Origin of the sequence: Flexivirga oryzae, assembly GCF_014190805.1 — a bacterium.
Classification (GTDB): Bacteria; Actinomycetota; Actinomycetes; order Actinomycetales; family Dermatophilaceae; genus Flexivirga; species Flexivirga oryzae.
This window is the reverse complement of record NZ_JACHVQ010000001.1, coordinates 1543398-1771239: the sequence shown is the minus strand read 5'-3', so window position 1 is coordinate 1771239 and position 227842 is coordinate 1543398. Positions and strand designations below refer to the sequence as shown.

216 protein-coding genes, 1 tRNA gene and 2 pseudogenes (2 of these 219 only partly in view) are annotated in these 227842 nt (G+C 68.8%); 96 read left to right on the top strand and 123 right to left on the bottom strand.

Features of this window, described 5'->3' with window-relative positions; all coding sequences use genetic code 11:
* A protein-coding gene (locus FHU39_RS08170) for a DNA glycosylase AlkZ-like family protein (protein WP_183319888.1) crosses the window boundary here: on the bottom strand, positions 1-920 show its 5' portion. The gene continues 190 nt to the left of window position 1, outside the view; the window shows 920 of its 1110 coding nt (coding positions 1-920); it begins with the start codon at positions 918-920; the stop codon falls past the left edge of the window.
* Positions 921-986: 66 nt separating this feature from the next.
* Between FHU39_RS08170 and FHU39_RS08165 the strand changes: the two genes are divergently transcribed.
* The 4 genes from FHU39_RS08165 (at position 987) to FHU39_RS08150 (ending at position 5400) form a co-directional block, all read left to right on the top strand.
* Positions 987-1703, top strand: a complete 717-nt coding sequence (locus FHU39_RS08165; protein WP_183319887.1) for a DsbA family oxidoreductase — start codon at positions 987-989, stop codon at positions 1701-1703.
* A 45-nt stretch (positions 1704-1748) separates the two neighbouring features.
* Positions 1749-3308 (top strand): FAD-dependent oxidoreductase, encoded by a 1560-nt coding sequence (locus FHU39_RS08160; RefSeq protein WP_183319886.1) that lies wholly within the window; start codon positions 1749-1751, stop codon positions 3306-3308.
* Positions 3309-3371: 63 nt separating this feature from the next.
* Complete coding sequence (locus FHU39_RS08155) at positions 3372-4748, top strand: MFS transporter (protein WP_343065784.1); 1377 nt, start codon at positions 3372-3374, stop codon at positions 4746-4748.
* A gap of 292 nt (positions 4749-5040) precedes the next feature.
* Positions 5041-5400, top strand: coding sequence for an RNA polymerase-binding protein RbpA (locus FHU39_RS08150; RefSeq protein ID WP_183319885.1), 360 nt, complete (start codon positions 5041-5043; stop codon positions 5398-5400).
* Between the two features lie 66 nt (positions 5401-5466).
* On the opposite strand, the gene FHU39_RS08145 is transcribed toward FHU39_RS08150, so the two are convergent.
* From FHU39_RS08145 to lnt, 3 genes are read right to left on the bottom strand one after another with little or no spacing between them, the layout of a single operon-like run.
* Positions 5467-5967, bottom strand: a complete 501-nt coding sequence (locus FHU39_RS08145; protein WP_183319884.1) for an FxsA family protein — start codon at positions 5965-5967, stop codon at positions 5467-5469.
* Positions 5964-6758, bottom strand: coding sequence for a polyprenol monophosphomannose synthase (locus tag FHU39_RS08140; RefSeq protein ID WP_221185177.1), 795 nt, complete (start codon positions 6756-6758; stop codon positions 5964-5966). Before FHU39_RS08140 ends, FHU39_RS08145 begins: the two co-directional genes overlap by 4 nt.
* The gene (gene lnt, locus FHU39_RS08135) at positions 6751-8346 is read right to left on the bottom strand and encodes an apolipoprotein N-acyltransferase (RefSeq protein ID WP_183319883.1); all 1596 of its coding nucleotides are present in this window, start codon (positions 8344-8346) and stop codon (positions 6751-6753) included. Before lnt ends, FHU39_RS08140 begins: the two co-directional genes overlap by 8 nt.
* A 341-nt stretch (positions 8347-8687) precedes the next feature.
* On the opposite strand from lnt, the gene ybaK reads away from it, so the two are divergent.
* A complete protein-coding gene (ybaK, locus tag FHU39_RS08130) occupies positions 8688-9200 on the top strand; it encodes a Cys-tRNA(Pro) deacylase (RefSeq protein ID WP_343065783.1) in 513 nt (170 codons plus the stop codon).
* A 12-nt stretch (positions 9201-9212) separates the two neighbouring features.
* On the opposite strand, the gene FHU39_RS08125 is transcribed toward ybaK, so the two are convergent.
* Entirely contained in the window at positions 9213-10112 is a 900-nt protein-coding gene (locus tag FHU39_RS08125; protein WP_183319881.1) for a LysR family transcriptional regulator, read from the bottom strand.
* 72 nt (positions 10113-10184) lie between these two features.
* A complete protein-coding gene (locus FHU39_RS08120; protein ID WP_183319880.1) occupies positions 10185-10628 on the bottom strand; it encodes an Lrp/AsnC family transcriptional regulator in 444 nt (147 codons plus the stop codon).
* Between the two features lie 86 nt (positions 10629-10714).
* Here FHU39_RS08120 and FHU39_RS08115 point away from each other — a divergent pair, with 86 nt between their 5' ends.
* Positions 10715-11644, top strand: a complete 930-nt coding sequence (locus tag FHU39_RS08115; RefSeq protein ID WP_246336184.1) for a 5'-3' exonuclease — start codon at positions 10715-10717, stop codon at positions 11642-11644.
* A gap of 563 nt (positions 11645-12207) precedes the next feature.
* On the opposite strand, the gene FHU39_RS08110 is transcribed toward FHU39_RS08115, so the two are convergent.
* The 12 genes from FHU39_RS08110 to FHU39_RS08055 all read right to left on the bottom strand — a co-directional run bounded on the left by FHU39_RS08110 (position 12208) and on the right by FHU39_RS08055 (position 23999).
* The gene (locus FHU39_RS08110) at positions 12208-12756 is read right to left on the bottom strand and encodes a PH domain-containing protein (protein WP_183319879.1); all 549 of its coding nucleotides are present in this window, start codon (positions 12754-12756) and stop codon (positions 12208-12210) included.
* Between the two features lie 57 nt (positions 12757-12813).
* On the bottom strand, positions 12814-15612 hold the full coding sequence (locus FHU39_RS08105) for a DEAD/DEAH box helicase (RefSeq protein ID WP_183319878.1): 2799 nt from the start codon (positions 15610-15612) through the stop codon (positions 12814-12816).
* 4 nt (positions 15613-15616) lie between these two features.
* On the bottom strand, positions 15617-16465 hold the full coding sequence (gene tatC / locus FHU39_RS08100) for a twin-arginine translocase subunit TatC (protein ID WP_246336183.1): 849 nt from the start codon (positions 16463-16465) through the stop codon (positions 15617-15619).
* Between the two features lie 45 nt (positions 16466-16510).
* Positions 16511-16927, bottom strand: coding sequence for a Sec-independent protein translocase subunit TatA (gene tatA / locus FHU39_RS08095; protein ID WP_183319877.1), 417 nt, complete (start codon positions 16925-16927; stop codon positions 16511-16513).
* 47 nt (positions 16928-16974) lie between these two features.
* Entirely contained in the window at positions 16975-17298 is a 324-nt protein-coding gene (locus FHU39_RS08090) for a hypothetical protein (protein ID WP_183319876.1), read from the bottom strand.
* Between the two features lie 4 nt (positions 17299-17302).
* On the bottom strand, positions 17303-18271 hold the full coding sequence (locus tag FHU39_RS08085) for a helix-turn-helix transcriptional regulator (RefSeq protein WP_183319875.1): 969 nt from the start codon (positions 18269-18271) through the stop codon (positions 17303-17305).
* The gene (locus FHU39_RS08080) at positions 18271-19242 is read right to left on the bottom strand and encodes a helix-turn-helix transcriptional regulator (protein WP_183319874.1); all 972 of its coding nucleotides are present in this window, start codon (positions 19240-19242) and stop codon (positions 18271-18273) included. The genes FHU39_RS08085 and FHU39_RS08080 overlap by 1 nt, the downstream gene beginning before the upstream one ends.
* Before the next feature lie 56 nt (positions 19243-19298).
* Positions 19299-20303, bottom strand: a complete 1005-nt coding sequence (locus tag FHU39_RS08075) for a cation diffusion facilitator family transporter (RefSeq protein ID WP_183319873.1) — start codon at positions 20301-20303, stop codon at positions 19299-19301.
* A gap of 18 nt (positions 20304-20321) precedes the next feature.
* Positions 20322-20741, bottom strand: coding sequence for an FKBP-type peptidyl-prolyl cis-trans isomerase (locus FHU39_RS08070; RefSeq protein ID WP_183319872.1), 420 nt, complete (start codon positions 20739-20741; stop codon positions 20322-20324).
* 38 nt (positions 20742-20779) lie between these two features.
* Positions 20780-21832, bottom strand: coding sequence for an FKBP-type peptidyl-prolyl cis-trans isomerase (locus FHU39_RS08065; RefSeq protein ID WP_183319871.1), 1053 nt, complete (start codon positions 21830-21832; stop codon positions 20780-20782).
* Between the two features lie 89 nt (positions 21833-21921).
* Entirely contained in the window at positions 21922-23283 is a 1362-nt protein-coding gene (pafA, locus tag FHU39_RS08060) for a Pup--protein ligase (RefSeq protein ID WP_183319870.1), read from the bottom strand.
* A gap of 95 nt (positions 23284-23378) precedes the next feature.
* On the bottom strand, positions 23379-23999 hold the full coding sequence (locus FHU39_RS08055) for an IMPACT family protein (RefSeq protein WP_183319869.1): 621 nt from the start codon (positions 23997-23999) through the stop codon (positions 23379-23381).
* A gap of 286 nt (positions 24000-24285) precedes the next feature.
* Here FHU39_RS08055 and FHU39_RS08050 point away from each other — a divergent pair, with 286 nt between their 5' ends.
* Positions 24286-25296 (top strand): NAD-dependent epimerase/dehydratase family protein, encoded by a 1011-nt coding sequence (locus FHU39_RS08050; RefSeq protein ID WP_183319868.1) that lies wholly within the window; start codon positions 24286-24288, stop codon positions 25294-25296.
* Positions 25297-25395: 99 nt separating this feature from the next.
* Here FHU39_RS08050 and FHU39_RS08045 read toward each other — a convergent pair whose 3' ends face one another.
* The 7 genes from FHU39_RS08045 to FHU39_RS08015 all read right to left on the bottom strand — a co-directional run bounded on the left by FHU39_RS08045 (position 25396) and on the right by FHU39_RS08015 (position 33125).
* Positions 25396-27192: an ABC transporter ATP-binding protein gene (locus FHU39_RS08045; protein WP_221185421.1), complete on the bottom strand. Its 1797-nt coding sequence runs from the start codon at positions 27190-27192 to the stop codon at positions 25396-25398.
* A 74-nt stretch (positions 27193-27266) separates the two neighbouring features.
* Entirely contained in the window at positions 27267-29180 is a 1914-nt protein-coding gene (locus FHU39_RS08040; protein WP_246336182.1) for an ABC transporter ATP-binding protein, read from the bottom strand.
* Between the two features lie 364 nt (positions 29181-29544).
* Positions 29545-30315, bottom strand: coding sequence for a proteasome subunit alpha (gene prcA, locus FHU39_RS08035; protein WP_183319865.1), 771 nt, complete (start codon positions 30313-30315; stop codon positions 29545-29547).
* A complete protein-coding gene (gene prcB / locus FHU39_RS08030) occupies positions 30316-31128 on the bottom strand; it encodes a proteasome subunit beta (RefSeq protein ID WP_183319864.1) in 813 nt (270 codons plus the stop codon). It lies immediately after the preceding gene.
* Positions 31125-31325, bottom strand: coding sequence for a ubiquitin-like protein Pup (locus tag FHU39_RS08025; protein ID WP_183319863.1), 201 nt, complete (start codon positions 31323-31325; stop codon positions 31125-31127). Before FHU39_RS08025 ends, prcB begins: the two co-directional genes overlap by 4 nt.
* 81 nt (positions 31326-31406) lie before the next feature.
* Positions 31407-32936 carry a depupylase/deamidase Dop gene (dop, locus tag FHU39_RS08020; RefSeq protein WP_183319862.1) on the bottom strand — a complete coding sequence of 510 codons (1530 nt, stop codon included), beginning with the start codon at positions 32934-32936 and terminating at the stop codon, positions 31407-31409.
* Positions 32937-32978: 42 nt separating this feature from the next.
* The gene (locus FHU39_RS08015; protein WP_183319861.1) at positions 32979-33125 is read right to left on the bottom strand and encodes a hypothetical protein; all 147 of its coding nucleotides are present in this window, start codon (positions 33123-33125) and stop codon (positions 32979-32981) included.
* Positions 33126-33179: 54 nt separating this feature from the next.
* Here FHU39_RS08015 and FHU39_RS08010 point away from each other — a divergent pair, with 54 nt between their 5' ends.
* Genes FHU39_RS08010 through FHU39_RS08000 form a run of 3 tightly spaced genes read left to right on the top strand, consistent with a single transcriptional unit; the run spans position 33180 to position 36039 of the window.
* Entirely contained in the window at positions 33180-33701 is a 522-nt protein-coding gene (locus FHU39_RS08010) for an alpha/beta hydrolase (protein ID WP_183319860.1), read from the top strand.
* Complete coding sequence (locus tag FHU39_RS08005) at positions 33689-34738, top strand: Gfo/Idh/MocA family protein (RefSeq protein WP_183319859.1); 1050 nt, start codon at positions 33689-33691, stop codon at positions 34736-34738. The genes FHU39_RS08010 and FHU39_RS08005 overlap by 13 nt, the downstream gene beginning before the upstream one ends.
* A 50-nt stretch (positions 34739-34788) precedes the next feature.
* The gene (locus FHU39_RS08000) at positions 34789-36039 is read left to right on the top strand and encodes an FAD-binding protein (protein ID WP_183319858.1); all 1251 of its coding nucleotides are present in this window, start codon (positions 34789-34791) and stop codon (positions 36037-36039) included.
* A 27-nt stretch (positions 36040-36066) separates the two neighbouring features.
* Here FHU39_RS08000 and FHU39_RS07995 read toward each other — a convergent pair whose 3' ends face one another.
* The 8 genes from FHU39_RS07995 to FHU39_RS07960 form a co-directional block, all read right to left on the bottom strand.
* Entirely contained in the window at positions 36067-36570 is a 504-nt protein-coding gene (locus tag FHU39_RS07995) for an FBP domain-containing protein (protein WP_183319857.1), read from the bottom strand.
* Positions 36571-36636: 66 nt separating this feature from the next.
* Complete coding sequence (locus FHU39_RS07990) at positions 36637-37881, bottom strand: MFS transporter (protein ID WP_183319856.1); 1245 nt, start codon at positions 37879-37881, stop codon at positions 36637-36639.
* The gene (locus FHU39_RS07985; RefSeq protein ID WP_183319855.1) at positions 37878-38963 is read right to left on the bottom strand and encodes a DNA polymerase III subunit beta family protein; all 1086 of its coding nucleotides are present in this window, start codon (positions 38961-38963) and stop codon (positions 37878-37880) included. Before FHU39_RS07985 ends, FHU39_RS07990 begins: the two co-directional genes overlap by 4 nt.
* A 121-nt stretch (positions 38964-39084) precedes the next feature.
* Positions 39085-40317 carry a DUF6596 domain-containing protein gene (locus FHU39_RS07980; RefSeq protein WP_183319854.1) on the bottom strand — a complete coding sequence of 411 codons (1233 nt, stop codon included), beginning with the start codon at positions 40315-40317 and terminating at the stop codon, positions 39085-39087.
* A complete protein-coding gene (locus FHU39_RS07975) occupies positions 40314-40700 on the bottom strand; it encodes a YciI family protein (protein ID WP_183319853.1) in 387 nt (128 codons plus the stop codon). Before FHU39_RS07975 ends, FHU39_RS07980 begins: the two co-directional genes overlap by 4 nt.
* Positions 40701-41003: 303 nt before the next feature.
* A complete protein-coding gene (arc, locus tag FHU39_RS07970) occupies positions 41004-42620 on the bottom strand; it encodes a proteasome ATPase (protein ID WP_246336442.1) in 1617 nt (538 codons plus the stop codon).
* Between the two features lie 196 nt (positions 42621-42816).
* The gene (locus tag FHU39_RS07965) at positions 42817-43842 is read right to left on the bottom strand and encodes a tRNA (adenine-N1)-methyltransferase (protein WP_343065782.1); all 1026 of its coding nucleotides are present in this window, start codon (positions 43840-43842) and stop codon (positions 42817-42819) included.
* Positions 43843-43885: 43 nt separating this feature from the next.
* Positions 43886-45028, bottom strand: a complete 1143-nt coding sequence (locus tag FHU39_RS07960) for a site-2 protease family protein (RefSeq protein ID WP_183319850.1) — start codon at positions 45026-45028, stop codon at positions 43886-43888.
* A gap of 130 nt (positions 45029-45158) precedes the next feature.
* Between FHU39_RS07960 and FHU39_RS07955 the strand changes: the two genes are divergently transcribed.
* On the top strand, positions 45159-46001 hold the full coding sequence (locus FHU39_RS07955) for a RecB family exonuclease (protein WP_183320952.1): 843 nt from the start codon (positions 45159-45161) through the stop codon (positions 45999-46001).
* Positions 46002-46015: 14 nt separating this feature from the next.
* Here the strand turns inward: FHU39_RS07955 and FHU39_RS23780 are convergent, their stop codons facing one another.
* Positions 46016-46222 (bottom strand): hypothetical protein, encoded by a 207-nt coding sequence (locus tag FHU39_RS23780; protein WP_221185176.1) that lies wholly within the window; start codon positions 46220-46222, stop codon positions 46016-46018.
* A complete protein-coding gene (locus tag FHU39_RS07950; protein WP_343065781.1) occupies positions 46203-46655 on the bottom strand; it encodes a class I SAM-dependent methyltransferase in 453 nt (150 codons plus the stop codon). The genes FHU39_RS23780 and FHU39_RS07950 overlap by 20 nt, the downstream gene beginning before the upstream one ends.
* A gap of 116 nt (positions 46656-46771) precedes the next feature.
* Between FHU39_RS07950 and FHU39_RS07945 the strand changes: the two genes are divergently transcribed.
* Entirely contained in the window at positions 46772-47509 is a 738-nt protein-coding gene (locus tag FHU39_RS07945) for a potassium channel family protein (RefSeq protein ID WP_183319849.1), read from the top strand.
* Between the two features lie 59 nt (positions 47510-47568).
* Here FHU39_RS07945 and FHU39_RS07940 read toward each other — a convergent pair whose 3' ends face one another.
* On the bottom strand, positions 47569-47973 hold the full coding sequence (locus tag FHU39_RS07940) for a PIN domain-containing protein (protein ID WP_183319848.1): 405 nt from the start codon (positions 47971-47973) through the stop codon (positions 47569-47571).
* Entirely contained in the window at positions 47958-48209 is a 252-nt protein-coding gene (locus FHU39_RS07935) for a type II toxin-antitoxin system Phd/YefM family antitoxin (protein ID WP_183319847.1), read from the bottom strand. Before FHU39_RS07935 ends, FHU39_RS07940 begins: the two co-directional genes overlap by 16 nt.
* Positions 48210-48287: 78 nt before the next feature.
* Between FHU39_RS07935 and FHU39_RS07930 the strand changes: the two genes are divergently transcribed.
* Positions 48288-48740, top strand: coding sequence for a hypothetical protein (locus FHU39_RS07930; RefSeq protein ID WP_183319846.1), 453 nt, complete (start codon positions 48288-48290; stop codon positions 48738-48740).
* An 82-nt stretch (positions 48741-48822) separates the two neighbouring features.
* Entirely contained in the window at positions 48823-49257 is a 435-nt protein-coding gene (locus FHU39_RS07925) for a GNAT family N-acetyltransferase (RefSeq protein ID WP_221185175.1), read from the top strand.
* A gap of 186 nt (positions 49258-49443) precedes the next feature.
* Here the strand turns inward: FHU39_RS07925 and FHU39_RS07920 are convergent, their stop codons facing one another.
* From FHU39_RS07920 to metH, 3 genes are all read right to left on the bottom strand, one after another.
* A complete protein-coding gene (locus FHU39_RS07920) occupies positions 49444-50022 on the bottom strand; it encodes a DinB family protein (protein WP_183319845.1) in 579 nt (192 codons plus the stop codon).
* Positions 50023-50536: 514 nt separating this feature from the next.
* Positions 50537-51172 carry an HAD family hydrolase gene (locus FHU39_RS07915; protein ID WP_281379685.1) on the bottom strand — a complete coding sequence of 212 codons (636 nt, stop codon included), beginning with the start codon at positions 51170-51172 and terminating at the stop codon, positions 50537-50539.
* A gap of 98 nt (positions 51173-51270) precedes the next feature.
* Entirely contained in the window at positions 51271-54996 is a 3726-nt protein-coding gene (gene metH, locus FHU39_RS07910) for a methionine synthase (protein ID WP_183320950.1), read from the bottom strand.
* A 267-nt stretch (positions 54997-55263) separates the two neighbouring features.
* On the opposite strand from metH, the gene FHU39_RS07905 reads away from it, so the two are divergent.
* Positions 55264-56109 carry a PAC2 family protein gene (locus FHU39_RS07905; protein ID WP_183319843.1) on the top strand — a complete coding sequence of 282 codons (846 nt, stop codon included), beginning with the start codon at positions 55264-55266 and terminating at the stop codon, positions 56107-56109.
* Positions 56110-56436: 327 nt separating this feature from the next.
* On the opposite strand, the gene mshC is transcribed toward FHU39_RS07905, so the two are convergent.
* From mshC to FHU39_RS07880, 5 genes are read right to left on the bottom strand one after another with little or no spacing between them, the layout of a single operon-like run.
* A complete protein-coding gene (mshC, locus tag FHU39_RS07900) occupies positions 56437-57678 on the bottom strand; it encodes a cysteine--1-D-myo-inosityl 2-amino-2-deoxy-alpha-D-glucopyranoside ligase (protein ID WP_183320949.1) in 1242 nt (413 codons plus the stop codon).
* Between the two features lie 56 nt (positions 57679-57734).
* On the bottom strand, positions 57735-58544 hold the full coding sequence (locus tag FHU39_RS07895; RefSeq protein WP_221185174.1) for an SCO1664 family protein: 810 nt from the start codon (positions 58542-58544) through the stop codon (positions 57735-57737).
* On the bottom strand, positions 58522-59061 hold the full coding sequence (locus tag FHU39_RS07890) for a DUF3090 domain-containing protein (RefSeq protein WP_183319841.1): 540 nt from the start codon (positions 59059-59061) through the stop codon (positions 58522-58524). Before FHU39_RS07890 ends, FHU39_RS07895 begins: the two co-directional genes overlap by 23 nt.
* A 10-nt stretch (positions 59062-59071) precedes the next feature.
* Complete coding sequence (locus FHU39_RS07885) at positions 59072-59782, bottom strand: MSMEG_4193 family putative phosphomutase (protein ID WP_183319840.1); 711 nt, start codon at positions 59780-59782, stop codon at positions 59072-59074.
* Between the two features lie 4 nt (positions 59783-59786).
* On the bottom strand, positions 59787-60851 hold the full coding sequence (locus tag FHU39_RS07880) for an LLM class F420-dependent oxidoreductase (protein ID WP_183319839.1): 1065 nt from the start codon (positions 60849-60851) through the stop codon (positions 59787-59789).
* 168 nt (positions 60852-61019) lie between these two features.
* On the opposite strand from FHU39_RS07880, the gene FHU39_RS07875 reads away from it, so the two are divergent.
* A complete protein-coding gene (locus FHU39_RS07875; RefSeq protein ID WP_183319838.1) occupies positions 61020-61964 on the top strand; it encodes an aldo/keto reductase in 945 nt (314 codons plus the stop codon).
* Between the two features lie 3 nt (positions 61965-61967).
* Here FHU39_RS07875 and FHU39_RS07870 read toward each other — a convergent pair whose 3' ends face one another.
* A complete protein-coding gene (locus FHU39_RS07870; protein ID WP_183319837.1) occupies positions 61968-62342 on the bottom strand; it encodes a hypothetical protein in 375 nt (124 codons plus the stop codon).
* Between the two features lie 94 nt (positions 62343-62436).
* On the opposite strand from FHU39_RS07870, the gene FHU39_RS07865 reads away from it, so the two are divergent.
* On the top strand, positions 62437-62622 hold the full coding sequence (locus FHU39_RS07865) for a DUF5703 family protein (RefSeq protein WP_183319836.1): 186 nt from the start codon (positions 62437-62439) through the stop codon (positions 62620-62622).
* A 204-nt stretch (positions 62623-62826) separates the two neighbouring features.
* Here FHU39_RS07865 and FHU39_RS07860 read toward each other — a convergent pair whose 3' ends face one another.
* Both FHU39_RS07860 and FHU39_RS07855 read right to left on the bottom strand, forming a co-directional pair.
* Positions 62827-64161 (bottom strand): M20/M25/M40 family metallo-hydrolase, encoded by a 1335-nt coding sequence (locus tag FHU39_RS07860; RefSeq protein WP_183319835.1) that lies wholly within the window; start codon positions 64159-64161, stop codon positions 62827-62829.
* 31 nt (positions 64162-64192) lie between these two features.
* Complete coding sequence (locus FHU39_RS07855) at positions 64193-65716, bottom strand: ATP-dependent DNA ligase (RefSeq protein WP_183319834.1); 1524 nt, start codon at positions 65714-65716, stop codon at positions 64193-64195.
* A gap of 115 nt (positions 65717-65831) precedes the next feature.
* Between FHU39_RS07855 and FHU39_RS07850 the strand changes: the two genes are divergently transcribed.
* Positions 65832-66416 carry a TerD family protein gene (locus FHU39_RS07850; RefSeq protein ID WP_183319833.1) on the top strand — a complete coding sequence of 195 codons (585 nt, stop codon included), beginning with the start codon at positions 65832-65834 and terminating at the stop codon, positions 66414-66416.
* Positions 66417-66566: 150 nt separating this feature from the next.
* A tRNA-Leu gene (locus FHU39_RS07845) sits at positions 66567-66649 on the top strand.
* Between the two features lie 102 nt (positions 66650-66751).
* Here the strand turns inward: FHU39_RS07845 and FHU39_RS07840 are convergent.
* The 3 genes from FHU39_RS07840 to FHU39_RS07830 all read right to left on the bottom strand — a co-directional run bounded on the left by FHU39_RS07840 (position 66752) and on the right by FHU39_RS07830 (position 69128).
* Positions 66752-67477, bottom strand: a complete 726-nt coding sequence (locus tag FHU39_RS07840; protein WP_183319832.1) for a class F sortase — start codon at positions 67475-67477, stop codon at positions 66752-66754.
* 11 nt (positions 67478-67488) lie between these two features.
* Complete coding sequence (locus tag FHU39_RS07835; RefSeq protein ID WP_183319831.1) at positions 67489-68346, bottom strand: hypothetical protein; 858 nt, start codon at positions 68344-68346, stop codon at positions 67489-67491.
* Positions 68347-68522: 176 nt separating this feature from the next.
* Entirely contained in the window at positions 68523-69128 is a 606-nt protein-coding gene (locus FHU39_RS07830) for a hypothetical protein (protein WP_183319830.1), read from the bottom strand.
* 144 nt (positions 69129-69272) lie between these two features.
* Between FHU39_RS07830 and FHU39_RS07825 the strand changes: the two genes are divergently transcribed.
* Entirely contained in the window at positions 69273-69692 is a 420-nt protein-coding gene (locus tag FHU39_RS07825; RefSeq protein WP_183319829.1) for a hypothetical protein, read from the top strand.
* A gap of 14 nt (positions 69693-69706) precedes the next feature.
* Here FHU39_RS07825 and FHU39_RS07820 read toward each other — a convergent pair whose 3' ends face one another.
* Positions 69707-70360, bottom strand: a complete 654-nt coding sequence (locus FHU39_RS07820) for a response regulator transcription factor (protein ID WP_183319828.1) — start codon at positions 70358-70360, stop codon at positions 69707-69709.
* A 171-nt stretch (positions 70361-70531) separates the two neighbouring features.
* Here FHU39_RS07820 and FHU39_RS07815 point away from each other — a divergent pair, with 171 nt between their 5' ends.
* The 10 genes from FHU39_RS07815 (at position 70532) to FHU39_RS07770 (ending at position 79236) form a co-directional block, all read left to right on the top strand.
* Positions 70532-70699: a hypothetical protein gene (locus FHU39_RS07815; protein WP_183319827.1), complete on the top strand. Its 168-nt coding sequence runs from the start codon at positions 70532-70534 to the stop codon at positions 70697-70699.
* A gap of 43 nt (positions 70700-70742) precedes the next feature.
* Positions 70743-70913 (top strand): CsbD family protein, encoded by a 171-nt coding sequence (locus FHU39_RS07810; protein ID WP_183319826.1) that lies wholly within the window; start codon positions 70743-70745, stop codon positions 70911-70913.
* A 153-nt stretch (positions 70914-71066) separates the two neighbouring features.
* Positions 71067-72323 carry an NAD(P)/FAD-dependent oxidoreductase gene (locus tag FHU39_RS07805; RefSeq protein WP_183319825.1) on the top strand — a complete coding sequence of 419 codons (1257 nt, stop codon included), beginning with the start codon at positions 71067-71069 and terminating at the stop codon, positions 72321-72323.
* On the top strand, positions 72314-73048 hold the full coding sequence (locus FHU39_RS07800) for a DUF1365 domain-containing protein (RefSeq protein ID WP_183319824.1): 735 nt from the start codon (positions 72314-72316) through the stop codon (positions 73046-73048). The genes FHU39_RS07805 and FHU39_RS07800 overlap by 10 nt, the downstream gene beginning before the upstream one ends.
* Positions 73045-74304 (top strand): SAM-dependent methyltransferase, encoded by a 1260-nt coding sequence (locus FHU39_RS07795; RefSeq protein WP_183319823.1) that lies wholly within the window; start codon positions 73045-73047, stop codon positions 74302-74304. Before FHU39_RS07800 ends, FHU39_RS07795 begins: the two co-directional genes overlap by 4 nt.
* 11 nt (positions 74305-74315) lie before the next feature.
* Positions 74316-75557, top strand: coding sequence for a class I SAM-dependent methyltransferase (locus FHU39_RS07790; protein WP_343065779.1), 1242 nt, complete (start codon positions 74316-74318; stop codon positions 75555-75557).
* Complete coding sequence (locus FHU39_RS07785; protein ID WP_183319821.1) at positions 75557-76378, top strand: DUF1295 domain-containing protein; 822 nt, start codon at positions 75557-75559, stop codon at positions 76376-76378. The genes FHU39_RS07790 and FHU39_RS07785 overlap by 1 nt, the downstream gene beginning before the upstream one ends.
* A 6-nt stretch (positions 76379-76384) precedes the next feature.
* On the top strand, positions 76385-77788 hold the full coding sequence (locus FHU39_RS07780; protein ID WP_183319820.1) for a cryptochrome/photolyase family protein: 1404 nt from the start codon (positions 76385-76387) through the stop codon (positions 77786-77788).
* A gap of 87 nt (positions 77789-77875) precedes the next feature.
* Positions 77876-78466, top strand: a complete 591-nt coding sequence (gene sigK / locus FHU39_RS07775; protein WP_183319819.1) for an ECF RNA polymerase sigma factor SigK — start codon at positions 77876-77878, stop codon at positions 78464-78466.
* On the top strand, positions 78463-79236 hold the full coding sequence (locus tag FHU39_RS07770; protein ID WP_183319818.1) for an anti-sigma factor: 774 nt from the start codon (positions 78463-78465) through the stop codon (positions 79234-79236). The genes sigK and FHU39_RS07770 overlap by 4 nt, the downstream gene beginning before the upstream one ends.
* 41 nt (positions 79237-79277) lie before the next feature.
* On the opposite strand, the gene FHU39_RS07765 is transcribed toward FHU39_RS07770, so the two are convergent.
* Positions 79278-80297 (bottom strand): GNAT family N-acetyltransferase, encoded by a 1020-nt coding sequence (locus tag FHU39_RS07765; protein WP_183319817.1) that lies wholly within the window; start codon positions 80295-80297, stop codon positions 79278-79280.
* 99 nt (positions 80298-80396) lie between these two features.
* Positions 80397-83462 carry a BTAD domain-containing putative transcriptional regulator gene (locus tag FHU39_RS07760; RefSeq protein ID WP_183319816.1) on the bottom strand — a complete coding sequence of 1022 codons (3066 nt, stop codon included), beginning with the start codon at positions 83460-83462 and terminating at the stop codon, positions 80397-80399.
* Positions 83463-83581: 119 nt separating this feature from the next.
* Here FHU39_RS07760 and FHU39_RS07755 point away from each other — a divergent pair, with 119 nt between their 5' ends.
* On the top strand, positions 83582-84991 hold the full coding sequence (locus tag FHU39_RS07755; RefSeq protein ID WP_183319815.1) for an RICIN domain-containing protein: 1410 nt from the start codon (positions 83582-83584) through the stop codon (positions 84989-84991).
* 74 nt (positions 84992-85065) lie between these two features.
* On the opposite strand, the gene FHU39_RS07750 is transcribed toward FHU39_RS07755, so the two are convergent.
* Positions 85066-85830 carry an IclR family transcriptional regulator gene (locus FHU39_RS07750; RefSeq protein WP_425484783.1) on the bottom strand — a complete coding sequence of 255 codons (765 nt, stop codon included), beginning with the start codon at positions 85828-85830 and terminating at the stop codon, positions 85066-85068.
* A gap of 127 nt (positions 85831-85957) precedes the next feature.
* Between FHU39_RS07750 and FHU39_RS07745 the strand changes: the two genes are divergently transcribed.
* The gene (locus FHU39_RS07745) at positions 85958-86731 is read left to right on the top strand and encodes a CoA transferase subunit A (RefSeq protein WP_183319814.1); all 774 of its coding nucleotides are present in this window, start codon (positions 85958-85960) and stop codon (positions 86729-86731) included.
* On the top strand, positions 86731-87357 hold the full coding sequence (locus FHU39_RS07740; RefSeq protein WP_183319813.1) for a CoA transferase subunit B: 627 nt from the start codon (positions 86731-86733) through the stop codon (positions 87355-87357). Before FHU39_RS07745 ends, FHU39_RS07740 begins: the two co-directional genes overlap by 1 nt.
* A gap of 95 nt (positions 87358-87452) precedes the next feature.
* Here FHU39_RS07740 and FHU39_RS07735 read toward each other — a convergent pair.
* Positions 87453-87731 (bottom strand): annotated as a pseudogene (locus FHU39_RS07735) (ABC transporter permease subunit); the annotation flags it as partial.
* Positions 87732-87880: 149 nt separating this feature from the next.
* A pseudogene (locus FHU39_RS07730) lies at positions 87881-88814 on the bottom strand (IS3 family transposase).
* Between FHU39_RS07730 and FHU39_RS07725 the strand changes: the two are divergent.
* Positions 88755-90038 (top strand): alpha-L-fucosidase, encoded by a 1284-nt coding sequence (locus FHU39_RS07725; protein WP_221185172.1) that lies wholly within the window; start codon positions 88755-88757, stop codon positions 90036-90038. The pseudogene FHU39_RS07730 and the gene FHU39_RS07725 sit on opposite strands and share 60 nt — an antisense overlap.
* 84 nt (positions 90039-90122) lie before the next feature.
* Positions 90123-90938: a hypothetical protein gene (locus FHU39_RS07720; RefSeq protein WP_183319811.1), complete on the top strand. Its 816-nt coding sequence runs from the start codon at positions 90123-90125 to the stop codon at positions 90936-90938.
* 65 nt (positions 90939-91003) lie between these two features.
* On the opposite strand, the gene FHU39_RS07715 is transcribed toward FHU39_RS07720, so the two are convergent.
* Genes FHU39_RS07715 through FHU39_RS07705 form a run of 3 tightly spaced genes read right to left on the bottom strand, consistent with a single transcriptional unit; the run spans position 91004 to position 94467 of the window.
* The gene (locus FHU39_RS07715) at positions 91004-91726 is read right to left on the bottom strand and encodes a TetR/AcrR family transcriptional regulator (protein WP_183319810.1); all 723 of its coding nucleotides are present in this window, start codon (positions 91724-91726) and stop codon (positions 91004-91006) included.
* 30 nt (positions 91727-91756) lie between these two features.
* Positions 91757-92647, bottom strand: a complete 891-nt coding sequence (locus FHU39_RS07710) for a universal stress protein (RefSeq protein WP_183319809.1) — start codon at positions 92645-92647, stop codon at positions 91757-91759.
* 2 nt (positions 92648-92649) lie between these two features.
* The gene (locus FHU39_RS07705) at positions 92650-94467 is read right to left on the bottom strand and encodes an amino acid permease (RefSeq protein WP_183319808.1); all 1818 of its coding nucleotides are present in this window, start codon (positions 94465-94467) and stop codon (positions 92650-92652) included.
* 233 nt (positions 94468-94700) lie between these two features.
* Between FHU39_RS07705 and FHU39_RS07700 the strand changes: the two genes are divergently transcribed.
* A complete protein-coding gene (locus FHU39_RS07700) occupies positions 94701-96008 on the top strand; it encodes a serine hydrolase domain-containing protein (protein ID WP_183319807.1) in 1308 nt (435 codons plus the stop codon).
* A 62-nt stretch (positions 96009-96070) separates the two neighbouring features.
* Positions 96071-97516 carry a biotin carboxylase gene (locus FHU39_RS07695; protein ID WP_183319806.1) on the top strand — a complete coding sequence of 482 codons (1446 nt, stop codon included), beginning with the start codon at positions 96071-96073 and terminating at the stop codon, positions 97514-97516.
* Positions 97517-97538: 22 nt separating this feature from the next.
* Here FHU39_RS07695 and FHU39_RS07690 read toward each other — a convergent pair whose 3' ends face one another.
* Both FHU39_RS07690 and FHU39_RS07685 read right to left on the bottom strand, forming a co-directional pair.
* Positions 97539-98738 (bottom strand): serine hydrolase domain-containing protein, encoded by a 1200-nt coding sequence (locus tag FHU39_RS07690; RefSeq protein ID WP_183319805.1) that lies wholly within the window; start codon positions 98736-98738, stop codon positions 97539-97541.
* 84 nt (positions 98739-98822) lie between these two features.
* Positions 98823-99533 (bottom strand): FadR/GntR family transcriptional regulator, encoded by a 711-nt coding sequence (locus tag FHU39_RS07685; protein ID WP_183319804.1) that lies wholly within the window; start codon positions 99531-99533, stop codon positions 98823-98825.
* 123 nt (positions 99534-99656) lie between these two features.
* On the opposite strand from FHU39_RS07685, the gene FHU39_RS07680 reads away from it, so the two are divergent.
* From FHU39_RS07680 to FHU39_RS07670, 3 genes are read left to right on the top strand one after another with little or no spacing between them, the layout of a single operon-like run.
* Positions 99657-101003 (top strand): MFS transporter, encoded by a 1347-nt coding sequence (locus FHU39_RS07680; protein WP_183319803.1) that lies wholly within the window; start codon positions 99657-99659, stop codon positions 101001-101003.
* On the top strand, positions 101000-102223 hold the full coding sequence (locus tag FHU39_RS07675; RefSeq protein ID WP_183319802.1) for a CaiB/BaiF CoA transferase family protein: 1224 nt from the start codon (positions 101000-101002) through the stop codon (positions 102221-102223). Before FHU39_RS07680 ends, FHU39_RS07675 begins: the two co-directional genes overlap by 4 nt.
* The gene (locus FHU39_RS07670; RefSeq protein ID WP_183319801.1) at positions 102220-102969 is read left to right on the top strand and encodes an enoyl-CoA hydratase/isomerase family protein; all 750 of its coding nucleotides are present in this window, start codon (positions 102220-102222) and stop codon (positions 102967-102969) included. Before FHU39_RS07675 ends, FHU39_RS07670 begins: the two co-directional genes overlap by 4 nt.
* A 24-nt stretch (positions 102970-102993) precedes the next feature.
* Here the strand turns inward: FHU39_RS07670 and ptsP are convergent, their stop codons facing one another.
* The 3 genes from ptsP to dhaK form a co-directional block, all read right to left on the bottom strand.
* Positions 102994-105462, bottom strand: coding sequence for a phosphoenolpyruvate--protein phosphotransferase (ptsP, locus tag FHU39_RS07665; protein ID WP_221185171.1), 2469 nt, complete (start codon positions 105460-105462; stop codon positions 102994-102996).
* Positions 105459-105884, bottom strand: a complete 426-nt coding sequence (gene dhaL / locus FHU39_RS07660; RefSeq protein ID WP_343065778.1) for a dihydroxyacetone kinase subunit DhaL — start codon at positions 105882-105884, stop codon at positions 105459-105461. The genes ptsP and dhaL overlap by 4 nt, the downstream gene beginning before the upstream one ends.
* Positions 105885-106094: 210 nt before the next feature.
* Positions 106095-107096 (bottom strand): dihydroxyacetone kinase subunit DhaK, encoded by a 1002-nt coding sequence (gene dhaK / locus FHU39_RS07655; protein WP_183319800.1) that lies wholly within the window; start codon positions 107094-107096, stop codon positions 106095-106097.
* A gap of 169 nt (positions 107097-107265) precedes the next feature.
* Between dhaK and FHU39_RS24955 the strand changes: the two genes are divergently transcribed.
* Entirely contained in the window at positions 107266-108021 is a 756-nt protein-coding gene (locus FHU39_RS24955) for an IclR family transcriptional regulator domain-containing protein (RefSeq protein ID WP_183319799.1), read from the top strand.
* Positions 108022-108025: 4 nt separating this feature from the next.
* On the opposite strand, the gene FHU39_RS07645 is transcribed toward FHU39_RS24955, so the two are convergent.
* From FHU39_RS07645 to mftA, 7 genes are all read right to left on the bottom strand, one after another.
* Positions 108026-108991, bottom strand: coding sequence for an aldo/keto reductase (locus FHU39_RS07645; RefSeq protein WP_183319798.1), 966 nt, complete (start codon positions 108989-108991; stop codon positions 108026-108028).
* A gap of 154 nt (positions 108992-109145) precedes the next feature.
* Positions 109146-110570, bottom strand: coding sequence for a mycofactocin biosynthesis glycosyltransferase MftF (mftF, locus tag FHU39_RS07640; RefSeq protein ID WP_183319797.1), 1425 nt, complete (start codon positions 110568-110570; stop codon positions 109146-109148).
* Positions 110563-111336 carry a mycofactocin-coupled SDR family oxidoreductase gene (locus FHU39_RS07635; RefSeq protein ID WP_183319796.1) on the bottom strand — a complete coding sequence of 258 codons (774 nt, stop codon included), beginning with the start codon at positions 111334-111336 and terminating at the stop codon, positions 110563-110565. Before FHU39_RS07635 ends, mftF begins: the two co-directional genes overlap by 8 nt.
* Entirely contained in the window at positions 111333-112106 is a 774-nt protein-coding gene (gene mftE, locus FHU39_RS07630; protein WP_183319795.1) for a mycofactocin biosynthesis peptidyl-dipeptidase MftE, read from the bottom strand. The genes FHU39_RS07635 and mftE overlap by 4 nt, the downstream gene beginning before the upstream one ends.
* A 6-nt stretch (positions 112107-112112) precedes the next feature.
* Positions 112113-113336: a mycofactocin radical SAM maturase gene (mftC, locus tag FHU39_RS07625; RefSeq protein ID WP_183319794.1), complete on the bottom strand. Its 1224-nt coding sequence runs from the start codon at positions 113334-113336 to the stop codon at positions 112113-112115.
* Positions 113333-113599 carry a mycofactocin biosynthesis chaperone MftB gene (mftB, locus tag FHU39_RS07620; RefSeq protein ID WP_183319793.1) on the bottom strand — a complete coding sequence of 89 codons (267 nt, stop codon included), beginning with the start codon at positions 113597-113599 and terminating at the stop codon, positions 113333-113335. The genes mftC and mftB overlap by 4 nt, the downstream gene beginning before the upstream one ends.
* Positions 113599-113718 (bottom strand): mycofactocin precursor MftA, encoded by a 120-nt coding sequence (gene mftA / locus FHU39_RS24950; protein ID WP_343065777.1) that lies wholly within the window; start codon positions 113716-113718, stop codon positions 113599-113601. The genes mftB and mftA overlap by 1 nt, the downstream gene beginning before the upstream one ends.
* Before the next feature lie 302 nt (positions 113719-114020).
* Here mftA and mdo point away from each other — a divergent pair, with 302 nt between their 5' ends.
* From mdo to mftM, 4 genes are all read left to right on the top strand, one after another.
* Entirely contained in the window at positions 114021-115313 is a 1293-nt protein-coding gene (gene mdo, locus FHU39_RS07610; protein ID WP_183319792.1) for an NDMA-dependent methanol dehydrogenase, read from the top strand.
* A 128-nt stretch (positions 115314-115441) separates the two neighbouring features.
* On the top strand, positions 115442-116650 hold the full coding sequence (locus FHU39_RS07605; protein WP_183319791.1) for an AAA family ATPase: 1209 nt from the start codon (positions 115442-115444) through the stop codon (positions 116648-116650).
* A gap of 9 nt (positions 116651-116659) precedes the next feature.
* Positions 116660-118186 carry a VWA domain-containing protein gene (locus tag FHU39_RS24945; RefSeq protein WP_183319790.1) on the top strand — a complete coding sequence of 509 codons (1527 nt, stop codon included), beginning with the start codon at positions 116660-116662 and terminating at the stop codon, positions 118184-118186.
* Complete coding sequence (gene mftM / locus FHU39_RS07595) at positions 118183-119085, top strand: mycofactocin oligosaccharide methyltransferase MftM (protein WP_183319789.1); 903 nt, start codon at positions 118183-118185, stop codon at positions 119083-119085. The genes FHU39_RS24945 and mftM overlap by 4 nt, the downstream gene beginning before the upstream one ends.
* A gap of 726 nt (positions 119086-119811) precedes the next feature.
* Here the strand turns inward: mftM and FHU39_RS07590 are convergent.
* From FHU39_RS07590 to mftD, 4 genes are all read right to left on the bottom strand, one after another.
* Positions 119812-120465, bottom strand: coding sequence for a MadR family response regulator transcription factor (locus tag FHU39_RS07590; protein ID WP_183319788.1), 654 nt, complete (start codon positions 120463-120465; stop codon positions 119812-119814).
* On the bottom strand, positions 120462-121823 hold the full coding sequence (locus FHU39_RS07585; protein WP_343065776.1) for a MadS family sensor histidine kinase: 1362 nt from the start codon (positions 121821-121823) through the stop codon (positions 120462-120464). The genes FHU39_RS07590 and FHU39_RS07585 overlap by 4 nt, the downstream gene beginning before the upstream one ends.
* A 19-nt stretch (positions 121824-121842) precedes the next feature.
* On the bottom strand, positions 121843-123036 hold the full coding sequence (locus FHU39_RS07580) for an iron-containing alcohol dehydrogenase (protein ID WP_183319787.1): 1194 nt from the start codon (positions 123034-123036) through the stop codon (positions 121843-121845).
* Positions 123037-123147: 111 nt separating this feature from the next.
* Complete coding sequence (gene mftD, locus FHU39_RS07575; RefSeq protein WP_183319786.1) at positions 123148-124368, bottom strand: pre-mycofactocin synthase MftD; 1221 nt, start codon at positions 124366-124368, stop codon at positions 123148-123150.
* 108 nt (positions 124369-124476) lie between these two features.
* On the opposite strand from mftD, the gene mftR reads away from it, so the two are divergent.
* Positions 124477-125076 carry a mycofactocin system transcriptional regulator gene (gene mftR, locus FHU39_RS07570; RefSeq protein WP_183319785.1) on the top strand — a complete coding sequence of 200 codons (600 nt, stop codon included), beginning with the start codon at positions 124477-124479 and terminating at the stop codon, positions 125074-125076.
* 96 nt (positions 125077-125172) lie between these two features.
* On the top strand, positions 125173-126408 hold the full coding sequence (locus FHU39_RS07565) for a GAF domain-containing protein (protein WP_183319784.1): 1236 nt from the start codon (positions 125173-125175) through the stop codon (positions 126406-126408).
* Between the two features lie 19 nt (positions 126409-126427).
* On the opposite strand, the gene FHU39_RS07560 is transcribed toward FHU39_RS07565, so the two are convergent.
* A complete protein-coding gene (locus FHU39_RS07560; protein ID WP_183319783.1) occupies positions 126428-127069 on the bottom strand; it encodes a GPR1/FUN34/YaaH family transporter in 642 nt (213 codons plus the stop codon).
* Positions 127070-127358: 289 nt separating this feature from the next.
* Between FHU39_RS07560 and acs the strand changes: the two genes are divergently transcribed.
* The gene (acs, locus tag FHU39_RS07555; protein WP_183319782.1) at positions 127359-129314 is read left to right on the top strand and encodes an acetate--CoA ligase; all 1956 of its coding nucleotides are present in this window, start codon (positions 127359-127361) and stop codon (positions 129312-129314) included.
* A gap of 35 nt (positions 129315-129349) precedes the next feature.
* Positions 129350-130414 (top strand): alpha/beta fold hydrolase, encoded by a 1065-nt coding sequence (locus tag FHU39_RS07550; protein ID WP_183319781.1) that lies wholly within the window; start codon positions 129350-129352, stop codon positions 130412-130414.
* Between the two features lie 47 nt (positions 130415-130461).
* Here the strand turns inward: FHU39_RS07550 and FHU39_RS07545 are convergent, their stop codons facing one another.
* The 8 genes from FHU39_RS07545 to FHU39_RS07510 all read right to left on the bottom strand — a co-directional run bounded on the left by FHU39_RS07545 (position 130462) and on the right by FHU39_RS07510 (position 139080).
* On the bottom strand, positions 130462-130848 hold the full coding sequence (locus FHU39_RS07545) for a DUF779 domain-containing protein (RefSeq protein WP_183319780.1): 387 nt from the start codon (positions 130846-130848) through the stop codon (positions 130462-130464).
* Between the two features lie 20 nt (positions 130849-130868).
* Positions 130869-132392: an aldehyde dehydrogenase gene (gene adh, locus FHU39_RS07540; protein ID WP_183319779.1), complete on the bottom strand. Its 1524-nt coding sequence runs from the start codon at positions 132390-132392 to the stop codon at positions 130869-130871.
* A 93-nt stretch (positions 132393-132485) separates the two neighbouring features.
* Positions 132486-133742, bottom strand: a complete 1257-nt coding sequence (locus tag FHU39_RS07535) for a sigma-54-dependent transcriptional regulator family protein (protein ID WP_183319778.1) — start codon at positions 133740-133742, stop codon at positions 132486-132488.
* 91 nt (positions 133743-133833) lie between these two features.
* Complete coding sequence (locus FHU39_RS07530) at positions 133834-135108, bottom strand: GAF domain-containing protein (protein WP_221185169.1); 1275 nt, start codon at positions 135106-135108, stop codon at positions 133834-133836.
* A gap of 21 nt (positions 135109-135129) precedes the next feature.
* Positions 135130-136296: a hypothetical protein gene (locus FHU39_RS07525; RefSeq protein WP_183319777.1), complete on the bottom strand. Its 1167-nt coding sequence runs from the start codon at positions 136294-136296 to the stop codon at positions 135130-135132.
* A 19-nt stretch (positions 136297-136315) separates the two neighbouring features.
* The gene (locus FHU39_RS07520) at positions 136316-137080 is read right to left on the bottom strand and encodes an acetoin reductase (protein ID WP_183319776.1); all 765 of its coding nucleotides are present in this window, start codon (positions 137078-137080) and stop codon (positions 136316-136318) included.
* Between the two features lie 20 nt (positions 137081-137100).
* Positions 137101-138156, bottom strand: coding sequence for a 2,3-butanediol dehydrogenase (locus FHU39_RS07515; protein WP_183319775.1), 1056 nt, complete (start codon positions 138154-138156; stop codon positions 137101-137103).
* Positions 138157-138279: 123 nt separating this feature from the next.
* Positions 138280-139080 (bottom strand): siderophore-interacting protein, encoded by an 801-nt coding sequence (locus FHU39_RS07510; RefSeq protein ID WP_183319774.1) that lies wholly within the window; start codon positions 139078-139080, stop codon positions 138280-138282.
* A 121-nt stretch (positions 139081-139201) separates the two neighbouring features.
* Between FHU39_RS07510 and FHU39_RS07505 the strand changes: the two genes are divergently transcribed.
* Together FHU39_RS07505 and FHU39_RS07500 are read left to right on the top strand one after the other, a co-directional pair.
* On the top strand, positions 139202-140665 hold the full coding sequence (locus FHU39_RS07505) for a catalase (protein ID WP_183319773.1): 1464 nt from the start codon (positions 139202-139204) through the stop codon (positions 140663-140665).
* Positions 140666-140776: 111 nt separating this feature from the next.
* Complete coding sequence (locus tag FHU39_RS07500) at positions 140777-141499, top strand: GAF and ANTAR domain-containing protein (RefSeq protein ID WP_183319772.1); 723 nt, start codon at positions 140777-140779, stop codon at positions 141497-141499.
* Between the two features lie 36 nt (positions 141500-141535).
* Here FHU39_RS07500 and FHU39_RS07495 read toward each other — a convergent pair whose 3' ends face one another.
* On the bottom strand, positions 141536-142339 hold the full coding sequence (locus tag FHU39_RS07495) for a sigma-70 family RNA polymerase sigma factor (protein ID WP_183319771.1): 804 nt from the start codon (positions 142337-142339) through the stop codon (positions 141536-141538).
* Between the two features lie 251 nt (positions 142340-142590).
* Between FHU39_RS07495 and FHU39_RS07490 the strand changes: the two genes are divergently transcribed.
* The gene (locus FHU39_RS07490) at positions 142591-142860 is read left to right on the top strand and encodes a DUF7218 family protein (RefSeq protein WP_183319770.1); all 270 of its coding nucleotides are present in this window, start codon (positions 142591-142593) and stop codon (positions 142858-142860) included.
* A gap of 64 nt (positions 142861-142924) precedes the next feature.
* Here FHU39_RS07490 and FHU39_RS07485 read toward each other — a convergent pair whose 3' ends face one another.
* Positions 142925-144094, bottom strand: a complete 1170-nt coding sequence (locus FHU39_RS07485) for an enolase C-terminal domain-like protein (protein WP_183319769.1) — start codon at positions 144092-144094, stop codon at positions 142925-142927.
* 116 nt (positions 144095-144210) lie between these two features.
* Here FHU39_RS07485 and FHU39_RS07480 point away from each other — a divergent pair, with 116 nt between their 5' ends.
* Positions 144211-146082, top strand: a complete 1872-nt coding sequence (locus tag FHU39_RS07480) for a transketolase (RefSeq protein WP_183319768.1) — start codon at positions 144211-144213, stop codon at positions 146080-146082.
* Between the two features lie 24 nt (positions 146083-146106).
* Here FHU39_RS07480 and FHU39_RS07475 read toward each other — a convergent pair whose 3' ends face one another.
* Positions 146107-146664 carry a type 1 glutamine amidotransferase domain-containing protein gene (locus tag FHU39_RS07475; protein WP_183319767.1) on the bottom strand — a complete coding sequence of 186 codons (558 nt, stop codon included), beginning with the start codon at positions 146662-146664 and terminating at the stop codon, positions 146107-146109.
* 110 nt (positions 146665-146774) lie between these two features.
* On the opposite strand from FHU39_RS07475, the gene FHU39_RS07470 reads away from it, so the two are divergent.
* On the top strand, positions 146775-147143 hold the full coding sequence (locus FHU39_RS07470; RefSeq protein WP_183319766.1) for a hypothetical protein: 369 nt from the start codon (positions 146775-146777) through the stop codon (positions 147141-147143).
* Positions 147144-147148: 5 nt separating this feature from the next.
* Here FHU39_RS07470 and FHU39_RS07465 read toward each other — a convergent pair whose 3' ends face one another.
* From FHU39_RS07465 to FHU39_RS07455, 3 genes are read right to left on the bottom strand one after another with little or no spacing between them, the layout of a single operon-like run.
* Positions 147149-150124 carry an FAD-binding and (Fe-S)-binding domain-containing protein gene (locus FHU39_RS07465; RefSeq protein ID WP_183319765.1) on the bottom strand — a complete coding sequence of 992 codons (2976 nt, stop codon included), beginning with the start codon at positions 150122-150124 and terminating at the stop codon, positions 147149-147151.
* Positions 150121-151560 (bottom strand): MFS transporter, encoded by a 1440-nt coding sequence (locus tag FHU39_RS07460; protein ID WP_183319764.1) that lies wholly within the window; start codon positions 151558-151560, stop codon positions 150121-150123. The genes FHU39_RS07465 and FHU39_RS07460 overlap by 4 nt, the downstream gene beginning before the upstream one ends.
* A 49-nt stretch (positions 151561-151609) precedes the next feature.
* Positions 151610-153388: a thiamine pyrophosphate-requiring protein gene (locus tag FHU39_RS07455; protein WP_183319763.1), complete on the bottom strand. Its 1779-nt coding sequence runs from the start codon at positions 153386-153388 to the stop codon at positions 151610-151612.
* Positions 153389-153542: 154 nt separating this feature from the next.
* Here FHU39_RS07455 and FHU39_RS07450 point away from each other — a divergent pair, with 154 nt between their 5' ends.
* From FHU39_RS07450 to FHU39_RS07415, 8 genes are all read left to right on the top strand, one after another.
* Complete coding sequence (locus FHU39_RS07450; protein WP_246336430.1) at positions 153543-154058, top strand: Na+/H+ antiporter subunit E; 516 nt, start codon at positions 153543-153545, stop codon at positions 154056-154058.
* A complete protein-coding gene (locus FHU39_RS07445) occupies positions 154058-154318 on the top strand; it encodes an MrpF/PhaF family protein (RefSeq protein ID WP_183319761.1) in 261 nt (86 codons plus the stop codon). The genes FHU39_RS07450 and FHU39_RS07445 overlap by 1 nt, the downstream gene beginning before the upstream one ends.
* Positions 154315-154656, top strand: a complete 342-nt coding sequence (locus FHU39_RS07440; RefSeq protein WP_183319760.1) for a monovalent cation/H(+) antiporter subunit G — start codon at positions 154315-154317, stop codon at positions 154654-154656. Before FHU39_RS07445 ends, FHU39_RS07440 begins: the two co-directional genes overlap by 4 nt.
* A 3-nt stretch (positions 154657-154659) precedes the next feature.
* On the top strand, positions 154660-154935 hold the full coding sequence (locus tag FHU39_RS07435; RefSeq protein ID WP_183319759.1) for a hydrogenase subunit MbhD domain-containing protein: 276 nt from the start codon (positions 154660-154662) through the stop codon (positions 154933-154935).
* Positions 154932-155864, top strand: coding sequence for an MnhB domain-containing protein (locus tag FHU39_RS24940; protein ID WP_183319758.1), 933 nt, complete (start codon positions 154932-154934; stop codon positions 155862-155864). The genes FHU39_RS07435 and FHU39_RS24940 overlap by 4 nt, the downstream gene beginning before the upstream one ends.
* Complete coding sequence (locus FHU39_RS07425; protein ID WP_183319757.1) at positions 155861-156229, top strand: sodium:proton antiporter; 369 nt, start codon at positions 155861-155863, stop codon at positions 156227-156229. Before FHU39_RS24940 ends, FHU39_RS07425 begins: the two co-directional genes overlap by 4 nt.
* Positions 156226-157962: a proton-conducting transporter transmembrane domain-containing protein gene (locus tag FHU39_RS07420; protein WP_183319756.1), complete on the top strand. Its 1737-nt coding sequence runs from the start codon at positions 156226-156228 to the stop codon at positions 157960-157962. Before FHU39_RS07425 ends, FHU39_RS07420 begins: the two co-directional genes overlap by 4 nt.
* Positions 157963-158064: 102 nt before the next feature.
* The gene (locus FHU39_RS07415) at positions 158065-158877 is read left to right on the top strand and encodes a trimeric intracellular cation channel family protein (protein ID WP_183319755.1); all 813 of its coding nucleotides are present in this window, start codon (positions 158065-158067) and stop codon (positions 158875-158877) included.
* Here the strand turns inward: FHU39_RS07415 and ilvD are convergent.
* Together ilvD and FHU39_RS07405 are read right to left on the bottom strand one after the other, a co-directional pair.
* Positions 158854-160542: a dihydroxy-acid dehydratase gene (ilvD, locus tag FHU39_RS07410; protein WP_183319754.1), complete on the bottom strand. Its 1689-nt coding sequence runs from the start codon at positions 160540-160542 to the stop codon at positions 158854-158856. The two genes, FHU39_RS07415 and ilvD, sit on opposite strands and share 24 nt — an antisense overlap.
* A gap of 25 nt (positions 160543-160567) precedes the next feature.
* Complete coding sequence (locus tag FHU39_RS07405) at positions 160568-162391, bottom strand: glycoside hydrolase family 15 protein (protein ID WP_183319753.1); 1824 nt, start codon at positions 162389-162391, stop codon at positions 160568-160570.
* An 89-nt stretch (positions 162392-162480) separates the two neighbouring features.
* Here FHU39_RS07405 and FHU39_RS07400 point away from each other — a divergent pair, with 89 nt between their 5' ends.
* On the top strand, positions 162481-163362 hold the full coding sequence (locus FHU39_RS07400; RefSeq protein ID WP_183319752.1) for a crotonase/enoyl-CoA hydratase family protein: 882 nt from the start codon (positions 162481-162483) through the stop codon (positions 163360-163362).
* Between the two features lie 31 nt (positions 163363-163393).
* Positions 163394-163993 (top strand): peroxidase-related enzyme, encoded by a 600-nt coding sequence (locus FHU39_RS07395; RefSeq protein ID WP_246336178.1) that lies wholly within the window; start codon positions 163394-163396, stop codon positions 163991-163993.
* Between the two features lie 219 nt (positions 163994-164212).
* On the opposite strand, the gene FHU39_RS07385 is transcribed toward FHU39_RS07395, so the two are convergent.
* Entirely contained in the window at positions 164213-165343 is a 1131-nt protein-coding gene (locus FHU39_RS07385) for a pyridoxal-phosphate-dependent aminotransferase family protein (protein WP_183319751.1), read from the bottom strand.
* A gap of 124 nt (positions 165344-165467) precedes the next feature.
* Between FHU39_RS07385 and FHU39_RS07380 the strand changes: the two genes are divergently transcribed.
* Entirely contained in the window at positions 165468-166193 is a 726-nt protein-coding gene (locus FHU39_RS07380; protein ID WP_183319750.1) for a VOC family protein, read from the top strand.
* Positions 166194-166206: 13 nt separating this feature from the next.
* Here the strand turns inward: FHU39_RS07380 and FHU39_RS07375 are convergent, their stop codons facing one another.
* Positions 166207-167055: a uracil-DNA glycosylase gene (locus FHU39_RS07375; protein WP_183319749.1), complete on the bottom strand. Its 849-nt coding sequence runs from the start codon at positions 167053-167055 to the stop codon at positions 166207-166209.
* A 46-nt stretch (positions 167056-167101) separates the two neighbouring features.
* Here FHU39_RS07375 and FHU39_RS24935 point away from each other — a divergent pair, with 46 nt between their 5' ends.
* Positions 167102-168361 carry a PIG-L family deacetylase gene (locus FHU39_RS24935; RefSeq protein ID WP_183319748.1) on the top strand — a complete coding sequence of 420 codons (1260 nt, stop codon included), beginning with the start codon at positions 167102-167104 and terminating at the stop codon, positions 168359-168361.
* Between the two features lie 40 nt (positions 168362-168401).
* Here the strand turns inward: FHU39_RS24935 and FHU39_RS07365 are convergent, their stop codons facing one another.
* The 4 genes from FHU39_RS07365 to FHU39_RS07350 are packed head-to-tail and all read right to left on the bottom strand — an operon-like array spanning position 168402 to position 173775.
* Positions 168402-169769 (bottom strand): DNA polymerase IV, encoded by a 1368-nt coding sequence (locus FHU39_RS07365; protein WP_183319747.1) that lies wholly within the window; start codon positions 169767-169769, stop codon positions 168402-168404.
* Between the two features lie 42 nt (positions 169770-169811).
* Entirely contained in the window at positions 169812-170861 is a 1050-nt protein-coding gene (locus FHU39_RS07360) for a glucose 1-dehydrogenase (protein WP_183319746.1), read from the bottom strand.
* A gap of 58 nt (positions 170862-170919) precedes the next feature.
* Complete coding sequence (locus FHU39_RS07355; RefSeq protein ID WP_183319745.1) at positions 170920-173007, bottom strand: RecQ family ATP-dependent DNA helicase; 2088 nt, start codon at positions 173005-173007, stop codon at positions 170920-170922.
* A 39-nt stretch (positions 173008-173046) separates the two neighbouring features.
* A complete protein-coding gene (locus FHU39_RS07350; RefSeq protein WP_183319744.1) occupies positions 173047-173775 on the bottom strand; it encodes a lysophospholipid acyltransferase family protein in 729 nt (242 codons plus the stop codon).
* Between the two features lie 77 nt (positions 173776-173852).
* Here FHU39_RS07350 and FHU39_RS07345 point away from each other — a divergent pair, with 77 nt between their 5' ends.
* Both FHU39_RS07345 and FHU39_RS07340 read left to right on the top strand, forming a co-directional pair.
* Positions 173853-174878, top strand: coding sequence for an MsnO8 family LLM class oxidoreductase (locus FHU39_RS07345; protein WP_221185167.1), 1026 nt, complete (start codon positions 173853-173855; stop codon positions 174876-174878).
* Between the two features lie 17 nt (positions 174879-174895).
* Complete coding sequence (locus FHU39_RS07340) at positions 174896-175435, top strand: YbhB/YbcL family Raf kinase inhibitor-like protein (RefSeq protein ID WP_183319742.1); 540 nt, start codon at positions 174896-174898, stop codon at positions 175433-175435.
* Between the two features lie 18 nt (positions 175436-175453).
* Here FHU39_RS07340 and FHU39_RS07335 read toward each other — a convergent pair whose 3' ends face one another.
* Positions 175454-175999 carry a hypothetical protein gene (locus tag FHU39_RS07335; RefSeq protein WP_183319741.1) on the bottom strand — a complete coding sequence of 182 codons (546 nt, stop codon included), beginning with the start codon at positions 175997-175999 and terminating at the stop codon, positions 175454-175456.
* Positions 176000-176481: 482 nt separating this feature from the next.
* Between FHU39_RS07335 and FHU39_RS07330 the strand changes: the two genes are divergently transcribed.
* Positions 176482-177660: a DUF222 domain-containing protein gene (locus FHU39_RS07330; protein WP_183319740.1), complete on the top strand. Its 1179-nt coding sequence runs from the start codon at positions 176482-176484 to the stop codon at positions 177658-177660.
* On the top strand, positions 177654-178319 hold the full coding sequence (locus FHU39_RS07325) for an HNH endonuclease signature motif containing protein (protein ID WP_183319739.1): 666 nt from the start codon (positions 177654-177656) through the stop codon (positions 178317-178319). Before FHU39_RS07330 ends, FHU39_RS07325 begins: the two co-directional genes overlap by 7 nt.
* Before the next feature lie 173 nt (positions 178320-178492).
* On the opposite strand, the gene FHU39_RS07320 is transcribed toward FHU39_RS07325, so the two are convergent.
* Positions 178493-178978, bottom strand: coding sequence for a GNAT family N-acetyltransferase (locus tag FHU39_RS07320; RefSeq protein WP_183319738.1), 486 nt, complete (start codon positions 178976-178978; stop codon positions 178493-178495).
* A gap of 58 nt (positions 178979-179036) precedes the next feature.
* Positions 179037-179849 (bottom strand): TrmH family RNA methyltransferase, encoded by an 813-nt coding sequence (locus FHU39_RS07315; RefSeq protein ID WP_343065775.1) that lies wholly within the window; start codon positions 179847-179849, stop codon positions 179037-179039.
* Between the two features lie 69 nt (positions 179850-179918).
* Here FHU39_RS07315 and FHU39_RS07310 point away from each other — a divergent pair, with 69 nt between their 5' ends.
* Positions 179919-180932, top strand: a complete 1014-nt coding sequence (locus FHU39_RS07310) for a hypothetical protein (protein WP_183321053.1) — start codon at positions 179919-179921, stop codon at positions 180930-180932.
* Between the two features lie 11 nt (positions 180933-180943).
* Here the strand turns inward: FHU39_RS07310 and FHU39_RS07305 are convergent, their stop codons facing one another.
* Together FHU39_RS07305 and FHU39_RS07300 are read right to left on the bottom strand one after the other, a co-directional pair.
* On the bottom strand, positions 180944-181711 hold the full coding sequence (locus tag FHU39_RS07305) for a sulfite exporter TauE/SafE family protein (RefSeq protein WP_183319736.1): 768 nt from the start codon (positions 181709-181711) through the stop codon (positions 180944-180946).
* A gap of 12 nt (positions 181712-181723) precedes the next feature.
* A complete protein-coding gene (locus tag FHU39_RS07300) occupies positions 181724-182536 on the bottom strand; it encodes an ABC transporter ATP-binding protein (protein ID WP_183319735.1) in 813 nt (270 codons plus the stop codon).
* Positions 182537-182620: 84 nt separating this feature from the next.
* Here FHU39_RS07300 and FHU39_RS07295 point away from each other — a divergent pair, with 84 nt between their 5' ends.
* A complete protein-coding gene (locus FHU39_RS07295; RefSeq protein WP_183319734.1) occupies positions 182621-183373 on the top strand; it encodes a hypothetical protein in 753 nt (250 codons plus the stop codon).
* Between the two features lie 72 nt (positions 183374-183445).
* On the opposite strand, the gene glgA is transcribed toward FHU39_RS07295, so the two are convergent.
* Positions 183446-184642, bottom strand: coding sequence for a glycogen synthase (glgA, locus tag FHU39_RS07290; protein ID WP_183319733.1), 1197 nt, complete (start codon positions 184640-184642; stop codon positions 183446-183448).
* A gap of 43 nt (positions 184643-184685) precedes the next feature.
* Here glgA and glgC point away from each other — a divergent pair, with 43 nt between their 5' ends.
* The 5 genes from glgC to FHU39_RS07265 are packed head-to-tail and all read left to right on the top strand — an operon-like array spanning position 184686 to position 191641.
* Entirely contained in the window at positions 184686-185936 is a 1251-nt protein-coding gene (gene glgC, locus FHU39_RS07285; RefSeq protein WP_183319732.1) for a glucose-1-phosphate adenylyltransferase, read from the top strand.
* Entirely contained in the window at positions 185933-187195 is a 1263-nt protein-coding gene (gene serB, locus FHU39_RS07280; RefSeq protein WP_183319731.1) for a phosphoserine phosphatase SerB, read from the top strand. The genes glgC and serB overlap by 4 nt, the downstream gene beginning before the upstream one ends.
* Positions 187188-188072, top strand: a complete 885-nt coding sequence (locus FHU39_RS07275) for a cyanophycinase (RefSeq protein WP_183319730.1) — start codon at positions 187188-187190, stop codon at positions 188070-188072. Before serB ends, FHU39_RS07275 begins: the two co-directional genes overlap by 8 nt.
* A 46-nt stretch (positions 188073-188118) precedes the next feature.
* The gene (gene cphA / locus FHU39_RS07270) at positions 188119-190947 is read left to right on the top strand and encodes a cyanophycin synthetase (protein ID WP_183319729.1); all 2829 of its coding nucleotides are present in this window, start codon (positions 188119-188121) and stop codon (positions 190945-190947) included.
* Between the two features lie 43 nt (positions 190948-190990).
* On the top strand, positions 190991-191641 hold the full coding sequence (locus FHU39_RS07265) for a nucleotidyltransferase domain-containing protein (protein WP_183319728.1): 651 nt from the start codon (positions 190991-190993) through the stop codon (positions 191639-191641).
* 179 nt (positions 191642-191820) lie between these two features.
* Here FHU39_RS07265 and FHU39_RS07260 read toward each other — a convergent pair whose 3' ends face one another.
* The 3 genes from FHU39_RS07260 to fabG are packed head-to-tail and all read right to left on the bottom strand — an operon-like array spanning position 191821 to position 195583.
* The gene (locus FHU39_RS07260) at positions 191821-194013 is read right to left on the bottom strand and encodes a tetratricopeptide repeat protein (RefSeq protein ID WP_183319727.1); all 2193 of its coding nucleotides are present in this window, start codon (positions 194011-194013) and stop codon (positions 191821-191823) included.
* Positions 194014-194052: 39 nt separating this feature from the next.
* Positions 194053-194820, bottom strand: a complete 768-nt coding sequence (gene fabI / locus FHU39_RS07255) for an enoyl-ACP reductase FabI (protein ID WP_425484766.1) — start codon at positions 194818-194820, stop codon at positions 194053-194055.
* Positions 194821-194872: 52 nt separating this feature from the next.
* Positions 194873-195583 (bottom strand): 3-oxoacyl-ACP reductase FabG, encoded by a 711-nt coding sequence (gene fabG, locus FHU39_RS07250; protein WP_183319726.1) that lies wholly within the window; start codon positions 195581-195583, stop codon positions 194873-194875.
* Positions 195584-195701: 118 nt separating this feature from the next.
* Here fabG and FHU39_RS07245 point away from each other — a divergent pair, with 118 nt between their 5' ends.
* Positions 195702-196001, top strand: coding sequence for a DUF3099 domain-containing protein (locus FHU39_RS07245; RefSeq protein WP_343065774.1), 300 nt, complete (start codon positions 195702-195704; stop codon positions 195999-196001).
* Between the two features lie 8 nt (positions 196002-196009).
* Complete coding sequence (locus FHU39_RS07240; RefSeq protein WP_183319725.1) at positions 196010-196246, top strand: hypothetical protein; 237 nt, start codon at positions 196010-196012, stop codon at positions 196244-196246.
* A gap of 11 nt (positions 196247-196257) precedes the next feature.
* Here FHU39_RS07240 and moaA read toward each other — a convergent pair whose 3' ends face one another.
* On the bottom strand, positions 196258-197274 hold the full coding sequence (gene moaA, locus FHU39_RS07235) for a GTP 3',8-cyclase MoaA (RefSeq protein WP_183319724.1): 1017 nt from the start codon (positions 197272-197274) through the stop codon (positions 196258-196260).
* A 33-nt stretch (positions 197275-197307) separates the two neighbouring features.
* On the opposite strand from moaA, the gene FHU39_RS07230 reads away from it, so the two are divergent.
* Positions 197308-198105 carry an SURF1 family cytochrome oxidase biogenesis protein gene (locus FHU39_RS07230; protein WP_183319723.1) on the top strand — a complete coding sequence of 266 codons (798 nt, stop codon included), beginning with the start codon at positions 197308-197310 and terminating at the stop codon, positions 198103-198105.
* A 21-nt stretch (positions 198106-198126) separates the two neighbouring features.
* Here FHU39_RS07230 and FHU39_RS07225 read toward each other — a convergent pair whose 3' ends face one another.
* Positions 198127-200004 (bottom strand): ABC transporter ATP-binding protein, encoded by a 1878-nt coding sequence (locus tag FHU39_RS07225; protein ID WP_183319722.1) that lies wholly within the window; start codon positions 200002-200004, stop codon positions 198127-198129.
* Positions 200005-200042: 38 nt separating this feature from the next.
* Entirely contained in the window at positions 200043-201263 is a 1221-nt protein-coding gene (locus tag FHU39_RS07220) for an MFS transporter (protein ID WP_183319721.1), read from the bottom strand.
* Positions 201264-201299: 36 nt separating this feature from the next.
* On the opposite strand from FHU39_RS07220, the gene FHU39_RS07215 reads away from it, so the two are divergent.
* On the top strand, positions 201300-201866 hold the full coding sequence (locus FHU39_RS07215; protein ID WP_343065773.1) for a CGNR zinc finger domain-containing protein: 567 nt from the start codon (positions 201300-201302) through the stop codon (positions 201864-201866).
* A gap of 1 nt (position 201867) precedes the next feature.
* Here the strand turns inward: FHU39_RS07215 and FHU39_RS07210 are convergent, their stop codons facing one another.
* Positions 201868-203466: an ATP-binding cassette domain-containing protein gene (locus FHU39_RS07210; protein ID WP_183319719.1), complete on the bottom strand. Its 1599-nt coding sequence runs from the start codon at positions 203464-203466 to the stop codon at positions 201868-201870.
* A 162-nt stretch (positions 203467-203628) separates the two neighbouring features.
* On the opposite strand from FHU39_RS07210, the gene ypfJ reads away from it, so the two are divergent.
* Both ypfJ and FHU39_RS07200 read left to right on the top strand, forming a co-directional pair.
* On the top strand, positions 203629-204588 hold the full coding sequence (ypfJ, locus tag FHU39_RS07205) for a KPN_02809 family neutral zinc metallopeptidase (protein ID WP_183319718.1): 960 nt from the start codon (positions 203629-203631) through the stop codon (positions 204586-204588).
* 156 nt (positions 204589-204744) lie between these two features.
* Positions 204745-205293 carry an AMIN-like domain-containing (lipo)protein gene (locus FHU39_RS07200; protein ID WP_183320941.1) on the top strand — a complete coding sequence of 183 codons (549 nt, stop codon included), beginning with the start codon at positions 204745-204747 and terminating at the stop codon, positions 205291-205293.
* Between the two features lie 120 nt (positions 205294-205413).
* On the opposite strand, the gene FHU39_RS07195 is transcribed toward FHU39_RS07200, so the two are convergent.
* From FHU39_RS07195 to FHU39_RS07160, 8 genes are all read right to left on the bottom strand, one after another.
* Entirely contained in the window at positions 205414-205740 is a 327-nt protein-coding gene (locus FHU39_RS07195; RefSeq protein WP_183319717.1) for a metal-sulfur cluster assembly factor, read from the bottom strand.
* Positions 205741-205742: 2 nt separating this feature from the next.
* Positions 205743-206201, bottom strand: coding sequence for a Fe-S cluster assembly sulfur transfer protein SufU (gene sufU / locus FHU39_RS07190; protein WP_183319716.1), 459 nt, complete (start codon positions 206199-206201; stop codon positions 205743-205745).
* On the bottom strand, positions 206201-207496 hold the full coding sequence (locus FHU39_RS07185) for an aminotransferase class V-fold PLP-dependent enzyme (RefSeq protein ID WP_183319715.1): 1296 nt from the start codon (positions 207494-207496) through the stop codon (positions 206201-206203). Before FHU39_RS07185 ends, sufU begins: the two co-directional genes overlap by 1 nt.
* A gap of 52 nt (positions 207497-207548) precedes the next feature.
* Entirely contained in the window at positions 207549-208310 is a 762-nt protein-coding gene (gene sufC, locus FHU39_RS07180; RefSeq protein WP_183319714.1) for a Fe-S cluster assembly ATPase SufC, read from the bottom strand.
* Positions 208311-208329: 19 nt separating this feature from the next.
* Complete coding sequence (locus tag FHU39_RS07175) at positions 208330-208671, bottom strand: non-heme iron oxygenase ferredoxin subunit (RefSeq protein ID WP_183319713.1); 342 nt, start codon at positions 208669-208671, stop codon at positions 208330-208332.
* Positions 208668-209843: a Fe-S cluster assembly protein SufD gene (gene sufD, locus FHU39_RS07170; RefSeq protein WP_183319712.1), complete on the bottom strand. Its 1176-nt coding sequence runs from the start codon at positions 209841-209843 to the stop codon at positions 208668-208670. Before sufD ends, FHU39_RS07175 begins: the two co-directional genes overlap by 4 nt.
* Before the next feature lie 64 nt (positions 209844-209907).
* Positions 209908-211326 (bottom strand): Fe-S cluster assembly protein SufB, encoded by a 1419-nt coding sequence (gene sufB / locus FHU39_RS07165; RefSeq protein ID WP_183319711.1) that lies wholly within the window; start codon positions 211324-211326, stop codon positions 209908-209910.
* The gene (locus tag FHU39_RS07160) at positions 211326-212018 is read right to left on the bottom strand and encodes a helix-turn-helix transcriptional regulator (protein ID WP_343065772.1); all 693 of its coding nucleotides are present in this window, start codon (positions 212016-212018) and stop codon (positions 211326-211328) included. The genes sufB and FHU39_RS07160 overlap by 1 nt, the downstream gene beginning before the upstream one ends.
* 185 nt (positions 212019-212203) lie before the next feature.
* Here FHU39_RS07160 and FHU39_RS07155 point away from each other — a divergent pair, with 185 nt between their 5' ends.
* From FHU39_RS07155 to FHU39_RS07145, 3 genes are read left to right on the top strand one after another with little or no spacing between them, the layout of a single operon-like run.
* Positions 212204-212941, top strand: coding sequence for an ABC transporter ATP-binding protein (locus tag FHU39_RS07155; protein WP_425484765.1), 738 nt, complete (start codon positions 212204-212206; stop codon positions 212939-212941).
* On the top strand, positions 212938-213681 hold the full coding sequence (locus FHU39_RS07150) for an ABC transporter permease (protein WP_183319710.1): 744 nt from the start codon (positions 212938-212940) through the stop codon (positions 213679-213681). Before FHU39_RS07155 ends, FHU39_RS07150 begins: the two co-directional genes overlap by 4 nt.
* Positions 213678-214649, top strand: a complete 972-nt coding sequence (locus FHU39_RS07145) for a COX15/CtaA family protein (protein ID WP_183319709.1) — start codon at positions 213678-213680, stop codon at positions 214647-214649. The genes FHU39_RS07150 and FHU39_RS07145 overlap by 4 nt, the downstream gene beginning before the upstream one ends.
* A 148-nt stretch (positions 214650-214797) precedes the next feature.
* Here FHU39_RS07145 and FHU39_RS07140 read toward each other — a convergent pair whose 3' ends face one another.
* Positions 214798-215769, bottom strand: coding sequence for a heme o synthase (locus tag FHU39_RS07140; RefSeq protein WP_343065771.1), 972 nt, complete (start codon positions 215767-215769; stop codon positions 214798-214800).
* Between the two features lie 167 nt (positions 215770-215936).
* On the opposite strand from FHU39_RS07140, the gene tkt reads away from it, so the two are divergent.
* From tkt to FHU39_RS07105, 7 genes are all read left to right on the top strand, one after another.
* A complete protein-coding gene (gene tkt / locus FHU39_RS07135; RefSeq protein ID WP_183319707.1) occupies positions 215937-218099 on the top strand; it encodes a transketolase in 2163 nt (720 codons plus the stop codon).
* A gap of 1 nt (position 218100) precedes the next feature.
* Positions 218101-219219: a transaldolase gene (gene tal / locus FHU39_RS07130; RefSeq protein ID WP_183319706.1), complete on the top strand. Its 1119-nt coding sequence runs from the start codon at positions 218101-218103 to the stop codon at positions 219217-219219.
* Positions 219216-220907 (top strand): glucose-6-phosphate isomerase, encoded by a 1692-nt coding sequence (locus tag FHU39_RS07125; RefSeq protein WP_183319705.1) that lies wholly within the window; start codon positions 219216-219218, stop codon positions 220905-220907. Before tal ends, FHU39_RS07125 begins: the two co-directional genes overlap by 4 nt.
* A 90-nt stretch (positions 220908-220997) precedes the next feature.
* Positions 220998-222542 carry a glucose-6-phosphate dehydrogenase gene (gene zwf / locus FHU39_RS07120; RefSeq protein WP_183319704.1) on the top strand — a complete coding sequence of 515 codons (1545 nt, stop codon included), beginning with the start codon at positions 220998-221000 and terminating at the stop codon, positions 222540-222542.
* Positions 222539-223465, top strand: a complete 927-nt coding sequence (locus FHU39_RS07115; protein WP_183319703.1) for a glucose-6-phosphate dehydrogenase assembly protein OpcA — start codon at positions 222539-222541, stop codon at positions 223463-223465. Before zwf ends, FHU39_RS07115 begins: the two co-directional genes overlap by 4 nt.
* A gap of 2 nt (positions 223466-223467) precedes the next feature.
* A complete protein-coding gene (gene pgl, locus FHU39_RS07110; RefSeq protein WP_183319702.1) occupies positions 223468-224190 on the top strand; it encodes a 6-phosphogluconolactonase in 723 nt (240 codons plus the stop codon).
* Positions 224191-224256: 66 nt separating this feature from the next.
* Positions 224257-224502 carry a DUF2630 family protein gene (locus tag FHU39_RS07105; protein WP_183319701.1) on the top strand — a complete coding sequence of 82 codons (246 nt, stop codon included), beginning with the start codon at positions 224257-224259 and terminating at the stop codon, positions 224500-224502.
* Between the two features lie 7 nt (positions 224503-224509).
* On the opposite strand, the gene FHU39_RS07100 is transcribed toward FHU39_RS07105, so the two are convergent.
* Both FHU39_RS07100 and srmL read right to left on the bottom strand, forming a co-directional pair.
* On the bottom strand, positions 224510-225244 hold the full coding sequence (locus FHU39_RS07100) for an RDD family protein (RefSeq protein ID WP_183319700.1): 735 nt from the start codon (positions 225242-225244) through the stop codon (positions 224510-224512).
* Between the two features lie 77 nt (positions 225245-225321).
* Positions 225322-226440: a PheS-related mystery ligase SrmL gene (gene srmL / locus FHU39_RS07095; protein ID WP_183319699.1), complete on the bottom strand. Its 1119-nt coding sequence runs from the start codon at positions 226438-226440 to the stop codon at positions 225322-225324.
* A 265-nt stretch (positions 226441-226705) separates the two neighbouring features.
* Between srmL and FHU39_RS07090 the strand changes: the two genes are divergently transcribed.
* The 3 genes in view from FHU39_RS07090 to FHU39_RS07080 are tightly spaced (each overlapping or abutting the next) and all read left to right on the top strand, a layout consistent with a single transcriptional unit that may run on beyond the window.
* The gene (locus FHU39_RS07090; protein ID WP_221185163.1) at positions 226706-227059 is read left to right on the top strand and encodes an ArsR/SmtB family transcription factor; all 354 of its coding nucleotides are present in this window, start codon (positions 226706-226708) and stop codon (positions 227057-227059) included.
* Complete coding sequence (locus FHU39_RS07085) at positions 227056-227544, top strand: SRPBCC family protein (protein WP_183319697.1); 489 nt, start codon at positions 227056-227058, stop codon at positions 227542-227544. Before FHU39_RS07090 ends, FHU39_RS07085 begins: the two co-directional genes overlap by 4 nt.
* On the top strand, positions 227544-227842 hold the 5' portion of the coding sequence (locus FHU39_RS07080) for a VOC family protein (RefSeq protein WP_221185162.1). 184 nt of this gene lie beyond the right edge of the window; the window shows 299 of its 483 coding nt (coding positions 1-299); it begins with the start codon at positions 227544-227546; the stop codon falls past the right edge of the window. Before FHU39_RS07085 ends, FHU39_RS07080 begins: the two co-directional genes overlap by 1 nt.

The following is a 227842-nucleotide window of genomic DNA, read 5'->3' as shown; positions in this document are numbered from 1 at the left end:
TAATAGCCCCAGCGACGCTTCGCCTTCGGTTTGTACATCTCGAGCTGGTAATCGAATTCGAAGATCTCGGCCATCCGTTTCCGGTCGAAGATCAGCCGGTCCAGCGGCGACAACAGCGTCGTGCGTCCACGGAACGACCGATCCAGCTGGTCGGGGTCGACGCACCACTTCCCGCGGACCCCTTCGATCACCGCGGGCTCTCCGGGCGGCTCGATGTCCTTGCGGACGATGCCGGCCAGGTCGTGGACCTTCGGCCGCATCAGGCCTATCGCGTGCAAGGAACGCCGTGCGCGCTCGCGCAGCGCGTCCTCGATCGGCACCGTGTCGGTCTCGGGGTAGACGCGCTCGGCCAGGTCCCACACCCGTTCTCCGCGCTCACCTCGAGCGGCGACCGCCACCTCTCCCCGGCTCTCCATGAAGTCGATCAGCCGCACGACGTTCTGGTTGTTGGTCCAGCCGGTCGAGCGCCACGGCACTTCACAGGTGTCGTCGAAGGCGGCCGCGGGCAGCGGGGCCTCCTCCGTGAGACGGTCCAGGATGTCGCGGCGGCACAGGTCGTTGGCCTCCACCCACTCGGCGACCGACTCCTGCCACTCCAGGCGGGGATGCTCGCCCCAGTCGTCGAGTTCGGCACGGTAGAGCCGGATGTCGTCGGCCGCCATCACCTGGCCGCGCAGCTCGATCACCTCACGCGACTCGAAGAGATCGTCCAGCCCGCCGAGCCGGTATGCCGACCCGAGCCTGCTCCAGCACACCAGTTCCGGGCTGGGAGCGACGGCGGCGGTCAGATCCACCTGGATCGAGCCGAGGTCCCGCACGACGTCCAGCAGGTCGGTCGGCCGCGGAGCGGCCAGCAGCTGCGCCCGCACCGCGATGCGGCGCGCCTGCTCCCGGGTCAGCCGATGCGGTCGTTCGCTCACTCCCGGCACGCTAGTGCACGCCACCGACCGCGGAATGCCGCCGCCAGGAACATCGTTGCGTCATACATGAAGGTTGACATCTGGTCCGACGTCGCATGCCCCTGGTGCTTCATCGGCAAGCGCCGTTTCGAAGCCGGGCTGCGCGACTTCGCGCACGCCGACGAGGTCGAAATCACCTGGCACAGTTATCAGCTGGATCCGTCACTGCCCGAGCACTACGACGGCTCCGAGGTCGACTACCTGGCCGAGCGCAAGGGTATGCCGCGCGACCAGGTCCGTCAGATGTTCGGCCACGTCACGACCCAGGCCGCCGGCGAGGGACTGCACTACGACTTCGACAAGCTGGTGGTCGCCAACAGTCTGCGCGCGCACCACCTGTTGCACCTGGCCGCGCAGCGCGGCGTCGCGGATGCGGTCAAGGAAGACCTGCTGAGTGAGCACTTCGAGAAGGGCGCCGACATCGGCGACCCGGACGTGCTCGTCGCGATCGGGCAGCGGCACGGTTTGCAGTCGGCGGACGTCGTCACCGCGCTCGACGATCCGCAGGTCCGCGCCGAGGTCGAGCAGGACTTCGCCCAAGCGCGCGCCTACGGCATACAGGGCGTGCCGTTCTTCGTCCTGGACGGGAAGTACGGCGTCTCCGGTGCCCAGCCGGCCGCGACGTTCACCGCCGCGCTGGACCAGGCCTGGAGCGAGTCGCACCCGCTGGTGATGCAGGGTGCCGAGGGCGCCGTGTGCGGACCGGACGGGTGTGCGGTGCCGGCGCCGGACACCACCGAGTGATCCGAGCAGGGCAACGGGAAACGGTGCTGCGGCGTCCTATCGGACATGACGGCAATCACTCGACGTAGCGCACTGACCCTGACCGGCAGCGGCTTGGTGGTCGCCCTCGCGGGCTGCAACAGCTCCCAGCCCCCGGTCACCTCGACATCGGCGGGAACGTCCACGTCGGGCTCCGGCGGCGCCGGGACTCCGACCGCACGGTCCAGCAGCAGCGTCGCCACACCGAGCGCCTCCGCCAGCAGCCCGACGACCCATGCGGCGGTGCACAAACCGACCACGCAGGAGTGGGTCGACTTCGCACACACCGTGCAGGGTCCGGTCGACCTGCCCGGCAGCGGACCCTACAACCGCACCAAACTCGTCTTCGACACCCGCTACGACAGCAACAGGCCGGCGGCCGTCATGGTCGTCGAACGCACCGCGGACGTCGCCCGCGCGATGCACTTCGCGGCGCAGCACGGCCTGCAGATCGCACCACGCGGCGGCGGCCACTCCTACGTCGGCGCGTCCGCGGCGAACGGCACCCTGGTGCTCGACATGCGGCCGATGGACGGAATCAGCTACCGGGCGTCGGACCGGACGGTCGCGGTCGGCACCGGTGCCACGTTGTATGCCGTGAAGAAGTACCTCGCAGCCCGCGGCCGCGCCATACCGACCGGCACCTGCCCCACGGTGGGCGTCGCCGGACTGACCCTCGGCGGCGGCCTGGGCGTGGAGTCGCGCGCACACGGCCTGACCGCGGACCGGCTGACCGCAGCCCAGCTCGTCCTCCCGGACGGTCGCACCGTGACCGCGGACCGCACCCATCACGCCGACATCTTCTGGGCGCTGCGCGGCGGAGGCGGCGGCAACCTCGGCCTGGTCACCAGCATGCGGTTCGCCACCCATGCGGCCGGCGGCCAGGGCATCTTTACCCTCACCTTCCCCGGCAGCTCCGCGGTGCGGGTGATGACCGGCTGGGCCCAGTGGATCCGCACCGCCGCCCGGTCCCGGTGGGCCGGAGTACACGTCGACGCGATCGGCGGCGGGAACCTGCACGTCAGCATCCTCGGCGTCACCAACAGCGGGGACGAACGCGCCGCCGCCGCGTCCCTGCTCGCGGCGGTCGGGGTCACCCCGACCGCCACCAAGTACCAGCAGTTCAGCTACCTGGACGCGGCCCTCTACCTCGGCGGCGGCTCGACCTCGCAGCGGCAGGGCTTCACCGCCGGCAGCGACGTGCTCGCCTCCGTCAGCACCGCGGCGGCCACGGCGATCGAGGCCGCCGTCATCGCCCGGTCGCACACCGGCCGCCCCGGCAGCGCCCTGCTCGACCCGCTCACCGGCGCCGTCTCCGACCCCGGCGGCGCAGCGACCGCGTTCCCGTGGCGCAACCATCTCGCGTCCGTGCAGTGGTATGCCGGTGGCACCGGTTACGCCGCGGCGCAGAGCTGGATCGCCGACGCCCACCGCCGGTTGGGCGCCCACTCGGTCGGTGGCTACGTCAACTACCTGGAGACCGGACAGCCCGCTAAGCGCTACTACGCGGGAAACCTGGCCAAGCTGGCGCGGCTGCGGCACCGGTACGACCCGGCGCGGCGACTGCACAGCGGCCTCGTCGTGTAACGGACCGGCGCGCCGCAGGTGATTCGCACCCGCCTGTCGCATTGATGTGCCACAGTGTCGCGCGTGAGCCTGCTGCGAACGCGTGTGGAGCAAGTCTCCGGTCCCGACCAGCAGCGTCTGCAGCGCAGCTGGTACTGGTACGACTGGGCGGCCGCCTCCTACGTGACGGTCACCGCGGCGGTCCTCTTCTCGCCATACCTGACCTCGATCGCCAACAAGGTGGCGTGCCCCGACCAGGCCAGCGACGTCGCGTGCAACAACAACCTGCACGTCCTGGGGATCGGTGTCGCCCCCGGATCGCTGGTCCCCTACATCCTCACCGTGTCCACGATCATCTCCGCGGTCGTGCTGATCTTCGTCGGCGCCGTGGTCGACAGGTCGACGCACCCGCTGCGCTACCTCGCCGGGTTCACGTATGTCGGGGCCGGTGCCGCGGCCGCCATGGTCGCGATCGGCAGCACCGACTGGCAGCTCGGGGTCATCCTCGCGATCATCGCCAACCTCTGCCTGGGCGCAGCACTGATCGTCTACTCGGCGATCATGATCCGGATCACCCCGCCCGACGACCGCGACTACGTGTCCGCGCGCGGCTGGGCCTACGGCTACCTCGGCGGCGGCAGCCTCCTCGCCGCCACCCTGGTGCTGCTGGTCGTGCACGGCGCGCTCGGGCTCGACAAGGCCGGCGCGGTGCGGGTCGCCTTCCTCGCCGCGGGCATCTGGTGGGGACTGTTCGCGATCATCCCGCTGCGCGGACTGCGCAGCCTGTCCGGCAGCCGCCCGGAGCAACCGCAGGACCGCATCGGCGGCCTGAAACAGCTCCGCAAGACTTTCGTATCCCTGCAGCACTACCCGCAGACCAAACGGTTCCTGCTCGCCTACCTGTTCTACAACGACGGCATGCAGACCGTCATCGCCTCGGCCAGCCTCTACGGCAGCAAACAGCTGAAGTTCAGTGACAGTGAGCTGGTGGTCACGATCCTGCTGGTCCAGATCGTCGCGTTCTTCGGTGCCATGGCGTTCGCCCGGCTCGCCGCACGGCACGGCGCGCACCGGATGATCTACTCCAGCCTGTTCCTGTGGACCCTCGTGGTCTGCCTGGCCTGCCTGGTGCCCGAGCGTCAGCTGGCGCTGTGGCTGATCCTGGCCAGCGGCATCGGGCTGGTGATGGGCGGCAGCCAGTCGCTGTCCCGCTCCCTCTACAGCGGCCTCGTCCCGGCCGGCCGGGAGTCGGAATTCTTCAGCCTCTACCAGGCGATGGAGCGTGGCACCAGTTGGCTGGGCACGCTCGTCTTCGGCCTGGTCTTCCAGTGGTTCCGGGACTACCGCTACTCGATCGTGGCGTTGATCATCTTCTTCGGCGTCGGTGCCGTGTTGCTGCGCGGGGTGAAGGTCCGCGACGGCATCATCGAGGCCGGCAACACCCCGCCGCAGGTGGTATGACGCCGCGGCGTCATACCTCAGAAGTGATCTTGGTCACGTCGTGCCGGAATTCGATGTGACAATTCTGCGGGTTTCCGGCATGGTGTGAGCGCGCAAGACGTATCATTCGCAACCTTTGCCGGTCGTGCGGCGTCTTGAAGATGACGGTAGTCGACCGAGCGTGCGGCCCCGAGCAGTGATTGCTCGGGAACACCAGGCCCCGACCGACCGTTGCACGACATAGATCGCCGAGACGGATCGACCCGAGGGGGGACGGTCTCGGACGGCCCGATACGAGAGAGAAGTGATGGTCATGGCAGAGCGTTCCCTGCGAGGCACCAACCTCAGCACCTTGTCGCTGGAGACCGAGGACGGCATCGCCTTCAGCGAGCGGCAGATCGTGCGCTACGTGTGCCCGCAGGGGCACGTGAGCGAGCTGCCGTTCTCGGTCGAGGCCGATGTTCCCGGCCTGTGGGAGTGCCGTTGCGGTGCCGAGGCCAAGTTGCAGGACGGCCCGGAGCCGGAGCGCAAGCCGGTGAAGCCGCAGCGCACCCACTGGGACATGCTGCTGGAGCGCCGCTCCATCCCCGAGCTCGAGGAGCTGCTGCAGGAGCGGCTGACGCTGCTGCGCGCCTCCCGCGGCGAGAAGCCGCGCCGCAAGCGCTCCGCCTGAGTTCGGCATACCACCAAGTAAGGGAGCCGACCGGATGCCCGGTCGGCTCCCTTACTGTGTCCGCGGTCAGTGCCCCTTGGGGTCCTCGTCGATGACCTCGGCCTCGATCACCTCGGGGTCGCCCTGGCGGAAGTCGGCGCGGGTGGCGGTGTAGTCGACGACGCGCACCGCTCCCCCGCCCAGCCGGCGGCCGACCACCACCTGCACGATGCGCCGGGAGACCGAACGCATCCCCGGCAGGATGAGGATCAGCCCCAGCAGCGAGGTCACGAAACCGGGGATCAGCAGCAGGATGCCGCCGACCAGCGCCTGCGGGGCGTCCGCGACCTCCTTCGCCGGCGGGCGGCGTTCGGCCATCGCGGCACGCAGCTCCCGGGTGGCACCCACCGAGGCGCGTTTGATGACCACCAGGCCGACACAGAAGCAGGCGGCCAGGGCGAGCAGCGTCCACCAGCCGATCACGTGCCAGACCAGGACGATCACGACGACTTCGATGATCGGCAGGCACAGCGCGATCGCGAAGAGCAGCCGGGCCCAGAACGGTGCGCGGCGCGGGACGGTCGTCATGGTCTTTCCTTCGATCGGTGCACGAGGTGTTCACCTATGGAACGAATCTGACCGCGCCGGTACTCCCAACCCCACCGGCTGATGTTCAGCAGCGACTCCCGGGCGATGTCCGGGTTCATCTTGGACTGCCCGATCTCGCGCTCCACGAAGGTGATCGGCACCTCCACCACCCGCAGGCCGGCGCGGATGGCGCGCCAGGTCAGGTCGGCCTGGAAGCAGTAGCCGTAGGAGTCGACGCCGTCCAGGCCGATCGTCCGCAGCGCGTCGGACCGGTAGACGCGGAAACCCGCCGTGGCGTCGTTGACCGGCATACCGAGCAGGGTCTTGACGTAGATGTTGCCGCCGACGCTGAGCGCCTTGCGGTGCAGCGGCCAGTTGACGACCTTCCCGCCGCGGATCCAGCGTGAGCCGATGACCACGTCGGCCTCGGCCGCCGCGGCAAGCAGTGCGGGCAGCCGCTCGGGCGGGTGCGATCCGTCGGCGTCGATCTCGATCAGCGCGTCGTAACCACGCTCCAGCCCCCAGGCGAAGCCGGCGAGATAGGCCTTCCCGAGGCCCTCCTTGCCGGCCCGGTGCATCACCTCGACCCGCTCGTCCGCCGCGGCCAGCTCGTCGGCGACCTCACCGGTGCCGTCCGGTGAGTTGTCCTCCAGCACCAGCACGTCCGCGTCCGGGACGCTGTCGCGGATGCGGCGCACGATGAGCGGAAGGTTCTCCCGCTCGTTGTAGGTGGGGACGAGGATCAGGATCTTCGTGAGGGCAGGGCGGTCGTGGGTTGCGGGCTCAGACAAGCTCTCGGACTTCCTCGGGACTGACAGAACGGCGGCGGGACGAGCGGTTGCCCCCGACCGCCGCGGCACACAGCAGCAACGCGGCCGCGCAGCCGAGCCATTCGGGCACCGGGCCGACCCGTACCGCGAGCGTCTCGCCCGTGCGCAGCGGCAGCGCCGCGGACAGCGCGGCAGGGGTGAACAGGCTGGTCTTGTCGTGCACCACCCCGTCGGGGGTGATCAGCCCGCTCACCCCGACCGTCGAGATGTGCACGATCGACCGGCCGAGTTCGATCGCCCGCACCCGCGAGATGGCCAGCTGCTGCTCGGATTCGGCGGTGTAGCCGAACGTGGCGTTGTTGGTCTGCACCGCCAGCAGTTGCGCCCCGTCCTTGACCGGGTTGCGGGTCAGCGAGTCGTAGGCGACCTCGAAGCAGATGATTGGCGCGACCTGCACGACACCGTCGCTCTTCGTCGGGATCCGGAACAGGCCGGTCTTGTGCCCGGCGGCGAAGTTGCCCGCCAGGTCGACGGTCTTGGTGAAGTGCCGGAAGAACGAGCGGTAGGGCATGTACTCCGCGAACGGCACCGGGTGTTGCTTGACGTAGCGGGCGACGATGCCCTTGTCCGGAAGGTAGAGCAACGAGGTGTTGCTGGTCTGCGGTGCGGGTTCCTGCAGCACGGCACCGACGATGAGCGGGACGCCGATCCGGTCGACCGTCCGGACGATCTCGGTGCCGGCGTCGGCGTTGCGGGTGGGGTCGATGTCGGAGGAGTTCTCCGGCCAGATCACCAGGGCCGGCTCGGGCATCGTGCCCGCCTTGATCGCCGCGGCCGCCTTGTCGGTCTCCTTGACGTGGTGGTCCAGGACCGCGCGGCGCTGTGCGTTGAAGTCCAGCCCGGCCGTCGGCACGTTGCCCTGTATGGCGAGCACCTGCAGCTTCTTGCCGCTGGTCGGTGTCGGGTAGGCGGCGGCGATACCGAGCACGGCCAGCCCGGCCACCACCGGCCACAGCCGCGGGAGTATGGCGCGCGCCGGCGGCATACCCCGGCGGACCCGGTCGATCGCCAACGCCAGCCAGCCGCCGAGCAGTGCCACGACGAAGGTCAACCCGGGGGCGCCGAAGATCGACGCCAGGTGCGCCAGCGGCGATCCCGCGGTCGTCCAGGCGAGCCGCGCCCAGGGGAAGCCGCCGAACGGCATCGAGTCCCGGACCGCCTCCTGGAGCACCCACAGCAGGGCGACCGCGAGCGGCCGCACGTGCGGGCCGTCCGCGGGCGACAGCCACTGCGGCAGGCGTTCCCATCGGCGGGCCGACTGCACCAGTGAGCAGGCTGCGGCCATCAGCGCGATGTAGACCGACTCGGTGATCGCCAGCGCGAGCCACGGCACGGCGCCGACGTAGGTGCCGGCCCAGTGCAGCGTCGGCCCGAAGCAGGCGAACCCGCCGACCAGGCCGAGCAGGAAACCGGCGCGCGCCCGAACCCCCTTGGTCGCCAACGCCAGGAGGGCCACGCCGAGGATGGCGGCCGGCCAGATGGCGGGGCCGGGGAACGACAGCCACAGACAGAGTCCACCCGCGACGGCGAGGGTGAGGCGGACGATCACGCGACAACCCTATATGGGCCGGATGTGGCGACGGTCAACGATCGCGCCCGTGGGAAGGCGTCGTAGATGGGCCCTCTCGTCGTTGGGACCAATACACGCGGGCGATGCCAGCACGTGCACGTTTTCTACTAGACGAGGGGCCCATCTACGCACCGTCAGTTCGTGGTCCCGCGGCGGGCGAGCCCGAACGATGCAACAGGAATTTACCCGTCGTTCAGGCTGTGTCAACAGTCCCCTGACCTGCGCAAATGCGCGTTTGCGCAGGTCAGCGCGGGTGCCCGTACTCAGAACTTTTTCAGGCTGACCCGGCGTGTCGTGCGAAACACGCCGCGCGCGATGATGTGGGCGTGACGTCACGCCGTGCCAGGGCCTCCTCCGGGACCCCCGCTCTCGACCTGCTGACCGGGTCGGGTGCGTCGTTCCGCGTCCACGAGTTCGAGCACGACCGGGGTGCCGCGTCGTTTGGCATGGAGGCCGCAGAGGTGTTGGGCGTTGCCCCGGAGCGGGTGTTCAAGACGCTGGTCGCGCAGACCGACCGGGCGGCCGACAAGGGTCTGGTCGTCGCTGCGGTCCCGGTCGACAAGCAGTTGGACCTGAAGGCGCTCGCTCGCGAACTGGGTTGCAAGCGTGCTGCGTTGGCCGATCCCGCGGTCGCCGAGCGGACGACCGGTTATCTGGTCGGCGGCATCAGCCCCCTCGGTCAGAAGCGGGCGCTGCGCACCGTCGTGGACGAGTCGGCGCTGTCCTGCGAGACGGTCCTGGTGAGCGGCGGACGACGGGGGCTGGACGTCGAACTGGCTCCGGCCGACCTGTTGCGGCTGACCGACGCGAGCGCTGCGTCCATCGCGCGGTGACGCACCCGGGCGTCAGCGCAGCCAGTCGTTGTCGGCGGCGTGCGTGCGGGCGACCTGGACGAACCTGTCGACGACCGGGGCGTGCGGACCGGCGGGCAGGACGAGCGCGACGGCGACATACTCCTCGTCGGTCAGCGGGATCCAGGTGAGGCTGCGCGGCAGTCCCTCCGCCGAGGACCGGCCGACCAGTTCGCTGCCGCCGCAGGTGAGGAAACCATGGCTGAGGTCGAACGCGATGTCACGTTCGAGCAGGTCCGGCTGCAACCCGCGAGTGGTGAACAGGCCGACGATGAAGTCGTAATGGGACGGGTTCGCGCTGCGCGGGTGCAGCACGACCGGGAAGCCGGCCACCGCCGCCAGGTCGACCACGTCCCGGCGGGTCAGCGGGTGGGAGTCGGGCACGATCACGCCGAGCGGGTCGCGCCGCAGGGGGTCCAGCCGGATGCCGTCCCCGGGTTCCGGCGCGCGAGCGATGCCGGCGTCCGCCCTGCCGCTGCCGACGGCCTGCACCACCTGCGGGCTGGGCAGCACCTCGGTCGTCACGGTGATGCTCGGGTAGGAGTCGTGCAGGGCTTCGACGAGGCGTGGTGCGGTGTCGTGGCCGGCGCTCAACGGGTAGGCCAGGCGGAGTGTGCCGGTCTCCCCGCGACCGGCATACCGGGCGGCCTCCCAGGCCTGCTGCAGACCGGACAGGGCTGCCGGACCCCGGTCGGCAAGGGCTTGTCCCGCCTCGGTGAGCGACACCGCGCGGGTGCTGCGCCGCAGCAGTTGCACCCCGAGCTGTGACTCCAGCGCGCGGATCTGGGCGCTGAGGGAAGGCTGCGCGATGTGCAACCGGGCGGCGGCCCGGGTGAAGTTCAACTCGTCGGCCACCGCCAGGAAGTAGTGGAGCAACCGGCTCTCTGGCTCCATCCTTCCGACCGTACCCCACGCATTGATAGCCACCGGCTCTCAAAGCTCCCGGTGCTCGCCCGCCGACGCGGGTCACTCGGACAGCGGGGTGCGGTCCTCCCACGGCGTGCTGAGCACCACCGTGGTGCGGGTGGTGACCGAGGCGGCCGCACGGATCTCGCCCAGCAACACCTCCAACTCCCCCGGTCCGCCGATGCGGACCTTGAGCACGTAGTTCTCGTCACCGGCGACCGAGAAGCACGACTCGATGGCGGTCAGATGGCGCAGCCGGTCGGGTATGTCGTCGGGCGCTGACGGGTCGAACGGCGTCACCGAGATGAGCGCCGTCATCGGCATACCGGCAGCTTCGTGGTCGATCACGGCCCGGTAGCCGCGGATCACCCCGCGTTCCTCCAGGCGTCGGACCCGCTGGTGCACGGCAGAGGTCGACAGCCCGGTGGCCTTACCCAGGTCGGTGTAGCTGAGCCGCCCGTCCTGGGCGAGCAGGGACGCGATCCGCCTGTCGAGTTCCTCCATGTCCGCACTGTAGAGCAGGTGCCTGCCGGGGTCCGGCAAGGTGGGCTCGGGCCCGGCCGGTGCCGCGCTCGTGCCAGCATGTGTTCATGCAGCGACGTCTCATGCTTCTGGACTCGGCGAGTCTGTACTTCCGTGCGTTCTACGGTGTGCCGGATCGTCGCGCGACCCCGGATGCGTTGCCGAACAACGCGATTCGCGGTTTCCTCGACATGATCGCCACGTTGGTCACGGACCATGCGCCGACCGAGCTGGTCGCGTGCTGGGACAACGACTGGCGTCCCGCGTTCCGGGTCGAGGCGATCCCGTCATACAAGACGCACCGCATGGTGGAGGGCACCGACGGCGTCGAGGAGTCGCCGGAGAACCTCACCCCGCAGGTGCCGGTCATCGTCGACGTGCTGGCCGCGATCGGGCTGACCCGCCTGGGGATCGATGGCTATGAGGCCGATGACGTGATCGGCACCCTCACGGTCGGCGCGCACGGCCGGGCGCAGGTCGACGTCGTGACCGGAGACCGGGACCTGTTCCAGTTGGTCGACGACCAGCAGAGCGTGCGGGTGCTCTACACCGCCAAGGGCGGCGTCCGGGCGCCGGATGTCGTCGACGAGGCCTACCTGGAACGCAAGTACGCGGTGGGTTCGGGGGCCGCGTATGCCGACATGGCCGTGCTGCGCGGTGACAGCAGCGACGGGCTGCCTGGCGTCGCGGGGATCGGCGAGAAGACCGCCGCGACCCTGATCGGCCGGTATGGCTACCTGGCGGCGCTACGCGCTGCCATCGACTCCGGCGACCCGGCACTGAAGGGTGCCCAACGGACGCGGCTGGAGGCGGCCGGCGACTACCTCGACGCCGCGCCGCGCGTGGTCGAGGTCGTCAAGGACATCCCGCTGCCCGCCGACTTCAGCGCTGCCCTGCCGACGGAGATCGCGGATCCCGGTGTGCTGCAACGGCTTACCGAGGAGCATGACCTGACCACGCCCGTCGCCCGGGTGCTCAAGGCGCTGCAGTTGGACTAGCCGGCCCGGTGGTCGCGGTCGGGTGCGCGCGGACGGCGCTCACGGGTCGCCCCTGGGGGGACCTATGCACGCGAAACCGGCCCCGCGCCGCGCGCGGGTCGCCCCTGGGGGGACCTGTGCACGCGACACCGGGTCCGCACCGTTCACGGGCCGCCCCTGGGGGGACCTATGCACGCGAAACCGGGCCCGCGCCGCTCACGGGCCGCCCCTGGGGGGACCTATGCACGCGGCACCGGGCCCGCGCCGCTCACGGGCCGCCCCCGGGGAGACCTACGCACGCGACACCGGGCTCGCGCCGCGCGCGGGTCGCCCCCGGGGAGACCTACGCACGCGACACCGGGTCCGCACCGTTCACGCCTCGCCCCTGGGGGGACCTATGCACGCGAAACCGGGCTCGCACCGCTCACGGGCCGCCCCTGGGGGGACCTATGCACGCGAAACCGGCACCGCACCGCTCACGCCTCGCCCCTGGGGGGACCTGTGCACGCGAAACCCGGTCCGCACCGCTCACGGGCCGCCCCTGGGGGGGACCTGTGCACGCGAAACCGGCCCGCACTCCCCCCTCAGCGGCCGCGCTGCGACCTCGGGTCGTTCGGGGGGAACGTGCCGTCGTCGTCGCCGCCGTCGTCCTGGTGGTAGAGCAGTTCGTTCAGGCGCACCTGCACGTCCTCGACGTGCGGCACGTCGTGCAGCCGGACCCCCGCTTGTTCGCTGGCGTCACTGATGACGAGCGTGCCGCACCCGAAGATCCGGTCGAGCAACGACTTCTCGTAGGACACGTCGTTGATCCGGTAGAGCGGTATGTCGCGGCCCGACTTGTTGACGATGCCGCGGCGGGTGATCAGCCGGCGGTTGGTGATGACGTAGATGGTGGTGAGCCAGCGCAGGATCGGCAGCAGGACGAACGCGCACAGGACGATGAGCGCGACGACCCACAGCGCGAGGGTCGCCCAACCCGACCAGCCCTTGTCACTGAACCAGATCGAGCCCGCCAGGGCGATCACGATCGTCACGACCGCGATCAGCAAGGGGAAGAAGATCTCCTTGATGTGCGTGCGCAGCTCCAGGTCGATCTGCTCGCCGCGTGCGAGGTGCTTTGCCGAGAACGCCATAGCGGCATCCTGCCATGTACGTCGCGCGAAGAGGCGCTCGAAGCGCCGGAGGCGCCGCTAATCCAGCCGGTCGGCGGCGACCACACCGCGCATGACCTTGTCGATCGCGGTGCGTGCGGTGCGCCGCATGGCGTCGTGCCGCGTGGCCTCGGCGATCTGGTCCAGCAGGTCGACCACCTGCTTGCACCGGCGGACGAAGTCACCGGCCGACAGCTCGCTGTCGTGCAGCACCGTCTCGAGGCGGCCGCCGCTCGCCCAGCGGTGCATCACCCACACCATTCCCGCGTCGAGGTCGCCCATCGGGGTGAGCCCGAGCCGCCGCTGCGACTCCTGCAGCCCGCGGGTGATGTCCTGCATCTCGGCCAGCGCGTCCTTGGTCAGATCACCCGGGATCTTCGGTGCCGAGTCCCCGTCGTCCCGCCGCGCCTCGTAGACCAGCGCGGACACCACGGCTGCCAGTGAGGGCGCGTCCAGCCGGCGCCATACGTCGTGCTCGAGGCACTCGGCGGCCAGCAGATCCTTCTCCGCGTAGATGCGCTGCAACACGCGCCCGCGGTCGGTGACCTTGGCTCCCTCTGCGTCGAGGTAACCGAGCTCGGCCAGCAGGTCGCAGATGTGGTCGAAGGTGCGCGCCACCGAGTGTGTGCGGCGGTCCACCTGGCGTTGCAGCCCGTCGGTCTCGCGGCGCAGCTTCCACCACCGCTCGGCCCAGCGCGCGTGCTGCTCCCGGTAGGGGCAGTCGTGGCACGGGTGACGGTGCAGTGCCTGCCGGACGCGCTCGATCTCGGCGCTCGAATCCTCGTCGGCCTCGGCCGATTGCGCCCGCAACTCCGCGGGGCTGGGCGGTGGCTCGTCGCGGATCTTGTTCCGCATCGTCGACGCGAGGTCGCGGCGAGCACGCGGCGACCGGCTCTGGAACATCCGCGGGATCGCGATGTGTCCTGCTGGTATGACGGCGTCCGGCACGTCGTGTTCGCCGATCCGGCGCAGTTGCCCGTCGCCGTTGACGACGGTGACCGCGTCCTCGGCGCGCTTGCCGCGTGACGCCGGTATGACGACGGCCCAGCCGGATCGCCGCCCCTCGGGGACCCGGATGATGTCGCCGGGCTGCAACTCCTGCAGCGACACCGCTGCCGCTGCGCGCCGGCTGGCCGACCGCCGCTTCGCCGCGTCCTTCTCCAGATCGCTGAGTTCTCTTCGCAACGCAGCGTATTCGGCGAATTCGCCGAGGTGACAGCGCATCGCCTCGGCATACCCCTCGAGGGCCTCCTCGTTGCGATGTATGGCGCCAGCGGCGCCGACCACCGACCGGTCCGCCTGGAACTGCGCGAACGACTGCTCGAGCACCTGCCCGGCCCGCCACCGGCCGACCCGGTCGACCAGGTTGACCGCCATGTTGGAGGTGGGCACGAACGACGAGCGCAACGGGTAGGTGCGGGTGGACGCCAGCCCGGCCACCTCGTGCGGGTCGACGGTGGGCGCCCACAGCACGACCGCGTGCCCCTCGTAGTCGATGCCGCGCCGCCCCGCGCGGCCGGTCAGCTGGGTGTATTCGGCGGCGGTGATGTCGGCGTGGGTCTCGCCGTTGTACTTCACCAGCCGCTCGAGCACGACGGTGCGGGCCGGCATGTTGATGCCGAGCGCCAACGTCTCCGTCGCGAACACTGCCTTGATGGTGCCGTCGGTGAAGAGTTCCTCCACGATCTCCCGGAAGGTCGGCAGCATCCCGGCGTGGTGCGCCGCGAAGCCGCGGCTGAGCCCCTCGACGAAGTCGTAGTAGCCCAGCACCGCCAGGTCCTCCTCCGGCAGCGTCGCCACGCGTTCCTCGACGAGGCGGCGGACCCGCTCGGCCTCCTTGTCGGGGATGAGGCGGGTGCCCCAGGCGAGCAGCTGCGAGACGGCGCCCTCGCAGCCGACCCGGCTGAAGATGAAGGTGATCGCCGGGAGCAGCCCGTCCCGGTCGAGTGCCTCGATGACCTGCGGCCGGCTGGGTCCGCGGCTCGGCCGGCCGCCCCGGACCTGCCCACGGTCCTGACCCCCGCGGATCCGGCCACGACGTCCCCGGGGCGCGCCGGCGTCCTCCCGCCGACCGTGCCGCTGGTCCCGACGGTCGCGGTTGAGCTGCTCGATCCGTTGCAGCAGATGGGGATTCACCCGCAACTGCTCGCGGCCGTCGTCGACGAACAGGTCCATCAGCGCCGGCCCGACCATCATCTGCTGCCACAGCGGCACGGGGCGGTGCTCCTCGACGATCACCGCGGTGTCGCCGCGGACCTCGCGCAGCCAGTCCCCGAACTCCTCGGCGTTGCTGACCGTCGCCGACAGCGAGATCAGTTGCACCGACGGCGCGAGCATGACGATGACCTCTTCCCAGACCGCGCCGCGGAACCGGTCGGCCAGGTAGTGCACCTCGTCCATCACGACGAAGCCGAGCTTGTCGAGCGTCGAGGAGCCGGCGTAGATCATGTTGCGCAGCACCTCGGTGGTCATCACCACGATGGGCGCCTCGCCGTTGATCGACGAGTCCCCTGTCAGCAGACCGACGTTCGCCGCTCCGTGTCGTGCCGCGAGGTCGGCGTACTTCTGGTTGGACAGCGCCTTGATGGGCGTGGTGTAGAAGGTCTTGCGCCCGGTGTGCAACGCGAGGTAGGCAGCGAACTCCCCCACGATCGTCTTGCCCGCCCCGGTCGGGGCGGCGACCAGCACACCACGCCCGGACTGCACGGCCTCGATGCCGCGGCGCTGGAAGTCGTCGAACCCGAAGTCGTATCCCTCGGCGAAGCGGTCGATGTGTGTCGAGTCGAACCCGCCCCGTCGGGCGGTGGAGTGCGCTTGGTCTTCTACGGATTCCGCCATGTCGTCAGAGTTGTGACTTCTCGTCGTCGGGGATGTCGAGCCACTCGGAGCGTGCCTTCTCCTCCCTGCCGGCGCGGCGCCGGTCGAGGTAGAGACACACGATGCAGGCACTGAAGTAGAGGATGATCATCGGCACCATCAGCGCGAGCATCGACCACGCGTCGGGAGACGGGCTCATGACCGCTGAGAAGACCGCGATGATCATGACGGCCACGCGCCAGCCCTTGAGCATGACGCGCCCCGGAAACACCCGGATCTGGTTGAGGCCGACCAGGAAGACCGGCAGCAGGAAGGCCAGGCCGAAGGCGACGATGAACTTCGTGACGAAACTGACGTACTTCTGCGCGTCGGTCAGGTTGTAGATCGGCGTGTGATCGGCGCCCTTGACCTGCGGGGTGCTGCCCATCAGGAAGTCGACCGCGTTGGTGATCGCGAAGTGCGAGACGTAGCAGCCCAGCGCGAACAGCGGGACGGCCGCGGCCATGAAGGCCACGCTGATGCGCTTCTCCTTCTTGGTCAGACCGGGCGCGAGGAACGCCCAGATCTCCCACAGCCAGATCGGGCTGGCGAGGATGACACCGCTCCACAGCGAGATCTTCAGCTTGATGCTGAACGGCTCGGTCACCCCGCCGTTGCCGAAATTGAGTCCGACGACGGACAGATGGTGCCGGGCCTGCACGGTCCGCAGCGGCGACTCGACCCAGCCGTAGATCGTGTCGTAGTAGATCCACGCGACGATCGCACCGATGACGATGGCGATGGCCGCGATGAGGGCACGCCGACGAAACTCACGGAAGTGGTCGCCGAGGGACATCCGGGCCTCCGGATTGTCCTTCCGCCGCAATAGGGCCATGTGTCGTGTGTCGTCCTGCGCCGAAGGTCCCGTGCGGGACGGTGATCAGTTGCCGTTGCCGCCGGGGTTGTTCTGCTGCGGGTAACCCGCCGGGGTCTGCTGCTGCGGCTGACCCTGCTGCTGCGGTGGCTGGTAGCCGGCGTTGGGCTGTTGCTGCTGGTAGCCCTGCGGTGCCTGCTGCTGGTAACCCTGCGGCGGCTGCTGACCCTGCTGCGGGTAGGGCGTGGCTCCGGGGACCGGCGCCTCACCGGGGGCGCTGCCCGCCGGGGGCTGGGTCTGGCCGGGCACCGTCTGGCCCGCGGCGGAGCTCTTGTGGTCGTCGTCGCCCAGCTCGCTCTTCAGGATGCGCGCCGAACGTCCGAGGCTGCGTGCGGCATCGGGCAGCTTCTTCCAGCCGAAGAGGATGACCACGATGAGCACGAGGATGAGGATGTGCCACGGCTCGAGGGCTCCACGAAACATAACTAGCTCCTGTTGGTTGGGCGCGGGAGGTGCATCCCGCACCGTCATCACCACTCTACGTGATTGGCCCAGTCAGGGCGCCGCGCCTTCCTGCGCCTGTTGCGCTCGGCACGTTGCTCCGCCTTCAGGGCCGAGCGGTGTCTGCGCAATTCTGCCGGATCACGCAGCACTGCGAGGTCATCGACACTCTGCAACTGGTCCTCGAGTTCGCCGATCCGGGCCTCCACCTCCGCCAGCCGTTCCTGTGCCACGGCGAGCTCGGAGCCGAGCTGTTTGAGGGGCGTCCACAGGCGCCAGAGGCGCCAGCCGACATACACGGTCCCGAGGATCGCAAGCAGCAGCCACAGCAGCACCCACTGCCACCAGTGCACGGACCTACTCCTGCTCGTATGCCGCCAGCGCGGCGCGGGCGCCGTCGGCGACCTCGTCGCGCAGCGAGGTGGGCTCGACCACCCGCGCCGACCCGCCCAGGCGCCACATCAGCTGCCGCAGCCAGCGCAGGTCGGCGGTGCGGAACGACACCGTCAGCACCCCGTCGGCGCCCCGCTGCACGTCGCCCGCCGGGTAGTAGTCAATGACCCAGGCGGCGTCCGGCTGCAACTCGATGACGGCGCTCAGGTCGTCCGGGCCGGGAGTGAACAGCCCGGAGTCGAGGTCGCGCGGCCGGGCATCGGTGGGCGGCGTGCCGTCCTCGTCCAGCACCAGCACCGACGCGACGCGGTCGAGCCGGAAGAGACGCACGTCCTGGGCGCGGTGGCACCAGCCCTCGAGGTACCAGTTGCCGTCCAGGGACAGCACCCGCATCGGGTCCACGTCACGCTCGGTCGTCTCGTCCCGGGACGGCACGACGTACTCCAGGTGCAGCCGCCGGTGCGCCGCCACGGCGGCGCGCATGGTGGTGAGCGTGTCGGAGGGCACCTCGTCCTCCAGTGCGATGCGGACCCGGTCGGTGGCGGCGCCCAGGTCGCCCGTGGCCTCGACGAGCTTCGCCAGGGCCCGGTCCACCGCGTCGCGCTCGTCCAGTCCCGGGACCGCGGCCAGCGTGCGCAGCCCGACGATGAGCGCGGTGGCCTCGTCGAGCCCGAGCCGGAGCGGCCGGGCGATGGTGTCTGCGTTGCGCAGGAAGACCCGGCCCTGCTCCCATTCGGCCTCGATGAGGTCGTCGGGCATGTGCCCGGGCGTGCCGCAGACGAACAGCAGCGCGAGATCCGCCTCCACCTGCTGGGTCGACACCCCGAGCTCCTCGGCGGCTTCGGCGATGTCGATGCCCTGGCGGTTGACCAGCCACGGCACCATCGTGAGCAGTCGGCCCAGGCGGGCGGTCGCGCTCTCCGGTGCGGCCATCAGGCGGCTCCGTTCCGGTCCAGGGCGCCGCGCAGCCGGCGCACCACCGCGTCGACCAGGCGGGGCGGCGAGACGACCTGCACGGCCGGCCCGAAACCGGCGATCTCGTCGGCGAGTGCCCCGGTGTCGGTGTAGGCGAGGGTCAGCCGGGTGAGGTCGCCCTCCGGCGCCGCCCCGCGCGCCCGGCGGCGCAGCGTGTTGCCCGCGCCCTTCTGCACCAGCACCACGGCCTCCTCGGGCGGCGTCTCCGGGCCGTCGATCATCTCGATCGGGTCGTGGTCGGGCGGCACGTCATACGCGCCCGGCTTGCCGACCCGCTTGACCGCGCCGTCGATCCGGCCGAGCCGGAAGACCCGGGGCGCCTCCCGGTCCAGGTCGAATCCCGTGACGTACCAGCGGCCGTGCCAGTTGGCGACGTTCCACGGCTGCAGCCGCCGCTGACCCGCCTCGCCGCCGGCCTTGCGGTAGCCGAAGCTGATCGCCTGGCGGCGCAGCACCGCGTCCTTGACGGTGTTGAACGCCGGCTCGGTGGTGTGGATGCGCGGCTCGAGCCCCACGACGGAGTTGGCGTCGCGCTCCACCTCGGCGGCCTCCAGCTTGCGCAGTGCGGTCGCAGCCGCGCCGGCGAGGCTGGCCTGCTGCCAGGTCCGGCTGGCCAGGCCGAGCACCGCGAACTCGTCCGGCTCGAACGACAGCTCCGGCAGCGCGTATTCGCGGCGGTCGATGCGGTAGCCGGTCTCGTCGTCGAAGAACGCGTCGATCGGCTCCATCCGCAGCGGGATCCCCAGCTCGCGAAGCTCGTCCTTGTCACGCTCGAACATCCGGTCGAACGCCTCGTCGGAGGCCGCCTCGCCATACTGCGGCACCGCATCGCGGATGCGCGCCTTCGACAACGGCTGACGGGTGTAGAGCAGGCAGATCACCAGGTTGAGCAGCCGCTCGGTCTTCGCGGCGGGTGACGGGGAGGCCATGGATACGACGCTATCTCATGTGCGGACGGATGTACGACACCGAACCCGGCCGTCACTCACCGGGGAACGGTGGGGTGCGGGTCATCGGGGGTCAGCGACTCCTCGTCCGAGCTGGACAGGCTCAGCACGGTGCCCGCGACGGCAGGGCTGGCCGAGATCTTCGCCTCGAGGGCACGCAACCGCTCCGCGACCACGTGCTCGGCCCGATCGCCGGTCAGATCCACGTCGCCCACCAGGTAGACCTTGCGCGGGCCGACGAACTCCAGCCGCAGGTAGGTGACCCGGGCGACCTCCGGCTGCGCCAGCAGCGCCCGCAACGCGGCCGCGCGCACCTCGAAGGACACCTCCTCGCCGACCAGGAAGCCGATGTTGCGGCGGATCAGCACGACCGCCACGACCCCCAGCACGAGGCCGACCAGGATCGAACCGATCGAGTCCGGGGCGGGCGACCCGGTGATCTGGTGCAACCCCAGCCCGGCGCCCGCGATGACCAGGCCGATCAGTGCGGCGGCGTCCTCGGCGAACACCGCGCGCAGCGTCGGGTCGGAGGTGCGCAGCACGTGCTCGAGCAGCTCGCGGTCGTAGTGCTCGGCCTCGGCGCTGGCCTGCCGCACCGACTGCAGGAACGACACGCCCTCCAGCACGAACGAGAGGGCCAGCACGATGTAACCGACCAGGAAGTCGCTCGCGGCCTCCGGGTGGATCAGCTCCTGGATGCCGTGCCAGATCGACACCGCCGCTCCGGCGACGAACAGTCCGAGCGCGGCGAACAGCGACCAGACGTACGCCTCCCGCCCGTAGCCGAGCGGGTGCTGCCGGTCGGCGGCCTTGCGGGAGCGTTTGTCGGCGATGATGAGGAACACCTCGTTGCCGGTGTCCGCCCACGAGTGGGCGGCCTCCGCGACCAGGGACGCGGACGCGGTGATGACCGCCGCGATCGTCTTGGCGATGGCCACCAGCAGGTTGGCGCACATCGCGATGAGGACGGTGAGAGTGCTCTCTCCCCCGCCCTCCCCGGAGTCGATGCCGACGTCGAACGTGTCTACGTGACGAGGCTCCATGCCCGCCACGCTATCGGGTCAGCCGAGGCCGAAGGCCCGTCCCGCGCCGGGCTTGTTGGTCGAGACCAGGTCGACGACGAAGATCAGCGTCTCGTTGGGGCCGATGGAGCCGCCGGCGCCGCGCTCGCCATACCCCAGGTGCGGCGGGATGACCAGCTTGCGCCGGCCGCCGACCTTCATGCCGACGATGCCCTGGTCCCAGCCCGGGATGACCTGGCCGACGCCGACCTGGAAGTCCAGCGGTGCACCGCGGTTCCAGGAGGCGTCGAACTCCTCGCCCGACGACCAGGCGACGCCCACGTAGTGCGCCTTGATCTGGTCGCCCGGCTGGGCCTCGGCGCCGTCGCCGACGCTGACATCCTCGATCACGAGCTCGGTGGGCGGCTCGGCGCCCGGGAAGTCGATCTCCGGCTTGGTGGTGTTCGGGTCGAACGGCATTGCTACCTCGCTTGTTTCGGCGTTGGTGACGGTGTTGTTCAGCTGACGGCGACGATGTCGACGACGAAGACGATCGTGTCGGTGCCCTTGATCGAGCCGTCCGAGCTGCCCTTGCTGCCGTAGCCCTGGGCGGGCGGTACGACGATCTCGACGCGGTCACCGACCTTCTTGCCGACCAGCGCCTTGTCCCAGCCCTTGATGACCTGGCCCTCACCGATGACGAAGCTGGCGGGGACGCCGTACCGGCCCGGGTTGCCGGTGGAGTCGAAGACCTTCCCGGCCTTGCCGTTCTTCCAGATCACGCCGGTGTAGAGCGCGGTCAGCGTCTGGCCCTTCTTCACCGTGGCGCCGGTGCCGTTGATCAGGTTGGCGGACTGCAGCTTCTTCGGCGCGGCCGTGTTCGGCATGGTGATCGTGGCCGGCTTCAGGATGCCGTTCCACTTCACGGTCGGCATGCCCTTCGTCGGCGCGACCGTGGTGCCGTGGGCGATGTTCGGGCTCGAACCGTTGATCTTCAGGTAGAGGACGATCGTGTCCTTGCGGGTGACCCCGAGGTCGGAGTTGCCGGAGGAGCCGAACGCCTCGTCCGGCGGGATGGCGATGGTCTCGATCGTGCCGGCCTTCTTGCCCGACACCGCCTTGACCAGTCCGGGCAGCTGGGTCGGGTCCTTCAGGTACATCGGCCCGGCGCTGTTGGCGAAGGTGTCGGCCAGCGTCTTGCCGGTCCGGCCGTCCACCGCGACGTAGCTGACCGACGCGAGTTCGTCGGACTTGACCGCGGCACCGGTGCCCTGCGTCTTGACCTGGACCGTCGTCTTGTTGACCTGGAACGGCTTCTTGCCGAGCTTGATCGCCGGGCTCTTGCCGCTGGCGGTGGTCACCTGGATGTCGCTCATCGGCGACACGTCCTTGGCGGCGACGGTGTATGGCGGCAGCGACGTCGAACTCGACGCACTCGCCGACGTCGAGGCGGACTTGGTCGCGGCCTTCGACGTACTACCGCTGCCGTTGGAGGTGCTGCTGCCACACCCTGCGAGGAAGAGCACGGGAAGGGTGCCTGCCGCGAGCAGGCGGAACGGGATTCGGCGCACGTCGAAGAACCTCTTGGAAAGCTGGGAAATGAATGAGCGGGCGCCACCCTAACGAAGCCCGCTGTGGACCAGGTGTCAGGTGGCCTTGACTACATCCCCGCGATGAGCCTTTCGACCCGTTGGTCGCTGGCACTGAACGGGTCCTTGACGAGCACGGTGCGCTGCGCCTGGTCGTTCAGCTTCAGATGCACCCAGTCGACGGTGAAGTCGCGCCGGGCCGCCTGTGCGGCCCGGATGAAGTCACCGCGCAATTTGGCCCGGGTGGTCTGCGGCGGGTACGTCTTGGCCTCGAAGATCTCGACGTCCGAGCACACCCGGGCGGCCTTGCCCCGGCGCTGCAGCAGGTAGAACAGGCCCCGCTCACGGTTGATGTCGTGATAGGTCAGGTCGAGTTGCAGCATGCGCGGATCGTCAAGCGCCAGACCGTGTTTCGCGGAGTACTGATCGAGCAGCTTGTGCTTGATGACCCAGTCGATCTCGGTGTCGATCATGCCCAGGTCATCGGTGTCGATGGCGGTGAGGGTCCGCTCCCACAGGTCCATGATCTTCTTGGTCAGGTCGTCGGTGATCGCGCGCTGGTCGACATACGCCCGAGCACGCTCGAAGTACTCGGCCTGCATCTGCAGCGCGGACAGCTCGCGTCCGTTGGCCAGCCGGACGGGGGCCTGGCCGGTGATGTCGTGACTGATCTCACGGATCGCGCGGATGGGGTTCTCCAGGCTGAGGTCACGCATCGACACGCCGTCCTCGATCATCCGCAGCACCAGGTGCGCCGAGCCGAGCTTGAGCATCGTCGTGGTCTCGCTCATGTTGCTGTCGCCGACGATGACGTGCAGCCGGCGGAAGCGCTCGGCGTCGGCGTGCGGCTCGTCGCGGGTGTTGATGATCGGCCGCGACCGGGTCGTGGCGCTGCTGACGCCCTCCCAGATGTGGTCGGCGCGCTGGCTGACGCAGTAGGTCGGTTTGTGGCCGAGCACCGCGATCTTGCCCGCGCCGCAGGTGATCTGCCGGCTCACCAGGAACGGGATCAGGATGTCGGAGATCTGCTGGAACTCCCCGCTCCGGCTGATCAGGTAGTTCTCGTGGCAGCCGTAGGAGTTGCCGGCCGAGTCGGTGTTGTTCTTGAAGACGAAGATCTTGCCGTCGACACCCTCCTCGACCAGCCGGGCCTGGGCCTCCTCGACCAGGCCCTCGATGATCCGCTCGCCGGCCTTGTCGTGGATGACCGCCTCGCGCACGTCGTCGCACTCGGGCGTGGCGTATTCGGGGTGGCTGCCGACGTCGAGGTAGAGCCGTGATCCGTTGCCGAGGAAGACGTTGGACGACCGGCCCCATGAGACGACCTTGCGGAACAGGTAGCGCGCGACCTCGTCAGGGGTCAGCCGTCGTTGCCCGTCGAAGGTGCAGGTGACGCCGTATTCGTTCTCGATGCCGAAGATCCGCCGCTCCATGAGGCTCATTCTGCCCTGGCGACGGCGTCAGCAAGTGGCCGCCATGCCCGCGCGGCCCGAGCTCGCTGTGCTTGTTGGAAGGCCATGTACCGACCCTAACCGTCCGCGTCCGCCCAGCGGGGACCGTTCCGTATGCCGTGCGCCGTGCCGCCGGTCAGCGCCGCGATGTGGGCGTCCAGGCCGTCCGGGTCGGTAGTGCTCAGATGCAGCGTCGCGACGTCGGTGTAGTCGGTGCCGACGACGGTCACGCCGCGGGCCCGCAGCTCGGACTCGACGCGTCCGGCGTCGGTGTGCGGGACGGGTAGGTCCACCTGCTCCCGGAGCTCGCGGGTCACGACCCGCGCGTCCTGCAACGCCGTGTCGACCGCCCCGGCATACGCCCTGGTGAGGCCGCCGGTCCCGAGCAGGGTGCCGCCGAACCACCGGGTGACCACGGCGACGACGTCGCTCAGGTCGGCGCCGCGCAGGGCGGCGAGGATCGGTGCACCCGCCGTCCCGGACGGCTCGCCGTCGTCGTTGCTGCGCTGCAGGCGACCGTCGGGTCCGAGAACGAACGCGCTGCAGTGGTGGCGCGCGTCCCGGTGGTGCGCCCGCACCTGCGCGATGACCTCGCGGGCCGCTTCCTCGGTCTCCACCCGGCGTACGTCGGCCAGGAACCGCGACCGGCTGACCTCGATCTCCCCGGTGCACGGCGTGGCGAGGGTCCGGTACGTCATGGCTCCCGAGCGTAGAACCCGCCGACAGGCCCACTTACCACCGACAGGCTCACATACGACCGACAGGCTCACTTACGACCGACAGGCTCACACATACCGCCCTCCGGCGCACAGGATTACGCCCATGAGTGAGCCTCTCGGTCATTGCTGGGCCTGTCGGTGAAATGGGTGTCGGCTGGCGCAGCATGGGTCTGGGTCGCAGCGTGAGGTCTGGGTCGCAGCGTGAGGTCTGCTCTGAGCAGCGCGTGGTTGCGAGGGGCGGATCCGCCGTGGTCGGCTTGACCGCATGCGACTCCTGGTGCTCGGTGGGACAGGCTGGCTCGGCGGCGAGATCGTGCGTGCGGCACTGGGCCGCGGCCACGAAGTGATCTGTATGGCGCGCGGGTCGCGGCCGGTGCCGGAGGGAGCCGAGCTCGTTGCGGCCGATCGCGATGATTCACAATCGTATTCAGCGCTGACCGGCGAGTTCGCCGCGGCGTTCGACGTGACGAGCGATCCGCAGCACGCGCGCGGCGCCGTGACCGCGCTCCGTCAGCGCGTTGACCGGTGGGCGCTGGTGTCGACGTGTTCGGTCTACGCCCAGGACGACATACCGGCCCAGGACGAGACTGCCCCGCTGCTGCCGGCGTGGGACGGGCCCTTCGACCTCGAGAAGTACGGCGAGGGCAACGTCGCGTGCGAGCAGGCCGTGCTGGCGGCATACAACGACAACGCGCTGATCGCCCGACCCGGCCTGATCACCGGACCCGGTGATCGCAGTGACCGGACGGGCTACTGGCCGTTGCGATTCGCGCACCCGGCCACCGCCGACGGTGCCGTGCTGGTGCCCGACTCCCCCGGCGCAACGGTCCAGCTCATCGACGTCCGCGACCTGGCGCAGTGGCTGGTCGAGTCGGTCGAACACGGCACGTCTGGTGTGTACAACGCGACGACCGAACACCGGTCCCTGGCGGACTATCTCGCGATCGCCCGGCAGGTCGCCGGCCACACCGGCGAGCTGGTTGCGGTCGGTCAGGACTGGATCGCCGCGCACGGCATCGCGCCGTGGGCGGGCGAGCGCAGCTTCCCGTTGTGGCTGCCGCAGCCGGAGTATGCCGGTTTCGCCGCCCGCTCTCCGGCGGCCGCACGCTCGGCGGGGTTGCGGACCCGCCCACTGGAGGACTCCGTCCGCGACACGCTGGCGTGGGAGCTACAGGCCGGGCCCGGCCGCGCCCGCCGTGCCGGTCTCTCCCCCGCCGACGAGGCGGCCCTCATCGGCGACGCCATCACCGCACCGACAGGACACAAAACGTACTGAGGGGACACGAAATACCGGCCCGGACAGCGCGATCCGGGCGGTATTTCGTGTCCCCTCGATGCGGTTGTTGTCCTCTCGGCGAACGGGACGCGGGGCGTGTCAGGCGAGGGACTCGACCCAGGCGCGGTGCAGGGCGGCGTACTTGCCGTCGCCGGCGCCGATCAGGGCGTCCGGGCTGCCGTCCTCCAACACCTCGCCGTGCTCCAGCACCAGCACCCGGTCGGCCACCTCCACGGTGGACAACCGGTGCGCGATGATCAGCGCCGTGCGGTCGGCGAGCACCGTCTCCAGCGCACGCTGCACCAGGCGTTCACTCGGGATGTCCAGCGACGACGTCGCCTCGTCCAGGATCAGCACCGCCGGGTCTGCGAGGAACGCCCGCGCGAACGCGACCAGTTGCCGTTGCCCGGCCGAGAGCCGGCCCCCGCGCTTGGCGACATCGGTGTCGTAGCCGTCCGGCAACTTGTCGATGAAGTGGTCCGCACCGACGGCCTCCGCCGCGGCCCGGATCTCCGCATCGGTGGCGCTGGGCTTGCCGAAGCGGATGTTGTCGGCCACCGTGCCCTCGAACATGAAGTTCTCCTGGGTCACCATCACCACGTGGCGGCGCAGCTGCGGCTGGTCCACCTCCCGCAGGTCGGTCCCGTCCAGCCGGACCGCACCCGCGGACGGGTCGTAGAAGCGTGCCATCAGCTTCGCGATGGTCGTCTTGCCGGCACCGGTGGTGCCCACCAGAGCCACCGTCTGGCCCGCGGGTATGTCGAGCGTGAGCCCCGGCAGCACCGCGCGGCCTTCGACGTAGGAGAACCGGACCTCGTCGAATTCGACTGCGCCCCGCACGTTTTCGAGCTGCTTCGGCTGCTCGGGATCCTTGATGCCCGGCGGCGTCGCCATCACACCGGCGACCTTCTCCAGCGCGGACGACGCCGACTGGAAGGTGTTGAAGAACTGCGTGATGTCCTGCATCGGCTCGAAGAACATCCGCAGGTAGAGCAGGAACGCCGTGAGCACCCCGACGGTCATGTGGCCGTGCAGCACACGCCACCCGCCATACAACAGCACGATGCTGGTCATGATGTTGCCGACCAGCTTGACCGACGGCATGAAGATCGCGACCAGCTGGAAGGTCCGCTCGTTGATCGCGCGGTAGCGCTCGGCGACCTCCTCGAAGATCTCCTGGTTGCGCCGCTCGCGACGGTAGGCCTGCACTGCCTTGATGCCGGTCATCGTCTCGACGAACTGCACGATGACCAGCGCGGCACTCTCGCGTACCTCGCGGTAGGTCTTGCTGGACTGGCCACGGAACCACGCGGACAGCGCCACCAGCACCGGGAAGCTGACCAGGCAGATCAGCCCGAGCTCGACGTCGAGGGTGATCAGCAGGATCGCGGTGCCGATCAGGGTCAGCACGGCGGTCACCAGACTGTCGAAGCCGTTCTCCAGCATGTCCTGGATGGCTTCGACGTCATTGGTGGAGCGGCTGACGACGCGCCCGGAGGTGTACTTGTCGTGGAACGACACGTCCAGCCGCTGGAAGTGCCGGAAGATCCGCCGACGCAGCTCGAGCAGCGCGAGCTCACCGATGGTGCCGGACTGCCGCAGGAAGAACATCCGGCTGACCGCCTGCACGGCCACGATGACGCACAACGCCCCGATCACGAGCAGCAGCACGTGCGCGTCGCCGTCACGGGTGATCGGCGGAACACCGTGGTCGATGCCGACCTGGACCATGCGCGGCACCGAGAGCCGGGCGAGGTTCTCGATGACGACCAGCACGATCAGGACGGCGACCATCTTCTTGTATGGCGCGAGCAGCGAGCCGAGGAGCTGCCGCGCCTCGCGCCGCATCGGTTTCGACTCGTCGATCGGCAGGTCGCTGTCGTTGTCGGAGGCCATCCGCCCCCGCCAGCGTTCCTCCGGCTTCAGCTGCGGCTCAGTGCGGGTCGCGCTGTCTGTGCTTGTGGAAGTGCTCATCGGCGTGCCTCCCGCATCGGCCGGTCGAGGGTGCTGTCGTCATCTCGAGCGGCCCGGGACGAACCTTCGCTCACCTCGAGATCCTCCTGCGCACAGCGCTTCTCGTCGTCGGTGCACCAGGTCGGATCGTGCTCGGCCCGGTCGTCGATCTCGTCGTCGGCGGCCAGCAGGTAGCGGTAGGCGGGGACGGTCGCCAGCAGCTGTGAGTGGGTGCCGACATGGGTGATCGTGCCGTGCTGCAGCAGCGCGACGCGGTCGGCCAGCAGCACCGTGGAGGCCCGGTGCGCGACCACCAGACCCGTCACCGAGTGCAGCACGCGGCGCAGCGCCTCCTCGACCAGCGCCTCGGTGTGCACGTCGAGCGCGGACAAGGTGTCGTCCAGCACCAGCACCTTCGGGTGGGTGAGCACCGCACGCGCGAGCGACAGCCGCTGCCGTTGGCCGCCGGACAGGCTCATCCCCTGCTCCCCGATGCGGGTTTCCAGCCCGAACGGCAGGTCGTGGACGAAGTGCGCCTGCGCCACGTCGATCGCCTCGGTGATCTCCTCCTCGGTGGCCTGCGGGCGGCCGAGGGTGAGGTTCTCCCGCACGGACAACGAGAACAGCGTCGGATCCTCGAACGCGGTGGCCACGGTCTGCCGCAGTGCCGGCAGCGTCAGGTCGCGTATGTCGGTGCCGTCGACCTCGATGCTGCCCTCGGTGACGTCATACAACCTGGGGACCAGCCCGGTGAGCACCGACTTGCCCGCGCCGGTCGCGCCGACGAGGGCGATCGTCTCACCGGGGTGCAGGTCGAGGTCGACGTGCCGCAGCGCCCAGTCGTCGTCAGTCGCGTCGGGGAACTTGAAGCCGACGTCCCGCAGCCGCAGCGCACCGCCCGGTGATACCTCGTTGGTCGGGCCATCGGTGATATCCGGCTCGGTGTCGAAGATCTCGGCGACCCGGTCGGCGGCGGTCATCGCCTCCTGGGTCATGGACAGCAGGAAACCCAGCGCCGCGATGGGCCAGACCAGCGAGAGCATCATGGTGATGAACGCGACGAGTGTTCCGAGGGTGATGCGACCGTCCCCCGTGGCCGCGGCACCGAGGCCGAGCACGACGATGAGGGTGAGGTTGGGGATCACCTCGAGCAGCGTCCAGAAGCTGGCCTGGAGGCGGACCTTGCGTACCTGGATGTCGAAGAGAGCCGTCGCCTGCTCGTCGAACCGGTCGAAGATGTAGTCCTCGCGGCCGAACGACTTGATGACTCGCAGGCCGAGCGCCGACTCCTCGACATTGGTCGCCACGACGCCGGTCTGGTCCTGCGCCATCCGGGACAGCTTGGTGAACTTCCGCTGGTTGTGCAGAACGATCGCGGCGATCGGCACGATCGAGATGACGACCACCACGCCGAGTGGCCAGTAGAGCAGCAGGAGGATGATCGTCACGGCGATGATCTGCAGCGTGTTGAGGACCAGCATCACGATGCCGAAGCTGAGCAGCCGTCGAATCATGCTGAGGTCGTTCATGATCCGCGACAGCAATTGGCCGGACTGCCACTTGCTGTGGAATGACATCGGCAGCACCTGCAGGTGCTGGTACATCTCGTTGCGGATGTCGCGCTCGATGCCCATCGTTGCGCGCGCGACCAGCCAGCGCCGCCCGAACCAGAGGATGGCCTCCGCCATACCGATCGCCAGCGCGGCCGTGCCCAGGACCCACAGGCCGCGTTGGTCGTGATGGGACACGGGCCCGTCGATGACCGCCTTGGTCATCAGCGGTATGACGATCGTCGCGCCCAGACTGGTGAGTCCGAAGATCATCATGGTGATCCAGCGCGTGCGGTAGGGCCGGACGTAAGGAGCCAGCCGCAGCAGGCTCGTGGCCCGGTTGCGCCGGGCCGGGGTCGGATTGATCGAGGGTTTCGACAAGAGACCCACCGTGCCGGGGTGGGAACTGTGGGGTGGAACGGATGCCTGCGAGGGCTGGTCGGTCATCGGGTGGTGAAGCCTCCTTGGCGACGAGTGACGAGGCGGAGCACACCCTCAGCCTCAGCCTTCAACCGCACTTGAGGTCAAGATGATGGAGTCCCCCGACATGCCTGACCGCAGCGCCGCGCAGAGCAGTAGCTGGGATGCCTATCCATCATGTCAGAGGGCACCGACAACGGTCACCTTGATTACCGATCTGAGGGAAATAACTCACGCTCGCGGCCGGCGGCGGGTAACTCGCTACTGTCGTCACTTCCTCGCTCGGGACGGCGGTTCCAAGCGAGGAAGTCGAAACTGTTGTCAGTTATTCGTCGGGCTCACTGGCGTCGGCATCAGCGGCGTCGGACGGCGGCGTGTCAGCGGTCGGGGACGCAGCACCGTCCGGGCTGAGCAGGCCGCCGAGGTGCGAGTTCTCGATCCGGCGGAACTTCCGGCGCTCGCGCTCCCGGTCCAGCACCGCCACCTCGAGCTGGTCGGCCGTGAGTGTGCGCGCCTCGCCACCGTTCGGGTCCTCGCCGAGCAGCCCCACGGCCAGCCGCAGCGCCGCGCCGAGGTCCATGCCGGGCTCCCAGCGCTCCTGCAGACCGGCGCTGATGTGCTCGGCCGCCCCGCCCATGGCCACGAAGCCCTGCTCGTCGAACACCGAGCCGTCGTAGGTCAGCCGGTAGATCTGGTCGGTGCCGGCGCTGTCGTCCACCTGCGCGACGACGATCTCGACCTCGTACGGCTTGGCCTCCTGGGTGAAGACCGTGCCGAGGGTCTGCGCGTAGGCATTGGCGAGCCCGCGCGCCGTGACGTCGGAGCGGTCGTAGGAGTAACCGCGCAGGTCGGCATACCGGATGCCGGCGACGCGGAGGTTCTCGAACTCGTTGTACTTGCCGACCGCGGCGAACGCGATGCGGTCGTAGATCTCCGACACCTTGTGCAGCGCCCGGCTGGGGTTCTCGGCGACGAAGGCGATGCCCCCGTCATACGCCAGCACCACGACGGACCGGCCACGGGCGATGCCCTTGCGGGCGTAGTCGGCCCGGTCCTTCATCAGCTGCTCGGGCGAGACGTAGAACGGCATGCTCATTTAGCGTGTACCTCCGATCTCGCGGCGGGCCTCGAGGACCTGCTGGACAACACCGGCCAGCTCGTCGTCGGACACGAACTGGGTTCCGTCGGCATTGACGATCGCGACCGTCGGCCAGATGCGCCGGCCGAGGTCGGGCCCACCGGTGGCCGAGTCGTCGTCGGCCGCGTCGTACAACGCCTCGATGGTGACGTGTACGGCGTCGTCGCGGGTCATCTGCCGGCGCCACAGCTTCTTCAGCGCGCCACGGGCGAACAGCGATCCCGAACCGACCGAGTGGAAGTCGTGCTCCTCGTAGCAGCCGCCGGTCACGTCGTAGGAGAAGATCCGCCCCTCGTCGCGGTCCAGGTCGAAGCCGGCGAAGAGCGGTACGACGGACAGGCCCTGCATCGCCATCCCGAGGTTGCCGCGGATCATCGTCGCCAGGCGGTTCGCCTTGCCCACCAACGAGAGCCGGGTGCCCTCGATCTTCTCGTAGTGCTCCAACTCCACCTGGAACAGCCGCACCATCTCGATGGCGGTGCCGGCCGTGCCGGCGATGCCGACCGCGGAGAAGTCGTCGGCCGCGAAGACCTTGAGCATCTCGTTGTTGGCGATCAGGTTGCCCATCGTGGCACGGCGGTCACCGGCGAGCAGCACGCCGTCGGCATAGGCGATCGCCACGATCGTGGTGCCGTGCGGCACGTCGATCGCCGACACCGGGATGGTGCGCGAACCCGGCACCAGATCCGGTGCGTGGCCGGCGAGGAACTCGGTAAACGACGATGAACCGGTCTGCAAGAACGAGGGAGGGAGCTGGCGGGACTCGCTCACTGTCCGCCCTTCTGGACGAAACCGCGGACGAACTCCTCGGAGTTGGACTCCAGCACACCGTCGATCTCGTCCAGCACGCTGTCGACGTCGTCGTCGAGCTCCTGCTTCGCCGGGGCGGCGGCCGGTGCCGGCTCCGGTGCGTCGTCTGCCGGGTCGGCGTCGCGGCGCTGCGGGTTCTTGTGTTCCTGCGTAGCCATGGCGGTGTCCTTTCGTCCTGCTTCTGTCTCCAACCCTACGTGGGCCAGCCGGTATGGCGCGACGGCACACCCGGCTTCGGCTCAACCCGCCGCTGTGGTGCCGTCGGCGAGCAGCCGCAGCAGCTCATCGGCCGACCCGGCACGCTCCAGCAGCGGCCCGACGTGCGCCTCGGTCCCTCGCTCCGGTTCGAGCATCGGCACGCGCTGCAGGCTCGGCTGCGACTGCACGTCGAAGATGACCGAGTCCCAGGAGGCGGCGGCCACCTCCCGGGGGAACCGCGCGAGGCAGGTCCCCCGGAAGTAGGCGCGCGTGTCACGCGGCGGGTTGCCCACGGCGTCCTTCACGAGCGTGTCGTCGACCAGCTGCTCGACCCGGCCGCCCGCGAGCAGCCGGTTGAACAGACCCTTGTCGGTGCGCACGTCGGACCACTGGATGTCGATGGCGCGCAACCGGTGGTCGGACCAGTCCAGCCCGTCGCGGGCGCGGTAGCTCTCCATGGTCTTCAGCTTGGTGACCCAGTCGACCTCGCGGTCGGCCTCCATCGGGTCACGCTCCAGCTTCGTCAGCACCTGCTCCCAGCGTTGCATGACCTCGGCGGTGTCCTCGTCCAGCTCCCCGGCGTACTTCTGCTGCAACCAGGAGTCGACGAGTTCGTAGTAGCTCCAGAGCAGTTGGACACCGGTCATGGTGCGTCGGCCGGCGACCTCGACCGTGGTCCGCAGCGTCGGGTCGTGCGAGATCCGGTGCAGGGCCTCGACCGGCTTGTCGACGGTGAGGTCGGCACCGACCGCACTGTCCTCGATCATGCCGAGCACCAGGCTGGTCGTGCCGAGCTTGAGCAGGTTGGTGACGTCGCAGTGGTTGGCGTCGCCGAGGATGACGTGCAGCCGGCGATAGCGGTCCGCGACGGCGTGCGGCTCGTCGCGGGTGTTGATCAGCGGTCGCTTCAGGGTGGTCTCCAGGCCGACCTCGACCTCGAAGAAGTCCGAGCGCTGGGCGAGCTGGAAACCCGGCCGGGACGACTCGACGCCGATGCCGACGCGGCCGGACCCGCACATCACCTGCCGGGCGACGAAGAACGGGATGAGGTGCCGCACGATCTCCGCGAACGGCGTGGAGCGGCTCATCAGGTAGTTTTCGTGCGTCCCGTAGGACGCGCCCTTGCCGTCGGTGTTGTTCTTGTAGAGGTTGACCCCCGGTGTGCCCGGGACCGCGAGCAGCCGCACCGCCTCGCGCATGATCGCCTCTCCCGCCCGGTCCCAGGCGATCGCGTCGCGCGGGCTGGTCACCTCCGGGGAGCTGTACTCGGGGTGCGCGTGGTCGACATACAACCGCGCCCCGTTGGTGAGCACCACATTGGCCAGGGTGGGGTCTTCCTCGTCGGTGAGCTGGCTCGGGTCCGCGACACCCCGGGCCATGTCGAAGCCGCGTGCATCCCGTAGCGGGGCCTCGTCCTCGTAGTCCCAGCCCGCGCGTGCCGCACGCATACCCACCTGGGTGGCGTATGCCGTCACGACCCGGCCGGACAGGACCATCGGGTTGGCGGTGGGGTCACCCGGCACGGAGATGCCGTATTCGGTCTCGATGCCCATGATCCGACGCACAGTCATGTTCCGACCTTAAGACCGCAATACTTCGGCCATGACGAAGGTTCACTGGGCGGACCTGCCGGATATGCCGATCCGCACCCGCTTGCTGTGTATGGCGGTGAGTCGCACCCGCGACGGCGTGGCGGGCATGAAGCCCGAGGAGATCCCGCACCGGCGCGCCATGACACCCGACCCGCGTTTCCCGGTCACCCTCGTGACGGGGCGGGTCCGCAACACATCGTCCGTGACACCATCCACCTCACGATGCGGGACGGCGCGAGGATCCCGGCCCGGACGTACCGGCGCCCGGACGTGCACGGCGCGGCACCCGTGGTCGTGTACTACCACGGCGGCGGCTGGACCCTGGGGCGTCCGCTCGACTACGAGTCGCCGCTCACGATGATCGCCGACGAGACCGGCGCGCTGGTGCTGGCACCCGACTACCGCAAGGCGCCCGAGCACAAGGCGCCGACCGCTGTCCTGGACACCTACAAGTCCCTCTACCTCGACGGTGCGCCGGTCGCGGCGGACGACGCGCAGATCTCCCCGCTGCAGGCCGCATCGCACGAGGGGGCGGCACCGGCGCTGATCCAGACCGCCGAGTTCGACCCCCTCGCCCCGGAGGGGGCGGACTACGCCGCCGCGCTGCAGCGCAGCGGGGTCGCGACCCGGCTGACGCACTACCGCGGTGTGCCGCACGGCTTCCTCAACATTCCGGGTGCGGCACCCGTTGCGTGGCAAGCGCGCTGGGAGATCGTCGATGCTCTGCAAGGATGGTTCGCGTGACCGCGCTACCTGCTCCGACCACGCCGGACCCGAAGGACGCCCCGTCCCTCCGCTGGGGGATCCTCGCCCCTGGCGGTATCGCCGCGGCCTTCGCGTCGGCGCTGCTGGCCGGGACCGGGCAGCGGATCGTCGCCTGCGGCTCCCGGAGCATCGACCGCGCGCGCGAGTTCGCCTCTCAGTTCGGCAGTTTCACGGCATACGGGTCGTATGACGAACTCGTCGCCGACCCTACGGTCGACGTCGTGTACGTCGCGTCCCCGCACTCGGCACACCGCGACCACGCGCTCCTCGCGCTGCGCGCCGGCAAGCCGGTCCTGGTCGAGAAGGCGTTCACCCGCAACGCTTGCGAGGCGCGCGAGGTGATCGAAGAGGCGCGCTCCCGCAACCTGTTCTGCATGGAGGCGATGTGGTCGAGGTTCCTCCCCCGCTACGACGTCGTGCGACAGGCTGCGGCGGACGGCCTGCTCGGTGAGCTCGACAGCATCGTCGCCGACCACGGGCAACTGCTCTATCCGGCGGGCCCGCAACGGCTGGCCGAGCCCGCACTCGCCGGGGGTGCGCTGCTCGACCTCGGTGTCTACCCGATCTCCCTCGCGGCGATGCTGCTGCCCGGCGAGCTCGACGTGCACGCGACCGGGTCGCTGACGCCGACTGGTGTCGACCGCGCAGAGACGGTCACCCTGCGCAGCGGCGGGGCGCTGGCCACGTGCGTCTCGACGATGAGCGCGCGGACCGCGAACACCGCTGTCATCGCGGGGACCTCGGGCCGTTTGGAGCTGCCCGGCTGGTTCTACCAGCGCGGTCCGGTGCGACTGGTCGGCACCGACGACGTCGTCCTCGACACCTACGCGCCCGAGTCGACCGAGCACGGCCTGCACTTCGAGGCCGCCGAGGTTGCTCGACGGGTCAGTGCCGGTGAGACCCAGTCCCCGTTGATGCCGTGGGCCGAGACGATCCGGGTCCTGGAGGTCATGGACGAGGTTCGCGCGCAGCTGGGGGTGCGCTACCCCGGCGAGGACGGCCCGTCCACCCCGTAGGGCGCACCCCAGCCCCGATCAGGTCCGTGCGATTCGAAACGAGGAATGCCATGACGACGAACTGGTCCGGTACCTACGACTACCGTGCCGCCCGGCGGGAGCGGCCCACGACCGTCGAGGAGCTCCAGCAGCTCGTGGCGCAGGCTCCGGCCCTGAAGGTCGCCGGGTCGGGGCACAGCTTCAACGGCATCGCGGACAGCGAGAACGGCTGGCAGGTAGACCTTTCCGGCCTCATCGAGGCCCCGGCGGTCGATCCGGACACCGGGTCGGTGACGGTCAGCGGTGGCATGAAGTACGGCGATCTGGTGCCCGCGTTGACGGCGGCCGGGCGTGCGCTGCCGAATCTCGCCTCCCTCCCCCACATCACCGTCGCGGGCAGTGTCGCGACGGGCACGCACGGCTCCGGGACGGGGCAGGGCGGTCTCGCGGGGTCGGTGGAAGCGGTCGAGCTGCTGACGGCGGAGGGGCAACTGCGCTGGGTCGATCGCACCGATCACTATTTCGACGGTGTCGTGGTGTCGCTGGGCGCGCTCGGCGTCGTGACAAGGCTTCGGCTCGCGACGGTGCCGGACTACCAGGTGCGCCAGGACGCCTTCGTCGGGTTGAGCTGGGGTGAGCTGGTTTCGCGGGTCGACGAGGTGCTCGCGACGGCATACAGCGTGAGCATCTTCGGTCGGTGGACCGGTCCGGGTCCCGATCACGTCGTCGTGAAGTCGCGGATCACCGGGTCGACCGGGCGCCCGGCCGTCGTCGGGTCGCGGTGGACCGAGGACACGTTGCACCCGCTGCAGGCCGCCGGCGCCACGTCGGAGGCCGTCACCGAGCAGGGCGGGGTCGCCGGGTCGTGGGCCGACCGGCTACCGCACTTCCGGCTGGGCTTCACCCCGAGCGCGGGGGCGGAGATCCAGTCGGAGTTCTTCGTCGCCCGCGAGGACGCGGGGCGCGCGATCGAGGAGTTGCTCGCCGTCGGAGAGGGCATCGCCCCTCAGCTGCTGGTGGGCGAGGTCCGGGCGATCGCGGCCGACCGGCAGTGGCTGAGTCCCGCGTACGACCGTGACTCGGTCGCGTTCCACTTCACCTGGAAGCCGGATGTCGCGGCCGTCCACACGGCGGTCGGCGTCGTCGAGCGTGCCCTGGAGTCGCTGGCACCGCGGCCGCACTGGGGCAAGGTCTTCACCTATCCGGGCAGGCTCGACTTCGCCTACGACCGGCTGGACGACTTCGACGAGCTACGCCGGATGCTCGATCCGCACGGCAAGTTCCGCAACGATTTCGTGGCCCGGCACGTCGCGCGCGGCTGACCGACGCGGCCGGGTCCAGCGACCGGGTCACGCAGTCGCCGCGACCTGGCGCACGAAGTCGCTGGAGTGTTCCCGCAGGGCGCGGATGCGCCTGTCGATCAACATGATCCGGTCGTTCTCGTCGCTGCTGCCCACCTCGGTGAGCGTCGGCCGCCGGCGCACGTGAGCGCTGCACCCGAAGTCGCGGCAGACGAGTGTGCCGATCGTGTTGCCGCGTCGGCCTGCCGCGCCCGCGCGGCGGGCGACATACATCGCGACGTCGTCGGCGACGATCACGTCACGGCACCAGGTGCACAGCGTGCGACGCCGCGGGCCGGACGGCGGTGCCGTCGTCAGGCGCACGCCCACGGGTGTCTCGTCGATCTCGAGCACGACGTAGGCGGTGTTGTCCTTCTTGCGGTCCCGCCAGCCGAGCAGGTCGGTGGCGTCCCAGTCGATGTCGGTCAGGTCGGGCAGGATCGCCTCACGCACCTCGCGGCGTGACGCGTTCACGAACGAGCTGCGGATGGCAGCATCGGTCAGGGCTTGCACGGAATGGTCCTTCGGTCGGCGGCAACGTGCCGAGCGCGCGTCTCCCACGCGCCGCGGACCACGCTCTCACACCGTCGACACGACGGCATCTCCATTCTTCGTCCAGCCACGCTTCCGCGCGGTCCACCAGGCCAGGGTGAGCAGCACCACGGCCGCGCAGAGCGCGATGGACCACCGCGCACTCAGCTGCCCGGCGACCGTGGTGAAGATCACCGTGGCGACGAGAAGCGTTGCCATCTGGGCAAAGACGAGCAGCGACTGGTAGCGCCCGAGCTGGTCCATCGGTGTCGCCAGCAGGTAGGCCGGCCACAGGTGACCGGTGCAGACGGAGACACCGAGGCCCAGCACGACGGCGCACCCGAACGTCGCGACCGGCAGCGGTGACAGCGCCATACCCGACAGACCGGCGCCGACCATGAGCAGCCCGGCGGCTACCGCCAGACCGATCCGGTGCGAGGTGCCGCGCCGCGCGATGAGCGTCGTCACCACGACACCACCGACCAGCCAGCCGACCTCGATGAGCCCGGACGCACCTGGGCCCCAACCGGATTCGCGCGCCAGCAACGACGGCCCGTAGATCACCGACGGCAGCACTGCGGCCGCGATGACCCCGGTCGTCACGATGACGGCGCGCAGCTGTGGATCTCCCCACACCGCGGTGAGTGGGCGCAGCACCGACAGTCCGGAGGGCTCGTCGGTGCTCGGCACGGGCGCATGCGGTGGCCGGATCCGTATCAGTACCAACAGGATCAGCAGGAACGTCACACCGTCGACCGCGGCCGTTCCGGCGAACGCGACGGCGGTCACCGCGAGCGCGCCGCACGGCGGACCGGCGATCCTGGCCAGCTGGGTCAGCGTGCTGTTGAAAGCGGTCGCCCGCGGCAGCGCGTCACCGGTGGCGAACAAGCGCGGCACCACTCCGGCCGCGGGAAGGTAGAACGCGCTCTCCACGCCGTCGACCAGGGCCACCGCGATGAGCAACCACGGGTGGACCCCGACGGTGGTGGCGATCGCCACGACGAACACGCTGAGCGCCAGCATCACCGCGTCCCCGGCGATGAGCATCCGCCGGACACCGAACCGATCGGCCACCGCGCCGCCCAGCAGTAGCAGGGCCGCCGTCGGCAGGGTCGTCAGCACGCCGACGAGCCCGGTCAGCCCAGCAGACACACCCGTCGCGTACCAGGTCATCGCGAAGCCGAAGGCGGAGCTGCCGAGTGTGCTGGTCGCTGCGGCCCCCGACCAGACGACGTATGCCGCCGGCAACCTCTGTCGCTCAGCCGTGGTCGCCGGTGCGACCCGGGCCGTCATGACCGCCCCTCCTCCCTCCGCACCGGCATCACGATCGTGGTGAACGTTCCCTGGTCGGCCGACCGGACGACGACCGGGCGTCCCTCCTCGCCCGGGAGTTGCAGGAGCACCTCGGGCCCGACACTGACCTCGAGCGCGCCGAGCAGCAGCATCGGTCGGAACGCGACGGCCAGCGGCGCACCGGTGCAGATGGCGGGCAGCCGCACACCGTGCCGGTCGCCGTCGATCCGCAGGTCGAGGTGCCGGTCGCCGGTCGTCAGCACCACCACGTCGTCCTCGCCGACGGCGACCAGCTCGTCCGACAGCCGCGCCCGGTCGACGGTGACCCGGCCCGCGGCGGGCGGCAGGCTGCTCAACACCGATTGGTACGAAGGGAATTGGTCGACCACCATGGGCAGCGCAAGGGTCTGCTCGTCGCCCTCCAGGTGGGCGTCGGTCTCGCCGACGCGCAGCCGGATCCGGTCGTGGCTCGCCGCGAAGGCGACGGCGTCCTCGATCGCGTCGGCGCCCACGACGACCTCTCGGTCGCCGCCGGACGCCTGCTCCACCGGCAGGGTGCGCACCGCCATCCAGTAGCGGTCGGTCGCGACGACGGTGAGTTCGTCGGCGGTCGCCTGCAGCAGGACGCCGCGCAACGCCGGGATGTCCGGCGCCGCCGCGGCCGCGGGCGACACCTGGCGCAGTGCGCTGGCGAGCTCCGGACCGGGCACCACGACGGTCGTCGGTCTGGTCCGCTCGTCCGGGTCCGGCAACGTCGCGATCACGTCCTCCGCCGTCGCGCGGGCCTGGCGCGCGAGCCCGGTGGCCCGGTCGGCATACGACCGCAGTGCGGCGCGGGCCTGCTCCGGCGGGCCGTCCAGCACGGTGCGAATGTCCTGCAGCGGCAGGCCGATCCCCCGCAGTCGGCTGATGGTCGTGGCACGGCGCTCCTGATCCGCCGCGTAGTAGCGGTAACCGCTGGCGGCGTCGACCTCCTGCGGGTGCAGCAGGCCGCAGTCGTCGTAGAACCGCAGCGCGCTCGAGCTCAGGCCGACCAGCCGGGCGAACGCGCCGATGGTCAGCAGGGATTCCTGTTCAGCCACACCCCCAGCTTGGGCCCTCGACCAACTCGAAGGTCAATTCCGGGCCGGTCAGCGCCACGGGATGATGCCGAACGCGTCGTATGGAGCGCGTTCGGCATGCTCGGAACCCACCGTTTGGCCGTCAGAGCTCGTCGCGCCGCCGGGTGAGGTATGCCGCCTCGGCAGTGTTCCCGGTCAACGCGATCGCACGGGTGTAGGCCTCGCGCGCTTCGGCCACCCGTCCGGCTCGGCGCAGCATCTCGGCACGGCTCGCGTGGAAGGCGTGATAACCGTCCAGCGGCAGCCCGTCCAGCAGCGCGAGCGCCACCTCGGGCCCGTCCAGTTCGGCGACCGCGACCGCGCGGTTCAGGGCCACGACCGGTGACGGGTCGATGCTGGTCAGTCGGTCGTAGAGCGTGACGATCTGGAACCAGTCGGTGTCGCCCGCACGCTGCGGGTACGTGTGCACCGCGTTGATCGCGGCCAGCAGCTGGAACCTTCCGGGCGGCGGGCCACCGGCGGCGACCGCGGCCAGCCGGCCACGCACGAGCCGGTGTCCTTCCTCGATCAGCTCCCGGTCCCACAGCGACCGGTCCTGCTCGCCGAGCGTGATGAGCTCCCCGGTCGCGGAGATGCGCGCAGGTCGTCGTGCGTCGGTCAGCAGCATCAGGGCCAGCAGCCCGACTACCTCGCCGTCGTCCGGCAGCAGGGTGTGCAGCAGGCGGCTCAGTCGGATGGCCTGCTGCGTCAGGTCGGCCCGGATCGGGTCCGACTTCCCACCGGTCGCGAGGTAACCCTCGTTGAAGACCAGGAACAGCACCGCCAGCACGCCCTCCAGCCGCGCCGGCAGGTCGGCCGCGGACGGCACCCGGTACGGCACGTGGTTGGCCTTGATCTTCGCCTTCGCGCGGGTGATCCGCCGTCCCATCGCCGACTCCTGCACGAGGAACGCGTGGGCTATCTCGGGCACCGTCAACCCGCCGACCATCCGCAGCGTCAGCGCGATCCGCGCCTCCGGGGCGAGCGCGGGGTGGCAGCAGGTGAAGATCAGCCGCAGCCGGTCGTCGTCGATCACGCCGGTCGGCGAGGGTGCGTCGTCGGCATACAAGACCTGGGCCTCCTGGTACTTCTGCTCCCGCCGCGCCTCGCGCCGCACCCGGTCGATCGCCTTGCGGGTGGCGGTCGTGGTGAGCCAGCCACCCGGATTCGGTGGTATGCCGTCCGCGGGCCAGCGCTCGACCGCGACGGCGAAGGCCTCGGCCGCGGCGTCCTCGGCGGTGTCCAGGTCGAACCGGCGCGCCAGAGCGGCGACGATCCGCGCCCACTCGTCCCGGTGCGCCGCGGCGATCGCTTCGCCGACCGCCCGGCTGCTCACGAGTCGATGAGCTGCTGCAGGTCGTCCGCGTTCTGGAACGGGCGCACCTCGACCCGGCCACGGCACGCCTTCGAGCCCTCTGCGGCCAGCTGCAGCGCGACGTCGAGGTCCGGTGCCTCGATCACCCAGAAGCCGCCCAGGTGCTCCTTGGCCTCCAGGTAGGGCCCGTCGGTGAACACCGGCTGGTCGCCCTGGCCGTCGACCACCGTCGCGGTGTCGGCCGGCGCGAGGCCGTCGGCGAAGACGAAGTAGCCCTCACGCTGCAGCTTGTCGTTGAACGCGCCGGTGTCCTCGAACGCCTGGAGCATGTCCTCCTTGGTCGGGTAGTTGCCGAAGTCGGTGCGCTCGGCGGGTCCGAAGACGGACATCAGGTACCTGGGCATGGCTGCCTCCTTGATCGGGACGGCCCGGTCGGCCGCCGCTCACAAGTGCTACGAACGAGTCTGCCCCGATCGGACACCGCGCAGCGCGGGTCGCCTGCGAAGGCCCGGTGACCTCGACAAGCTCGGCCATCGCTCAGCGCGGGCCGCCTGCGACGGCCAGGTGACCTCGACGAGCTCGGACACCGCGCAGCGCGGGTCGCCTGCGACGGCCCGGTGACCTCGACAAGCTCGGCCACCGCTCGGAGCGGGTCGAGTAGGCGAGCCCCCAGGGGCGAGCCGTATCGAGACCCTCCAACGAACCGGCTACAGGTACTGCCCGGTGCCCTTGATGGAGTCGATAGACCGGCCCGGCTCGGCGCCGTCCTTGCCGTCGATGAGCGTGCGGATGTAGACGATCCGCTCGCCCTTCTTGCCGGAGATCCGCGCCCAGTCGTCGGGGTTGGTGGTGTTGGGCAGGTCCTCGTTCTCCTTGAACTCGTCGACGCACGAGCGCAGCAGGTGGTCGACCCGGATGCCCTTCTGACCGGTGGTCAGTTGGTCCTTGATCGCCATCTTCTTGGCGCGGTCGACGATGTTCTGGATCATCGCGCCGGAGTTGAAGTCCTTGAAGTAGAGGACCTCCTTGTCGCCGCTGGCGTAGGTGACCTCCAGGAACTTGTTCTCGTCGATCTCGGTGTACATCCGCTCCACGGACGCCTGGATCATCGCCTCGACGGTCTCCTGTGCGGAGTTGTTGTGCTCGGCGAGGTCGTCGGCGTGCAGCGGCAGCTCCGGCACGAGGTACTTGCTGAAGATGTCCCGCGCGCTCTCGGCGTCCGGGCGTTCGATCTTGATCTTCACGTCGAGACGCCCGGGTCGCAGGATCGCCGGGTCGATCATGTCCTCCCGGTTGGAGGCGCCGATGACGATGACGTTCTGCAACTGCTCGACGCCGTCGATCTCGGCCAGCAACTGCGGCACGATGGTGGTCTCGACGTCGGAGGAGACACCGGACCCGCGGGTGCGGAACAGCGACTCCATCTCGTCGAAGAACACCACCACGGGTGTGCCGTCGGAGGACTTCTCGCGGGCCCGCTGGAAGATCAGCCGGATGTGCCGCTCGGTCTCACCGACGTATTTGTTGAGCAGCTCGGGGCCCTTGATGTTCAGGAAGTATGCCGTCTCGTCGCGTCCGGTCTTCTCGGCCACCTTGCGGGCCAGGCTGGCCGCCACGGCCTTGGCGATGAGCGTCTTGCCGCACCCGGGAGGGCCGTAGAGCAGCACGCCCTTGGGCGGCCGCAGCGCGTGCTCCCGGAAGAGGTCAGCGTGCAGGTAGGGCAGCTCGACCGCGTCGCGGATCTGCTCGATCTGCCCGGTCAGGCCACCGATGTCCTCGTAGCGGATGTCGGGGACCTCCTCCAGCACCAGGTCGGCGACCTCGGCCTTCGGGATGCGCTCGAAGACGAACCCGCTGCGGGTGTCGCACAGCAGCGAGTCCCCGGCCCGGATGACCTGCCCCCGCAGGTTGTCGGCGATCCGGCAGACCCGCTCCTCGTCGGCGTGCGCGATCACCAGCACGCGGTCCTCGCCGAGCAGCTCCTTGGCCTGGACGAGCTCACCGACCCGCTCGAAGCCGACGGCGGCGACGACGTTGAGTGCCTCGTTGAGCATGACCTCGCGGCCGATCTGCAGGTCGGCGGGGTCGATGGAGGGGCTGACGGCGACGCGCAGTTTGCGGCCGCTGGACAGGATGTCGGCGGTGGCGTCGTCGTGGGTCTCGATGATGACGCCGTATGACGCGGGCGGTTGCGCGAGCCGGTCGACCTCGCTCTTGAGGTTGACGATCTGCTCGCGGGCTTCCTTGAGGGTGCGCACGAGACGTTCGTTCTGCGCCGACAGGGTGCCGACGGACGCCTGCAGTTGCCGGACCTGCTGCTGCAGCTCGCCGGCGTTGGCGCGGGAGGAGACCGCAAGTCGTTCGCGAAGGGTCCGGATCTCGCGCTGCAGGCTCTCGACGGAGCTCTTCGGCGCATCTGAGTCGTGGGGGTGATCGGTCACGGTCGGCCTCCTTCGCGCGAGGACGACAGGTTGTCGTCACTGCGGTTCGATGCCCACTGACCCTAACTCGCAAACATGTTCAGGCCGTAGGCGGCTCGCCTGCCGAACGTTGCAATTTGCGCAGCTTCTTCTCCGATACCGGGCGTTCGCCCAGATTTTCGGGCGTCCAGTCCTCGTCGGAGCTGCCGGCGTCGAAGACGCCCGTCTCACCATCTGGAGCGTCGAGACCGTCATACGCGCCCTTGGCGGGGCGCCGTTTGCGGAACGGCGGGGTCACCCCGGGCGCCAGCCGGCGGGTGGAGATGAGGAACCCGGTGTGACCGTGCATGCGGTGCTGCGGGCGCACCGCGAGTCCTTCCAGGTGCCAGCCGCGCACGATCGACTCCCACGCCTGCGGCTCGGTGTAGCCGCCGTGCGCGCGTACCGCCTCCGCGACGCGGGACAACTGGGTCGCGGTGGCGACATACGCGATGAAGACCCCGCCCGGGACGAGGGCGTCGCCGGCGGCGTCGAGGCACTCCCAGGGCGCGAGCATGTCGAGCACGACCCGGTCCACGGAGCCCGGCTCGGCGACCCGGGGCAGCACCTCGACGAAGTCGCCGACCGATACGGTCCACGCCGGGTGCTCGCCGCCGAAGAAGGTGCGCACGTTGCCCTTGGCGATGTCGGCGAACTCGGCGCGCCGCTCGATCGAGTGCAGGCTGCCGTGGTCGCCGACGGCGCGCAGCAGCGACATCGACAGCGCGCCCGACCCGACGCCGGCCTCGACGACGCGCGCCCCCGGGAAGATGTCGGCCATGGCAATGATCTGGCCGGAGTCCTTCGGGTAGACCACGGCGGCGCCGCGGGGCATCGACATCACGTAGTCGGACAGCAACGGCCGCAGCACGAGGTATTCGGTGCCCGCGGTGTTGGTGATGGTGCTGCCGTCGGGCAGGCCGATCAGGTCGTCGTGGTCCAGGTGCCCGCGGTGGGTGTGGAACTGCTTGCCGGGGGTCAGCTGCAGCGTGTGCATCCGCCCCTTCGGGTCCGTCAACTGCACACGCTCGCCTTCGGCGAGGGGTCCGCGCCGGGCTGCGGCTCCGGTGGGTTCGGGCGATGTCACGATGGCCAAGCCTAAGTCACCGCGAAACGGGGAGTCGGCCCGGTCACGCGGCCGGCGACGCCGCCCGGTTCTCGGCCTCCGCGAGCGCGTCGCCAAGTGCCTGGATCGACACCAGCCCGGCCGGCCGGCCCTCCAACAGCACGAACAGCTCCTGTATGGCGCCGCCGACGCCTTGCGCGGCACGCACCAGCGCGGTCACATCGGCGTCGACCGAGTCGACCTGGGTCACCCAGCCGGACGGCTGCACCCGCGCGAGTGAGGCCGCCGTCACCTGCTGCGCGGTCGGGAGAGTGACGGTGTGCAGGTCGGACTGGGCGATGACACCCCACGCCTGACCCTGCCGGTTGACGACCACCACGTCGGCGTCGTGCGGCAACTGGGCGGCGGGTACTTCGTCGCTGACCACGTGGACCGGGCGCAGCACGTCCCGGATCCGGACCTTGGCGAGGAGCCGGCCCGACCGGGCGCGGGCGATCGCACCGGTCGCGCCGAACCAGAGGAATCCGGCGATGAGCACCGACCACAGCACGTAGAACGTGTCGGGGGTGTCACCGCGGGTGAGCGGCAGCACCACCGCCCACACGACCAGCAGCACGGCCAGCACGCGCCCGCACCAGCCGGCGACCACGAGCCCGGCGGACCGGGAACCGGTGATCCGCCAGACGACCGCGTCGAGGATGTAGCCGCCGTCGAGCGGCATACCGGGCAGCAGGTTGAAGATGGCGACGAAACCGTTGGTGAAGACGAATGCTCCGACGAGCAGCCGGGCGACCTCGCGGTCGTCGCCCATGCCCTGCAGCACGAACCACCCAGCCACGGCGAGGGCGGCGTTCGCCAGCGGCCCGACGACCGCGACGAGCGCGCTCGACAGGGGTGACTTGTCGTCGGACTCGTACGCCGTGTGACCGCCCCACAGATCCGCGACGATCCGTTGCACGTGGAAACCCCGCCACTGGGCGACGAGTGCGTGCGCCGCCTCGTGGGCCACCACCGACAGCAACAACAACAGCGTGTAGAGCAGCGCGACGAAGTAGGCGGTGCCACCCAGATCGGGGTAGCTGTTCCTGACCTGCGGGCCGAACGTGGCGATCACCACGACGGCGATGATCGGCCAGGTGCGGCCGATGTAGATCGGGACGCCGCGCAGCGTGCCCAGCTGCCAGCCGGGCCGGTCCGCGTTCGCCATTCACCCAGCCTACGTGCAGCCCGGGACCGCTCTCCCGCCACGGGTGTCAGCACCGGCGGATAACGTCACAGGCGTGGATCAGGTCACCGACGTTGCGAGCCAGGTGCCGGCGGACACCGAGCCCCGGCAGCTGCGCCCTGCCCTGTCCCCCAGCCGAGCCGGTGACTTCATGCAGTGCCCGCTGCTCTACCGCTTCCGGGTCGTCGACCGGTTGCCGGAGGAGCCGTCCGCGGCCGCTGCCCGGGGCACGCTGGTGCATTCGGTCCTGGAGCGGCTCTTCGATGCGCCGGCCGCGGAGCGGACCGTGGAGGCCGCGATCGCGCTCGTCGCACCGCAGTGGGCGGCGCTGCTGGAGCAGGAGCCGGAGCTCGCGACCCTGATCGGCGAGGAGGGCACGGACGAGCAGACCTGGTTCGGCGACGCCGCCGAGCTGGTCCGCCGCTGGTTCGCCCTGGAGGACCCGACCCGGCTGGAGCCGGCCGAGCGGGAGCTGTATGTCGAGGCCGACGTCGACGGGCTGACGCTGCGCGGCTACATCGACCGGCTCGACGAGGCGCCGGGCGACCTGCTGCGCGTGGTGGACTACAAGACCGGCCGGTCACCGTCCGAGCTGTTCGAGGCCAAGGCGCTGTTCCAGATGAAGTTCTACGCGCTGGTGCTCTGGCGGACCCGGGGCGTGGTGCCCAACATGCTGCAACTGGTCTACCTCGGCAACAGCGAGATCGTCCGCTACCTGCCGGACGAGCGTGACCTGCTGGCCACCGAGCGCAAGGTCAAGGCGGTCTGGGCGGCGATCGAGCGCGCCGCCCGCACCGGTGACTGGCGCCCGCACCGCAGCAAGCTGTGCGACTGGTGCAGCCACCAGGCACTCTGCCCGGAGTTCGGCGGCACTCCCCCACCGTTGCCGCCGGACGCACTCGGTGTCGCTCTCGACCCGCAGCGAGCCGGTGCGGCGTCACCGGCCGACGACTGAGTCCAGCACGGTCGTCAATCTGAAGGCTTGACGCCCACGACGAGGAATTGCGGGGCGGTCGCCGGTGGCTGCCGCGGGAAGCGCTGGTCGACAACGAGCTCCAACCCAGCGGCGGTCAGCAGTTCGATGATCTGCTCCGGCTGGTATCGATGGGTCGTCCACGCAACCGGAACGTCGCCGTAGCAACTGGTGCGCGGATGGTCACCCTCGCCCCGGTGCATGCCGATCATGGCCGCCGGGGCGCAGCGCGGTGGCCATCGTCGCGATCACCTTGGGCAGCCATTCGCGTGGCAAGTTGAACCACGACCACCAGCCGAGCACTCCGCCCAGTGACTGCGGCTCGGGCCGCAGGTCGGTGACCGAGGCGACCTCGAACGCGACATCTGGGAACTGACGCCGCGCGTGGTCGATCATGCGCGGGGACAGGTCGATGCCTGACACGTCGACCCCGTTGTGGTGGAGGTAGTTCGAGATCCACCCCGGTCCGCATCCGGCATCGAGCACCGGGCCGACAGTCCGCACTTGCTCGCCAAATGCGTCTAACGCGGCGCGTAGCCATGGGCCGGGATCAGCGACCATGCGCGCGTAGTTGTCGGCCACCGCGTCGTAGGACGCCCGGACAGCTTCGAGGTCTGCAGGAGCGTCGACTGTCACGATAGGTGACCCTAGACGCCCGGTCCGACACCGTCGTAGCACCTTTCACCGATCCACTCAGCGATCCGCACGCGGGGTTGATCCCGCGGCGGGCAGTCGTGGGGTACTTGTAGGGGATGAATGATGACGAGGCTCGTGTGCAGCGATGGGAGGCGTGGGCCGACTGGCCGTTGACCGGGATCGCCCTGTTGTTCTTGGTCGCGTATGCCGTACCCATCCTCGGTACGCACCTGTCGGGCCGATGGGATCACTTCTACGACGTCGTGACGTGGGCTTCGTGGGCGGCCTTCGCCGCGGACTACCTGGTCCGGCTGAGCCTGGCCCGTCGGCGCGTCGCGTTCGTCAGGCGCAACGTGATCGATCTGGTCGTGGTCGTGGTCCCGATGCTGCGACCGTTGCGCCTGCTGCGCGTGCTTGCCCTGGTCAACATTCTCAGTCGCCGTACCGGGACGTCGTTGCGTGGCCGTGTCGGTGTCTACGTCACCGGTTCGATGGTGCTGTTGCTGTTCGTCGGCTCGCTCGCAGTCCTCGACGCGGAACGGGACGCGGCCGGATCCAACATTCACTCGTTCGGGGAGGCGCTGTGGTGGTCGCTCGTCACCGTCAGCACCGTCGGGTACGGCGACTTCTACCCGGTGACTACAACAGGACGGCTGGTCGGTGCGGGCATGATGATCGCCGGCATCGCGCTGCTCGGTGTCGTGACCGCGTCGGTGGCAACGTGGTTCATCGACAAAGTTCGTGAGGTCGACAGCCAGGCGTCGACCGCGACCCGACAAGACATCGCCGAACTCGGCGCGAAGATCGATGAACTGCACGCACTGCTCGACCAACATGGCATCACAACCAAGTAGTGGTCCTCCGCCCAGCATCTCCGAGCCCGTAGTCCCGCAGAGAACCCGTCGCTGCCCGCTCAGCTGACCACGATGCAGTCGACCCCTGGAAGGTCACCGAAGTGGGCGTTGCGGTCCGTGGTCAACACTGTGCGACTGGTGGCCACGGCGGTCGCGGCGATGATCAAGTCGTGTGCGCGACCTGGCGTCCCGGTGCGGTGAACGTGTGCCAGGAGGCGCCCGTGCGCCTCAGCGGTGGCCAAGTCATAAGGCTCGACCGGCAAGGTCTCCAAGACCTTGATGAGGAACTCGTTGCGTGCCGCGCGGTGAGCTTCAGTGGCCAGTTCGATGCCGGTGCGTAACTCGGCCACCGTGATCGCAGCGATGACGAGATCGTCATCCTCGGTGATGACCGCCGCTAGTCCGGCACGTGCCCGTTCGGACGCGACGAGTACCCCGGTATCGATGATCAGTCGGCGGGCCACACCGGTCCTTCGAGCACTGCGGCTTCTCGGGCCGCAGTGACATCGGCAGCAAAGCCCTCGTCGGTTGCGTTCCCATCCAGCAACGCGAGGAAGTCGGCGCCGTTGCTTGCATCGGCTGGGCCGATCGTCGCGATTCTTCGACCCCCCCGAGTGACGACCACGGAGTGTCCCCGTTCCGCTTCGTCCAAAATGGCAGCGAACGAACGGCTCGCCTCGGTTGCCGTCACGGTGCGCATGCAAATCAGATTATCTGATTCGTACTGTCCCGGCAACCGGCCTGCGCCCGCGTCCGGTGCGGCATCGCCGACCGACCAGTGACACCCGGGCGGTTGCGCATCGGCGCCGGCGAGACCGTCGATCTGTATGACGGGACGGGTCGCCACCGCGCACACATCCCCTACGACAGCATCGACGGCTGGCACACCTCCGCGGAGAAGTACTTGCCGTTGCTCCAGAGCGACCGGTTCACGGTCGATCTGGAGCCCGGTGGCCAGCTGAAGGGCTGGCGACCCAACTACGGATCGCTCAAGCGGAGTTCCTACGACTACCGACTCGAGGTCGACGGCCGGGTTTACGACGTCGCGCTCCCGGACGGTGAGCGGCTGGACGGCGCGCCGTTGGCAACGCTCACGAAGGCGGCAGGTCCGCCATACAGCGTCCAGACGGCGCGTCCGCCGGACGAGCTCGACGAGCTGGTGCTGGTCGTGGCGCAGCGAGGTCTCAGCGCCTACAGCGCCGGAGTGATCGCCAACATCACCAACCTGTGACCGCCGGCATCGGGATCGTTGGCTGGCCCCGTCGTTGAATATCCGCCTCGGATGTCAGGATGCACGTGTGAATGAGCCAACCGTGACGGTCTACACCGAGCGAGATCAACCAGGATTCGCAGAGTTGGTCAATGACGTCCATGCTGAGTTCGGGTTCAGCGTCGATCCGGAGCTTGCCGCCGACCTGGACAACCCAACGGCCTACTACCGGCACTTGTGGATGGTCAGGCTCGAGGACGGGGCGGTCGTCGGTTCAGTCGCTCTCACTCCGCCAGAGCACAGGGTCACCACACTGAAACGGATGTACTTGCGGCCCGAGCATCGCGGCCGCGGCCTGGGCCGGCAGCTTCTCACACTTGCCATCGCAACGTCCCGCCGCGATGGCTGCAGGCTGATCGTCCTCGATACCAGCGATCGCCAAACCGACGCCATCCGGCTGTACGAGGCAGCAGGATTTCGGTTGCACCACACGTCTGGGATCACGCGCTACTACACGCTGGACATCACGGAACCGTAGTTGCGGTAGCCGAACATCAAGTGGGGCAAATCGTCGGCGCTCGGCCCCGAGTCGACAAGGCTCTATCAATGGTTTCGCTGACGGTGAGCCAGTGGTCCAGTGCCGAGTGGCTCGCTCTCGGCGGAGCGTGCAGAAGTATGCCGCAGCCGCCAGGTCCCGCAACGGGTCCGCTCTGCGCACGGATGGTTAGCCAGCCGACCGGGCAGCTGCTTCGATCAGTTCACGCCGCTGGGCCCAGAATGCCTGATCGTGCTGCTGGTCGGCCATGGCTTCCGCATCAGTACCCACCGCACCGTCCAGCTGCTCGCGCAAGATGTCGGAGTGCCCGGCGTGCCTGCTCGTCTCGGCGAGCAAGTGGACAAGGACGTTGAACAGTGGCACCTCCGCGTCCTCCCACCACGCCACACGGCCCGTGCTGTCGAGCCGCAGCGCGGCGACCGTGGCGTCGCTGTGATCCCACACCCGTCGGTAACGGTCGATGATGTCATTGCGCGACTCCTGCCCGGTCGCCCACATGTCGGCGAGCCGCTCTGCTTCGCTGTCCCATCGAGGCAACGGTTCGGGAAATGGACGCTGGAAGACCTCACCGAGATACCGGGCCTCCCATGTCGCCAAGTGCTTCACCAGGCCCAGCAGATTCGTCCCGGTGACGGTGAGCGGACGACGAACGTCATACTCGGAGAGCCCGTCGAGCTTGGACACCAGCGCTTCGCGCTCGTGCTTGAGGTAGTTGTACAGATTTGCCTTGGCCGCGTCGTCGTCCATGGCACAGGATCCTGCCCCACTCGTGCTCTTCACAGCAGCAGCCTGCGAGTTGGGTGCTTCTTGCCAACGACGAACTCGGGGATGATTGCTCGACCGGCGACCGATCGGCTACCGGGCCAGATCCGACGGGATGAGCGAGTAGTACACGGCGTCCACTCGTTGCCCATCGCGGTTCTCGGTGCAGGATCGCAAGACACCTTCACGATGAAAGCCGCTGGCCGCGGCAACGTGTAGCGACGCAGTGTTCGTGGCGGCCGCCCACAGCTGGACCCGTGCGACGCCGGTGGTGGTCAATGCCCCGGTCGCGACCAGGCGGGTCGCGCGCGCTGCCAGCTTTAGAGCTCGTGTCGGCAGGCGGTAGACCTCACCCCTGATCTCGTCCTGGATCGCACGGACCTCGGCCAGGTCAGCGGGGTCGTCGGCGATGGCTCGGCCTCCGCGGCAGCAACTGCGCGGCGTTCGTCGCGACGCAATGCGGTGCGTCCAGGGCCTGTTCAGTGGCCGCAGCGGAGCCTCAACCGCGCTGAACGACTGCGCGCAGCCGGCCAGGGGTGAGCCCGACCAACGTGTCGACGCGGGTTGCACCGTCGATCTCCGGCACCGCGGTGACGTGTGGGACCGCGATGGTGGGAACGCCGGCAGAGACGGCCGCACGCACACCGGGGATCGAGTCCTCGATCGCCACGCACTCGGAGGCGGGCACGCCGAGCGCCGCCACCGCCGTCGTGTAGGCCTCCGGGTCCGGTTTCCCCTTGCTCACCTTGTCACCGGTGACGACCACCGTGAAGGTGCCTTCCGGCACCGCATCGATGAGGACGCCGGCGAAGGACTCGTACGACATCGTCACCAGCGCGTTCGGAATCCCCTCTGCCACCAGGTGTTTCAGCAGTTCAGCGGCGCCCGGGCGCCACGGCACGTGCCGGCGCATGCCGGCGATCACCCGCTCGAGCAGGTAGTCGACGATCTCCTCGGTGGACAACGTCACCGGGCTGTTGTCCCGGATGATCTGGCCGGAGACGATCAGCGAATTACCGACCAGTTGATGGGCCATGTCGTCGCCCCACACGCCGCCGTACGACGCGACCAGCTCCTTCTCGGCAGCGATCCACAGCGGTTCGGTGTCGACCAGCGTCCCGTCCATGTCCCACAGGACAGCTGCGGGTAGGGCGGGACCTCGATGCGCTCCGTCACTGCGTTCTGCCGCTACGCGGCCATTGCTGACGGCGGTCGGTTGATCGGTGCTGATGGTCAGTCCTCCGGCTCGTATCCGAGGCTCGAGGAGAGCCAGCGCTCGGCCTGCCGCATCGTCCAGCCCTTGCGCTCGGCATACGAGCTGACCTGGTCCTTGCCGATCCGGCCGACGACGAAGTACTGCGACTCCGGGTGCGAGAAGTACCAGCCGCTCACCGCGGCGCCGGGCCACATCGCCATCGAGTCGGTCAGCTCGATGCCGGTCTGGTTGGTCGCATCGAGCAGATTGAAGAGCGTGAGCTTCTCGGTGTGGTCCGGACAGGCCGGGTAGCCCGGTGCCGGCCGGATGCCGCGGTACTTCTCGGCGATGAGTTCGTCGTTGCTGAGCCGCTCGTCCGGTGCGTAACCCCACAGGTCGTGCCGCACGACGGCGTGCATGCGCTCGGCGAACGCCTCGGCGAGTCGATCGGCCAGCGACTCCAGCAGGATCCCGCTGTAGTCGTCGAGTTCGGCCTTGAACTCCATGATCTTGTCGGGTGCGCCAAGACCGCCGGTGACGGCGAAACCGCCGACGTAGTCGGGCAGCCCGGTGTCCTTCGGGGCGACGAAGTCAGCCAGCGACCGGTTGGGGACACCGGCGCGGTGGTGGCCCTGCTGGCGCAGGTGGTGCAGCACCGTGCGGACCTCGCGACGGGACTCGTCGGTGTAGACCTCGACGTCGTCCCCGACGGCATTCGCCGGGAAGAACCCCACGACGCCGTTGGCCTGCAGCCAGTGCTCGTCGATCAGCCGGTCCATCATCACCTGTGCGTCGTCCCACAGCTTGCGGGCCGCCTCACCACTCGCCGGGTTGTTGAGGATGTCGGGGAACCGGCCCTTCAACTCCCACGCGTTGAAGAACGGCTGCCAGTCGATGTATTCGCGCAGCGTCTCCAGCGAGTAGTCCTGGAACGTGCGGGTGAATGACGAGATCGGCCCGAGTTCGCCGTCGTTGCCGATGTCGCGAGCCTGCTGCAGCAGGAAGTGCGGGCGCGGCGGCTGGTAGTCGCTCCAGTCGATCGGGGTGCGCCCGGCGATCGCATCGTCATACGAAAGCAGAGGCCGCTCAGTGCCTTTCGCGGCATGCCGCTTGCGGATCGACTCGTAGTCGGCGTCGATGTCGGCCATGAACGCCGGCCGCCGCTCGTCGGACAGCAATGCGGCCGCGGTCGGGACGGACCGTGACGCGTCCTTCACCCATACGACCGGACCGTGGTACTTCTGGGTGATCTTGACGGCGGTGTGCGCGCGGGACGTCGTGGCCCCGCCGATCAGCAACGGGATCTCGAACCCCTGTCGCTCCATCTCCGCGGCGAGGTTGACCATCTCGTCCAGCGACGGTGTGATCAGCCCGGACACCCCGATCATGTCGGCGTTCTCGGCCTTGGCGGTGTCGAGGATCTTCTGGCCGGGCACCATCACGCCCAGGTCGACGACCTCGTAGTTGTTGCACTGCAGCACGACACCGACGATGTTCTTGCCGATGTCGTGGACGTCGCCCTTGACCGTCGCCATCACGATCTTGCCGTTGGTGCGCTCGGCGTCGCCCGGCTTCTTCTCCGCCTCGATGAACGGAATCAGGTGTGCGACAGCCTTTTTCATCACGCGCGCCGACTTCACGACCTGCGGCAGGAACATCTTGCCGGCGCCGAAGAGATCACCGACGACACCCATGCCGTCCATCAGCGGGCCCTCGATCACCGTCAGCGGGCGCTCACCCTGCTCGAGCAGCTCCAGCCGCATCTGTTCGGTGTCGTCGACGATGAACTCGTCGATGCCCTTCACCAGGGCGTGCGTGATCCGTTCACGCACCGGGGCGTTGCGCCACTCGTTCGCGGTGCTGTCGTCGACCTTCTCCCCCGCCTTGTTGAACTCCTGGGCGATCTCGAGCAGACGTTCGGTCCCGTCCTCGCGCCGGTTGAGGATCACGTCCTCGATCCGATCGCGCAGCCGCTCGTCGATCTCGTCGTAGACGGCCAGGGCACCGGCGTTGACGATGCCCATGTCCATGCCGGCGTGGATCGCGTGGTAGAGGAAGACGGCGTGGATCGCCTCCCGGACCGGGTTGTTCCCGCGGAAGCTGAACGACACGTTGGACACGCCACCGGAGATCAGTGCTCCTGGCAGATTCTGCTTGATCCACTGCGTCGCCTCGATGAAGTCGACGCCGTAGTTGGCGTGCTCCTCGATGCCCGTCGCCAGGGCGAAGATGTTGGGGTCGAAGATGATGTCCTCCGCCGGGAAGTGCACCTCCTCGGTGAGGATCTTGTATGCCGCCTGGCAGATCTCCTTCTTCCGCTCCGCCGTGTCGGCCTGGCCGACCTCGTCGAACGCCATCACGACGACCGCCGCGCCATACTTCCGGCACAGCTTGGCGTGCTCGATGAAGCTGTCGACGCCTTCCTTCATCGAGATCGAGTTGACGATGGACTTGCCCTGGACGCAACGCAATCCGGCCTCGATGACCTCCCACTTGGAGGAGTCGATCATGACCGGGACCGTGCAGATGTCGGGCTCGGAGGCGATCAGCTTGCAGAAGCGGTCCATCGCCGCGACGCCGTCGATCATGCCTTCGTCCATGTTGATGTCGATCACCTGCGCGCCGGCCTCGACCTGCTGGCGGGCGACGCTGAGAGCGGTCGAGTAGTCGCCCTCCTTGATCAGCTTGCGGAAACGCGCCGACCCCGTGATGTTGGTGCGCTCACCGACGTTGACGAACAGCGACTCCTCGGTGATGTTCAGCGGTTCCAGCCCCGAAAGGCGCATGGCCGGCGACGGCTGCGCGGGCTGCCGCGGTGCGGCGTCCACGATGCGTCTGCCGATCTCGGAGATGTGCTCCGGGGTCGTGCCGCAACAGCCGCCGAGGATGTTGACCAGGCCGTCGGTCGCGAAGCCGCCGAGCACGTTCGCCATGTCCTCGGGGGTCTGGTCGTATTCGCCGAAGGCGTTCGGCAGCCCGGCGTTGGGGTAGCAGAAGGTGAAGCAGTCGGCCAGCCGTGACAGCTCGGCGGCGTACTGGCGCATGTCGGCGGCACCCAGCGCGCAGTTGAAGCCGACCGCGAGCGGCTGCGCGTGCCGGATGCTGTTCCAGAACGCCTCGGTCAGTTGCCCGGACAGGGTGCGGCCGGAGGCGTCGGTGATGGTGCCGGAGATGAACACCGGCCAGCGCCGGCCGCGCTCCTCGAAGAGCGTCTCCAGCGCGAAGATCGCCGCCTTGGCGTTGAGGGTGTCGAAGATGGTCTCGACCAGCAGCAGGTCGCTGCCGCCGTCGACCAGGCCGGAGGCCTGCTCGTGGTAGGCCTCGACGAGTTCCTCGAAGCTGACGTTGCGGGCGCCCGGGTCGTTGACGTCGGGTGAGATGGACGCGGTCCGGTTGGTCGGTCCGAGGGCGCCCGCGACATACCGGGGGTGCTCGGAAGTCGTGACCGCGTCGCAGGCCGCACGAGCCAGCTTCGCCGACTCGTAGTTGAGCTCGTAGCTCAGCTCCTGCATGCCGTAGTCGGCCATCGAAATACGCTGGGCGCTGAAGGTATTGGTCTCGATGATGTCCGCACCGGCGGCGAGGTACTCGTCGTGGATCGACCGGATCACCGCCGGGTTGGTGATCGACAGCAGATCGTTGTTGCCCTTGACGTCCTGGGACCAGTCCGCGAAGCGTTCCCCGCGGAACTCCTCCTCGGAGAGCTTGTGCCGCTGGATGAACACCCCCATCGACCCGTCCAGGAGGAGTACCCGCTGCGCCATCGCGGCGCTCAGGGTGTCGGTGGCGTCTGGTCGAACCAGGGAGAGGTCGCGTGTCGACGGTGTCACACGCGCAATGTCGGAGCGGCTGCTCACTGTGGGGTCCCTTCAGGGAAGTTTGCGCAGAACGGCATGATTCTAACGGGACTGTCGTTGTCACTCTCGGTGGTCTCGAACATCGGTCCGTGACCGCGCGTTTGAGAGGGCCACGGGCGCCGACACTGCTTAAGCTGCTGTCTGCAGCCGTATCGAAGGACGAGGAGGAGCCGGGTGATCGAACTCGAGGACGTGCCGCTGCTGCGCGACCCGATCATGATCGCCGCGTTCGAGGGGTGGAACGACGCGGGCGAGACCGCCTCCGCGACCGTCGGGCACCTGATCGGGACGTGGGACGCGGTGCCTGTCGCCCAGCTCGACCCGGAGATCTACTACGACTTCCAGGTCAACCGGCCGCGCATCACGAGCGACACCGGCCGCCGCGAGATCGTCTGGCCGACGACCCGCATCTTCCTGGCGCAGGACACGCCGCTGGACCGCGACGTCATCCTGGTGCAGGGCATCGAGCCGTCGATGAAGTGGCGCAGCTTCACCGAGGAGCTGATGGGCTTCGCGGCCGAGTGCGGTGTGGGCATGATCATCACCCTCGGCGGGCTGCTGGCCGACGTCCCGCACACCCGCCCGATCCCGGTCACCGTCACCTCCGAGCACGAGGAGACCCGGCAGCGGTATGACGTGGAGGGCAACCGCTACGAGGGTCCGACGGGCATCGTCGGCGTCTTCACCGACGCCGCACACCACGCCGGCGTCCCGACCCTGTCCTGCTGGGCCGCGGTGCCGCACTACGCCGGCGCCAGCCCGTCCCCGAAGGCGACACTGGCGCTGCTGACCCGGCTCGAGGAGCTCTTCGACGCGCTGATCGGGCACGCCGACCTGCAGGAGCAGGCACGGGCCTGGGAGCACGGCGTCGACGAGCTGGCCGCCTCCGACGACGAGGTCGCCGAGTACGTGCATTCGCTGGAGCAGACCCAGGACACCACCGAGCTGCCGGAAGCCAGCGGTGATGCCATCGCGCGGGAGTTCGAGAAATACCTGCGCCGCCGCGAGACCGACGACTAACCCGCGACCGTCGGCACTTCGGGACGCCCTCCGCCGGCAAACCCGTCCCCTACCCGCGACCGTCGGCACTTCGGGACGCCCTCCGCCGGCAAACCCGTCCCCTACCCGCGACCGTCGGCACTTCGGGACGCCCTCCGCCGGCATACCCGTCCCCTGCCCGCGACTGTCGGCACTTCGGGACGCCGTCCGCCGGCAAACCCGTCCCCAACCCGCGACCGTCGGCACTTCGGGACGCCGTCCGCCGGCAAACCCGTCCCCTACCCGCGACCGTCGGCACTTCGGGACGCCGCCTCGGGACGCCCCGGGACGCCTAGGGACGCCCCCGACTCAGCCCCGTATGCCGAGCAGCGCGTCCAGTGCGTCGATCACCCGCGGGCTCGGCGAGCCGGTCTCGGCCCCTGCCGCCCACTCGTCCACCAGCTCCAGCGCCTCGGCGCTGTGCAGGTCGTGCGCGAGGGCGTCGCGGATGCCGTCGATCAGCTGGTCGGCGTCCTCGTCGCCACGGCACTGCAGGGCACGCGTCCACCGGTCCCAGCGCTTCACGGCGTTGTCGAGCAGCCCGTCGGTGTACTCCCACGGCGTGCGGTAGTGCTGCGCCAGCAGCACCAGCCGGATCGCCATCGGGTCGACGCCGGCCCGGCGCAGCTGTGACACCCGCACCAGGTTGCCCTTGGACTTGCTCATCTTCTCGCCGTCGTAGCCGACCATCGCCTGGTGCGCGTAGGCGTGCGCGAACGGTGGGTCGTCGGTCAGCGCGACCGCCTGCACGGCGGACATCTCGTGGTGCGGGAAGATCAGGTCGGTGCCGCCACCCTGCAGGTCGAAGCCCATGCCGAGGTGATCCAGCGCGATGGTGGTGCACTCCACGTGCCAGCCCGGACGGCCGCGGTGCAGGCTCCTGCCGTCCCACGCGGGTTCCCCGGCGCGCTCCACGCGCCACAGCAACGGGTCCAGCCGGTCGCGCTTGCCGTCCCGGTCGGGGTCTCCCCCGCGCTCGGCGAAAACCTCCAGCATCTGCTCCCGCGTCCAGCCGCTCTCCGAGCCGAAGGTCGGCTGGGTGGACAGGTCGAGATAGACGTCTTCCGCACCGGGCTCGACGGCGTCCGGAGTCGCGATCGTGTAGGTCACGCCCTTGGCGGCCAGGCCCTCGATCGTCGCAACGTGCCGCTGCATCGTCTCGACGACGCTCACGTAGTGGTCCGGCGGCAGCACCCGCAGCGCTTCCATGTCGGTGTGGAACAGCTCGATCTCCTGGGTGGCCAGGTCGCGCCAGTCCACGCCGTCTCGCGCCGCGCGCTCCAGCAGCGGGTCGTCGATGTCGGTGACGTTCTGCACGTACCGGACCGAGTGCCCGGCGTCCCACAGCACCCGCGCCGCGAGGTCGAACGTCACGTAGGTCGCCGCGTGCCCGAGATGCGTGGCGTCATACGGGGTGATCCCACAGACGTACATCGTGGCCGTAGCACCGGCACGGATGTCTTCGACACTGTCCGATCGGTGCTGCCAGAGGGACAGCTGACGGCCGTTCCCTTCCACACGAGGCAGATTCGGAGAGGCCCACGGAGCAATGGTCACGCCTTCCAGGATAAGCGGATCACCTCTCCGCTCGTGTCCCCGGGCCGAGCTCACCAGAGCGGCCAGGGCAGCGGATGCCGGTCGTCCGGCGGCGCGGGCATCCGGCCGGCGTCCAGCAGGTCCTCGATGCGCTCCTCGAGGGCAGCAACTTCATCGTCCTGTATGACGTGCCGCAGCTTCTCGCCCAGCGTGCCGCTGACCGCGTCGGCCAGCTCGGTCAGCCGCGCGCATTCCGCGTCGCGCAGCTGCTCGCCGGCGAAGCCCCACAGGACGGTGCGCAGCTTCTCCTCCGCGTGCAGCGTCAGGCCGTGGTCCACGGCATACAGGTGCCCCTCGTCGACGATGAGCGCGGAACCCTTGCGGTCGGCGTTGTTCAGCACCACGTCCAGCAGCGCGACCTCGCGCAGTTGCTCCTGCGCGCCGTGCGAGACCACGAGCGGCCGGTCGTCGTCGTCGCGGACGCCGAGCACCGGCAGGTAGTTGTCCGGCACCGCGGCGATCGGGTCGATGCGCAGCAGGCCGTTGTCGGTGACCGGCTCGAGCGGACCCACCCACTGCTGCACCGAGCCGGCGCCGAACGGCCCGTCCACGCGCAGCGCCGTCACCGGCACGCAGTCCCAGCCCCCGGCCGTGGCGACCAGGTAGGCGGCGTACTCGCGCCCCGCCAGCGACCCCTCGGGGAAGTCCCACAGCGGGCGTTCCCCGCGGATCGGTTTGTAAACGGCGCAGACCCGTTCGTCGTCGGCGTCGATCCAAACGCGCAGCACCAGGTTGGACGCCTCGACGAGCCGGCCCTCCACCTCCAGCGGGCCGTCGTTCAGCAGCCGCTGCAGGCGTTCAGCGTCGATAGCCGTTGGCACGGGGGCAGATGTGGCCGTCCGGGTCGAGCGGACCACCGCAGAAGGGACACGCCGGGCGGCCGTCGGCGACGGCTGCCAGCCCGCGGCGGGCGAATTCCCGGGCCTGCGCGGCGTCCAGCAGCACCCGGACGAGTTGCGCGTCGGGGTCGGTCACCTCGCGCAGTTCCTCCCCGTCCTCGGTCGGCTCCAGCTCGACCTGCCGATCGTGGGCCTCGATGATCAGCACCTGCTGCTCGGGCTCCCAGGCCAGGCTGAGCGTGCTGACCCGGAACTCGTCCTCGATCGGCGGCGTCAGCGGCTCGTTGTCCTCCTCGGCGACCGGCAGGTCCTCGTCGATCGCCAGCTCGTCCAGCAGGTCGTTGACCCGCTCCGCGAGCACGGCAACCTGCTCCTTCTCCAGCGACACCGACACCACCCGCCGGCCCTGGACCGCCTGCAGGAAGAAGGTGCGTGCACCGGGCGGGCCGACGGTGCCGGCGACGAACCGGTCCGGGTGGTTGAACTCTTGGGTCGGCATATCGCTGAGCCTAATCCGATGTGCCGGCGCCGGTCTCGCCTCCGGGTGTCGCGTCGCCAGACGGGTCTGGTTTGACGTGGAGGTCACCGAGGTCGCCCGTCGCATCGTTGATCCGCAGCACGAACGGGCGCCGTGCGGTGTAGCGGACCGCGCTGACCGACGCCGGGCCGACGACGATGCGCTGGAACTCGTCGAGGTGGTTGCCGAGGGCGTCCGCGAGGACCGCCTTGATGACGTCGCCGTGGGACACCGCGACCCAGATCGCGCCGGCACCGTGCTCGGCCTCCACCTGCGCGTCGATCTCCCGCACCGCCGCGACGGCCCGCGCGGACATCTCCGCCAGCGACTCGTGCGCGTACTCAGGCGATGGCGGGAACACCGCTGCCGACGGCTGGTCCTGGACGGTGCGCCACAGGTCGTCCTTGGCCAGTTCGCTGATCTTGCGCCCGGTCCAGGCACCGTAGCGGCACTCACCGAGTCGCTCGTCGGTCTCGACGGGTATGGCGAGGGACCCGCCGCTGACCGCGGCCGCCGTCTCCTGGCAGCGCTGCAGCGGGCTGCTGACGATCCGCGCGATCGGCAGTTGTTCCAGTCGTTTCCGCGCGTCCCGGACCTGCCGCTCACCGGTTTCGTCGAGGCCGATGTGGGGCGTCCAGCCGGCCAGCACGCCGGAGGTGTTGGACGTGGTGCGGCCGTGCCGCAGCAGCAGAACCGTGGCCATCGGGTCAGCGCAGCCCTTCGGCGTCCATGATGTCGGCGAGCGTGTGCAGCGCGGCGATCCGTTCGGGCAGGTTTTCGCCGGTCGGCGACACGTTGAGCGTGGTCACGCCTGCCTCGGCATACGCATGCAGTCGCTCGGCGATGTGCTCGCGGGGCCCGATGAGGGCGGTGCGGTCGATGAAGTCGCGCGGCACGGCCGCCGCCGCATCGCGGTGCTTGCGGTCCAGGTAGAGGTCCTGCACTTGTTGCGCGGCGTCCTCGAAACCCATCCGCCGGGCAAGCGCGTTGTAGAAGTTCTTCTTCCGTGAACCCATGCCCCCGACATACAGCGCCGCATTGTCACGCAGGCGGTCGGCGCCGGTGTCGAGGTCGTTCGCGATGCTCAGGCCCGCGGACGCAGCGATGTCGAATCCGTCGAGGGCGCCGCCCTCGTGTCCGGCCTTCTCGCGGCCGGTGCGCAGCTGCTGCAGTTGCTCGGGAAGGTGCTCGGGGCTGACGAAGATGCCCAGCCAACCGTCGGCGATCTCACCGGTGAGCTCCATGTTCCGCGGCCCGATCGCGGCCAGATAGATCGGCACCTGCGGCCGTTCCGGCAGCAGGAGCAGCCGCAGGGCCTTGCCGGGGCCGTCCGGTAGCGGCAATTCGAAGTGTTTGCCGTGGTATTCGACGTTCTTGCGTCCGAACGCGAGGCGGATGATGTCGACGTACTCCCGGGTGCGGCCCAGCGGATCATCGAACCGCACACCGTGCCAGCCCTCGCTGACCTGTGGCCCGGAGACCCCCAGGCCGAGCCGGAAACGGCCACCGGTGATCTTGTCGAGCGTCGCCGCGGTCATGGCGGTCATCGCAGGCGTCCGCGCGGGGATCTGGAACACCGCGCTCCCCCACTCCAGATCCTTGGTGAAGGCACTGAGGTATGCCGCCAGTGACGGCACATCCGAGCCGTACGCCTCCGCCAGCCAGGCGACCCGATAACCCGCCCGGTCCGCGGCCTTGCACAGCTCCTTCATCGCGGCGAGGTCGTCGGTGCCGGCGGTGCCCCAGTACCCGAGGTTGATGCCAAGATCCATGGGGTCGACGCTACCCTTCGATACGGCCTCCGCAAGCTCCGGCCTACCCTTCGATACGGCCTCCGCAAGCTCCGGCCTACCCTTCGATACGGCCTCCGCAAGCTCCGGCCTACTCAGGGCGGCGCCCGGTTACGGGGAGACAGGAGCGTTGCCCACTACGGTTGTCCCGTGCAATCGGTGAATGTGGGCAGGTCCGGGCTACGGGTGAGCGAACTCACACTGGGCACGATGAACTGGGGGGACACGGTCGACGAGGTCTTCGCGGAGGAGATCCTGCAGGATTTCCGCGACGCCGGCGGGACGACGATCGACACGGCGTACGGCTACGGCGACGGTGACGCGGAGGAGATCCTGGGCCGGCTGATCAAGCAGAGTGACCGGGACGAGCTGGTGCTCGTGGGCAAGGCGGGCATCTCCCGCACGACCGGGTCGCGGGTCGTGGACACCTCACGGGGCACCCTGTTGAGCCAACTCGATGCGTCCTTGCACCGGCTGGGGACCGATCACCTCGATCTGTGGTTGGTGCACACCTGGGCGGACGACGTGCCGCTCGCCGAGACGATGTCCGCACTGGAACACGCCGTGACCACGGGTCGGGCGCGGTATGTCGGGGTCTCCAACTACAACGGCTGGCAGCTGGTGGCCGCCGCTGCCGTGCTTCGTGATGCACGGATCCCGTTGACCGCCAACGAGATCGAGTACTCCTTGGTGGAGCGCTCGGCGGATGCCGAACTGGTGCCGGCCGCCGCGCATGTCGGCGCGGGGCTGCTGGCCTGGGCGCCACTTGGCGGTGGCGTGCTCACCGGCAAGTACCGCCGCGGGGTGCCGGCCGATTCGCGTGCGGCGTCGGGACGGCATACCGGCTGGGCGGCCCGGCGGCTGGGCGGCGCCGCCGACCCGATCGTGGATGCCGTGGCCACCGCGGCTGACGGTCTCGGTGTCAGCCCTGCGCAGGTCGCGCTCGGCTGGGCACGCGCACGTCCCGGGATCAGTTCACTGATCGTCGGGGCGCGTAACAGGACGCAGCTCCGGACGGTGCTCGAGGGTGCCGAGACGTCCTTGCCGCCGGCGATCGCGCAGGCGCTGGACGACGTGTCCGACAGCAGCCGGTAGGACCTACGTGCGGTCGGAGTCCTCGAAGTCGAGGTCGTCGGTGTCGTCACCGGACAGCCCGATGTACCGCTCGTCGTCGTCCTCGTCGCGCAGGTCTTCCGCCAGATCCTCGGCGTCCTCGTCCTCGTCGGATTCGTCCTCGATGTCCTCGTCCTCATCGGGTTCGTCGTCATCGTCGCCGGTGTAGACCTCCAGCGGGGTGACCTCGCCGTAGGTGTCCATGAGGGCGTCGTCGTAGTCCTCGAAGGCGTCCGCGAGGTCGCGGTAGGCCGCGACCACCGCCGGGTCGTTCTCGCTGCGCCGGGATGCGGCGGCCTCCAGGTGTCGTTCCAACGCACTCACCAGGGCGGACAATGCGGCACGCGGGTCTGCGGTCATGGATCGACCGTACCGGTTCGGAGGCTCTTCGTAATAGAGCAACGCCCCTGCCAGAGCGCCGGACTGGAGCTTCTTCGGGTGATAATGGGCGGCGATGACCGAGTACGAGTTCCGAGTGCTGAACTTCCCGCGCAACACGAGCCGCACGGACGTGCGGCAGGTACTGGCCGACCACGCCGAATACGGCCACTGGGAGCTGGCCCGCACGCGTCTCTACCTCGGCGGCGCACGCCGGGTCTGGTTGCGGCGCCGCATCATCCGTGTCCGCCGCACCGCCTAGCCCCCCTCGCGGGTTGAGTAAGCCGAGGCCAACAGCGATGGTTGAGTAGGCCGAGGCGCTAGCGCCAACAGCGATGGTTGAGTAGGCCGAGGCGCTAGCGCCAACAGCGATGGTTGAGTAGGCCGAGGCGCTAGCGCCAACAGCGATGGTTGAGTAGGCCGAGGCGCTAGCCGAGGCCGTATCGAAACCCCACCCGCGCCATACTCAGCAGTCGGCGAGAAACTCCCCAAGCACCCGCGCGCCGAACTTCAGCGACTCCACCGGCACCCGCTCGTCGATGCCGTGGAACATCGGCGCGAAGTCGAGGTCGGCGGGCAGCTGCAGCGGCGCGAATCCGTAACCGGTGATGCCGAGCTTCTTCAGCGCCTTGTTGTCGGTGCCGCCGGACAGGCAGTAGGGCAGGATCGCGGCCTCCGGGTCCTGGGACAGCAGGGCACGCTTCATCGATTCGACGAGCGGCGCGTCGAACGGCGCCTCGAGCGCGATGTCGTGGTGCAGCACCTCGACCTCGACGTGCTCGCCGGCCAGCTCCCGGATGGTCGCCATGAGGTCGTCCTCGTGCCCCGGCAGGTAGCGGCAGTCGAGCGACGCCGAGGCCGTCTGCGGGATGACGTTGTGCTTGTAGCCGGCGTTCAGCATGGTGAAGTTGGACGTGTCTCGCAGGGTGCCCTCGACGAAGCCGCGGGCGCCGCCGAGCTTGCTCAGGACCGGGCCGAGGTCGTCGTCGCTGTATGCCGCACCGGACAGGTCCGCGAGCCCGTCCAGCAGTTGCCGCACCGACGCGATGTATTCGCGCGGCCACTCGTGGGCGTCGATGCGGGCGATGGCCTGCGCCAGCCGCACGACGGCGTTGTCGTCGTTGGGCACCGATCCGTGGCCGGCCCGGCCGTGGGCGTGCAGCCGCAGCCAGGCGATGCCCTTCTCGGCAGTCTGCAGCAGGTAGGCGCGCTGCTGGCCGGCCTTCCCGTCGAACGTGACCGAGTAGCCGCCGACCTCGCTGATCGCCTCGGTGACGCCCTCGAACAGCTCCGGGTGGTTGTCGACCAGCCAGTGGCTGCCCTTGACGCCGCCCGCCTCCTCGTCGGCGAGGAATCCGACGACCAGGTCACGCGCCGGTTTGCGACCGGTGCGGGCCAGCTCCCGCACACAGGACAGGATCATCGCGTCCATGTCCTTCATGTCGACGGCGCCACGGCCCCAGACGCAGCCGTCCTTGATCTCCGCCCCGAACGGATCAACCTGCCAGTCCTCGGGATTCGCCGGCACTACGTCGAGGTGGCCGTGCACGGCGAGGGCGCCGCGGTCGGAGTCCTCGCCCTCGATCCGGATCAGCACGGAGGCGCGGCCTGGTTCGCTCTCCAGCAGCACCGGGTCGAGCCCGACCTCGATCAGCTCCTGCATGACGTACTCGGCCGCCTTGCGCTCGCCGGGGCCGCTGCCGTCGCCGTAGTTGCTGGTGTCGATGCCGATCAGGTCCTGCGTGATCCGCACGACCTCGTCCTCAGCAGTCACGGTCTGCTCGCCGTCGTGGTCCGTCATACGACCAGCCTGCCACGAGCGGGCGGGCTGATCACCCTCCGGCCAGTGCCCGCACGGTGTCGATGGTGTCGGCCTCGTCGGCGGTCTTGTCGTCGCGGTAGCGGATCACCCGGGCGAACCGCAGCGCCAGACCGCCGGGATAGCGGCTGGAGCGTTGCAACCCGTCGAAGGCGATCTCGACGACCTGCTCGGGCCGGAGGTGCACGACCCAGTCGCCGTCATCGGTGGCGAGCTCGCGGAACCGGGCGGTCTGCCAGCGGAGCATCTCGTCGGTCATGCCCTTGAACGTCTTCCCGAGCATCACGTGGCCGCCGGTCTCCGGGTCGCGTGCGCCGAGATGGATGTTGGACAGGAACCCCTTGCGGCGTCCGCTGCCCCACTCGACCGCGAGCACCACCAGGTCGAGGGTATGGCGGGGCTTGACCTTGACCCAGCCGGCGCCGCGACGTCCGGCGGCATACGGGGCCTCGAGGTCCTTGACGACGACGCCCTCGTCACCGCCGGCCACGCGCTCGGTGAAGAACTGCTGCGCATCGGCGACCGAGCCCACCGCGGACCGCCCGATCAGCCAGCGTTCGGGCACCAACTTCCCCAGCCGGTGTTGCCGCTCCCGCAGCGGGTCGTCGATCAGGTCCTCGCCGTCGACGTGCAGCAGGTCGAAGAACTGTGGTGTCACCGGTGTTTCGGCACGCAGTCGCGCGGGGTCGGCGCTGCTGGCGGTGCGCGCGCCGGTCACCTGGAACGGCAGTGGGCGCCCGTCCGCGGCCAGCGCGATCGCCTCGCCGTCGAGCACCAAGCGGTCCGCCGGGAGGCCTGCGACGATCTCGACGACTTCGGGGAGTCGGTCGGTGATCTCCTCCAGGCTGCGGGTGAACAGCCGGATGTCGTCGCCGTCCTTGTGCGCCTGCACCCGGATGCCGTCCAGTTTGGTCTCCACCTGCTGGGCGAGGTCGGGGTCCACGGCCGCGGCGATCTCCGGAGCACTGCCGGCCAGCATGGGACGCACCGGTCGGCCGACGAGAAGTCCGATGGCGACCACCGCTTCGGCGCCGCCGTTCATGGCGGCGGCGGCGACCGGCGCGGTGAAACCGGCCAGCATCACCGCCCGCCGGACCGTGGCCTCGGGCACGCCGCTCGCCTCCGCGATGGCGGTCAGCATCACCCCGTCCCCGGCCCCTTGGCGCAGCTCGCCCTGGATCAGTCCGCCGACGAAACGCTGCTCGTCAGGCGTGAGGCGGCCGAACAGCGCTTGCAGGTGATCCTTGCGGCGCGCGACCGCGCCCTGTCCCCCGACGGCGGCGATGTCGGTCAGCGTCCGATCGAGTTCGAGCACGGTCACGGTCGGCTGGTCGCCGGCCGGTGGCGCGTCGCGCAGACCGCGCCAGCCGATGCCGATGCGGCGCTGCGGCAGCACACCCGCGAGGTATGACGCCACCAGCGGCACCTCGTCCGGCGTCGCGGCGCGCAGCAGCCCCGCGACCGCGTCCCGTTTCGCGAGCCGGGAGCGGGTCGCCCGGACGGCCTCGGAGGCCGCAATGACGTCGTGCAACAGCATGACCGCCAGTCTGCCGTGCGCCTGCGACATACCTCTGCGAACAGGCAGGGGCGCGGAACCCGCGCCGACGCGCTAGCGTCAGGGTCGGAAACGGCTAGCTCACGAAGGGAAAGACATGCCGGTCAATCTGAGCAAGGGCGCGAACATCTCGTTGGAGAAGGCTGCGCCGGGTATGACGACAGCGATCGTCGGGCTGGGCTGGAACCCGCGCACCACCGACGGTGCGCAGTTCGATCTGGACGCCTCGGTGCTGCTGCTGGGCGAGAACGGCAAGGTCCGCAGCCAGGCCGACTTCGTCTTCTACAACAACCTGACCGGCGACAACGGCTCGGTGCAGCACCTCGGTGACAACCGCACCGGTGAGGGTGAGGGTGACGACGAGCAGATCAAGGTGTCGCTCGGTCAGGTCTCCCCCGACGTGCAGCGCATCACGTTCGTGGCGTCGATCGATCAGGCGGACGCCCGCGGGCAGAACTTCGGGCAGGTCTCGGACGCCTTCATCCGCGTCTTCGACGCCGACGACCCGACCAACGCCGAGAAGGGCGCACGTTTCGACCTCGGCGAGGACGCCGCCACCGAGTCGGCACTGGTCTTCGGTGAGCTCTACCGCAACAACGGCGAGTGGAAGTTCCGCGCCGTCGGCCAGGGCTACTCCACCGGTCTGGCCGGGGTGATCCGGGACTTCGGGCTCGACGTCTGAACCGGCCTCGCGCCGTGTCCATCCGGTCCGCCGCTCGGCTCCCACGTGACCCGAGCGGCGGACCGTGACACGATTGAGGAAAACAGCCGACTGCGTGCTAGTGTTTCGGGTCGTTGGCCGGGCCACTCCGCCCGGGCGACGCACCCATTTGTCCGGGTGGCGGAATGGCAGACGCGCTAGCTTGAGGTGCTAGTCCCTTAACGGGGGTGGGGGTTCAAGTCCCCCTCCGGACACGTTGTGTCTAATGGCCCTGTGGGTCCGAATCAATCGGATTCACAGGGCCATTCGTGTCGCTCGCGGATGCCGCGCTGGCTGTGTTCGGCCCCGGCTCTGCGTCAGAAGTGGTGGCTGCTGACCAGGTGTGCGTAGACGACGATGTTGTCCAGGTAGTGACCGGTCGCCCGGTCGAACTCACCGATGCAGGAGATCAGCCGTAGCCCGGCGTGGTTGATGTTGCCGTAGACGTGAGCGGTCGGGAAGGCGGCCTTGGGGTACCGCTCCAGGCTGTCGACCGTGAAGACGGCGACCGTGCCGTCGGCCAGGGTGACTTCGATCCGGTCGCCGGGACGTAACTCGCCGAGCCGGAAGAAGACCGATCGTGCGTCCTTCTCCTCGTCGGTGTGTCCGACGATCACCGACGGCCCGAGCTGTCCTGGGGTGGGTGAGCCGGTGTACCAGCCCGGCGGAACACCCGGTGTCGCGGGCGGGACCTCGATCGCCCCGCGGGCGTCGGTGCCGTATGCCGCCAGGTGGTCGCCGCTGATGCCGATCGCGGGGATGCTCAGCCGGGTCGGGATGGACCGAGGCAGTACCGGTCCCACCACCGCTGGCGCGGCCGGTGTCCGGCCGCCGGCTGATGCGCCGGCGCTGCTGCCGGCCGATCGCGGCGCCGCCGGCAGGTTGCCTTCCGCCGACGGACGGGCCGCCGACGGGGGCGGCGTCTCGGCATGGACCTGCCCACGGACGCCGATCACAACAAGCGCGATCGCTGCGAGCGTGAGCAGACCGGTCACCGCGGCCGCCCAGCGGCGACCACGGTGACCGGGATGCGGATGACGCATTGGTGCGGTGCTCAGTGCTGCTTGGCGAACCTGCGGCGCACCGTCAGCACGGCGCCCGCGGCCAGCAGGAGACCGCCGGCTCCGTAGAACATGCCCTGGTCCTGCAGGCCGGAGGTGCCGCCGCCACCGGTCTGCACGCCGCCGGAGGGCATGGTGCTCATCTGCGACTTCTCCAACGTGCCGCACAACGCCGGGGCCGTGCCGATCAGCGCGAGCTTCTTGCTCGCACCCGGCAGGGTGACGCCCAGGGAGTTCGGGGTCGTCAGCGACGCCTTGGGAGCGTTTGTGGGGTTCAGCCCGTGCACCACGACAACTGCCGTGTTGTTCTTGATCGCCGACAGGGTCGCCTGGTTGAGGGTGAAGGTTCGCTTGTACGTGAAGCTGCCGCCACCGGGGGCCTTGGTCACGTCGGTTGCGGTCGACGCGTCGGTGGCTCCCTTCGTCGACAAGGTGGTGCCGATCTTGCCGTATGCCGGCTGGCCCTCCACGGTGCTGATCACACCGTCGCCGTTGGTGTCGGCCGACCCGGCCGGGCACGTGCCGCCGCCGTCGATGTGGATGTGCTGCACGTGAGGGAACGGCATGCCGGCGAACGCAACGGGGATGCCCAGTGCGTTCAGGGTCTTCTTGTCGGTCGGCAACTTGTCCGCCAGCCCGGACACGGTCTCGGTCACGGTGGCCTGATCCCCGTCGATGCTGATCATGAAGTGGCCGGAGGCTGCACCGGACGGCGTGTTCAGCGACACCGGCTGCAGGTTCGCCATGTAGGTCCAACTGTCCGCGGCGTGCGCGGCAGGGGCACCCGCGCCCAGGGCGGCGATGCAAGCCGCCGCGGGAGCAGCTGCGAGGAACAGCTTCTTCGTCTGCATGATTGCTTCCTTCTCCATCGGACTCCGATAGGGCGATCTCCCCACCGAATGGTTCGGACGTTCGGATCGACACGGGCTCTCGAGCCGAAGAACGCCAGTGGTTCGGCGCGGGCACTGAACCGGATGGGACGAATGTCCCGTCTTCAGCGCGCCACGACGATCAGTCCTCGGGTGGCTCAGTCGCCGTTCCAGCAGCCGAGGACGACTGCGGCGATGTTGTAGGCGTAGGCGGCACGGCGTGCATAGAGCCGGGACTGCGGCGAGAGCCCGGAGGTGTCGACCTGCATGGTGTCGTTGTCCTTGCGGAGCACGACGACGCCGTCTGCGGTGCCGAACGCTCCCGGAGTCAACCCGACCAGGGTGTTCTCCCCATGGACGGACGACCGCACCCCGCCGGTGTAGGCCATCGCGGCCGCGACGGTCGGCGACTCGTGCACGGTCAGCACGATCCGCCCCGCCGGCAGCCGAAAGGTGCAGGTATAGGTGCGATTTCGCCAACTCGAGGCCGGGTTCGGATCGGGAGCCGTCGAGAGCACCGTCGTGATGTTGTCGCGCGTCTCGTCGGTGCAGATCATCTTCGCCGCGTCCGACGGGCCGGGCCGCACGACCGCGGGTGCGGTGGTCGAGCTCTCGCGCGTGGGCGAGCGTGTGGGCCGCACCCCGCCGGACGTCACCTGCTGCGAATGTGACGGCGTCGGTGCGGTGTTCGCGCGCGCGGAGCAACCTGTCAGCGGCACTGCTGCAGCGGCGAGCAGGACCGCGGCGATCTTCGTGATCTTCATGGGCACATCCGCTCTCGAGTTGATGAGAGCTGTTCGCTGCCGATCCCGGCCCGGATGGGATCGCGGCGGCGCCCATCCGGATGCGACACATCAACGAACACCCGGCACGGCGGATTCGTCGTTCACCGATCACGAGGAGTCGCCATGTTCGAACGTTTCCTGGGTCCCTCGCTCGACTCCCATTTCCGGCCGCTGGTCGCCCTCGCCGCCGTGGTCGCGGCTCTGGCGCACATTCCGGTGATCAAGCCGCATCTGACCGAAGCGCCTTATATGGGAGGGCTTTTCATACTGCTGACCACCGCCTGTCTGGTCCTCGCCGCGACTCTCGCCTGCCATGACGCTCAGGTCGTGTACGGACTGTCGGTCCTCACCTGCGGTCTGGCGGTCATCGGGTATGCCGCGACCCGGCTGGTCGCGTTCCCGATGCTGTCCGACGACGTCGGCAACTGGCTCGAGCCGCTCGGGATCGTCTCCATCGCGTCCGAGACCGTCGTCGTGGTCAGCGCCGGCCTCGCCATACGAGGGCGCAGGCGCGCGCACACCACCAGCTCACAATTCGCGTGAGCTGAGCCGTCGCATCATCGGGCGTCGTCCGCGGCGGGCTGGATCCTGGTGCGGTCCGGGCGGAAGCCGTGCTCCACTCCCCACAGGATCGCTTGCGTCCTGCTGGTCACCCCGATGCGTCGATAGCCGGAGCGGATGTAGGTCTTGACCGAGTTGATCGACAGGTGCGCTCGTTGTGCGATCTCCAGGTTGCTCAGTCCCTGGGTGATGAGCGCCAGAACCTCTGCCTCGCGCGGGGTCAGGCCCTCTTCCCTGCCCGGCCAGTCCCCGCCGACCACGCGCGGCCCCCGGGCGGCGTGGTGAATCTCCTGGGTGCCGTGGTGCACGGCGCGCAGTGCGGCGACGAGGCCGGCGGCGGGTAGACCCTTGGACACGTATCCGGCGGCACCGTTGGCGAGCGCCGCGCTCACCAAGCCCTCGTCGACATTCCAGGAGTAGACCACGACTTTGCCCACCAAGGGATTGCGGGCGAGCAGCGCGACCTCGTCCCGGTCTCCCTGGGTGCCGGCGAAAGTGTCGAACAACGCGATATCAACGCGGTGGCCGACGTTCCGGTTCGCGTCCAACTCGACGACCTCCACCTGGTCCTGGTACGACCGCAGCATGCTGGCCAGTCCCTGCACCACGACTTCGTAGTCGTCGATCAATGCCACCCGGATCCGTTTCATCTTTCAAACCTTAAGCATTCGCGATACACCCTTTGGGGTGAAGCGCCGCCGCCGCCCGGCGCCATACCGTCAGGCCATGAGTCCTTCGATCACCGTGTCCGGAACACGAAGCCGTGCCGCTGCCGCCGCCGTGCAGCGCAAAACCACCACCGTGCTTTCGCGGGACGCGTGATGCTCGCGCTACTGGGTCTGCTCCTGGTCATCTGGGTCGTGTTGATCCTGCTCGGCGCGTTCGTCCACGGCCTGTTCTGGTTGCTGGTCATCGGCGTCGTGTTGCTGATCGCGACCAGCGTCGTGGGGTTCATCAAACGCGAGGCGCTCGGCCGGCCCCGTCACTGACTCCCCCACACACCAATCACCGCTATCTGAAAGGAACAACATCATGGGACTGACCGACAAGGCCAAGAACGCCGCGCAGAAGGCTGCCGGGAAGGCCAAGGAGGCAACCGGCAAGGTCACCGACAACCAGGATCTGGAAGCCGAAGGACAGGCTGACCAAACGAAGGCTTCGGTGAAGAAGGTCGGCGAGGACATCAAGGACACGCTGGAGTGAGCAACGGTGCGGGAGGCGCCACGTGGCGGTCTCCCGCACCGGCCCGCCGACACGCACGCGCCTCGACGGGCCAAGGTCGGTCGATGTGCGATTCGACCAATCCGTCCAAGGCACGAGGACGAATCCCGGACAGAACTTGTTCGAGGAGGTCTGATGCCACGACGCCGCATCGCGGTGATCGGCACTGGTGTGTCGGGGTTGGTAGCCGCGCACGTGCTTCACGAGTCGGCCGATGTGACGGTCTATGAAGCCGACGACCGGGCGGGCGGTCACGCGCACACGCACACCGTCCCCCTCACCGACGGCACGGCGGTCGGCGTCGACACCGGCTTCATCGTGCACAACGACCGCACGTATCCGACGCTGCAGCGCCTGTTCCGCGCGTTGGACGTGCCGACCCAGCCGGCCGAGATGAGCATGTCGATCAGCGGGACACCGGGGTGGGAGTATGCCGGCGGAAAGGGTCCGCGCGGCCTGCTGGCCGACCCGCGCACGGCCGTGAACCCGCGTTATCTCCGGATGCTGCGGGAGGTGCGGACATTCCACCGCCGCGCACGCCGCGTGCTGGTCTCGGACGACGCTGCCGCGGGAAGCATCGGGGACTGGCTGGCGACGCAGTCGTACTCGCCGCAGTTCCTCACCTTCTTCCTGCGCCCACTCATTGCGGCGGTGTGGTCGTGCGCTCCCTCAGACGCGTTGTCCTACCCGGCTCGCAGTCTGCTCACCTTCCTGGATCACCACGGGATGCTCACCGTGACGGGGTCGCCGACCTGGCGCACCGTGACGGGCGGTTCCCGGGTGTATGTCGAGCGGGTGCTGGCACCACTACGCGACGTGCGGCTGAGCACACCGGTCGCCCGGGTCGCCCGGACAGCCACCGGCGTCACGGTACGCGACAGCCGCGGGCACACCGACCGGTTCGATGCCGTGGTCATCGCCACTCACCCGCAGCAGGCACTGGCGATGCAGCCGGACGCGGATCCGATGACCCGGGAGACCCTGGGTGCCATCGGCTACTCCGCCAACACGGCGGTGCTGCACACCGACACTTCGATCCTGCCGCGGCACCGTGGCGCGCGAGCGTCGTGGAACTACCGGACCGGCAGTACCGGAAGCGTCCTGGTGACCTACGACCTGACCCGGCTGCAGCGTCTCCCGGCACCGGACGACATGCGAATTCTGGTGACGCTCAACGACTCCGGGCTGATCGACCCGGCCCTGGTGCTGGACACGATGCACTACGAGCACCCGCTGTACACACAGGCCGCGGTGGAAGCGCAACTCAGACTGCCGAAGCTCAGTGACCGGGTGATCGCCTACGCCGGCGCCTACCACGGGTGGGGGTTCCATGAGGATGGAGCGCTGTCCGGTCTGCGAGCCGCGGAGGCGCTGGGCGGTGAATGGACGTGACGCACCTGTTCCTGACCACCGTTGCGCACACTCGCACCTCCCCGGTCCGGCACAGTTTCGAGCACCGGTCCTGCAGCTGGCTGATCGACCTGGCCGACGTCGACGAGCGCGGCCGGTCGCGCGGGCTGCCGGTGGGGCTGCGTGCAGTCGTCCGGTTCCGGTCACGCGATCATCTCGGTGATCCGCGATGTGGCTGGCTCGACAACGTGGCGCGTTTCGCCGCCACCCATGGCGTCCAATTGGGTGGCGGGAGCGTGGTCGCGCTGACCAACGGCCGCACGCTCGGGCACGTGTTCAACCCGATCACGCTCTACTGGTGCCACGATGCCGAGGGCCAGCTGGCCTGTGTCATCGCCGAGGTCCACAACACCTACGGGCAGCGGCACGCCTATCTCCTGGAGCCTGATGCGCGCGGTGTCGCCGATGCCGAAAAGGCCTTTTACGTCTCACCGTTCAACGATGTGTCCGGTCGCTATCGGATGTCCGTGCCGCCGCCCACCGATCGCCTGGACGTCACCGTCGTCCTGCACCGCGACGGCGAGCGGCCGTTCGTCGCGACCTGGCGCGGGGAGCAAGTGGCCGGCGGCCTCGACCTGGTCCGCGCGATCATGCGCCTGCCCCTGGCGAACTGGCTCGTCTCGGCCCGGATCCGTTGGCACGGCATCAAATTGTGGCGCAGGCTGCCGGTCCAGCCTCGCCCCTCGCACCGGCAGGAATTGGTATGACGACCAGCCTGCACCGACCGCTGACCGACACTGCGTGGCCGGATGTCGTGCATGTTCCGGCCGGGCCGCGAGCCGTTGCCGGCGCACGCGTTGCTGCGGCGATCTTCCGGCATGCCGTGCAGCGGTTGCCACTGCAGGTCGTTCTGCCGACCGGTGTGCGCATCGGGGCCGGCGGCCCGGCCGCTCCGGCCCTGCGGGTCCACGACCTGCCGAGCATGATGCGCAGGCTTGCGACGAGCGGCCTGATCGGCTTCGGTGAGTCGTATGTCGCGGGTGAGTGGGAGGCCAACGACCTTGCGGCTGTCATCGCCGTATTTGCTCGTGCCGTCGACAAACTCGTGCCATCGCCGCTGCAGCACCTGCGACGGCTGCTGCTGGCGGCGCACCCTTCCGCCGACCGCCCGACGTCTGCACAGTCACCGGGCAATGTGCATCGGCACTACGACCTGTCCAACGAACTGTTCGCCGCCTTCCTGGATGAGACGATGACCTATTCGGCCGCCCTGTTCGACCACCCCACCGATGCGGTGTGGGGTGACCTCGCCCCAGCGCAACTGCGGAAGATGGATCGGTTGCTCGATCAGGCAGGAGTCGGGCCGGGCACCCGGCTCCTCGAGATCGGGACCGGCTGGGGAGCTCTTGCCGCACGCGCTGCCGACCGGGGAGCGTTCGTCGAGAGCGTGACGCTCTCCAGTGAGCAACTCGACCATGCCCGCCGCCGGATCGCTGACGCCGGCCTGTCGGACCGGGTCCGGGTGCGCCTGGCCGACTACCGCGAGCTGACCGGGTCGTTCGACGCGATCGTGTCCGTGGAGATGATCGAAGCGGTGGGTCTGGAGTTCCTGCCGGCATACTTCGACACCCTCCACCGCTGCCTGGCACCCGGCGGCCGGATCGCCCTGCAGGCGATCACCATGCCGCACCACCGGGCGATCACGACGCAGCGGACCTACACCTGGATCCACAAGTACATCTTTCCCGGTGGCGCGATCCCCTCGACCCGCATGCTGCGCAACCAGGCGTCCGCGGTCGGGCTGACGATGGTCGATGACCTCGCGATGGGCGTCAGCTACGCCGCGACCTTGCGGCTGTGGGCCGACCGGTTCGACGAGCACCGCGGTGACCTCGCGACGCTCGGCTTCGACGAACTCTTCGCCCGCACCTGGCAGTTCTACCTGCGCTACTGCGAGGGCGGATTCCGGGCGGGCTACCTCGACGTGCACCAAGTGACCTATCGACGCGAAGGCGACTCATGACCGTAACGTCCGTGGCATCCGCTCTGGAGAGTGCCCTCGAGCCACTGATCCGGGGTGCTCTGCCGGTGCGGCTCACCGCCTGGGACGGTAGCACCGCGGGTCCGGTCGACGCACCGTGTGTGACTTTGGCCGGACCGGATGCCCTGCGCCGAATCCTATGGCATCCGGGTGAACTCGGCGCCGCGCAGAGCTACGTGACCGGCGAGCTGAAGGTCGACGGATCGCTCATCGACGCCTTGCGGCGGGTGCGCGAGATCGCGGACGAGCGTGAGCTGACTGGGCGCCGGCCGTCACCGCGACAGGTTGCCACCGCGTTGCGTGCCGTCCTCACCCTGAGCGGTGGGCCGCGCCGGCCACCAGCACCGGACACCCAGATCCGGGTGCGCGGCCGGCTGCACTCCCGCACGCGTGACCGGGACGTCATACGGCACCACTACGACCTGCCCGCCGACTTCTTCCGACTCATCCTGGACGAAAACATGGCCTACTCGTGTGCACGCGTCACCGGGGCCGCGCTGGACGGGACGGAGACAGACAGCTACCGGTTGGAGGATGCGCAGGCCGACAAGCTCGACCTGGTGTGCCGAAGCGTCGGGCTGGATGCGCGACCGGGGATGCGGCTGCTGGACGTCGGTTGCGGCTGGGGATCGCTCGGCCTCTTCGCCGCCGAGCACTACGCCGCACAGGTCACCGGCGTCACGATCTCCCCGGCGCAGAAGGCCTTCATCGACCGGCGGGTCGCCGCTCTCGGACTGAGCGATCGGGTGACCGTCCGGCTGCAGGACTACCGCGACGTCGATGACGGTCCGTACGACGCGATCGCATCCCTGGAGATGGGCGAACACGCCGGTGACCGCGGCTACCCGGACTTCGTGCACACGCTGCACCGCAACGCTGTCGTGGGTGCCCGGGTGCTGGTCCAGCAGATGAGCAGACGCGGCAGACATCCCGGCGGCGGGCCTTTCATCGAGGCCTTCATCACGCCCGACATGACCATGCGGCCGCTGGGCCGCACCCTCGAGCTCATCGAGCGCGGCGGCCTCGAAGTGCTACAGACCCGCTCGCTACGAGCGGACTACGCCTGGACGATCCGCGCCTGGCGCGGCCGGTTCGAGGCACACCGCCAGCAGATACGCGCCCTCGTCGGGGACGAGGTCGTCCGGGTCTGGGAGCTGTACCTCGCCGGCGGCGAACTCGCCTTCGAGCAGGGCAGGATGGGCGTGGACCAGATCGTCGCCGCCCGCACCCGCTGATGCTCGACTTCGGGGGCATCACCGCGCTCTGTGCCGGCGCGCTCGTCGTCCTGCAGGCGGTCACGTGCGCAGTCGCGCTACGCGCCCGACGATTCCGGCTCGTCGACCAGGTCTGGGGGCCGGGTCTCGCCGGCGTCGCGGTCCTCTCCGGCGTCCTGGGCTCGGGTGACCCCACCCGCAGGATCATCCTGGGCCTGCTCATCACCATGTGGGGTGTCCGGCTGAGCGCACACATCGCCCGGCGCAGCCGTGGCGCGCCAGAGGACCCGCGGTACGCCGAACTGGTCGCCGGCCACAGCATCCCGGTCGCCGGCCTGAAGGTCTTCGGCCTGCAAGCCGCCGCCCAGTGGTTCATCTCGTTACCGATCCAGGTGGCCGCCACGTCCGGACCGCCCTCCGTGCCCGGTCTGCCACTGGTCGCGCTCGGAACGGTCCTCATCCTCACCGGTCTGGTGATCGAAACAGCCGCGGACCGGCAACTCGCGCACTTCACGGCCGACCCGGCGCACCACGGCCGGCTCATGGACCGCGGACTGTGGGCGTGGTCCCGCCACCCGAACTACTTCGGCGACGCGACCGTATGGGTCGGAGTCTTCCTGGTCGCCGCGGCCGCCTGGCCCGGGCCGCTCACCGTCGTGTCCCCCGCGGCGATGGTCTGGTTCCTGGTCGTCGCCACCGGGGCACGCCGACTCGAGCGCCACCTGGCCGACCGGCCCGGATACCGCGACTACCAGCAACGGACCAGCTTCTTCCTGCCTCGCCCGCCGCGCCACACGCCAGGGCGCGGTGCCACGAGCACCCGGCAGTCTCGGGGAGACTGAGGAGCAATGACGACGATCCTGTGGCTGCGCCGCGACCTGCGCCGAGGTCATCACCCCGCCTTGACCGCGGCGGCAGCCGGCGACCAGCCCGTGCTGCCGCTCTTCGTCATCGATCCGGATCTGTGGCAGCGGTGCGGGCCAGTGCGGCGCGGCTGGCTGGCCGCGACGGTGCGGGCGACCGACCCGGCATACGACGGACGGTTGTGTCTCCGCATCGGTGACCCCGCCGAGGTGGTGCCCCGGATCGCCGACGAGGTCGGCGCAACCGCGGTGCACGTCACCGGAGAATCCACGCCGCGGGGCACGCGCCGGGACCGGGTCGTGCGAGATCGACTGCGATCAGAGGGGATCCAGTGGGTGGTGACCGGGTCGCCATACGCGGTGACCCCGGGGACAGTCCGGAACCAATCCGGCGGGCCCTACCAGGTGTTCGGGGCGTTCGCCCGGGCCTGGCACCTGAAGCTCACCGCACCCGGCGACACCGTGGGTGCCGACTGGCACCACTGGGTAGACGCCGCCAGTGACCCGGCCGCCGCGGCCATGCTGGACCGGGCCGTCGAGGACTGCCCGGTCGCCCTGCCCGAGGCGGGCGAACACGCCGCGGAACTCCGGTGGCGTGCCTTCCTGCGCGACGGATTGGACGGCTACGCCGACAACCGCGATCGTCCGGACCTCGCGGGGACGTCCCACCTGTCACCCTGGTTGAAGGTCGGCGCGATCCACCCTGCGCGGCTGCTCGCCGAACTGGCCGGCCACCACGGGACGGGCGCTGATCGACTCGTCGACGAGCTGGTATGGCGAGAGTTCTACGCGGACGTGTTGCACCACCACCCGGACAGCGCCTGGCATGACCTGCGACCCACCCTGGGCACCCTCCCGTATGACGAGGGCGGCGACGCGCTGACGGCCTGGCAGACCGGACACACCGGCTATCCCATCGTCGATGCCGGCATGCGACAACTCGCCGAGACCGGCTGGATGCACGGCAGGGTCCGGATGCTGACCGCGAGCTTCCTGACGAAGGATCTGCACGTGTGGTGGCCGGTCGGTGCACGCTTCTTCCTGCAGCACCTGATCGACGCGGACATCGCGTCCAACAACCACGGCTGGCAATGGGTCGCGGGCACCGGCACCGACCCAGCGCCGTACTTCCGCGTCTTCAACCCGGTCACACAGGCGAAACGCTTTGACCCACAAGGGGATTACGTGCGGCGGTGGATCCCGGAGTTGGCTCATCTGGACGGTCCTCGGGTACACGAGCCGTGGCGTGCCGCCGACGGTTACGCGCACGGCTACCCCGCACGCATCGTGGATCATGCGGCCGAACGCCGCGAAGCACTCGCCCGGTACAACGCGGCCCGTGGCCGGCACCAATCCGGTTCGGCAGCAGCGACGAATCGTCAGATGTGATGTTCTCCGACCAGCAGGGAGTGACCATGCCGTCGTGCCGGCGCCCGGCCCGCAACGGCACTGGCCGTGATCCGGGCGGGAGCGGCCGTGCACGCCGTCCCTGACGATCCGGCACAGCCGGACGGGCAGCCGGGAGATGAGCTGGCCGCCATACTCGCGCAGTGTGCGCGGGGCGACGAGGGGCAGTTCGCCCGGTTGTATGACGCCACGGCGGCGCGCATCTTCGGACTGGTCCGCAGGATCGTCCGCGATCCCACTCAGTCCGAGGAGGTCACCCAGGAGGTCTACCTGCAGATCTGGCGCCAATGCGCACGATTCGACCCGAGCGCGGGCAGTGCGGTGGGTTGGATGATGACGATCGCCCATCGTCGCGCGGTCGACCGGGTCCGTTCCGCGCAGGCCCGGACCGAGCGGGAGACGGCATACGACGCCCGACAACAGACGGTGCCCTACGACACGACAGCAGAGAACGCGCACCGCGAGCTGGACGCCGAGCGGGTCCGCAAGGCACTGGGCAACCTGACACCCACGCAGCGGTCGGCGATCGACCTCGCCTACTTCGGCGGCTACACCCACCGCGAGGTTGCCGCCCTGCTGAATCTGCCCATGGGCACTGCGAAGACCCGCATCCGGGATGGCTTGATCCGCTTGCGTGACACGATGGGAGTGGAGCAATGAACGACGACATCCACGCCCTCATCGGCGCCTACGCACTGGACGCGGTGACCGACACCGAGCGCACCGAGTTCGAGGCGCACCTGCAGGCATGCGGCGAATGCCGCGCCGAACTCGCCGGACTGCGCGAAGCGACTGCGATGCTGGGTGCCGCCGAGCAGGCGACCCCGCCGCCGGCGCTGCGCGACGCGGTGCTCAGCGGCATCAGTGCCGTCCGGCCGTTGCCACCGGTGGTCGATGCCGGCACGAGCAGCCCGGGACGGCATACCGCGCGCAGCGACGACGGCGGAACGCGCGCCGACCTGAGCGAGCGACAGCCCGGGCGGCGTCCCTGGCGCTGGCTCGTAGCAGCTGCTGCCGCGGCGGCGATCATCGTCGGAGGCATCGCCTGGCACCCGTGGACCGGATCGCACCCAGCCACGGTGTCCGCAACACAGCAGGTGCTGCAAGCATCCGACGCACACCGCTACGTCACGCACCTGGACGGCGCCACCGCGACGGTCGTCTTCTCACCGAAGCTCGGCAAGTCCGTGCTGGAAAGCGAGCACATGGCCGCTGCGCCGGCGGGCCACACCTACCAGCTGTGGTACATGACCGCGAGCGGCAAGGCGACCAGCGCCGGCCTGTTCACCCCGCCCTCGGACGGGACCGGCCGGGTGCTGCTCACCGGCGACGCCGACCGTGCCGCGCTCGTTGGGATCACCGTCGAGCCCCGGGGCGGATCACCCCAGCCCACAACGAAACCCATCATGACCGTCCGACTCACGTCCTGAGATTTCGAGCCGGCGATGCCGCCCGGATCCCGAGCCCGGAATCACGTGAGCGGTGCGAAGATCCGCGCCGGGTCGAGCGGCGGGTCAGCCCGCACGGCGGTCGTCACAGATGTCGTCGGCGTCCACGGACGCAGGCGCAGCACTCCGACCGCGGGGCTGCGGGGGTCAACCGTCACGAGCAGGCCGGTGCCGCGGTCGCGCCAACTCCACCGGGTGTCCTCCCACAGCGCCCGGGCGGCATCGATTCGTCCTGGCGCGAACCAGAGGTGCTCGACACCGAGGTTACGCAGCCGGCCATCCTTCGGTACGACGCGGAGCGCGACATTCGCCACCCGGATCGCGACCGGCATGTGCACCAGCTGCATCGTGTGCAGCAGGCCTTCCTCCCGCAGCGCGAGCCCCGCGACGACAGCTCCGTCGCCATCGACCGCCACCCGATAGTGGTGCACCGGCACAGGCACCGGGGTCGCGGTCAGCCACGCGCGTAGCGACTCGGCGTCGAACACTCGGGCGAAGTCGTGGTCGGCGGTGAACGCCGTGAAGCCGTCGACGATCTGGGTGAGATCGTCGACGCCCGACCGGAAGGTGAGGCCGTCGACCGGGCCCGGCGGGCGCCGCCGCATCGGTACCGGCACGCTGACCGCCGGACTCGTGAATGCGGTGGCCCAGCGGCGAGCCGCCGCCAACGACCCGGCGTTCCCCTTCTGGATGTTGGCAAGCACCACCACCTCGGAGCCGCTCAGCTTCTCGGCACACTCGATGCGCCAGCGAGCCAGTGCGGCGCCGATGCCCTGGCGGCGGTGGCCAGGATCGACGGTGAGTGAGCCGAGCAGCGCGTACGGCCGCACCTGCCCGGCGTAGCGGAAGTCGCCCAGCGACACCGTCGCAGCACCCACGACCCGCCCACCGTCAACGGCGACCACGCTGCGGGACCGCCCGCCGCTCTCGCGCGCATGGGTGATGACCCGGAATCGCACCGCACCGCCGTCGGGACTGGCCCGATGCAGCGCCGCGATCGCCTCCTCGTCACCCTCGCCCGCCTCGCGGACCTCGAACGTCATCTGTCGCTACACCTCCACGCGGCCGAACCGCAGCGTACGCGGAGTCCGGCCGGCCCGCCCACGGTTTGCGACGGAGGCGCCACTCGCAGTGCTGCGGCGCTACAGAGTCGACGCCTGAAAGTCTGCCTCGTCCGCGTAGGTCAACGCGCCGAGCCGGCGAAAAGCCTGCGCCACAAGGCGCAAGGCGTCGGGATCGCCGTCGCAGCGAGCCGCGGCGTGGCGCGCATAGAGGGCAACGAGGTCGGCATCACACCGCTCGGCGGCCTCCTGGAGCAGCTCGACCAGGGACTGCGGAGACGCGCCCACACGCATCGCCTCGTAGGCCAGCCGCGCCTGCGGAACCGGACCGTCGGCGAAGTCGGGGATCGTGTCCAGCAGCGCGCGCTGGGCGGTCGAGTGGTCGCCGGACACGTATGCCGCCCAGGCCTCCGCGCGCCGGATGTCGCCGATCTGGTGGAAGCTCGGTGGCTCGTCTCCGAGCAGGTCGTGGCAGTGGACCATCGCGGCGGGCACCGCGGCGTCGTCGCCCGCGAAGTGCAGCGCGACGACTCGCATGGCTGCGGCCAGGGGCAGGAACCCGAGCGGATCCGCCTGGGCGAGCTGGTGTTCCGCCTCGGCCAGCAGACGCAGCGCCTCGCCGGGGCGTGCCTGGGCCAGGCGTAGCTCGGCGAGTGCGTACGCGAGATGGCCCGCGGCGGCGGCGTCGCCCATCCGGACGGCGTCGTCGAGCGTCGAGCCGCACCATGCTTCGAACCCGGGCCAGTCGTGCCCGACCTGCAACGTGACTCTGCACCACAGCGACAGGACGATCGTGTCCGCGATGCTGCGCAGCGGGAGTGCGGGTCGGTGACGCAGCGCCAGTGCCAGCGCGTCGGCGCTCCGCCCGCTGTAGAAGAGGCCGGCGACCGCCTCGGGGTCGTCGCTCTCGAGGACGCTGACAACCGTTGCGGGCCGGAGGGATTCGAGTCGCTGTTGCCATGCCGGGTCCGCCCACCATCTCGCGGCCCGGCCGAAGACCTCCCGCAGCGTCGCGTCGCGTCGCAGGCCCCAGTGCAGCACCTCCTGCTGGCGTTCCAGATACGTCGCGGCCTGGGTTTGGTTGCGCAGGTTGGGTTCGGCGGCCAGCAGGAGCGCCTCGGCCTCGACGTACCGCCGTTGCCTGGCCAGAGCCTGGGCCAGCACGAGGTCGGCCTCGACCCCGGCGCCTGTCCCCCGAGCCCGCTCCACGAGCCGCTCGGCGAGCCTCGGGTCGGCCCGCTCACACGCCACCTGCGCGGCGGCGATGAGCTGCTCGACCGGCGGGACGGTTCCGGCGTCCAGCCGCCAGCAGGTGGCGCGGAGCAGCTGCTGTGGCCCGCTGTCGAAAGCTGTTTCGCTGAGGCGGTGGTAGATCGCCCGCGTCCGCAGCGGGGTGAGTTCAGTGCGTAACACTTCGCCATACAGGGGGTGCCCGAGCCGCACCACTGCCCGCCCGTCCTCCTCGTGCACGGCAACAAGCCCGCGTATGTCGAGGAGCAGCAACGCGGACTCGTCCACCAGTCCGCACAGCTCATCGAGATCGAGCGGCTCCCCGAGCGCGAGCACCTCCAGCACGTCGCGTTCGCCCGACGCCAGGGTGTCGACGGTCGCAGACACCAGGTCAACGAGACGGGCCGGCAGTGCCGGCGTGCCGTTCAGACACCACAGTCCTCCGGCATCGGCCAGCGTGCCCCGCGACCGCGCGGTCGAGATCAGCTCGCGCAGGTAGAGGGCGTTCCCACCGGTCACGTCGTAGCACCACTGCTGCCCAGCCCGCTCCAGCGGTCCCCCGAGCAGGACCTCGGCCAGGCTGCTGGTCGCCGTCGGATCGAGAGCACCGAGGTCGAGCCGCTCGCACCCGGCGTCCTTCCACAGCGCCTCGACCGCGTCGGGGCACGGCTCTCCGCTGCGCACGGTCGCGACGACGAATGCGCCACCCGATGTCGCCAGGTGCAGCACGAGGGTCGCGGAGGCTGGGTCGAGCAGCTGCGCGTCGTCCACGCCGAGCACCAGTGGCCGCGTCCCGGCCTGTTCGCGTAGCAGCCGGGACACCCGCTGCACGAGGCCCAGCACGTTGCCCTGGTTGCCGTCGAGCTCGGGCAGCACCGGGAAGAACGGCCCCAGCGGGATGCTGGCGGCACTGCGGGTGGCCAGCGCGGTGACCACGAACGCGCCGTGATCGCCGATCCGCCGGAGCGCCTCGGTGGCGAGTCGGGATTTGCCGACGCCGGCCGGCGCGGTCACGACGACCCCCGCGCTGCCGTCCGCGTGGGCGCTGACGATGCGGTCGAGCTCCGTGGTCCGCCCGACCAGACGCCACGCCGGTGCAGCAGGCAGCGACGACGGCGCCGGTACGGTCCGGACCGCGACGGCCGGAGGCTGCACCGGCTCGGAGGACAGCTCCTGCGTGACCAGGGCGCGTTGCAGTTCGCGTAGTTCGGCACCCGGTTCGAGCCCGAGCTCATCGAGCAGGAGGCCGCGCACCCGCTGGTATGTCGCCAGTGCCTCCTCCACCCTTCCTGACCGGGCCAGCCCGGTCATCCGTTGTGCCCAGAGCCGTTCCCGGAAAGGGAACTGCGCCGTCAGCACCTCCAGGTCGGCCAGTGCGCTGTCGGTGTGTCCGGTCGCCAGGAGCGCGGCCACCCGCCACTCCACCAACTGGCCACGCAGCTCGGCCAGCCTGCCCACGGTCGCTTCGACCAGCCGGGGCGCGACGACCACCTCGTACGGCGTACCCCGCCAGAGTCCGAGCGCTTCGTCGCACACCCGTAGCGCCTCGTCGAACGCACCGCCTCCGGCATGGTCACGGGCCTGCCCGGCGAGCGACTCGAACCGCAGCGAGTCGACGGCCTCCGCGGTGATGGCAAGGCGATAACCGGCCAGCTCGTTGACCAGCGCAGGACCAGCGTTCTCGTCGCGGGACAGGCCGATCGCCTTGCGCAGCCGCGAGATCTGGTTCTCCATCGCCCCGGCGCTGACGTCGGCATCGTCGCCCCAGCCGGCCGCAGTGAGGTCATCGATCGACACCCGATGCCCCGCGTTGATCGCCAGCACCGACAGGAGCGCATGCTGCTTGCCACCCGGCACAGCAACAGGCCGCCCGTCGTCGCCCTCGACCAGGAGTGGGCCGAGGTCGCGGATGCGCACGAGGACGAGCATAGGGGCGCCAGTTGTCGCAGGGCGCCCGTTCCGTGAGAGCGCCATGGGAGCGGCAGTCGGCAATCTGCTCGGTGTCAGCACGACATACCGACGGAAGCGAGCACAACATGTCCATCTGCAAGGCCACGATCACCGGGGCACTCGGACTCGGCCTCACTGCCGCGGCCCTGGTCGGCGCAGCACCCGGGGCCCGGGCCGCCACATCGGCGGCCACGTCCCCGTCCACCGTCATCGACGCCTGGCAGAGCGACGCAGGCGGCCCCGCCACCCAGCTCTACGAGCTCAACCTGACCAGCAGCAACAAGCTGCTCACCGACCACGGCAACTCCATGACCACCGGTACCACGATGGACCTGTACGACGAGGTCGACACCACCGCCGGTGTCCCGCAGGCCAACCAGCTCTTGCAGTGGGTTCCGGACAACGGTAGCGACGACATGTTCCAGGGCGGCTGGGGTCACCTCAAGAACGCCCAGTCCGGGCTCTGCCTCAACCTCAAGGGCGGCACCACCGCCCTTTTCGCCCCGGTCATCCAGTGGGCCTGCGGTAGTTATGCCAACGAGGAGTTCAAGGCCCTCCCGGTCTCGCCTGGATCGCACCAGTTCAAACTCGTCTCCCAGATGGACCCGAGCATGGGCATCGGCGTGAACGACGACGACGGCGACGTCGCGAACAACTACGACACGATCAGCCGCCCGACAGCCGACATACCCGCCGACACCACGTGGTCGATCACCCGGATCGGCGGAACCCCTATCGGCATCGGCAACTTCGCGAAGTCCGACGAGGTCCTGGACAGCCTCAACACCACCCAGGCCGATGGCCTGCAGGCGGGTGTTCATCTTCGCGACACCACCCGCGACAACCAGCAGACCTGGTACCTGCAGCGGGTCGGCACCAAGAACGTCAACAGCAGGTATGCCTACTCCATTGACATGTCCACGGGCCAGAAGCTGACGGAGCTCGTGCCCGCCACAGCGCCGACGTATCGACTCGTCTCGGTCGGCAACGATTGGGCTCACGCCACCTGCCTCGGAACCCACGGTGACCACCCCGATATCGGCGCCGCCGTGGAGACCTACCGCTGTGACCCCAACGGCGTCGACCAGGCCAACCAGCAGTGGATCTTCGACAACAGTCAGGCGACCGACGGCGGCCACGGCGAGGACCTCGCCGTCACCGGGTTCGACATGACGCAGTTCGAGTTCGCCGTCTTCAGCGCCGCCATGCTCGACCCGAACGGCGGCACCTCCACCTACCCAGTGCTCGCCATCAACGCAGTGGGTCCGGCCAGCGGCAGCAAGCTGACCATGCACAACCAAAGTGACACACCGTTTGCGGCGACAACACAGATCTGGTCCTGGTTCAACCTGCACCCCAGCACGGATTCCGGTTCGGGCGACTCCAGCGGTACGACGACCTCAACCTGTGTCGGAGAGGCCTGCCTGGTCGGAAACAGTTACGGCAGCTGGGATGCCTTCGTCGACGCGTGGAAACGGGCACTCGAGATCAACTGAGTCGGGCGCACGCCGGCGAAGGCATCGCCCACCGGTGATCGTGTTCTGGACACGACGCAAGCAGCTCGGACGGACTATTTCCTGACAGCGATGGTCAGCTGTCTGGCCGCGTCGAGGAGCAGCGCACCGAGTTCGGGCTGCCTGTCGGGAGCGAATCGGTGGTCGACGCCGGTGAGACTCAGTGCCCATGCGGGGTTCTCCGCTCGATCGAAGACCACCGCCCCCATCCCCCAACTCCCGGCCACGAGAAGGCCCGGGTTGACGGAGTATCCGCACCGCCGGGTCTGCTGGATCCGCTCGCGAACTTCCTTCTCCTCGTGCGCCGGGCCGTAGGTGTCGGCAAGGTCGTGACCTGCCAGGTAGGCGTCGATCTCGGCATCGGACAGGTGGGCCAGGACTGCCTGTCCGGCAGAGGCCACGCCCAGCGGGAAACGAATCCCCTCATAGAGCACGTGTGACCGGATGGGGAAGCTGCCATCTTCGCGCAGCAGGCACACCGTTTCATCGCCGCGCCGCGCCGAGAAGAAGGCGCTCTCCCCCGTGATGTGCGCCAGCCGCTGAACGAACGGCAACGCAACGTCGGTCACGTCGTATCGGCTCGCCGACCCCGCACCCAACAGGTAGAGTTCCGGGCCGAGCAGCCACAGACCCGTGCCTCGATCTCGATCCAGAAAACCTTCGACTTGCAAGGACGTCAGTAATCGGTGTGTGGTCGGCCGAGCCAACCCGGTCGCGAGCTCACCTGCGACGTGGTGACGCCGGCGCCCTCCGCTGCGGACACGACCCGCAACACTGCAGCGACCCGGCCCACCACGTTCACCGGTACTCCCATGACGCATACGGTACTCGGGTGACGTGTTCACTCAGTGAACGTCGCCTGTGCACCGATTTCGGTCAGAGAGCAATTCCACCGTAGAAGCCTCCAGCGATTGACCACACTGATGGCTGAGCACTCTAATGCCTCCCATGGACAAAGTCGTTTCTTCGGCAGCTGAGGCCGTGGCCGACATCCCGTCTGGCGCATCTCTTGCGGTGGGTGGGTTCGGCCTGTGTGGCATTCCCAGTGTGCTGATCCAGGCCCTGCACGACACCGGTGTCACCGATCTGGAGGTCATCTCGAACAACTGCGGCGTCGATGACTGGGGGTTGGGGATCTTGTTGGCCGACAAACGGATCCGCCGCATCATCGCCTCCTACGTCGGGGAGAACAAGGAATTCGCCCGCCAATACCTGCACGGCGAACTCGAAGTCGAACTGACCCCGCAGGGCACCCTCGCCGAAAAGCTACGCGCCGGCGGCGCCGGCATACCCGCCTTCTACACCGCCACCGGAGTCGGCACCCAGATCGCCGACGGCGGCATGCCCTGGCAGTACGCCGCGGACGGCACGGTGCTGATCGCCTCACCGGCCAAGGAGACCCGCGACTTCACCGTCACCGGCACCACCAAACCCTACGTCCTCGAAGAATCGATCGTGGCCGACTACGGGCTGGTCCGCGCCGCCACAGGCGACCGACACGGCAACCTGGTCTTCCACAAGTCCGCCCGCAACTTCAACCCCTTGTGCGCCATGTCCGGAAAGATCAGCATCGCCGAGGTCGAAGAACTGGTCGAACCCGGCCAGATCGACCCCGACGACGTCCACTTGCCCGGCATCTACGTACACCGCGTCCTACCCCTGACACCCCAGCAAGCAGCCGACAAACGCATCGAGAAGACCACCACCAGGCAGGCAAGCTGATGGCACGCACCCGCAACGAGATGGCCGCCCGCGCCGCCCAGGAACTACACGACGGCGACTACGTCAACCTCGGCATCGGCCTACCCACCCTGGTACCCACCTACGTACCCGACGACGTCGAACTCGTCCTGCAGTCCGAGAACGGGCTGCTCGGGTTCGGCGCCTACCCCACCCCCGACCAGGTCGACGCCGACCTGATCAACGCCGGCAAGGAAACCGTCACCCTGCGCCCCGGCGCCTCGATCTTCCACTCCGCGATGAGTTTCGGGATGATCCGCGGCGGCAAGATCGACGCCGCGATCCTGGGCGCCATGCAAGTCTCCACCACCGGCGACATCGCCAACTGGACCATCCCCGGCAAAATGATCAAAGGCATGGGCGGCGCCATGGACCTGGTCCACGGCGCCAAGAAAGTCATCGTCCTGATGGAACACACCGCCAAAGACGGCTCCCCCAAAATCCTCACCCACTGCACCCTGCCCCTAACCGGACAAAAAGTCGTCCAACGCATCATCACCGACCTCGCCGTCATCGACATCACCCCAGACGGCCTACACCTGGTCGAAACCGCACCCGACGTCACCGAAGACGAAATCCGCAACAAAACCGGCGCACCACTGCACTAACAACCACCACCCCGCAAGGAGCCGTGGTCACCCCGTGACCACGGCCCCTTCGCCTCCCGGGAGGTCGTGGCGGGCGAAGCCGACCGAACCCGCCGCTACTTCGACGTCCCCTGGCTGACCGACCCCTGCAGTTGCCGCTGGAAGACCAGATAGACGACCAAGACCGGGATGACAGTGATCGTGACGGCGGCGAAGAGCGCGCCGAAGTCGACGGACTCGCCTGCCGTTGCCGCGAAACTGTCCATCGCCTGGGTCAGCACGTACTTGCTCTGATCGGTGTTGAGTGCGACCGGCAGCAGGAACTGGTTCCACATGCCGAGGAAGTTGAAGATGGCCACCGACGCTATGCCCGGCTTGGCCATGGGAAGCATGACATTCCGGGCAACGAGTGGAACGATCCCAGCGCACGAGGCGGTGCGACGGCATCGGAGTGGATCCGCCAATGGTCCGGGCCGACCAAACCACCCGACTGGGAGCGCACCTACGACGGGCTCTATGAACCGCCCCAGGTTCTGTGCCGCTGTTATACGGGTTGCAGCTCAGTGTTCTGGGCCGCGTAGTAGGCCGCCTCGTATTCGGCGGGTGCGACGTAGTCGAGGCTACTGTGCAGGCGTCGGTTGTTGTACCAGTCGACCCAGCTGGATGTCGCGTACTCCACGTCCGCGATGGTCTTGTACGGGCCGGGGTGGAAGACCGTGGTGCGGATGCACTCGGTCTTGTACAGCCCGTTGATCGTCTCCATCAACGCGTTGTCGTAGGCATCCCCGACGGACCCGATCGAGGGGCTGATCCCCTCCAAACCGAGGTGCTCGGTCAGCCGAATCGAGGTGTACTGCGACCCGGCATCGGAGTGATGGATCAATTCCTTGTACCCGACTCGGTGTCCGTGGCGGTCGCGTTGCCACAACGCGATCCGTAACGGAGTGGTCACCAGGTCGACTTCCTTGTTTGTCGCGGCGTGCCAGGCCACGATCCGCTGAGAGAACACATCGACGATGAACGCCACATACGTCCAGCCGGCCCAGGTGCGCACGTAGGTGAAATCGGTGACCCACACCTTGTTCGGTGCCGGTGCTCACGCAGCACCCGACAGACCGACTCGACCGCAAGCCCCTTGGCTCTCATCGTGTCGATGAACTCGATGATCAACGGGAGCGGGGGTCGAGTTCGCCCGCGAAGAAAGCCGTCGCTGCTTTCAACACCGCCACGTCCTCCCGCAGCCGACGGTTCTCAGCCTTCAACTTGCGGATCTGTTCGGCCTCGCTGCTGGTCACACCCTCACGCTGACCGGAATCCACCTGTGCTTGGCGCACCCACCGGCGCACGCTCTCTTGTCCGATTCCCAACTGCCTGGAAACCGCCAGACAGGCCGCCGTCAGCGACGGGTACTCCTGCTGGTGCTCGGTCACCAACCGCACCGCCCGAGACCGCAACTCGGCATCAATCTTCTTCGGCATGAAACGCATCCTTCCAACTCACAAAGATGCGGCATCAAACCTGGGGCGGTTCACTACCAGGAGTTCAACCCCACGCAGCTGGACCCCGTCGCCCTGGCTCGCCAGGCGCGTGACATGGGTGCCCGATACGTCATCGTGCCCACCAAGCACCACGACGGTTTCTGTCTGTGGCCGAGTCGATTCACCGAGCACACGGTCGCACCAACGCCATACGGCGAAGACATCGTCGGGCAGTTCGTCTCGGCGTACGACGCCGAGAACATCGACGTGTTCCTCTACTTCTCCGTGCTCGAATGGACCAATCCCGACTACGTCGAACACGCACCGCACACGGACGACGAACGCCGAAGGTTCGACAGGTTCCTGCAATACACCAGGAACCAGTTGCTGGAGCTCACCGAGCGTTACCCCAGCATCAAGGGTTTCTGGTTCGACGGCACCTGGGACGAATCCTGGTCGCGGGAGTACGAGTTCACCTACGCCCTGGAACGTGAGTTGCGCGCCGCGGTCCCCGGCCTCATCATCGGCTCTCGCTTCCGCGCGGACGAACACGGCAGTAGGCACTTCGACAGCACCGGCCGGTTGCTCGGCGACTATGAACAAGGCTGGGAACGCAAGCTGCCCCCCAGCTTCGAACTCCTCGAGGGGCACGACTGGGACTGCGTCACGTCGATCCCGCCCAACGGGTGGGCATACCTGAAGAACATCGACGGGCTCTATCTGAAGACAGCAGACGATCTCATCGACCTGCTCATGCGCTGCCGATCGATGAACGGCAACCTCGTGATCAACTTCGGGCCTGACGGCCAGGGGCGAATTCGCCCGGAAGAGAACGAGATCGCCGCTGCGCTGGCGCAGTGGACCCGGACCAACGAAGACGCAATCTACCCCGGCAGGCATGTGCCCATCCCGCGGACGCCGCTCGGGCACCTCACGAGGTCGGACCGCACGCTCTACCTGACCGTAGTGAACCGGCCGGTCAACGACATCGTCCGGCTCACGTTCCCGAAGGACTCGAGCGAGGTGCCGGTCGAAGCGCGCATCCTCGGCACCGAGGGTCAGGTGGCTGTCCGACACACCGACATCGGCTTCGACCTGGATCCGTACACGTACTACGACATCCGGCTCCCCCACGACTTCACCAGCACCCACGCCTTCGTGATTGCAATGACGCTTGGGGACCCGCCGCACCGAGCGGCCCACCTGATGGACGCAGCTATGTGACATCCGCGCCTGCGCCTGAGCGATTCCCACAATCGCAGCTGCTCGGCTACGGTCGTGCCACCAGTTCATGCGTGAAAGGTTCTGATGCGTACCAAGACCCAGACGATCACCCCTGCCAAGGCAGCGACCCTGCTCGAGGCGAACACAGCCAACCGGCCGTTGTCGAAGGCGACCGTGCATGCGTTCGCCGAGGCGATGCGGCGTGGTGACTGGAAAACCACCCACCAGGGCATCGCGATCGCCAGCAACGGCGAACTGGTCGATGGCCAGCACCGGCTCGCAGCCATCATCGAGGCCGACATACCGGTGAAACTGACCGTGTTCACCGATGTTTCACCCGACACCTTCGACGTACTGGACACCGGCAAGAAGCGCAACGCCGCCGACGTACTCGCCATCGAGGGCGAGAAGTACTCCCTGCAACTGGCCTCGATGCTGCGCACAGTATGGCTGCACGACAACCGGCCCAACACGGCCTGGTCCGGTGGCAACGCCCGGGTCACCAATCACCAGATCCTGGAGACCCTGGAAGCAAACCCGGGTATCCGCGACTACATCGTCACCGGCGAACAGCTGGCCAACCAGATCGGCATGATCAAGTCCGCCGCCGGAGCCGCCTCCTACCTGGTGGCGCGCAAGAACTCTGCCAAGAAACTCGAGCCGTGGTTCGAAGGACTCATCGAAGGCGCCGGACTGTCCAGGACCGATGCGCGGCTGAAGCTGCGCAACCTGATGCTGAACATGGCCCGCCGACAGGCCGGCGAAGGCCGCCGCCGGCACGACACCCGCGAACAAGTCGTGCTCTACCTGACCGCGTTCGCCGCCTGGACCAGCAACGAACCCGTCAGCCGGCTGCGCTACACCACCGGCGACGACATCCCAGCCATCCCCAAGATCTGAGCGCGAGCGGATCCGCATTTCGGCGCACTACCCGGGTCGTCGGACTGGATCCGCTTCGCACCGGCTCAGACCCGCACCCGGGAGCTTGCCTTCCGGCGCCGAGCCGTTCCGCGCCCGCCGCGGGGCCGGCCTATCGCGGCGGTCCGGCCGAGCATCTGCCGGACCGTGAGCCAAGCGTCCTCCTGCGCTTCGCCGATCTTCTCCGGTGTCGACCACAGGTCCGCGTTGTCGCACAGGACGATCAGCTGGGCCGCGAGGCGCCCGGCATCCCTCGGCTGTGCGGCCGTGGCGCGCAGCAGCCGGACCAGCAGATCCCGGTAGGTGTCGTGCAGCTCCCGGATCGCGTTGTCGGCGTCGTCGGTCATGATCGAGTGCAGGGCGTGTGCCCGTTCGAGAACGAGGATCGCGGGCGCGATGATCGGGTTCTCCAGCGTCCACCTGGTGTGCGCGAACACCAGCCGCCGCAGGTTCTCGGCCGGCGACTCGTCGGCCCGCAGGGCGACGGCCATCGTGCGGTAGAAGCTGCGCAGGTGCTCGGCCAGTGCGTCGGAGACGAGCTCGTCCTTGCCCCCGGGGAAGTACGAATACAGGCTGGCGGTCCGCATCCCCGTGCGTGCGGCGATCCGCCGCAGCGACGCACCCTTGACACCTTCGGCGGCCGCGATCTCGAGGGTCGCCTCCACGATCCGCGACCGCAGCCTCGACTCGTCGTCGTCGTTCGGCACCGGGGTGAAGCGGGCGGTGAACAGGGCAACCGCCTCTGCGAACCCATCGGGCCGCCTGGACATGGACACCTCCCGCGAAACTCGGCCGTCAGCCTACTCGGTGGACCGCGGAACGAGCAGGACGGGCACCGGCGAGGACCGCACGATCTTGGAGGCATCCGAGCCCAGGAAGAGCCGCGTGGCGGGAGCGGCAGCGCTCGATCCGACGACGAGCAGGTCGCCCTCGGCCCAGGGGACGTTGCCGATCGCCCGGCTCCACGACAGGCCGACTCCGACGGTCAACGAGTCCGCGAGCCGTTGACCGAGCTGATCGGTGCGCCCGCCGGCCTGCTCGCGGAGGTGATCCTTGGTCCGAGAGACCCACGCGTCGGCGACCAGATCGTCCGCCGACTGTTCGACGGTTTCGAGCAGCCGCTTGGGTGGCCGAACGACGAACGACACGGCTCGTAGCTCAGCACCTGCCTCCTGAGCGAGCCGGTTCGCGGTGTCCGCGAGATGCGCCCCGTCCGCGGCGCCGGAATACGCGACCACGACCCGGCGGATGCGTGACTGCGGACCCGACCGGAACCCCCGCGGGGCCAACACCACGGGCCGGGGCGCGGAGTGGACCAGGCGACTGGTGATGCTGCCGAACGAGATCCGCCCGAGAACTCCCTTGCTCGAGGACCCGAGCACCACTGCGGAGGCGTCGACCTCCGCGGCGAGGTCGAGCAGCCCGATGGGGATCGACGGCGCCTCACGGACCTCGTAGGTCGCGGCGATGTCGGACGGCAGGCTCGCCCGGGCCTGGTCGAGGACGGCGTGTCCCCACTCCCGGAGCGTGCCGACGTAATCGCCGTCGACCGGGACGAGGTCGGACACGTGCGGAACCGCGACGACCACCGCGACGACGAGCGGCTCGTCGAGCGACCGGGCCAGGACGCTGGCGGCCTCCAGCGCCGTCGTGCCGCTCTCCTCGGGCGCGTACCCGACAACGACAGCCATCGTCAGACCGAGGCCGACAGGGACTTCGCCTCGACGTGCGTCACCGGTACGCCCAGCGTGCGGGCGCGGTCGACGACGTCGAAGCGCTGCCAGACCGACTCCGACGCCGGCAGGGTGACCACGACGATCTGGTCGGGCTTGAACTCCTCGGTGGCCGCCTGCAGTGCGCGCAGCGGACGATAATCGCCGAGGGCGCCACCCGCCGCCAGGCCGTTGGACTGCAGTGTGTCCAGCGTCAGGTCGAGCCGCTCCTGCGCGGCGCGGACCGTCGCGTCGGCGACCGAGACCGCGCCGTGCGTCGCCGCCACACCGGTCTCCACCGGGCTCGCCGGCACACATACGTAGTACTCAGCCTTGCCGGTCGCGTCGATCCGCCCGAGCTCACCGATCAACTCGTCCGAGCCCAGCGTCTGGTTCGCGAGGACGAGGACGCGGTGCGCGACCCCCGTCGGCTCGGGCGCGACAGGCTCCGGCAGACGCGCGATCCGCGCCCGGTTGATCAGGAACAGGATGAGGAAGACGGCCCAGGACAGCAGGCTCAGCCACAACTGGATCCGGACGCTCTTGTCGAGCGCCATCTGGACGAGCACGGCGAAGATGGCGAGCGTGGTCAGCGCCGACAGTGCCGGGAACAGCCACATCTTCACCTTCAGCCGGCTCTCATCCGTCCGGTATCGCAGCACGATCTGGGAGATGCAGATGAGCAGGTAGACGAAGAGGATGACCGCCCCGGAGGAGTTGAGCAAGAAGCTGAACACCGTGTCCGGGGAGATCGCGGCGACGATGACGCAGAGGAAGCCGATGACCGAGGAAGTCAGGATCGCGACTACCGGGACACCGCGGGAGTTCACCGACACCATCGCCGCAGGTGCCTCTCGCCGCGCCGCCAGGACGAACAGCATGCGGGAAGCGGTGTACATGCCGGAGTTGAGGCAGGAGAGCACGGCGGTGAGGACGACGGCGTTCATCAGGTGGTCGGCGAACGGGATGCCGATCTTCTCGAAGGCGGATACGTATGGCGAGGCCGCCAGGTCGTCGGAGTTCCACGGCAGGATGACCGCCAGCAGGAAGATCGAGCCGACGAAGAAGAGCGAGATCCGGGTGATGACCGAGTTCGCGGCCTTCGCGACGGCCTTCTCCGGGTTGTCCGACTCCGCCGCGGCGATCGTCGCGATCTCGGCGCCGACCATCGAGAAGATGACGGTTACGACACCGGCTGTGATCGCCCACCCACCTTTCGGTAGGAACCCGCCGTGGGATGTGAGGTTGCTGAAGTCCAGGTGCCCACCGGGCCACAACCCGAGGACGAAGAGCGTCCCGACCACGAGGAACACGATGATGGCCGCGACCTTGATCCCGGCGAACCAGAACTCGAACTCACCGAAGGACGACACCGAGATGAGGTTCGTCCCCGTCATGAGGATCATCAGGACCAGGCTGATCGGCCAGGTCGGCACGTCGGGCAGCCAGAAGTTGATGACCTTGGCGCCGGCAACGGCCTCGAACCCGACGACGATCACCCAGAAGTACCAATACAGCCAGGCGACGGAGAATCCGGCCCAGTCGCCGAGCGCCGAGCGGGCGTAGTCGGAGAAGGACCCCGTCGACGGGTTGGCGACCGCCATCTCGGCGAGCATCCGCATCACCATGATGATGAGGACGCCGCAGAGGGTGTAGGTGAGGAACGCACCCGGGCCGGTCGTCTGGATGACGACACCGGACCCGACGAACAGGCCCGCTCCGATGACGCCACCCATGGCGATCATCGTCAGCTGGCGCTGGTTCAGCCCCTTCTTCAGTTCCGGTCCAGCGCCGCCCATGTCAGGCCTCCGCAGGACGGGCGACGGGACGGGGCGGCGAAGCGAAGACAGTCATGGGCGGTCCTCCAAGAGCAGTTCCGGCGAGACGACGCTGTCTCGGCTGGGTGGCGGGTAGTGTAACGACCGTTACGCCCGACCGTCCAGAGTCGCTCAAAAGAGCGCTATACGACGGCGTTACAGTCGTTACGAAGACTCGGCCCCGCACTGCGACCTGCCGGGCTACGATGACCGCCATGCCGTCCGCTCCGCCCGACCGTCACCCGGGGACGAGTGGCGAGAACTGGCTCGACCCACCGTACGGTGAGTGGGCCGTCTGGCACCTCGACGAGCTGGCCCCGACCCACACCGTGTCGCGCGGGTCCGGGCCGGTGCGACCGCTTCCCCCGGCGACGCACGAGTTGCCGGTCGACGAGATCCCGGTGACCCGGCACGACGGATCCGAGGCGACGGTGCGTGAACTGCTCGACGCGACGGAGACCGACGCGTTCGTCGTGCTCCAGGACGGCGAGCTCGTGCACGAGGAGTACGCCTACGAGGGCGGCGGGAACGACCGGCACGCCGTGCTGTCGATCACCAAGTCCATCGTCGGCTGCGTCGTGGCGGTGCTCGCGGAGCGCGGCGTCCTCGATCTGAGCGCTCCGGTCTCGACCTACGTTCCCGCGTTGAGCCCCAGCGGCTACGGCGACGCGACCTTGCGCAACCTGCTGGACATGCGCAGCGGCGTCCGGTTCATCGAGGCGTATTTCGACCCCTCCTCCGATGTCAACGAGCTGGATCGCCGGCTCGCCGACACCGGTATGCACGCCTACCTGAGCACTCTCCCGCAGGAGCGGCCGCATGGCGGCCCGTTCCGTTACCGGTCGAGTGAGACCGACGTCCTCGGTTGGGTCTGTGAGGCCGCCACCGGCGTACCCATGGCAGACCTCATGTCGGAGCTCGTGTGGGAGCCGATCGGTGCCGAGGACGACGCCTACATCTCGTGCGACGTCACCGGATCCGCCATACACGACGGAGGTTTCGCGGCTCGTGCTCGCGACCTGGCCCGCTTCGGTCAGATGCTGCTGGACGGGGGAACGGTGCCCGATCTGCGCGCCCCGGAGGGCGAGGACCCGCAGCCGCAGACCGTCGTGCCCGCCCGCTGGCTGCGGGACGCGTGGGGTGTCGACTCCGACATCCGCTCGGCCTTCGTCGAGTCGCCGAGCGAGCAGGTCTATCAGGGCGGCTGGTACCGCAACCAGATGTGGTTCCGGCCCGGCCCCTACGGCGACGTACTGCTGTGCATCGGCATCCACGGCCAGCTCATCCACGTGTGCCGTCGGACGGGCACGGTGTGCGTCAAGCTGTCGCACTGGCCGCACCCCGTCGACCCCGATCGCAGCCAGAACACGCTGCGCCTGTGCGACACGATCGACGGCATCCTCGCGGCCCCGGGGCATCACCCGAGGTCGCGTCCCGGGCGTGGTCTGCCCGGTGTCGCAGCCGGCTTCCGGCGGGGTTCGTCCACGATGCGTCGGCGAACCCCTGCTCCGGTCCGCACCTGAAACCTCCCGTCGGCGACCCCACCGACCGGATCCGTCCACTCCCCGCCACCGAAGGACGTCCCATGAGTTTCAAGAGCCACCTGAACGGCATACCCGAGATCCGCACGTTCTTCCGGACCAACGACCAGCCGATCTACTTCTTCGGCCCGACCGCCTTCAATCTCCTCGGCATCGATCGCTGGGTGCGCAACTTCCGGTACGTCACCTACTACGACTCGTGGGACGGCGGGCACCCGCGCGTCTTCAGCCCGAAGAACAAGCCGTATGTCGAGTTCGAGTCGAGCGAACACATCAACAACTACCTCCTGCGTGACCGGGAGGTGCAGGCCTATCTGGCCAGCCGGGGCGGGCGGCCGATGGTCGCGATGGTCTTCTTCGACGAGGAGACCGAGGAGCTGTGCGAGGAGCTCGGTTACGACCTCATCCTGCCGCCGGACCAGTTGCGCCGACGTCTCGACTCCAAGATCGTCACGACCCAGCTCGGGACGGAAGCCGGCGCACCGTCGGTGCCCAACGTCCTGGGCCGCGCCGAGTCGTGGGAGCAGCTGTCCACGCTCGCCGAGGACAACGGTCTCGGCACCGACCTGGTCATCCAGACGCCCTACGGGGACTCCGGCAAGACGACGTTCTTCGTCGCCGCGGAGGAGGACTGGGACAAGTACGCCGACGACATGGTCGGCCAGGACCTCAAGATCATGAAGCGCATCGACAACAAGGCCGTTGCCGTCGAGGCCTGCATCACCCGGCACGGGACGATCGTCGGCCCTTTCATGGTCGACCTCACCGGCTACCCCGAACTCACCCCCTACAAGGGCGGCTGGTGCGGGAACGACCTGTTCCCCGATGCGCTCACGCTCGACCAGCGGTCGCGCGCCATCGAGCATGTCCGCAAGCTCGGCGACCGACTCGCCAAGGAGGGGTACAAGGGCTTCCTGGAGATCGACGTGCTCGTCGACCTCGCCACCGATGAGGTCTACCTCGGTGAGCTGAACCCCCGCATCTCCGGGGCCTCCTCGATGACCAACGTCACCGCCGGCGCGTACGCCGACGTCCCGCTGTTCCTGTTCCACCTGCTGGAGTTCATGGACGTGGACTACACCGTCGACGTGGAAGAGATCAACGCCCGCTGGCGCGACCTCGCGGCCGTCGACGTCTGGTCGCAGCTCATCATGAAGGAGCCGAACGACGGCGTCGACCTCATCCACGCGGCACCGCGGACCGGCACCTGGCGGCTCGGCGACGACGGCTCGTTCGTCTTCGAGGCGGTGAGCAACGACTGGCACGACATCACCACGGCGGAGGAGGCATTCTTCCTGCGGGTGTATGCCAAGGGTGACTACCGCTTCAAGGGCGCCGACCTGGGCATCCTGGTCACCAAGGGCCGGATGCAGACCAGTGAAGGGCTGACCGCCAGGTGCCGGGCCCTGATCGAGGCCATCCGCTCCCAGTACGTGACCGAGCCGATCGACGACGCACCGGCCGTGATGCCGATCGCCTACGTGAAATAGCCGGTCACCGAAGCCGGGTCGCTCAAGAGGACTCGGCGAGAGCGGTGCCGAGGACGCGGAAGGCGCGCAGCGTGTCGACGAGGTGATCGACATCCTGGGCCGACGGCCACGACGACTGCTTCACCGCGACGAGACGCGTCGCCGGGTGCACGAAAACCATCTGGCCGTGGATCCCGAGGCAGACCAGGGCGACGTCGTTCTCGGCCGGTACGAACCAGAACTGGTTGCGGTACCACCCGCCGGGCAGCACGGGCTCGTTGTCGGAAGCCGCGAAGGCGGCGCGCACGTCGGCGGGGCGGTCGTATGCCGCATGTATCCACGACGGCGGCACGACAGTTGCGCCGTCGACGACTCCGTCCTCGAGGAGCATCTGGCCGAAGCGGGCCATGTCGCGGGCGGTCGCGGAGACTCCGCCGTCGTGGACCGCCGTCCCGATCGTGTCGCAGGTGATCTCCGCGTCCCGCTCGGCGCCGATCGGACCCCACACGAGCTCGGAGATGAGGTCGGCCATCCGCACGCCGGCGGCCCGTTCACACACCCAGCCGAGCATGTCGGTGTCGGCGGAGCGGTAGGTGAACGCTCCCCCGTGGTCGCTCTCGCGCCCCAGGGTCGCGAGGTAGGCGTAGGCCCCGACGGGGTCGCCCGCTGCGAGCGGTCGCCACCCCATCGAGCGCTCCATGACGCGGACCTGCGCGTCAGGATCGGTGTAGGCCTCGGAGAACGCCACGCCCGTGCGCATGTCGAGCAGGTCACGAACGCTCGTCCCGCCATACCCCGATCCCTCGATCTCGGGGACGTACTGGGTCGTCGCGGCCGAGGGGTCGAGGAGACCGCGTTCGGCGAGGATCCCGGCGACGCACCCGACGACCGACTTCGAGCACGACATCATCAGGTGGACGGAGTCGGTGCTCATCCCTTCCGCATACTGCTCGGCGACGAGGACGCCGTCGTGGAGGACGACGAGGGCATCGGTGTGCGTCGTGTCGATGACGTCCTGGACGGTCTGAGTGCCGCGGGTCAGCCGCGTCACTGGCACTGCGGAGAGGTCGGCTCGGGCGCCCTCGGGGAGGGATCGGGCCTTGGGCCCGGCGGCGATGCGATGGCTGCCCATGAGTTCCCGCATGTGCCGGAAGGACCACTGGACGTTGGCCGGCTCCTGCCAGTTGTCCTGGGTGACTCGGGTGCTCTCCTCCGTCGGGAAACCTCTCATCAGCGATGACATGTCGAGCATCGTAGCCCGGCGCCGAACATCGGATTCGCTCCCGCATCAGCCCCGCTCACCGGATCGGCGACAGCCGCCGCCCGGTCACGAATCCTCGTCGTCCGGCTCCCAGCTGAGCAACCGCACGGTGCTCACGTGATCGACGTGGCCGTGCATCGCCTCGGCCGCTTCGCGTGCGTCGCCGGCGCGGATCGCGGCGGCGATCCGCGCGTGGTCGGCATACGACTGACGGGGGCGGTCCGGCTGCCGCAACGACTCGCGTCGGCTCTCCGCGATCGCGTCGCGGATCTCGCCGTAGAACTCCTCCAGCAGGTGGCTGTGGGCTGCAGCGGTCACTGCCGTGTGGAAGCGCCGGTCGCCTTCGATGGGCACCTCCTCGCGGTCGATCTGCCCCTGCATGAAGACCAGCGCGGCATCGATCGCGGCCAGGTCCGCTTCGGTGCGCCGCTCCGCCGCGAGTGCCGCGAGCTTGGTCTCCAGCGCGTCCCGCGCATCCAGCACGTCGGGCAGCCGCTTCTTGCGCGCGACGAGGTCCGGCAGCGAATCGACCTCGAGCCGGTCCCGCACCAGGTAGATGCCGCCGCCGTGCCGGGTCTCGACCAGCCCTTGCACCTCGAGCGCGACGATCGCCTGGGCGACCGACGCGCGGCTCACCCCGAGCCGGGCGGCGAGTTCCCGCTCCGGCGGCAGGCGCGACCCGGCGGTCAGACCCGACTGCGCGACGTGCTCCTGCAGTCGCGCGATCACCTGTTCGTAGAGCCGCGTCCGCCCTACCGGACGCAACGTGTCCGCCATCGCCAATCACCTCCGCCGATCCCCCGATCAGTCTCTCAGGGTCTTGACGTGGCTCAGCCACTGGGGCAGTATTCGTCATGGCCCAGTGGCTGATTGGCTTAGCCAATTATGAAAGGTGAACGCATGAGCTCCCAGACCGGATCCGACCTGTCGGCGCTACGCCGTCGGGCGGTCATCGCCAGTACCGTCGGGACCACCATCGAGTGGTACGACTTCTTCCTGTACGGGACCGCCGCAGCGCTGGTGTTCCCGAAGATCTTCTTCCCCAGCAGCTCCAACTTCGCCGGCGTGCTGGAGTCGTTCGCGACGCTGTTCGTCGGATTCGCGGCACGGCCCGTCGGCGCCGCGATCTTCGGACACTTCGGCGATCGGGTCGGCCGGAAGGCCACCCTGGTCACCACCTTGATGTTGATGGGCGCGGCCACCGTGCTGCTCGGCGTGCTGCCCGGCACCGCCAGCATCGGTATCGCCGCCCCGGCGCTGCTGGTGTTGCTGCGGGTGGCGCAGGGCATCGGCGTCGGCGGCGAGTGGGGCGGCTCGGTGCTGATGTCGATGGAGTGGGGCTCCGAGAAACGGCGCGGCCTGATGGCGTCCTGGCCCCAGCTCGGCGTGCCGATCGGGTTGCTGTTGTCCACGGCGATGATGAAGCTGATGGGCGCGGTGACCACGGACGCACAGTTCGACTCGTGGGGCTGGCGGGTTCCCTTCCTGGCCAGCATCGTGCTGGTCGCCATCGGCATGTATGTGCGACTGCGCGTGCAGGAGAGCCCCGAGTTCGCCGAGATCAAGCGCACCGAGCAGGTCGTCAAGCAGCCGCTGCTGCAGGTCATCCGCGAGCAGCCCCGCGAGATCCTCACCTCGGCGTTCGTGCGTATGTCGGAGCAGGCCCCGTTCTACCTGTTCATCACCTTCGTGCTGACCTACGGCACCAAGCACCTCGACCTGGACAAGGGTGAGCTGCTCAACGACACCCTCATCGCGGCCGCCCTCGGACTTGTCTCGGTGCCACTGTTCGGGCACCTGTCGGATCGCTTCGGGCGCCGAGTCGTGTATGGCATCGGCATCGTCGCGTCGGCGGTGTTCGCCTTCCCGTACTTCGGGCTGCTCAACACCAAGAACTCCGGGCTCATCCTGCTCGCGATCGTCCTGTCCCTGGTCTTCCACGACATGCAGTACGGCCCGCAGGCGGCGTTGATCGCCGAGAGCTTCGGCACCGGTCTGCGCTACTCCGGCGCCGGCATCGGCTACCAGCTGGCGTCCGTCATCGCCGGCGGCCCCGCGCCGCTCATCGCGGCCGCGATCCTGCGGAGCACCGGCTCCAGCGTCGGCATCAGCTGGTACATCGTCGGCTGCTGTGTCCTGGCCTTCGGCGCGCTCGTGCTGATGCCGCGCCGCGACACCGCCGCGGCGAGCACCCACTCCCCCGTGGTCCCCGAGAAGGCGGCCACCACGAACGGCGCGGCGGCATGAGCAACTCCGCCGCGGCAGCCGACGGCGCCTGGCAGACCCACGAGGGCGCCCTGAGCGGTCTGCGAGTCCTCGACCTGACCCGCGTCCTGTCCGGACCGTTCGCCTCGATGATCCTCGCCGACCTCGGTGCCGATGTGATCAAGGTCGAGGACGACCGCACCGGCGACGACACCCGCGGCTGGGGACCGCCGTTCCAGGGTGACGACGCGGCCTACTTCCACGCCGTCAACCGCGGCAAGCGCTCGCTCGCACTCGACCTGAAATCGGACGCCGGCCGCGCCGCAGCCCTCCAGCTGGCTGACACGGCCGACGTGGTGCTGGAGAACTTCCGCCCCGGCACCGCTGCACGGCTCGGCCTCGGCTACGAACAACTCGCGCAACGCAACCCCACCATCGTGTACGGCTCGGTCAGCGGGTTCGGGCACACCGGACCGTTGCACGAACGCGCCGGGTATGACGCCATCGCCCAAGCGATGTCCGGGATCATGAGCGTGACCGGCGAAACCGACGGCGACTCAGTGCGATTCGGAGTCGCGGGTGCGGACCTGGCCGCCGGGATGTGGGTCACCATCGGGGTGCTGGCCGCCCTCCGCTCGCGCGAGCAGACCGGCCACGGCCAGCACGTGGACATCGCGCTGCTGGACGCCGAGACATCCTGGCTGACGTATGTCGCACAGAACTACTTCGCCTCCGGCAACACCCCACGACGCCACGGCTCGGCACACCCGAACATCGTGCCCTATCAAGCGTTCCGGACCGCCGACGGCGAGATCATGATCGCCGTGGGCAACGACGCGCTGTGGCGGCGGTTCGCACCGGCCGTCGGACTGGCCGACCTCGCCGACGACCCGGCATACGCCACCAACGCCGACCGGGTGCAACGCCGCGAGACCCTGCTCCCGCTCATCGAAACAGCCCTGAAGGAACGCACCGCCACCGAATGGGCGCAGCTGCTCACCGAGGCCGGCATACCCGTCGGACCGATCCACAGCGTCCCGGACGCACTCTCCCAGCCTCAGCTCGCCGCCCGCGAGATGGTGGTGGACCTACCGCACAGCACCCTGGGCAGCGTCCGCACGCTCGGCACCCCACTCAAGCTCTCCGGGACCCCGGCCGCGCTACGCCACGCATCACCGGTGCACGGCGAACACACCGCCTCGATCCTCGAGTCGTTGCGATCGCCGTCGACCCGTGCGACCGGAAGCGAGCACGAATCATGACCCGGATCGCAGTGACCACAACGGGATCCGTCGCCACGATCACCCTCGGTGACGGCCGCCGACGCAACGCACTGCGCGAGGCCGACTGGGTGCGACTGGACGCGGAGATCGCTCGCCAGTGCGACGACGGACGGATTCACGCGATCGTCCTGACCGGGCACGGCACGACCTTCTGCTCGGGTTCCGACCTCAGCGAGTGGGCCGGCGCGACTGCCGGTGACGTCGAACACAGTCTCACCGTGATCGAGCAGTGCCTGCGCCGCATCGAGCTCGCACCCGTGCCGGTCATCGCTGCCGTCGAGGGGGTGGCGGCCGGCGCCGGATGCCAACTCGCCCTCGCGTGCGACATCGCCGTGCTCGCTGAGTCCGCCCGCATCGGCATGCCGATCGCCCGACTCGGCATCCAGGCCTCACCGGCGTTCGTGGCACGGGTCTCGTCGCGCACCGGCGCCGCGTCGGCCGCGGACCTCTACCTCACCGGGCGGCTGCTCGACGCACGCGAGGCACGCGACGTCGGGCTCATCACCCGCGTCGTGCCCGACAGCGAAACCCTCCGCGCTGCAGGCGAAATCGCCGCCACCGTCGCCGCCCATCCGGTCGCTGCGCTGTCGGCCGCGAAGCACGCGCTGCGGCTGGTCACCCGTACCGATCCCGCCACGGGTGGGTCCGACGAGGTCCCGGCTGTGGCCCTCCAGGAGTTCCACTCCGCGGTGGATTCCTTCTTCGCCCGCAGGACGAGCGCCTGACCCGGCCGGCCGGCGCGGCCTGAGTCACCCGAGCAGCGCTCGCACGTCCGCGGCACTCGCCAGCGTCAGCGCCCGCTTGGCCAGCACGGCGCAGTGACCGACGTCGAGGTCACGCACCTGCGCCTTGACCCTCGGCACCATGCGTGGCGCGACGCTGAGCTCCTGGACCCCGAGACCCACGAGGAGCGGTATCGCGTCCGGATCCGATGCCACCTCGCCGCAGACCGCCACCAGTGCCCGCCCCCGGCCGGCCCGGCATACGTGGTCGATCAGTTGCAGCACAGCGGGATCGAGCGGGTCGGAGAGCCGGGCCACGCCGGGGTTCCCGCGCTCGGCCGCCATCGTGTACTGCGTCAGATCGTTGGTCCCGATACTCACGAAATCGAGGTGGGGCAGGAAGGTCTCGACCTTCAGCGCGGCCGCAGGGACCTCGACCATCATCCCGACGCGCAACTGGCCCGGGAGCCCGTCGGACCCGCAGGCCCGGTCCAGTGCCGCGCGTGCCTCCCGCAGCTCCCGCAGCGTCGAGATCATCGGGAACATCACGTTGACCGGTGTTCGCCGAGCGACCCGGGAGATGGCCGCAAGTTGGGCGTGCAGCAGGTCGGGCTGCTCCAGGGCCAGCCGGAGCCCACGGACACCGAGGAACGGGTTGTCCTCCGTAGGCATGGTGACGTACGAAAGGGGTTTGTCGCCACCGACATCCAGGGTCCGCAGGGTGACCCGCCGCCCGCCGAGCGCGTCGGCGATCTCGGCGTAGTGCCGCTCCTGGTCCTCGACGCTCGGGGCGGTGTCGCGGCCGAGGAAGAGGAACTCGGTGCGCACCAGGCCGGCCTCGTCGGCGCCGCAGTTCGCGGCCGTCCGTGCGTCGTCGACCGATCCGATGTTCGCGGCGACGGTGACCGGCGTGCCGTCGAGCGTCGCCGCGGGCTCGGCAGCCGACGCGAGATCGCGGCGTCGCTGGTCGACCAGCGCCGCGGCCCGGGTCCGGTACTGCTCGACCACCTGAGCCGGCGGATCGATCAAGACCTCCGCGGCCGCGCCATCTACCACCAGGGTCGTCCCGTCCGGGACCTCGGCCAGTGCGGTCCCCGCGCAGACCACGAGCGGTATGTCGCGGGAGCGGATCAGGATCGCGGCGTGCGAGGTGGCGCTGCCGGCCATCAGGACGACGCCGTGCACGCGTTCGGCATCCAGCGCTGCGGCCTGCGCGGGAGTGAGGTCGCGTGCGACCAGGAGGCCCTCTGCCAGGTCCAGCCCGGTCGCCACACCGGCGAGCACCTGGCGCACCTGGTCACCGACCGCGCGCACGTCCGCGGCTCGGCCACGCAGGTAGCCGTCGGACAGGTTCGCGAGCTCGTTCTCCACCCGGGTCAGCGCCGCCGACCAGGCGCCGAGCGCACCTTCGCCGCGCTGCACGCCCCGTTTGACCGCTCCGAGGATCTCGGCGTCCGAGAGGAGCCCGAGGTGCGCATCGAAGATGGCCGCCTCGTCCTCACCGACCTCGCGCACGGTCAGCGCACGGACGTGCTCGATGTCCTTGCGGACGCGGGCGATCGCCTCGACCACCCGGCGCCACTCGTCGCCGGGCTCGCCGATCTCGGTGTCGACGACGTCGACCTCCGGTGCGGCGAACCGCCGCAGTGGTCCGATGGCGATGCCGGGCGAGACACCCACCGGCCCGGTGGCCGGCCGGGTCTGCGTCGCCGGACCGCGCGGCGGACCGTCACTCTCCGTCTCGTCGAACTGCCGGGCCGCCAGCGCGACGACGTGGTCGACCGCCTCCTTGGCCTGCGGCCCGGCCGCGGCGACCCGCAGCTGATGCCCCTGCTCGGCACCGAGCGTCGCGACCCGGCTCAGGCTCGCCGCAGGAACGGGGCCGGCGCCGGTCGTGAGATTGGTGAGCGTCACGGTCGCATCGAGCCGGTTGACCTCGCTGACGAGTCGCGCAGCCGGCCGTGCGTGCAGGCCGTGCGCATTGCCGACGGTGAACGTCCCGGTGACATCGGTGTCCGTGGGTCCCGGCTGCTCGGCAGCTGTCTCGGAGTTGTCCAGGTGCGCCCGCTTGCCCAGCAGCGCCGCCTGCGCCTCGGCGGCGACCTCCTCCTTGCTGGCACCGCCCGATGCAGCCACTGCGGCGACGACGAGGCCCTCGACGATGGGAGCGGCCGACAGCACGACGCGCTCACGCATGGTCTGGTCATCCAGCAGGTCGAGCGCGAGTTCGGCGCTCAGCACCGCACTTCCGAGGTCCATCAGGACCACCACGCCGGCGGGACCGTCCATGGCCTCGATCGCGGTCTTGACCTGCGCGGCGTCCGTGCCGAACGACGTCGCGTCCAGTCCGGCCGCCAGCTCGATCCGGAGCGGACGGCCGTGCAGCATCTCGCTGGCCAGACCGAGTGCCGCCTTGGCGAGGGCGCGGCTGTGCGAGACGACGACGATGCCGACACTCGGGTTGTCGGAGGCGGGCGCGGTCCCCTGCGCGTTCAACGGGACAGGGCTTCGGCGGCGGCTGCGAACAGCAGGGCGGCGCTGGTCGCTCCGGGATCCTGGTGTCCGACGCTGCGCTCACCGAGGTAGCTGGCGCGACCCTTGCGGGCACGCATGGCAGTGGTCGCGTCGCGGCCCGTGGCCGCTGCGACCCGCGCCCGGTCCAGTGCGTCGGGTATGTCGAAACCCGCTGCGACCGAGACCTCGTAGGCGTCGACCGCCGGCGCGAGCGCGTCATACATCGTCTTGTCTCCTGCCTGTGCCTTCCCGCGGGCGACGACACCCTCCAACCCGGCCCGAAGTGCCGAACCGAACTGCTGCGCCGACGCCGCGGTGGCCTCGCCGAGTGCCGTGCCCGCCCGGAGGAAGAACGTCCCGTAGAGCGGGCCGCTGGCGCCGCCCACGGTGGAGACCATCGTCATACCGACCTTGGTGAGCAACGGTCCCAGGTCGGCGGTCTCGGCCCCGTCGAGTTTCGGCCACCGCCGCCGTCATACCGCGCTCCAGGTTGGCACCGTGGTCGGCATCGCCGATGGCGGAGTCGAGCTCGGTCAGGTGGTCGCGTTCCTTCGTGACGAGTTCCGCGTAACGGTGCAGCCAGGCGTTCAGCGCGGTGGCAGTGATCTCCATCATCAGACTCCCCATCGCAGCGCCGGAGTGTTCACCGGAGCATCCCACAGCTTGAGGAACTCGGCATCGGCCTTGAGCAGGGTGACCGACGAACCGGCCATGTCGAGGGAGGTGATGAAGTTCCCGACCAGAGACCGCGCGATCGAGATGCCGTGTGCGGACAGGATGCGGTCGACCTCGTGGAACATGATGTAGAGCTCGAGCAGCGGTGTTCCGCCCAGACCGTTCACCAGCGCGATCACCGCGTCCCCGGTCCGGAACGGCAGGTCGGCCAGAATCGGCTCCACCATCATCTCGGCTATCTCGGCCGCCGACGCCATCGGCCGCCGCTCCCGTCCGGGCTCGCCGTGGATGCCGACGCCGAGCTCGAAGTCGTCGGGGCCGAGGTCGAAGGTCGGTCGGCCCGCTGCCGGGACGGTGCACGACGTGAGTGCCACTCCCATGCTGCGACCCTGCTCGTTGACCCGCCGGGCCACGTCGGCGACCTCGGTCAGGCTGCGGCCCTCCTCGGCTGCGGCGCCGGCGATCTTCTCGAGCAGCACGGTGACCCCGACGCCACGGCGGCCCGCCGTCCAGGTGGAGTCCTGGACGGCGACGTCGTCGTCGGTCACCACCGACGCGACGTCGACACCGGTCTCGGCAGCCGCGAGTTCGGCGGCCATCTCGAAGTTCATGACGTCGCCGGTGTAGTTCTTGACCACGTGAAGTACGCCGGCCCCGCCGTCGACGAGTTTGGTGGCGGTCAGGATGGGTTCGGGCACCGGTGAGGTGAAGACCTCGCCGGCGCAGGCTGCGTCCAGCATCCCGACACCGACGAAGCCGCCGTGCAACGGTTCATGGCCGGAGCCGCCGCCGGAGATGATGCCGACCTTGCCCGGGCGCGGGCTGTCGCCACGCAGGATGATCTTGTGGTCGTGATCGACCCGAAGCTGCGGGTGGGCGGCTGCCACGCCCAGCAGGGCGTCGGCGACGACGTCACCCGGGTCGTTGATGAACTTCTTCATGGTGCTCTCCGATGTGGATATCAGGCGTTGGCGCAGTCAGTGATCCTCAAATGTGAATATGATTCGATAATGTCGAATACAGGCCGACCGTACACCTGTGATTCAGGTCACGGCAAGCACGTTCGGCATACTCGTCTCAGCAACCGTTCAAGTTGGAGGCAATGCAGCCGTGATCCAGTCGGTCGACCGCGCCATCAGGGTTTTGACAGCGCTCCAGGGTGCGCGGCGGCTGAGCCTCGCCGAGCTCGCGACGCGGCTGGAACTCGCCCCCTCGACGACTCACGGCATCGTGCGCACCCTCGTCGAGCACGGCATGGTGGTGCAGGAGCGCGGATCGAGCCGCTATCAGCTCGGGCCGGCGGTGCTGCGCCTCGGCAACGTCTACCTCGACACGCTGGAGCTGCGCTCCCGTGCCATCCCGTGGGCCGAGGATCTGGCCACCCGCACGGGTCTCGCGGTGCGGACCGGCGTGCTCCTCCTGGACGACGTGATCATCATCCACCACGAGCCGCGCGCCGATGGAACCCGCCAGATGCCGGAGGTCGGCATCGTCATACCCGCCCACGCGAGCGCACTCGGCAAGGCGATCCTGGCGTTCTCCCCGGACGACAGCGAGCGGGTTCTCGGCGCCGGCGAGCTGCGCAGCATGACCGGCGAGACGCTGACGTCACCCGCGGACCTTCAGGCACAGCTGTCGGCCGTGCGCACGACCGGGGTCGCACGCGAACAGGACGAGGCGGTGCTCGGGGAGAGCGCCGTTGCCTCCCCGATCTTCGACACCTCGGGCTCCGTGGTCGGGGCCATCGGCGTCGTGCTGTCCGGCGCATCGACCAAGGACCCCGCGGACGAGGTGCGATCGGCCGCCCGGGCAGTCTCGCGCGAGCTCGGCGCACAGAGCTGGCCGGTCCTTCCGAGCGCCCAGTAGACCGTCACGCCCAGGGCCGCGCCGACCGGTCGTGCCAGTACTGCTCCGCGTCCTGCGGCACCGCTCTCGCGGCAACGATCGACTCGCCGGGCAGCACGAAGGCCGCCGCTGCGCGCGCCCGTTCGACCTGTTCCGTGGTGACGGCACCACACAGAACGTGGTCGGCCCACGGAGCCGCCAGCGCCGTCGCCATCGCCAGCTGGTCGAGCCCGATCCCCAGTCGCTGAGCCACGGCCCGCAGTTCCGGCAGCCGCGGGTCCGGGTCGTCGGTTTCATCGGTGTCGTCGACGAGCCGGCCGTTGGCGAGGCATTCCTTGACGACGACGTCGAGGCCGAGCCGCGATGCCTCGGTGAGGGCCGTCTCCGCCGACTGCTCCAGCAGGTTCCACGTCGACTGCACGACCTCGAAAAGCCGGCGCCCTCCGACCGAGATGTCCAGCGCCGCCCGGATCACGTCCGCCTGGCGCGGTCCCGAGGTCGAGAAGCCCACGCGGATCTCGCGGTCCCGCAGCCGGGCCAGTGCCTCCTGGAGCGTCCGGTCGATCAGGACCGGGCTGTCCGGGGTCACCGAATGCACTTGGTAGACCCGCAGATTCGCCCCGAGTAGGACCAGCGACTCCTGGAGTTGCTTGTCGAAGGCCGATCCCGAGTGGTCCTTCACCTCGTGCGTGATGTCGTCGGCGATCCGCCAGCCCCCGACGTAGGTGTAGCCCCACTTCGAGGCGACCACGACGTCGAGGTCGGGGTGATCGGCCAGCCAGCTCGCCACGAACGATTCGGCGAGCCCGTACGAGCGGGCCACGTCGATGTAGCGGATACCCGCGTCGTACCCCGCATCCAGCACCTGCGCGGCCCGCCGGCGCAACGACTCCGGGGACCGATCTCCACCGAGGTCACCGGCTCGCCCGCTGGTGATGTAGGCGGGCCTGCCCACCGCCGCGAGGCCCAGTCCGAGCTTGGCCACGCTCATCGCGGCGACGACCGCGGCAACGTCCGATCGAGGAGCGTCCTCGGATCATGGGCGAAGTTGTGCATCTGAGGCGAGACCTTTCCGCGCGGCATCTCCGGGAATTCGACACTATCGACTGATCTGCGCGTATGTCGAACACCCTGGCAGGCGCCGGTCACCTGCCGTCGGCAGTGCTCGCCGACCGGAGCCCGGAGCGCACCAACGGGATCAGGGCGCCGGGCGAGCGGGCATCGATGACGCCCTTCCACACGCCCAGCCCGTAGGCCAGGTCGTCCAGGGTGCGCAGACCGACGAACCGGACCGGGTCGAGTGTCGGCCGCGTGCGGCGGTAGTCGACCAGACCCGCGACGACGGCGGACACCGCGTAGGCCCGCCGGGCGCGCGCCGAGAACGGCAGCAGCGCAAGGGTGACCGGCGCGTAGTGCCTGGTGACGACCGCGCCCGCCTGCTCCAACGTGGACCGCATCGCCACCTTCGTCAGCGCGGTTGCCGAGCCGGACGGATCCTCGGCGAAGCCGAAGCGCCGTCGCAGGCTGAACCACAGCGCCACGGTGGACCCGCCGATCAGCACCGGGCTCCACCGCCGTTGCGCCAGCAGGCCGGCCGTCACCGCTGCGGTCCACGGCGTGAGCACCACCGGCGCGACGGCCCGGCCGTGCCGCGCCGCGAGCGGTGCTGCGCCGGTGCCGTAGAGCAGCTTGCGGCCGAACCACTCACGCAACCGCGTGCGGTGCTCGTGCCGTACCCGGACCGCGGGTTCGTAGCGGATCGCCCAGTCGCGGGACAACCGCCATACCAGGTCGACGTCCTCGGCCACCTGCATCGCTTCGTCGAAACCGTTGCCCAGGGCGGCTTTCCGGGCGAGCATCATCGCACTCGGCACGTACGAGACCCGCGCGTGCGGACGCACCAGCGCGGGCTGGTCCCCGAGGTCCAGGGACGAGCAGGCCGCTTCGTAGCGGTGCAGCACACCGCCGTCCTCCACCAGGCCCAGGATGCGGGGCGCCACCAGACCGACCCGCGGGTCGGCGAAGTGCCGCCGGAGCTCGACCAGGTCTCCGGCGCCCAGCACGATGTCGGAGTCGACGAACGCGACCAGGTCGGTCCGCACCAGTGCCAGACCGCTGTTGCGTGCCGCCGACGGACCTCGGGACTGCTCGTGCCGAACGACCCGGGCGCCGTAGTGGTCACACACGGCGCGCAGCTCGTCGGGCTCGCGTGACCCGTCGTCCACCACGATCGCCCGCACTCCCCCGCACTGCGCGAGCAACCTGTCGACCCCGTCCGCACGGTCACGCACCGGGATCACCAGGGTGATGTCGTCCAGGCCGGCCACGCCCGGGGCATCGTCCCACATCGGCTCGGCCATCCCCCGGTCCAGCAACACCCGCGCCAGGGTCGCCGACGTGGCGTCCCCGACACGAACCACGCCGTCACCGTCGATGCGGTCGACCGCGGCCGGGCGCAGCCGCAGCAGGGTGCCGGCGTCGCCATACAGGGTCCGGCCGTCGGTGCAGCGATGCGTCCAGGTGCCGAGCTTGACCGTGAAACCCGGTGGCAGGCGGTCGGGCTCAGACACGACCGAAGCCCGCGTCGGCCGGCAGGATCGAGCCGTGCACGACCGGGCCGGCGTCGAGGGCGAACTCCACCACCCTGGCCACCTCGTCGGGTCGCAGCGGGCGCCTGCCGTGCTGACCCTGCGCCAACTCGGTCACATCGCTCAGGCCGTAGGTCGCGGCGGTCTGCCGCAGCATCGTGGTGTCCGTCGAGCCCGGCGCGATCCCACAGGCCGTGACCGATGTGCCGACCAGGTCGGCTGCCAGGGCACGCACGATGCCGGCTGTCGCGTGCTTGGCCACGACATAGGGCGCCAGGCCGTAAAGACCCCGCTCGCCCGCGACGCTGGTGAACGCCACGAACGTGGGCTGTGCCGTCGCCGGCCGGGTGAGCAACTGCGGGACGGCTGCCCGGGCGAGGTGCCACGTGGTCAGCGTGTTGAAGGAGATCGCGCGGCGCAACGTCTCGTCGTCCGTCTCCCACAACGGACGACCGCCGGTCACTGCACCGGCGAAGGCGACCGCCGCGTCCAGGTGGCCGTGCCGGTCGACGACGGATGCGACCGCCGCCCTGGTCTCGTCGTCCTCGCGCAGATCGACGGTCACTGTCTCGACACCCGGAACCCCCTGTAACGCAAGGCGGTCCGACTCGTCGGCAAGAGGGTAGAAGTCATCGCTGGTGTCGAAGGCGTCCAGCACGATCACCCGGTCACCACGCGCGGCGAGCAGCCGTGCCGTCGCGGCGCCGATCCCCCGGCCGCCGCCTCCCAGGACCACCACGCGCGTCATGCCGACAGCGTCTCACGCGCGAGGGCGCCGTTCGCGTCCACACCGCCCGGATCGTCCATCAGCAGGACCTGTTCGCTGATGCGACGGCCCAGCGCGGTGAGCATCCGCTCGCCCTCGTCGGCCGAGGCGGAGCGCGGGTCGCCCAGCACACCGTTGGGCGCCACGGCCGCGACTCCCCCGTTGCGCAGCGCGCGCCACAGCTCCGCGGCGGGTGCGGTGTTGCCCACCTCGGCCCGGTCGAGTCGCACCGAAGCCGGCGCAAGTGCCAGCATCATCGACGTCTCGGCATGGCCCGCGTGCGCGTCGAAGCCCGGCTCCGCACACGTCGTCCAGGCCACCACCGGCTCCTCGTGGCGCAGCAGCCGCACCGCGCGGCGTAACGCGCTCGCGTTGCCGCCGTGCCCGGACACCAGCACGATGCGCCGTGCCCACCGGCGCGCCGAACGCACCAACTCGACCACGACCAGTTCCAAGGCGTCCTGGCCGATCGAGATCGTCCCGTCGAACCCCTCGTGCTCGCCGCTGGAGCCGAACTCCACACAGGGTGCCACCGCGGCCGAGGAGCCGTGTGTCGCAAGGGAGTCCGCGACGCGCTCGCACACCGCACGCGCGATGACCGAGTCGGTCGACAACGGTAGGTGCGGGCCGTGCTGCTCGACGCTGCCGAGCGGCACGAGCAGCACCCGCGCGCCGGTGGCGTCACCGCTGGTCGTGTCACCGAGAGCGGTGGGTTTCGCTACGCTCTCCCGCTCCGCTCCTCCGCTACTCAACCAGCGTCACCTGTCTCGATCAGTGCCGCCCGCCGATGCGAAGTCCGCTGCGGTCACCGGTGATTCGTTGCACAGCGTGGTCGGTGGCCGGCGGCCGATCCTGACCGGCACCGGCGCGTTGCGCACCGTCCCCTTGTGGGAGTGGTCCTGCGAGGGGGCCGGGCGGTCACCCGCCGTCACGAACTCCGCGTTGCCCTTCACACACTCCGGGTCGGGGCCGTCCAGCGGCATCCCGGTGAAGAACTTCGCCGCCATACAGCCGCCCCGGCAGGAGTCGTACGCCGAACAGGATGTGCAGGCCCCGCCGGTCTGCGGCTCGCGCAGCGACTTGAACAGCTCGGCGTCGCGCCAGACGTGCTGGAAGCCGCCGTCCCGGATGCTGCCGGCCAGGAAGTTCTCGTGGATCGCGAACGGGCAGGCGTAGACGTCGCCCACCGGGTCCACCAGGCAGACGACCCGTCCCGCACCGCACAGGTTCAGGCCGGGCAGCGCACTGCCGAACGCGGACAGGTGGAAGAACGAGTCACCGGTCAGGACCTGCTCGCCGTTGGCGACCAGCCAGTCGTAGAGCTCGCGCTGCTGGTGCGGCAGCGGGTGCAGCTGCTCCCAGACGTCCGCTCCGCGGCCGGCCGGGCGCAACCGGGTGAGCCGCAGCTGCGCGCCGTGGTCGTCGGCGATCTTCTTGAACTCGTCGAGCTGTGGGATGTTCTCCCGGGTGCAGACCACCGACAGCTTGAAATCCTTCATCCCGGCGTCGCGCAGGTTGTCCATCGCGCGGATCGCCGCGTCATACGTGCCCGCACCGCGGATCGGGTCGTTCACCTCCGCCGTCGCACCGTCCAGCGACACCTGCACGTCGACGTAATCGGTCGCCGCGAGCTGCTCGGCGCGCTCCTTGGTGATGCGGAAGCCGTTGGTGGAGAACTTGACGCCGACATGGTGGGCGACGGCGTAGTCGAGCAGCTCCCAGAAGTCCGGCCGGACCGTGGGTTCGCCGCCGCCGATGTTGACGTAGAAGATCTGCATCCGCTCGAACTCGTCGATCAGTGCCTTGCACTCATCGGTGGTCAACTCACGCGGGTCGCGCCGTCCGGACGAACTGAGGCAGTGGACGCAGGCGAGATTGCACGCGTAGGTCAGCTCCCAGGTGAGGCAGATCGGCGCATCCAGCCCGAACTCGAAGTGATCCACCAGTCGGGTGGGCGCAGGGCGCTCGGCGACTGCGGTCATTGCGGACTCCTCGGGACGATCATCTGCTGGTCGGCGAGCCGCTGCAGCGCGGCACGGAAGCGGGGGCGCTCCGAGCGTGGAACACCCACCGCATCAAGGGTTTCGGTGACACCATCGTGCTCGCGCAACTGCCGCACGACATCCACCAGCGCAGGGTCCTTCAGGAACGACAGCCGGCGGGTGGTGAAGTCGTAGGCGAGGGCGCCGAACGGCTCGGGGCGCAGCGCCACCGAGTCGTTCAGCGCCCATGCCTGATCCAGCATCAGTAGACGCCGCACATTCCGTCGATCGACACGTCCTCGACCAGGTCGTCCGCGACGACCTCCTCGACGTGTGCGTCGGCCTGATCCACAGCGTCGTGCTCGAGTTCCTCGGTGGCCACGGTGACTCCCTTCCTCGCGGAGTAGGCCGCACCCGGCGGGAGCCGAAGCGCGGGCGCCCGATATGAGGCGCTTACCCACACGCTAGGTATACCGCCTCCGGCGGTCACCCACCGGCCGGACGGCGTAGACCTACCCGCTCGGGTAGGCCTGCCCGAGCGGGTAGGTACGTCTCCTCGTCGGAAGGACAGCGAGGCGCGGCCGAAAGGGCGGTGCCGAGACGTGGGTCACATTTCTACGGTCGAAGGGTGTCGGCATGAAGTCCGATTGCGCCTCTGCGCCCATCACTCACTGAGGAGTTCCAATGCAAGTTGATGAGCTACTGAAACCGTTCCCCATCAAGGAGTTCCACCCCTTCCCGCGGGCCCTTCTCGGCCCGGGCGGCGCCGAAATGATCGGTCCCGAGGCGCTGAAACTCGGTTTCAAGAAGACCCTCGTGATGACGACCGGTCTGCGTGGCTCCGACGTCGTGCACAACATCGTGGAGTCGATGAAGTACCACGGCCTCGAGGTCGTCCTCTACGACAAGGTGGAGTCCAACCCCAAGGACTACAACGTCATGGACGCCGTAGCCCTCTACCAGGACAACAAGTGCGACTCGTTCGTCTCCATCGGCGGCGGTTCGTCGCACGACGCCTGTAAGGGCGCGCGCATCTCGGTCGCACACGACGGCCGCAACATCAACGAGTTCGAGGGCTTCAACAAGAGCGAGAACCCCAAGAACCCGCCGCACATCGCCGTGTCCACCACGGCCGGCACCGGCTCCGAGACCTCGTGGGCGTACGTCATCACCGACACCACCACCGACCCCGACAAGCCTCACAAGTACGTCGCGTTCGACGACGCCGCGATCACCTCGCTGGCCATCGACGACCCGACCATGTACTACTCCACGCCGATCGACTTCACCGCACAGTGTGGATTCGACGTACTGGCACACGCATCCGAGCCGTACACCTCCCGGCTGAACTTCCCGCCGTCCCTCGGAGCGGCCCTCCAGGCCATCGAGCTGACCGCGCAGAACCTGCGCGAAGCCACCTGGAACCCGCAGGACCTGCCGGGCCGCGAAGGCATGATGTACGCGCAGTACATCGCCGCTCAGGCGTTCAACTCCGGTGGCCTCGGGATCATCCACTCGATCAGCCACGCCGTGTCCGCGTTCTACGACCTGCACCACGGACTCAACAACGCGATCGCGCTGCCGCGCGTCTGGGCGTTCAACATGCCGGTCTGCTACAAGCGGTTCGCCGACATCGCCCGTGCGATGGGCGTCGACACGCACGGCATGACCGACGTCCAGGCCGCGGACGCCGCGCTGGCTGCCGGCATCCGGCTGCTCCGGGACGTCGGCATCCCGGAGAAGTTCACCGACGTCACCCAGGACAGCTACATCAAGAACCGGCTCGGCCAGGGCCCGACGAAGTACTACGAGGGCAAGAAGGTCGTCAAGGGCGACAAGGAGGACGTCGACAACATCACCAACCACGTCCTCGGCGACACCTGCACACCCGGCAACCCGAAGGAGTGCACCTTCGACACCGTCCGCCCGGTCGTCGAGCACTGCTTCAACGGTGACCTGGACGATCTACTCAGCTGATCCGTCCCGGACCACCACGGCCGTATGACGACCCATCGCCGTCCGGCCCCACCACGAGCGCTGCCCGCACCGATATCGCCTCGGGGCGGGCAGCGCCGCCCAACCGCCGCCCCGCCAAGGAGAGTCCCGTGACAACACCCGTGAGCCAGGAAACCGCGACCGAGCCGGACGACCTCGACCCGGACTTCCAGAGCGTGGAGGACGCCCGCACGCGGCTGCACCGCGTCGGCTACCTCACCGATGACCGGCTGGCGACGACGGCATACCTGCAGTCCGCGCTCGGCAAGCCGTTGCTGCTGGAAGGACCCGCGGGGGTCGGCAAGACCCAGCTCGCGCAGAGCGTCGCGGCCGCCACGGGGCGCCGACTGCTGCGGCTGCAGTGCTACGAGGGCCAGGACGAGACCAAGGCCCTGTACGAGTGGGACTACGGCAAGCAGCTGCTCTACACCCAGATGCTGCGCGAGAAGATCGGCGACATCATCGCCGACACCGACGACCTCAACTCGGCGGTCGAGCGGATCGCCGCGCAGGACAACGTGTTCTTCTCCGAGCGCTTCCTCGCCCCACGCCCGTTGCTGGAGGCCGTGCAGTCACCCGAGCCGGTCGTGCTGCTCATCGATGAGGTGGACCGCGCGGACGAGGCGCTCGAGGCGGTGCTGCTGGAACTGCTCGCCGAGTTCCAGGTATCGGTACCGGAGATCGGCACCTTCGTCGCGCAATCCACGCCCCTGGTGCTGTTGACCTCCAACAACACACGCGACCTGTCCGCAGCGCTCAAGCGCCGCTGCCTGCACCTCTTCCTGGACTACCCGGCCGCCGACCGGGAGCTGGAGATCATCCGCTCCAAGGACACCGGCCTGGCCGACTCGGTCGCCGAGCACCTCGTCGACGTCGTGCGCACCCTGCGCACCCTCGACCTGCGCAAGTCGCCCAGCATCTCCGAAACCATCGACTGGGCAAGGACTCTCGCCGTGCTCGGTGTCGACGAGCTTTCACCGTCGGTCCTCGCCGACACGTTGAACGTCGTCATGAAGTACGAGCGTGACCTCGCACTGGCCACCCGGAACATCCCACGCCTGCTGGACCCCAACGTCGACGTCCCGGAGTCGCTCGACCACGGCCACGGGCACGGTCACGGCCATGGACACGGGCACAGCCACACCGACACGGCGGACGAGGACGGCAAGCAGGCCCGCGCCGACAAGGACCTGCCGGGCCGGCACGACGAGGCGTACTACGGCTCACCCACCGCCAAGGCTTCACCGCCGCGGCAGGTGCCCACGGGTCAGGGACAGCGGTCGTTCAACCGCGGTTCGGCTCGTAAGCGCCCGGTCTGAGGGGTCGCGGTGGACGGCACAGTACTCCGGTTCGTCCGGTTCCTCCGCCTGCACGGGATGCGGATCAGCGTCTCCGAAGCGCTCGACGCCGTACAAGCCGCTGCACGTCCGGGCATCATGGCCGACCGCGACGTGCTGCGCACCGCGCTGGCTGTCTCGCTGGTCAAGGACCGGCGCGACCTGGAGGTCTTCGACGACGTCTTCGACCGCTTCTTCCACCTGCGCGCCGTGGTCACCCGCCCCAAGGAGCACGGCCATGCGCACGACGACCTGAGCGACGAGGGGGACCTGCTCGAGTTCACCCTGTCCGACGAGCTGTCCGACACACCGCAGGACGGCCACTCACACGACGCGCCGAAGGACATCCGCGACTACTTCGACCAGAAGGACCTCGCACAGCAGTACAACCTGCACCAGGAGGCCAACAAACTCGACATGGCGTCGATGACCGACGAGATCGTCATGTCCAAGGACGGCAGGGCGTCGGCCGGTGAGGCGGCCCGCGTGCAGATCAGCACCAGCCGGCTGCACAATCCCGGCACCCCGGGCCGGCTCACCAAGAGCGAGGGCCTGCAGATCGACGCGGAGTTGTCGGTCGCCGAGGAGATGGCACTGCTCAGCTGGCTCGGCGAACCGGACGACGAGAACGCCGCCGAGCCGGAGATCGACCCCGACCTGGCGGCCCTGCGCGAACGCCTCGCCCCGCTGCTGGCCGGACTGCCCGAGCAATTGCGGCAACACCTGGAGAGTCTGCTGAGCGAGCAGGACGTCGAATCCCGCGAGGTGGAAGCGGCGCGCGCGGAGATGATCGAGGAGTCGGAGCGGATCGCGTTCGAGGACTCCCTGCGGCGATTGCTGCGCAGCCTGCGCGGCGCTCCACGACCGCGACGGCACGTCTCCGGCTCCGGTGTGATCGACAGCCGCCGCACGATGCGGACCAACATGCGGTACGACGGGGTTCCGTTCCGGCCGGTGCTGGTCAGCCGCCGGGAGGACCGGCCGCGCCTGGTCATCCTGTGCGACGTGTCGCTGTCGGTGCGTGCGACCTCGGCGTTCGCCCTGCACCTGGTGCACAGTCTGCAGTCGATCGCCTCCCAGGTCCGCTCGTTCGTCTTCGTCGACGAGTGCGCCGAGATCACCACCCTGTTCGCGGATCACCATGTGCAGCAGGCGCTTACGCAGATCCTCGCGGGAAAGTCGGACGGCGGGAAGGTCGACGTCGACGCGGACTCCGACTACGGGGCCTCGCTCCGGCAGTTCCTCGACGAATACGGCTCCGCGGTCAACCACCGCACCACCGTCATCGTGATCGGGGACGGGCGTGGCAATGGCAAGGACCCCGCGCTCGACACCTTCGCCGAACTGGCGCGCCGGGCCAGGTCCGTGGTCTGGCTGACGCCCGAGCCGCGCTACTCGTGGGCGCTCGGCCGGTGCGACCTGCCGCTGTATGCCGAGCACTGCGACAAGGTCGAAGTCGTCCACAATCTGCGCCAGTTGCGCGACTTCTCCCACGTCATGGCCGAAGGCGGAACATGAGCGGCGTCGACGAGATCGAGCTGAACGCCTACCGGGCCAGCCCGGGAGGCGTTTACCGCAGCGAGTCCGTCACGGTGCGCCGTCGCCAGGTGGTCGATCAACGGCGCCTCAGCATCGCCCGGACCGAGCACTTCGACATCGGCCGGGTCGGCACCGGGCTGCTCCTGGAGCACGACCTGTCGCCCGACATGGTCAGCGACGACATCTCCGGTCAGCTGAGCACGGAGTTGTTCGACGCCGGGTGGATCCGTGGACCCAGGCTCTTCGAGGAGTTGCTCGTCGGCATCGTGCTGACCAGCGCCGAGACCCCACAGCAGGCGTGGCTCAACTTCTACCGCAACACGATTCGCCGGATCGACGAGGAGATCGCGAGGCCCACCGGGCGTGGCTCGATCGCCGCGTACGCGCCCGTGCACGCGCATGTCGGGCAGGTGGTGCGCGGTCGCTCGGTGCACGAACTCGGCACCTGTTTCGGTTTCCAGGCGCTGCGCCTGGCCCGTGCCGGCCTCGAGCTGACCGCGAGCGACCTGTCGGCCGGATCGGTCCACCTGCTGCGAGACATGAGCGAACTGCTGGACCTACCGGTCACGACACAGGTCAGCGACGCCGCACGGATCACGGTCCCGGACGCGAGCTGCGACACGGTGCTCGCCATACACCTGTTGGAGCACGTGCCCGACGAGACCGCGGTCGAGATCATCCGGGAGGCGTGCCGCGTCGCCCGTCACCGCGTGGTCGTCGCCGTGCCGTTCGAGGACGAGCCGGCACAACAGTTCGGGCACCTGCGCAGCCTCGGCCTGGACGACCTGCGTGGCTGGGCACGGGCCGCCGCGACCGAATGGCCTTGGCAGGTCTACGAACACCACGGCGGCTGGTTGCTCCTCGACCGACCGGACTGAGGTGGCGGCCCGTGCGGCGGGCCAAGCCCACCCCTGAGCTGACCGAGCCCACCCCTGAGGTGGCCGAGCTTGTCGAGGTCACCGCCGCGACCTCGATACGCTCCTTCGTCGCTACTCGGCCACCGCGTGCTATGGCCGAGCCTGTCGAGGTCACTGCCGCGACCTCGATACGCTCCTTCGTCGCTACTCGGCCACCGCGTGCGATGGCCGAGCTTGTCGAGGTCACCGCCGCGACCTCGATACGCTCCTCCGCTGCGCTCCCCCGCTACTCGGCCAGCTCGGGTCGCAGACCGAGCCCACCCCTGAGGTGGCCGAGCCCACCCCTGAGGTGGCCGAGCCTGTCGAGGTCACCGCCGCGACCTCGATACGCTCCTCCGCTGCGCTCCCCCGCTACTCGGCCAGCTCGGGTCGCAGACCGAGCCCACGCCTGAGGTGGCCGAGCCCACCCCTGAGCTGGCCGAAGCCCCCCTGAGCTGGCCGAGCTTGTCGAGGTCACCGCCGCGACCTCGATACGCTCCTCCGCTACGCTCCCCCGCTACTCGGCCAGCTCGGGTCGCAGGCCGAGCCCACCCCTGAGCTGGCCGAAGCCCCCCCTGAGCTGGCCGAGCTTGTCGAGGTCACCGCCGCGACCTCGATACGCTCCTCCGCTACGCTCCCCCGCTACTCGGCCAGCTCGATCCCCGGTACTCGGCCAGCTCGATCCCCGCTATTCGGTCACCGCGGCGGTCACAGGAGGTTGCGTTTGGTCGCCTCGTAGACGGCCTCGGCACGACTGGAGACCCCCAGCTTGCGCAGGATGTTCCCGACGTGGAACTTCGCGGTCGTCTCCCCGACATACAACCGCTTGCCGATCTCCCGGTTGGACAACCCGCGCGCGAGGTGCCGCAGCACCTCCAGCTCACGGGGTGACAGTCCCGGTTTCGTGTCCGGCGCCGGCGCCTGCATCCCCCGCACCATGGCCGCCGCGCTCCGGGCGTCGAACGCCGACTCCCCCCGACTCACATCGTGTATGGCGCGCATCAGTGCGTCGGTGTCGACGTCCTTGACGACATACCCCTTGGCACCGGCCTGCACAGCCTGCAGCACCAGGTCCTCGTCGAGGAAGGTCGTGAGCACCAGGATCGCGACATCCGGGTGACGTTCGGCGACCTGTCGGGTCAGGTCCAGGCCTTCGGTGTCACTGGACGTCGACAGCTTCAGATCGAGCAGCAGCACATCGGGGGTCGTCCGGCCCACGACCGCGAGACATTCCCCGCTGGACGACGCCTCCGCGATGACCTTGATCTGCTCGTCGCGTTCCAGGATGGACCGCAGGCCCTGCCGGACGATGGCGTGATCGTCGCAGAGCACGACCCGGATCTGCGCGTCGACCGCTGTCATGACACCTCCTGTGGGTGGGACGCGGAGCGGCCGGTCGGCACCGGCAGCGGCAGGTTCAGGACGACCCGCAGGCCGCCCAGGCGCGCTCGACGGAAGGTCAGCGTGCCACCGAGGGACCGGATCCGGTCGTCCATGTTGGCCAGCCCGCGATGCCGGCCGTCACCGACCGCGCGCTGCTCCAGCCGGAGCATCCGGCGCAGCGCCGTCGGGTCGCCACAACCGTCGTCGGCGATCGACACCGTCAGGGAGGACGGGCGGTAACGGAGCCGGACGATGACCCGCGTGGCTCCGGCGTGCGCCGCGATGTTGAACAACGCCTCGCCCACCGAGCGTGCCAGGTCCTGACTCGCCGCCGGCGGGACGTCCGTGACCGGCCCCTCAGCGACGACGCGTACATCGAGGGTCGGCCGGTGATGCGCGACCACCTGCTCGATGAGCTCCTCCAGGGACGCCGCCTCCTCGTCCGGTGGCTGGTTCAGCGCGTAGATCGCGGTCCGCAACTGGGCAACCGCGATCTGGGTGAATTCCTTTGCTCTCGCGAGCTGTTCGACCATCGGACCGAGATCATGTTGTTCGGCGTCGCCGCGCACGACCTCGACCGCCATCCCCGCGGACAGCACATACTGCGTGACGCTGTCGTGCAGCTCGCGGGCGATGCGATGACGTTCGCTGCCGACGATCTCACGCTGCATGGCGACCGCAAGCTGCTTCTCGGCCGCCTGCAACTCGGCGGTGCGCGCCGCCAGGTCGCGCGCTTGCAGCTCCGCCGCGCGATTGAGCCGTTGCGCCCTGCGGTGCAGCGTCACACTCGCCTGGTACTGCTCGGACGTGTGCAACGAGACCGCGGCCTGGTTCGCCAGGATGCGCAGCACCGCAAGGTCCTCCGGCTCGGGGTCCTCGCCGAGGCCCGGGCGCACCGACAGCACGCCGATCTGTCGGCCCTCGAGGTTCATCGGGGCACGCAGCCAGTCGTCCTGAAGGGCGCCGACGGACAGGTCACCGGCACGGATGGCGGCGAGCTCGACCGCAACCTCCTCCGGCAGACCCTCCGGCCGGTCCTCGCTCGCACCACCCGGACCGATCGCCACGAACCGGGGGCGCGCGCCGCGCAGGTGCTCGTCCCCGAGCGCCAACAGCGCCCAGCGTGCCTCCAGGTGCCCCGCCGCGGCGCGTGCCACCTCCTCCAGCACACCGCGCGGACCCTCGACGGTCCGGACCACCACGCTGGAGATCCGGTCCATGGCACGGACGGTCCGCTGCATCCGGCGGCTCGACCTGACGAACGCCGGGTAGTAGGAGTTCTTGCCCGTGCGGACACCGGTCAGCCGGGACAGGTCGTTCGTCGGATCGGTGCTCACGGTCGATGGCGCTGCCGGTCTACAACGCCTCGCGGAAGATCCGCGCGATGTCGGCTGCCTCGGAGTGCCGCGGGTTCGTGGTGATGCACGCGTCCTCCAGCGAGTTGCGCGACAGCAACTCGACGTCCGCCTCGGTCATCCCGAGTGCGCTCAACGACTTCGGCACGCCCAGCGAATCGCCCAGCGCACGAACGCGTTCGGCCAACCGGTCGGCCACCTCGTCCGCCGGAGCACCCGGTACGACGATGCCGAAACGCGCTGCGATCTCGAGGAACCGCTCCGGGGAGCTCTTCGCGTTGTAGCGGATCACGTGCGGCAGCAGGATCCCGTTGATCACACCGTGCGGTGCGTCGAGCAGACCGCCGACCTGGTGACTCATCGCATGCGTCGCGCCGAGGATCGCGTTGCTGAATGCAAGGCCGGCATTGAGGCTGGCCTGCGCCATACCGACCCTGGCGCCGTCATCACCCGGGTCCGCCACGGTCCTCTGGAGGTGCTGGTCGACCAGCCCGATCGCACTCAGGGCGTGGACGTCCGCCAGTGGGTTGTGCGCCCGGGACACGAAGGCCTCGATCCCGTGCGTCAGCGCATCCAAACCCGTTGCGGCATTGAGCCATTCGGGCATGGTGACGAGCAGTCGCGGGTCGGTGATGGAGATGTCCGGCACCAGGGCACGGCCCATGATGGTGACCTTCACCCGCCGCGTCGTGTCCGTCACGATGCAGAACTGGCTGACGTCCGCACCAGTGCCGGAGGTCGTCGGGATCATCAGCATGGGCGGGATCCGGCCCTGCACCTGGTCGACCCCGCCGTAGTCGAGGATCCGGCCGCCGTTGCCCGCCAGGATCGCGACACCCTTGGCAGCATCCATGGCCGACCCGCCGCCGAGGGCGATCACGACGTCGCAACCCTCCTCGGCATACCGGGTGTGCGCCGCGGCGATCTCGTGCTCCTTGGGGTTGGGCGTCACACCCGACACGATGACCGGCGTCAGCCCCACTTCGTGCAGGTGCTGCTGCAGCGCGGAGACCCAGCCGACCTCGATGATCCCCTCGTCGGTGACGACCATCGGGCGCTTCGCACCGAGGCGGAGCGCGCAGTAACCGGCCTCCGCGAGTGCACCGGGACCGAAGACGATCTCCGGCGCCTGGAACTTGACCAGACCGGCGGCCGTTGCGGCCGCCGGTGTGGTGGCGAGGCTAGCGGCTGGCATGTCAGACCCCGGTCCCACATCGACGCTGATGGCAAACACCATCCGGAGCACTCAACTCTAGTTGGCCGAAGGCTCCCGCGCGCCCGACTCGAACGTTGCGGTAGGGCACCGTCACACCGTGTTCAGGTGGCCTTCGACCGCTCGGTCGAAGCCGGCAGGGATCAGCAGGTGTTCGGGCCGCAGTTCGTCGATGGACGACAACCCGAGGCCGAGGAGCGCCGAGTCGATGCCGCTGCGCAGGACGTCGAGGACGTTCTCCACACCGGTCTGACCGTTGGCCGCGAGTCCCCACAGGTACGCGCGACCGATCAGCACCGCGCGCGCACCGAGCGCGAGCGCCTTCACCACGTCGGAGCCGCGACGGACCCCGCCGTCCAGCAGGACCGTGATCTGGTCGCCCACGGCCTCGCTGACCGGCCGCACCGCGCGGATGGTCGCCGGCGTGCCGTCCAGGTTGTTGCCGCCGTGGTTGGAGACCGAGATGGCGTCCACTCCTGCATCGACGGCGCGACGTGCGTCGTCGACACGGTAGACACCCTTGAGGACGAACGGCGTCCCGCTCAGCTGATGCCACTGCTCGGCCATCCAGGCGACGTCCTCCCACGAGGGCGGCGGGGTCGTCATCCACTCGTAGTAGGCGCCGAAGAAGGTCGGCGCGTCGCCGCCCGGCGGCTGCAGGTTCGGCGCTGTCAGGTCCGGGATCGTCCCGGTCTTGCCGAACTGCCACATCCACCGCGGCTTGGTCGCCACCTTGGGCGCGAACCGCACCATCGTCTTCAGGTCGACCTTCTCCGGGATCTCCGGGCTGCCCCAGTCACGACCCATCGAGAACGACCAGTCGAGAGTGGCGATCAGACCCTTCACGCCCGCCGCGTGGGCACGTTGCATGCGCTGGATCATCACGTCGCGCTCGCCCGTCCAGTACATCTGGAAGAACGTCGACGCTCCGGTGCCGGCGACGTCCTCGACGGACTTGCTGGCGAAGTTGGACAGACCCATGATGGTGCCCCGGCTGGCCGCCGCCCGGGCAACGGCGACCTCGCCGTCCGGATGCACGGCCTGCACGCCCGTCGGACTGATCAGGACCGGCAGCGAGACCTCCTGGCCGAGAATCTCCCGGTTCATCGACCGTTCCGGCTGATGCCCGGCGACGTGTGGTGCGAAACCGAGTTCGGCGAAGGCGCGCTGATTCTCGTCGATGGTCTGACCGCGCTCCGAGCCGGCGACGAGCGCGCCATACACCGGGGCGGGCAACTTCTTGCGAGCGCGCTCTTGCGCGACGGCAACGGACTCGAACCAAGGGTTCTGCTTCCACGGGTTCTCGAGCTTCATCGCGGTCCATCCTTCGGGGCTGGCGACACCGCGAGATCGCGGTGTGATGTGCAGCACACAATAATGGCACTCAGGGCCAAAAGGAAGGGGTGGGGTACGTTGACTCACATGGCGACCGTCTCCACCCGTGCAGGAGTGGGCCGTCCGGTGGTGACATCACACGCCGAGATCGAGCGCGTCGCGTTTCGGCTCTTCTCCGAAAGTGGTTTTGCCGGAACGACTCTCGATGACATCGCGCTCGCCGCGGGTATCGGCAGGCGGACCCTCCTGCGCTACTACCGATCGAAGAACGACATCCCGTGGGGGCGGTTCGACGACACGTTGGACGGGTTCCGCGACATCCTGCGGTCGTTCGACGATCACCCGCTGCACGAGGCGGTGCACCTCGCCGTCATCGAGTTCAATCGGTTCCCGCCCGAAGCCATGGCCGAGCACCGCGCTCGCATGCAGCTGATCCTCACCACCCCCGAACTCCAGGCGCACTCGGTGCTGCGGTACGCGGACTGGCGCCGGGTGATCGCCGAGTACGTGGCCGAGCGCACCGGGTCCGGCCCCGACGACCTGCTCCCCCAGACCGCGAGCCACGTCGCCCTCTCCTTGTCAATGGCGGGCTACGGCGAATGGCTCGCCGACCCCGCGGAGGACCTGCCGACCGTCCTCGAACGGGCCCTGGAAACGCTGCACGCATACCTCACCGCGACGCGGTGAACGACCGCTGCCGTCCGTCGGGAGGCGGACGTCTGCGGGCCGGATCTACCCGATCAGCCAGGTGTACCGCGGTCGGGTTACGGCTGTACTGATGGGATGACTCCACGACCGGCGGCCAGCATGCGTGCCCAGGTCGCCGACTCGTGGTACCGCTCCGCCGCGGCCGGAGTCGACCCGGACGCTGCGGAGGCACCGATCACGCTGTCCTCCGACACCCTGCGGGACTATCGCGTGGCGCACCCGCTCGCGCGGATCCTTCCGGTCCTCGACGATGTCCTGGGCGAGGCTGCCATCGCCTGCGAATCACTGATGGCCGTCACCGACTCCCAGGGGCAGCTCCTCTGGGTCCGTGGTCATGCGGCCGCGCTCCGGAAGGCCGAGTCGATCTGTTTCGTGGAGGGCAGCAACTGGGACGAGCGGGTCGCAGGGACGAACGCGCCCGGGATGGTCCTCGCCCTGAACGAAGCGGCACAGGTCGCCGGTGTCGAGCACTTCCGGCGCACCGTGCAGGCATGGGGCTGCGCGGCGGCACCGATCCGCGATCCGGTGGGAGGCGGCATCCTCGGCGTCCTGGACGTGACGGGTGCGGCGCGTGTCGTCGGACCGCAGACGCTGGCGATGGTCCGGGCCGCTGCACGCGTGGCCGAGATGGAGCTGGCGCGAGCGCTGCGGCCGCGGTCGGCGCCTCCGGCGGCACCGGGGCGACGTCCGCGGATCCGGCTGGAGGTGCTCGGCCGTTCCGAGGCCGTGCTGACGGTGCACCCGGCACACGGCGAGCACGCCAGTCGCCTCCGGTTGAGCCCGCGGCACAGCGAGATCCTGCTCCTGCTGGCCGGTACACCATCCGGGCTGTCCGGACCGGAGCTCGGCGTCGAGTTGTACGAGGAGGACGTGGTCTCCTCGACCCTGCGGGCCGAGATGACCCGGTTGCGTGCCCTTCTCGGCGAGGAACTGCTGGAGTCGCGACCCTACCGGCTGGCTGCCGAGATCACCTCGGACTGGCTCGCCGTCCAGGCCCACCTGACGGTGGGCGATGTCGCGGCAGCCATGCGCGGTTACCGCGGCCCGGTACTGCCCAGGTCCGTCGCTCCTGGCGCCTGCCGGGTCCGGGACAGCGTCCAGTCCGCGCTGCGTGAAGCCGTCCTGCGCAGCGCCCAGCCCGAGCTGATGTCACAGTGGACCAGGTCGAGCTGGGGCGCCGACGACTACCAGATGTGGCTCATGCAGTCCCAGACCCTCGACCGGCACTCACCGTTGCTACCGATGGTGCAGGGGCAGTTGCACCGGCTCGACATCGGTCTCGGCTCCACGCACCCGCCCACCGGGCGCTGAGGGTGGTTCCGGTCGTGCGTCACCGCAGCACGGCCCGGCCCAACGGAAGCCCGCGTCCTCCGGTCGCTGCGGACAGCGCGTTGCAGAAGAGGTACGCGCCCACCAGCACGAACGCGAACACCGCGAAACCACCGGCCTTGGTCAGGCCCGCGCTGGCCTGGGTGGTTCCCAACAGCACCAGCAGCAGCGCCGCATCGACCAGGCCGAACAGGATCGTGAACACCAGGGGAAGACGCAGCGAGAAGAGGGTGAGCATGACGATCACGCACAGCCACGTGGTGAGGAACAGCTCCTGGGTGCGCACGGCGTCCGCGGCCACGACGCCGAACCACCCGTGGGTGAGCCCGAGCACGAGTGCCGCATAACTGAGCCAGAACCCGGCGAACGTGCCGAACACTGCGGCCACCGCGTTCTGGGCGAGCGCAGCGGCCCACACGGCGGCGATGACCTGCCCGATGCCGGTGGCGGTCATGATGATCGGGATCGAGGCACCGACGGCGGCCGCCGGAACGAAACCGGTGAGGACCAGCCCGAGCGCGATCGAGCCGGCGATGAAGGTCGGAACGCCGATGACCGCGGGATCGCCGGCGAGCGCCGGGACCTCCTGCTCGATGACATCCGGGGCTTCCTGAACTACTTCGCGCGTTGCGGTTTCAGACATGACGCTCACTCCTGTGAGTAGATGAACGGGTGTGATGCCGGGCGGCGAACACCTGCCACGAGGTCGACCGGTCGCCGCCCGGACGGGTGCTGACGAGCGTAGGAACGCAAGGCTGCAATGACGCTGCGACCGGGATCTACCCGATCAGACAGGTGCGCCGGCGGCGGCGACCGGCTGTACTGGTGTCATGAGCAACAGCGCTGCTCCCGCGTGCGCGGACGCAACGTCAGTGCAACCTGCCGGCTACTAGTGTTGTGCTCTGCATCACGTCCACCTACGGGAGAGACCAATGGCCGAATCCACTTTGTCCAATCTGTTGCGCGAGACCCGGCGGTTCGACCCGCCGGCCGATCTGGCGGCGTCAGCGAACCTGACGGCCGATGCGTATGCCGAGGCGGAGGCCGACCCGGAGGCGTTCTGGGCGAAGCAGGCGGAGCGGCTGACCTGGGAGACCCCGTTCGAGCAGGTACTGGACTGGTCCAACGCGCCGTTCGCCAAGTGGTTCGTCGGCGGCAAGATCAACGCGGCATACAACTGCCTGGACCGGCACGTGGAGGCCGGCAACGGGGACCGGGTCGCCTACTACTTCGAGGGCGAACCGGGTGACACCCGCACCATCACGTACGCGCAGCTGAAGGACGAGGTCTGTCAGGCGGCCAACGCGCTGATCGAGCTCGGCGTCAAGACCGGCGACCGCGTCGCGATCTACATGCCGATGATCCCCGAGACGGTCGTCGCGATGCTCGCCTGCGCCCGCCTCGGCGCACCGCACACCGTGGTGTTCGGCGGCTTCTCCTCCACCGCCCTGCGCGACCGGATCCTCGGCTGCGAGGCAGAGATCGTGATCACGGCGGACGGCGGCTACCGCAAGGGCAAGCCGTCCGCCCTCAAGCCTGCGGTGGACGAGGCGCTCACCGAGTGCCCGGACGTGCGCAACGTGATCGTGGCCAAGCGGACCGGCCAGGACGTGGACTGGACCGAGGGCCGCGACCTGTGGTGGGACGACTTCGTCGGCAAGCAGTCGACCGAGCACACCCCCGAGTCGTTCGACGCCGAGCACCCGCTCTACGTCATGTACACCTCCGGCACCACCGGCAAGCCGAAGGGCATCCTGCACACCACCGGTGGGTACCTCGTCGGCACGGCATACAGCCACTGGGCGGTGTTCGACATCAAGCCGGAGACCGACGTCTACTGGACGGCCGCGGACATCGGCTGGGTGACGGGGCACTCCTACATCGTCTACGCGCCGCTGATCAACGGCACCACCTCGATCATGTACGAAGGCACCCCGGACACCCCGCACCCCGGCCGGTGGTGGGAGATCATCGAGAAGTACAAGGTGACGATCCTCTACTGCGCCCCGACGGCGATCCGCATGTTCATGAAGTTCGGTGCGGAGATCCCGGCCAAGAACGATCTGTCGACGCTGCGGCTGATCGGGTCGGTGGGCGAGCCGATCAACCCGGAGGCCTACATCTGGTACCGCGAGAACATCGGCGGCGGGAAGACCCCCGTGGTGGACACCTGGTGGCAGACCGAGACCGGGATGATCATGATCAGCCCGCTGCCGGGCGTGACCAGCGGCAAGCCCGGTTCGGCGATGCAGCCGTTGCCCGGCATCTCCGCGGATGTCGTGGACGATGCAGGGAACTCGGTGCCCAACGGTTCCGGCGGCTACCTGGTGCTGAACAAGCCGTGGCCGGCGATGCTGCGCACCGTCTGGGGCGACGACGAGCGGTATGTCGACACCTACTGGTCGCGGTTCAAGGGGACCTACTTCGCCGGTGACGGTGCCAAGCGCGACGAGGACGGCGACATCTGGGTGCTCGGCCGGGTCGACGACGTCATGAACGTCTCGGGCCACCGCCTGTCGACGACCGAGATCGAGTCGGCCCTGGTCTCGCACCCGAAGGTCGCCGAGGCAGCGGTGGTCGGCGCGTCCGACGTCACCACCGGTCAGGCGGTCGTGGCGTTCGTCATCCTGCGTGCCAGCGCGGAGGGCGGCGACGACGACGTCGTGAACGAACTGCGCAAGCACGTCTCCAGCGAGATCGGGGCGATCGCCCGTCCGCGCAACATCCTGGTCGTCTCCGAGCTGCCGAAGACCCGCTCCGGCAAGATCATGCGGCGGCTGCTGCGCGACGTCGCCGAGCACCGCGAGGTCGGCGACGTCACCACGCTCGCCGACGACTCGGTGATGGGCGCCATCCAACAGGGGATGAACAGCAGCAGCGAGAGCTGACGGTCCGAGTCGCGCAGCACCGGTGAGGAGCCACCATGTCGATCGAGAATCCGTACTACAGCCATGAGTTCCACGGTGACTACGAGCTGATCAGCATCGGCGCACTGGAGCTGGAGGAAGGCGGCACGATCCCGGACTGTCGGCTGGCGGTCGCCACCTTCGGCCGGCTCAACGAGGCGCGGGACAACGCCATCCTCATCACCTCCTGGTATTCGGGCACCCACCAGATCTGGCGGGACGCCTACATCGGGCCGGAGCACGCCCTCGACCCGGCGAAGTACTTCATCGTCGCGATCGACCAGATCGGCAGCGGCCTGTCCACGTCACCGCACAACGCGGACGGTGCCAACGCGTCGATCGCCATGTCGAAGTTCCCGCACGTGCGGATCGGTGACGATGTGCGCGCCCAGGAGCGACTGCTGCGCGAGCACTTCGGCATCGAGCGGCTGCAACTGGTGGTCGGCGGGTCGATGGGCGCCCAGCAGACCTGGGAGTGGGCGGTCCGGTTCCCCGACAAGGTGCTGCGTGCCGCGCCGATCGCCGGCACCGCGCAGAACACGCCGCACGACTACCTGATCGCGGAGTACTGCCGGGAGGGCATCATGTCCGATCCCGGTTGGAACGGCGGTGAATACGCCTCGAACGAGGACGTTTTCGAGGGATTGAAGCGGCAGGCGCACGTGTGGGCGCTGGTCGGCTTCTCGTCGGAGTTCTGGAAGCAGGAGGTATGGCGCGCGCTGGACTTCGACTCCAAGGAGGCCTTCATCGAAGGTTTCCTGGAGCCCTACTTCACCACGATGGACCCGAACGACCTGCTGTGCCAGGCGTGGAAGTGGCAACGCGGCGACGTCGCCCGCAACACCGACGGTGACCTGGCTGCCGCGCTGGGCAGGATCACCGCCAAGGTGTTCGCGCTACCCATCGACGAGGACGTGCTGTTCCCGCCGCGGGACGTGCAGCCACAGCAGGAGCTGGTGCCCGACAGCGAATGCCGGGTCATCCAGGACGTGTTGGGGCACCTCGGCCTGTTCGCCGTCGCGGACACCTATCTGCCCCAGGTGGATCGGCACCTGGGCGAGCTGCTCGCCACCGAGGTCTGAGGCTCAGGACCGCTCGCGGTGCGTCGCGCCGCGAGCGGTCCTCATCCTCAGTCGGTTCGGCACACGTCGGAGCGCGTCAGGAACCGGTAGCCGGTCGGGCCCTCCAACGAGAACCCGGCGCCGCGGCCCGGCACCAGGTCGATCGTGAGCTCGGTGTGCCGCCATACCTCGTACTGTTCACCGGAGATGTAGACCGGCACCGGGTCGTAGCCCTCGCCGATCGGCAGATCGCCGAGGTGGACGTCGCGTTGCCCGAGCCGGTATTCACCCTGCGGGTAACACATCGGCGAGGAGCCGTCGCAGCACCCGCCGGACTGGTGGAACATCAAGGGGCCGTTCTCGCCGACGAGGCGACGCAGCATCTGCGCCGCCTCGTCGGTGACGGCCACGCCCCCGGCGGGGGTACCGCCGGGGACGTTCGTCGAGTCGGTCATCTCAACTTCTTCGCGTTGGTTTAGAAGAAACCGAGCTTGCTGGCGCTGTAGGACACCAGCAGGTTCTTGGTGTTCTGGTAGTGATCGAGCATCATCGAGTGGTTCTCCCGCCCGATGCCGGACGACTTGTACCCTCCGAACGCGGCGTGCGCCGGGTACTGGTGGTAGCAGTTCGTCCACACCCGGCCGGCCTGGATGCCGCGGCCGGCCCGGTATGCCGTGTTGATGTTGCGCGACCACACGCCGGCGCCCAGGCCGTAGAGCGTGTCGTTGGCGATCGACATGGCGTCGTCGAAGTCGTTGAACTCGGTCACCGACACGACCGGACCGAAGATCTCCTCCTGGAAGATCCGCATCTTGTTGTTGCCGACGAAAATCGTTGGTGACACGTAGTATCCGCCGGACAGGTCCCCGCCGAGGTCGACGCGTTCGCCACCGGTGATGACGCGAGCGCCCTCCTTGGTGCCGATGTCGATGTAGGAGAGGATCTTCTCCAGCTGATCGTTGCTGGCCTGCGCGCCGATCATCGTCTCGGTGTCCAGCGGGTTGCCCTGCTTGATCGCCTTGACGCGCTCCGTCCCGTCGGCCAGGAAGGAGTCGAAGATCGGCTTCTGGATGAGCGCACGGCTCGGGCAGGTGCAGACCTCGCCCTGGTTGAGCGCGAACATCGCGAAGCCCTCGAGCGCCTTGTCGTAGAACGAGTCGTCCTGTGCCGCGACATCATCGAAGAAGATGTTCGGGCTCTTGCCGCCGAGCTCCAGGGTGACCGGGATGAGGTTCTCACTGGCGTACTGCATGATCAGCCGGCCGGTGGTGGTCTCGCCGGTGAACGCGATCTTCCGGATCCGGTTCGAGGACGCGAGCGGCTTGCCCGCTTCGACGCCGAAACCGTTGACCACGTTGAGGACACCCGGCGGCAGCAGGTCGGCGATCAGCTCGACGAGGAGCAGGATCGATGCCGGGGTCTGCTCGGCGGGCTTGAGGACGACCGTGTTGCCGGCCGCCAGAGCCGGTGCCAGCTTCCAGGTCGCCATCAACAGCGGGAAGTTCCACGGGATGATCTGGCCGACCACGCCCAGCGGCTCGTGGAAGTGGTAGGCGACGGTGTCGTCGTCGATCTGGCTGATGTGGCCTTCCTGGGCCCGGATGGCGCCGGCGAAGTAACGGAAGTGATCCGCGGCCAGCGGCAGGTCCGCGGCGAGCGTCTCACGCACCGGTTTGCCGTTGTCCCAGGTCTCCCCGACGGCGAGCAGCTCGAGGTTCTGCTCGATCCGGTCGGCGATCTTCAGCAGGATGTTGGAGCGGTCGGTGACCGAGGTCTTCGCCCACCCCGGAGCCGCGGCCTCGGCCGCGTCGAGCGCCTTGTCGACGTCAGCCGCGCCGGACTGTGCGATCTCGGTGAACACCTTCCCGTTGACCGGCGAGACGTTCTCGAAGTATTTGCCGGAAACCGGTGGCACCCAGTCGCCACCGATGAAGTTGTCGTATCGGGACTTGTAGGAAGCAGGGCTGCCCTGCTCGCCCGGCCGCGCGTAAATCGTCATGCTGCGTGCCCTCCTAGGGGTTCCTTCCGGGCACCTCGCCCGGCATGTGACGCAGATTACGTTTCGCAACGTTGCACCAACGTTGCGTGCGCGTCAGCGGCCGCGGAGCCTGCTCACGCGGGCACTGACCGAGTCCCGGCGCGGGGAACCGGCACCGACCAGGGCTTCCGCGGCCTCCCACAGTTGCAGGTCGTCACGGCCGAACATGGTGTCGGCAAACCGCAGCAGCAGGTCCGAATCGCCATGTTTCAGGACGGAATTACGCATCCGCGTGTGCAACTGCTCACGGATCTGTATGACGCCCGGAGCTTCCGAGTCGGGCAGGACCGGGCCCCGGTAGGCGCTGACCGCCGCGCCGACCTCGCCCCGCTCCAGGTGCTCGCGAACGACGGCGATGTCGCTGCGCACCGCCTGTCCGAAGCGGTACGGCCGCGAGAGGAGCAGCCCATCCGGCAGCACGCCCCGCAATCGGGAGATCTCGGCGCGCAGCGTCACCGACGGCAGCTCGTCGTCACTCAATGCGACCGCCAGCTGATCGGCGGTCATCCCGTCGGCGGCCTCCGAGAGCAGCAGCAGGAGCTCACTGTGCCGGAGGCCGAACTTGCGCACTCCGTCGCTGCTGGACAGCGTCGCACCACCCGCGCCCAGCACTGTCAGCCGTTGTCCCGCAACCAGCTGGGCGGGATCGCCAATTACGATGCCGGAGGTGAGGCGAGCAATGCGCAGCTGCGCTTCGACGGCGGCGACCGTGGCGCTCACCAGAGCCAGGCTCTGGGGTGCGGCCGCGTCGTCACCTCCGGTCAGGTCCAGCGCCCCGAGCATGGCTCCGGTGTCGGGGTCATGGATCGGCGCGGCGGAACAACTCCACGAAGTGACTTGCCGCGCAAGATGTTCGGCGCCGTAGATGCGGACCGCGCTGTCGATGGCCAGGGCGGTACCCGGCGCGTTGGTGCCCACGGCCTGCTCGGTCCAGTCGGCACCCGGCAGGAACAGCATCCGCTCCGCACTTCTGCGCAACGCCGAATCGCCCTCGACCCACAGCAGCCGACCGGCGGCATCGCTGACCGCGACGAGCAGCCCCGCCTCCGCAGCACTCTCGGTCAGCAGTGACCGGATGAGCGGCATGGATGCTGCCAGCGGGTGCTGCTCGCGCAGTGATCGCAGGGCGTCGTCGGCCAACGGTTCCTGGCGCAACTCGGCCTCCGGGTCGAGCCCGTCGGACAGGGAACGCAGCCAGGACTGGTACACCTCCGGGCGGACGTCTTCCGGAGAGCCACGCTCCAGGAAGGCCTCGCGCGCCAACTCCGCGCGACGCAGGTCGCGTGGGGGCATTGACCGCGAGGGATCCATCGCCCCACGGTAACCCGCCGGGCGCCGGCACGCCCACCCATCGGCGCCGAACGAGACGGCGGCGCTGAGGCCCGGCGGCTCGACCGTGCCATCAGCGCGGTAGGTGCGCGCCACGGATCGCGGGAGCGGTCGAGAACGGGAGGAGCTGTTCCGGCGCCGGCGGCAACAGCAGCCTGGTCTGCAGGCCGTCCGCCAGGCGGTACGGCCGGGATCGGATGATCCCGGAGAAGCTGTGTCGCAGTCGCGACATCTCGGCCCGAACCGTGCCGACCCGGCCGGAGTCGCCGAACAGGTCGAGCGCGAGCTGGCGTGCCGATCTTCCCGTCGGATGGCGGAAGAGCAGGTAGCAGATCTCCGCGTGACGTGGCGTCAGGCCGTGGCACCACGTCGTGTCGGGGCCGCTGATCTGCAGCTCGGCGTCCGGCCCGGTCAGGTCGAGCACGATCGACGTCGGCGCAGCATCCGCGTGCCGTCCCTCGATCCGCACGATCCAGCCCCCGGGCAGCGGCTCGACGCGGCAGGTGCCGTACCCGGGTAACCAGATGTTCCCTGCGGCGACGGAGCTGGGCAGGGCGATGCGGTCCATCGTGACGAGGCCCGTCGACGCAGCCACCCAACCGTCGGTGTCGACCGCCAGCGCCGTCCCGTCCAGTCGCACGAGGGCGGGCAGCGCCAGGCGACGCAGCCTCTCGAGCTCGACGAGATGACGTAGCCGCAGTTGTGTCTCGGCCAGCTGGGCGACCGCGTCCACCAGGGCGAGCGTGGTTGCATTGATCGTCGCCGCCGGCCCCGAGATGTCGACGACACCGATCACCCTGCCGTCGCGCGGACTGCGCAACGGCGCCGCAGCGCAGGTCCACACATGATGGGTGCGCACGTAGTGCTCGGCGGAGAAGACCTGCACGGCACGCTGGGCGACCAGGGCCGTGCCGATCGCGTTGGTGCCGACCACGTTCTCGTGCCAGTTCGCGCCCACCCGGAAACCCAGTTGATCGGCACGGTGAAGAACGACGCGGCTGCCGTCACGCCACAGGATCTGACCGTCGCGATCCGCGACCACCATGATGTGACCCGATTCCTCGGCGAGCCTGACCAGCCCGTTCCGCAGGATGGGCAGCACCTCCGCCAGTCCGGAGTCCTGCCGTCGGAACTCGACCTCCTCTGCGGGCATCACCGGGGCCAGCTTCCCCCGGTCCGGATCCACGCCGAGTCGGCCCATCCGATGCCACGACTCCGCGATCACCGAACGTGGGTGTTGTTGGTCGACCACGCCGGTGATTGTCGCCTCACGCATCCGCGCCAGCTCGCGGGCGTGCCGCCGAGGATTCTCACCCGTCGGCAACGCCGCTTCCAATGGGTTACGCACAGCAAGCACCTCTCCGTCCGCTCACCCGGTGGTGGCGAACTGCTCCTGCGTGCTGTCGACCGGTTCGGGCAGCGTGTCCGCCGCTGCGGGCAGGCCGTACGACTCGAACCCGACGACGTAGAAGAGGGTCCACAGCACCGCCCAGTCCAGGAAGCCCAGTGCGTTGCCGTGCAGTGCGCCGGCGACGACGGGTTCGTGCAGCAGGTTCCCGGCGATCCAGTAGTAGTACGCCAGGAACGTCGCGACTCCCAACCCGAAGGTGATCAGGATCCGGGCGGCGATGTTGGTGACCCGGCCTCGCTTCGTCGGCCAGTTGCCGAACGCGTTCGCCCACAGGATGATCCAGAAGTTCCAACACACGCCGAGCTGTGCGGGGAACTGGTGGATCGCATCACCCAGTGCCTGCGTCGTGCCCGTCCCGATGAGGAGCTTGCAGACGCCGAGCAGTGCGAAGTAGAGCCCACTGCCCAGGAGGATGTTGCCGACCGTGGCTGCGAGGGCTGTGCGGCCGCCGGACCCTGCCGTGGACCACGGCAGGTTCTCCGCGCACAGCCCCGTGAGGATCGTCGCCACGACGAGTGCGTAGAAGTAGCCGAGGACGACGTTGATGGTCATCGGCGCGTAGCCGGTCGGGTGCGCAGCCATCGCGGGCAGGCCCCAGATCAGATAGATCAGCAGGGTCGGGATGAAGATGAAGGCGATGTCGCACAGACCCGTCACCGGCTGACGCAGACCCAGCTGCGGCCACGGCCAGTGCTCCCAGTTGAGGACCACCATGACGTACGCGAAGAACGCGAAGAGCACGAACAATGCACCGGTGAAGTAGCCGCTGCCGCCGGCGCGATGCGCATCGAAGTCGGGCATCAACCGGCCCAGGCCGGAGCCGAGGATCCAGGTGACCGCGATGCCGAACGCGGCGGCGGTCACCATCAGGAGTCCACCTCGCAGCGGTTGCCGGACACGATTGAATCCGGCAAATTCGCAATTGAATCCGACGAACACGATGAACAGGATCGCCCAGAAGAGCGAGGCGTTGAACGGCAGTGGGTAGACGCCGAGCGGGCTCCAGCGCGGGTCCGCCAGCACCCACCAGGAAACGACCGACAGGGCCGCCACGATCGCGAAGTTGGCGAGTCCGATCACATACCAGGGGCGCCCGCGATCGGGGCGCGTTGCAGGGGTGTCCATGTCGATGTGGTCGCGCGCCTCAGCGCATGACCACGCCCCCGTCGATCATGATCGCCTGGCCGGTCATGTAGTCGGCGTCAGGGCTGCCGAGATACGACACGAAGTTGGCGACGTCCTCGGGGGTCTGCACCCGTCCGAGCGGGATCCCGGCGGCATAGCTGGCGAGGGCCTCACCCTTCCCCGTCCCGAGGTACCGGCCCAACTGTTCGTCGATGAGATCCCACATGTCGGTGCCGACGATCCCGGGGCAGTATGCGTTGACCGTGATGCCGTCGCCGGCGAGTTCCTTGGCGGCCGCCTGGGTGATGCCCCGAACGGCGAACTTGGTCCCCGAATAGCTGCCCAGGTACGCGAATCCGTCATGCGCGGCGATGGACGCGCAGGTGATGATCTTGCCGCCACCGCCTTGGGTGCGGAACCGTTCCGCGGCGGCCTGGATGCAGTACAGGACGCCGAACACATTGACCCGGAAGATCTGCTCCAGGTCGGCGGGTGTCGCTTCGAGCAGTGTCTGTACCTTGGCGATCCCGGCGTTGGCGACCATCGTGTCCAACCGCCCGTACCTGTCGACAGCCGTCTGCACGAGGTCGAACACCGCGCCGCGGTCGGTGACGTCGGCAGGAGCCGCGCAGCCGCCGATCTCGTCGGCCGTGTGCTGTGCGGTGGCCGGGTCCACATCGTTCACGACCACGGCGTAGCCGTCCTTTGCCAACCGCGTGGCAATGGCGGCACCGATGCCGCGGCCCGCTCCGGTCACGATCGCTACTCGCTGCGTGTTTGTCATTGGCTCGTCTCCTCTTTCGCTCACGGGTGGACCAGGATCTTGACGTTCTCCGCCTTGTTGTCGATGAGCTCGCGGAAGCCCTTGTCGACCAGATCGTCGAGCGCGATCTCCCCGGTGATGAACTGCTCGGCGTCGACCTTGCCGTCGCGCAGCAGACCGATGGTGTCCTCGTGGTCGTTGCAGTAGGCCAGCGATCCGATCACGGCGACCTCGTTGAACACCAGGTTGTTCATCGCGACGGTCGCGTCGTGGCCCCAGATGGCGACGTTCACGACGAGTCCGCCGCCCTTGGTGCAGCGCGTCGCCTGGTCGAGCGCAGCATCGACGCCGGCACATTCGAAGGACACGTCGGTCCCCCGCCCGGAGGTGAGATCCATGACCGCTGCCACCGCGTCGGTGTCGGTGGGGTCGATGACCGTGGTGGCTCCCGCGACCTCGGCCTTCTTCTTGCGAACCTCCGCGGGTTCGATCACCAGGATCTGCTCGGCGCCGGCCGCACGGAGTGCGGCCGCGGTGACCAGACCGATGGGACCGGCGCCGAAGACGGTGGCGCTCATCCCCGGGGTGACCCCGCCCAGGCGCACTGCGTGATAGGCGACGGCGAGTGGTTCGACGAGTGCGCCCACCTGCGTGCTGAGCCCTCCGAGCGGGAACGTCCGCTTCGCGTCCGCGACGACATACTCCGCAAAACCGCCACCACCGCCGGACAGCCCGATGAAGCCGAGCACCTCACACACGTTGTAGCGACCGTCGCGACAACGCGCGCACCGGCCGCACGTCAGATACGGCTCGACCACGACCCGTTCACCCACGGACAGCCCGGTGACCCCGTCACCGAGTTCTGCGACCACGCCGGCGAATTCGTGCCCGAGCCCTACTGGCGCCTGCTCCCCCGTCAGCGGATGCGGAGCGCCTGGCGGCGGACAGAAGATCGGCCCGTCGAGATACTCGTGCAGATCCGTGCCGCAGATCCCGCACCACTCGACCCGCACCTTGACCTGGCCCGGACCCGCGGTCGGCTCGGGCACGTCCTCGATGCGGATGTCTCGATTGCCGTAGTAGAGAGCTGCTTTCATGTCATCTCCTGTGGTGGACGTATCGATAGATGTGATCGTCGTCACAGGAGATGCGCTCGGAAAGGGTTGCAGAACGTTGCGTCGGCGGCCGACGCACCGGACCGTCCGGGTCGCGTGCCCGGGTCAGCCGGCGCGCCCGACCTTCCAGTAACCGGTGAACTGGATCCGCGTCTTCGGGACACCCGCCCCGACCAGGTGACGTCGGCAGCCGGCGACCATCGCCTGTTCGCCACCGACATACACCTGGAGGGTCGCCGGATCCGATGGCGTGAACGCCTGCACCTCGGCCAGGGCGGCGAGCCCCGGCGTGGCGTGCGAGTCGGGCCGACTCAGCCACCGCACCTCGAAATGCTCTGGTGCGTCGAGTGATTGCCGATCATCGTCGTCCCCGAGTTCGATGATCGCCAGCCCTTGCGCGTCACGTGGCAGATCGCGCAGGATCCCGGCGACCGCGGGCAGGGCGGAGTCGTCCCCGACGAGCAGCACGAAGTTCGCGTCGTCCAGTGGGTCGAAACCGCGTCCCTGGTCCAGGATCACCGCACGCTCGCCGCGCTCCGCCTGCTGCGCCCACGGTCCGGCGATCCCGGTGTCACCGTGGATGACGAAGTCGACGTCGAGTTCGCCGCGTTCCCTGCGCAGCGTCCGCACGGTGTAGCTGCGGAACGGCGGCCGGGTCCCGGACTTCTTCGTGAGGTACCGCAGGTACCCGCCGATCCCGAACTTCTCCGGGACAGCGTCGAAATCGGTCGTGCCGTCCGGGTGCGGCAGGAACAACCGGAACCACTGGTCGTAGCCGTGCTGCGGAATGGTGCGCAGGTCGTCGCCGGCGAACGTCAGGCGCTGCACATTCGGCGAAACCCGTTCGGACTGGTCCACCTCGACGCGGTAGAGACCGGAGATTTTGCGTCCATCGTTGAACCCCATGAAGTTAGGTTAGCCGATCCTAACTACAACGCCAGTCCGGCCCAGTGCCGCCGATGGTTTGGGGGTCGACCGAGCGGGGTATCCCGCAAGCTGCCCTGCCGACCCGAGACGAGGAGCGTAGATGTCGGAAAAGCAGCATCGACCCACCACCACGGACGCCGGGATCCCCGTCGCCAGCGACGAACACTCACTCTCGATCGGCCCCGACGGGCCGCTGGTGCTCAACGACCACTATCTGATCGAGCAGATGGCGATGTTCAACCGCGAGCGGATACCCGAGCGTCAGCCGCATGCGAAGGGTGGCGGCGCCTTCGGCACTTTCGAGGTGACGGAGGACGTCAGCGCCTACACCCGTGCCGCGGTCTTCCAGCCGAAGGTGGAAACCGAGATGCTGGCGCGCTTTTCGACCGTGGCGGGCGAGCGCGGCAGCCCCGACACCTGGCGCGACCCGCGGGGCTTCGCGCTGAAGTTCTACACCAGCGAGGGCAACTTCGACCTGGTCGGCAACAACACGCCGGTGTTCTTCATGCGTGATCCGATGAAGTTCCAGCACTTCATCCGGTCACAGAAACGCCGCGCGGGCAACAACCTGCGCGATCACGACATGCAGTGGGACTTCTGGACCCTGTCCCCCGAGTCTGCCCACCAGGTCACCTGGCTGATGGGCGACCGCGGCATACCCCGCAGTTGGCGACACATGAACGGCTACTCCAGCCACACCTACCAATGGATCAACGCGTCCGGCGAACGGTTCTGGGTGAAGTACCACTTCATCACCGACCAGGGCATCGAGTGCCTCACCCAGGCCGAGGCGGACCGGCTGGCCGGCGAGGACGGTGACTATCACCAGCGCGATCTCTACGATCACCTCGAGTCCGGCGACCATCCCAGTTGGACCCTCAAGGTGCAGATCATGCCCTTCGACGAGGCCAAGACCTACCGGTTCAATCCGTTCGACCTGACCAAGGTGTGGCCGCACGGCGACTACCCGCTGCACGAGGTGGGGCGTATGACGTTGAACCGCAACGTCACCGACTACCACACCGAGATCGAGCAGGCGGCATTCGAACCGAACAACCTCGTGCCCGGCACCGGCCTGTCGCCGGACAAGATGCTGCTCGCACGCGGCTTCAGCTACTCCGACGCACACCGGGCGCGGTTGGGCGCGAACTACCGCCAGATACCGGTGAACCAACCGCACGTCGAGGTCCATAGCTACTCCAAGGACGGCGTCGGGCGCACGCAGAACGTCACCGACCCGGTCTATGCACCGAACTCGTATGGCGGTCCGGTCGCGGATCCGGCGCTGACCGACGACGGCGGCCAGTGGGCGGCGGACGGCGAAATGGTCCGCGCGGCATACACCTTGCGCGCCGATGACGACGACTTCGGGCAGGCCGGGACGCTGGTGCGCGACGTGCTGGACGACGCAGCCCGCGACCGCCTGGTCAGCAACATCGTCGGGCACCTCTCGGACGGCGTCACCGACAAGGTGCTCGCACGAGCCTTCGACTACTGGCGCAGCGTCGACCAGCGCCTCGGCGACCGCGTGGAGGCAGGTGTGCGCGAGCAGCAAGGCTCCTGACAGGGCCCGACGGCGGTCGCTGCCGGAAGGCGAGCCAGGAGCCCGGTTGCCCCAGCGCCGTCGAGGAATAGAGTTCCTCGTGATACCGGACTGTCTCACGCGGGAGTACCCATGGACGCCCAGGAGTTCGCCGATCTGGCGGCACAGTTCAATGCGGCACAGGACCTCGCCGCCACCGCGCACGAGGTGGTCGAGCAGGGTCGGCTGACCCTCGGCGCCGATCACGCGGGAATCACTCTCATCGAGGCGAGGAACCGGTTGCGGACGGTGGGGACGGACGACCCGGTGGTGCTCGAGGCCGACCGACTCCAGTACGCGCTGGATGAGGGCCCGTGCAACGACAGCGCCTGGCAGGGCGAGACCTTGGCCAGTAGCCGGATCGCAGAGGACCCGCGCTGGCCCACCTGGGGTCGCAGCGCGGCACAGCTGGGTCTGGTGAGCGCCCTGGCCGGTGAGCTGACCGACACGGGAGGGCGCCGGCTCGGCTGTCTCAACCTCTACTGGCGCTCGCCCCGTGACTTCACCGGCGACGACCGCTCGTACATCCAGATCTTCACGACGCATGCCGCCATCGCGCTCGCCTCGTCGATGCGGGACGCGCAACTGAACACTGCCCTTGATGCACGCAAGGTCATCGGCCAGGCACAGGGCATCCTGATGGAGCGGCACTCGCTGCGGGCGGATCAGGCGTTCGAGGTGCTCCGGCGCTACTCACAGAACCACAACATCAAGCTGCGCGAGGTGGCCGAGTTCCTCGTGACCGCGCGCGCATTGCCCACCAGTCGTGCGCAGGTCAGGACGACGCTCGACCGGGAGAAGCGGGCCAGCGGCTAGCGGTCGCACTGGCCGGCCGGGCGGGTTCGGCGCGGATCACGATGCTGCACGAGCGGCATCACCGTCGAACGCGAGGGCGCGGCGCAAGCGCCCCAGAATGTCGGTCAGCAGCCGCGAGACCTGCATCTGGCTGACTCCGATGCGCTGACCTATCTGGCGCTGGGTGAGGTTGTCCACGAATCGCAGGCGCACGATCAGCCGGTCCCTGGCCGGTAGCTTGCACAGCACCGGCCGAAGCGTTTCGAACGCCTCGATCCGGTCCAACTCGGCGGGGACCGCTCCCATGGTCTCCCGCAGCGGCATACCGTTGTCCCGATCGACCGGTGCATCCATCGATCGTGCGACGTACTGGGTGTCGACCTCCCTGGCCGCGCCGACGTCCTGCTGGGTGAGGCCGAGTGAGCGGGCGACCTCGGCACTGGTGGGCTCGTGGCCCAACTCCTGGGTCAACCGATCGATGCACGTACGCACGGCGAGGCTGTGCTCCTGCAACTGCCGTGGCGGACGCACCGCCCAGCCGTGGTCGCGGAAGTGCCGCTTCAGCTCACCGGTGATCGTCGGCACGGCGAACGCCAGGAACGGCGAACCGGTGCCGGGCCGGTAGCGGCGGACGGCCTGCACCAGGCCCAGCAGCGCGACCTGCTCCAGGTCCTCGCGTTCGAGGCCTCGGTGGTCGTAGCGGCGGGCGATCGAGATCGCCAGGGAGAGATGGTCGAGCACGACCTCGTGACGAAGACGGGCAGCCGACCCGCGACCCGAGTGCTGGGCCTTGCGCAGGAGATCTTCGGCGCGTTGTGCGCGCTCATGCGGAGAGTTGCTGACGGCTGAAGGGTGCGGCATGGCTCAGTTCTTCCACGAGAGACCACACCGACCACGCTGCTCGAGCCGGCACGTGACTTCAGCCTGTCACGAAATGAGTGTCTCGGCAACCGTCGAGTGTCGGCAGACAGCCGAATCACATGTGATAGCAACGAGTTCAGAGATTGCCGACCGCCGAGTGGCGCATTGCTGCGTCCTCGCTCGCGAGTGAAATTCGCCCCGCCGGGTATGACGCCGGCATACGAACACACGACACGCGGAGGTGCATCGAGATGCCTGACAGGAAGCCGGGGCCATCGGTGAAGGACGATGAGCTCTACGAGGAGTTGCGCGACGAGGGCAACAGCAAGGAGAAGTCGGCGCGCATCGCGAATGCGGCCGCCAACACGTCCCGATCCGACGTCGGAGCGAAGGGCGGCCAGCAGTCGCCCTACGAGGACTGGACGAAGGACGAGCTGGCCGACCGGGCGGCTGAGCTCGGCATCGAGGGTCGCTCGTCGATGTCCAAGAACGAACTCATCGATGCGTTGCGGAGTCACTGACCGTCCGCCGTTGACAACTGCAGCCGTCGGGGGCCACCTACCGCCGCCGACGGCTGCAGCGCGTTCAGGTCCGACGTCTGCGCGATCGGTGCGTGTCCAGCGATGAGACGGCGTGCATCCCGGCCCGCTGCGGCGGGATCCTTTCGACGACGAAACGTGAGACGTCCTTGAGGCGGTAGCCGTGTCCGACTCTCGGTCCTGGCGAGTGCGCCAATCGGCCGCCGCGCACGACCGGTGCGCCCTCGATCAGCTGTGGTTCCAGGGCGGCGTGGTCGCTGAACCATTCGAGGTGGCGCACCGCGCCGTCGGAGATGGCGAGCGGCAGGTGCAGCGCCGGCGCGCAGTGCGCCGACACCGGTACATGTGCCGCGTGAGCGTATGCCGCGCAGCGCCGCCATCCGGTGAATCCGCCGCACCGGGTCACGTCCAACTGCACGCAGTCAACGGCCTCGCACATGGCGCGGGTGTCCGCGATCTCGGCGATGTACTCCCCCGCCGCCACCTCGCTGCTCAGCGCATCACGCAGCTGTCCCAGGCCGCGGAGGTCCTCGCTGGACACGGGTTCCTCGAACCAGCTCACACCGAGGATGTCGAGGTCCTGTCCGACCTGCATGGCCTGGCTCCGTGAATAGCCACCGTTCGCGTCGACCATGACCTCCGCGTCACCATGCACCCGGTTGACCACGCGAGCCACTCGCTCGAGGTCGCGTGCCACCTCACGTCCCCAGTTCTCGCCGATCTTGAGCTTCACCGCGGAGCAACCGGCCGCCAGCCACTGGTCGACCTGTGCGTCGAGCTCGTCCGGACCCATAGAGGTGAAGCCCCCGGAGCCGTAGACCGGCACCGAATCACGTTCTGCACCCCACAGATCCGCGAGGGAAACCCGCAACCCACGGCTACGCAGGTCCCACAACGCGATGTCCATCGCACTGATCGCTGCCATCACCACACCGCGAGTCCCCAGGTTGCGGCATGCCCGGTGCATCCGCTCCCACAACCGGACCGGACTCGAAGCGTCCTCACCGAGCACCTCGCGCGCGAGGACCGTGCGGACGAGCTCGACCGCGGCCGGGGTGGTGTAGGACCAACCGAGTCCGGTCTCCGAACCGGCCCGAACCTCGACGGTGACGACATCGGTGTGATCCCACGTCAACGTCCCGTCGCTCTCCGGCGACGGAGTCGGGAACGACAGTGCTTGCACCTCGACCTGGTCCACTGCAGCTGCGGGCGTCATGGCATGCGGCATACCCGTCGACAGCCGTGGACATGCGTCCAGCGAATGTCCGGTTTCCGAGTCGTGACCACGGGTACATCACCCGTACCCAGCGTTCCACGAGAGGAGCACACCCGATGACCACTGCCTCCGACACCCGCCCGGACCTCGACTTCTGCACCGAACTCGCGCAACAGCTGCGTGTCGACTCGGTCGTGATGAGCGACCGGGCCGGTTCCGGGCACCCGACCTCGTCGATGTCCGCCGCCGACCTCGTCGCCGTGCTGCTGGGACGTCATCTGCGCTGGGATCTGCAGGCACCGGACGACCCCCACAACGATCACCTGATCTTCTCCAAGGGTCACGCCTCACCCCTCTACTACGCGATGCTGCATGCGGCCGGCGCGATCGACGAGCCGGAGCTCCGCACCTACCGAAGGCTCGACAGCAGACTCGAAGGGCACCCGACCCCACGGATGTCCCCGACCGACGTCGCGACGGGATCGTTGGGTCAGGGCCTTCCCATCGGCGTCGGAATCGCCCTGGCCGCCAAGGAACTCGACAAACTCCCGTACCGGGTGTGGGTGCTGTGCGGCGACTCCGAGATGGCCGAGGGGTCGATGTGGGAAGCCTTCCAGTACGCCGGCTGGCGTGGCCTGGACAACCTGACAGCCATCATCGACGTCAATCGCCTCGGACAGACCCGGGAGACGATGCTCGGCCACGATCTCGATGCGTATGCCGCGCGCGTGTCGGCCTTCGGCTGGCATCCCGTCGTCGTCGACGGGCACGACGTCGCGGCCATCGACCGGGCGTACACGGAAGCGCAGCACACCTCCGGCCGACCCTGCGCGATCATCGCGCGCACCCTCAAGGGCAGAGGCGTTGCAGCGGTAGAGGACAAGCTGGGCAAGCACGGAAAACCCCTGGACGACGCGACGGCGGCCGTCGCGGAGCTCGGCGGCTTCCGTGACCTCCGGGTCGAGGTTCAGCGCCCCGACCTGGGCGCGGAGCTGCACCGGTTCACCGCGACCGGGGGGACGCGGCCCACTTGGGAGGTCGGGACGGAAGGGTCGACCCGTGAGGCCTACGGAGCGGCACTGGCCTGGCTCGGTGCCACACGCGAGGACGTCGTGGCGCTCGACGGTGAGGTCTCCAACTCGACACATTCCGATGAGTTCGCGTCGGCCGAACCCGACCGCTACTTCGAGATGTTCATCGCCGAGCAGCAGATGGTCGCGGCGACCGTCGGACTGGGTGTGCGCGGCTGGACCCCCTTCGCGTCGACGTTCGGCGCGTTCTGGGCGCGGGCGTACGACTTCGTGCGGATGGCCGCCGTGTCGCGGGCGGACCTGCGGTTGTGCGGTTCCCACGCCGGAGTCGCCATCGGCGCCGATGGGCCGTCACAAATGGCCCTGGAGGACCTCGCCTCGATGCGTGCGATCCACGGCAGCGCGGTGCTGCACCCCTCGGACGCGAACCAGGTGGTCCCGCTGATGGAGGAGATGGCCGATCGGGGCGGCATCACCTATCTGCGCGTGTTGCGCGGAACGACCACCGTGCGCACGCCGGCGGATGAAAGGGTGCACATCGGCGGCAGCCGAACCGTGCGGCACGACCAGGATGACGAGGTGACCGTGCTCGCGTGCGGGGTCACCGTGGACGAAGCGGTTGACGCCGCGGATCTTCTGGCCGCGCAAGGGATCGGGATGCGGGTCGTGGACTGCTACTCCGTGAAGCCGTTGGATGCGGACACGGTCCGCAGAGCCGCCGCCGAGACGGATGCGCTGATCACCGTCGAGGACCACCGACCCGAAGGCGGTCTCGGCGACGCGGTGCTGGAGGCGTTGGCGGCGGAGCCGGTGCGGCCGCAGGTGCACAAGCTCGCCGTCGATGTGATGCCGACCTCCGGCACTCCCGAAGAGCTGATGAAGGCGGCCGGCATCGACGCCGAGGCCATTGTCGCCCTGGTGCATCGCGTGCGCACTGCGAGCGAAGCGCACCTGTGAAGCACGCAGCGACCGTTCATCCGACTACGCTTGCGCGAATGCGGCTAGCAGTGCGTCGGTGAAGGCGGGGAGGTCGTCTGGTTTACGGCTGGTGACCAGGGTCCAACCGGCACGCTCACACACGACGACCTCTCGGTCCTGCCACTCCCCACCGGCGTTACGGATGTCGGTCTGCAGGCTCGGCCAGCTGGTCAGTTCCTTGCCTCGGAGCACGCCCGCCTCCACCAGCGTCCACGGTCCGTGGCAGATCGCCGCCACCGGCTTGCCCTGGCGTGCGAACCCACGGACGAACTCGACAGCCTCATCGAACGTGCGGAGCCTGTCGGGGTTGGTGGTCCCACCCGGAAGCACCAAGGCGCCGAAGTCCGCAACAGTCGCATCGTCGACCATGACGTCAGGTCGGAAGGTGTCGCCCTTGTCGACATCATGATGGAACGCGTGCACCTCGTCCTCGCGGGTGCCCACCAGCACTGGAGCGCCACCGGCATCCTCCACCACGGTCCACGGCTCGGTCAATTCGATCTGTTCCACACCCGACGCGGCCAGGAACGCGATCTTCCGTCCTTGCAGTTCGTTGCTCATGCTCGTCCCTCTACCCACGTGACGACCAATCACACACTCGGCGGTGATTCGATCCGGGCAGGCCGGGTAAACGACGGCTATGGGACCGACGCCCATGGAGGGAGCACACAATGTCCGACGATCAGAAGCCCACGAACATCCGTCCCGCCGCGCAGGTTCCGCTGTCCAGCGACCTGGTGGAGCGGTTGGGCGAGGCCGCGCACGACTACGCCGAGGCCCTGTGGTCGGTTGCCCAGCACCGCGACGCGGATGCCGACCAGATGGCCTCGTTGATCACCGAGGCGAACGACAGGTTCGGAGTGAGGTTCCCCGAGCCGGTCATCGACAAGTTGCAGGAGATCTTCCGCAACTCCGGTGGATTCGTGACCATCATCAGCGAGGAGCATGTCCTTGCCGGTGCAATCTCGGACGACGTCGACGCCCTCGACGCCCCACACGCGGCGAATGCCGCGGATGAGTCCACCGACCTTCCGGGCTGAGCCTGTCACGGGTTACCACCGATCTGGTCGACCCGTTTCCTGTGCTGCAGTGCCTGGCCGAGTAGCTCGGCCAGGTGCACCGGTTGGTGGCCGGTCTCGTCCAACTCGTGAATCTGGGTCCGACAGCTGAATCCGTCGGCAAGGATCAGGGTCGAGTCGTCTGCGCCGCGCAGGGCCGGTAGCAAACGGTCCTCGGCACACGCACGGCTGACGTCGAAATGCCCTTTCTCGAATCCGAAATTTCCTGCCAGGCCGCAGCAGCCGCCGACACTGCGCGCTTCAACCCCGGCTCTCTGCAGGAGCGTGCGATCGGCCTCCCATCCGGTGTCGGCATGCTGATGACAGTGGACCTGCACCAACGCGTGGTCTGTTTTCGCGGCGGGTGGGGACCAGCCGTCCGTCCGTTCCTGGAGCAACTCGGCCAGACCCACGGTGCTGTCGGCGAGACGCCGCACATCGCCGACCTCCGGCAGGAGCCGGGGTGCGTCAGACCTCAGCATCGCCGTGCAACTGGGCTCCAGCCCGACAACCGGCCAACCCGCGCGCAATACCGGCCCGAGCACACCCACGCTTCGGTGCAGCACGCGGCGGGCCACATCCAGCTGCCCCGTAGACGTCCAGGTCAGGCCGCAGCAGACCGGCTTCTGTGGCAGTTCGACCCGGTAACCGGCATCCTCGAGGACGGCAACGGCCGCCTGCCCGATCTGTGGATCGAAGTGATTGGTGAAGGTGTCGGGCCACAGCAGCACCGAGCCACGTTCACCGGTGCCCTGTGGAGCGCGCCCGCTCCACCATTCCTGCAACGTCTGTGTGGCGAATTGCGGCACCTCGCGGTTCTCGACGCCGGCCAGCGCCGTACCGACCCGCCGGACAGCCTCGATCCCGGTCAGATGGTTCAGAAGACGCGCACTCCGGCTTCTCGCAACTGCGTCCGCCACCACTGGTAACCACCCCAGTGCGTAGTGGGCACGTGGTCGGAGGCGGTGGTGGTAGTGGTGATGCAGGAATTCCGCCTTGTAGGTCGCCATGTCGACGTTGACAGGGCAGTCGCTCGCGCAGCCCTTGCAGGACAGGCAGAGGTCGAGGGCACCCTTGACGGCCTTCGATCTCCAGCCGTCGGTGATCGTCCCGTCGCGATGCCCTTGCAGCATTTCGAACAGCAGTCGCGCGCGGCCCCTGGTCGAGTCGAGCTCCTCGCGCGTCGCCCTGTATGACGGACACATGACGTCATCGGCTTTGGGCTGTGGTGCCCTGCACAGCCCGACCCCGACGCAGCGGTTCGCTGCGCGCAGAAAGCTTCCGTCGTCGGGGTATTCGAAGGCCGTCCGGGCGTCGAGGTGTGGCGACCACGACGCGCCGAGTCGCAGATGCTCGTCGAGCCTGGCCGGTGCCACGACCTTTCCCGGGTTCATCAGGTTCTCCGGATCGAACATCGCCTTCAACTCGGCGAACGCCGTCATGATGCGTTCGCCGAACATCTTGGGTAGGAGCTCCCCGCGGGACTGCCCGTCACCGTGCTCGCCGGAGAACGAGCCACCGTACCGCGCGACGAGGTCGGATGCCTCCTCCATGAACCGCCGGTAGGTGCGCAGCCCGTCGGTGTCGTTCAACCGGAAGGGTATCCGCGTGTGCACGCACCCTTGTCCGAAATGCCCGTAAAGGCTTGGCGCGGCCTCGTCGGAGTAGCCGAATTTGTCGTAGAGCCGTTGGAGGTCCCGCAGATAATCACCCAGATCCGACGGGTCGACCGCGGAGTCCTCCCAGCCCTCCCACGTGTCCGGCTCTCCCGGGACATGCGCGGTCGCACCGAGACCGGACTCACGTACCGCCCACAGGTCGTCCTCGAGGCTCGGGTCGCCGACGGCCGTCACGTCAGGGTCCTCGGCCGTGCGGCCCAGCCCACTCAGCATCCGTTTCGCACTGTCGTCGACCTCGGACTTACTCTGCCCACCGAACTGCACCATCAAGAACGCATCACCGTCCGGCATCTGCCGGCGTGAGGCGTCGTTCAGATGCTTGATGCGTTCATCGTGGATCAACCGGTGGTCCAGCCCCTCCAACGCTATCGGCTCGTAGGGCAACAGGCCGGGCACGGCGTCCGCAGCAGCCGCTATGGAGTCGAACCCCAGCACGACGAGTGTGCGTTCTGGCAGCACGGGGACCAGATTCAGCTCTGCCCGAAGGATGGTGACGAGCGTGGACTCACTGCCGACCAGCAGCCCGGCGATGTCGAATCCGTGCTCTGCGAGCAGAGAGTCGAGGTTGTAGCCGGAAACCCGTCGAGGTATGTCCGGGTAACGGTCCCGGATCTCGTCCGCGTACTCGTCACGAAGATGCCGAAGCGAACGATAGACGGCGGCGCGCCGGTCACCGTGCCGTTCGATCTCGGCATACTCGGCATCGTCGGTGGGCCCACACCAGAAGCGGGTGCCGTCCGAGAGGAGCACCTCCAGCCGCAATACATTGTCGACGACCTTCCCGGTCCGCTGGGCCGTTGCCCCGCACGAGTTGTTCCCGATCATCCCGCCCAGCGTGCAATTCGGATGTGTGGCCGGCTCCGGACCGAAACGCAAGTCATAACGCCCCAGTTCGCGGTTGAGATCGTCCAGGACGATGCCCGGCTCCACCACACAGGTCCGTTGCTCCGGATCGACATCGAGCAGCCGATTGCAGTACTTCACCCAGTCGATCATGACCGCGTGGTTGGTCCCCTGCCCTGCGAGACTTGTGCCGCCGCCACGCGACACGACGGGTACGCGGTGCTCATGGCACACCGCCACGGTCGCCACGCCGGCATCCACCGTGCGTGGCACCACGACGGCGATCGGCACCTGTCGGAAGTTCGAGCCGTCGGTGGAGTAGGCGGCGCGGGTCCCGTTGTCGAAACGCACTTCGCCATCCACCCGGCCCCGTAGCTCAGCTTCCAGTTCATCAACGTCCGGGTCGGGCATTGCTGTTGCCTCCGCTTCGTTCGATGTCATTCGGCTGTCAAAGGTGTCGCGACGCTTTCCAGGCTCTTCCCTTCCGCGTGCACAGCGAGGAAATGGGCGACCACGCCACCCGCGACCATCAGCACACTTCCGGTCAGGTACCCAGGCGCGAGCCCACCGATGTCCTTCGCAGCTTCCGCAGAATCCAGCAAGCGGCCGAACAGCAAAGGTCCGACGATGCCGCCGGCGGCGGTGCCGATCGCATAGAAGAAGGCGATGCACAACGCGCGGGTCTCCATCGGGAAGACCTCGCTGGCGGTGAGGTATGCCGAACTCGCGCCGGGTGAGGCGATGAAGAAGACCAGAGCCCCGAGTCCGGTCAGCGTGATCGCGCTCAACGAGTGCAGCAGGAACGCACTCACCGCCAGCAACACCCCGGAAACCACATAGGTCACAGTGATCATGCGCGCACGCCCGATGGTGTCGAACAGTGGGCTCAAGGCCAACGCCCCGACGAAGTTGCTCACGGCGAATACTGCTAGATACCAACCTGTTTGTTTGACCCCGTAGAACGTGGTGAGGGTGTCGCCGAAGGTGAAGAAGAATGAGTTGTAGAGGAAGGCCTGGCCCACGAACAGGGAGAAGCACAGAATCGTTCGCCGCGGATACACCTTGAACAGCGTGCCGGCGATCAGACCGAACCCGATCGTCCTACGCTGTCGGATCGTGATCGTGTCATCGACCTCGGCCAAGTCCATCCCGGTCGATCCGCGGACCTTGCTCTCGATGTCGCGGACGACACGCTCAGCAGTGTCCTCCCGGCCGTGGATGAAGAGCCAGCGTGGGCTCTCGGGCACGTTGCGCCGCACGAGGAGGATGAGCAGTCCCAGGACCGCACCGATCCCGAAGGCGAGACGCCAGCCCAGCCAGCTCGGAACACGGTCCGGGTTCAGCAACGGGATCGTCACGAGCGCCCCGACCGCTGCACCCATCCAGTAGGAGCCGTTGATCGCCACATCGACCCGGCCCCGGAATCGCGCGGGGATCATCTCATCGATCGCGGAGTTGATGGCGGAGTACTCACCGCCGATGCCGCCTCCGGTCACGAACCGGCAGACGAAGTACCACAGAGCCGTGGGAGAGAACGCCGTCAGTGTTGTCGCCACCAGGTAGACCCCGAGGGTGATGAGGAAGAGTCGCTTGCGTCCGAATCGATCGGTGAGTTGGCCGAATACGAGTGACCCGACGCAGGCGCCTGCGACATACACCGCCCCCGCCGTCCCGATGTCGCCACCCGACATGGACAGCCCGGTCGACGACGACTTGAGCGCGGCCGACATCGATCCGACGATCGTGACTTCGAGCCCGTCGAGGACCCAGACGGTCCCCAGCCCGACCAGCACCATCCAATGCCACCGAGCCCACGGAAGGCGGTCCAGACGAGCCGGGACATCCGTGGTGGTCCGACCGGTCTCGACGTCGCTCATGACTCATGGCCCAAGTGCGCCGTCAGGTCCGGCCGGCCACGTCGCCACATCAGGAGAACAGCTCCTGCGCCTTCGTCCTGATGCCTTCCTTGATGAGTCCCCAGGCGTTCTCGTCGCCCTTGCCGACCGCCTCGACCAGCGACTTCACCTGCTCGAACGTCGCGTGCGGTGGGATCGGGGGCACGTCGGGATCGGTGTGCACGTCCAGCACCGTCGGACGACTCGCGTTCAGGGCCGTGTCCCAGGCCGCGCCGATGTCGTCCGGGCTCGTCACCGTCGTCGCGTCAAGACCGAGTTCACGTGCCACGCCCGCATAGTCGACGTCGGGAAGTGACTGGGATTCCACGAATTTCGGTGAATTCTGCATCGCGCGAAGCTCCCAGGTGACCTGATTGAGGTCGTTGTTGTGCAGCACCGCGACGATCAGACGTGGGTCCGACCACTCCCGCCAGTACTTGGCGATCGTCAGCAGCTCGGCCATGCCGTTCATCTGCATCGCACCGTCCCCGCTGAAGGCGACCGCAGGCCGGTCGGGGTGCGCGAACTTCGCGCCGATCGCATAGGGCACTGCGGGTCCCATCGTCGCCAGCGTCCCGGACAGGGAACCGCGGGCATCACCACGTAGGCGCAGGTTCCTCGCGTACCAGTTGGCGGCGGACCCGGAGTCCGCTGACACGATTGCGTCGTCCGGCATCCGGGAGGAGAACTCGGTGAACAGGCGCATGGGGTTGATCGGGTCGGCAGGGACACCGGCCTCGTCCTCCATCGTCGTCCACCACTGGGACACATCGGCTTCGATCCGTTCGCGCCAGGAGCGATCGTCCTTGCGCGACAGCCTGGGCAACAGTGCCTGCAGGGTGGCTGCGGCATCGCCCACGAGATTGACCTCGTACGGGTAACGCATTCCGATGAACTTGCCGTCGATGTCGATCTGTACCGCTCTCGCCGCGCCGAACTCCGGAAGGAACTGCGAATAGGGGAAGTTGGATCCGACCGTCAGCAATGTGTCGCAGTCACGCATCATTTCGTAACTGGGCCGGGTGCCGAGCAAACCGATCGAGCCGGTGACGTACGGCAGCTCGTCGGAGAGCACGTCCTTGCCCAGCAAGGGTTTCGCCACCCCGGCCGCCAGGAGGTCGGCTACCTGGGTCAGCTCCGCGCGCGCTCCTCTCGCCCCTTGACCAGCCAGGATCGCGACGCGCTTGCCGGCGTTCAGCACGTCCGCCGCGCGTGCCAAAGCGGCGTCGTCCGCGGCCGCTCGCGGCTGATCGATCCCGAGACTGGACGGCACCATTTTGAAGTCGTGCGTCGGCGCCGTGTACTCCAACTCCTGGACGTCCGCCGGGATGATGATCGCGGTGGGTGCACGCTCGGTAAGCGCGACCCGGATCGCCCGGTCCAGGACGTTCGGCAGCTGCTCCGGAACGGTGACCATCTGGACGTATTCGCTCGCCACGTCCTTGTAGAGGGACAACAGGTCGACTTCCTGCTGGTAGGAACCTCCCATTGCGGAACGGTTCGTCTGGCCGGCGATCGCCACCACCGGAACGTGGTCGAGCTTCGCGTCGTACAGCCCGTTCAACAGGTGGATCGCACCCGGACCGGACGTCGCGATGCACACCCCGAAAGTGTCGGAGAACTTCGCGTATCCGACGGCTTCGAATGCGCTCATCTCCTCGTGCCGTGACTGGATGAACTTCGGATCGTTGTCGGCCCGCACCCAAGCAGCCATGATCCCGTTGATGCCGTCGCCGGGGTATCCGAACACCTGACGCACGTCCCATTCACGCAAGCGTTGCAGTAGGTAGTCACCGACCGTGTTGCCCATGTGAGCCTCCTCGAATACCGATGGCATGACGATCACCGGTTACCCACGAGACGGCGACACAAACCGGACCGGGGCTCGGGTTTGAAATGTCTTCCGCCGGGGAAGAGACCCCGTGGAGAAGCTGCTCCGAGACGCAGGAGGTGCTGGTGTGCGCATGCTCCGAATGCGTGACGGGAGTGCACGATCGCTGATCTCGTCATTCGTGTGGGCGTTCCTGTGCTGGCTGGTGCTCACCTGGTCGACCGAGACCGAACAGCTCGTGAGCGGCGCACTCCTCGCGGGAGCAGTCACGGCCGGCAACTACGGGCTGGGCACCGTCGCCCGTCCCTGGGCGGTGCTCGACCCGCGACGACTGGTCGCACTGATGCGTCTAGCGGGCACCTCGGGCGGTCGTCTCCTGGTCGCGGGTATGTCGCTGAGCCGCGTCGTCTGGTCCGGCGGCTCTCGGCCCGGGTCCGGGCTGGTCGCGATCGGCACCGACGAGCACCGCGACGGCGGCCTGGCGACCGTCGGGCTGCTCACCTCGCTCACGCCGGACAACCAACTGGTGGATCTGGACCGGCGTCGATCGGTGCTGCTCTACCACACGTTGCGTGTTCGGCCCGACCGTGCAGAGCAGCGCCGGGCACTCACCGGCAGCGTCGAACACGCCATCAGCGAGGTTCGCTGATGAGAACCGTCGCGCTGGTCGTCTGCATCACCCAGGTGGCGATCGCCTGTTCACTGCTGGTGCGTCTCGGCCTCGGCCCGACGGTCAGCGATCGGATCGTCGCGATCAACGCCATCAGCATCCAGCTCGCCGTGGCGGTGCTCTTCTACGCGGTTGCGGCCGATCGGGTGGCCTACCTCGACGTGGCGATCTGGATGGTTGCGTTCGGCTACCTCACCTCGTTCATCTGGTCGCGCTATCTCGAACGAGGCCTGCTGTGAACGTTGCCCTCGTGGTGATCCTGTGCGTCGTCGGATGCGCCTTCGAGATCACCGGAGTTGTCGGGGTGTTGCGCATGCCGGACTTCTATCTGCGGGTCCAGTGCTGCACGCTCGTCGGCACACTCGGACTCGTCCCGTTCCTGGTGGCACTCGTGGTCGCCGAAGGGCCGGTCACGCCATACGGCGGTCGTGCGCTCATCGTGGGTTTCCTCGCGCTGCTGCTGGGCCCCGCCGCAGGCCATGCGCTGGCCAGGTCAGCGCACCGGATCGGTATCCCCGTTCACCCCGGTGCAGCTGCGCATGACGAACTCGACGCGAGCACGCCGGACGAGGAGTGAAACGTGTTCTGGGCCCTCGACTATCTGTGCCTGCTCGCCATCGTCGTGACGGCAGCCCTCACAGTGCTGCTGCGCAACCTCGCTGCGTCCGTCCTCGCGTTGTCGACGATGGGTGTCGTTCTCACCGCGAGTTTCGTGGTCCTGGCCGCACCCGATGTCGCACTCGCCGAGATCGTGGTCGGCACCGTCGCCATGCCGGTGCTCTACTTCGTCGCCCTCGGCAAACTGCGCACTGTGATCCGCGAAAATGCGGACCTCGGCGAGGAGCGCGGCCCGTGACGAGTGACGACCGGCTCTCGCCCGGGCTTCGGCACGAGCCGCACGTCCGCGCGGGCTGGCACCGACCGTGGCTGGGTGGCCCGCTCGTGCTCGCGCTCGGGGTGATCATCCTCATCGGGCTGCTGGCCCTCCCCCGCGAGAACGCGGCTCTTCCGGTCATTGCGCGTCATGCCATGGAGATCGCCATACCGGTGTGGGGCCAGGCCGAGGTGGTCAGCGAAATCGTCTATGGATCCAGAGGATTCGACACCTTCGGCGAGACGTTCCTGCTCTTGGGCGCGGTCGTCGTGGTTCTCACCCTCTCGCGCCCCCGTGAACCACGCTCGGAGTACGTGGGCGAGGCGAGCGAAGGACACGCCGAGCAATGTCGGCTCGACCCCGACGAGCCGGAGAGCAGCGATGAGCGGAGGGCGCGCCGCGCCGAGTCGGGCGAGGAGTCCGAGACACGCCGGGTCCGGATGAGCATCGTCGTCCGGGTCGCGGTGCGCACGGCTGTGCCGCTACTTGCGGTGGCTTCCGTCTACACCGCCGTGTGGGGCTACACACCGGGTGGCGGGTTCCCTGCGGGTGCCGCGGTCGCCGGTGTCGTGCTGCTGGTGTATGTCGCGCTCGGTCACCGGGCGGTCCGTCGCGTCGTGCGAACGACCGTGGTGGAGCCGGTCGAACTCGCGGGTGCCGCGGTGATCGTAGCGCTCGGTGTGGCCGGCATCGTCATACACGGGTCCATGTTCGCCAATGTCCTGCCGCTCGCCCAGCCGCTGACGATCCTTGCCGGAGGGAACGCACAACTCTATTCGGGAGCCGAAATGGTCGAGGTCGCAACGGGCCTCATCATCGTGATCTTCAGTCTGCTCGGCATGGGGCGGGACTGGACCATCCGCGATGACGACCCGGGCGACGACTCCACGACGCCGGGGCAGGGCACATGATCGTCGCCAATTACGTCGCGGCCGGTTGTGTCTTCTGCATCGGTCTCTTCGCCGTCGTCGCCCGCCGTGACCTGATCAAGATCGTCATGGGGCTGTCCCTGATGGAGGCGTCCACCTATCTGCTGCTGGTCTCGATGGCCTATCGGAGGGGCGCGACCGCGCCGCTGCTGAGCAACCCGCCATCCGGCGAGTCACAGCAGGACGTGGTGCACGGGACGGTCTCGGACCCGGTGCTGCAGAACTTCTGCCTGACCGCCATCGTGATCGGGATCGCCGTCACCGCAGTGTTTCTCACGCTTGTCGTGCGGGTTGCACAGCACTACCGCAGCGTGGACGCGGCCGACGCGACGGCGTTGCGGGGGTGAACGTCCAGGCGCTGCTGCCGCTGCCCGTCGTCATCCCGATCGTCGGCGCGATCGGCGCCCTGCTCGTCGGGCGGTTGCACCGCCTGCTCCCCCTGCTCGTCGGTATCGGCGCGATGGCTGTGTCTCTCGGCGTGCTGCTGCTCATCGCGACCCAGGTCCTGGCCGGACACGGCCAGGTCATCACGACATACCTCAGCGACGAGCAACCGTTCCGCGGCCGGGCACTCGGCATCGCATTCTCGGCAGACCCGTTCGGGATCGTGGTGGCGCTGCTCGCAGCGGCGCTCGGCGCGGTACTGCTGACCTCCGCCCTGTCCGAGTTGGGGCACCTCGGCCGCCGGGAGCTCGGGCTGCTGGCCTGCCTGTCCCTGCTCATGCTCGCGGGCGTCATCGGCTCGGCGCTGACCGACGACCTCGTCAACCTGTTCGTATGGTTCGAGGTCGCCGGGTTGGCCAGCTTCGGCCTGACCGGGTTCTTCCTCGAACAACCCACTGCGCTGGAAGCAGCGTTCAAGGCAACCGTCCTCACCTCCATCGGCGGTTTCGTGATCTTCGCCGGCTCGGCGATGCTCTACGCGCTCACCGGCGCGCTCAACTTCGGACAACTGCAGCACGCGCTCCCAGGCGCGGCGTCACGCGGCACCTCGGTCGCCGTGGCACTCGTGGTCTGCGGCTATGCGATCAAGGCGGGGTTGGTCCCCTTCCACGCGTGGTTGCCGGACGCACACGCTGCCGGGCCCGGGGCGGTGTCGGCGATGTTCTCCGCGGTCCTGGTCGACCTCGGGGTCGTCGGACTGGTGCGGATGCTGATCTGCACTCGCACGGTCCTGCCCCGTCTCGACGACCTGCTCCTCGGGCTCGGGATCACCTCGGCCGTGGTCGGCGCGCTCCTGGCCCTGGCGCAGGACGACCTCAAACGGCTGCTCGCCTGGGACACGGTGTCCCAGGCCGGCATCATCGTCGTCGGCTTCGCCAGCAATGACGCCGAAGGCATCTCGGGTGCGGTCTACCACCTGGCCAATCACGGTCTCTTCAAGGCGCTGCTCTTCCTCAGCGCGGGCGCGGTGCTGCACGCAACGGGACTGGGCAAGCTCTCGGAACTAGGTGGATTGTGGCGTCGGCGGCGGGTACTCACCGCCGGGTTCACCGTCGGGGCTCTGGCAATCTCCGGCGTGCCGCCGCTCAACGGCTACGCATCGCTCGGCCTGATCCACCAGGGCGTTGCCGACGATCCGGTGGTGCACGTGCTCGCTCTGACAGCCCAGGTGTTGACCGTTGCCGCGCTCGCGCGGGCGACATACCTCGGCTTCTATCGTCCGCGCGCGCAGGAGTACGAGCACCTCGAGACCCAGCACATCGGGATGCGGATCGGCCTCGGATCACTCGCGATCGGTTGTGCCGCCTTCGGCGTGCTGCCGACTCTGATCGTGCCCAGGATCGCGGCGCCGGCAGCGTCGTTCGTGCTGCACACCAGCGCCCACGCGGCCGGCGCCACCGCCGGCGTGAGCACGGTGCCCGCTCTGTCGATCCCGGCCGGGCTCTCCGGAGGCACCGACCTGGTCACCAGCCTCGGCGAGATCATCGCGGGGATCCTGCTCGCCGCGGCATACATCCGCTGGGGCGAACCGCGACCCGTCGGGTGGCTGCGGCGGCTGCACACCGGATCGGTCAACGACTACGCGACGTTCGCGGTTGCCGGGATCCTGCTCGTCAGCGTGACCCTGCTGGCGTAGCCGACGGTGGTCCGGCGCGCTGGGCGCGTGCCGCGCGTGTGCTGCCCGGAACCGACTACGGTAGATCGCACCGATCGGTCCGGGCAGGAGGAAGCGCGACGCATGCAGCAGGACGGCCTGTCGGAGCTCTTCCGCATCCTCGATCTGACGGGCGTCTTCGCCAACGCCATCCTGGGCGGCCTGATCGCCCGCAAAGAACGTCTCGACCCGATCGGATTCGTCACGTTCGCGGTGCTGTCAGGACTGGGCGGCGGCATCCTGCGCGACATCCTGCTGCAGCACGGGCCGCCGGTCGCACTGCGCGACTACGCCTACCTGTTGACCGCCTTCGCGGGTGCCGCCATCAGCTACCTGGCCAACGTCAGGGGCCCGGTCTGGGAGCGGGTCTGGCCCGTGATCGACGCCATCGCCCTGGGCACCTGGGCCGCGGCAGGAGCCCAGAAGAGTCTCTCGGTCGGCCTGGGCTGGCTGCCCGCCATCCTGCTCGGCACGATCACCGCGGTGGGCGGGGGCGCCATCCGCGACATCGTGACGCGTCGTGTGCCGACGGTGCTCGGTGGTAACACGCTGTACGCGACCTGCGCGATCGTCGCGAGTGTCGTGCTCGTGACGTGCACCGAGAACGGTTATCCGACAACAGGATTGGTTGCGTCCACCATCACCGGTGCTGGTCTGTGCCTTGTGGCGAGGTGGCGTGGCTGGATCCTGCCCGAGGCCGACGCGTGGTCGGCACGGCGGGTGGTTGCCAGGGCGACGGGACTGGACACCGCCCGGCGCAGGAAGATCGCCCGGGCGTTGCATTCTCGCGCATCCCGGCCGACCGGGCGCGCGCGCAGGAGAACCCCGGGGTCCTCGCGGACCCACGGCAGCACGCACGACCAGGACGACCGCTCAGCCGGTGACGGCCCCGTGTGACGCGGACTGGGCGAACTTGGCGTACTTGGCCAGCACGCCCCGGGTGTACTTGGGCGCCGGCGGTGCCCAGCCCTCCGCCCGCTCGGCCAGTTCAGCGTCGTCGACGAGCAGCTCGAGCAACCGGTTGGCCGTGTCGAGCCGGATCCGGTCGCCATCGCGCACGAACGCGATCGGACCACGGTCCACCGCCTCCGGCGCCACGTGCCCGACACACGCCCCCGTGGTGCCGCCGGAGAAGCGTCCATCGGTCAACAGCAGCACGTCCTTGCCGAGACCGGCCCCCTTGATCGCGCCGGTGATCGCCAGCATCTCGCGCATACCGGGCCCGCCCTTCGGGCCTTCGTACCGTATGACGACAACGTCGCCCGCCACGATCTCGCCGTCCTCCAGAGCGGCCATGGCGGCCTGCTCACCGTCGAAGACACGCGCGGCGCCCTCGAAGACGTCCTCGTCGAAGCCGGCGCTCTTGATGACCGCACCTTCGGGGGCCAGTGAGCCCTTCAGGATCTTCAGCCCGCCGGACTTGTGGATCGGGTTCTGTACCGAGCGGATCACGTCACCGTCGGTCGCCGGCGGCGCGAGCTCCTCGAGGTTCTCCGCGACCGTCTTCCCGGTCACGGTGACACAGTCACCGTGGATCAGCCCGGCCTCGTACAACGCACGCATGACCACCGGGATCCCGCCGACCTTGTCGACGTCGTTCATCACGTAGCGCCCGAACGGCTTCAGGTCCCCGAGGTGCGGCACCTTGTCGCCGATGCGGTTGAAGTCGTCGATGGTCAGGTCGACATCGGCCTCGCGCGCCATCGCCAGCAGGTGGAGGACGGCGTTGGTGGATCCACCCAACGCCATCACGACGGTGATGGCGTTCTCGAACGCCTCCATCGTCATGATCTGCCGTGCGGTGATCCCCTGCCGCAACAGCTCGACCACGGCAGCACCCGACCGGTGGGCGTATCCGTCGCGGCGGCGATCCACGGCCGGTGGCGCCGCGGAGCCGGGCAGCGACATACCCATCGCCTCGGCGATGGACGCCATCGTGTTCGCGGTGTACATGCCGCCGCAGGCGCCCTCCCCCGGGCAGATCGCGCGTTCGATGCGATCGACCTCGTCGCGCGAGATAAGGCCTTTCAGGCACGCCCCGACAGCTTCGAACGCGTCGATGATCGTGACGTCCTTGCCGTCGACCTGCCCCGGCATGGTCGAGCCCGCGTAGAGGAACACCGATGCGAGGTCGAGGCGGGCGGCAGCCATCAACATGCCGGGCAGACTCTTGTCACAACCGGCCAACAGCACTGACCCGTCCATGCGCTCGGCCATCATCACGCACTCGACCGAATCCGCAATGATCTCGCGGGAAACGAGCGAGAAGTGCATCCCCTCGTGGCCCATCGAGATGCCGTCGGACACCGAGATGGTCCCGAACTCCAGTGGGTAGCCGCCGGCCGCGTGGACGCCGTTCTTCACCGCCTCGGCGAGCCGGTCCAGGGACAGGTTGCACGGCGTGATCTCGTTCCAACTGGACGCCACCCCGATCTGCGGTTTGGCGAAGTCCTCATCGCCCATACCCACCGCCCGCAGCATCCCGCGTGACGCGGTCTTCTCCAGACCGTCGGTGACGTCGCGGCTGCGGGGCTTGATGTCGATCTCAGGAGCGTCACTCATCTTCCTGAACGTAGCAGCGTGTGACTCACCGCGGGACCTCCCCCGGGATACCGGGATGCCAGATCGGCTCGTGGCTGCCGTGACCGCGGCCGGCGTGCAGCTGCAGCCCACTGGTCACGAGGGCGAAATGGCTGAACGCCTGCGGGGTGTTGCCGAGTTGACGCTGCTGGGTCGGATCCCACTCCTCACTCAGCAACCCGACGTCATTGCGCAGCGCCAGCAGCCGATCGAACAGCTGGATCGCGTCCTCCTGGCGCCCCGCAAGGTGCAGCGCGTCGACCATCCAGAAGGAGCACGCAAGGAACACACCCTCATCACCAGGGAGACCGTCGTCCGACGCGGAGTTCTGATAACGCAGTACCAGTCCGTCCTGGGTGAGCTCGCGGTTGATCGCGTCGATGGTGCCCAGCATCCGCGGGTCGTCGCCGCACAGGAAGCCGACGCGGGGAATGATCAGCAGGCTGGCATCGAGTGCCGTCTCGCCATACGACTGGACGAAGGTGTTGCGGTCCGCGTCGAATCCGTGGGCGAGCACGTCCGCGTGGATGGTGTCACGCAACGCCTCCCACCGATCCGCGGGACCGTGTAGTGAGTGGTGCCGGCGCACCGCCTTCGCCATGCGGTCGGCGGCCACCCAGGCCATCACCTTCGAATGTGTGAAGTGCCGACGTGGGCCACGCACCTCCCAGAGGCCGTTGTCCTTGTCGTTCCAGACACTCTCGAGGTGCTCCATCAGCAGAACCTGCAGGTCCCAGGCATCCTCAGTGGCGGCCAGTCCCGACTCACGTGCCAGGGCCAAGCCGTCCAGTGTCTCACCCCAGACGTCCAGTTGCAGCTGGCCCGCGGCCGCGTTGCCGACCCGTACCGGCGCCGAATCCTCATAGCCACGAAGCCAGTCCAACTCGCTCTCACTCAGCCTTCGAGTGCCGTCGAGGCTGTACATGATCTGGAGGTCAGCGGGATCCCCGGCGACCGCGCGTAGCAGCCACTCGCGCCACGCGTTCGCCTCGTCGAGGTAGCCGCCGGCAATGAGCGCCTGCAGGGTGTATGTCGCATCCCGCAGCCAGCAATACCGGTAATCCCAGTTGCGAGATCCGCCCACCTGCTCCGGCAGCGAAGTGGTGGCTGCTGCGACGATCCCACCGGTCGGTTGGTAGGTCAGCGCCTTCAGGGTGAGCAGCGATCGCTTGATCGCATCGCGGTACGGGCCGGTCAGGTCGTGGCCTCGCTCAGCCCACCCGTGCCAGTAACCGAGCGTGTCCTGGAGCGCTTGCTCCGCATCGACAGGATCTGGACGGCGCTGATAACTGGGTGACCAGGTCAGGACGAACGGCACCCGGTCACCGGCGTGGACCGTGAACTCCGACACGGTCGACCACTCGTGGCCACGCGTCGGTGCCGGTGTGCGCAACCGGACGGCGTCGGGGCCGGCGACCGCCAGGATCTGATCATCGTCGTGGTGCACCCACGGGCGGACCTTCCCGTAGTCGAAGCGGAGCGTGAGCTCGCCATACATCTGCACGCTGCCGCTGACCCCCTCGACGATCCGCACGATGTCCGGAGCGTGTTCACGCGGAGGCATGAAGTCGATGACTCGAACGGTGCCTTCGTCTGTCTCCCATTCAGTTTCGAGCACCAGAGAGTCTTCGACGTAGTGCCTGCTGGTGCACGGTCCAGCACCGCCGGGCGCGAGTTTCCACCGGCCGGCACCCGGGTCATCAAGGAGCGCCGCAAAACACGCGGGTGAGTCGAAACGCGGCAAGCACAGCCAATCCACCGAACCCTCCGAGCTGACCAGCGCAGCGGTCTGCAGATCGCCGAGAAGTGCGTAGTCCTCGATCCGTCCCATGCTTTGGCATGGTGCCACACGGGGCCGTACGTCTCAGGTCTGCTGCGACTAGGGTCGGTGCGGAACAAACTCCGCCGGAAGGACACCGCATGACTCTGCAGACCCTGCAGCGAAGCGTCGAGGACGGAGTCCTGACGGTGACTCTGAGCCGCCCCGACCAGTTGAACGCCTTCACGGTCACCATGGCCGATGAACTCGAGCGGACCTTCCGTGAAGTCAACGGTGACGACTCCGTGCGGGCAGTGATCGTCACCGGCGCCGGACGCGCGTTCTGTGCCGGGATGGACCTGTCGTCGGAGGGCAACGTGTTCGGCCTGGATGAGGCGGCTCGACCCACCCTCGCTGACATGGCGGATCTGAGCAACCCGGAGATCGCGCGGGTGCGTGACACCGGCGGACGGGTGACGCTCGCGATCCACGACTGCCGCAAGCCGGTGATCGCCGCCATCAACGGCCCCGCCGTCGGCATCGGCGCCACCATGACGCTGGCGATGGACGCCAGACTGGTGTCCACCGCCGCACGGTTCGGGCTGGTCTTCGGCCGGCTCGGCATCGTGCCGGAGGCGGCGTCGACCTGGTTCCTGCCCCGTGTCGTCGGGATGCCCCGCGCCCTCGATCTCGCGCTGTCCGCCGACATACTCGATGCGAACGCAACGGTCGAAAACGGTTTGGCCACAGCGGCATACGAACCGGCGCAGTTGCTGCCGGCGGCGCGGGCGTTGGCCGACCGGTGGACCAAGGGCAGGTCCCCTGTGGCCGTCGCGCTGACCCGCCAGATGCTGCGCCGCAATGCGGCGTTCGACCACCCGGCGGACGCACACCGGGTCGACTCGCTCGGCATGTTCTGGTCGAGTGTCGGCGATGGCAAGGAGGGCGTCGCGGCATTCCTGGAGAAGCGCACGCCCGACTTCACCGGGCAGGCATCGGCCATGCCCGACTTCTACACCGAGTGGATCGACGAAACCCCTTGAGCACTGTGGAATGAGAGAGAAGGAGACCGCGATGACCGGACACATGGACCCCGAGATCATGAAGCGCTTCCCCGTCGTCGACGTGGACGACCTGCCGCAGGACCTGCGGGATCGCATCCTCGCGGTGAGCGAGAAGTCGGGCTTCATCCCGAACGTCTTCATCGGGATCGCCCAGCGACCCGACGAGATGCGCGCCTTCTTCGATTTCCACGACTCGCTCATGGACCGGGAGACGCCGGGGCTGAGCAAGGCCGAACGGGAGATGATCGTCGTGGCGACGAGCGCCGCGAACTCGTGTCTCTACTGCGTGGTCGCCCATGGCGCGATCGCCCGCATCCGGACGAAGAACCCTTACATCTCAGACCAATTGGCGACCGACTGGCGCAAGGCCGACCTGGACGAGCGGCAGTACGCCATCATCGAGGCTGCGGTGAAGCTGTCGGTGCGGCCGTCGGAGATCGTCGACGCCGATCTGGACGGGTTGCGTCGGCACGGCCTCTCCGAGGAGGACATCTACGACGTCGGCACCATCACGGCATTCTTCGCGATGAGCAACCGTTTGGTCCACTGGAGCGGCCTGATGCCCAACAAGGAGTTCTACCTGATGGGCCGCATCCCGAAGGAGGGCTGACCGGGTCAGCGCTGCAACGGCTGGTAGAAGACCAGCCCGTTGCCCATGTTGTCGTAGACCACTGCCCGACGCTCGTGCGCGTCGTTGTATGCCGCCCGCACGATCGCGCCGCCCAGCTTCTCGATCGAGGCCGCACCACCGGTTGACGGTCAGAACACCGGTTGACGGCGCAATTGCGCCGTCAACCGGTGTCTGGAGCGTCAATGGGGGCTCCGAGCGTCAATCGCCGAGTTCGTCCAGCGCGGTCTTGAAGCGCTCGACGGTGCCGTCGACGTCGCCCAGCTTGTCCAGGCCGAAGAGCCCGATCCGGAACGCCCCGAAGTCCGCGGGTTCGCCGCACTGCAGGGGCACACCGGCAGCGACCTGGACACCCACCTGCTTGATCTTGGCACCGGTCTTCAGCTCGGGGTCGTCGGTGTGGACGACAACGACGCTGGGCGAGGCGAATTCGTCCGCCGCCACGGACCGGAAGCCCGCCTCCGCGAGCACCGCGCGCACCTTCGTGCCAAGTTCGGCCTGCGCGGCACGCAGCTTCTCGAGTCCGAGGTCGCGGGCCTCCAACATCAGGGCCGCGTTGTGTGCGAGGCCGTCCGTCGGCATGGTCGCGTGGTAGGGCGTCTGGCCCTCGACATACGACTCGGTGATCCACAGCCACTTCTTCAGGTCCATCGCGAAGCTGCTGGAGGTGGAGTCCTCCACGGCGGCACGCGCGGCCTCGTTCAGCATCACGTAACCCGCACACGGTGTACCGCTCCAGCCCTTCTGCGGCGCGGTGAGCAGCACGTCCACACCGAGGTCGCCCATGTCGACCCACAGCGCACCCGACGCCACGCAGTCGAGCACGAACAGGCCGCCGACCTCGTGGACCGCCGCGGACACCGCGCGCACGTAGTCGTCGGGCAGCACGATGCCGGACGCGGTCTCGACGTGCGGTGCGAACACGACCTCGGGCCGCTTCTCGCGGATCTGCGCGACGACCTCGTCGACCGGTGCCGGCTGCCAGGCCGCCTGGTGCTCGTCACTCAGCGGACGCGCGGCGCAGACGGTGACGTCGTCGGTGATGTGTCCGGCGTCGAAGATCTGGGACCAGCGGTAGGAGAAGGCGCCGTTGCGTATGACGAGCGCGCGCCGTCCGGTGGCCAGCTGACGGGCGATGGCCTCCATCCCGTAGGAGCCGCCGCCGGGAACGATCGCGACGGTGTGCGCGCCGTAGGTGCTCCGCAGCACGTCGATGGTGTCCTGCATGACCCGCACGAAACGCTGGGACATGTGGTTGAGCGAGCGGTCGGTGAAGACGACCGAGTACTCGAGCAGGCCGTCCGGATCGATGTCATCGTGTGGCAAGTTCACCCTCGAACGGTCCCACATCCGACCGCTGTCAGGGCGACGAGGTCCACCTGACGGCGAAAATTGCGTTGTCCGCCACCCGATCGGTGCCTAGCGTCGTGGGCACCCCACCCCCACGGAGGCGCCCATGTCCGTTCGACTGTTCGCGATCACCTTCGGAGCCCAGGATCCGTCCCACGAGGCGGACTTCTGGTCCGCGGTCCTGGACCGGCCCGTCGGGCCGGACGACCGCGGCGGCGTCCAGCTCCCGGTCACGAACGCCGGGCAGCCGCTGATCCGTTTCGTCCCGCGCGCCGAGCCGAAGACGACCCCGAACCGTGGGCACTTCGATCTGACCAGTTCGTCCCACGCCGATCAGGGGCTGACCGTCGCCCGCGCGCTCGACGCCGGTGGCCGCCGCATCGACATCGGTCAGGGCGCCGATGCGGAGCACACCGTCATGGCGGATCCGGAGGACAACGAGTTCTGTGTCATCCCGCCCGGCAACAACTTCCTCGCCGGGACGGGCACCATCGGGTGCCTCGCCTGCGACGGCAGTCAGGCCGTGGGCTACTTCTGGAGCAGGGCCCTGCAATGGCCGCTGGTCTGGGACCAGGAGCAGGAGACGGCGATCCAGGCGCCCTCGGGCGGCAGCAAGATCAGCTGGGGCGGCGAGCCTATTGAGCCCCAGACCGGTTACAACCGGGTTCACCTCGACCTGGCGGTCCGGTCGGAGGCCGAACTCGCTGATGCCGCAACGCAGCTGACGTCCCTCGGCGCGACCCGATGGGCCGGCCCGGTATGCCGCGGGGCCGTTGGCTTCGCCGACCCGGACGGCACCGAGTTCTGCGTCCTGGTCGCCCCCTCGGTATGACGCCCGGCGCGTCTCAGCCGAGTTCGCGCACCAGCGCGAGCACGTCGTCCAGCATGGACTCGGTGAGTCGCCCGGTGAAGGTGTTCTGCTGGCTCACGTGGTAGCACCCCACCAGCTCGACCGGTCCGTTCGGCGTCAGCAACGTCGCTCGGGCACCGTGCCCGAACTTCGGCTTCGGCCGCGGCACCTCCCAGCCGAGCGTCCGGGCGGTGGAAATGGTTGTGTCCCAGCCGATCCCGCCCAACGTGAGAATGACGCGCAGCGTGTCGGCCGACAGTTGCAGCTCCCGTTCCAGCCACGGCGCGCAGGTGGCCTTCTCGGCGGTGGTCGGCTTGTTCGCCGGCGGTGCGCAGCGGACCGGGGCGGTGATCCGGATCCCGCGCAGTTGCAGGCCGTCTCCGGCGCTCATCGAGGACGGCTGATTCGCGAACCCGGCACGGTGGAGCGCGGCGAAGAGCCAGTCCCCCGACCGGTCACCGGTGAACATCCGTCCCGTGCGGTTCGCGCCGTTCGCCGCCGGCGCCAGCCCGACGATGAGCCGTGTGGCGTCGACATCGCCGAAGGCAGGCACCGGCCGCCCCCAGTAGGGCTCCTGCGCGAACGACCGTCGACGACCGGTCGTGGCGACCTCCTCCCGCCACGCGACGAGCCTCGGGCAGGCGCGGCAGACCGAGATGCGCGCGTCGAGTTCGTCGATCGTCCCCGCCGATCGGGCCAGGCGACGCACCGCGGCAGGCGTGCCGGCCACCGGGGTGTCACCGGTGGCGCGGTCCCCCGGCCACCCGGTCCCGGCCGGCACGGGTGACTCGAAGGGCTGCCCGGTCAGCGGATGGGGATCCCTTCGCATCTCGGCTGACGTCATGACCCTCTTCTACCCGGTGTCGGCGCGTGGTGCCAAAATTCCTGGAATGTCGACCATCGTCTTCTTCCACGCGCATCCCGACGACGAGAGTTCGCAGACCGCCGGCTCCATGTCACGCGCTTCGGACGAGGGTCATCGCGTGGTGGTCGTCTACGCCACCGGCGGCGAGCACGGCGAAGTGCCCGACGACCTGGCCCCCGGCGAGTCCTTGGCGGCCCGGCGTCGTGCCGAGGCCGAGGCGTCGGCACGGGTCACCGGCACTGCGCGCGTCGCCTGGCTGGGCTACCACGACTCCGGCATGACCGGTTGGGAGCAGAACTCCGACCCGGAGTCCTTCCACCAGGCACCGCTCGAGGACGCCGCGGCGCGACTCGCCGCGATCCTCGACGAGGAGGACGCCGACGTCCTGGTCGGTTACGACTGGCACGGCAGCTACGGCCACCCCGATCACGTCAAGGTGCACGCCGTCACCTACGCCGCGGCCGAGCGTGCGGCGCGCACCCCACGGGTGCTCGAAGAGACGATGAACCGCGACGCCATGCGGGCGCAGGCGGACGCGGCGCGAGCCGCCGGGCTCGACATGAACTTCGACCCGGACGGCCCGATGGACGACGGCAACCCGATGGGTATGCCGGAAGCCGAACTCCATTGGGCAGTCGACGTTTCCGACTACCTGGATCGCATTCGCGCCGCGATGCGATCGCACCGCAGCCAGGTGTCCGACATCGGCATGTTCATGGCGATGCCCCCGGACGTCTTCGCGAAATCGTTCGGCACCGAATACTTCCTCGAACGCGGCCGACCGGACGGCATGGTGCACGGCTGGTTCCTGGATGCGTCGCCCATCGACCGGTCGGCCGGGCGTCTGCTGCCGGCCGAGGACATCCCGGTCATGCAGGAGTTCGACTGCGGCACGCTGGACGTCACGGAGGAAGCGATCATCGCCTACGCATCGGCGTGGGACCCGCAATACTTCCACGTGGACCCGCAGCTCGCGGCGACCAGTGACTTCGGTGGGCTGATCGCGAGCGGTCTGCACACGCTGTCGATCTATCAGAAGCTCGCCGTCGAGGCGGTCTACAACAAGTACGACGTCATCGCCGGTCGCGCCCTGCGGGAGGTGAGGTTCCTGCGCCCGGTCCGCGCCGGCGATGGGCTGAGCTGCTCGGTGACCATGCTGTCCGTCGTGCCGGACGGCCCCGGCCGGTGTGCGGTGGTCATCCAGGGGCGGCTGCGCAATCAGCTCGGCAAACCGGTGCTGGAGGTCGAGGTGGACTGTCTCATCCGATCGCGCGACCGCGCCTGACCGCGGCTCCGGACCGGTCGGCCCGGCATCGGCGACGCCGTCACCACTGCGGCGGCCCGGTCTTGCGCAGCGCGGGGTCGTCGGCGCGAAAGGTCCGCACCGGCCCGGGGCCGGTCGTCGGGCCCTCGAAGCGGACGGTCACCCGCCCCAGCCCACTGCCCCACACCCAGCCCGTGCCCTGCTCGGTGTGCTCGACGTCCTGGCCGGGCCACCAGTCCGGCGGACCGTCCCCGGTGTATGCCGCGGGGCCCGGCGTGCGACGCACATCGCCCGCCGGGGTCGCCGGCACCTCGGCGTCGGCCTCACCGATCGGCAGCAACGGGTCATGGTCCTCGTCGAAGCGCAGCTGCTCCTGCGCGTGCGTGCTGAGCCCGGACACACCGACACCGAGCAACCGCAAGCCGTTCGACACGTCGACCCCGGCGAGGAGCCGGCGCGCCACGTCGAGGATCACGCCGGCGTCACCGGTCGGGTGCAGCAACGTCTCGGACCGTGTCGACGTCGCGAAGTCGTGCTGCCGGACCTTGATGGTGACGGTCCGCGCGAATGCGGCTGACTTGCCGAGCCGTGCGGCGGTACGCCGGGCCAGGCTGACCAGTTCGGCGTCCAGCACGTCGTGGTCGACGACGTCGTGCTCGAAGGTCTCCTCCGCGGAGACGCTCTTGGCCTCCCGCTCGACGACCACCTCCCGGTCGTCCCGGGCACGCGCCAGCTCGTAGAGGCTGCCGCCGTGCGCCGACCCGAAGATGCTCACCAGGTCGGGGCGTTCCATCCGCTGCAGGTCGGCGACCGTCTCCACCCCGAAGCTGCGCAGCCGGGCCTCGGTGGCGGGACCGATGCCGCTCACCACCCGCACCGACAGTGGGGCCAGCAGCTCCAGCTCCTGGCCCGGTGGCACGAGCACCAACCCTGCGGGCTTGTCCAGGTCGGAGCCGATCTTCGCCAGCATCTTCGACGTGCCGATGCCGGCAGAGGCGGTCAAACCACCTGTGGCTGCGGTGATCTCGCGCAGGAGGTCGTTGACGGTGGCGCGGACCCCGTCCGGAGTCAGATCGAGCCCCTCCCCGGCCGCCAGGTCGACATACGCCTCATCCACACTGACCTGTTCGACCAGCGGGGACACCTGCCGCAGCAGGTCCATGACGATCCGGCTCGATGCCCGATACGCGTCGCCGCGAGGGTAGAGGAACGCGGTGCCGGGTGGGCATCTGCGCCGGGCCTCCGCGGTCGGCATGGCCGAGCGCGCACCGAAGCGACGGGCTTCGTATGACGCGGTGGCGACGACACCGCGCGCGCCGATGCCCCCGACGCACACCGGTTTGCCGCGCAGTGACGGTTTGTCGCGCTGCTCGACGGCGGCGAAGAAGGCGTCCAGGTCCAGATGCATGATGCTGGCCGTGGAACGCACCTGCACATTGTCCCCGAGACGACCGACAGGCCGGGTGCCCGGTCAGCCGATGGTCAGCACGACCTTGACGTCGTCCTGCTGTGCGGCGAACGCGTCGGCGAACTTCTCCAGCGGGACGCGGCGGGTCACCAGTCGTTCCAGCCAGCCGAGGTCGGCGGCGGCAAGTGCTTCTGCCGCGGCCCGGTAGTGCCGCAGGTTGGCGTTGACCGAGCCGACGACGGCGCTGTTCCCGAGCACCGTCGAGCGGTTGATCGTGCCCAGGTCGAGGGTCTCCTGCTCACCCGGGTCGGAGATGCCGGTCAGCACGGTGATCGCGTAGGGCTTCGGGTTGGCCAGCACGGCGCCGAGGACCGGCGTGGCGCCGGTGCCTTCGATGACCACGTCCGGCTCGACGGACTTGATGACCTGGTCGACGTTCTCGGAGTGGTAGGTCGCGCCGAGGTCGCCGACCAGGTCCGGTTTGAGCCCCTCCGTCACCCGGTCCAGCACGTGCACGTCCAGCCCGCGTTGGGTGCCGATCATCGCCGCGAGCAGGCCGATCGACCCGGCGCCGGTCACCAGCACCGAGCGCGGTTCGAACCAGCCACGGCCACCGATCCGGTCGACCTGTTCCCACGCCTTCGCGACGATCGTGGTGGGTTCCATCAGCATGCCGACGGTTTCGAGGGCCGGGTCCAGCTTCACCGCGTGCGCGGACTGGACCCGCCAGCGCTCGGCGGCGAAGCCGTGCAACTGCTTGATGCCGTGCTCGGTGTACCGACCGTTGCGGCACATGTCCCACTCGCCGTGCGCGCAGGCACCGCACGGGACCGGGTCCGGCATACGGACCACACCCACGATGAGGTCACCGGCGGCGAAGCCACTGCCACTCGGGGCCTCACGCACCCGCCCGAGCGCCTCGTGGCCGAGGATCAACCGCTCGGATCCGTCGGGTGCCCAGCCATAGGAGCCGTCCGCGAGCTCGTGGTCGGTGCCGCAGACCCCGACGGCCAGGCCGTCGACCAGCACGTCACCCAGCGCGTCGTCCGGCTCGGGCATGTCCTCGACCGAGAGACTGCCGGACTGTCCAGGTATGACGGTGAGTGCACGCATGACTGCGAAGCTACCCGATCCGATGGAACCCTCCGTGAACGCCCGGCGAACCGCAATCTCAGCCGACGGAACGGTGCAACAGCAACGGCAGCACCGCGTTGGCACCGGCGGTTCTCAGGGTCGCCGCGGCCAGGGTGACAGCCCACCCGGACGAGGACCGGTCGACCACGAGCAGGACCGTCCGGTCGGCGACGTCCGGCACGGTGCTGTCCTGGAGTGCGTCCCGCCAGAAGGTCGCCTCGTCGACGGAGGCCGCGTCGGCCGGCGGCGTCCCGTCGAACTGCCACGGCGCGGTCGGCAAGCGGCCGGCAGCGCCCAGTGACTCCACGACCCCGCCGACCAGTTGGGGATGTCCGAGTGCGCTGAGGCCGACGATGAGCTGCGGCCGCGTGGACCACGACCACTGCGCCAGCGTGCGCACGCACGCGTCGAGCAGGTCCGCCGGCGGCGGCGCGTCGTGGCGCAACGGCCCGGCCAGCAGGTCGCCCCACTCCACGGCGTCCGCGTGCACGATCACCCGGCCCTCGTCGGCCGCCTCGGCTGCCGGGATCCGGCCGCGGCGCCCGAACGCCCCGCCCGGCCACATCTTGCGTGGCTCCAGCAGGTGTTGCTCGGTGCGGAGCACCTGCCGGACCTGTGCCATGGTGTCCGGTGCCGGTTGCGCACCCAGTGGATCCGGCAGCTGCCCGAGACAGACCGAGCAACGGCCGCACGGCGCGGCGTCCGGGTCGTCCAGCGACTGCTGCAGCAACTGCATCAAGCACTGCTCGCCGCGGATGTAGCGCCGCATGATGTCGGCTTCGCGCCGCCGGACCGCGAGCACCCCGTCGTAGTGGTCCTGGTCGTAGCGCCACGGCGTGCCCGTGGCCCGCCAGCCGTCCGCCGAGCGTTCGGTGATGCCGTCGACCGCCAGCTGCTTCAGCAGCAGGTCGACTTTTGTGCGCCGTAGTCCCGTCTCGGCCTCCAGCTGCGGGACGGACATCGTCGCCTCGGCGGAGCCGAGGGTGTCCAGCAGGCTGCGGACCTGCGGCTCCTTGGGGATGGTCGCGGTCGCGAAGTAGTCCCACACGCCGTCGTCGCCCGCCGAGGGCAGCAGCGCCACCAGGGCGTGGTCGATCGCGCGCCCGGCACGCCCGACCTGCTGGTAGTACGACACCGGGGACGGCGGCGCTCCGACGTGTATGACGAATCCGAGGTCCGGCTTGTCGTAGCCCATCCCGAGGGCCGAGGTGGCGACCAGGGCCTTGACGCGGTTGTCCCTCAGGTCGGCCTCCAGCGACTCGCGGCTGTCGGAGTCGAGCTGTCCGGTGTAGGCCGCGACCGGCAGCTGCGCGCCATACCTGCTGCGGATCGCTTCGGTGAGCCGCTCGGCGTCGGCCACGGTCAGCGTGTAGACGATGCCCGACCCCGCCAGCTGCGGCAGGTGGTCGACCACCCAGGCGAAGCGCTGCAACGGGTCCATCAGGAGCAGCACGGCCAATTGCAGACTGGCCCGCGCCAGGGGTCCGCGCAGCACCACCGTGTCGTCGCCGAACTGTGCGGCGATGTCCTCCACGACGCGGGCGTTGGCGGTGGCGGTCGTGGCAAGGACCGGCGTGTCGGGGTTGAGCCGGCGCAGCACGTCGGTGACCCGGCGATAGTCCGGCCGGAAGTCGTGGCCCCAGTCCGACACCGAGTGCGCTTCGTCGACGACCACCAGACCGAGGGCGCCGGTGAGAGCCTCCATCACACGTGCGCCGAAGGTGGGGTTGGCCAGGCGCTCCGGTGACACCAGCAGCACGTCGACCTCACCCGCGGCGAGGTCGGCCTCGATCCGTTGCCACTCCCCGACGTTCGAACTGTTCAGCGTCGCCGCGCGCAACCCGGCGCGCGAGGCCGCCGCGACCTGGTCCCGCATCAGCGACAGAAGTGGCGAGATGACCAGGGTCGGGCCGCGGCCCTGGGCACGCAGCCAGGACGTCGCGATCCAGTAGACCGCCGACTTGCCCCAACCGGTCGCCTGGACCACCAGCACCCTCGCACCCGGCCGTGTGAGGGCCTGCAGCGCCTCCAGCTGCCCGTCACGCAGGTGCGCGTCCGGGCCGGCGAGGACACCCAGTACGTCGTCGGCGACGGTTTCGATGCTCGGGGAGGTCACGGAAGTCATGGTGTCAGTCTGTGACCGGGCACCGACAACCCGTGGCGGTCAGGGCTGTTGCCCCTCGGTACGCCGCTCAGCCTCCTCGGGTATGGGCGCGGTGCCGCCGAGGCGGGCCGGCAGGTACTTCAGATCGCCGCCGGTCAGCGGTTCGTAGCCCTCCTGCACGGCGTGCAGCATCGTCTCCATCCGGGTGCGGAGGGCGACGGTCTCCGCCTCGACGTCCGCGTCCGCCGCGATCGGGATCGGGGCGCCGACGTCGATCCGGATCGGCACCTTCGGCCGCCACATGTTCCGCGGCTGACCCTTGGTCCACACCCGTTGCGAGCCCCACAGGATCATCGGGATCACCGGAACACCGGCCTCCTTCGCCATCCGGACCGCACCGGACTTGAACGGCAGCAGTTCGAAGGACTGCGAGATGGTCGTCTCCGGGAACACGCCGATGAGTTCGCCGGCGCGCAGCGCATCCACCGCCGCTCGATAGGCGTCCGCGCCCGCCGAGCGGTCCACTGGGATGTGCTTCATCCCGCGCATGAGGGGACCGGACACCTTGTGCTCGAAGACGTCCTTCTTGGCCATGAAGCGCACCAGTCGCCCGACGTCGAGCGCCGAGTACCCGGCGTAGGAGAAGTCGAAGTAGCCGATGTGGTTCATCGCGATGACCGCGCCACCCGTGCGTGGGATGTTCTCGGACCCGGTGCGTTCGAACTTCAGCCCCTGCAACGCGAAGACGCCGCGGGCGAAGGTGATCACGCCGGTGTAGATCGGTTCCATGCACGAACCTTACCCATTGGTAACCGGCTGTCTCGACCGGCGGAATGCCACCGCCTGTCGGTGGTGTTGCACGTGTCGTGACCGATACCGCCATACCTCTCTCCGTGCTGGATCTCTCCCCCATCTCCGCCGGGCGCACCGCGTCCGACGCGCTGCGCGAAACCGTCGCGCTGGCGCAACACACCGAATCACTGGGTTACGAGCGGTTCTGGGTCGCCGAGCACCACAACCTGCCGAGCGTTGCGAGCTCCTCGCCGGTCGTCATGATCGCCACGGTCGCAGCCGCCACCGAGCGGATCCGGGTGGGTGCCGGCGGCATCATGCTGCCCAACCACGCGCCGCTGCAGGTCGCCGAGACGTTCCGGGTGCTGGAAGCTCTGCACCCGGGGCGGATCGACCTGGGTCTCGGGCGCGCACCCGGCACCGACCAGCTGACCGCTTTCGCGCTGCGCCGCAGCAAGGAGGCGCTGACCGCGGACGACTTCCCGCAGCAGTACGCCGAGCTGCGTGCGTATGTCGACGGCTTCCCCGAAGACCACCCGTTCGCGCCGATCAGCGCGCAGCCGCGGGACGTGCCGTTGCCGCCGATCTGGATCCTCGGCTCCAGCATGTATGGCGCACAGGCAGCCGGCGTGCTCGGCACCAACTTCGCCTTCGCCGGGCATTTCGGCAGTGTCGACCCGACGGACGCATTCGACGCCTACCGCAGCTCGTTCCAGCCCAATGGCCGCCAGGATTGCCCGGATGAGCCGCACAGCATGCTGGCCGTATCGGCGATCGCTGCCGAAACCCCAGAGCGGGCAAGGGAACTGGAGCGCGCGGCGTTCCTGTCCACGGTGCGTCTGCGGCAGAACCGCCCGGGACCGATGCCCACGCCCGAGGAGGCTGCGGCTCACGAGTGGACCGAGATGGAGGAGCACCTGGTCAACAACCTCGGCCGGTTCGTCACCGCGGGCACGGGCGACGAGGTGTATGCCGGGATCACGGACCGCGCCACGTCCTGCGGGGCCGACGAGCTGATGATCACGACGAACGTGCACGACCCGAAGGAGCGGCAGGCGTCATACAGCCTGATCATGGAGGCGGCTCGCGTCACGGCGTAGGCGAGTACGTTGGGGACATGGATCTGGAACGCCCTGAAGCACCCGACCCCTACGCCCTGCTCCCCACGGTCCCTGCGCTGACTGTGACCAGTGAGTCGTTCTCCGACGGCGACCCGCTCCCGGACGAACAGGTCTTCAACGACTGGGGATTCACCGGTGGCAACACCTCGCCGCAGCTGTCCTGGAGTGGTGCCCCGGAGGGCACCGCCGGCTATGTGGTGACCTGCTTCGACCCGGACGCGCCGACCCCGTCGGGCTTCTGGCACTGGCTGCTGCTCGGCATACCTGCCGACGTGACCTCGCTGCCCGCGGGTGCCGGTGGCGGTGGCGACCTGCCCGCCGGAGCCTTCCACGTGCGCAACGACTTCGGTTCCAAGGCGTATGGCGGTGCGGCGCCGCCCGCCGGCGACCGACCGCACCGCTACATGTTCGCCGTGCACGCGGTGGGGGCGGACCTCGGCCTGGACGACAGCGTCAGCCCGGCGGTCGCCACCTTCACGACCGGCGGCAACCTGCTGGCCCGCGGCGTGATCACCGCGCTCTATCAGGCGAAATAGCCTGGGGCTCGGAGGGTCTCAGCTCTCCGGCCCGTTGTCGTCCCCGGTCGCGTCGTCCACGTCGCCGCTCCCCGGCTCGGCGAGTTTGTCGGCCCGCGGTGGGTCGTCATGTCGCACGGCCTCTTCGACCGGCCTCCCGGTCGCGGGGTCGATCGGGCTCTCCCCTGTGCCGCCTCCGGCTCCGGCGCCCTGGATGCGGTTGCCCGCACGGTCGGTCGGCGTGTCCGGGTCGAGCCGGTCCGCGCGCCGCAGCGTCTCGGTGTGATCTCGTTCGATGGCCGCTGCCGCGTTGCGCTCGAACTCGGCCTCCGCCTCGAGCTTCCGGGCCTTCTCCTCCTGCGCGTCGGCCGCGGCGCGTGCCCGCTCCGCGGCGGCGGTGGCGTCGGCAGCGCGTTGCCCGGCCTCGGCCACGGTCGTCTCGTTGCCCTTGGCCTGCCCGCGCAGTTCGCGGACCTCCTCCCGCCTGGCCACAGCGCGGCGCTTCCCCTGCCACATCGCGATGAGGACGAGGATCACGATCACTACGAGGATGGCGATGATGATCCACCAGGTCTTGGTGTCCATGAGCCCTTCCGATCGTCCGACGGATGCTGACAGTTCCGAACCTACTGCGCCGAAGCACGAGGTCGACCTCCGCCGCGCTGCCCGCCGGCGACGGAGCTGGCGCGTCGCCACTCCGAGCTGCCCGAGTGACCACCCTGCGCCGGCCGGGTGACCACCCCTGCGCCGGCCGGGCGACCGCCCTTGCGCCGGCCGGGCGACCACCCCCGCGCCGGGCTGGGTGACCACCCCGCGCCGGGCTGGGTGACCACCCCGCGCCGGGCTGGGTGACCACCCCTGCGATGCCGAAGGACGACCGCGCCGGCCGAGTGACCGCCCCCGCGTTGGCCGAGTAGTCCGAGCCGCTAGGCGAGGACGTATCGAGGTCAACCACCACGCACAGCAACAACCCGGGGCACTAAGGAATCCACGAAAAACACTCACAGGACACGAAATACAGGCGATCAACCCTTGCCACCAGCATCGAACACGCGTACCATAAGTTCATGGGAGGGGACACCAACAACACCACCGCCGCGGAGAAACTCCATGCCGCGATGCAGTTGCTGACCGCCGCGTTCGAGGACACCCGCCTCGATGAGATCACCCTGACCAAACACGACCTGCTGCAGCAGACCGTCGCCGCGCAACAGGTGCTGAACACCGCGTGGGCGATCCAGTCCGCCCGCCTGGCCCAAGCCGCCGCGGTCGAAGAAACCGTGATCCCCGACCATGACGAAGCCGACGGGTCGAGGACCCGGCAGGTCCGGCACGCGATCGGGGCGCACCAGGACGAATACATCGGGTGTGAGGTCGGGCCCCTGCTGGGGTGGACCCCCGGGTACGCCGTGCACCGGGTTGCCGAGGCCAGCGACGCGATCACCCGCACCCCCAGACTGTTCCGGCAGGTCGCCGCCGGACGGCTGGAACCGGCCAAACTGAGCACCATCCACCGGGCCCTGGGCCGGGTCAGCACCGTCAACGACGACGGCGACCCCATCACCCTGGACCTGGCCCGGCAGATCGAGACCGCGTTGCTGGGCGCCGACCCGGACGACCCCGCCACCCGCGCGGGGCTCACCCACGCGCAAGCCGTCGCCGTCGAAGACGCCAACATCGACCTGCTGGCCCGCCAATCCACCCGGCAGGTGCAACACCGCACCCACAAGGCCCTGGTCGCCCTCGACCCGGTCGCCGGCGGGAACGCCGCCACCCGGCGCCGCCGCGACCGGATCGGCGTGTACACCCACCCCGACGACGAACCCGGCCTGTGCCACCTGCACGCCATCCTGCCCAGTACGGCAGCCGCGAAAATCATGGCCGCCGTCGACGACCTGGCCCGGCACCTGCACGCCGACACCACCACCACCACCAAAACACTGGCCGAATGCCGCGCCGACGCCCTGACCGACCTCATCCTCAACAACGCCCAAGTCACCACGAACCTGCTCATCCAGATCCCCATCCACACCCGTACCGGCGCCACCAACGGCACGACAACTGACAGTGGGACAGACCGCACCGCCGAAGGCACCGCCTTCCAACCACCAGCAACCGGAACCGGCAGCGCAGTCCCTGGCAGCGCAGCAGGTGGTGGGTGCGCTCCGGGGTGGCCGGCCGCGTTCGCACACCCGTTCCATCGCCGGACGACAGTGACGACGGCGGTGGTGCGCGGACGGTGCTGAAGACCGAAGCGCAGATCGAAACCGAGTTCAACGACCTCCTGCAACGCCTCTACCCACCCGACCCCGACGACCACGACGACGAGTGCGACCCGGACGACTACCGGGACGACCGGGACGACTGGCAACACCACCAGCAGCACGAACACCAGAGAGACTGCGACACCACGACGAGGTCACCGGGCCAATCACCACCGGCCCCGGCGACACCACCAGCATCGTCACTGCAGCCCGCGGTGACAGCGTGGCTCGGTGATGCCACCGTGCCCGGGGTCGGGATCATCCCCGCCACCATCATCCAGGAACTGTCCCGATCGTTCGGGGCCACGATCACCCGCGCCCTGCTGGACGCCGACACCGGCGTCACCATCGCAACCAGTAACACCCACTACCGGCCCAGCACGAAACTCGCGGCCTTCGTGCGAGCCCGGGACGTGCACTGCCGGTTCCCCGGCTGCACCCGCCCCGCCCGCTGGTGCGACATCGACCACGTCACCCCCTGGCCGGCCGGGGACACCACCCCGACCAACCTTCACTGCCTATGCCGCCACCATCACCGCGCCAAGCACTCCACCGGCTGGTCGGTCACCATGACCCCCGACGGCGTATGCACCTGGACCACCCCCACCGGACGCACCCACACCACCACACCCGCCGAATAACATGACAACACAACATGTTCGGCCCGTGACCGCGGGTCTCGATACAGGCTCGCCTAGCGGCTCGCCCTACTCGACCAGCGCGAATTGTTCTGCGGGCCACCTCGCCCTACCCTTCGATACGCCCGCTCGTACCTCGCGGACTACTCAGGGCGGCGCGCCACCAGCGCGAGCCGTCAAAGGGGGATCACATAACGCCGTAGCCCGACATCGCCTCTTTGGAATCTCGCCTGGAATCGTCCGCCGCATCCCTCAAGTGTGTGGATCGACGCGAGGTTGTCGTCGCGGCACACCGCGATCAGGTCGAACCGGCCCTGGCGTCGCGCATGCTCGAGTACGCGATCCACAGCCCAACTCGCGACCCCGCGGCCTCGTGCCGACGGGCGGACTCCGTAGCCGAGATGCCCGTGCTCAGCGGCACGCTCGTCGCGTTCAGCGCGCAAAGCGATCCCGCCCACGACCACCTCGTCCCCGACGATCCACCACAGGCTTCCCGGACCCGAGCAGAGCTTGTCCAACCACTGGGCAAATCCGGCCTCCGACTCGACATCGTCGTCCGCACCGATCCCGAAGCCGTCTTCGTGCAACCCCGGCCCCCACTCCGCGTGCGCCTCCCAGAACGCTTGACGGCGAGACGCATCCGGCAGCACGAGTTCGAGCACGCGTCCACCCTATGGTCACCCGAGCCACACGATCCGTCGCCGACCCGAACCGACTCGGCTACCGCGTTGCGTAGAACGCGACCGCGGACGATGCGGCAACGTTCAGCGAGTCGACGCCACCTGCCATCGGGATGGTGACCCGGAGGTCGAGCAGTTGATCTGCGCGTGCAGTCAGGCCATGACCCTCCGTGCCGAAGACCAGCGCCAACCTCGAATGATCCTGCGCCACCAGCTCATCGAGCGTGACGGCATCGTCGGCGAGCGTCATACCCGCCACGGTGTAGCCGGCGGCGCGCAGCGCCTCGATACCGTCCGGCCACGGCTCGATGCGCGTCCACGGGACCTGGAAGACGGTCCCCATCGACACCCGGATCGAGCGGCGATACAACGGGTCCGCGCACCGCGGCGTCACCAGCACCGCGTCCACGCCCAACGCCGCGGCGGATCGGAAGATCGCACCGACATTCGTGTGCTCGACCAGATCCTCCAGCACCGCGATCCTCGAACGACCAGAGCCTGCAAGCAATTCGGTGTATGCCGGCAGCACCGGGCGGTGCATCGACGCCAACGCGCCGCGGTGCAGGTGGAAGCCGGTCATCTGCTCGATCACCTCGTCGCTGCCGACATACACCGGGACACCATCGGCATCGGCCTGCTCGACGAGGTCCGCGAGATCCGTGAGCCAGCGGCGGCCCATCAGATAGGACCGTGGCCGGTGCCCTGCAGCAAGGGCGCGCCGGATCACCTTCTCGCTCTCGGCGATGTAGAGACCGTGCTCCGGCTCCAGCTTCCGCCGCAACGCGACGTCGGTCAGCTGGAAATAGTCGCGAACCCTCTCGTCGCCGGCTTCGGTGATCTCGATGACTGCCACGAGCGCACAGCCTAAACGGGCCTCGCGAGCCTGCCGGCATGGCGGCGGCACGACGGATACTGTGCCGAGGTGAGCGAACCGACAATCTCCTGGTCTGCGTTGAAGAACCTGATGATCACGACCCAGCCGGACCTGGTGGTCCATGGCACGGTCAGCACCGATGAACGCGAGCTCTACGTCGGCATGGCCTGGTCGGAGCACACTGCACCGCAGCTCACTCCCGTGGTCCTTGCGGACGAGGACGGACCGGCCACTTTGCGCGTCGTCATCTCCGGCGAGTACCTCCGCCTGGATCACCCGGACGGCACGCCGTACTTCATCCTCGGCGACCGCGCCTGGCTGTTCGAGGAGGATCCTGCCTGTCCCTACGAGGACCAGGTCTCCCAGGTGCAGTGGGTCGGGACGATCACCGATCTCGTCTCGCGACCGTCGCACGACCGGTTCGAAGGCACCGACTTCACGACCCCGACCGGCCCGGTCCATCCCGCGGAGTACCTCGGGCGCCCGGCCTGGGAGGTCGAACTCGCTCCCCCGTCACACAAGCCGTATCCACTGACCTACGTCGTCGACGCCGAGACCGGACTACTGCTTCAAAAGCGCAACGAGCGCGCCGGCCTGCTCGCCGGATGGACCGAGTTCCGAGTCGGCGGAAGCGTTCCCGCCGACACCTTCACCTGGACCGGACCGGTCGTCACCGAGGAAGAACGCGCCGCTGCCCACTGGGCCGAGCACCAGGCGGACATGCGCCGTCGCGAGGAATGGTTCGAGCGGAACGTCGCACCCCAGCCGGTGACCCTGCAGCTCACCCATACCGGCACCATCGACGTGCACTACTGGGAGGACGACGGGTCGTTCGACGGCAGCCTGGGCGAACCGGTCGTGTCGTTCAGTCGTCGCCCGCTGACGCGGCCGGACTTCGACACCGTCGACGATGACACGGTCGATGACGACACGAGCAGCGACACGACCTACGAGTGGACCAGCGGCGAGTGGCGCTGGCAGGTGACCACGTATGACGCGACGCTGACCCCCGATGCGCTCACCGCACTGCAGGAGCAGTTGCACGCGCTCCCCACCGGCTGACCGAGGTCGGCTCAGATCATCGTCGCGATCGCGACGACACCCACGACGACGATGAAGGCGCGCAGCAGCCACGGCGGCAACTTCCGACCGACCTTGGCTCCGATGAAGCCACCGATCAGTGACCCGATGGCGATCAGCAGGGCCACTGACCAGCGCACGTCGTGGAACGACACGCTGATGAAGGTCAGTGCGGCGACCGAGTTGACGATCGTGCTCAGGATGTTCTTGATGCCGTTGAGCCGCTGCAGCGAGTCCGACAGCACCGCGCTCATCAGACCCATCAGCAGGACACCCTGGGCGGCGCCGAAGTAGCCGCCGTACACGCCGCAGACGAAGACGCCGCCGGTCAGTGCGAGCTGCCGGCCGCGCGACATCGGCGCGGTCTCGTCGGGATGGTGGGCGGCCGCACGCTTCTGCAGCCACGGGCCGATCAGGACCAGCACCACCCCGAGCAGGATCAGCGACGGCACGATGGCCTTGAACGCCGCCGGCGGCAACCAGATCAGCAGCAGTGCACCCACGGCGGCACCGAGGAAGGACATCGGGGTCAGCTGCCGCAACCGCGCGCCGGCGCCGACCACCTCCTTGCGGTAACCCCACGATCCCGAGACACCACCGGCGACCAGCCCGACCGAGTTGGAGATGTTCGCCGGCACCGCCGGGTAGCCGAACGCCAGCAGGGTCGGGAAGGTGACCAGGGTGCCAGAACCGACAACGGTGTTGATCGTGCCTGCGGCAACGCCGGCAAGCGTGATGAGCAGGATGTGCGTCAGGGACATGAGCGGGACGGCTCAGTCCGCAGCGTGTCGGCCGGCCGGCTGTTGCACGGCGCGCGCTGCCCACCGGTCGCCCACCCGCTCCAGCGCCAACTCCAGTCCGAAGGTGGCGGAGAGGTTCTCGGCGGTCAGCGTCACCTCGATCGGACCGGCGGCGACCACCTTGCCGTCGCGCAGCAGCAGCACGTCGGTGAACCCTGGCGGGATCTCCTCCACGTGATGGGTCACCAGGACGAGTGCGGGCGACTCGATGTCCTGAGCGATCTGGCCCAGCCGGAGCACCAGATCCTCACGCCCACCGAGGTCGAGACCAGCGGCCGGCTCGTCGAGCAGCATCAGCTCGGGGTCGGTCATCAGGGCACGTGCGATCTGCACCCGCTTGCGCTCACCCTCGCTGAGGGTGCCGAACCGGCGCTCCACCAGATGACCCGCACCGAGCGCGTCCAACAGTTCGCGGGCCCGGCCGTGGTCGAGCTCGTCATACTGCTCCCGCCACCGGCCGACCATGCCGTATGCCGCCGTCACGACCACATCACCGACGATCTCGGCGTTCGGGATCCGCTCGGCGATGGACGCCGACGCCAGACCGATCCGTGGACGCAGTTCGAAGACGTCGACCGTGCCGAGGACCTCGGTGAGCACACCGGCGACTCCTGCGGTCGGATGCATCCGCGCAGCAGCGACCTGCAGCAGCGTCGTCTTCCCGGCACCGTTGGGACCGAGGACGACCCAGCGTTCGCCCTCCTCGACCTCCCAGTTGACGCTGTCGAGCAGGCGCTTGTTGCCCCGGACCACGGTCACGTCGGCGAGGGCCAGCACATCGCTCATGAGTGGCACCTTACGGCCTGAGGCCTCGTGTCGTGTGACCGGTCGTCACTTGGGATCGGCCGCCCGGCATACCCTGGTGCGACCATGTCCGACCTACCCGCCGCCGTGCGTCTCAGCCTGTGGGTGACCGCTGCCTGGGCGGGTCACCTCGACCTCGAGGAGGCCGTCCGGCGGGCCCTACCGGACGTCGACCACATCGCCGGCGACGTCGGTCACCTGATGACCTGGCAGGACCTCGGCGAACGGGTCCTGGCGTGTGCCCTGCCGCGTGCCGGCGACATCTCCGGTCTCCCCCGCGGCAACCCCGAGCTCACCGCCGCTGCCACCGATTCCGGCGAATGCGTCTACGTGCCGGCACTCGGCGGCGCCCTGGTCCCGTCGGTGGAGATCTTCGGCCCCGCGGGCGACGAGGGTATGGCGGTCCGCCTGACGGCATACGACTGCGACCCCACGCCGACGCACCGGCTGGAGGAGCTGCACGAGTCGCAGATCGAACGAGAGCTGCGCGGACGTCTCGCGCACGCGACGAACGCCCTGGAACTGCTCGACATCCAACCGTTCGCGGGCTCGAATCTGCGGGCACAGGCCGATGAGGTCGCCGCGCTGCGCGAGTGGGGTCTGCCGTCCGGGTTGCCGGGCCGGGCGATCCGGATCCTGCAGACCGCCGGAACCGTCGGCGCCGCAGTCGATTTCGCACTCGGTCACTCACACGCGCTCGATGCGGCGGCCGATGCCGGACGACATCGCGCCCTGCGGGAGCTGCAAGCGGCCACCGATCAGGCGATGGCCCAGGCCACCACCGCCGCAGCGCTGCACCTCGCGGGGCTGCGGGCCTGAGGATCACGCGGTTTCGATACGGGCTCGTGCCTCGCCCTACTCAACCCGCACGGGACACGGGCTCACCTCACCCTACTCAGCCACTGCTGAGTACACCTCCTGGGTGCGGCCGGCGATCGTGTCCCAGCCGAATTCGCGCACGGCACGCGCCCGCCCGGCTTCGCCACGCCGTCGCGCATCGATCGCATCGCTCACCGCGGTCGTCAGCGCCGCGGCCAGGTCGGCCACGAACCTGTCCGGGTCCTTCGGTGTGCCGGTTCCGTCGGTGACCTGGTCGATCGGCACCAGCCAGCCGGTCTCACCGTCGGCCACGACCTCAGGGATGCCGCCGGTCGCAGTCCCGACCACGGGACAGCCGCACGCCATCGCCTCGAGGTTGACGATGCCGAGCGGTTCGTACACCGACGGGCAGACGAAAACCGTTGCGGCCGAGAGCAATGCGATGACCTCTGCGCGCGGCAGCATGTCCGCGATCCAGGTCACGCCGGCGCGGGTCTCACGCAGCGTCGCGACCAGACCCTCGACCTCCTGCAGGATCTCCGGGGTGTCCGGCGCGCCCGCGCACAGGATCAGTTGCACCTCCGGCGGGAGCTCGGCAGCGGCACGCAGCAAGTAGGGCAGCCCCTTCTGCCGGGTGATCCGACCCACGAAGATCACGCTGGGCTTGTCCGGGTCGACGCCGTGACGCCGCACGGTCGCGGTCGCTTCGTCGCTCGTGTCGCGGTGCCACAGCTGCGAATCGATGCCGTTGTGCACCACGTGCACCTTGTCCGGATCGAGGTCGGGATAGCTGGCCAGCACGTCCTTGCGCATGCCGTGGCTGACCGCGATCACGGCGGCGGCGCCGTCATACGCCGTCCGCTCGATGTATGACGACAGCCGGTAGCCACCGCCCAGCTGCTCGGCCTTCCACGGCCGCATCGGCTCCAAGCTGTGGGCCGTGACCACGTGCGGGACCCCGTGCAGCAGGGATGCGACGTGCCCGGCGAAGTTGGCGTACCAGGTGTGCGAGTGCACGATGTCTGCGCCGGCGCAGTCCGCCGCGATGGTGAGGTCCACACCCATCGTCCGCAGTGCGGCATTCGCGTCTCGTAGTTCGGGCAGATCGGGATAACCGGTCGTGCCGGTCTCATTCACCGGACTGCCGAAGGCACGCACTTGGACGTCGTCGCCCAAGGCCCGCAACGCGCGCACCAGCTCGGTGACGTGCACTCCCGCACCGCCGTAGATGTTCGGCGGATATTCCTTGGTCAGCAGATCGACTCTCACAACACCTGACGCTAGCCCCTTCTTGCCCTTTAAGGTCTGGGGTATGGCGCGACGAGGTGGTCCATCAGTGCTGGCGATCGTCCTGGCGGGCGGCGAGGGCAAACGACTCATGCCGCTGACGGCGGACCGAGCCAAACCGGCGGTGCCGTTCGGCGGCATCTACCGGCTGATCGATTTCGCGCTGTCCAATCTGGTCAACAGCGGCTTCCTGCGCATGGTGGTGCTCACGCAGTACAAGTCGCACAGCCTGGACCGGCACATCGCCAAGGCCTGGCGCATGTCCACGATGCTCGGCAACTACGTGGCACCGGTTCCCGCCCAGCAACGACGCGGGAAGCAGTGGTTCTCCGGCTCGGCCGACGCCATCTACCAGAGCCTGAACCTCATCTACGACGAGAAGCCCGAGATCGTGGTCGTCGTGGGCGCCGATCACGTCTACCGCATGGACTTCGACCAGATGATCGACCAGCACATGCAGTCCGGCGCCCGGGCCAGTGTGGCCGCGATCCGCCAGCCGATCGAGCTGGCGGACCAGTTCGGCGTGATCGAGCTGGCGGAGGGGCAAGGCTCCAAGATCGGCGCCTTCCGTGAAAAGCCCTCGGATCCTGTCGGACTCGCCGACTCCCCGCACGAGGTGCTCGCGTCGATGGGCAACTACGTCTTCGACACCGATGCGCTCATCGAGGCGGTGATCGCGGACGCCGAGGACGACAACAGCAAGCACGACATGGGCGGCAACATCATCCCGTCGTTCGTGGAAAGGGGCGAGGCGCACGCCTACGACTTCCGCGACAACGACATCCCCGGCACGACCGATCGTGACCGCGGCTACTGGCGTGATGTCGGGACGATCGACTCGTTCTACGACTCGCACATGGACCTGGTGTCCATCCACCCGATCTTCAACCTCTACAACTACGCGTGGCCGATCCTCACCAGCGGCACCAACTACCCGCCGGCGAAGTTCGTGCACGGCGGATCGGACCGCAGCGGTATGGCGACCGGCTCGATGGTCTCCCCCGGGTGCATCGTCAGCGGCTCGGTCATCGGCAACTCCGTGCTCGCCAACAACGTCAAGGTGCACTCGTTCGCCCAGGTGGACGACGCGATCCTGATGGACAACGTCGACATCGGCCGGCACTGCCGCATCCAGCGGGCGATCATCGACAAGGACGTCCACGTGCCCGACGGGGCCAGCATCGGGCTGAACCACGAAGAGGACCTCGCTCGTGGTTTCACCGTCACCGAGTCCGGCATCACCGTGGTGGGCAAGGGGACGGTCATCAAACCGTGAACCAGCCGGATCCACAACAGAATTCGTCATACACCACCCTGCTCGTGACCCTGGTCGGGCAAGACCGGCCAGGGGTGTCCGCCGACCTACTGGCCGCGGCCGCGGCAGCCGAGTCGGTGGTGCTCGACCTCGAGCAGGCCGTGGTGCGTGGGCGACTGCTGCTCACGGCCCTGCTGCAGCCGGCCGGCGACGCCGAGGACCTGTCGGACGCGATCGCGGGCGTGGCCGGGCGGCACGGGCTCACTGCCACGATCGAGCCCGGTCACGGCGACAACCCGGCACGGCGCACCGGCCGTGCCTCCGTGGTGGTTCTGGGCGCCCCGCTGCGCTCCGGCGGACTCGCCGCAGTGACCGCCGCGATCGGCGAGCAGCACGCCAACATCGACCGCATCCGGCGGTTGTCCCGCGATCCGGTGACGACGATCGAGCTGGACCTGTCCGGAGCGGACGTGCCGACCCTGCGGCGTCACCTCGCGCTGATCGCGGCGGACCACGGGGTGGACATCGCCGTCACACCCGGCGGTCTAGCGCGCCGCGGCCGGCGGCTGCTCGTGATGGATGTCGACAGCACCCTGATCCGGGACGAGGTGATCGAGTTGCTCGCGGCACACGCCGGCCGGGAGCAGGAGGTCGCTGCGGTGACCGAGCGGGCGATGCGCGGCGAGCTGGATTTCGCGGAGAGCCTGCACGAGCGGGTCCGGTGCCTCGCGGGCCTCGACGAGTCGGTCTTCGAGGAGGTACGAGGCGCCGTGCGGCTCACGCCGGGCGCCCGCACCCTGGTCCGGACCGTGCGCCGGCTCGGCTTCTCGGTCGCGGTCGTCTCCGGCGGCTTCCTGGAGATCGTCGGCCCGCTGGCCGCCGAGCTCGGCATCGACCACGCGCACGCCAACCGGCTCGAGGTCAGCGACGGCAAGCTGACCGGCCGGGTCGAAGGCACGATCGTCGACCGGGCCGAAAAGGCTCGTGCTCTCCGCAGATTCGCCGCCGAGGAGGGTCTTCCGCTGTCGCGGACGGTCGCGGTCGGCGACGGCGCCAACGACCTCGACATGCTGGCCATCGCCGGCCTGGGGGTGGCGTTCAACGCCAAACCCGTCGTGCGCGAGCAGGCCGACGCGAGCGTCAACGTTCCCTACCTGGATGCCGTGCTCTTCATGCTCGGCATCTCTCGGGAGGACGTCGAGGAGGCCGACCGGGTGACCGGCGACGGTGAGACATCCGACGCGATCCGCGCTGCTTCCCTAGACTCGCCCCATGTCTGATCCTGCTCGCCGGTCCCTGCTGATCATCGGCGGCGCGGAGGACAAGGTCGGCCGGGTGACGATCCTGCGCCGGTTCGTGAACCTGGCCGGTGGCCGCAAGTCACGGATCGTCATCATTCCGACCGCATCCTCGGTGCCGGAGGAGGTCGTCGAGGTCTACTCGACCGTGTTCTCGCGTCTCGGCGCACCCCAGATCGACGCGGTCAACCCACCCGACCGCGCCCACAGCAGCGACGACGAGCTCCAGGCGCTCATCGACGGCGCCACGGGCATCTTCCTGTCCGGTGGCAACCAGCTCCGGCTCAGCCAGCTGATCGTGGGCACGCCTCTCGGTGCCGCGATCCTGCGGGCCCACGAGCGCGGGGCCGTCATCGCGGGAACCTCCGCGGGGGCATCGATCATGAGTCGCTTCATGATCTCGATGGGCGACGAGGGAGTGACACCGCGGCAGCGGTCCAGCCAGCTCACCGCCGGCCTCGGCCTGCTCCCCGGCGTCATCGTCGACCAGCACTTCGACCAGCGGGCCCGATACGGCCGCCTGCTGTCCCTGGTGGCCTCATCGCCCAGCCTGCTCGGTATGGGGATCGACGAGGACACCGCGGCGGAGATCACCGGCGGTACCGAACTGACCGTGGTCGGCTCCGGCGCCGTCTTCGTGGTCGATGCCCGCACGGCGGTCACCGACGCGCACGAGGCCGAACGTGACGCGCCGCTGCTCGTGACCGGTGCGATCGTGCACACCCTCCCGTTCGGCGCGACCTTCGATCTGGAGACCGCGACCCTCACCGGGTTCGACGAGAAGTATGCCGACATCGCGGTCTCGACCAGCAGGGACCGGCACGACACGGCCACCGCCGCGGCGGCACTGCGCCGCTGAGACGCCTGTCCCGCCATACGGACGACAGCACGAGAGGAGCAGGTCGATGGAGAACTCACCGACGAGCGGTCAGTTGAAGGTGCTGCGGTCGCGGGTCTACCGCGGTCCGAACGTCTGGGACTACGGTCCTGCGGTCCACCTGCTCGTCGACCTCGGCGAGTTGGAGGAGTTCCCGACCGACAAGCTGCCCGGCTTCACCGATGCCCTGCTCGAGCGGTTGCCCGGTCTGTCGGAGCACACCTGCTCCCGCGGTCATCGCGGGGGCTTCGTGGAGCGGCTGCGGGAGGGCACCTGGCTGGGGCACGTCGCCGAGCACGTCGCGCTGCAACTGCAGCAGGAGGCCGGTCACGACCTGCGGCGCGGCAAGACGCGTGGCGACAAGAGCCGGCCCGGGGTCTACAACGTCATCTTCGGGTTCTACGACGAACGCGTCGGCGTCGCTGCTGGTGAGCTTGCGGTCCGACTCGTCAACGAACTGGTAGTCCCCACAGACGATTTCGACTTCACCACCGAGCTCGACCAGTTCCTCCGGCTCGCCGGGCGCACCGCCTTCGGCCCGTCGACCGCTGCGATCATCGACGAGGCGGTCAGCAGGGACATCCCGTGGACGCGGCTCAACCAGCATTCGCTGGTGCAACTCGGTCAGGGGGTCCATGCCCAGCGGATCCGCGCCACCATGACCTCCCGGACGCCGGCCCTCGCCGTCGACATCGCCGGTGACAAGAACCTCACGGCGACGCTGCTCGGCTCGGCGGGTCTGCCGGTGCCGAAAGCGGTCACCGTGCGCACCGCCGACGGCGCCGCCACCGCCGCCGGCCGGATCGGATTCCCGGTCGTGGTCAAACCGTTGGACGGCAACCACGGCCGTGGGGTGATCCTCAACCTGCAGACCGAGGACGAGGTGCGCCGGGCGTTCCCGCTGGCCGCCGAGCAGAGCCGCCGCGGCATCGTGCAGGTGGAGTCGTTCATCACCGGCAAGGACTACCGCTGCCTCATCATCGGCGGGCGGATGGCGGCCATCGCCGAGCGTGTCCCGGCGCACGTGATCGGCGACGGCACGCACACGATCGCCGAACTCGTCGACATCACCAACGCCGATCCACGACGCGGCGTCGGGCACGAGAAGGTGCTGACCCGGATCGCGGTCGACGACGCCGCCGTCGAACTCGTCCGCGAGCAGGGCTACGAGATGGACGCGGTGCCGCCGAAGGACGAGATGGTCAAACTCGCCCTCACCGGGAACATGTCGACCGGGGGCATCTCAATCGACCGGACCTTCGACGCGCACCCGGACAACGTCGAGATCGCCGAAGAGGCAGCGCAACTCATCGGTCTGGACATCGCCGGGATCGACTTCATCTGCCCGGACATCACGGCACCGGTGCGCGAGACCGGCGGTGCGATCTGCGAGGTCAACGCCGCTCCCGGTTTCCGGATGCACACGCACCCGACGGTCGGCGAGCCGCAGTTCATCGCCAAACCCGTCGTCGACCTGCTCTTCCCCGCCGGTGCGCCGTCCCGGGTGCCGATCGTGGCGGTGACGGGCACCAACGGCAAGACGACGACGTCGCGCATGCTGGCGCACATCATGAAGAGCCTCGGCCGCAAGGTCGGTATGACGTCGACCGACGGCATCCTGGTGGACGAGCGTCTGCTGATCAAGGCGGACGCGTCCGGCCCGCGCTCAGCGCGCATGGTGCTGCAGAATCCGCGGGTCGACTTCGCGGTGCTCGAGGTCGCGCGCGGCGGCATACTCCGCGAAGGTCTGGGGTACGACCGCAACGACATCGCGGTCGTCACCAACATCGCGCCCGATCACCTCGGAATGCACGGCATCGACACGCTCGAGCAGCTGGCGCGGGTGAAAGCCGTGATCGTGGAAGCGGTTCCGCGTGACGGGTATGCCGTGCTCAACGCCGACGACCCGCTGGTGCGGGCGATGCGCCGCCGGTGCTCGGGCACCGTCGTCTGGTTCTCGATGGAGCCGCCCGGGAGCCGGGTCCGGGACTTCATCGACGAGAAGTGCCGCCGGGGTGCGCGGGCCGTCGTGCTGGAGCCCTCCGACCGGGGCGAGATGATCGTGCTGAAACAGGGCCGTCGTGCCATGCCGCTGGCATGGACGCACCTGTTGCCGTCGACCTTCGGTGGCACGGCCCGGATGAATGTCGCCAACGCGCTCGCCGCGGCGGGTGCCGCGTTCGCTGCAGGTGCGCCGCTGCACGACATACGGCAGGGCCTGCGGACGTTCACGACGACCTACTACCTGTCCCCCGGACGACTCAACCGCGTCGAGGTCAACCACGCCGAGGTCTTCGTCGACTACTGCCACAACCCGCCGGGCATGCACCGGCTCGGCGAGTTCGTCGAGGGTTATGTCCGGCAGCGGCAGGGAGCGGCCGACCACCGGATCTCGCGCATCGGGATGGTGGGTGCCGCCGGAGACCGCCGCGACGACGACATCCGTGAACTCGGCCGCGCCGCAGCGAAGTACTTCGACGTGCTCATCCTGCGTGAGGACGACAACCTGCGACGGCGGGAGCCCGGCGTCGCCGCGGCGCTCGTCGAGGAAGGCGTCCGCGAGGCGATGGCCGACGGTGCCCGGTGTCGGCAGGTGTTCACCGTGCTCCACGAGCTCGAAGCGACCCGGCATGCGGTGCACCTGGCCAATCCGGGCGACCTGGTGATGCTGTGCGTGGACCAGCACGCAGCGGTGCTCGCCGAGCTGGAACGCTTTACGCACCAGGCGAATGCGGGTGCGCGGACCGACGACGAGCAGCCCGGAGACCCGGACCTGGACCCGCAGCAACTGGCGACCGCAGCCAACGAGGCGTCGGCGGCCGACGACAACGAGTGGCGCGCTGCGGCGGCCGAGTAGCGACGAAGGAGCGTATCGAGGTCCCGCCCGCTACTGTTCCGGGATGACCGAGGTGTGGCAGCCCAGCGAAGCCGAGTTCTCCGCGACGTACGGACCGTGGCGACCACGTACTCCCGCGGATGTCGCGGAGATGCTGGCGGACTACTCGGGCACCTGGTTCATCGCGGGCGGGTGGGCCATCGAGGCGTTCACCGGCGTGACGCGTCCGCACGAGGACTGCGACCTCTCGGTGCTGCGCACCGAGGTCGAGGAGTTCCGCCGGTTCGTGCGTGCTCGGTATGACGTGTGGGCGGCCGGATCCGGTGCGCTCAAGCCGGTTTTCGCAGATGACCCGGCGTCCTTCGACGAGGTCGCGCACGCGGGATCGGAGCAGCTCTGGCTGCGACCCGGCTGGAACCGGCCATGGGAGTATGACGTGCTCCTCGCCCCCGGTGACGCGAAGACCTGGGTCTACAAACGCGATCCGGAGATCACCATGCCGATGTCCGAAGCGCTGTGGGACAAGGACGGGGTGCGCTACCTGCGGCCGGAGATCCAGTTGCTCTACAAGGCCCGTGGCCTGCGCGCGAAGGACCAGCAGGACTTCGACGTCGCCTGGCCCTTGCTCGATGCGTCGCAACGGCGCTGGCTGCACCAGATGCTTCAGCGCACGCTTCCGGGGCACCCCTGGCTGAGCGCGCCCCAGCAGGACTGACTGCTCACGACCCTGAGTAGGGAGCGGCGATCCCTGAGTAGCCCGGAGCCTGCGGAGGGCGTATCGAAGGGTCGCTCGCGGTGGTCTCGATACGCTCCCCCACTGCGCTCCTCCGCTACTCGACCAGCTCGCGGAGGGGTGACGCTCGACGCGCCGGTCGGCAGCTTCGGCCGAGGTGACTAGTTGCCGATCGCGTCGGTGAAGCGCGTCAGCGAGTTGAGATAACGCTGCACGTCGGGTTCAGCGCTGGAGGCAACCAATTGCGCTGCGGTTGCACGCAATGCCTCGGTGTCGCGACCGAGGTCGTGCAGCGTGAGGGCGCGGAAGAGCACCACCGCCGTGTTGCCCGGGTACTCTTCCGCGAGCCGGTCCAGGATCGCCAACGACTCGTCGAACCGACCCAGGTGCCGGAGGGTCGAGGCCTGCTGGATGAGAGCGCGGTGCCGGTACGGTTCGTCGATCCGCCGCGCAAGCGCCCGCTCGTACCACTGGAGCGCCTCATCTTCCAGGCCCGCCGAGTCGTGCGCGCCGGCTAGCTCGTAGAGCACCCGCCCGTCACGCGGAAAGCGTTGCTGCAGTGCACGAGCGGCGTCGATGCGTGCCGCGTCGTCGTCCATCTCCCACAGGGCGGCGATCTCCCTCTCCGCCTCGTGTTCGCCGCGGGCTGCGATCACCTTCCGCCGGATCTCCGCCGCGTCGTCGGCGGTGCCGCTGTTCTCCACCAGCCAGCTGTGCAACTTCGCACGGTCCGAGTGGGTCATCAGTGCCAGCACGTCGCCGTCGTGCGCCGCGCTCAGCAAGCCCGTCAAGCCGGTCAGTTCGTCGGGCCACGACGCCGTCGGCACCACACCGACACTTGAGAGCCCTTGCCGCAGAAAGCTTTCCAGCTCCTGCATGGTGCGCCCACGCAGATAGTGCTCCTTGTGCACCACCTGCACCCGGTCGGCACGCAGCCCGGCCATCTCCCCCATCGCGATCAGGATCTCGTCGGTGCGGTCACCGCCGGTCCCGAGTCCGAGCTGCAGCTGCGATCCCGGCCGGACCAGCCCGCGCCCGACCTGCAGCAGTGCATCGAGCCCGGCCTCGTTGTGCGCCATGTCCAGCACGACGGTCGCCGTGCCGCCCTGCGGCAGCACGACCGTGTAGATGTTCATCCGGCCGGGGTTGTGCCGATGGTCCGGCGCGAACGTTCGCAGACCCTCGATCACCGCGTCACGGCTCAATCCGGCACCCAGACCGGCCGCGGTGGCCGCCAGCGCGTTGGCGATGTTGTGCTGGGACAGCCCGGACAGGGTCACCGGGACGTCCAGCAGGCTCACCAGTCGGTCCGGTGAGCGTCCTGGCTCCAGCACGGTGATGTCACCGTCGATCACGGTGACGCCGCGTCCGCGGGTCTCCAGCGACTCGCGCAGCGCCGGTGACTCGGCGTCCAGGCTGAAGCACCACGGCTGGCCGCTCGCAGCTGTCCGCATCGCCCACACCCGAGGGTCGTCCCCGTTCAGCACGACCCAGCCCTTCGGCCTGGTCACCTTGGTGATGATCGCCTTCACCTCGGCGAGCTGATCGATCGTCTCGATCCCGTTCATCCCCAAGTGATCCGCGCTGACGTTGGTCACGACGCTCACGTCGTTGGTCGCGGTCCCGAGGCCACGCAGCAGCATGCCGCCGCGAGCGGTCTCCAGCACGCCGAACTGCACCCCGGGTGCCTCCAGCACGGTGCGCGCGCCGCCCGGCCCGGAGTAGTCGCCGCGCTCGATCAGTTCACCCTGGACCAGGACACCGTCGGTCGAACTCCATCCGGTGCGCAGGCCGGCTGTCATCCCGAGATGCGCGACCAGACGCGTCGTCGTGGTCTTGCCGTTGGTGCCGGTGATCGCAACCACGGGCACCTTCGGCCGCAGCGGCTGCACCCGGTCACCCAGCGGACCGGCCTTCACCTGCGCGGCAGCGGCACCGATCGTGCCGACCGGGTCGTCGGCGGTGAGTATGTCGGTCAGCACCCCGCCGAGCAGCTTGCCGACCATCTCACCCCGGCCACGGTTGTTCAGCGCGAAGGCCACGACGATCTCGTCGAGTTGCTGCCCGGCGCGCACCCGCACCGCCACCCGGCTCGAACCCGCCTGACGCACGAGAAGTCGCACCACTCGTTCGGCCAGCCGCAGCACGAAACGTTGGCGTGCCTCGGTTTCCGGTGCGCCGGCGTCGCTGGCCCGCACGGCCAACGAGCGACCGAGCTGCCTCAGCTCGCCCGGATCGGCCACGGCATACCCCGGCAGTCGCACGGTGATCTTCGCGGCCGGCCGGGTGAAGTAGAGGTTCGGACCCGAGAGGATCCGCACTTCGGCCACCTCGGCCACGGGACGCGCGTTCATTCGTCAGATGCTAGTGATGTCGAGCCTCGCTGAGCGGTACTACTGCCCCATCGCGTGCACGCCGCCGTCGACGTGCACGATCTCACCGGTGGTCGCCGGGAACCAGTCGGACAGCAGCGCGACGCATGCCTGCGCCGCGGGCCCGGGGTCGGTGATGTCCCAGCCGAGCGGCGCACGCTCGCCCCACACCTTCTCGAACTGCTCGAAGCCGGGGATCGACTTGGCCGCGGTGGTGCGGATCGGGCCCGCCGACACCAGGTTGGAGCGGATGCCCTTCGGACCCAGGTCACGCGCCAGGTAGCGGTTGGTCGACTCGAACGCCGCCTTGGCGACACCCATCCAGTCGTACACCGGCCAGGCGAACTTCGCGTCGAAGGTCAACCCCACGAGCGACGACCCGTCCGTCATCAGCGGAAGCGCAGCAACAGCAAGCGATTTCAGCGAGTACGCGGATGCTTGCAGGGCAGTTGCCGCGTCCTCCCACGTCCCGGCCATGAAGTCGAACGCCCCGGGCGGTGCGAAGCCGATCGAGTGCAGCACACCGTCCAGCGAGTCGACGCCGGCCGCCTTCAGCCGGTCGGCCAGGCTGGCCAGGTCCTCGTCGCTCGTGACGTCCAGCTCGAAGAGCTCCGGCGTCTGCGGCAGCCGCTTGCTGATCGTCTGGGTGATCCGCATGACCCGCCCGAACGACGTCAGGATGACCTCCGCACCCTGCTCCTGGGCGATCTTGGCCACGTGGAACGCGATGGACGACTCCATCGTGATGCCGGTGATCAACAGTCGCTTGCCTTCGACGATGCCTGCCACGTCGACTCCCTCGGTTCTGTGTTGTTGTCGTGTGCTGTGGTCTGTATGCCGCTCAGTGGCCCATGCCGAGGCCGCCGTCGACCGGGATCACCGCGCCGTTGATGTATGCCGCTGCGTCACTCGCCAGGAACCGCACGACCTGGGCGACCTCGTCCGGTTCGGCGAGGCGCGCGGCGGGAATCGAGTCGACGTAGGCCTTGCGCTGCGCCTCGGGCAACGCACGCGTCATGTCGGTGTCGATGAAACCGGGAGCCACGACGTTGGCGGTGATCGCCTTCTTCCCGAGCTCCCGGGCGATCGAGCGCGCCATACCGACAAGACCGGCCTTGGACGCCGCGTAGTTGACCTGCCCCGGTCCACCGAGAAGACCAACAACACTGGAAACGAAAATGATCCGGCCACCCTTGCGGCGGATCATCCCCTTGGTCGCCCGGCGCGCACAGCGGAAGGCGCCCGCCAGGTTCGTGTCGACGACGCTGTCGAAGTCCTCGTCCGACATACGCATCAACAGGGTGTCCTGGGTGATGCCGGCGTTGGCGACGACGACCTCGACCGGGCCGCCGAACTGCTCCTCGGCCGCGCTGAACGCGGCGTCCACGGAGGCGGTGTCGGTGACGTCGCACGCGACCGTCGTGGCACCCTCGGGGCCGTCGGATCCGCTGCGGGAGGTGACCACCACGTTGTCCCCGGCAGCCACGAAGGCCTCGGCGATCGCCCTGCCGATCCCGCGGTTCCCTCCGGTGATCAGCACGTTCTGGGGCATCTGGGCGTCTCCTCGGTTCGGCGGTCCGGTACCCGGTCGGGCACGGGAACGACAGGCTATTGGACTACCGAACGGTAGCGCGCACGACCCGTCCGGGCACCACGCGTAGGCTTGAACGGTGCCCCGTCCGAAGGAACATCCCCCTGTGCAGTCGGCGACCGACCTGCCGCTGCCGGGTAAGCACGACCTCGACACCAGGATGCGCAACTACGCGATCGCGATGGGGATCCGCACCGCAGCTTTCGTGTTGGCCTATTTCCTCAGCGGTCCGGCTCGGTGGGTCTGTGTCGGTCTCGCCTGCGTGCTGCCCGAGATCGCGGTGATCGGCGCGAACGCCGCCAACCAGAAACGCAAGCAGGTGCGCGGCCGGCAGCGACCGTTGTCGAGTCGCCACCAGTTGCACGGCCCCCGGCCCTGAGCCTCCGCATGAGTTTCGCCCGTCCAGAGCCCGCCCAGCCCACCCAGTGCAGTTCACGGGGCTGCCGGCGCGACGCGTCCTACGCGGTCGTCTGGCGCAATCCCCGCATCCACGCCGAGGACCGGCGCAAGGTCTGGCTGGCGTGCGACGACCACCGCAGCACTCTGTCGGAGTTCCTCTCGCTGCGCGGTTTCCCGATCCGGGTCGTGCCGATCGACGAGGTCGACACGGTCGACAAGGTCTGAGCTCCCGGGGTTCAGCCGCCGATGGACGACATCGGCCGGTCGGGCTGCTGGAAGTTGGGCTCGCCGATGCCGTGTCCCCGCCGCTTGGCCAGCATGTTCGCTCGTATGACGTTCGCGAGCTCCTCGTCGCTCGCACCGGCACGCAGCGGACCGCGTAGGTCGCTCTCGTCGCGGGCGAAGAGGCAGTTGCGGACCTGGCCGTCCGCGGTGAGCCGCACCCGGTCACAGGCGGCGCAGAACGGCGCTGTGACGCTCGCGATGACACCGACCGTCTCAGGACCACCGTCGACCAGGAAGAGCTCGGCAGGGGCGCTGCCACGCGCCTCGTCGGGCAGCGGCGTGAGGGTGAAGCGCTCCTCGAGCAACCCCCGCAGCTCCGTGGCGGTGAACATCCGGTCACGCTCCCAGGTGTGACCCGCGTCCAGCGGCATCTGCTCGATGAAGCGCAGTTGCACGTCGCGGTCCAGGCACCACCGCAGCAGGTCCGCAGGATTGTCGCGGCCGGTCGGGTCGTGCATCGCGACCGCGTTGATCTTCACCGGTGCCAGGCCGGCGTCCTGGGCCGCCTCGATGCCGCGCTCCACGTCGGCGAACCGGTCACGACGGGTCAACTCCTTGAACCGCTCGGGGTCGACCGTGTCCAGCGAGATGTTGATGCGTTCGAGCCCGGCCTCGGCGAGGGGTTGCGCGAGCCGGTCCAGCCCGATGCCGTTGGTGGTCATCGCGATGCGCGGCGCGTGCTCCAGACCGGCGATGCGGCGGATCACGTCCGGCAGCCCGCGCCGCAGCAGCGGCTCGCCGCCGGTGAGACGCACCGAGTCGATGCCGAGCCGGGTGAAGATGTCGATGACCCGGATGAGTTCGTCGTCGCTGAGCATCTCCGGACGCGGCAGCCAGTCGAGGCCCTCGGCGGGCATGCAGTAAGTGCAGCGCAGGTTGCATCGATCGGTCAGCGAGACACGCAGATCGGTCGCGATGCGACCGAACGTGTCGGGCAGACCGGCTGCGGTCTTGTCGAGGCTGCTCATAGGACTCCAGAGTAAGCCGGTTACCGTCTGGGTGTGCTCCGCAGGTTCCTCACCCGACGCTGGCTGGCCTGGTTGCTGGTCGCCGTCGTGTGGGCGGTCGCCTGTGTCTTCCTCGGCCGGTGGCAGTGGCACCGGTACGAAGGCAAGAAACTCTCGCAGCACCAGCTCACGGACAACTACAACGCGAAACCCGTTGGCGTCACGTCGATCCTGCCCGAGCGGACGACAGCGCTGACGCCCCAGGACACGTGGAAGCAGGTGGCTCTCAGGGGACACTATGTGTCCTCGGAACGGCTGCTCGTGCGCAACCGCCCGAACGACGGCTACTACGGCTACGAGGTCGTCGTACCGTTCCGGCAGACCGACGGCCGCACCGTCCTGGTGGACCGCGGCTGGATCAACAACGGCCGCACGGCGGCCGCGCCCGCGGCGGTGCCCCCGGCACCCGGCGGCACCATCACCGTGGTCGGCTGGCTCCGGCCGGGCGAAGCCGTCAAGGACAACTCGTCGGTGCCGGGGCAGATCAGCTCCATCAACCTCCCGCGCGTCGCGACACTCACGCAGCAACCGGTCCTCACCGGTGGTTACGTGCTGATGCGCAGCGAGAAGCCGGCAGCAGCAGCCACCCATCACGGTTTGGCGTCGCTGCCCAAGCCGTCGCCGGGCGAGTACGCCGGCGTGAACCTGAGCTACGCGCTCCAGTGGTGGTTCGGCGCCGTCGCGGGCCTGGTGTTCTACGTCGTACGCCTGCGCCGCGAGGAGCTCGAGGCGGACGAGACCCGGCCCGCGAAGCCGAAGAAGGTGCGGATCTGGGACGAGGAGGACGAGTAGGCGGTCCCGGCCGATCGGGACTCAGCCCTCGGGCACCGCTTCCTTCGCCGCCCGGTCACGGAACTGCGTGTGGTAAAGGTCGGCGTAGGTGCCGTCCGCAGCGAGGAGTTCCTCGTGCGTGCCGCGTTCCACGATGCGCCCGTCCTCCATCACCAGGATCAGGTCCGCGTCACGGACGGTGGACAGGCGGTGGGCGATCACGATCGAGGTACGCCCGGCCAGGGCCGTGTCGAGAGCGCGTGAGACCGCCGCCTCGGACTCGGAGTCAAGGTGTGCCGTGGCTTCGTCGAGCACCACGACGGACGGTGCCTTGAGCAGCAGCCGTGCGATGGCCAGGCGCTGCTTCTCACCGCCGGAGAGCCGGTGACCGCGGTCGCCGACCATGGTGTCCAGTCCGTAGGGCAGTCGGCTCACCAGCTCCCAGACCTGCGCCTCACGCAGCACCCGCTCCAGTTCGGGGTCGGTCGCGTCCGGTTTCGCGTAGAGCAGGTTGGAGCGAATCGTGTCGTGAAACATGTGCGCCTCCTGCGTGACGACACCGATCCGGTCGCGCAGTGTGTCGAAGCTGAGGTCACGCAGGTCCGCTCCGCCGATCCGCACCGTGCCGGACGTCGGGTCGTAGAGCCGGGACACCAAACCGATGGTCGTGGTCTTCCCGGCACCCGACGGACCGACCAGCGCAATCATCTGGCCTGGCTCAGCGGTGAACGAAACCCCTTGCAGGACAGTCGATCCGTCGCCCTTGTCGCGAGTCAGCACGGTCTGCAGCGATTCGATCGAGACCTGGTCGGCCGTCGGGTAACGGAAGACGACGTCGTCGAACTCCACCCCGATCGGGCCGGCCGGGAGGCTTCGCGCATCGGGCCGCTCGGCCACCAACGGCTGCAGGTCGAGTATCTCGAAGACCCGTTCGAACGAGATGAGGGCGGTCATCACGTCGACCCGCACGCTCGACAGCTGGGTCAGCGGCGCGTAGAGCCGCCCCAGGAGTGCTGCCAGCGCCAGCAGCGTGCCGATCGTCATCGCGCCGTGCACCGCCATCACTCCCCCGATGCCGTAGACGACGGCGGTCGCCATCGTCGCGAGCAGGGTGAGCCCGACCAGGAAGATGGCGCGCTGGACCGCGATGCTGATGCCGAAGTCCCGCACCTTGGCCGCGCGCTCGGCATACTCCCTGTCCTCCTGCGCCGGCCGGCCGAACAGCTTGACCAGCAACGCACCGGCGACGTTGAAACGCTCCGTCATCCGCGCGCCGAGGTCGGCGTTCTCGATCATCTGCCCACGGGTGAGCCCGGCCAGACGCCGACCGAGGATGCGGGTCGGGATGAGGAAGAAGGGTACGAGCACCAGTGCGGCGAGGGTGATCTGCCACGACAGGGCGGCCATGGCGACGATGATCACCAGCACGCTGACCAGGTTGGAGACGACGTTGGACATGACCGAGGTGAAGGCCTGCTGTGCGCCGATCACATCCGAGTTGAGCCGCGTGACCAGCGCACCGGTCTGCGCGCGGGTGAAGAACGCGATCGGCTGCCGCAGCACGTGCCCGAACACTTCCCGGCGCAGGTCGTAGATCAGCCCTTCCCCGAGGCCTGCCGACAACCATCGCTCCACGACACCCAGGCCCGCGTCGACGACGGCGACGATCCCGGCGGCGACGGCCAGCCACACGACGAGGGCGGTGTCCCTGTCACCGACACCCTTGTCGACGATCTCCTTGAGGATCAACGGTGTCGCGACGACCAGCAACGCATCGAGCACGACGAGCACGAGAAAGGTCGTGATGGTCCGACGATAAGGCCGGGCGTAGCTCAGCACTCGGCGGGATGTCCCCGGCTTCAGCTTCGAGGCGTCCGTGGACTCGCGGGTCAGCGAGTGCATCACCTGCCAGTTGCTCATCGTCCTCCTCAGGGCGCGGCCGGCGATCCGCCGACCCGTCAATCGGCAACAACCGCACCCGCAGATGTATGCCGCGGCGCGGCGCCGACCCGAGGCGCGAGGACCGCGAGCGTCAGCGCGACCAGCGCGGTCCCGAGCCACAGCGGCACTCCGTCCCGCACTGTGAGGGTGGCACCGATCACCAGCGGCGCGACCGTTGTGGCGATCCCCCAACTGAGCCCGAACACCGCGAGGTACCGACCCGCCGCTCCGGCCGGGGCCAGCCGCGCCGCACGCGCGTAGAGGTGGCTCATCAGCAGCACGTCGGCGATCGCTCCCAGCACGCCGAAGACGAGGACAGCGAGCGGTCCGTGCGCCATGGCGAGCACCGCACACGAAACCGCCATGACAACGAATCCCGTTGCCATTGCCGCAGATCCGTCGGATGCGTTCAACCGTCCGACGCGCAACAGGGGTTGCGCGACGACCGACACCACGGCGGACACGGCCGTCGTGACGCCGATGACCCACAGGCCGATCCGGCGGTCCGCGACCGTCAGCGGCACGCCGAAGATGGTGATCATGTACACCAGCGTGAAGACCGTCGCCAGCGCGAACAACCGCATCAGCCGCCGGTCCCGCCAGGGCCAGCGGCCCGGGTCGTCGAGCGCGACCCGGTGCGCCGGTAGGAAGCCCCGGATCACCACGGCACAGCCCAGGCAGGTCGCCGCATCGATGACGAACAGCACGCGCAGGTCCCACCCCGCCACCACCGCGGCCACCGCGCCCGCCGCGACGGCGGCCACCGACATCGAGACGAACAGCAAGCCGAAGAGCGCCGGCCGGGTCCGGTCGTCGCTCTCCTGCGCGATCAGCGCCTGGGTGGGCGGCTCGATCAGCTCGTAGGACAGGCCGAGGCCGACCGCGCCGATCGCGGCCGTGGCGGTCGACTGGGCCGCCGCGAGCAGCAGTTGTGTTGCGGCACAACCGATCAGACCCAGCATGATCGTCGTGCGGGCGCCGATGCGGTCGAGCAGGTCGCCGCCGGCCAGCCGCGACGGGATCGTGGCGAGTCCGAAGGCCGCCATGATCAACCCGGCCGCCCGGACCGACTCGTGCAACTCATCGGTGAGCAGGACCGCCAGGAAGCCCATCGAGAAGCCGCCGACCCGGTTGACCATCCGCGCCAGCAACAGGGCGCGCGCACCCCCGGACAGCAGCCGCCAGGCACCGAGTGGATGGCGTATCACATCACCGTCGTCTATTGTTTCGGCAGTCACGATTTCACGGTAGAGACAATCGAGGTAACTGGTCAAGTGCGTTTCGACAGTCATATTGAACGGGTCCTCACCGCCGCGACCCACCTGGTCAACCGCCTGACGGCCGGCTTCGACGGCGGGCAGCCGGTCCCCGCGCCCAGCGGCGCCGCGCTGCGCGAGGCCGTCGCCGCGGCGCTGGCCTTCGACGGTCGCCCGCACACGGTTCGGACCGCCGATGCGCGGACCATCGCGGGCGTCATACCCGATGTCCGTGCGGTGTTCGAGGCGGCGTCCCACGAGGAGACGGCGCGGGCCGCGGACCTCACCAACACGCTGCTGCATCGCACCGGCGCCCGGCCCCGGCTCAATCCGGATCCGGACGGCAGCTGGCACCTGCACTTCCACGGTCCGAGCGACGAACTGGGCCCGGGCTGGGCTGCGGGCATCGCCGCCGGTCTCGCCATGGCGCTGGGTGTCGACGAGATCGGCCGGCTCGGGGTCTGCTCCGCCGACCGGTGCGATCGGGTCTACGTCGACACCTCCCGCAACGGGACGCGGCGCTTCTGCTCCACCCGGTGCCAGAACCGCGTCAAGGCCGCGACGCACCGCGCCCGGCAGAAGTGACTCAGGCCAGCTCGACGAGGTCCTCGTAGTCCGGGCCCCACAGGTCCTCAACGCCGTCCGGGAGCAGCAGCACCCGCTCCGGCGACAGGGCGTGCACCGCGCCCGGGTCGTGGGTCACCAGCACCACCGCACCCTCGAACGCCTGCAGCGCACCCAGGATCTCCTCGCGGGAGGCCGGGTCGAGGTTGTTGGTCGGTTCGTCGAGCAGCAGCACGTTCGCCGCCGACACCACCAGCAGGGCGAGGGACAGCCGGGTCTTCTCGCCGCCGGACAGCACCCGGGCCGGTTTGTACACGTCGTCCCCGCTGAACAGGAACGAGCCCAGCACCTTGCGGGTCTCGGTCTCGTCCAGGTCCGGCGCGGCGGACTTCATGTTCTCCAGCACCGTGCGATCGACGTCGAGGTTCTCGTGCTCCTGGGCGTAGTAGCCGAGCTTCAGGCCGTGGCCGGGTTTCACCTCTCCGGTGTCCGGCCGGTCGACGCCGGCCAGGATGCGCAGCAAGGTGGTCTTCCCGGCGCCGTTCAGTCCCAGTACGACGACCTTGGCACCGCGGTCGATCGCCAGGTCGACGTCGGTGAAGATCTCCAGCGAGCCGTAGGACCGCGACAGCCCCTCGGCCATGAGCGGTGTCCTGCCGGACGCCGCCGGTGTCGGGAACCGCAGCTTGGCCACCTTGTCCTGCTGCCGTGTCCCCTCGGCGCCCTGCAGCATCCGCTCCGCGCGGCGGATCATGTTCTGCGCGGCGGTCGCCTTGGTCGCCTTGTACCGCATCTTTTCGGCCTGGGCCAGCAGCGCGGACGCCTTCTTCTCGGCGTTCTGCCGCTCGCGGTGCCGGCGGCGCTCGTCGGTCTCCCGTTGCTGCAGGTAGGTCTTCCAGCCCACGTTGTACTGGTCGATCGCGGCCCGGTTGGCGTCCAGGTGGAACACCCGGTTGACGACCTCGTCGAGCACCTCCACGTCGTGGCTGATGATGATCAGCCCACCGGAGTAGGTCTTCAGGTAGTCGCGCAGCCAGTGGATCGAGTCGGCGTCCAGGTGGTTGGTCGGCTCGTCGAGCAGCAACGACTCGGCCCCCGAGAAGAGGATTCGCGCGAGCTCGACACGGCGGCGCTGACCGCCGGACAGCGTCTCCAGCGGCTGGTCGAGCACCCGACCGGGCAGTCCGAGGGACGACGCCAGGGAGGCGGCCTCGGACTCGGCGGCATACCCGCCCTTGCCCAGGAACTCGTTGTCCAGCCGGGCGTAGCGGCGCATCGCCCGCTCGCGCTTGTCGTCGTTCTCGTCGGCCATGGCCTTCTCGGCCGCACGCAGGTCGCGGATGACGACGTCGAGGCCACGCGCCGACAGGATCCGGTCACGGGCGAGCATGCTCAGGTCGCCGGTCCGCGGGTCCTGCGGCAGATAGCCGATCCGACCCGACGACGTCACGGTGCCGGCAGCGGGCTGACCCTCGCCCGCCAGCACCTTGGTGAGCGTGGTCTTGCCGGCGCCGTTGCGTCCGACCAGGCCCACCCGGTCACCGGCGGCCACCCGAAAGGTCGCTTCCTCCAGGAGGATCCGTGACCCCGCACGCAACTCGATCCCCTGTGCGGTGATCACGCTCGTACCTTCCTTCTTGACACATGACAAGGCGCCTGTCGCGTGCGCTGGGATGTCCGCGCGTTGCTTCAGGCGCCCGAAGCCGTTCAGTCGCTAGTCTACGTCTCGGGTCAGCGACGCCCCAATCCGTTTCAGGCGTCGCCGCAACGAAGGGAACCTGCCGTGACGTTCAACGACAACGCCAACATCGGCACCAGCGACGTCTCCAGCGGTGGGAGCGGCGGCGGTGGTGGCGGCGGACTGATGCCCGGCGGCATCGCCGTCGGCGGCGTCGGTGGCGTGATCGTGATGATCCTGATGGTGCTCTTCGGCGGAAACCTCACCGGCGGCTCCGGCGGTGGCGGCTATGCCGGCCAGATCACCGGGGACCAGGCCAACCCCTACGGCCAGGACCAGATCGACTCCGGCGGCGACGCCATCCAGCAGCAGCTCGACGAGTGCAAGACCGGCGCGGACGCCAACACGAACGACCTGTGCCTCATCAAGGGCACGGTCGCCAGCGTGGAGGGGTTCTGGAAGGTCTACCTGCCGGAGCAGACCGGCAAGCAGTACACCCCGGCCGTCACCAAGGTCTTCTCCGGCTCGATGCAGTCCGGGTGCGGCACGGCGAGCACCGAGATGGGGCCGTTCTACTGCCCCCTCGACAAGCAGGTCTACATCGACGCGGGCTTCTTCCAGGAGCTGCAGAGCCAGTACGGCTCCGACGGCGGCCAGCTCGCCAAGGAGTACGTGCTGGCCCATGAGTACGGCCACCACATCCAGGACATCCTCGGCCTGCTCGGCAAGGCCCAGCAGGACCCGCAGGGTGCCGAGTCCGGGTCGGTCCGCACCGAGTTGCAGGCCGACTGCTTCGCCGGCATCTGGGTGTCCTACGCCGACGGCACCCGGGACTCCAGCATCACCCCGCTGCTGAACAAGATCACCGACAAGGACATCGACTCCGCACTGTCCGCGGCGGCCGCCGTCGGCGACGACCGGATCCAGCAGAAGGCCCAGGGCCGCGTCACCCCCGAGACCTGGACGCACGGCTCCTCCGCGGCACGGCAGAAGTGGTTCAAGACCGGTTACGAGAGCGGCAGCATCAACGCCTGCAACACCTTCGACGTCGCCGACGTGGAGTGAGCACGCCCACCTGAACGTCCCATGTGACACCCGTCAAGTTTTCCTGGGAATCGGAGCAACCTCAGGTATGACGAGGGCGTCCTTCATGCACACCACATCTCGTGGTCCGCATGAAGGAAAGGAAACGTCATGTCTCACACCATCACTCGGGGTGGTATGCGCAGCAAGGCTGCGCTTGCGGTGTGCGGTCTGACTGCCGCCACCGTCATACCCCTGGCAACCTCCGGGTCGGCGCAGGCAGCGCCGTACTGCGGGATCCAGTGGGGTTCGACCACCAAGGCGAAGGCAGCCTCCACCTCGGACACCGTGCGCGGTGTCCGCACCGGCCGGCACGCGTGCTACGACCGGCTGGTCATCGATCTGAAGGGTTACGGGAAGAGCACCGGCTACCACGTGCAGTACGTCAGTGCGGTCCGCGGCCCGTCCGGCAAGGCCGTGCCGCTCGCCGGCGGCGCCAAGCTGCAGATCGACATCCATGCCAGCGCGGTCAGCTCCAACGGCACACCCACCTACAGCCCGTCCGACCCACGGCACGCCGCGAACGTGAAGGGTTACAACACCTTCCGGCAGGTCGCCTATGTCGCGTCGTTCGAGGGCCAGACGACCTTCGGGCTCGGCGTGCGCGCCCGGCTGCCCATGCGGGTCTTCGTGCTGCAGGACCCGAACGGCCAACGTCTGGTGATCGACGTCGCCCACAAGTGGTGACACCGTCGCAAACCACCGACAGGCCCACTTAACGCCGACAGGCCCAGTCATCCCACCGTTCCGGGGCGCCATTTCTGAGCCCCTCGGTGGGTTGCTGAGCCTGTCGGCAGGTGGTGGTGGTCAGATGTTGAAGCCGAGGGCGCGCAGCTGCTCGCGGCCGTCGTCGGTGATCTTCTCCGGGCCCCACGGCGGCATCCACACCCAGTTGATGCGGTGCGTCTCGACCAGGCCCTCCAGCGCGGCCGCGGTCTGGTCCGCGATCACGTCGGTCAGCGGACAGGCCGCCGAGGTGAGGGTCATGTCGAGGACGGCGTTGTTGTCGCCGTCCACCGTGATGCCGTAGACCAGACCGAGGTCGACGACGTTGATCCCGAGCTCCGGGTCGACGACGTCGCGCATCGCTTCCTCCACGTCGGCGACGTTGGGAGGGGTCACTACTTCGCCCATGATCACACTTCCGATCTGGTTGTCAGGTTGCTGATGTCAACGCCTGCCTGCGCCAAGGCATCGGTGTATGCCGCCCACGGCAACAAGGCGCACTTCACGCGCGCGGGATACTTCGACACTCCGGAGAACGCCACGCCGTCGCCGATGATTTCCTCGTCACCGGCGATCTGCCCCTTCGAGGTGAGCATCTCGCGCATCGCGCCGTAGGTCCGCAGCGAGTCGGCGACGCTGCGGCCGATGACCTGCTCCGCGAGCACCGACGCAGAGGCGATCGAGATCGAACAGCCGAGCGAGTCGTACGACACGTCCTGCACGGTGTCGCCGACCAGGTGGACCCGCAGCGTCACCTCGTCGCCGCACGTGGTGTTGACGTGGTGCGTCTGGGCGTCGTACGGCTCGCGCAGTCCCGCATGCTCGGGATGCTTGGAATGATCGAGGATCAACTCCTGGTAGAGGTCCATCAGACCGCCACCCCGAAGACCTCCGGCACCCGGTCGAGCGCTGCCAGGAACGCGTCGACCTCGGCGAGGGTCGTGTAGGGGCCGAAGCTCGCCCGGGTGGTCGCGGCGATCCGGGACGCCCGGTGCAGCGGCCACGCGCAGTGGTGCCCGGTGCGGACGGCGACTCCGGAGTCGTCCAGCACCTGCCCCACGTCGTGCGGATGCACGCCCTCGACGACGAATGCGACGGCGCCGGTGCGCTGCTGTGCGTCGAGCGGACCCAGCACCCGCACCCAGGAACGCTGCGCCAGTCCGTCCAGCACGGCCCGGGTGATCACCCGGTCGTGTGCCGCCACGGCATCCATGCCGAGGGCCGACAGGTAATCACAGGCGGCCGCGAGACCGACGGCCTGCGACTCGTTCGGGACACCGGCCTCGAAGCGCTGCGGTGGCGCCGCGTAGGTCGAACCCTCCATCCGGACCAGCTCGATCATCGAGCCGCCGTACAGGAACGGCGGCATCGCCTCGAGCAGCTCGCGGCGGCCGGCCAGCACGCCCACGCCGTACGGCCCGAGCATCTTGTGCCCGCTGAACGCCAGGAAGTCCGCGCCGAGCGAGGCGAAATCCACCGGCAGGTGCGGCACCGACTGGCAGGCGTCGAGCACGCTGATGGCTCCCACGGCTGCCGCCCTTCGAGCGATCTCCTGCACGGGGTTGATCGTGCCGAGGACGTTCGAAACATGTGTGAACGCAACCACTTTGGTGTGCTCTCCGATGACGTCGTCGATCGAGTCGGCGTCGAGCTGCCCGTCGTCCGTGACGTCGATCCAGCGCAGCGTCGCACCCGTGCGACGCGCCAACTCCTGCCACGGCACGAGATTGGCGTGGTGCTCCATCACCGTGGTGACGATCTCGTCGCCGGGCCCGATCCGGAAACGGTCGGTCACCGCCGGGTCCGCGCCCGGGATGCCGAGGTCACCGGGGGCGGACGCATTGCCGAACGCGTAGGCGACCAGGTTGATCGACTCCGTCGCGCTCTTGGTGAACACGACCTCGCCGGTGTCGGCACCGATGAACCGGGCAACGGTCGCCCGGGCACCCTCGAACGCCTCGGTGGCCTCCTCGGCGACCTGGTGCGCGCCGCGGTGCGCGGCCGCGTTGTGCTGCTCGTAGAACGCGCGTTCGGCGTCGAGCACCGCACGCGGTTTCTGCGACGTGGCACCGGAGTCGAGGTAGACCAGCGGGCGCCCGTCACGCACCGTCCGCTGCAGGATCGGGAAGTCTCGGCGCACTTCGTCGACGTCGAACCCGGACATTCCGCTGTGGCTCCTCACATGCGTTCGGTGATGTATGACGACCAGCGCCGACTCAGGCGCCGGCCGGGGTGAGGAAGCGGTCGTAACCCTCTTCCTCGAGGCGGTCGGCCAGCTCCGGGCCGCCCTCTTCGGCCACCCGGCCGTTGACGAAGACGTGCACGAAGTCCGGCTTGATGTAGCGCAGGATCCGCGTGTAGTGCGTGATCAGCAGCACGCCGGCGTCGGTCGTCTCCTTGGCGCGGTTGACGCCCTCGGAGACGATGCGCAGCGCGTCGACGTCCAGGCCGGAGTCGGTCTCGTCCAGGATCGCGATCTTCGGCTTCAGCAGCTCCAGCTGCAGGATCTCGTGGCGCTTCTTCTCACCGCCGGAGAAGCCCTCGTTGACGCCGCGCTCGGCGAAACCGTCGTCCATGCGCAGGTCGGTCATCGCCTGCTTGACGTCCTTGACCCAGTGCCGCAGCTTCGGCGCTTCACCGTCGATCGCGGTCTTTGCGGTGCGCAGGAAGTTGGACACCGTGACGCCCGGGACCTCCACGGGGTACTGCATGGCCAGGAAGAGACCGGCCCGCGCGCGCTCGTCCACCTTCATCGCCAGCACGTCCTCGCCGTCGAGGGTGACGGTGCCGCTGGTCACGGTGTACTTCGGGTGACCGGCGATGCTGTAGGCGAGCGTGGACTTGCCCGAGCCGTTGGGGCCCATGATCGCGTGCGTCTCCCCCGACTTCACCGTCAGGTTGACGCCCTTGAGGATCTCCTTCGTGCCCTTGTCGGTGTCGACAGACACGTGCAGGTCGCGAATCTCCAGCGTTGACATGTATTTCCAGCTCTCTTCTTCAGCTTGCGGGGACGGCGACGTAGACGTCACCGTCCTTGATACGTACGGGGTAGACGGCGATGGGCGCGGTGGCCGGTGGCCCGGTCGGCACGCCGGTGTTGAGGTCGAAGCGCGAGCCGTGCAGCCAGCACTCGATCGTGCAGCCGTCGACCTCGCCCTCGGACAGGGACACGTTGGCGTGGCTGCAGGTGTCGTTCACCGCGTGGACGACACCCTCGACGTCCAGGACCATCGCGACGCGCACACCGTTGATGATGGCCAGTGCCGGCTCGCCCTTGGGCAACTCGTCGAGAGCGCAGACCAGCTCGAACTCGTCGGTCACCGCATCGGCATCCGTCATATTTTGCCTCCGGCTGCGAGTTCGGCGTCGATGGCCGCCATCAGCGGGTCGACGACCGCCGGCACGCCGATCTTGCCGATCACGTCGGCGAAGAAGCCGCGGACAACGAGGCGGCGGGCCTCGGCCTCGGGGATGCCGCGAGCCTGCAGGTAGAACAGCTGCTCGTCGTCGAACCGGCCGGTCGAGCTCGCGTGGCCCGCGCCCTCGATCTCACCGGTCTCGATCTCCAGGTTGGGCACCGAGTCGGCGCGCGCACCGTCGGTGAGCACCAGGTTGCGGTTGAGCTCGTAGGTGTTGATGCCCTCGGCCTCGGCCCGGATCAGCACGTCGCCGACCCACACCGAGCGGGCCGATTCCCCTTGCAGCGCACCCTTGTACGTGACCAGCGAGGTGGTGCGGGGGGCGTTGTGGTCGATGAACGTCCGGTGCTCCAGGTGCTGACCGGCATCGGCGAAGTAGACGCCGAGCAGTGTCGCCTCGCCCCCCGGCCCGTCGTAGGTGACGTTGGAGTTGATCCGCACGATCCGGCCGCCCAGCGTCACCGCGATGTGGCGGTAGGTCGCGTCGCGTCCGACCAGGGCCTGGTGCTGCGCCAGGTGCAGCGCGTCGTCGTCCCACTGCTGCACCGAGACCACGGTCAGGTGCGCGCCCTCGCCCACGACGACCTCGACGTTGGCGGTGTGCTCACCCGAGCCGGTGTGTTCGAGGATCAGCAACGCCTGGGAGTTGGGGCCGGCCTCGACCACCACGTGGCCGTTGGACCGCTTGCCCGCGACACCGTGCACCTGCGCGCGGACCGGCTCGGCATACTCCGTGCCGGCCTCGAACTTCAGGTGCAGCGCCTTCGGCGAGTTGGCGTGCGCCAGCACCGCCGCCCGGTCACCCGGGACCAGTGCGGTGCCGCGCGGCGCTTCACCGGCGGCGAGCGGCTCGGCCACCACCGACTTGTCGGAGACGTCGACCGTCAGCGCACCGTCGCCGGTGGGCTCGTCGGCCAGCAGCCCGGTCAGCCGGTCTACCGGGGTGAACCGCCAGTCCTCCTCGCGGCCGTGCGGCACCGGGAAGTCCGCGACGTCGAAGGACGTCTTGCGCTCGGCGCGGGATTTCTCGGGGACCGACAGCTGCGCGGCGGGATCGACATGGGTCTTCGCGTCGGGTGAGAGCAGGGGCATCGTGGGGTCAGGGGTCCTTCCGGGTTGAGCTGTGATTGAGGGCGGGTCGTCGGTCGGGTGAGTGTTATCCGACGGCGCCTTCCATCTGCAGCTCGATCAGGCGGTTGAGTTCGAGGGCGTACTCCATCGGCAGCTCGCGGGCGATCGGCTCGACGAAGCCGCGCACGATCATCGCCATCGCCTCCTCCTCGGTGAGCCCGCGGGACATCAGATAGAACATCTGGTCCTCGCTCACCTTGGAAACCGTTGCCTCGTGGCCCATCTGGACGTCGTCCTCGCGCACGTCGACATACGGGTAGGTGTCCGACCGGGAGATCTGGTCGACGAGCAGCGCGTCACACACGACGGAGCTCTTGGAGTGGGTGGCGCCTTCCAGCACCTGCACCAGGCCACGGTATGACGTGCGGCCGCCGCCGCGCGCGACCGACTTGGACACGATGGTGGAGCTGGTGTTGGGCGCGGCGTGCACCATCTTGGCGCCGGCGTCCTGGTGCTGTCCCTCACCGGCGAACGCGATCGACAGGGTCGAGCCCTTCGCGTGCTCGCCGAGCAGGAACACCGCCGGGTACTTCATGGTGACCTTCGAGCCGATGTTGCCGTCGACCCATTCCATGGTGGCGCCGGCCTCGCAGGTCGCGCGCTTGGTCACCAGGTTGTAGACGTTGTTGGACCAGTTCTGGATCGTCGTGTAACGCACCCGGGCGTTCTTCTTGACGATGATCTCGACCACGGCGGAGTGCAGCGAGTCGGAGGTGTAGATCGGCGCGGTGCAACCCTCGACGTAGTGCACGTAGGAGTCCTCGTCGGCGATGATCAGGGTCCGCTCGAACTGGCCCATGTTCTCGGTGTTGATCCGGAAGTAGGCCTGCAGCGGGATCTCCACGTGGACGCCCTTGGGGACGTAGACGAACGAGCCACCCGACCACACGGCGGTGTTGAGGGAGGCGAACTTGTTGTCCCCGGCCGGGATGACCGAGCCGAAGTACTCCTTGAAGATGTCCTCGTGCTCGCGCAGGCCGGTGTCGGTGTCGACGAAGATGACGCCCTGCTTCTCCAGGTCCTCCCGGATCTGGTGGTAGACCACCTCGGACTCGTACTGCGCGGCGACACCGGCGACCAGGCGCTGCTTCTCCGCCTCGGGGATGCCGAGCCGGTCGTAGGTGTTGCGGATGTCCTCGGGCAGCTCCTCCCACGAGGAGGCCTGCTTCTCGGTGGACTTCACGAAGTACTTGATGTTCTGGAAGTCGATGCCGGACAGGTCCGATCCCCACCACGGCATGGGCTTCTTGTCGAACAGCTTCAGTGCCTTCAGCCGGCGCTGCGTCATCCACTCCGGCTCGTTCTTGCGCTGCGAGATGTCGTTGACGACCTCGTCGGAGAGTCCACGACGGGCACTGCTGCCTGCGGCGTCACTGTCGGCCCAGCCGTATTCGTAGTGGCCGAGGCCCTTGAGTCCCGGGTTGAGCTCTTCGATGGTGCTCATCAGACTTCTCTCCTTCGTGGTGACGTCTGCTTCGCAGCAGTTGGTACGAATGTGGTGCACACGTGGTCGCCGTGTGCGAGTGAGGACAGCCGTTGCACGTGAACGCCGAGCGTGCGGGAGAACGCCTTGGCTTCTTCCTCGCAGAACTGAGGGAACTCCGTGGCGACGTGCTGCACGGGACAATGCCCCTGGCACAGTTGAACACCGGCCAGCGGGGTGTCATTCCCCACCGGTCGGGTGGTGGCCGCGAAGCCCTGCTCGGTCAATGCGTCGGCGAGCGCCTGGGTGCGGTCGTCCAGATCCGCGCCGGCCGACTCGACGATCGGGCGGGCCTGCTGGGCCATCGCGTCGGCGCGCTGGCGGGCGAACTCGGTGACGGCGTCGTCACCGGCGGTGTCGCGCAGGAACTGCAGCACCGAGCCGGCCAGCGAGTCGTAGTCGCCGCGCAGCCGGGCGTGCCCGACGGCGGAGACCACGAACGCCCGGGCGGGGCGACCGCGTTTGCGTTCGGCGGCGCCGGTCGGCTCGTGCTCCTCGACGAGTTCGTCGTGCGCGAGGCAGTCCAGGTGGCGCCGCACGGCCGCCGGGGTGAGGCCGAGCGAATCCGCGAGCTCGGCCGCCGTGATCGGGCCGCGCTCGGAGATCGTTCGCAGCACGCGATCCCGCGTGCCGACCTCGCCACCGATAAACACAACATCAGTGTGACGTAATTCGCCGGGTTGGTTCCAGCCAGGCTTACCTAACCTGCGAGCGCGCCACGGGCCGTGACCGGGTGGTAAGACCGGACGTCGGACGGCGACTTCCCGTCGCGGTGGTGGACGGTGGCCGATCGGGCCGAGGCCGGGCGCCCCAGCGACACGACCTAGACTGGTCACTTGTGAGTGCTCCCGTCCCGCCGGTCGTCGTTGACGGCGTGACGCACCGCTATGGCAGCAAACTCGCGCTGCACGAGATGACCTGGCACGCGCCGGAGGGCGCGATCACCTGTGTTCTCGGCCCGAACGGCGCCGGCAAGACCTCGATCATGGAGATGGCCGAAGGGTTGCGACGCCCCGATTCCGGCACGATCCGGGTGCTCGGCACCGACCCGTGGGGCGCCGACGCCGCACACCGGCGCAGGGTCGGCGTCATGCTGCAGGACGGTGGCCTGCCCGGTTCGGTGAAGCCGCTGCGGCTGCTGGAACACGTAGCCCGCCTCTACGACTCGATCGACGAGATCCCTTCGCTCGTAGGGGAACTCGGCATCGACGAGTTCCGCCATACCTCGATCCGGCGGCTGTCCGGAGGACAGCGTCAACGGGTCGCGCTCGCCGCGGCCCTGGTCGGCAGACCCGACGTGGTCTTCCTCGACGAACCCAGCGCCGGGCTGGACCCGCACGCCAGACTCGACGTCTGGGACCTGGTCCGCAGCACCCGGGACCGCGGCTGCTGCGTGGTGGTCACCACGCACTCCTTCGAGGAGGCGGACCGGCTGGCCGACCGCGTCATCATCGTCGCCGCCGGTTCGGTCGCCAAGGAGGGCACCGTCGCCGAGGTGGGCGGGACCGGTGGCCTCGAGGACACCTACTTCTCCCTGACCCGCGCGGCGAAGACGACGAAGAAGACGAAGCAATGACCACTCCCGCCCTGCGTGCCCGGAGCCAGGCCGGCTTCGAGATCCGCACCCTGCTGTCCAACGGCGAGCAGCTGCTCGTGTCCCTGCTGTTGCCCGCCCTCGCCCTGGTCGGCCTGGCGGTCGGCAACAGCCCCGACCTCGGCCCCGGCCGCCGGGTGGACATCGTGGTCCCGAGCGTGCTCGCGCTCGCCGTGGTCTCGACCGCCTTCACCGGGCAGGCGATCGCCACCGGGTTCGACCGCCGGTACGGCGTGCTGCGCCTGCTCGGCGTCTCGCCGCTCGGCCGGTCCGGCCTGCTCGCCGGCAAGGCGCTGGCCGTCGTGGTGATCGTCGCGCTGCAGACCGTCGTGCTCGGCATCCTCGGCGCCTGTTTCGGCTGGCACCCGGACCCGCTCGGGCTGGTGGTCGGCCTCGGGATCATGCTCGTCGGCACCTGGACCTGGGTCGCGTTCGCGCTGCTGGTGTCCGGGGTGATGCGCGCGGAGGCGGTGCTCGCGGTGGCCAACCTGCTGTGGGTGCTGTTCGCCGGCCTCGGCGGTCTCCTGCTGCCCACCCACAAGTTCCCCGAGGTCGCCGGTGCGATCGTGCGGCTGCTGCCGTCCGGGTCGCTCGGCGACGGACTCCGTGCCGCGATGACCGGACAGTTCGGCTCGCTCGGCGAGCCGATCCTGGTCCTGGTCGCATGGGGTGCCGTGCTCACCGCCGCCACCGCCGCCACCTTCCGATGGGACGACCGATGATCACCCAGCCCGCGCCGGAGCTCACGCGCGGCGGCACGCCGGTGACCGGCTGGTCGCCGCTGCCGCCCCCGGCCGAGTCCACCGTCCTCGCCCGCTGGTTGGGCCGCCTCTTCTGGCTCAACCTCGTCGTCGAGGTGCTCATCGTCGCCAGCGGCGGGCTGGTGCGGCTGACGGCGAGCGGCCTGGGCTGCCCCGACTGGCCGCAGTGCGTCCCCGGATCGCTGACGCCGGTGCGCCACCAGGAGCAGTCCTGGCACAAGTACATCGAGTTCGGCAACCGGACCCTGACCGGGCTGGTCAGTGTCGTCGCGCTGGCGTTGCTGATCGCGCTGATCGTCGACCAGCGCAAGGGTTCACGGCGCCGCGGTCTGTGGCCACCGGTCGCGTTCATCCTGGTCGGGATCGGGGTGCAGGCGGTCGTCGGCGGCATCGCCGTACACACCGAACTCAACCCGGCGATCGTCGCCACCCACTTCCTCGCCTCGATGCTGCTGGTCTGGGCGTCGGCGTGGTTGGTCTACCGGTCCCGGGAGACCGACGCCGCACCCGCCCCGGTCGTCCCGCGCGAGGTGCGCTGGCTCGCCTACCTGACCGCCGTCGTGGTCGCCGTCGTGCTCTTCCTCGGCACCCTGGTCACCGGCTCGGGCCCGCACTCCGGCGACGACGCCGAGCACCCGGCCCGGTTGCACTTCGACATGCGGACCGTCGCCTGGCTGCACGCCGACACGGTCATGCTGCTCACCGGCCTGGTGGTCGCCGTCCTGCTCGCGACGATCCTGGTGGCGCGCCATACCCGTGCTCCGCGCGCCTGGACCTGGGTCATCGGCGTCATCGTCGTCCAGGGCATCGTCGGCTACACGCAGTACTTCCTGCAGGTGCCGGCCGGCCTGGTGGAGGTGCACATGATCCTCGCCAGCCTGCTGGTCGTCGTCACCACCTGGGGGGTGCTCAGTCTCCGCAAGCGCTGACGGCTCCGCGACGGCGCGCCGTGCGCTCGCGATCGAGCGGCATACCGATGCATTGACCGGCATACGGATTCGGTGCGAATGCGTATGCCGGTCAATACGCAGGTATGCCGGTCAATCAGAAGGGGGCGGCCGATCAGAAGGGGCCGGATCAGAAGTGGATGTGCAGCAGCGGGTCGACCGCCACGCCCACGAACACCAGCGTCAGGTAGCTGATCGAGTAGTGGAACAGGCGCATCGGCTTGAGCACCTTGTACGACGCACCCGCCTTGGCACGGGCCAGCAGCAGGTGGGCCTCGCGCAGGAAGACGGCCCCGGAGGCGAGCGCGATCACGGTGTAGATGACGCCCATGTCGCCGACGGGTACCAGGGCCAGCGTCGTCAGCACGGTCACCCAGGTGTAGATCACGATCTGGCGAGCGACGTTGATGTCCTCCGCGACGACGGGGAGCATCGGTACGCCGGCGTTGGCGTAGTCGTCACGGAACCGCATCGACAACGGCCAGTAGTGCGGTGGGGTCCAGAAGAAGACCACCAGGAAGAGGATGAACGCCGACCAGCTGAGCGAGTCGGTCACCGCGGACCAGCCGATCAGGGTCGGCATACAGCCGGCGATGCCGCCCCACACGATGTTCTGGGAGGTGCGGCGTTTCAGCAGCAGCGTGTAGAACCCGACGTACAGCACGATCGCGCCGAGCGAGAGCCAGGCCGACAGCCAGTTGACCAGCAGGCCGAGCCAGAGCGTGGCGACGACGCCCAGCACGACACCGAAGATCAGCCCGTTGCGCGGGGTGATCACCCCGGTCGCCAGCGGCCGCCCCTCCGTGCGGTGCATGACCCGGTCGATGTCGCGGTCGATGTAGCAGTTGAGCGTGTTGGCCGACCCGGCCGAGAACGAACCGCCGATCAGGGTCGCGAGGATCAGCCAGACCGACGGAACACCCTTGTCCGCGAGGAACATCACCGGGAACGTCGTCACCAGCAGCAGCTCGATGATGCGCGGCTTGGTGAGCGCGACGTAGTCACGGACCACGTGGCCGAAGGAGCGAGGGGGTGTGCTGACGCTGTCCGTGCGGTCGGCGGAGGCGCGGCCGTCGGCCGGGCGCGGCTCGATCGCAGTCACTCGCGTCACTTCCATGCTTGAGGGGAGTCCTCGTCGGGCGGCCCAATCCGCCTCGGGAACAGCCCGAGTCTATCCCGCCCGGCCGCATTGCCTGCCCGGTGGGTCGCGGGACTAGGCTCGACTCCGACAGATCCGGATTCGTTCAAACTTCGTGGGAGTCATCTGCCGTGACCCAGGACACCTCAGCCATCACCGGACGCCGTGACCCGGCGCTCGCCGAGCCCATCGCCACCAACGCCGGGTGGACGCCCGTCGACGTCCGCGCGGTCGACACCGTGCGTGTGCTCGCGGCCGACGCCGTGCAGAAGACCGGCAACGGGCACCCGGGCACCGCGATGAGCCTGGCACCGCTGGCGTACCTGCTCTACCAGAACGTCATGCGCATCGACCCGAGCGACCCGCACTGGATCGGCCGCGACCGGTTCGTGCTGTCCTGCGGGCACTCCAGCCTCACGCAGTACATCCAGCTCTACTTCTCCGGCTACGGGCTCGAGCTGTCCGACCTGGAAGCCCTGCGCACGTGGGACTCGCTGACTCCCGGTCACCCGGAGTACGGCCACACCGACGGCGTCGACATCACCACCGGGCCGCTGGGTTCGGGCATCGCCTCCGCGGTCGGTATGGCGATGGCGCAGCGTCGCCAGCGCGGTCTGCTCGACCCGGAGGCAGCACCGGGCACCAGTCCGTTCGACCACCACGTGTGGGTGATCGCGTCCGACGGTGACCTGATGGAAGGCGTGTCGGCAGAGGCCGGTTCACTCGCCGGCCACCAGGAGCTGGGCAACCTGATCGCGTTCTACGACCAGAATCAGATCTCCATCGAGGACGACACCAACGTCTCCTTCACCGAGGATGTCGCGGGACGTTACGCGGCATACGGCTGGCACGTGCAGACCGTCGACTGGCGCCCCGGCGCGAAGCCGGACAGCGACCGCGACAGCTACACCGAGAACGTCGACGACCTGCTGGCCGCGATCGAGCAGGCCAAGCAGGTCACCGACAAGCCGTCGCTGATCTGCCTGCGCACCATCCTCGCCTGGCCGGCACCGACCAAGCAGGGCACCGGCAAGGCGCACGGCAGCGCCCTCGGCGAGGAGGAGGTCGCCGGCACCAAGCAGGTCCTCGGCTTCGACCCCGAGAAGTCCTTCCAGGTCGAGGACGAGGTCATCGAGCACGTCCGCAAGGTCAAGGACCGCGGCCGGCAGGCGCACGAGGAGTGGGACAAGGGCTACAACGCCTGGCGTGCGGCCAACCCGGACGGTGCCGCACTGCTCGACCGGCTCGTCAAGCGCGAGCTCCCGGACGACTTCGCCGCCGCGTTCCCGGTGTTCGAGGCCGACGCCAAGGGCATCGCGACCCGCGCCGCCTCCGGCAAGATCCTGACCGCGCTGGCGCCCGTACTGCCCGAACTGTGGGGAGGCTCCGCCGACCTGGCCGAGTCCAACAACACCACCATGGTCGGCGAGCCCAGCTTCGTCCCGGAGAACTGGCAGACCGAGGAGTGGCAGGGCGGGCCCTACGGGCGCACGCTGCACTTCGGCATCCGGGAGAACGCCATGGGTATGTCGCTCAACGGCATCGCTCTGGAGGGCCTGACCCGCCCGTACGGCGGCACGTTCCTGGTCTTCTCCGACTACATGCGCCCGGCCGTCCGCCTGGCGGCCATCCAGAAGTTGCCGGTGACGTTCGTGTGGACGCACGACTCCATCGGCCTCGGCGAGGACGGCCCGACCCACCAGCCGATCGAGCACCTCGCGGCGTTGCGTGCGATCCCCGGCCTGGACGTCGTCCGACCCGGTGACGCCAACGAGACCGCGGTCGCGTGGCGCACCATCCTGGAGCACACCGACCGCCCGGCCGGCCTGATCCTGTCCCGCCAGGCGCTCCCGACCGTCGACCGGTCCGAATACGCCTCGGCGGACGGGGTCGCCCGCGGTGCCTACGTGCTGGCCGACGGCGACGGCACGCCGGACGTGATCCTCGTCGCAACCGGCTCCGAGGTCGGTCTCGCGCTCGAGGCGCGGAAGGCTTTGGCCGAGAAGAACGTTGAAGCTCGTGTGGTGTCCATGCCCTGCCGCGAATGGTTCGAGGCGCAGGACGAGGACTACCGCAACGAGGTTCTCCCCCCATCCGTCACCGCGCGGGTCAGCGTCGAGGCCGCCACGGTGTTCGGCTGGCGCGACATCGTCGGTGACGCCGGCCGCACGGTCGGCATCGACCACTTCGGTGCCAGCGCGGCGGGCACGGTGCTGATGGAGAAGTTCGGTTTCACGGTGGACCATGTGGTGTCCGCCGCGCAGGAGTCCATTGCAGCTGCAGGAGGCAAGTGACATGGCAAACGACAACACACAGGCACTGAGCGATCTCGGCGTCTCGATCTGGCTGGACGACCTGAGCCGTCCACTGATCACCGGGGGCGACCTGCAGAAGCTGGCCGAGGACAAGAACGTCGTCGGCGTCACCACCAACCCGACGATCTTCGCGTCCGCGTTGTCCGACGGCTCGGCATACAACGACCAGGTCGCCGAACTCGCCAAGGCGAACACCGGCGTGGACGAGGCGGTCTTCGAGATCACCACCCGCGACGTGCACGACGCGTGCGACGTGCTGCGACCGGTGTATGACGCCACCGGCGGCCAGGACGGCCGCGTCTCGATCGAGGTCGACCCGCGGCTGGCCCGCGACACCGACGGCACGGTCGCGATGGCCAAGGAACTGTGGGCCAAGGTCGGCCAGCCCAACGCGATGATCAAGATCCCGGCCACCGAGGAGGGGCTGCCGGCCATCACGGCGGCTCTCGCGGAGGGCATCAGCGTCAACGTCACGCTGATCTTCTCGCTCGAGCGCTACCGCGGCGTGATGAACGCCTTCCTCACCGGTCTCGAACAGGCCAAGGAAGCGGGCAAGGATCTGTCCCAGATCCGTTCGGTCGCATCGTTCTTCGTCTCCCGCGTCGACACCGAGATCGACAAACGGCTGGACGCGATCGGCACCGACGAGGCCAAGGCCCTCAAGGGCAAGGCCGGTGTCGCCAACGCACGCCTGGCCTACCAGGCGTTCGAAGAGGTCTTCTCCACACCGCGCTGGCAGACCCTCGCCGACGACGGCGCACACGTGCAGCGTCCCCTGTGGGCGTCCACCGGCGTCAAGGACCCGGCATACCCGGACACGATGTACGTCATCGATCTGGCCGTGAAGGAGACCGTCGACACGATGCCGCCGAAGACCCTCGACGCGCTCGCCGACCACGGTGAGGTCACCGGCGACCAGGTCACCGGCAACTACGCCGACGCCGCCGGCGTCCTCGACGCGCTGGAGAAGCTCGGGGTGTCCTACCAGGACGTCGTCGAGGTGCTGGAGAACGAAGGCGTGCAGAAGTTCGACAAGTCGTGGGACGAGCTGCTCGGCTCGGTCAAGAGCGAGCTGCAGAAGGCAGGTGCGACCCTGTGACTGATGCCGACCTCGCCGTGACCGCGGTCGGTGCTGCGGCGGACGCGATCAACGCGCACGTCCCGCAGCTGGTCGCCGACAAGTTCGCCAGCAAACTCTTCGCGCAGGACCCCACGCTGTGGGGCCCGGCCGCCGAGTCCGAGTCGGCCAAGCGCCTGTCCTGGGTCGGGTTGGCGACGTCGTCCCGCCCGCTGGTCGACCAGATCACCTCGCTCCGCAGCAAATTCGCCGAGCAGGGCCTCGACCACGTCGTGCTGTGCGGCATGGGCGGCTCGTCCCTCGCGCCGGAAGTCATCTGCGCAACCGACGACGTCCCGCTGACCGTGCTCGACTCCTCACAGCCGGACATGGTCCGCGCGGCGCTCGACGACCGGCTCGAGCAGACGGTCGTGGTCGTCTCCTCCAAGTCCGGCTCGACCGTCGAGACCGACTCGCAGCGGCGGGTCTACGAGCAGGCGTTCAAGGACGCCGGCATCGACCCGACCGAGCGCATCGTCGTGGTCACCGACCCGGGCAGTCCGCTCGACAAGGAGGCGCGCGAGACCGGCTACACGGTGTTCAACGCCGACCCGGACGTCGGCGGGCGCTACTCCGCGCTGACCGCTTTCGGGCTGGTGCCGAGCGGTCTGGCGGGCGCAGACATCGGTCGGCTGCTGGACGAGGCCGAGAGCGTCACCGTGGCGCTGTCCGCGGACGACGACGCCAACCCGGCGCTGCGCCTGGGCGCGGCACTCGGCGGCACCCGGCCGACGCGCGACAAGATCGTGCTGATCGACGCGGGCACCCATGCCGTCGGTTTCGGTGACTGGACCGAGCAGCTGATCGCCGAGAGCACCGGCAAGGACGGCAAGGGCCTGCTGCCGGTCGTCGTCGGCGACTCCCCCACCGGGGACCGTCCGGCCGAAGGACGGCGAACGTCACAGGCTGGGGACGCGGGGATGAGGGACGAATCTCCGCGTGACCAGCTCGCCGACGAGCTCTGGGTCCGGCTGGTGGCGCCCGACGACGAGTCGCAGCCCACCGGGGATGCGGTCGTCAACGTCGGCGGTTCGCTGGGTGCAGCAATGCTGCTGTGGGAGGCAGCGGTGGCCACGGCCGGCCGGTTGATCGGCATCAACCCGTTCGACCAGCCCGACGTGGAGAGCGCGAAGGCAGCGGCCCGTGAGCTGCTCGGCAAGGGCACCGGCGAGACGGCCGCTCCGGCATACACCGACGGTGCGGTCGAGGTCCGCAGCGCAGGTCCGGACTTCCTCGGTGACTCGGCGACGGTTGCGGACGCGCTCCGCGCGCTCTTCGCGCAGTTGCCGGACAGCGGCTACCTGGCCGTGATGGCGTACGTCGACCGGATCGCCGACCAGTCGCTGGCCGACGTCCGGATCCCGTTGGCGCGCAAGCTGAACCGGCCGGTGACGTTCGGCTTCGGGCCCCGCTTCCTGCACTCGACGGGGCAGTACCACAAGGGTGGACCGGCCGACGGCATCTTCCTTCAGGTCACCACGGCACCGACCGAGGACCTGCCCATCCCGGGCCGCGAGTTCACCTTCGGTGACTTCATCGCCTCGCAGGCCGGCGGAGACGCCAAGGTCCTGGCCGACCACGGTCGGCCCGTGCTGCGGCTGAACATGACCGATCACGAAGCCGGTATGGCGCAGTTGCAGCAGGCGATCGCCGAGGTCTGCGGCGCCTGATCGTGCACGGGCGGCGTCGCGCCGAACCTTCCGGTTCCCCGCGACGCCGCCCGATGCTTTGCTCCTTCAACGATTTCGGAAGGAAGACAGATGAGTCCAGCGCGCGTGACGCGTGGTAACAATCCGCTCCGTCAGGCCGACGACCTCCGGTTGCCACAGATAGCCGGACCCTGCGCCCTGGTGATGTTCGGTGTCACCGGCGACCTGGCCCGCAAGAAGTTGCTCCCCGCGATCTACGACCTGACCAACCGCGGCCTGCTACCGCCGGGCTTCTCACTCATCGGATTCGCCCGGCGCGACTGGGACGACGCGAAGTTCGCCGAGATCGTCCGCGACGAGGTCAAGGCAGGTGCCCGCACACCCTTCCGCGAGGAGGCGTGGCGCAACCTCGCCGACGGATTGCGTTTCGTCCGAGGTACGTTCGACGACGACGCGGCGTTCGACGAGCTTGCCCGCACCCTGGAGAAGCTGGATGCGGAGCGCGGCACGGGCGGGAACGCCGGCTTCTACCTGTCCATCCCACCGGGCGCGTTCGAGACGGTCTGCTCCCAGCTGGATCGTTCCGGTCTCGCGTCACCGGACGACGACTCGTGGCGTCGGGTCGTCATCGAGAAGCCGTTCGGGCACGACCTGGCCAGCGCCAGGGAGCTCAATTCGACTGTGGAACGGGTGTTTCCGGCCGACGCCATCTTCCGCATCGATCACTACCTGGGCAAGGAGACAGTGCAGAACCTGCTAGCCCTGCGCTTCGCGAACCAGCTGTTCGAACCGGTCTGGAACGCCCACTACGTCGATCATGTGCAGATCACGATGGCCGAGGACATCGGCATCGCCGGGCGCGCCGGCTACTACGACGGCATCGGCGCTGCGCGGGACGTCATCCAGAACCACCTGCTGCAGTTGCTCGCGCTGACCGCCATGGAGCAACCGAACTCCTTCGGTGCCAACGAGTTGCGTGCCGAGAAGGAGAAGGTGCTGGCCGCGGTCCGGCTGCCCGACGACTTGGCCACGGCGACCGCGCGGGGGCAGTACACGGCCGGCTGGCAGGGCAGCGAGAAGGTCGTCGGCTACCTCGACGAGGACGGCATCGACCCGAGGTCGACGACCGAGACGTATGCCGCCCTGAAACTGCAGGTGCACACCCGCCGTTGGGCGGGGGTGCCGTTCTACCTGCGCACCGGCAAGCGGCTCGGGAAGCGGGTGAGTGAGATCGCGGTGGTGTTCAAACGGGCTCCGCACCTGCCGTTCACGGACACCGCCACCGAGGAGCTGGGTCAGAACGCCATCGTGATCCGGGTGCAGCCCGACGAAGGCACGACGCTGCGCTTCGGGTCCAAGGTGCCGGGCGCGGGATCCATGGAAGTGCGTGACGTGACAATGGATTTCAGTTACGGCAGCGCCTTCACCGAGTCCAGCCCGGAGGCGTACGAGCGGCTCATCCTGGACATGCTGCTCGGGGATCCGCCGCTCTTCCCGCGGCACGAGGAGGTCGAGTTGTCCTGGCGCATCCTGGATCCCGTGGAGCGCTTCTGGGCGCGTAGAGGGCACCCGGAGTGCTACGAGTCGGGCAGTTGGGGACCGCAGAGCGCCCACGACCTGCTCGCCCGTGACGGGCGCGAGTGGAGGCTGCCGTGATCACCGATCTGCCGGGCACCACGACCAAGGACATCAGCAAGCAACTGGTCCGGTTGCGCAACGAGACCGGCGCGGTGGCGCTGGGCCGGGTGATGACGCTGATCATCGTCGTCGACGAGGCCGACGCCGACGCCGCGGTCGAATCCGCGATCCAGGCCAGCAGGCAGCACCCGAGCCGCATCATCGCGCTCGTCTCGGGAGCTGCGCGGGGCGCCAGCAGGCTGGACGCCCAGGTGCGCGTCGGGAACTCCGCCGGCGGCAGCGAGATCGTCGTGCTGCGGATGTACGGCGAGCTGACGAAACACGGCGCGAGCGTCGTCACCCCGTTGCTCGCCGCCGACACCCCGATCGTGGCGTGGTGGCCCGGCGCCGCCCAGGACGTGGCATCCTCCCCCATCGGCCAGCTGGCCGGACGCCGCATCACGGACGCATCATTGGCGAAGGACCCGCGGAAGGCGTTGCAGCGCAGGCGGGCCGAATACGCGGACGGTGACACCGACATGGCGTGGGCCCGCGCCACCCGATGGCGTGGTCTGCTCGCGACGGCCCTCGATCTGCCGCCGTTCGAGCCGGTGACCTCCGTGACGGTGACCGGCGCGTCCGACTCGGCCAGCACCGACCTGCTCGCGGGCTGGCTGGCGGCACGGCTCAAGTGTCCGGTGCGGCGTGCCAAGTCCGCTCCGGGGACCGGGCTGGTGCATGTCCGCATGGAGCGCAGGTCCGGCCCGATCGAGCTGGACCGGCCGGACCGGCGCACCGGCACCCTCACCCAGCCCGGGCAACCGGAGCGCCGACTCGACCTGACCCGCCCCGGCACCGCGGAATCGCTCGCCGAGGAACTCAGCCGCCTCGGTGCCGACGAGGTCTACCGTGAGGCACTGGTGAAGGGACTACCGAAGGTCACCAACGCGCGAGGAAGGTGAAGATGACAATCGAGCGACGCACTTCCAAGGACGAGCTCGGCAAGGCGATCTCCGACGAGCTGGTCATCGCAATCATCGCCGCACAGCGTGATCGCGGTGTCGCGCACATCGTGCTCACCGGCGGCTCGATGGGCGGCCTGTCGCTGCAGTCGCTGCCGGGCGCCACCGGCATCGACTGGTCGAAGGTGCACTTCTGGTGGGGGGACGAACGGTTCGTGCCGTCCGGCTCGTCCGAGCGCAACGACGTCGAGGCCGACCGGGCGGCACTGGATGCACTTCCGGTGCCCCCGGAAAATGTGCACCGGGTCGCCGGTCCCGACTCGGTGCCCGACGCCGAGGCAGCTGCCACGGCATACTCCGACGCCATCCGGGACGTCGGCGATGGGATGTTCGACGTGACGATGTTCGGGATGGGCCCGGACGGGCACGTCGCCTCGCTCTTCCCGCACCACCCGGCGCAGCGCACCGAGGGTGCGATCGCGATCGCCGTGCACGACTCCCCCAAACCCCCGCCGGACAGGGTGTCGCTGACGTTCGAGTGCCTGGCCCGCAGCCGTGCGGTGTGGCTGATGGTCTCCGGGGCGGAGAAGGCCGACGCGGTCGCGGCCGCGCTCGCGCCCGGGGCGGACCGCTGGGACGTCCCGGCCAGCGGAGTGCACGGCACCGAGTCGACCGTCTGGTGGCTGGACGACGCAGCCGCGGCCCATCTCCCTGACCCGGACTGACACCCTCCCAGCACGGGACCGGAAAGGGTCGTGTGGTGAGCGGCGTCTCGTGCCACGATGAGTGGCATGGACGACGACAGCATCCACGAGCACATCAACGAGCTGATCGCGACGGAGCACGAACTGCGCACCAAGCTCGGCAAGGGTGAGATCAGCGCACCGGAAGAACACGCCCAGCTGCGCGAGACCGAGGTTCAGCTGGACCGGCTGTGGGACCTGCTGCGGCAGCGGCAGGCCAGGCGCGAGTTCGACCAGGATCCCAGCGACGCGACCGAGCGGACCGCGGACGTCGTCGAGAACTACCGGGAGTGACTCCGGGTCAGCGCTTCTCCCCTCCCGGTGGGGGACCCTGCACCACGAGGGTGCCGACGATCTTGTCGGAGAACGTCTGCCGCTTGGAGTCCCACAGCGGCCACAGGTAACCCAGATCGCACAAGAAGCTGTCCAGCATGTGCGCGAGGTCGCGCAGGAACGCCTTTCCGCCGCCGATCGGCGCAAGCGTCTGCTCGCTGACCAGGGTGATGCCCAGCGCCTTCTTGCCGATCGACTGTCCCTTGCCGCCCTTGATCCAGCGGTTCCAGATCAGCAGCCCGAACATCACGACGAACCCCAACAGCATCAGCAGCACGAAGGCCGGCGAGATCGAGCCGCTGTGGTTCACCGTGTAGCAGGTGTTCGGATCGCTGTAGTCGAAGCACCGCCGCGAGGTCGTCGTCGACGACACGAGCTGGACGTAGCCGGGGATGATGAGCAGGTAGCCCGGCAGCAGCACGAGCCCGTCGATGAGGTACGCCCCCACGCGCTGACCCCAGTGCGCCAACGGCGGCAGGGTGGCGCCGAACTGCTGCGGCCCACCGTAGTAGGGCTGCTGTCCGTACGGCGCCTGCAGCGGCTGACCGTAACCCTGCGGCGCTCCGTACTGCGGCTGGCCGTACTGCGGCTGCTGCCCGTACTGGGGTTGCTGGCCGTACTGGGGCTGCTGCCCGTACTGCGGTTGCTGGCCGTAGTGCGGCTGATCGCCCTGCGGGCTGGCGTATGGATCGTTGTTGCTCACGGGTGTCCCCTCAAACTCGTATCGGCTTCGGCGCAGACTCTACTGAGTCGACGCGAGCATCGACGGCACGGTTCCGGTCAGCCACAGATGAGTTCCTGGACCGGTCCTTCGTGGATCGCCAGGTACACCGCGTCACGGATCCGATTGGCCTGCGCGGAGGTCAGCGTGCGCTCGATCGGCCGCAGGGTCAGCCGGACCAGCGCATTCGCCTGCCCGAGCCCGATCCCGAGCCGTCGCCGCGCGCTCGCGGGAAGATCGTCGTACGACGTCAACGACACCAGCTCGACCGACTCCAGATCCGCTGCCCGGTCGCCGAGCGCCATCCGGACCCGATCACCCAGGACCTCTTCGTCCGTCCCCCAGGCGACCACGACGGACAGATCCCGGCTCGCGGCCGGCATCAGCGAGACCGGCTGGTATGGCGCGAGATCCAGCAGCTGAGCGGACACCCGTGGATCCGTGGAGCGCAGCAGCCGAATGTCCGGGATCTGTTTGCGGACCATCAACGCCCGGTCCAGTCCGACGCCCGCGGCAACCCCGGACCAGCCCGCGGGCGGCAACCCGGCGGCCGCCAGCAGCCTGGGGGCGATCAGCCCGCCCTCGGCCAGCTCCAGCCACTCACCGTCGCCGGGATCGAGCACGTCGAGTTGCAGGCCGTCGGTCGTGTAGCTGTGCGGCGAGTCCGTCACCCGCCAGCGGCAGCCGGGCAGCACCGCGTCCGCGATCGTCCCGAGTCTCGCGATCAGTCCCTCGCGCTGCTGCGGGGCGTCACGTGTCACCCACCACAGGTCGAGCTGGTGCGGCTCGCCGGTGTGTGTCCGGTCGATGGCATCGCGGCGGTAGGCCAGGCCCGCGGCGGCATACAGCACGTTGTCGGCGCCATCGTGCTGTGCGAGCACCGGCGGCAGCATCGCGCTGGTGTGGCTGCGCAGCATGACCGTCGGGCTCACGTACCGCGAATAGCGTTCATTGCGAGTGACATCCGTCGGACCGTAGCCGAGTGAGTCATAGTTGGCCGCGACGGACACCAGCGGGCTGTGCCGCACGGGCCGCACGCGGCTGTCACCCCGCTCGGCCATCGCGCGGACGATGTCGTCGGTCAGCAGCTGCATCGCGTGCGGGCCGGCAGCGGGATCGGTCAGGTCACGCAGCTGCAGGGCAGCGCGTAGTTGTGCAGAGGTCAGGTAGGTCGTCATCGAAGGTCCTTGGTCCGGTCTGGTCGGGATGGCTGCTCCCTCGACCGGCGCGGCGGACCTCAGCTGCGGGTGCGAGCGAGCCCACGACCGACCACCGGTCGAGGGCACCGAAATCGCTGAACGCGCTGCATGTGCCGACCATAGCCACTCCCTCTCCACCTGCTCCACCTGATTTCGTTGTTAAACCGATTGGTTGACAACAAGCGATCGGTGCGTCATGCTCGTCGTACTAAACCAATCGGTTGAGTCTCAGAAGGGTCGAGTGATGGATCGGTTGTCCCAGGTGTTCGCGGCACTCTCCGACCCGACGCGACGCGACATCGTCGCCAGGCTGACGATCGCCGACGCGACGGTGAGCGAACTGGCCGCGCCGTACGACGTGAGCCTGCAGGCGGTCTCCAAGCACCTCAAGGTGCTCGAGGGAGCCGGCCTGGTCACCCGCACCAAGGACGCCCAGCGGCGTCCGGTCCATCTGGAAGCAGAGGTCTTCGACCTGATGAGCAAGTGGATAGAGCGCTACCAGCAGCAGGCCGAGCAGCGTTACCAGCGGTTGGACGCGGTGCTCGACGAACTCAACCACCGCGACACCCCGAGCACACAGGAAGGCACCGCATCATGAACCCCACGACCTATCCGGCAGCCGTCATCGAAGCGGACGAGCGGGTGCCCGTCATCCGGATCACCCGTGATTTCCACGCAACACCAGCGCAATTGGTGAGAGCGCACACCGACCCCGATCTCTATGCGCGCTGGGTCGGACCCGACGACGTGACGACCGAGATCGACTACTGGGACGCGCGCACCGGCGGCAGTTGGCGTTTCCTGAACAAGCGGGGAGCCGAGGAGCACGCGTTCCACGGCAGCTTCCACGAGGTGTCGGACGTGCGCGTCGTGCAGACGTTCACCTGGGAGGGTATGCCGGAGGGCGTCTCCCTGGAGACCCTCACCTTCGAGGACCTCGGCGACGGGCGCACCCGGCTGCACGCGCAGTCCCTGGTCGACTCGTTCGAGGCCCGCGACGGCTGGCTGGCCAGCGGTATGGAGGTCGGCGTCAACGACGGCTACGCCAAGCTCGACGCCCTGCTCACGGACGGAGCGGTCTGATGGCAGCACTGGAGACCTCGCTGCGACCCTGCCTCTGGTTCGACGACGACGCCGAGGAAGCGATGAACTTCTACGTCGACCTCTTCCCCGACTCACACATCGACGCCATCGTGCGCTACCCCGACGAGTCGCTCTCCGAGCACTTCACCGGTATGGCGGGCAAGGTCCTCAACGGACGCTTCACCCTGGACGGCATGCAGTTCGTCTGCCTCGACGGTGGACCAGCCTTCACCTTCAACGAGGCGCTCTCGCTCACCGTCTCCTGTGCCGACCAGGCGGAGATCGACCGCTACTGGGA

Coding starts and splice junctions, on each gene's coding strand:
- FHU39_RS08075 (WP_183319873.1), bottom strand. CDS start 20,303: ATGGAGCCTCGTCACGTAGACACGTTCGACGTCGGCATCGACTCCGGG.
- FHU39_RS07145 (WP_183319709.1), top strand. CDS start 213,678: ATGATCACCCAGCCCGCGCCGGAGCTCACGCGCGGCGGCACGCCGGTG.
- FHU39_RS07710 (WP_183319809.1), bottom strand. CDS start 92,647: ATGGCTGTCGTTGTCGGGTACGCGCCCGAGGAGAGCGGCACGACGGCG.
- FHU39_RS07840 (WP_183319832.1), bottom strand. CDS start 67,477: ATGCGTCATCCGCATCCCGGTCACCGTGGTCGCCGCTGGGCGGCCGCG.
- FHU39_RS07485 (WP_183319769.1), bottom strand. CDS start 144,094: ATGACGCCCGCAGCTGCAGTGGACCAGGTCGAGGTGCAAGCACTGTCG.
- FHU39_RS07535 (WP_183319778.1), bottom strand. CDS start 133,742: ATGGATCCCTCGCGGTCAATGCCCCCACGCGACCTGCGTCGCGCGGAG.
- FHU39_RS07455 (WP_183319763.1), bottom strand. CDS start 153,388: ATGGGCAACACGGTCGGTGACTACCTACTGCAACGCTTGCGTGAATGG.
- adh (WP_183319779.1), bottom strand. CDS start 132,392: ATGACGATTTACGCGCGGCCGGGCGAGCAGGGCAGCCCTGCTTCCTAC.
- FHU39_RS07185 (WP_183319715.1), bottom strand. CDS start 207,496: ATGTCCGGGTTCGACGTCGACGAAGTGCGCCGAGACTTCCCGATCCTG.
- FHU39_RS07470 (WP_183319766.1), top strand. CDS start 146,775: ATGTCCGACGATCAGAAGCCCACGAACATCCGTCCCGCCGCGCAGGTT.
- dhaK (WP_183319800.1), bottom strand. CDS start 107,096: ATGAAGAAGTTCATCAACGACCCGGGTGACGTCGTCGCCGACGCCCTG.
- glgC (WP_183319732.1), top strand. CDS start 184,686: ATGGCGCGACGAGGTGGTCCATCAGTGCTGGCGATCGTCCTGGCGGGC.
- FHU39_RS07815 (WP_183319827.1), top strand. CDS start 70,532: ATGCTCGCGCTACTGGGTCTGCTCCTGGTCATCTGGGTCGTGTTGATC.
- FHU39_RS08150 (WP_183319885.1), top strand. CDS start 5,041: ATGGCAGAGCGTTCCCTGCGAGGCACCAACCTCAGCACCTTGTCGCTG.
- FHU39_RS07480 (WP_183319768.1), top strand. CDS start 144,211: ATGACCACTGCCTCCGACACCCGCCCGGACCTCGACTTCTGCACCGAA.
- FHU39_RS07765 (WP_183319817.1), bottom strand. CDS start 80,297: ATGACGTTCGAGGTCCGCGAGGCGGGCGAGGGTGACGAGGAGGCGATC.
- FHU39_RS07505 (WP_183319773.1), top strand. CDS start 139,202: ATGTCGGAAAAGCAGCATCGACCCACCACCACGGACGCCGGGATCCCC.
- FHU39_RS07460 (WP_183319764.1), bottom strand. CDS start 151,560: ATGAGCGACGTCGAGACCGGTCGGACCACCACGGATGTCCCGGCTCGT.
- FHU39_RS07380 (WP_183319750.1), top strand. CDS start 165,468: ATGTCCGTTCGACTGTTCGCGATCACCTTCGGAGCCCAGGATCCGTCC.
- FHU39_RS08050 (WP_183319868.1), top strand. CDS start 24,286: ATGCGACTCCTGGTGCTCGGTGGGACAGGCTGGCTCGGCGGCGAGATC.
- FHU39_RS07550 (WP_183319781.1), top strand. CDS start 129,350: ATGTCGATCGAGAATCCGTACTACAGCCATGAGTTCCACGGTGACTAC.
- FHU39_RS07795 (WP_183319823.1), top strand. CDS start 73,045: ATGACGACCAGCCTGCACCGACCGCTGACCGACACTGCGTGGCCGGAT.
- FHU39_RS07855 (WP_183319834.1), bottom strand. CDS start 65,716: ATGCTGTTGCACGACGTCATTGCGGCCTCCGAGGCCGTCCGGGCGACC.
- FHU39_RS07565 (WP_183319784.1), top strand. CDS start 125,173: ATGACTCCACGACCGGCGGCCAGCATGCGTGCCCAGGTCGCCGACTCG.
- FHU39_RS07705 (WP_183319808.1), bottom strand. CDS start 94,467: ATGGGCGGCGCTGGACCGGAACTGAAGAAGGGGCTGAACCAGCGCCAG.
- FHU39_RS07260 (WP_183319727.1), bottom strand. CDS start 194,013: ATGAACGCGCGTCCCGTGGCCGAGGTGGCCGAAGTGCGGATCCTCTCG.
- FHU39_RS08115 (WP_246336184.1), top strand. CDS start 10,715: ATGCAGCGACGTCTCATGCTTCTGGACTCGGCGAGTCTGTACTTCCGT.
- FHU39_RS07745 (WP_183319814.1), top strand. CDS start 85,958: ATGGACAAAGTCGTTTCTTCGGCAGCTGAGGCCGTGGCCGACATCCCG.
- FHU39_RS07090 (WP_221185163.1), top strand. CDS start 226,706: ATGGATCGGTTGTCCCAGGTGTTCGCGGCACTCTCCGACCCGACGCGA.
- FHU39_RS07975 (WP_183319853.1), bottom strand. CDS start 40,700: ATGCCCAGGTACCTGATGTCCGTCTTCGGACCCGCCGAGCGCACCGAC.
- tal (WP_183319706.1), top strand. CDS start 218,101: ATGGCAAACGACAACACACAGGCACTGAGCGATCTCGGCGTCTCGATC.
- FHU39_RS08110 (WP_183319879.1), bottom strand. CDS start 12,756: ATGGCGTTCTCGGCAAAGCACCTCGCACGCGGCGAGCAGATCGACCTG.
- FHU39_RS07330 (WP_183319740.1), top strand. CDS start 176,482: ATGGGAGGGGACACCAACAACACCACCGCCGCGGAGAAACTCCATGCC.
- pgl (WP_183319702.1), top strand. CDS start 223,468: ATGACAATCGAGCGACGCACTTCCAAGGACGAGCTCGGCAAGGCGATC.
- FHU39_RS07645 (WP_183319798.1), bottom strand. CDS start 108,991: ATGAGCGTGGCCAAGCTCGGACTGGGCCTCGCGGCGGTGGGCAGGCCC.
- FHU39_RS07350 (WP_183319744.1), bottom strand. CDS start 173,775: ATGGAACCGATCTACACCGGCGTGATCACCTTCGCCCGCGGCGTCTTC.
- FHU39_RS07935 (WP_183319847.1), bottom strand. CDS start 48,209: ATGCGCACCGTGACGGCAACCGAGGCGAGCCGTTCGTTCGCTGCCATT.
- FHU39_RS07880 (WP_183319839.1), bottom strand. CDS start 60,851: ATGGATCTTGGCATCAACCTCGGGTACTGGGGCACCGCCGGCACCGAC.
- FHU39_RS07825 (WP_183319829.1), top strand. CDS start 69,273: ATGTTCGAACGTTTCCTGGGTCCCTCGCTCGACTCCCATTTCCGGCCG.
- FHU39_RS07800 (WP_183319824.1), top strand. CDS start 72,314: ATGGACGTGACGCACCTGTTCCTGACCACCGTTGCGCACACTCGCACC.
- metH (WP_183320950.1), bottom strand. CDS start 54,996: ATGGCGCAGCGGGTACTCCTCCTGGACGGGTCGATGGGGGTGTTCATC.
- FHU39_RS07225 (WP_183319722.1), bottom strand. CDS start 200,004: ATGAGCAACTGGCAGGTGATGCACTCGCTGACCCGCGAGTCCACGGAC.
- FHU39_RS07750 (WP_425484783.1), bottom strand. CDS start 85,830: ATGCGTCATGGGAGTACCGGTGAACGTGGTGGGCCGGGTCGCTGCAGT.
- FHU39_RS07835 (WP_183319831.1), bottom strand. CDS start 68,346: ATGCAGACGAAGAAGCTGTTCCTCGCAGCTGCTCCCGCGGCGGCTTGC.
- FHU39_RS07580 (WP_183319787.1), bottom strand. CDS start 123,036: ATGCCAGCCGCTAGCCTCGCCACCACACCGGCGGCCGCAACGGCCGCC.
- FHU39_RS07720 (WP_183319811.1), top strand. CDS start 90,123: ATGCGTACCAAGACCCAGACGATCACCCCTGCCAAGGCAGCGACCCTG.
- FHU39_RS08000 (WP_183319858.1), top strand. CDS start 34,789: ATGACGACGAACTGGTCCGGTACCTACGACTACCGTGCCGCCCGGCGG.
- mftM (WP_183319789.1), top strand. CDS start 118,183: ATGAGCGGCGTCGACGAGATCGAGCTGAACGCCTACCGGGCCAGCCCG.
- zwf (WP_183319704.1), top strand. CDS start 220,998: ATGAGTCCAGCGCGCGTGACGCGTGGTAACAATCCGCTCCGTCAGGCC.
- FHU39_RS07675 (WP_183319802.1), top strand. CDS start 101,000: ATGAGCAACTCCGCCGCGGCAGCCGACGGCGCCTGGCAGACCCACGAG.
- FHU39_RS07105 (WP_183319701.1), top strand. CDS start 224,257: ATGGACGACGACAGCATCCACGAGCACATCAACGAGCTGATCGCGACG.
- FHU39_RS07400 (WP_183319752.1), top strand. CDS start 162,481: ATGACTCTGCAGACCCTGCAGCGAAGCGTCGAGGACGGAGTCCTGACG.
- tatA (WP_183319877.1), bottom strand. CDS start 16,927: ATGTTTCGTGGAGCCCTCGAGCCGTGGCACATCCTCATCCTCGTGCTC.
- FHU39_RS07820 (WP_183319828.1), bottom strand. CDS start 70,360: ATGAAACGGATCCGGGTGGCATTGATCGACGACTACGAAGTCGTGGTG.
- FHU39_RS07685 (WP_183319804.1), bottom strand. CDS start 99,533: ATGGCGGACACGTTGCGTCCGGTAGGGCGGACGCGGCTCTACGAACAG.
- FHU39_RS07945 (WP_183319849.1), top strand. CDS start 46,772: ATGAATGATGACGAGGCTCGTGTGCAGCGATGGGAGGCGTGGGCCGAC.
- mftC (WP_183319794.1), bottom strand. CDS start 113,336: ATGACCGCAGTCGCCGAGCGCCCTGCGCCCACCCGACTGGTGGATCAC.
- FHU39_RS07175 (WP_183319713.1), bottom strand. CDS start 208,671: ATGACGGATGCCGATGCGGTGACCGACGAGTTCGAGCTGGTCTGCGCT.
- FHU39_RS07890 (WP_183319841.1), bottom strand. CDS start 59,061: ATGCCGACCCAAGAGTTCAACCACCCGGACCGGTTCGTCGCCGGCACC.
- FHU39_RS07425 (WP_183319757.1), top strand. CDS start 155,861: ATGATCGTCGCCAATTACGTCGCGGCCGGTTGTGTCTTCTGCATCGGT.
- mftD (WP_183319786.1), bottom strand. CDS start 124,368: ATGAAGCTCGAGAACCCGTGGAAGCAGAACCCTTGGTTCGAGTCCGTT.
- prcA (WP_183319865.1), bottom strand. CDS start 30,315: ATGAGCATGCCGTTCTACGTCTCGCCCGAGCAGCTGATGAAGGACCGG.
- FHU39_RS07715 (WP_183319810.1), bottom strand. CDS start 91,726: ATGTCCAGGCGGCCCGATGGGTTCGCAGAGGCGGTTGCCCTGTTCACC.
- FHU39_RS07670 (WP_183319801.1), top strand. CDS start 102,220: ATGACCCGGATCGCAGTGACCACAACGGGATCCGTCGCCACGATCACC.
- FHU39_RS08070 (WP_183319872.1), bottom strand. CDS start 20,741: ATGCCGTTCGACCCGAACACCACCAAGCCGGAGATCGACTTCCCGGGC.
- FHU39_RS07560 (WP_183319783.1), bottom strand. CDS start 127,069: ATGTCTGAAACCGCAACGCGCGAAGTAGTTCAGGAAGCCCCGGATGTC.
- dop (WP_183319862.1), bottom strand. CDS start 32,936: ATGACTGTGCGTCGGATCATGGGCATCGAGACCGAATACGGCATCTCC.
- FHU39_RS07200 (WP_183320941.1), top strand. CDS start 204,745: ATGCGCAGCAAGGCTGCGCTTGCGGTGTGCGGTCTGACTGCCGCCACC.
- FHU39_RS07360 (WP_183319746.1), bottom strand. CDS start 170,861: ATGCGTGCACTCACCGTCATACCTGGACAGTCCGGCAGTCTCTCGGTC.
- tatC (WP_246336183.1), bottom strand. CDS start 16,465: ATGGCCCTATTGCGGCGGAAGGACAATCCGGAGGCCCGGATGTCCCTC.
- FHU39_RS07695 (WP_183319806.1), top strand. CDS start 96,071: ATGAGTTTCAAGAGCCACCTGAACGGCATACCCGAGATCCGCACGTTC.
- FHU39_RS08080 (WP_183319874.1), bottom strand. CDS start 19,242: ATGGCCTCCCCGTCACCCGCCGCGAAGACCGAGCGGCTGCTCAACCTG.
- FHU39_RS08025 (WP_183319863.1), bottom strand. CDS start 31,325: ATGGCTACGCAGGAACACAAGAACCCGCAGCGCCGCGACGCCGACCCG.
- FHU39_RS07635 (WP_183319796.1), bottom strand. CDS start 111,336: ATGACGCGCGTGGTGGTCCTGGGAGGCGGCGGCCGGGGGATCGGCGCC.
- FHU39_RS07375 (WP_183319749.1), bottom strand. CDS start 167,055: ATGACGTCAGCCGAGATGCGAAGGGATCCCCATCCGCTGACCGGGCAG.
- FHU39_RS07340 (WP_183319742.1), top strand. CDS start 174,896: ATGGATCTGGAACGCCCTGAAGCACCCGACCCCTACGCCCTGCTCCCC.
- FHU39_RS07830 (WP_183319830.1), bottom strand. CDS start 69,128: ATGAAGATCACGAAGATCGCCGCGGTCCTGCTCGCCGCTGCAGCAGTG.
- FHU39_RS07305 (WP_183319736.1), bottom strand. CDS start 181,711: ATGTCCCTGACGCACATCCTGCTCATCACGCTTGCCGGCGTTGCCGCA.
- FHU39_RS07475 (WP_183319767.1), bottom strand. CDS start 146,664: ATGAGCAACGAACTGCAAGGACGGAAGATCGCGTTCCTGGCCGCGTCG.
- FHU39_RS08005 (WP_183319859.1), top strand. CDS start 33,689: ATGGTTCGCGTGACCGCGCTACCTGCTCCGACCACGCCGGACCCGAAG.
- sufC (WP_183319714.1), bottom strand. CDS start 208,310: ATGTCAACGCTGGAGATTCGCGACCTGCACGTGTCTGTCGACACCGAC.
- FHU39_RS08165 (WP_183319887.1), top strand. CDS start 987: ATGAAGGTTGACATCTGGTCCGACGTCGCATGCCCCTGGTGCTTCATC.
- FHU39_RS07195 (WP_183319717.1), bottom strand. CDS start 205,740: ATGGGCGAAGTAGTGACCCCTCCCAACGTCGCCGACGTGGAGGAAGCG.
- FHU39_RS23780 (WP_221185176.1), bottom strand. CDS start 46,222: ATGCACCGGGGCGAGGGTGACCATCCGCGCACCAGTTGCTACGGCGAC.
- FHU39_RS07240 (WP_183319725.1), top strand. CDS start 196,010: ATGAGTTTCGCCCGTCCAGAGCCCGCCCAGCCCACCCAGTGCAGTTCA.
- FHU39_RS08145 (WP_183319884.1), bottom strand. CDS start 5,967: ATGACGACCGTCCCGCGCCGCGCACCGTTCTGGGCCCGGCTGCTCTTC.
- FHU39_RS07740 (WP_183319813.1), top strand. CDS start 86,731: ATGGCACGCACCCGCAACGAGATGGCCGCCCGCGCCGCCCAGGAACTA.
- FHU39_RS07680 (WP_183319803.1), top strand. CDS start 99,657: ATGAGCTCCCAGACCGGATCCGACCTGTCGGCGCTACGCCGTCGGGCG.
- FHU39_RS07770 (WP_183319818.1), top strand. CDS start 78,463: ATGAACGACGACATCCACGCCCTCATCGGCGCCTACGCACTGGACGCG.
- FHU39_RS07265 (WP_183319728.1), top strand. CDS start 190,991: ATGACCGAGGTGTGGCAGCCCAGCGAAGCCGAGTTCTCCGCGACGTAC.
- FHU39_RS07990 (WP_183319856.1), bottom strand. CDS start 37,881: ATGACGGCCCGGGTCGCACCGGCGACCACGGCTGAGCGACAGAGGTTG.
- FHU39_RS07885 (WP_183319840.1), bottom strand. CDS start 59,782: ATGGCCACGGTTCTGCTGCTGCGGCACGGCCGCACCACGTCCAACACC.
- mftB (WP_183319793.1), bottom strand. CDS start 113,599: ATGCTGGATCAGGCATGGGCGCTGAACGACTCGGTGGCGCTGCGCCCC.
- FHU39_RS07805 (WP_183319825.1), top strand. CDS start 71,067: ATGCCACGACGCCGCATCGCGGTGATCGGCACTGGTGTGTCGGGGTTG.
- FHU39_RS07870 (WP_183319837.1), bottom strand. CDS start 62,342: ATGACCGCAGACCCGCGTGCCGCATTGTCCGCCCTGGTGAGTGCGTTG.
- FHU39_RS07520 (WP_183319776.1), bottom strand. CDS start 137,080: ATGACAAACACGCAGCGAGTAGCGATCGTGACCGGAGCGGGCCGCGGC.
- dhaL (WP_343065778.1), bottom strand. CDS start 105,884: ATGACGATGGTCTCCACCGTGGGCGGCGCCAGCGGCCCGCTCTACGGG.
- FHU39_RS07545 (WP_183319780.1), bottom strand. CDS start 130,848: ATGACCGACTCGACGAACGTCCCCGGCGGTACCCCCGCCGGGGGCGTG.
- FHU39_RS07510 (WP_183319774.1), bottom strand. CDS start 139,080: ATGGGGTTCAACGATGGACGCAAAATCTCCGGTCTCTACCGCGTCGAG.
- FHU39_RS07295 (WP_183319734.1), top strand. CDS start 182,621: ATGTCCGACCTACCCGCCGCCGTGCGTCTCAGCCTGTGGGTGACCGCT.
- FHU39_RS07920 (WP_183319845.1), bottom strand. CDS start 50,022: ATGGACGACGACGCGGCCAAGGCAAATCTGTACAACTACCTCAAGCAC.
- FHU39_RS07335 (WP_183319741.1), bottom strand. CDS start 175,999: ATGGACACCAAGACCTGGTGGATCATCATCGCCATCCTCGTAGTGATC.
- sufB (WP_183319711.1), bottom strand. CDS start 211,326: ATGAGCACCATCGAAGAGCTCAACCCGGGACTCAAGGGCCTCGGCCAC.
- FHU39_RS08160 (WP_183319886.1), top strand. CDS start 1,749: ATGACGGCAATCACTCGACGTAGCGCACTGACCCTGACCGGCAGCGGC.
- FHU39_RS07590 (WP_183319788.1), bottom strand. CDS start 120,465: ATGACAGCGGTCGACGCGCAGATCCGGGTCGTGCTCTGCGACGATCAC.
- FHU39_RS07755 (WP_183319815.1), top strand. CDS start 83,582: ATGTCCATCTGCAAGGCCACGATCACCGGGGCACTCGGACTCGGCCTC.
- FHU39_RS07515 (WP_183319775.1), bottom strand. CDS start 138,156: ATGAAAGCAGCTCTCTACTACGGCAATCGAGACATCCGCATCGAGGAC.
- sufU (WP_183319716.1), bottom strand. CDS start 206,201: ATGGACCTCTACCAGGAGTTGATCCTCGATCATTCCAAGCATCCCGAG.
- mdo (WP_183319792.1), top strand. CDS start 114,021: ATGCAAGTTGATGAGCTACTGAAACCGTTCCCCATCAAGGAGTTCCAC.
- FHU39_RS08045 (WP_221185421.1), bottom strand. CDS start 27,192: ATGGCCTCCGACAACGACAGCGACCTGCCGATCGACGAGTCGAAACCG.
- srmL (WP_183319699.1), bottom strand. CDS start 226,440: ATGACGACCTACCTGACCTCTGCACAACTACGCGCTGCCCTGCAGCTG.
- pafA (WP_183319870.1), bottom strand. CDS start 23,283: ATGGAGCGGCGGATCTTCGGCATCGAGAACGAATACGGCGTCACCTGC.
- FHU39_RS07785 (WP_183319821.1), top strand. CDS start 75,557: ATGCTCGACTTCGGGGGCATCACCGCGCTCTGTGCCGGCGCGCTCGTC.
- FHU39_RS08120 (WP_183319880.1), bottom strand. CDS start 10,628: ATGGAGGAACTCGACAGGCGGATCGCGTCCCTGCTCGCCCAGGACGGG.
- FHU39_RS07960 (WP_183319850.1), bottom strand. CDS start 45,028: ATGGCGAACGCGGACCGGCCCGGCTGGCAGCTGGGCACGCTGCGCGGC.
- ilvD (WP_183319754.1), bottom strand. CDS start 160,542: ATGAGTGACGCTCCTGAGATCGACATCAAGCCCCGCAGCCGCGACGTC.
- FHU39_RS07150 (WP_183319710.1), top strand. CDS start 212,938: ATGACCACTCCCGCCCTGCGTGCCCGGAGCCAGGCCGGCTTCGAGATC.
- sufD (WP_183319712.1), bottom strand. CDS start 209,843: ATGCCCCTGCTCTCACCCGACGCGAAGACCCATGTCGATCCCGCCGCG.
- FHU39_RS07495 (WP_183319771.1), bottom strand. CDS start 142,339: ATGCCGCACCCTTCAGCCGTCAGCAACTCTCCGCATGAGCGCGCACAA.
- FHU39_RS07700 (WP_183319807.1), top strand. CDS start 94,701: ATGCCGTCCGCTCCGCCCGACCGTCACCCGGGGACGAGTGGCGAGAAC.
- FHU39_RS08105 (WP_183319878.1), bottom strand. CDS start 15,612: ATGGCGGAATCCGTAGAAGACCAAGCGCACTCCACCGCCCGACGGGGC.
- FHU39_RS07860 (WP_183319835.1), bottom strand. CDS start 64,161: ATGACGGACCACGACGGCGAGCAGACCGTGACTGCTGAGGACGAGGTC.
- FHU39_RS08010 (WP_183319860.1), top strand. CDS start 33,180: ATGCGGGACGGCGCGAGGATCCCGGCCCGGACGTACCGGCGCCCGGAC.
- FHU39_RS08055 (WP_183319869.1), bottom strand. CDS start 23,999: ATGACGTACCGGACCCTCGCCACGCCGTGCACCGGGGAGATCGAGGTC.
- FHU39_RS07525 (WP_183319777.1), bottom strand. CDS start 136,296: ATGGACACCCCTGCAACGCGCCCCGATCGCGGGCGCCCCTGGTATGTG.
- cphA (WP_183319729.1), top strand. CDS start 188,119: ATGGAGAACTCACCGACGAGCGGTCAGTTGAAGGTGCTGCGGTCGCGG.
- FHU39_RS08125 (WP_183319881.1), bottom strand. CDS start 10,112: ATGGAGCCAGAGAGCCGGTTGCTCCACTACTTCCTGGCGGTGGCCGAC.
- FHU39_RS07275 (WP_183319730.1), top strand. CDS start 187,188: ATGTCTGATCCTGCTCGCCGGTCCCTGCTGATCATCGGCGGCGCGGAG.
- FHU39_RS07465 (WP_183319765.1), bottom strand. CDS start 150,124: ATGACATCGAACGAAGCGGAGGCAACAGCAATGCCCGACCCGGACGTT.
- FHU39_RS24935 (WP_183319748.1), top strand. CDS start 167,102: ATGTCGACCATCGTCTTCTTCCACGCGCATCCCGACGACGAGAGTTCG.
- FHU39_RS07085 (WP_183319697.1), top strand. CDS start 227,056: ATGAACCCCACGACCTATCCGGCAGCCGTCATCGAAGCGGACGAGCGG.
- FHU39_RS07850 (WP_183319833.1), top strand. CDS start 65,832: ATGCCGGTCAATCTGAGCAAGGGCGCGAACATCTCGTTGGAGAAGGCT.
- FHU39_RS08085 (WP_183319875.1), bottom strand. CDS start 18,271: ATGGCCGCACCGGAGAGCGCGACCGCCCGCCTGGGCCGACTGCTCACG.
- FHU39_RS07450 (WP_246336430.1), top strand. CDS start 153,543: ATGCTCCGAATGCGTGACGGGAGTGCACGATCGCTGATCTCGTCATTC.
- FHU39_RS07355 (WP_183319745.1), bottom strand. CDS start 173,007: ATGACTTCCGTGACCTCCCCGAGCATCGAAACCGTCGCCGACGACGTA.
- fabG (WP_183319726.1), bottom strand. CDS start 195,583: ATGCCCCAGAACGTGCTGATCACCGGAGGGAACCGCGGGATCGGCAGG.
- FHU39_RS07395 (WP_246336178.1), top strand. CDS start 163,394: ATGACCGGACACATGGACCCCGAGATCATGAAGCGCTTCCCCGTCGTC.
- moaA (WP_183319724.1), bottom strand. CDS start 197,274: ATGAGCAGCCTCGACAAGACCGCAGCCGGTCTGCCCGACACGTTCGGT.
- FHU39_RS07500 (WP_183319772.1), top strand. CDS start 140,777: ATGGACGCCCAGGAGTTCGCCGATCTGGCGGCACAGTTCAATGCGGCA.
- FHU39_RS07300 (WP_183319735.1), bottom strand. CDS start 182,536: ATGAGCGATGTGCTGGCCCTCGCCGACGTGACCGTGGTCCGGGGCAAC.
- FHU39_RS07780 (WP_183319820.1), top strand. CDS start 76,385: ATGACGACGATCCTGTGGCTGCGCCGCGACCTGCGCCGAGGTCATCAC.
- FHU39_RS07405 (WP_183319753.1), bottom strand. CDS start 162,391: ATGGGACGGATCGAGGACTACGCACTTCTCGGCGATCTGCAGACCGCT.
- FHU39_RS07415 (WP_183319755.1), top strand. CDS start 158,065: ATGCAGCAGGACGGCCTGTCGGAGCTCTTCCGCATCCTCGATCTGACG.
- FHU39_RS07810 (WP_183319826.1), top strand. CDS start 70,743: ATGGGACTGACCGACAAGGCCAAGAACGCCGCGCAGAAGGCTGCCGGG.
- FHU39_RS07490 (WP_183319770.1), top strand. CDS start 142,591: ATGCCTGACAGGAAGCCGGGGCCATCGGTGAAGGACGATGAGCTCTAC.
- FHU39_RS07690 (WP_183319805.1), bottom strand. CDS start 98,738: ATGTCATCGCTGATGAGAGGTTTCCCGACGGAGGAGAGCACCCGAGTC.
- mftR (WP_183319785.1), top strand. CDS start 124,477: ATGGCGACCGTCTCCACCCGTGCAGGAGTGGGCCGTCCGGTGGTGACA.
- acs (WP_183319782.1), top strand. CDS start 127,359: ATGGCCGAATCCACTTTGTCCAATCTGTTGCGCGAGACCCGGCGGTTC.
- FHU39_RS07445 (WP_183319761.1), top strand. CDS start 154,058: ATGAGAACCGTCGCGCTGGTCGTCTGCATCACCCAGGTGGCGATCGCC.
- FHU39_RS07865 (WP_183319836.1), top strand. CDS start 62,437: ATGACCGAGTACGAGTTCCGAGTGCTGAACTTCCCGCGCAACACGAGC.